This window comes from Bacteroides sp. OF03-11BH, from assembly GCF_003604005.1.
In the GTDB taxonomy this organism is placed as follows: domain Bacteria; phylum Bacteroidota; class Bacteroidia; order Bacteroidales; family Bacteroidaceae; genus Bacteroides; species Bacteroides ovatus.
The window spans coordinates 1,457-232,142 of the sequence record NZ_QTMW01000004.1 but is presented as its reverse complement, the minus strand read 5'-3'; the positions used below and the strand labels follow the sequence as shown (position 1 = coordinate 232,142).

Genomic DNA, 230,686 nt, shown 5'->3' with positions numbered 1-230,686 from the left:
TTGCTGCATGACTGCAACGCAGGTTATATCAATCTGGCTATGAGTAAAATGAACCAGGTACGTTTTGCACACAGCCAGCTCCGCAACGGAAGTCTGAACGACTGCCGTTTTTCATCCGTCGCATTTGAGAGTTGCGATCTCGTAGAAGCCGATTTTTCACACGCTCCGCTTCGCGGAATAGATTTGCGCACTTCCCGTATCAGCGGAATCACGCTTAACATCAGCGATCTGAAAGGGGCTGTCATCACTTCCCTGCAAGCAATGGATTTGCTTCCACTGTTAGGGGTTATTATCGAAGATTAAAATCCTGCAAATTCACCCCGCCGCACTCAAACAAAAAGCATCGTCCCGTTGTTATAGTATAAGGTCGGACTAACGACATATAGGGAATAGGCACAAAAAGAATACCTATTTATAGTGATTTCTCACTCCCCGTCAAGTCCGTACTTTTGCAGAAATCTTATTCAAAAACAATAGAAACGATGAAAATTGAAAAAATTGTAGCTCGAGAAATTCTCGATTCAAGAGGTAACCCCACAGTAGAAGTTGACGTAGTATTGGAATCCGGCATTATGGGACGTGCATCTGTGCCGTCAGGCGCTTCCACAGGTGAACACGAAGCATTGGAACTTCGCGATGGTGACAAACAGCGCTATGGTGGAAAAGGAGTACAAAAAGCGGTTGATAATGTAAATAAAATCATCGCTCCGAAACTGATTGGTATGTCTTCACTCAATCAGAGAGGTATCGACTACACAATGCTGGCATTGGACGGCACTAAGACTAAATCGAATTTAGGTGCTAACGCTATTCTCGGTGTATCTCTTGCCGTAGCTAAAGCTGCTGCCAACTATCTGGATCTTCCTCTATACCGCTATATCGGTGGAACAAATACGTATGTAATGCCTGTACCGATGATGAACATCATCAACGGTGGTTCACATAGCGATGCTCCGATCGCATTCCAGGAATTTATGATCCGTCCCGTAGGTGCTCCTTCTTTCAGAGAAGGTCTGCGCATGGGTGCTGAAGTATTCCACGCTTTAAAGAAAGTCTTGAAAGACCGTGGCCTTAGCACTGCTGTAGGTGATGAAGGTGGTTTCGCACCTAACCTCGAAGGTACGGAAGATGCTTTGAATTCTATTCTGGCCGCTATCAAAGCAGCAGGATACGAACCGGGCAAAGACGTTATGATCGGTATGGACTGTGCTTCTTCCGAATTCTACCACGATGGTATTTACGATTATACCAAGTTTGAAGGTGAAAAAGGTAAGAAACGTACTTCCGCAGAACAAGTTGACTACCTGGAAGAACTAATCAACAAATTCCCTATCGACTCTATCGAAGACGGTATGAACGAAAACGACTGGGAAGGCTGGAAAAAACTGACCGAACGCATCGGCAACCGTTGCCAGTTGGTAGGTGACGACCTGTTCGTAACCAACGTAGATTTCCTTGCAATGGGTATCGAAAAAGGCTGTGCCAACTCTATCCTGATTAAAGTAAACCAAATCGGTTCGCTGACAGAAACACTGAACGCTATCGAAATGGCTCACCGTCATGGATATACTACTGTTACTTCTCACCGTTCAGGTGAAACAGAAGATGCTACTATCGCCGATATCGCAGTAGCTACTAACAGCGGACAGATCAAGACAGGTTCTTTAAGCCGCTCCGACCGTATGGCTAAATACAATCAGTTACTCCGCATTGAAGAGGAATTGGGCGATTTGGCTGTATATGGTTACAAAAGAATTAAATAATTCAATATTCTCTTACTTGAATAATTCATCCCCGGACAATTACATTATCCGGGGATTTTTACATATTAACCATTCACTAAATCTTTTTGCATTGTAAGAAAACTAGCTTCACTAAGCACCAATAAATATCTCCAATATTTTGCGAATTGGATTAATAAGGCTACATTTGCAACGTCTAACATATTAACAGACGGTGGGGAAACCTGCCTACTATCGCTGCGAGCATTTTTATGTTCGTATGTGAACTCTTATATGGGCGGTTTCGTACCCCCATAGAGAGTGTTAATGCACCTCTAAACCTGCCGTCGGTATGTTAGACAATGGGACAGGCGAAACCGCTTTTTTATTAGCACTTCTTCCTCTCCCCATCAATCTAATTATTCATCTTTTAAATTCTAATGATTATGGAAAACAGCCAATTAAAAGACTTACAGGAAGAGGTTTCAGATGCTACGAAACAGTATATCCTGACTACATTCAATTCTGAAAATGGAATGAAAACGTATTATTTACAGATGTCAAACATAATACGCTCTGCGCACATTAACCCTCCCATTGACACCGAATACAACAGTTTAAAAAAGCTAAGCAAAAAGCTCAAGCAATATTGCACTTTCATTCAAACACTTGGCGAACATGAATGGGATAAGGGAATAGCCGATATTCAGAAAGCATTAGGCATTTATCTAATGCAAAATGACATCGAAAGTAAAGAACGCAAACAAACGAACCAAGAAATTGCCTCTCAACTGCAATTCATCGTTTTTCTCTCCGGGAATATAAATATCATCAAGCAACTTCATGGAATATTGCAACGCCATTTATCCAATGTGATGCTTTTACTCAGATCCTATCCTGAGCATAATATACAAGAATGAATAACAATGATGAATCAAAAAGAAACTGTAAATCTTTGCTTTTCTTAAAAATGGAATATTACAACAATTAGGGAACTGTGCATTTCGATAATATGCGAATATATATAAAAAAGCATCCAGACTAATACCTGAATGCTTTTTTCTTGGATTTGTTATATATCCTTTTTTGAGCCTCTTGTCGGATTCGAACCAACGACCCCGAGATTACAAATCACGTGCTCTGGCCAACTGAGCTAAAGAGGCGGGTGGGTAAGCTATCTATATCGCGCCGCTACAACCAACTACCTTTGCTGCGATCAAGCCCTGGAGGATTCGAAGGGAGCTGGCCGTATAGGACTTACCCGTTTTGCGGTTGCAAAGGTAGACATTTTTATGTATTCTGCAATAGCTGCAGACAACTTTTTTACTAACAAAAGACTAACAGACTACATTTCAGGCAATTAAAATTGCAAAAAAATATTCAGACAGCAACTTCCTCTGCTTTATTAACTTTAACAACCAGATTTCCCCTACCAACCGATATTATTTGTACCTTTGTGCGCAATTTATAAATGAAGATGACAGAGAACAGAAGCTATTTACAAAAATATGCCATGCATTTTGGCACGTATATGGGAATCTACTGGATATTGAAGTTCATATTATTTCCGCTGGGATTCCACATACCTTTCCTTTCGCTTTTATTTGTAATCCTGACATTGTCCGTACCTTTCATCGGATATCACTATGCGAAAATGTACCGGGATAAGATTTGCGGAGGAAGTATCCAATTTTCACATGCCATGCTCTTTACCATATTTATGTATATGTTTGCTTCTCTGCTGGTAGCTGTGGCTCACTACGCCTATTTCCAATTCATCGATCATGGATTTATCATCAACTCTTACATCCAGTTGTGGGACGAACTGATGACCAACACCCCGGCTCTGATAGAAAACAAAGAAGTTATAAAAGAAACGATAGATACCGCCCGTTCACTTACTTCCATCAATATCACCATGCAACTATTGTCATGGGATGTATTTTGGGGAAGCATCCTGGCCATTCCTACCGCATTGATGGTAATGAAAAAGGCCAAATCGGAAAATGACGGAGTGTCTCAATCGTAATTTGTAATTCGTAAGTAATTAGTAATAAAAAAATGGATATATCAGTTGTAATCCCATTATTCAATGAAGAAGAGTCACTACCCGAACTCTATGCTTGGATAGAACGGGTAATGCAAGCCAACGGATTCTCATTCGAAGTGATTTTCGTTAACGATGGAAGTACCGACCATTCATGGGAAGTGATCGAAAAGCTTAAAGCTCAATCGGAACATGTAAAAGGTATCAAATTCCGCCGTAACTACGGTAAATCACCTGCACTCTACTGTGGATTCGCTGAAGCGGAAGGAAACGTAGTCATAACGATGGATGCGGACCTACAAGATAGCCCGGACGAAATCCCCGAACTTTACCGGATGATTACAAAGGATGGCTACGACCTGGTATCCGGCTGGAAGCAAAAGAGATATGATCCAATTTCAAAGACACTGCCCACCAAGTTGTTTAATGCTACTGCCCGCAAAGTATCAGGCATCAAAAACCTGCACGACTTCAACTGCGGATTGAAAGCCTATCGCAAAGAGGTCGTAAAACATATCGAAGTGTACGGTGAGATGCATCGTTATATACCTTATTTGGCAAAGAACGCCGGATTCAAGAAAATCGGTGAAAAGGTGGTACACCACCAGGCGCGTAAATACGGCACAACAAAATTCGGACTGAACCGTTTCGTAAACGGGTATCTGGATTTACTCTCTCTTTGGTTCCTCTCCAGATTCGGCATCAAGCCGATGCATTTCTTCGGACTGTTGGGATCATTGATGTTTCTGATAGGAATGATTTCTGTCATCATCGTAGGTGCCAGTAAACTATATGCCATGTACAACGGTCTCCCCTACCGACTGGTGACCGACTCTCCCTATTTCTATTTGTCACTTACGGCAATGATTATAGGTACGCAATTATTCTTAGCCGGATTCCTTGGCGAACTCATCTCGCGCAATGCACCGGAACGGAATAACTATCAGATAGAAAAGAAAATTTGATTCACATTCAATAAACTGACTATGAAGAATTTAATTCGTATCTTTCTCATATTGACTATCATTGGCGGTGCAGTCAGCTTACACAGTGCCTGCTCGGATGAGAACGATTGCTCATTGGCAGGACGTCCGATGATGTACTGCACAATATATACCATTAATCCGGATAACCCTACTATTGCATTAAAAGACACGCTTGATTCATTAACAATCACAGCATTAGGCACCGACTCTATCATTCTGAACAATGAAAAGAATGTGCATACCCTGATGTTGCCACTACGATACACAAGTGACACTACTGTGTTCATATTCAGATACGATCCCAAACGTAGAGAAAAAGATTTTGACACATTATACATTGTACAACAAAATACTCCTTATTTCCAGTCCATGGAATGTGGTTATATGATGAAACAAAATATAATCAGCGCTAAATTTGGAAAACCGGGAAGACCGGGTAACCCTCCTCCCTATGGCAACGGGCAGCCGGACCAGATAGATTCTCTTCATATAAAAAATAAAGAAGCCAATACAAATGAAATCGAGAACTTGCAGATATTCTATAATTATCGGCCAGAACGCACACCTGATGAAACGACTAATTAGTCTGCTTCTGCTCTTTTGCATTGGGCTTCCGTTGCTGGCACAACAGCAACGTCCGGCGCAAACGCCCAAAAGAGATCAGAAGAAAAAAGAGGTTGTCGAGATAGATACCATTCCGCTCTACAATGGTACGTATGTCGGTGTGGATTTATATGGCATTGGAAGCAAGCTGCTGGGAGGCGACTTTATGAGTTCTGAAGTCAGCGTAGCCGTTAACCTCAAGAATAAATTCATCCCTACTATTGAGTTTGGTATGGGAGGAACAGATACCTGGAGCGAAACAGGCATACACTATAAGAGCAAAATGGCCCCATTCTTCCGAATCGGTGTGGACTACAACACCATGGCAAAGAAAAAAGAGAAGAATAGCTACTTGTATGCAGGACTTCGCTATGCATTCAGTTCATTTAAATATGATGTTTCCACAATGCCGGCAGATGATCCTATCTGGGGAGATGTAATAGGTAACCCCAGTTTGGAAGACGGTTATTGGGGAGGAAGTGTGCCATTCAGCCATCTGGGTATGAAAGGATCGGTGCAATGGCTGGAAATCGTTTTAGGCGTCAAAGTACGTATTTACAAAAACTTCAACATGGGGTGGTCGGTACGTATGAAATACAAAACCAAAGCATCTACCGGAGAATATGGAGACCCATGGTACGTGCCCGGTTACGGAAAGTTTAAATCAAATAACATGGGAATCACTTATTCCCTTATTTATAAATTGCCTCTTTAGAATACAATGACAGGACTAGAGATTTGGCTGCTTGCAATAGGTCTGGCGATGGATTGTTTCGCTGTCTCAATTGCAAGCGGTATTATTTTGAAACGTACCCGATGGAAACCCATGCTAGTCATGGCTTTTGCTTTCGGCTTTTTTCAGGCAATCATGCCATTTATCGGATGGATGTGTGCAAAGACATTCAGTCATCTTATAGAAAGTGTAGACCATTGGATTGCTTTCGCAATCCTTGCCTTCTTAGGCGGACGAATGATTTTAGAATCTTTCAAAGAAGAAGAATGTTGTAAACTGTTCAATCCGGCAAATCCGAAAGTGGTATTAACCATGGCAATAGCCACGAGTATTGATGCATTGGCAATCGGCATTTCCTTTGCCTTTCTGGGAGTTCAGGATTATACCGAAATCCTCCCTCCTATCAGCATTATCGGATTTGTTTCATTTGTCATGTCACTCATCGGTCTGATCTTTGGTATCCAATGTGGCTGCGGCATCGCCCGGAAACTGAAAGCTGAGTTATGGGGAGGTATCATTCTAGTCATTATCGGACTAAAGATATTAATTGAACATTTATTTCTTCAATAAAACGAGTTTTCTCATCAAATAGAAGAGCGTATGAAAACAAAAAAAAGTTTCCTTTGGCTGGCTTTCCTGATTTTGGCAACTATCTGGATATTAGTCAGACATAATCAACAAGTTGGCTATTACAGTGTCAAAGGTTTGGTGTTTGGGACAGTATATAAAATTACTTATCAGCATGACGGTGACTTAAAACCGGAAATAGAAGCTGAGCTAAAACGCTTCGACCAATCTCTATCTCCATTCAATGACAGTTCTGTTATCAGTCGCGTCAACCGCAATGAAGAGCTGGTGACTGATAGTTTTTTCCAGAAATGCTTCCATCGCTCGATGGAAATTTCCCGCGAGACAAAGGGTGCTTTCGACATTACAGTAGCCCCTCTTGCCAATGCTTGGGGATTCGGTTTCAAAAAAGGTGCTTTTCCTGATTCATTAATGATAGACAGTCTGTTACAAATCACCGGATATGAAAAAGTGAAAATGGACAACGGCAAAGTTATCAAACAGGATCCTCGTACTATGTTAAGTTGTAGTGCCGTGGCCAAAGGGTATTCGGTAGACGTAATTGCACAACTGCTCGACCGTAAGGGAATAAAAAACTATATGGTAGATATAGGAGGCGAGGTGGTAGTGAAAGGGAAAAATCCTTCCAAAGGCTTATGGCGCATTGGAATCAATAAGCCCATCGACGATTCACTGGCCGTAAACCAAGACTTACAGACAATTCTTGAGATAACAGATTTAGGCTTGGCTACTTCCGGAAACTATCGTAATTATTATTATAAGGATGGGAAGAAATACGCCCATACGATTGACCCTAGAACTGGCTATCCGGTACAACACAATATCTTGTCCTCTACGGTAATCGCCAAAGACTGTATGACTGCCGATGCCCTTGCCACCGCCTTCATGGTAATGGGACTGGAAGAAGCGGAAGCTTTCTGCAAAGCGGATACAACGATTGACGCCTACTTTATTTATAGTGGAGAAAATGGAGAGTTCAAGACTTATTATACGGAGGGAATGAAAAAATACATAACTACTCCGTAATATATATTATACAAACAGAGGTTCTACTTGAGTAAAACAGAACCTCTATTCAATTGGCAAATATCTATTTCATAAACACGAAATACACTGCTGCAATCAGACAGACAAATGCAGCCAGATGATTCCAATGTAAAGCCTCACCTTTAAAGAAGATGGTAGTGAACACTGTAAAAATAACAAGTGTTATTACCTCTTGAATGACTTTTAGTTGCATCAATGAAAACGGGCCTCCATTGCCTATAAAGCCAATACGATTGGCCGGTATCTGACAGGAATATTCAAAAAAGGCGATCGCCCAGCTGAACGCAATCACACCAATCAGCGGAAGAGCTGCGAACCAACTGTACTCCTGTTTCATCTTTAAATGTCCGTACCAAGCAAATGTCATAAAGACATTAGATACAATCAGTAACAAAATGGTATAGAATCCTTTCATAACAATCTATTCAAATTAATCTATTTTATCTGGTAATAATTCCTCCTGTACATTAGTCATACTGCCCCAAAGGCTATAACGAGCTTCCGGGTTCATCGCTTCCAACTGCCGTAAAATTCCTTTCATATCACTCCGGCTGGACTGCGATTCATAAGGACAATTCTTCACTTGCTTCTGATAATGACGCAAAGCTGCCAATTCTACCAAATCAGCTTCATGGACCAGACACATCGGACGAATAATTGTCATATCAAACTTCTTCATCATCAACCGGGGCGGCATTGTACTGAAAGCTCCCTGATAAGTGATATTCATCAATAAAGTTTCCAAAATATCATCCATATGGTGACCGAGAGCGATTTTATTGCATCCGTGTTCCTTGGCAACTGTGAACAGGGCTTTCCGACGGTTCCATGAACAGAGGAAACAGGGAGATTTACGTGTGTCGGTAGCAGGATCAAAGGCAGTCTCATACTGCACAAAGGGAACTCCATACGCCTCACAGTGTGCTTTCAAATATTCAGTATCACTCTGATAAGGAATATTCTTCATCACTACATGGACGGCAACGACAGAAAAGCGAGGTTTATAGATACGTGCGCGTCTCCCCAACAGTTCCACAAGCGCCAACGAATCCTTTCCTCCCGACAGTCCGATAAGGATTTTGTCTCCTTCTTCTATCAATCCATATTGCACCACTCCTTTATTAAACCGCCGTTCAATGCGGCGAATGGTTTTCTCTTCTTCCGTAAATTGTGTCATATCTTTGAAAATCGGCTGCAAAAGTAAGCGAAAAGAATGATTTAAAGAAGAATTAACATAATAGAATCACTGAAAAAGGGTTTATTTCTAATAAATTTGTACTTTTGAACAATTGATAAATGGACCGGTGCCCGAAAGCAGCAATGTTTTCAATCTACCCGTCACTCATAAACGCTCAAAACGATGAAAGGAAAATATATTCTATTTTTAATTTGCAGCCTCTTCCTTTGCGAAGTCTCTGCACAAACGTTGGAACAGGCACGCACCTTATTTACCAAAGGTGAGTACGAACAAGCCAAACCAGTTTTTAAGAAGTATACTAAATCACAACCGTCGAACGGGAATTATAATTATTGGTATGGCGTATGTTGCCTGAAAACCGGAGAGGCAGAAGAGGCGGTGAAACCTCTTGAAATAGCGGTAAAGAAACGTATCACCGGTGGACAACTCTATTTGGGACAAGCATATAATGAGACGTACCGCTTTGAAGACGCTGTGAACTGCTTTGAAGAATACATCGCAGACTTAAGTAAACGCAAGAAACCGACGGAAGAAGCGGAGAAACTTCTGGAGAAAAGCAAATCTGACCTTCGTATGTTGAAGGGGGTTGAGGAAGTATGTATCATCGACAGTTTCGTTGTGGACAAAGCAACTTTCCTGAACGCTTACAAGATCAGCGAAGAATCGGGCAAACTGTTTACTTTCAATGAATTCTTCAAGACAGAAGGAGATCATCCGGGAACTGTTTATGAAACAGAAATCGGAAATAAAATTTATTATAGCGAAAAGGGCGAGAAAGGTAATCTTGATATCTTTTCAAAGAACAAGTTGTTAAATGAATGGAGTGACGGACGTCCGTTACCGGGTAGTATCAATGCTTCCGGGAATGCGAATTATCCGTTTGTTCTATCAGATGGAGTCACCGTTTATTACGCCAGCGATGGCGAGGGATTGGGTGGCTATGATATTTTTGTCACTCGCTACAACACGAATACCGACACTTATCTTGTTCCGGAAAATGTGGGTATGCCGTTCAACTCGCCGTACAACGATTATATGTACGTCATCGATGAATACAACAACCTCGGATGGTTTGCTTCCGACCGTTTCCAACCGGAAGGAAAGGTATGTATTTATGTATTCATCCCTAACACTTCCAAACAGACTTATAATTATGAAGCAATGGAGCAGCAAGAGATCATTCGTCTGGCACAGATTCATTCGCTGAAAGAAACCTGGAAGGATAAACAAGCGGTTACCGAAGCACTGCAACGATTGAAAGCTGCTATCAGTCATAAGCCCAAAGAACGCCGTGCCATGGACTTTGAGTTTGTCATTGACGACCATACGACTTACTATCTGATGAGCGACTTTAAATCCGCAAAAGCCAAGACACTTTTCCAACGCTATCAGCAGATGGAAAAAGACTATTATCAACAAGAAGAAAAGCTGAACGGCCTTCGTCAACAATATGCCGGTGCCAACCAACAGGGAAAAGCCAAAATGGCTCCTGCCATTCTCGACCTCGAAAAGCGGATACTGCAAATGTCCGAAGAACTCGATGCTCTCGAAGTGAATGTACGTAATGCAGAAAAAACAAAATAAATAATAACTCTGAACTATGGATATACTCATTATCGCCGTTCTCATTATTGCCGCAGTCATACTGTTTCTGGTAGAACTGTTCGTCATCCCGGGCATTAGTCTGGCCGGAATTTCTGCATTGGTTTGCATCCTGTATGCCAACTACTATGCATTCACCAATTTAGGTATGGCAGGAGGATTTGTCACTCTTGGCATATCAGCGGTTGCCTGCATCGGATCACTGATTTGGTTTATGCGATCGAAAATGCTGGACAAACTGGCGTTGAAAAAAGATATCGATTCAAAAGTAGACCGTAGCGCAGAAGATAGCGTCAAAGTGGGTGATATAGGAATCAGTACTACCCGCCTGGCACAAATCGGTTATGCCGAGATTAACGGAAAAATTGTAGAGGTAAAGTCAATAGACGGATTCCTCAATGAGAAGACTCCGATAATCGTAAGCCGGATCACCGACGGTACAATCATGGTTGAGAAACACAAAGAATAATATTCACTTAATAAAAACATCAATGGAATCATCTTTCTACTTGCCTATCTTTCTGATAGCCGGAGGTATTATCTTCTTGATAATATTTTTCCATTACGTGCCGTTCTTCCTTTGGTTGTCGGCTAAAGTTTCGGGAGTTAACATCTCGCTGATACAACTATTCTTAATGCGTATACGTAACGTTCCGCCGTATATCATCGTTCCGGGAATGATCGAAGCCCACAAAGCCGGTCTGAAAAATATCACCCGCGACGAACTGGAAGCCCATTATCTGGCTGGCGGACACGTAGAAAAGGTAGTTCACGCCTTAGTATCGGCATCGAAAGCCAACATCGAATTGCCTTTCCAGATGGCTACTGCTATCGACCTGGCAGGACGTGACGTATTCGAAGCTGTACAGATGTCTGTAAACCCGAAAGTGATTGATACTCCTCCTGTAACGGCTGTTGCGAAAGACGGTATCCAGTTGATAGCTAAGGCTCGTGTTACAGTACGTGCCAATATCCGCCAGCTGGTCGGTGGTGCAGGTGAAGATACGATCCTTGCCCGTGTAGGTGAAGGTATCGTTTCGTCTATCGGTTCTTCTGAAAACCATAAATCGGTATTGGAGAATCCGGATTCTATCTCTAAACTTGTACTTCGTAAAGGTCTGGACGCAGGAACTGCTTTCGAGATTCTGTCTATTGATATTGCGGACATCGACATAGGTAAGAACATCGGTGCGGCTCTGCAAATCGATCAGGCTAATGCAGATAAGAATATTGCACAGGCAAAAGCTGAAGAGCGCCGTGCTATGGCAGTAGCTTCCGAACAGGAAATGAAAGCAAAAGCACAGGAAGCTCGTGCCAAAGTGATCGAAGCAGAAGCTGAAGTTCCTAAAGCAATGGCTGAAGCTTTCCGCAGTGGAAACTTAGGCATCATGGATTATTATCGCATGAAGAATATCGAAGCTGATACTTCCATGCGTGAGAATATCGCCAAGCCGACAACAGGCAATGCTGGCAATCAGCCATTGAGCAAATAATCGTTCACAAACGCCGGAATCCGATTTCATTTCAGTCGCAAGACGTTCTCTCCTTTTCTATGGAAAAAGAAAGAGACTTCTTCTGAACTTAAATCCGGTTCCGGCGTTTCTATTTATAGATACAATCCTATTATAAAACTAAAACCTTTCAATGACATGAAAAAGTACTTTCCATCCTCTGAATTGATAATCAATGAAGACGGTTCAGTATTCCATCTTCACGTAAAACCCGAATGGTTGGCAGATAAAGTAATCCTGGTAGGTGACCCCGGACGTGTAGCACTCGTAGCTTCTCATTTCGAAAACAAAGAATGTGAAGTGGAAAGCCGCGAATTCAAAACCATCACGGGTACTTATAAAGGTAAACGGATTACGGTAGTCTCTACAGGAATCGGTTGCGATAACATCGACATCGTAATGAATGAATTAGATGCACTCGCCAATATCGACTTTGTCACCCGCGAAGAAAAGGATCAGTTCCGCCAACTGGAATTAGTGCGTATCGGCACATGTGGCGGTCTGCAACCCAATACGCCTGTCGGAACTTTTGTATGTTCGCAAAAGTCCATCGGTTTCGACGGATTACTGAATTTCTATGCCGGACGTAATGCCGTATGCGATTTGCCTTTCGAACGTGCTTTCCTCAATCACATGGGTTGGTCGGGAAATATGTGCGCTCCTGCTCCTTACGTCATTGATGCCAGTGAAGAATTGATCGACCGGATCGCCAAAGATGACATGGTACGTGGAGTGACAATCGCTGCCGGAGGTTTCTTCGGTCCTCAAGGACGTGAACTTCGTATCCCGTTAGCAGACCCGAAACAGAATGATAAGATTGAAGCGTTCGAATATAAAGGTTACAAAATTACCAACTTCGAAATGGAAAGTTCGGCTTTGGCAGGACTTAGCCGGTTGATGGGACACAAGGCAATGACCGTCTGCATGGTGATAGCCAACCGACTTATCAAAGAGGCCAACACCGGATATAAGAATACAATCGATACGCTGATTAAGACAGTACTTGACAGGATATAAATCTATATTCAGGAGAATTAAATTGTAATCGAAAGAATAAAATTGCAATTAAAAGAAGGTATAATGGCTTGAATCTTTCACTGATAATATGTGTGGATTCAAGCCATTGTTTTTTTATTAATAACCAATCGTAAATCTCTCCTGGTGGTGTTTCGGATATTCCAGTTCATCAATCATGGCGGCGGCATAATCTTCAACAGAGATATGGCTGTTTCCTACAATATCTACAATCATATCATCTTTTCCCAACCGATAACGTCCTGTACGTACTCCCGGACGCATATCCGCTGCCGGAGAGAAAAATACCCAGTCTATTTCCTTTTCTTTCTTTAAAAAGTTCAGATAGAACTCTCCTAGAGCTTTCACTCCCGGCAATATATTTTCGGGTACTTCACCGGAATCCATCAGACGCAAGCCCGGAGCGATAAACAAAGAACCGGCACCGCCCACCATCAAAAAACGATTAACACCCGCTTTCTTCACTCCATCAATAATGGTCAGATAAACTTTGATTGTTTCATCGTATATATCAGGATTATTCCATCCCGGATTGAATGCACTAATAACAGCATCTGCACCCTTACAAACGGCAGCCACTTCATCAAGCGCGGAGACATCGGCTTTCACCACTTTCAGATTTTCATTCTCTATCTTTATCTTTTCCGGATGACGAACCACTGCCGTAACCTCGAAACCACGATTCAATGCTTCATTCAGAAGGGCAGAGCCCACAAAGCCGCTTGCCCCGATAAGGACTATCTTTTTCACTTTCTCCATATTCTAATATATTATAATGTTACTACTATATAATAAATAACACTACAACATTCAGAATGTTAGTTCTCTTTTAGAAAATTAATTATCCGATATAAGATTCTATTGTCTCTTTCAACCTTTCCAAAGAATAGGGCTTTGAGATAACAGCGTTGCATCCTGCCTGAATAGCCTGTTGCTGTTCAGTATAGAAAGCATACGCGGTCACTGCAATAATAGGCACAGTCAGAGAAATAGTACGGATCTTTTCAGTGGCTTGAATACCGTCCATGATCGGCATACGAATATCCATCAGAATCAAATCCGGCTTTTCGCGGATAAAACTATTGATGGCTTCCTGTCCGTTGCGTACCCATGAAATAATATATTCCTTATTCAGAAGAATATTAAGTTGGACAAAGTTCGACTCAATGTCTTCTACCACTAATATCTTTTTACGTTTATCCTCATCGACGTTCTTCTTATGTGAGAGGCTTCTTTCAGCAACTTCTTTCGGTACTTCCTGATAAGGCAAATAGAGTGCAAACGTACTCCCCTGCCCCAATTCTGAAGTTACCTCGATACGGCCGCCCAGTCGTTCTACAATGCTTTTACAAATTGAAAGCCCTAATCCGGTGCCTTGCACAAAATCATTCAGTTTCTCAAACCGGGTGAAAATTTGAGGGAGTTTCTCTTTGGATATACCGCAACCCGTATCGCTGACATACAGTTTCAGCCAGGGTCCTTCATGTTTCAAGCCTAAAGTTATACTTCCCTTTTCCGTATTTTTAATCGCGTTCGACAAGAAATTGAACAATACCTGCATCACACGGTTACGATCAGTAGAAGTCCAGTATTCTCCTTCGGGACGAATCACTTTCAATTCTACATTCGACTTCATCTTCAGCTGGTGCACTTTTTCCACTTCTTCCACTAGTCCTGCAATCTCAACCTGCTGGAAATGCATTTCCGATTTGCCGGATTCAATACGGGAAAGGTCTAAAATATCATTGATTAACTGTAATAACAAGTTACTGTTTTTCTGAATAATTTCCAGATACTCCATTTTCTCTTCTTCACTTTCTGTCACTGCGATAATCTCCGAAAAACCAACAATAGCATTCAACGGAGTACGAATTTCATGGCTCATATTAGCTAAAAAGACCGACTTCATTTTATCAGCATCTTCCGCACGACGTTTAGCTTCGATCAATTCCTGCGAACGCTGAATCCGGTCTCCGATGTCATGTATCAAGGCAAGTACCCTGTTTCCTTCAAAGGGGGCGATACGTGCCTGAAAATAATGCAGACTTCCATCCACTTCAAGCGGATATTCTATTTCCTTCAACTCACCATCACGCAAACATTCCCTAATGTTACAAATAAACAAGTCGCTAACCTCCGGTGAATAAATAGATCGTCCATCTGCTCCGCGTAGCACTTCCACAGGGTGAAGCAATATCGTTCCCGGTGCCATCAGGACATCGGTAATAAAGAAATTATCATCAAAAATAAAAATGAATTCCGGCAATGCTTCAATTATTTTGCGATTATACTCTTCCAGATATTTGATATGTTGCTCCTTTTCGCATTGTGAAGTGACGTTCACCGTATATGCCAGCAGTTTACCCGGATGACTTTCGCAACTCTCTTTGTAAGACAGAAAATGATCTTCCAGCCAAATTACTTTCCCTTGTTCACTTATACAACGAACTCTAATTTGTGAGGTCTTAGAGTCTGATGAAAGCATTTCTGCAAAGGCTTGTTTATAGAATTCAATATCTTCCGGATGAATAAACCGATAGAAATCATCTATATCTTCAAAAATGATCCCGGCATCCTTTAATCCCAGTGTAAAAAAATAATCGTTTGAAAAGGAGCATTTGCCCGTAATGATATCATATTCCCACAAAGCTATTTGATGAGCTGCAAGGACAGAAAGTATTTCTTGTGAGTTCTCCCGTATGAGTTCACTCTTTTCATTGGAAGAATATAAATTAATCGCTGGTTCCATAAGCATTATTGTTTTATTTTGTTTGGTGTACCACTGCACGGCAGCAAATATAAACAAATAAAGCACAAGTTGTGCTCAATTTTCTGTTTTTTACTTAGAAACAATTATCTTTGCTCATCCAAAAAGAAAAAAGAATGATTCAAGATACTATCTGTGCCATCGCTACCGCTCAAGGCGGTGCTATCGGAAGCATCCGCGTTTCCGGTCCGGAAGCTATTTCTATTACCGGCAGCATCTTCAAGCCAGCCAAAGCTGGCAAATTATTGAGCGAACAAAAACCATATACTTTGACATTCGGGCGTATTTATGACGAAGACGAGATGATTGATGAAGTGCTCGTCAGCCTTTTCCGTGCTCCTCATTCATATACGGGAGAAGACAGCACGGAAATCACGTGTCATGGTTCCACTTATATTCTTCAACAGGTGATGCAGTTGCTTATTAAAAACGGTTGCCGCATGGCCCAGCCGGGAGAATATACACAACGTGCTTTCCTCAATGGAAAGATGGATTTAAGTCAGGCAGAAGCTGTGGCGGACTTGATTGCTTCTTCATCTGCTGCCACTCACCGATTGGCAATGAGCCAGATGCGGGGTGGATTCAGTAAAGAGCTGACAGATCTACGCAACAAGTTGTTGAATTTCACTTCCATGATTGAATTGGAGTTGGATTTCAGCGAAGAGGATGTGGAATTTGCCGATCGTTCGGCATTAAGGAAACTGGCAGATGAAATTGAACAGGTCATTTCGCGGTTGGCTCATTCATTTAGTGTCGGCAACGCCATTAAGAATGGTGTTCCCGTAGCTATCATCGGTGAAACAAATGCCGGAAAATCGACTTTACTGAATGTATTATTGAATGAGGATAAAGCCATTGTCAGTGATATTCACGGGACAACACGTGATGTAATCGAAGATACTGTCAATATCGGAGGAATCACTTTCCGGTTCATTGATACCGCCGGAATCCGAGAAACCAATGACACGATTGAAAGTTTGGGTATTGAACGTACTTTTCAGAAGTTGGATCAGGCGGAGATTGTTCTTTGGATGGTAGATGCTGTGAATGCCGCTTCTCAAATTGAACAGTTATCGGAGAAAATAATTCCACGTTGTGAAGGAAAACATTTGATTGTTGTATTCAATAAGACTGATTTGATTGAAGATAAACAGAAAGAGAATGTATTATCTTTATTAAAAGACTTCCCCAAAGAATCTACGGAATCTATTTTCATCTCGGCCAAACAACGGAAGAATACAAGTGAGCTACAAAAAATGCTTATTGATGCTGCACACTTGCCTACAGTGACACAGAATGATATTATTGTGACAAACGTAAGACATTACGAAGCTTTAAACAAAGCTTTGAAAGCTATTCATAGAGTACAAAACGGACTTGATTCGCAGATTTCCGGGGATTTTCTTTCGCAAGACATACGAGAGTGCATCTTCTTTATTTCGGACATAGCGGGGGAGGTTACGAATGATATGGTGCTTCAAAATATCTTTCAACATTTTTGCATAGGCAAATGATAGCTTGTAAACAGCCGTAACCAACTATAATCATTTAGAATAAAGTCACTGTGTATCAGTGACTTTTCTGTTTTAACACTTTCCAGTCCGTATTTGGAGATAACGGTTTTTATCCATATTTTTCTATCATATTTCTACCGCGACAGAAATTCACGGTTAGCCCGAATGTCACAATGACGCATTAGTTGACGTGTGTTGACAATGGTTTACATGTGTAGACAAAAAGGGAAATTAAAAAACAGAGAAAATGATATAGGAAATATGGAAGTAAAGAGAATTTGTCAATGGTGTGGAAAACCGTTCATTGCACAGAAAACAACGACCTGTTATTGTAGCCCTCAATGCTCGAAGCGAGGTTACAAACATCGTATCAAGGAGCGCAAAATGGAACTGCGCCACATTCAGGAAATGCAGGAGTTGCGCTCCAGTTTGGAGAAGCAGGAATATTTCACTTTTTCGCAGGCTGCCCGATTGATGGGCGTGAGCCGTCAGTACATTTATAAATTAGTCAAAGAGGATAAACTTAGAGCATCCCGAATTAGCGGAAGAATGGCTTTGGTAAGGCGTGCAGACATAGAGTTAATGCTCAAAAGCAAACCTTACGAACGACTGGTTGCGAAAAACGACTTCAACATCTCCGAGTATTACACAGCCGAAGAGATTGCGGAAAAATATAAGGTCAACGCCAAATGGGTGTGGACTTACACTCGGCAACATAAAGTGCCGAAAGTGAGAATCCGCCAGTTCAACTATTACAGCAAGAAACATATCGATGCTGCCTTTGCCAAATACGAGGTAGATTCCGACCTTACTGAATGGTACACACCGGAAGAGATTCAGGAGAAGTACGGTATGACACGTGTCGCCATCCGTTCGCAAGTGTATCGGAACAACATTCCCTCCAAGAAAGAGCATGGGCAGATATTCTACTCAAAGCTCCACTTCGACCTCTCGAAGAGTTCCGAACAGGAGAGCAAGGCGGAATACTACACCGTCAAGGAGGCGATGGAGAAATTCAAACTCTCTCGTGATTCGGTTTACGGTATTCTGCAATTCCATCAGATCAACCGGGAGAAGAACGGACGGTTCGTCAGATTCCTGAAAGTGGAGTTTGACCGGGTAATGGGTGTCCGCAAATAGTCTAATTTATGGCTATCCGCAAATTATTCAAAAATTAATCCCTGCTGTAGGTAATCTGCATGACTACATTATAGAGTTTCGCCGACGAATTAATAATAACCATAAAAATATAACATTATGCATGAATGCAAGACTGTGACATTAAGGACACGTCCGCTAAAAGGCAGGATGATGTCTTTCTATCTGGATTATTATCCGGGGTATCGAGACAAAGAGACAATGAAAGTTATCCGTCATGAATCGCTTGGTATTTATATCTATGCCAATCCGAGGAACAAACGTGAACAGAATTTCAACGAGGTAATGACCGAGAAAGCCGAAGCCATCCGTTGCCGCAGGTTCGAGTCGGTAGTCAATGAACGGTATGACTTCTTTGACAAGTACAAACTCAAGGCAGACTTTCTGGAGTATTATCGCAAGCAGCTCCGTAAGCATGACCAGAAATGGGAGTTTGTCTATCTGCATTTCAATAACTTCGTACATGGCAAATGCACCTTTGAAGAGATTGACATCGACCTCTGTAACAAGTTTCGGGAATATCTGCTGAGTGCCAAGAAGCTAAGGCGTAACGGACGTATCACACGGAACTCCGCATCAGGATATTGGTCTACTTTCAGAGGTTTCCTGAAAATACTCTACCGTAATGGGATGATAAAGACCAATGTCAATGACTTCTTGGAAAAGATAGAGACAGAAGATGTAATGAAAGAGGCCCTGTCTGTTGAGGAACTGTACAAATTGGCCGAGACACCTTGTAAGAAGCCTATTCTGAAAACGGCATCGCTGTTTTCCTGTATGACCAGCTTGCGTATCAGTGACATTCTCTCGCTATGTTGGGAAGACATCGTGGACTATTCTGCTGGTGGGAAATGCGTACACATCATTACGCAGAAGAACAAAGCGGAAGACATCATTCCCATCAGCGAAGAAGCATTGGGATTGATAGGCTATAGTTCTGAAAAGAAAGGTTTGGTATTCAAGGGACTTATGCGTAGTTGGACACAAATACCGATGAAAGAATGGATTCGTTCTGCCGGAATTACCAAGAACATAACATTTCACTCGTACCGGAGAACATTTGCAACGCTACAAGCAGCTGCCGGGACGGACATCCGTACCATACAGAGCATCATGGCGCACAAGAGTATCACCACCACGCAAAGGTATATCAAAGTCGTGGATGCCAACAAACGTGAAGCCAGCAAAAAGATTACTTTGACAAGGAAAGACTGACAGCCGTTTCGTCCTCGATTTCTGCGGTCAGAGTATGATTTTATGTGAAAAATCATACTCTGACCGTGATATTTAGCATGATACGTGGTAACTATCAGTCTTTTTATTGCAACTATCTGGAACATCGATTATATCTTTAGCGCAAAACGATTCCAAATACTTGCAGACCATGACGAATAAAAAACAAATTCAGACTAAAAAGATAAGTTTTATCCTCGCACTGTCCGTTATCATTTATGCGGCCATAGATACTTATCTTTTCCTTTGCCATGACATCAATATCATGCGCATAACGACTCCTGTCATCCTTGGACTGGTAATAGCTATCATATTGTGCGGGCTCCTGCACAATTTTTTCTATAAATGGCTGACAAAAAATCCTATCAACTTCTCTTTGGGCGAGCCATCTACCCCTATTGTAGAATCAGAGAACGCCATAGAATCTATAGATGCCACTGAAATACTGACCATCGAGCAACCGATGGATTTGCCTGAACAGGAGTCTTTTCCGTCCCAACTGTCGAATCCAAATACAGTAAACTCTGATTGTCCACAAGATTCTCATTTGAATAAATATGATTCCATATTGGTGGAACTAAAAAAGAAAGAGATTGAAAGGCAAGTGGAAATTATGGATGCGATTCGGGAATATGTAACCGTCAAGACTGCCCCCTATCTCTCCAAAGAGGATATTGCCACCCTTATTTTCAATATAGAGTATATGGCTTACGATCAACCTGAATCATATAAACCGATTCGTTCCAATATAGACAATCCGCTGAGGTCGCCTGGGCTTCGCCATTTGGCATGGAATGTCGGTGAACGCTTGGGAGTGCCCTTAGCGAAAAGAGCCGTTTTTATCAAGAAATCATTTCCATACGAACTCGTAAACGCGACCCTTGAATATCTCAGACTCAATTTACGGGATAATGTTCCAAGCCAGATTCCCATTGATGTACCAGATAAAGGCGACTATCGCTTCCATTTAGATGTAGATAATGATGACTCGCAATAAAAAAAAGTATGCAGACGAAATAATTAATCCGGTCTGTATTGTTCTGCAAGGTTTCATTGAGTTGGTTCGCAGCATGTTAAACGATTAAAATAGTCATAATATGGAAAAAGACCAACTGACATTCAACGACCTGCCGACTGTGGTAGGCGAACTATGCGACAGAATCGCAAGTATGGAAAGCCTGCTTACGGAGAAACTTTCCAAGCAGTACGAAACCAAAGAGAACACGCACGTCCCCATGACCGTACAGGAGGCTTGCAACTATCTTAAAATGCCGTTGTCGACCTTTTATTACAAGGTCAAGAAGGACGATATTCCGGTTATAAAACAAGGAAAGCATCTCTACATCTATCGTGACGAACTGGATAGATGGCTGGAATCTTCCCGGAAGAATCCGGTTCCGCAAAGTTTCGAGGACGAGAATGAGTCCTTGCTCGCCTCCCATCGCCGTAAACCGAACTCTAAAAACTGGTAGCGATGGAAAAGACGGACACTATTATTCTTTCTCCGGAAGAATTGGTCGCTTATATGGCGGAGTCAACAATAAGCGTAACAAGTACATACGAACACTCCCCGGTGGTTCTGATGGTGGACGATACTGTTATCGGAACATTGGGAAACTTCAGCGCTTCCATCGGGAAAGCCAAAAGCAAGAAAACTTTCAACGTTTCAGCCATTGTCGCATCGGCATTGAGTGGCAGCACCGTTCTTCATTACCGGTCTATGTTCCCTGAGAATAAGCGGAAGATTCTATATATAGACACAGAGCAGGGGCGGTATCATTGCCAACAGGTATTGAAACGCATCTTACGTTTGGCCGACTTGCCGGAATACAAGAATCCGGATAATCTGATTATGCTGGCTCTGCGCAAGTTTTCCCCTAAACTACGTCTGGCGATAGTCGAACAGGCCATTGGCACAATACCGGATTTGGGATTGGTCATCATAGATGGCATTCGTGATTTCCTTTACGACATCAACTCCTCCAGCGAATCTACCGACATCATCTCCAAATTCATGCAGTGGACGGATGACAGGCAAATCCATATCCATACCGTCTTGCATCAGAACAAGAATGATGAACATGCCCGTGGTCACATCGGCACGGAACTCAACAACAAAGCGGAAACCATCATGCAGATCGAAGTGGACAAAGAGGACAAGACTGTAAGCGTGGTCGAAGCCGTCCATATCCGTGACCATGAGTTTGAACCTTTCGCTTTCCGCATAAACGAGGAAGCCATGCCCGAATCGGTAGAGTCCTATCTGCCCAAAAAGAAGAAGACCGGACGACCAACCAAAGGACCGTTCGATCCGGACAAGGAGATTCCAAAGAATGTACATCGTCCAGCATTGGATGCCGTTTTTGCCAATGGAAACATCAGCAATTACGATGATTATATAGAACGCTTGAAAGAGGGTTACGGATTACAGGGTATAAAACTCGGTTATAACAAGGCGGTAAAGGTCGCAACATTGCTAAGCGACAAACAAATGGTTATAAAAGAAGGGAAAGATTATGCCTTCAATCCAGAATACCATTATTGAGTTCAACTTTACTTTATTGTCGGGGCGTATATATAAGAATAAAGCAAAGTCGGCAGGAAGACATCATGTGAGATATTCATATTCTCCCCTCTTTTAGAGGCTCATATCATCCTATGTTTCCGATCCGAGTGCCAGTTCACTATACGCATCCGATATGGCTTGCCGTGAAGCATCAACAGGTAACTGTTGCGAGATATGCCAATGTATAACCTCACTGCGTTACGGTTGTACATTGGCACTCTCGCTTGCTCAGTTCCCTCGCCGGTGTGGTACTCGCAAGCTCGCACCTATTCAACCATTATAAAACGATTCAAATGAAAGAAAATATTGTAAATACATCGGACTCTTCGAAAGAAACCAGAAACGTCTTCATCGGAGCGAAAGTCACTCCTACTCAGAAGGAACATATAAAATCACTGGCCGGACAATGTGGCATGACTGTAAGCGATTACCTATTGTCGTGTGCCTATAACTTCAAACCCAAAGCGAGGCTTACGAAAGAAGAAGCAGCACTGTTGCAGAATCTGGACGATTGTCGGTCAGACCTCGTAAAATACACCTCCGCCCTACACGGAATGTCCACAAAGCAGCGCATGGCAATGTTCAATCAGATTCCGTTTATGGTGGGCTGGCTGAAAGAATTAGGCAATGTAGCCGAAAGTGTCTGCCAGTTCCTGAGTGCAGTAAAAGAGAAGAATAAAACTCCGTCTAACCCAAAATCCGAAGAAGAATGATTGCAAAAGCCAAAGCCATATCGCACGGTATAAACGACATCCGTTACATTACCGGCGAATCACAGCATAAAAAGCATCCGGAGAAAATCTATCGGGTATTGGACAATCTGTTACCCTCAGAACCGGACGCTATGGGAATATGGAACTCCATGCAGTTGACCCTATCCCAATATCGGCCTATAAAGAATTCCATAATCAGAATAGAGTTGAGTCCATCGCCTGAGCATACCCAATTCTATGACATCGAAGATTGGCAAAATCTTTGGCAGGAATTCGCCGAGGAGTTCGACAAACTGGTGATTACCGGCAAGGATGGAAAAGTCCGTTCCCGTCCGACCAATTTGGCGGGTAGCAAATACTCGGTTTGGCTTCATACGGAATCTAAAGGCGAAGTTCCCCACCTTCATGCCGCGGTTTGCCGTTTGGATGAAGACGGCAATATCAACAACGACCACAACATTCATCTTCGTGCGCAACGTGCTGCCGAGCGAGTGGCAAAAAAACGAGGCTGGACGACTGCGGCACAAGTCCGAAATCGCAACATGCCACAAGTGAACCGAGACTGCATGAATGTATTGAAAGCAATGCCATCGTGGTCATGGGATGAGTACAAGAATGCTCTTATACGGAAAGGTTATACCGTCCATGAAAGAGAGGACAAGAAAGGTATTCTTCGTGGATATGCCCTCATGAATGGAAACACCAAATACAAGGCTTCAGAATTGGGAATCGGCAGGAACCTGATGGTCTCGAAACTTCCTGCGACATGGAAGAAACTGCACCATCAGCCAGCTACCGTCATTAGAAATAATACTCCCCAAACCGTTCAACAGGCAGCGATACATAAGGTTGCTCCTATTGACTATACCCAATATCTCACAGATTGTCAGGATATGATTTCCTATACCCTCAGTCATGAAGGAAAGGATTACAAATTCTATATCCCGGAAAAAGTACTTGACTGTTTCAATGACGAGTTTGATTACAGGTTTATTGCCAACTGTCAAGAACTTACCGATATGGCTGTAGCTATATTTGTCGGACTGCTTGATACGCCAAATGTAGCGACTGGAGGTAGTGGCGGAGGTTCGCAAAGCGATCTTCCGTGGAGAGACAAGGACGAAGACGATTTACAATGGGCTCGCAGATGCGCTCGTGCTGCCAGCCGCTTAATAGGAAAAAAGCCGAAAACAAGATTAAAACGCTAAGCCCATGAAAAAGAAATTTGATTTTTCCGCAGAAATGAGTGAAGTGGAATCCATAAAAACCACTCCCAAGAATGAATATCTGGAAGAAGAAAAACGACTACTCGATGTAAATGCCAAGGAACTTGCCAGCCTGAATAACAATGTATATAAGCTGAGAACAGAAGTTGAAAATCTGTCCGGTTCTATACGTGAGTGCAAACCTATTATTTCTGAAGAAATGCATAAGTTGGCAGTTGAATTTGGAGCCACACTTCTCTGCAATTTTCTTGGTCAGATTGAGAGCAAATGCAAGGAAGCCGAGCGAAGAATGAAGAAAGCCGACAATGCCATCCATATCCCGGCTACCGCATTCTACATCACAATTATAATACTGGTTGCCCTCTCTTCTTTTTTCGCCAGCATCATAATAGCAAATGTCGAGATTTTACACTCGGCATTGATTTGGAAGGCTGCTTTATGGACTATTCTGATTGCTACGGCTGGAATTACCATAATGATACTTCTTTCGAAAGTATTGAACAAGCCCAAATAGCAGATTACTACAAAGCGACGAGTCTTAAACCTGAAAATCAGGATTGAAACTCGTTGCTTTTTACTCTATATCATTCAATCAATATCCAAAGGGGGAGAATTACCATCGCTGAATCGGTCAAAGTCGGATTGAAACAGTTGGTCTTGAATAACCCTGTACTTTTCAAACTCTGTTTCTGCGAACTCTTTGGCAAATTCGGCTGACACGTTTCCGTTATCTTGTAATATCGGGAGGTCTGCCACATCAATGAATTTGTCAATACGCTTTGCCCAATCTTCCATTGTCATTGGAATGTGACGTTTAGCCATATTTTCTGCTATATCAAGAAACGCATTCACAATCCTGCCCATTGCTTCCAATTCGTTTTCTCGCAAATAGTTTTTGGCAATGGACACATCCGTTTTTACTATCTTCCCCTGCGGACCTTTCTCCCATGTAGTCAGTCCCATGTGTTCTCGTTCCGCATTGGCTCTATCAACAATCAGCTCGGCAGCCGTATGACCGTGCACCGCATAATGCATCTTGTTCTGAACCTTTTTGAAAAATGCACGCGTAGTTGGTGCATTGACATTATAATCAATACTGGTGGCATATATATCAGTGAGTTTCTGATAAAAGCGTCGTTCACTCAACCTTATCTCCCTAATTTCGGCAAGCAAATGTTCAAAATAATCCTCTCCGATAAACGAGCCATTCTCCATTCGTTTCTTGTCTATCACATATCCACGAATAGCAAACTGGCGAAGCACATATGTACACCATTGCCGGAACTGTGTGGCACGAGTACTATTAACCCGATAGCCAACACTAATGATAGCATCAAGATTATAGAATTTCAACTTACGATTTACTTGACGTTCACCTTCCACCTGAACAACCGAGAAATACTCGGTTGTTACCACTTGTACCAACTCTCCACTTTCATATATATTTTTCAAGTGAAGTCCGACATTATCTGTGGAGCAGTCAAATAATTGCGCCATAGCTTTCTGTGTACACCAGATAGTTTCATTTTGATACATTACCTGCACTCCATTTTCTTTTCCCTCAATTTGAAAAATCAGGAACTCTGCTGTACTATTTCGTATTTCTATATTTTTTGCCATAGCTCTCTTATTCTTTTAAGGTGACCTTTATTCCGAGATGTAAAACTTCAGAAACATTCTCGATAAAAGCCTTTTTCATACGATTGTTGCTATGGGTAATCAATAACCATCCTCCACCCAATTCTTTCTGACTTTTACCGTACTTTGCATCCCTTCGGTTTGAAATTACGGGTACTTTGCAGAATTTGAGATTATACTCTTCCACCACCTTGCGAACCTCAGCCACTCCTATTTTTTTGACAACATTTATAAGTGTTTCAACAGCAGTTTTCTCCGCTATTATAGTTCCGTCAGGAAAAACAACCGTCATATCTCTTGTCGGACCTCTTTCTATCTTTTCATCCAGACGAGAACCATTATTCCGATGTGTTACCTCCGGATCGAGCACCATCTCCTTGGCATCCGTCAACTCCGCTGCAAAGTTACGCTTACGGCTAAGATGAACGCTCAGGGGCTGTTCCGGCACATAATCCACAACTAAAACAAGTTCACGCTTTACAGGTTGCAAAGCCGGCTCTATTGTTTTGCTTAACACCGGAAGAATCTCTTTCTTGATAATTTCTTCTTCTAACTCATTTGCCTCTTGAATAAGATCTTCATTAATAGACAAACCTAATTCCTTTAGGTTTTCCATTGTCTGATATAGTTTGCTTAATCTGCTCATAACTTTGATTTTTAACTACTGATTAAAATGATTTTCTTTATCGTTTCCACATTCACCGTTTCTGTAGTGGAAATACGATGCGGACAAAGACCAAACTTTGTGAGCAATCGGTCTTTGAGGGCATCCCGTGATTGCTGTACATCGCTATTCTGGTGAAAATGCCAACCATCAACCTCAATCGTTTGAAGTGGTTGTTTAGTGAGCGAATTGTAAATAAGGAAATCTATATGAGAAAACGGACTTTTTGCAAAAGCCTTTTCTTCTTCACTAAGCAAACTCCAATCGCTAATCAATCGAGAGAGCGGATAATGACATAATATTTCAGCGTTAATCAAATTCAAATCAGCAATAGCTTTTACCAAAACCGTATAAACAAGGTTTTCAGATAGATGGTTCGATACCGAAGGATGGGCAGCTTCATACGCCAAACGTTCTGCAGTGTATTGCTTATAGAGCAAATCAAACACAGAGTGGAGTTTGCTTTCCTTGACCTCGAAATTATTGTATTGTATATAGGCTATAAGCTGGGCAAGATTCGATTCTTTCGGCAGCTCATTGCCATTGGTCACGATGCACAAACGAGTCTTGGCACGTGATATGGCGACATTGAGCAAGTTGGCATCGTCGGAAAACTCCGTTGGTTCGTTGTCTACTGTGCTTATGATGATGCTATCGCACTCCCGACCTTGATATTTATGTACCGTACTGGCAATATCATGCCCTAATGCCTTATTTGTTTCTTCCGCTTGGTTGCGATAGGGAGTAATGATGCCCACGCTATCCATATACTTATATTCAGGCATTACCTCCTGTATGATGACATCAATCTCTCGCTGATTGAAATGCTCTCTCGCATGATTGCCTTTAGTGGTACGGACTACCTGCAACACATTCTCTTCGCCGTTGTCAGTGGTCATGGCCACCAGCTCACCATTATAAAACCGTTGATTGCAGAACTCAATAATCTTGGGATGGCAACGATAGTGCTCCCGCAGCAACGTGACAGGAGCTTCCGTGAATACCTCCACACATGATTGCAGAAAGCTATGCGTCATAGCGTTGTATCTGTCATCTACATTATAGGTTGTCTGAATTGCATTTAGAGCAAGTGCTTCTTCACGGCTCACTACATTAGGTAATTGTTTGTCGTCACCAACAATCACGGCATTCATCGCACACGAGAGTGCCAATGCTCCGGTCTTAATGTCTACTTGTGACGCTTCGTCCATAATCACATAATCAAATACCATATCCTTACTGATACAACTTTTGGCAGAATAAGTGGTGCTGAGTACGACAGGATATTCTTTCAAGAACTCCTCTGTTTTGGGCTTGATGTCCCTAATAGAGAACCTTTTCCTTTCGCTGGTTCCATATCGTTTGGCAATCTTATTCTTCAAAATTTGCAAGGAAGAGGAACGCAGATCTTTTACAGACTGGTTAATATCAATGGATTGAAGCGTATGGACTATGAAGCCCAATTCTTGCTCGATTTCAGCCTTACGAGAGAAATAGTAGGCTTCTTCCAATCCAGCTATCACTTCGGTAACTTTACCGTTAAGGAACGAGAATATCTTCATTCCCATAGCAAATGACCACTTCAAACGAAACCAAAAACTGAGCTTTTGCTCCTTCTCTACCTTCATTTGGTAAAGGTTGAGCAGCGTTATCAGTTTGGCAGATGGTTTACCATGAAGCCAGTTGTTATCAGTACTGTTTGCGCCTAATAGCGCATTATATTTGCTCTCTTTCAGCAACGCATCATATTCCGTCTTTAGTTGAGCTTGACGTAACTGCCCGTCAAATCCTTGTGACACGTTTTGGAGAGAATCTTTCGCCAATTGATATATTGTTGATTTGTCCTCAATATTCCAATCTGTCATATCAGGATAACCTACTTGATTGGCAATAAACACCTCTTTATTTTTCGTACGACCGAGTTTGGCTACTATAAAACCAAGTCCTTCGCTCTCCAATTTTTCTGCTACATTCTCTACGGCAGAATTGTTGTTAGACACAACAAGCACTGTTTTTCCTACCATAAGCAAATTGGCTATGATGTTGAGAATCGTTTGCGTTTTACCTGTTCCCGGAGGTCCTTGTATGATGCTTACTTGATGCGTCAATGCCTTCTCCACCGCAGACTTTTGGCTGGCATTGCATCCGAAAGGATAATAAACCTGCTTTGGCAAGCGATATGTTGCTAATTTTGACTTGTCACCAAGATATTGAGCCAAAGGAACATTGTCGCGCATTGTATCTACCAATTCATACTGCTTGGATAAGATATTATCTTCATCCTCTGTCATCAGACCTGTTTCAGCAGCCAATTTACGAAGATATTCCCAAGTAGATCCACCATTTTTGTCAATGGGAGTACGAGTGATATAGACATCATTTCCCTCAAAGTTCTCATAGTAACCATTGGGATAGGTCACTCGATAGAATGTATGACGAGTGTCAGAAAACCGCAATACTTCTGCCACATTGTTGATGTGCTTATTCTTGATATACAATCCTTTTTCGCTGAAATCTATGGTCTCTGGATCGGTAAAATATAACAGACGGGCTTTGTTGTAATTGAACACACGAGTAGATGACGAGAACCGAACAGCCCAAAGACCGTTCTTGTTCTCGCTGATAGAGGAAACTTGCTCGGTGATAAACATACACTTATCGCCACATCTCTCTAAATCTACTATCATGTATAACTGCGAATCCATAGCAAAAGTGCCAAATTTTTATTTCTTATCTTTTATAAGTTTCCAATATTTTGCCAGCATCCAAATTTCTGAAGATTCGTTACCATTAGCTTCAGCTAACTGCTTGATTTTCCTCTTAAAATCATCAGGTTTTTTGAATGAAAGCATCTGTCTGTTTTTATTAAGGATACTAATTATTGCATCATCTTCTAACACCTCTGTAACTAAAAACTTAAACAAGTAATCCTGATAAGTCTCCAAGTCATTCCCTACATATTGGAAAATCCAAGGGGCTAATGCAATTACCTTTCCTTTGGTTGACTGATTTGTGTTGAATTTATTTAGGGTATCTATAAAGAAATTTTTCACGTCACAGCCTTGTACGTTACATATAGACAATAACTTACCAACAATGTCTTGGTTTGCAATGGCAGTATTATTAGTTACACAACTATTTATCTGCTCTTTTATCGCATCAAACAAGTTTTGATTAATTTCCGGATGATACATGACATAATAATCGGCTAAAGTGTGCGAGTTTTTCAAGTCATCACACCAAACCTCTTGCGATTTGCTTTGCAAGGTTGAATTTAGAGCATTTAATACTGCAACTGATAAATCATTTTTTACATTAAGGCAGTCTTTTATTAGTTCAGGAGAGAAAACATCTTCACCTTTATAGTTAGTAGACCATCCAGCAAGTTTAGTCAACAAAGCCTTGGCTTCAAGTGAATAATGAGCTTTTATAGATGTATAATTTTTCAAGCAATTTGTGATTGATGCTCTACTATGAGCATTATAGCTATTGGTCAAATGTCTTACAACACTATTTGTTAGTTTACTATCATATGAACTATAACTTACTAATAGATCACCATAATTGATATACCATTTAATGGTGTTTGAGATAGAAATAATATCTTGGTCAGAGGGTGAAGATAGCATTATAGAATATGGGCTGTATCCTCTATACTGGTACGAACCGCATTTGGACATACCAATGCATATTAAATCATAGAATATTGGATTCTTACTATCGATGCTACCCAATATATTATAGATAGCCGAGTCGGCCATTATAGAATCTGCATTATCTATATAGGATCGAATCTCTTTCAGGCGTTCAATACATACTCTAACATCATCTACGTTGTTCCCAGAGGATTTTAGATTTTCGAGCAGTTTTTTCTCAAAGCGATTCAATTTATATTCATCAGCTAATGTCTTATTGATAAATATGGATTTCCAATCCGAAATGCTTAAATCAGAAAGGTATTCGTCTAAATCTTCTTCAGGACAATAATATCCATAGTCATTGTATGAATCTTTCGTGATTTGAGTAAGTTTCACGAACAATGCAGGTGATATTTGCCATAAACATTCAAGGACACAATCTAAATGAAATGAGTCTACTTTCCGCAAGGCATCAATGCCTTGTATATAAGTCTGGCAATCAAAACTATCTTCCTTTATGCTTTGGTATTGTTTAATCAGCATAGAAATATAGTTTTTCCTACCTGTTTGTGATATATGAGAAAGTAAGATTGAGTGGAAAGGTTTGTAACGTGTGAAGTCTGCTTTTAATGAGTGAATACGATGGTATAGACATTGCCAAATATAATCGAGAACGCCTTTCTCAATATTAGATAAATCAGCCTTTTCGAGTGCTATTGTCGCATTCTCAATGTTAGTGACATCTAGAATAGCTATTTCTGCAATACTCTTAAAGGTAGAGTTATCTTTGGCTAATTGGTTAATTGTCTCCACTTCATTATTATCGAGAGCTGTTTTCATCTGCCGAGTAAAAACAATATCCATTGATTTCTCTACAGGTAGCTGATAATGTATAGCCGACATAAATTTAGGCATATCGGTATCATTACTATAAAGGCAAGACAAATTCCCTAAAAATGAAGGAGACAAAAGTTCTATTGACGGTTTAGCTGAAATTTCATCCTTGCCAAAAATGTATAATGCTAAGTATCTATCAGGAATAGATAAATCAGAGTTAAACTTCAATGTAATTAGTTCGTTTATAAAAGCAATGATGTTGCGAGGTGTAATTTCTGGGGTCATAGCATCATATATTTGCGTAACCTCCTTATCTGGAGAAGCTTCTTTACCAAAGGCATCTTTCCATTTTTGATAGAAAAATGCTTTCCAATCAGACATGATGGGAGGAGCTACACGATGTACCACACTAAATGTCTTGTTAATAAAGTCATTGCCGTAACAATGGCTATTATCGGTATTATCTTCCGATTTGAAGGCATTTATGATATGTGAGCAGTCAAATGGAACAATTATAACAAGATTATCAAAAGACTCTTCTGCAAAAAAAGAGTGTATAGCAGCCCAAAACTCTTGTACTTTAGCAATAGGAAGCCTATCCATGTTGTCAAAAACAAGGATTACTTTTTTGCTATCCCTGATACTCCCATCTAACTGATGCATCCATTCCTTAAATTGTGAAGATGAAGGTTCTTTTTCAGAAATCACTTCATAAGTTGATTCTTCAGAAATTTTACCCTTGTACACAAGAAATAATTCCTCAAAGTAAGACGAGAATGATGCGGTTCCAGTTATTCCATATTTTTTATCATCGCAATGCTTTTTATAAACAACATAAACGATACCAACAATGTAAGGTATCATAGACGTAAGAATCTTTCCCAAAACACATTTGTCTGGAACTAAAGAAACAAGCCAATTGATTAGTGGGGTTAATGCCACTAATAACATGCCGACTTTAATAGTTGTGCTAAGTCTAGGAACTTTTTTGTTATGAGTGCTTTTCTTTTTGGAAAGAAGTTCGTTAAGTTTTAGTTGCCAAGAGTTATCAAGACATTCATAGTCAGTAATCAGAGATTTTGTTATTTCCTCTAATATGGTACGACGTTGTAAATCGGAACTGTGCCCCCAAGCATCATAGGTGATAAATGGAAACATTTGTTTCTTTTTATCACTTATCCCTGCATTGAGTTCATTAGAAATGAGCTTTACTAAATTTGATTTACCTGATCCCCATCCACCATCAATTCCAATCATTTGGCAATGGTTACCATTTTTAATCTGTTGAGCAATTCTTTTAGATATTGCTTCATGAGATTTACCTATAAATAGGTCTTCACCAACAGGTGTCGTTCTTAAATACGAAGGATGCTCTGTAATCATGTTCCTATTCAAAGAATCAAATACCATGTAGGGAGTGGCTCCTCTACATGGATGATTGTGTTATTTCGTTACCGCATTATACAAATCCTGATACGTTTTCACCACGCTATATACCACTTCGCCTGTACTGATGGCTGCAAAGTGACGACGGGCACATTCAATCTTGGCATCTTCGGCTTTTCGCAGCTGGGATGCTTCGATGTCGTTACCTTTGGTTTCTGCCACAAAGTAAACGTGTTTCACGCTACCTTCGCGGAAGGCAACTGCCCAGTCGGGGTTGTATTTACCCATGGGGGTATTGATATAGAAGCCTCCCGGCAGCTTGGTGTAAACCACTACATCGTCCTCTTTTTCCAATGATTCGGCAAAGGAACGCTCAATACCTTGGCTATCAACTACCACTAAATCATACAGCGATTTCTCGCTTTCGATAGCGTCCTTGCCCAATGTACCACGAAGTGTTGCTTCCTCAAAGATGTCGCTATCAAACGTATTGTTGCGCTTCTCATAGCGGATATGCTGTATCAGGGAGATTGCCTTACAATCGTTAATGATACGTCCTGCCTTGATGATAAACTCTTCGGGGTTGAGCTTGAATTGATGGAATGTGGTGGGTTTGATACCTTGCAAAATGGCTACAATGGTTCTTCGAGTTAGGCCGGTAGCTTGCACCAATTCGCCTACGAGGTCGTATGTAACACCACTTCCAACAGCCTCCTTCACATGGATAGTTCTTACTTTGGCTGCCGACATAGCTGTGCCGACTTCCAATTCCTCGCGGTCGCGAATTCCCTCTATACCTCCGCTTTCCACCACGATGCGGATTTCCGTTACATTCAGATGTTTGTACAGTTCATCAATTGCGTTCTTTATCAGCTTCGAGGTGTCGAAGTTTACATTGTAGTATGTGCGTGTGTTGATACGCTTCCATAGTTCCTGCCACTCCTTCTTGTGGAAGTTGTCGGCATTGAATTTTGCCTCTTTCTTTTCCCTTCCGTTTGTAGGTTTCACACTATCCGGGTCAAATACCTTATCCAGTTGCTTGATGATAAATGATTTCAGTTCGTTTGCCTCGCCAAAATCAAGCTGTCCGGCTTTCTTCTCATCAAAATACTTCTGAGTGAGTTTCCCCTTCTTGATATACCCTTGGGTAATCAACTCTTCGTGAATATCTACTGCCTGTTGTGTGGAGATTTTTACTGTTGTTCCATCTTCTGTTTGCGCCATTGCATCGGCAAACAGATTGGCAGTCACTATCACAGGGCGAGTATCGCAAGCCTCGGCTATTTCTTTCTGCAACTTCTTGGCAAAGTCGTCATAGCTTTCGCTGGCGATAACTGTGAGTATGTTGATATTGAACACAGTATCGCCTAATACATCGGTATCCTGGCGTTCACCTTTGTCGTTGACGCAAAGACGCATACCGCGTCCCACTTCCTGCCGCTTCTTTATCTCGTTGGCAGTATCTTTCAGCGTACAAATCTGGAACACGTTGGGATTGTCCCAACCCTCCTTCAAGGCAGAGTGAGAGAAGATGAAACGCACCGGACACTCTTGGCTCAGCAGACGCTCCTTATCTTTCATAATCAAGTTGAAACCACGCTCTTCGTTTTCACCTTCCTTGCTTTTCGATTCCACGCTGACACCTTTTTTATCCACGGAGAAATAACCGTCGTGAATGTTGTCACACGCATTCTTGGGGTCGGACAGGAAACGCATATAAGCTCCATCCGTAAATGTAGGCATCATTTCTTGTAAGGCTCTCTGGTATTCCTCCTCAAACATCTTGGCAAACTTTCCTTTCTCCACACCCTCTTTGCTGTATATGCGGTAGCTATCCACATGGTCGATGAAGAACAGGGAGAGCACCTTGATGTGTCTGGGAAACAACTGGCGTTCACGTTCCAGATGTGTTTTGATGGTCTCACGAATCTGCATACGGCGCACCAGTTCTTCGTTGGCAGCACCTACGATGTCTCCTTCATGAAGCGTCAGTTCGTTCAGGAAATGAATGGTACCGGTCAGTCCGTCAATGCGTTCTACAATGTAGTTGTCTTCGTATTCTTGCAGTCCGCCACTTTGTTCTTTCAGGTTGAAGCCTTCGCCTGCCAAGCGAATGACATGGCGGGTACCGTTATTGGTTTTCATATCGAAACCGATACGTGCCTGCGGATTGCCTTTGCCGATAACGATTTCATCTAAATAGACATAACCGTTGGTAGCGGTGGAGCCTAATTGGTGCACACCTCGCACTTCCACTTTTTTCACCAACCGCTTGTTATAGGCATCAATGGCATCCAGTCGGAATACCATGTTGTAGATGTCGTCCTTGCGATGAGTGGCACTATACAAGACCTTGAACAGGGGATTGAACAGCTGTATGCCCCGTCGGGTGGCGTTGCCCTTGTCCGTACCCAACACACTTTGCGGTTCATCAATGATCATGATGGGATTGGTCTTGGCAAGGATGTCGATAGGACGACGTGATCCAAACTCATCCCGTCGGGAAAAGATGATACGTGCGACAGCGTCTCCGCTACGTCCCTGTATGTTCTTCTCTTCGTTCATCGAGGCATTGAATGCTTGCGTGTTGATGACCATCACGTGAATGCCGTTGTCTTGGGCAAAGCCATCGATCTTGGAGAGCTGCTTGGAGTTATAGATGAAGTATTGCATCCGTTTGCCATACTCTCCGGCAAAGTGTTCCGCCATACTTTCAAAACTCTTGAACACACCCTCGCGAATGGCAATACTGGGTACCACGATAATGAACTTACTCCAGCCGTAGCGTTGGTTCAGTTCATACATTGTCTTGATGTAGGTATAGGTTTTACCTGTACCGGTCTCCATTTCCACCGTAAGGGTTAGTCCCTCGCCTTGTATATGTTCGATAGGCTTCAAGCCTTGCGCCATCTGTATGGTGCGAATGTTCTCGCACAGACTTTCACGGTCGAGCACAATGGGGGCGTTGCCAAAGCCTTCTACCTTAAAACCTATATGGCCTTTGCCTTGGTCTATCAAAAAGTTGCTCAGTCCATCTCTCTTCGGTTGACCTTGGAACACATCCGTCACACAGCGAGTAGCTTCAGCCTGAAATCGTTGGTGCTTGTATTTAATTTTCATTTTTGTCTCCTTTTTTACCTATATTGCCAATTCGCTTGATGGAGTCCAGATAATCTTGTTCCACATCACTGATAGTGCGTTGTTTGTATTTGCGATATTCATTGGTAGCATGTTCCATAGCTTCCGTGTGCGACACCTTGCCGGAATCTAATAGCAATTGTTCTCCCGACATGGTAAGAATCCTATCCAAATAGTTAGCCCAATCGTTCATTGTCATTGGTTGCTCTCGTTCTGCCTGACGCTCTGCAAAGTCCAAATATCCAGATACCAACTGCCCCATAGCACGAAGTTCCTTCTCATCCAAATAATTCTTGGCTGTGCGAGCTTCTGACAGAGTAGGCTGATTCCCTTTGAATGTAAGCAATCCCATAAAATCCTTTTCGGCATCGGCACGTTCCACAATCAGTTCGGCTGCCGTATGGCCGTGTATGGCATAGTGTATCTTGTTCTGCACTTTCTTGAAAAACTCTTGCGAAACAGAAGCTCTTGGGTCATAGTCGATACTTGTGGCATATATTTCCAACACTTGGCGGTACAGCACCTTTTCTGTGGCACGGATGTCCCGGATGCGCTCCAACAGCTCTTTCCAATAGCCACCGCCTCCAAGTTGTTTCAGTCGTTCATCGTCAAGAGCGAAACCTTTAATCATATATTCTTTCAACCGCTGCGTAGCCCATTGACGAAAACGGGTTGCTATGATAGAACGTATGCGATAACCAAGGGCGATAATCATATCCAGATTGTAGTATGCAGTCATATATGATTTACCGTCGGAGGCAGTTGTTCGGAATTTCCGAACAACTGAATCTTCCTGTAATTCACCCTCTTCAAATATGTGCTTGATATGCTCGCTTACGTTCGGCTTACTGGTTTGATACAGCTCGCACATTTGCGCTTGCGTAAGCCACAAGGTCTCGTCTTCTAATATTACATCTATTTTGGTCAAGCCTTCGCTATCCGTATAGATGAGTATTTTGTTGTTCTCTTCCATAATCGCGAATTTAGATAACCTTGATATTCTTGAAGGCTTCATCATCGGTCCAGTCCATCAGTTGCTTAAATTGCTCGTAGATGTTTATCTTTTGGTCATCTTGGGCAAAGCAGGAGTCACGGAAGAGCACACGCAGCGGAGTTTTGTCGGCCATCGCCGCCACCACATTGTCGGTGATTCTCTCGGTAAAGCAAGCCACTAAGTCACCATCGTTCACAGTATAGATGGTGCAGCCGTCCACCTCTTCTTGCGTCATTGGCAGGTCGAGTGTTACGCCCCAGGCAAGCATAGCCCCAAAGAGCAAATCAAGGTCGGTGCGGTCTTGCTTGATGTTATCTGCAAACAAATTGAGCTGGTCTTGCTGGTAATCATTGGGAGAGATAGATACTTCTTCGTAGTTGCTTTCATCCAATCTGAACACACGGAAGCCGGTATCGATATTTTGTGTAGTAAGCGGAGAATCAGCTTTGATTTTTGCACCGGCACGACGGATACGCTCTTTGGCTGCGTCACAAATAGTTTTGAATCCCATTTTATAACCATCACTTGATTCTGAAAAATCTTCTTCAAGTTGCACCATTATAAATTGTCTGCACCCTCCATCAAGAGCATTCTGTTCCATTACGGCATGTGCAGTTGTTGCAGAGCCAGAGAAGAAATCAAGAATAATACTATTACTATCTGAATATAGAGAGATTATTCTTTTTATCAATTCTACAGGTTTAGGATAATCAAAAACTTTTTTCCCGTCAAATAATTTGGCTAACTTTTGAGTAGCACCTTGTGAATGATCTACTTCGGTGTACTTCCAGATTGTCATAGGTGTAATACCCGTTTTTCTGAGTTCAGATAGAAAACGTTTCATTGCAGGAACGCTATTTCCATCAGGTCCAAACCAAATTCTATTATCTTGGAGTCTCTCACGAAAAGCTTTTCGTGAGAGCCTCCAGCTGCGCCCAGCTGGAGGCTCTACATTACGCCCGGAGGGCGTTGTAATAGTATATATATTTTCTTCTACGGCTGGTCCCACAGACAAATCACTTGCTTTCCAAACACCTCGAGGATCATTGTCTGGATTAGTATAGCGATTATCAGCTTCTGAACTTCTTGCTATACCTTTACATACAGCAGAATCTAGATTTTTAGCATAACATAACACGTAATCATGTGAAGGGGAGAAATGTTTCATTAAATTAATTGGAGAATAAGCTCGCTCCCATACGATTTGCGCCAAGAAATTGCTACTGCCAAATACTTCGTCACAAATATTTTTAAGGTTTCTCTGCTCATTGTCATCAATCGAAATAAAGATAACCCCATCCTCCGTCAGCAGAGAACGTGCGACCAACAGACGACTATAAATCATCGAGCACCAGTCCGAATGAAACTTACCATTTGTATCGGTGTTCTTGCGGAAGCGGTTACCCAGTTCGTCCACACTGCCGGCTTCGAGGTCTTCTTCGGCGGCAGTACGGGCAAAGTCATCGTGATACACAAAGTCATTGCCCGTATTATAAGGCGGGTCGATATAAATCATCTTCACCTTACCCATGTACGAGCGTTGTAAAAGTTTAAGCACTTCAAGGTTGTCGCCCTCGATATAGATATTCTTTGTGTTGTCCCAATCCATGGAATCTTCCACCACCGGGCGTAATGTCTTATCGGTAGGTTTGGCAGCCTCCGCACGAGCGGCGTTCTTACCCACCCATGTAAACTGGTACATTTCGCCCTCGCCATCTGTGGCATGGTCGCCAAGCAACTGACGAAACACCTCAAAGTTTACCTTTCGGGAAATTGCACCCGTCTTGTCATCACGTACTTCGGTAAATGCAGAAGGTGCAATCTGATAGAGCGCATCAAGATTGAGTTGCGTTCCGTCCGCGGAGTTCAAATCCAAATGTTTTAATATGTCAGTCATATATTTTATTTCTTAATTGTTTTCTAATGTTTTAAGTACCTCTTCCAACTTAGCAATCTCACGCTTCAAGGCACGGGCTTCACTGTTGAGTTCCATCTGTTTGGCAAACTGCCTTTCATTCCGTACACGCTTCTGCAAGGCTTCCGCTGCCCGTCGTTTACGAGCCAATTCATCTTGCAATGCCATAATCTGCTTCGTGTCAGCGGCATTGGTCGTACCAAATCCGGAAATCTGACCGGCAAACGCTTCGTAGATATTATCCAGTGACGACCCTGCAAGTTCTAACTTCACCTTTGCCAATGGCATCCATTCTGTGCGGAAAGTCTTCAAAATGTTGAATCGTGTTTTGTTCGCATCTACCCATTCCTTGTAGTTGAGCAACAATCGGCCACGGTTGGCATATTGCAACACAAACACCACATGGCGAGGCATCTGGCGGTCGATGGCAAGAAACACATCATCGGGCATATCCTCCGCTTTGAGCGTCACCAAGAACATCACGATTTCATGCACCGTCTTACCCGTATCCACATTCATGGTGGATGGAGCTAACTTATAGAGCCATTGTATACGTTCCACATCTTCCACAAATCGCATCTTCAAGCGTGTGTTAATCTCCAAATGCTTGTAAAAGGCTGTCTTGGGCACCAATCTGTCCACGTGCGTGGAGGTGGGGTAGTTAAGTATATTGTCCATTTTGTCTCATCTAATTAACCTCATTATTATGATGCCGTTCATACGAATCCCATAAAAAGCGCACGAGAGTTGTACTACTTCCAATCGCTAAACTAGCATGACGAGATTCAAGCCCTTTATATGAACTGGACTTGCCATGTCCGCTACCATACAGATTTCTCAGTTCTGCAACGCCTTGTGCAATAGCTTTAAGATTACCGAGAATAGCCTTTATAGACTTAGCTCCTTTAACATCATCAGAGATGTTTTTAGGCATCAGATGAAAATGTTTGAAAGTTTCATCAACAAGACGTGGAACTTCCCAATCTTTATCTACAGTACAGCCTTCAAATTCAAGTATTGTTTTACAACAACTTTCAATTAGTTCTTTAGCCTTACCAATTGCTTCTGTTGGATTTCCGTCCTTCAGATTGAGCATTAAATCAATTTGGGCTGATATGTAATCGCTGTCAAAAGCTTCTTTTAAAGTTTCAGCCGTAGCGGTCATAACCATTGTACCACCTGCTTTATCAAGTATGCTACGGCATTTTTTGTAAGCAACCGCACGGCTTTTACGATTTTCTTCATCATGTTCCTTCATTGAAGAAAGTTCGTAATATCTGATTAAATCGCTAAGTAGCTTTATTTTATCTTCGTATTTTGTATCATTGATATATGCTATCAGAGATTTGCCCTTTGAAAGTCTATATGTTTCACAAAGCGGAACACCTATGCTTTTATAGGTAAAAGCATCAAAATCAGCTGTACTAAAGTCCAGGACATAACCACCTTCATTTAAGAAGTTGACCATAGTACCTATTTCTATATCAGATAATTTCATTTCTCTTTAATTATTAAGAAGGTTATCAACTCAAAGTCGTCCAAACCTTTAATTTCTCCATGCAAGGCTGTTGTCTCACCCACAGAGAAAAGGCTCTCAATGTCTGTCTCTTCCTTAATGCTTACGATGCTGTCAATAGCTGTTTGGAGCAACGTGTTGTACTTGGTCATGCGGCGGCCGTCTTGCGTTTCACGGTTGACCGCAGCACAGAGCACACGGTCATAGTCATTTTGGTTCTTACACAGCGCACGCATGATGTCGAGCAGTTGTTTAGGGTGCAGATGGTCGCAAATAACCTCTCCATCGTCTGCCAGATAGACCATGTAGAAAGGATGCAGTTGATTCTTACGGTCAATATTAACGGCATTGTTGCGATTCTTCAACACAAACATCACGCCCGGTTTCGCCAATTCGGAACCGGCTACCACCGCATTCAATCCGAAAGGTGCATGTTCAATATCCGGATGTTCCTTGACATATTGCAGGAGGTCAAGCCGAAACTCGTTCAATCCCAAATCCATGATATTGATACCGGTGTCCATATCTTCTATGTCGACCACTTCATTCTGCAACTTTTTTAATTGTCCAAGGCGATATTCCAAATCGGCTTCTTCGCCCATAGAAAGCGGATTGCCAGTACCTGCTGCGGTAAGGATGGTGGCTTTCATTCGGCTTTCGACACGTCCTTTGAGCTGAATATAGTCGTCAAGTTCCATATCCGGCCAGTAGTTGACAAGCTGGATTTGTTTGTTCCGGCTACCGATACGGTCGATACGCCCGAAACGCTGGATGATGCGTACGGGATTCCAATGAATGTCATAATTGATGAGGTAGTCGCAATCCTGTAAATTTTGGCCTTCGCTGATACAATCAGTAGCTATAAGTACATCAATCTCACCCGTGGCATTGGGAAAGAGGGCTGAACGGTCTTTCGACAAAGGTGAAAAATAAGTCAGCACATTATTGAACGACATAGGAAACTTCGGCAATGTGCATCTTCCATCGGTAGAGCCGGTGATAAGAGCCGTATCAAGTCCGCAGGTTTCCTTTATCTTCGTGGATAACTGCTCATAGAGATAATTGGCTGTGTCGGCAAATGCCGTAAATATAAGCACTTTCTTGTTACCTCCGTTTATCGGGTTGCGGAACTTATGTTTCAAATCCTCGATAAGCATCTGCAACTTACTGTCGTGTTCGGGCGTAATGTCCTTCAACATCAGCAAGAGCAGGTCTAACCGTTCAAAATCGGCTTCAAGATCGCGTCGCCAACTCACATAGTCCATGTCAGCCAATGAAATCTTCGACTTCTTGGTGGCAAATGGGTCGGTGTCGCCTTCGGATGAGTCCATATCATCAGTGAAAGAAGATACATCAATGGTTGCACCGGAATGTTTCTTGTCGTATACATCTATCAGTTCCATTGTCTGCCGAATGTACTCATGGATGCGGTTAAGCGTCAGTCGGAAAGAATTGACCGAACTTTCTAGACGTTTCAACAGGTTGGTGGCCATGAGCTTGCGCAAGCCTTTCTCACGACCGTCAATAGACAGACCTTCACCATCGTAGTCGATACTGTAACCACTACGGGCACAATCGAAGAGATAAAGCGAAGGGGTGTATATGGAAAGATTTAGAGCATTGAGTTGCTCGGCAATATCCTTGAAATTGATGGCATCGCCCAAGTCCGTCAAACGCGGACGACGAGACAAAGGGGCAAGCCGCTTAGGAAACTCGCCAATATCTTTCGTGTCGTAATACTTGATGATATGACTACGACTACGTGCGATGGTCACGGCATCGAGCATCTGAAAAAAGTCAAACTGAAGACTTGACAGCAATCGTTCCGTAGTCCGTTCGCTTGGCTCCAACTTAGCCCAACGATTATAGGCAGTCTGAGCAGACTTGAATATGTCGTCAATGTTGCGGTCTAGTTCGAGGGCTTCGTTGATATTCTCCACACGCCCCTCGTATGCCAGTTGTAACTGGTTCTTCAAATCGCCGAATCGGTTGTTGACAGGAGTTGCTGACAGCATGAGTACTTTCGTTTTCACACCCTGACGGATGACACATCGCATCAATCGCTGATAACGGTTCTCCTTGTGGCGGTCTGTTTCTACGAGCGTATCAAAATCCGCTTCATCCTCTTCGTCCACATTACCACCATTGCGGAAGTTGTGGCTTTCGTCAATTACAATCAAATCATAGTTTCCCCAATTCACATGCTCCAAGTCGAGGCCATTACTCAAACCACGGTCGCGTGAAAGGTCGGAGTGGAAGAGGATGTCATACCTTAGCCGATCGGCAGCTACGGGGTTGTTTTTGTAATTGGCACGGAAAGTCTGCCAGTTGTCATTCAGTTTTTTAGGGCAAAGTACAAGCACCGACTTATTACGGTTCTCGTAATACTTGATAACCGCCAATGCCGTAAAGGTCTTGCCAAGACCTACTGAATCGGCAAGGATGCAACCATTGTATTTTTCCAACTTGTTGATGATAGCCAGCGCAGCATCACGTTGAAAGTTGTAAAGCTTATTCCAAATGACACTGGTCTTGAAGCCCGTGCGCTCATTGGGTAACACATCTTCGCTGATGTCTTCCAAGAACTCGTTGAAAATATTATAAAGTGCGATGAAGTAGATGTATTCTGGAGCATTTTCCTGATATACAGTGTCTATGTACTCCAATATACGCTTCGTTACATCCTCAAACTTCTCATCATTGTTCCACTGCTCATTGAAAATATCCAAGTAGGCACTTGCTGTTGGTGAAGGCAATACATTGACTACATTATATACATTAGCACCACGCTCACATCCCAACTGTGTGGTGGTAAACTCATTGAATGGAATATAAACCTGCTGGGTGTCATTGTTGATGTGCATAAATCCACCCATCTGTTCTTGCGAAGCATTGGAACGGAATTGCACTTTTCTGCGAATCCAGTCGGCACATTCTTTGGCAATGGCTTTCTGTGACAACTGGTTGCGCAGACGAATTTCAAAGTCCGTACCATACAAATTGCGCTCTCGGTTAAGTTTAGGGATGAAAAACTCTCGTTTCTCTTTCTTTGATTTGTCCTTGATGAAAGTAGGAGACGTGAAAATGAAACGCAATTGCTCCACCTGCTCCAGTTCTTCTTTCAATGCTTCGTAGGCATAAATGGAGAATGAAGCCGCAGCAATAGACACACAAGCACCTTTGGATAACCGTCCCTTGAGGTCATCCACAACACGCTCACTTATGTTGTTTATCAACTTAGGTTGTTCCATTCCTCTATTCTTCTTTTGTATGACAAATTAATTTGTGTATATCCACATCCAAAACTTCTGCTATTCGTGCCAATGTGTATAAATCGGGTTGTGAATGATTGTTGCACCACTTTGATACCGTTGCCGGATCTTTCTTCAAAGTTTTAGCAAGCCACTTACTCATAATCCCCTTTTCAGCTAAAACAGCCTTTATACAATTCAAATTCGCCATACTGTATTCAATTATAGATTGCGTCAAATGCAAAATTACATATTTTATTTGGTTCGCGAGCATGATCGAAGAAATAAAATCCTATATCATAGTATTATGGCAAAAGAATTTAATGAAAGGTGATGTGAGAATGGGATTTATTTGCTAATTTTGCATTGCTTTTGAGACAATATAAATATTAACAATGCAAAGAAACAGAATGAACATATTATCTATAACAACCGCAATTCAGAGCAATAAACGCACTGAATTTGTGTCGAGTGTTCATGTTTCACGTATTGAACCTCGTTTAGTAAATACTTTCCAACGAACATAGCGAGTACATTATTGTACTTTGAGAGAATAGAAACTGAATAGTTGGAGAGTCCTTACCAAACTTTCCAACTATTTTGTTTGTATGCCCATTTGTGACAGTCGCCTTTATGATGCTCTTCTGCCATTTCCGTCTGATGGGCTGTTGGTAACCAGATTATTAACGTGCAGTGATGCACATAAATTGAGAAGAAATGAACTATAAATTTGATGGCAGCAAGGTGTTCTTTACATCTGATACCCATTTTTATCATGGGAATATCATTCGTTTCTGCAACAGGCCGTTTAAGGATGTGGAAATGATGAATGAAACAATCATATCCAATTGGAATAATACTGTCGGACAGTATGATATTGTTTTTCACTTAGGTGATTTCTGTCTTGGCGGTTCGGCTGAATGGACTAAAATGCTTGACAGGCTGAACGGCAAGATATATCTGATTATGGGCAACCACGATTTGAAGAATATACGCCAAGGCTACATTGACAGATTTGAACATGTGGCAATGCAGATGCACATAGAGGTCGGCAAGCAGAGGATATATTTGAACCATTATCCTTTTCTATGTTTTGATGGTGGATATAAAGATGTGTGGCAACTATTCGGGCACGTTCACACAAGGAAGAACAACACCGGTATAGATGCAGCCAGGCTTCAGTATCTCTATCCGATGCAATACGATGTAGGGGTTGATAACAATAACTTTACACCCATATCATTTGAACAGGTAAAAAGGATGATTGAAAAACAAGTAGAGCAATTTCATAAGAAATAAAAAAGGAGGGTTATGTATGAGTGAATATACAACGGTCTATTTAAGACACAAAGATATGCCTTTGTTGAAAAAGAAAGAGCATCCGTCTCATGAAGAATGCCAAAGTCAATCTAAAGAAGATTTGATGAAAGTCATTCGCGAAATAGATGAATATAACAAACAGGTTGCAAAGTCTTTGGGGTGTAAATTGTTTTATCTTACTACTACCCCAAGTCGTGAATTGACTGTGCTTCCATGTAGTCCATCTCCAAGTGTGCTGACAAACGTCCTTCTTGAGGAGGTTTTATGCTTTTACAAAGAAGAAATCGAACATTGTAAAAAGGCTATTGCTAAGAATAAAGAAGATATTGCCAAGTTGGAAGTACGAATAGCCAAAACGACCGTCGATTTGTACGATAAAATCAACAAGGAGATAGACAACTGCTATGAGAACATAGACTTTGAGGAAGAAGAACTTGAACACTACCAATTCCTGTATAATAAATTTTCTTTCTTGGAGGGTATTATTGGCAATGAATCGAATTCAAAGAATTATGAACTGATTTATACAAAATATTAATAAACAAAAGATTATGAAGATACAATATATGAGCGACCTGCATTTGGAATTCAGCGATAACAGCAGGTGGATGAAACATAATGAATTACCTGTAACTGGCGATGTTCTGGTTCTTGCCGGAGATATATTCTATTTGAAAAACAAGGTTGCACCTTTGAGCTATTTTTGGAAATGGGCAGCTGTAAATTATCGGCAAGTGCTCATTGTGCCCGGAAACCATGAGTATTACAATTATTGTGATGTGATGGATAAGGGACTACAATGGAATTGGATGTTCAAGAAGAATGTAGGATATTACCAGAATCAAGTAGTAAAGATTGATGATACTGATTTTATCATGAGCACTTTGTGGTCTCAGATTTCTCCTTCTGACGAGTATTTTATATGGAAAGGCATGAACGACTTTCGGCAAATAATGTATAATGGCAAATTACTCCAAACTGAGGAGTTTAATCAGATGCATGAATTCTGCTTGGATTTCATCAAGCATAGTCTAACTGAAAGCACCGCAAAGCACATTGTGGTAGTAACACATCATCTTCCCACATTGGAGGCCGTCGCCCCTCACCATAAAGGTTCAGTGCTGAATAGTGCATTTGCAACTGAACTGAGTGGGCTTATTGCCGACAGTCGCATTGACGCATGGGTTTATGGGCATTCACATACCAACATTGATGCTGAGATAAACGGAACAAAGGTCGTTTGCAATCAGATGGGATATGTTTTCCAAAATGAACATATCGCCAATGGTTTTGCTCCGGACAAGTGCCTTGTCTTGTGAAAGGCATAGGTTCGCCGGTAATACACTTTAAAGCCTCAATATATCATATAGTGAACAAAAAAGCACGTGTTCATATATTATATGATATATTGTGGCTTAATGTTTTTCTGTTGAATGCAAGTATAATACAGTAGTTCTACACTTTTTCAAGCGAATAAACCGAATTCGTTACACCTTTTCCAACGAATCATCCCCATTACACGACATCTTTTCAAGCGAATCACAGTATAAATCACCGAAACCAACTTTACTTTATCTCCGTATTCATATATACGTGCATTAAAGTAAACCTAACAGAGGGAGAAAAAGAGATGGCTTCGCCAAAGCCAGACTGAATCATATCTACCGACTTTCTTTTGGGGGCTGCAAAACAATCCCAACTCCTACCTCAAAAGCAAAGCAAGACTCGCCCCTTGCCAAGCCACAAAAGGCAACCCGAAAATCCGTAAACCAGCCTTCCATTTTGCAGACGTAATCGGCGAAATTATCCCCGAGATGCCTTATCTTTGCGAAGCGGAGATTTCGGGGCAAAAGAGAACGATTTTCCCCATTTTCCCTCTGTTTTGAGATAGGCAACGAAGAAAAGTGTTAAATCTTCGATTTTTGAGCAGTATATCTTAAGTCATAAAACACTGATAATAAGCCATTATAATCAACCACTATAATACAGCATAGGCATCTTTATTCGCAGTAGTTGCAAAAATCAACAACTTTAATTCGGGCTCGAAGCCTAGTGCCTTTTCTATTTCTGTATCAATCTCACCTTCTGTTAACTGAGCATTCGCATAGTCATCCTTACCTTTGCATTGAATATCACAATATCCGCCATATTTTTCAACATATGAAAATACACCAACACCATGCTGATTTCGCCCTTGGCAACCATGTCGTTTTATTGTATCTTCACAAGTCCATATTTCACCCCACAATAATTTGCAGAGTTTTTCAAAGTCTTGCCAGTTACTTGGCTTTTTCAATTGATTTTGTGCTATCATACAAAGAAAATATTTTATATACCTAATCTTAAGTCATTGTCATTGTACAATCACAATCAACTTCCTATCTCTATTCAACACAATATCATGTCCATATTCATCAAGATGCTGATATTGATGTTCTCTCCAACCCCTTAGTTCTACCGATTTAACACCTGCTGATGAAAGAACTGAATAGAAGCCCACTCTGATTCTTGGATCTTCAGTCTGTAATAGTTCTTCATATAGTTTATCAGCCGTTGCTTTATCTCGTTTCAACCTCATGGTCAAGGGGGTAACAATCATTCGATAGACAAAAGTCTCTTGAAGTTTGGTCAAGTAGTATTTCAGGTTCTCCACAACTTTGTTATCATCCATCATTGAGAATATGAAGTTGTATGAGGCATAACAATTAGTCAATTCATACTTGTTCTCTTTTAACTCGCTATAAATCTCTTTCAAATTTTCCACGTTAGTGTTGAGTGAACAATTAATTGATATTCTATTAAAGGAATCATCATGCCATTTCCACTCTTCCAGCTTCAGAAGCTGTTTTATATCTTCATCTTTATCAAATTCAGTGACAATGATTTGAGCCAATGTCGCAGACATTTCGCTATTCGTATTATCTATATTGGCTATAACCAATTCTTTCAATAACTGTTTCTGGTTTCCCACTTTCATTAAGAACAGCAGAATATTTGCATCGTCAATATTATCTCTATTTTCATTAAGATACTTTACAATGATTCGAGCCGCGTCTGATGTTGTGTTAATATATTTTGAGAAGAAAACAACATAGGAATAGATACACTTGTCTTCCTTAACAATTTTCTTTAAATTAGCCATATCATCGGCAAGTAAATAATCAGCCTCATCAACGATTGTTTTCTCAATATATGGACTATCATTGTAGAAAATGTGCATCTGGGAAAATTCATACTCTTTACCACCAGAACTCAAGTTTAACTGCACATATTCATCAAGCTTATGATACATTAGATATATACAGAATCGCATTTTGTATGTGTATTCTGTTGTCACCTGAGCCGTATCGAACACCTCCTCGGTAACTTTGAATACGTCTGTATCCCTCCCCGTCCTTTTCAAATGAACAACTAGACATAAGACCATATCACAAAGGACATAGGCATTCCCTTCCTGTTTGAATAGGTGTAACATTCCCTCTAAATGCTCGTCCATACTCGACAGGTTGGAAATCTTATGTATCATCATGAGTCTTAAACGCGTATCCATGTGATACCACTTCTTAAGCATTCGAGAGGCTAACTCAGAACCATGATATTTTACTATAATCTGACCAGCAAATCTATAGTCGTCAGAATAATTAGTCAGAAGGTACTCTTTGACATCCTGACGCTCAGAATAATTCTGTATAATGGCTTCCAGTATGCCCCATTTTGAACCGAGGATATGGTCACTCATCGAGATTTCGCCATTGAGTATCCGTGGTATGTACCTTTCTGCAAATTCCTCCTTGTAATGTTCTATATACACAGACACTGCACGGTCTTTCATTATATCCTTGTTCGCATTATCGATACATTTATCTAGATATGCCTTAATACGTTCGTCATTGCCTTGGTATATTTCATATGCATATCCTGCTATCCACGAAGATTGGTTTAACGGCATCTCATCCAGACATCGCTGAAGTTTTTCGATAACATCAGCATCTTGTCCCCAGTTTTGGATGAGAGGATGGACAACAATATGCTGATAACTTTTCATCCCCTCTAATGCTTCAAGAAGTTTAGCTTTAATTCGAGAATCGTTAACAATGGTATTTACAATGAGGGACTCAGCACCCCACATAAAATGATTTTTGTCCCTATTGACAGCCCATTCGGTTATAACTTGAAGCAAATCAGAAGATAGTTCTTGTCTTTGAATAATCGCCCACAATTCATATCCATTCCCAAAATTAAAAGAATATTCCTTATTAAGTTCCTCCCTGATGGCCTTGATAACATTTGGATGATTTATCCAACATGTCAATAGATATTTCCAGGCTATATCCTTGCTAATACTACCTTGTTCTCTGTAGGGTGCGCTAACCGACTTTAAAGCCTTTTGCATGACAGCATCGTCTTGTAGGAAATATTGCTGCAATAACCGGTTAGCCTCCTCTCGAATTGAAAATGGTAGTTCTGAAACTAATTCAAGGATTCCATCAGATAAAACGGGCTCACCTTTAAATAAAGAAAACTCCATTTGATAAAAGTGAGTAAAGATGTCACCTGCCACAACTTTCCGTATTAGCTCGTTTTCCTGATCTATATCTATCCCATCTACAATAACACTTCTAATGAAGAAGGCTACCACTTCTGGCAATGTTGATGGTACTATATATGAATTAACCATCTCCAGCAACTTCTCATCTCCAGCGATATGATTCCTAATTACCTTAGATGCGAGTATTTTGTTGCTCACATCACCATTTATAACAGTCAAAACAACAAACTGGCGATCTTCTTCCGTCAAGTTAGCCACTTGTGCCAAACCAGATAACCTAATGTCATGATATACGGAAGCCGAAGGGATATATCTGGAAATAAAGTCTTCAATACGAGCCTGTAATGAGGTATTATACAAACCATCGAGCAGGATTTCCAGTAAATCATGTTTGAAGTCATAATCAGATTCCCACTCAATCCTTTGTATGTATTCTTCAATTTCTTCGAGTAAGAAATATTTGGGTGCTTTCACAGATCTTACCAGAACCTCTAATTTCAACTTATACAAATAATAATCCCTATAATCGTTTGTTCTTATAGGTTTTAAGATATTGTACAAACCTACAAAAGCTGATGCTGGCATCATTTCGAAAAGAAAGAGAACAACTTGGTGTAGCCCGGTATTCGAAACATTATCTCGAATAAACGCTTTAGCCCTCTCTATATCTACCGAAAGGTATTTGGCAGTCATAAATTCCTGTAGTTGCCTATTGATAAAGGAGATGCGAGAGCCTATTCTTTCCTCTATAACGCCCAGTTGATGTGTATCATGCCTGAATAAATCATCAACAATACGCGCATTATTCAGTTCCTGCCCTGATGTCTGACTATTCAGATATTGGTTAAGCAGTATTTCTGCCTGGGTCTTATCCATGCTGCCATCATTGTAATAGTCAAACATTTCTTTTGACAGAACTCCAAGCATCATTTTGTTACTTGTGTAGTCAAATGACCCAGAATAGTCGTAAGCCTGGTACTTGCGTGACTGCTGATGCTTAACAAACAATTGCTCCATTATACAGTCCATGGCTGCAATATTGTTGTGAGGAAGTTCGTTACCCTGTAGATATTGCCCAATAAGGATGGTTAGCAGCATAGGGTTCTCTTTCATACGATCAACGTCATGTAGCGACCTCAACTTAGCAGATAGGAACTCTGCTGTCCTCTTTGTTTCGCGAACCAGACCATTATAATGATCAACGCATTTCTTCACAAGCTCATCCTGCTGTAGCGCAGACAATGGTGCGATTGTATATGTGTCGCTTGTACTGAAGGGAGAATTGATATTCGCAATGCCATATTCCCTACTTGAAAAAATGGCTAGTAAATTACCAGCTTCTGTCTCCGCCTTCACTTTACGAATAATTCTATCTGCTTGTAAGGGCTCATCACCCCATTCATCTATTCCATCAGCTATTAATAGTATCTTTTGCTGCTCAAATGCATATTCCAGATAATGGCTGTTTTTCTCCCATAACTTACTTTCTTGAAGCCAATCCCGAACTATGCTCTTTATATCACTATCGCAATTCCTTGCCATATATGAAAATGGCATCCATACAGGTAAGTAGCCGTCATAGATATCCATTTTTCCTTTTAGTAGTTGTAAGGTAAGATACTTTAGCAAAGAAGACTTGCCTGAGCCGGGACCTCCCACAATGAGTAATATATTCCTGCTGGGATTCAATATGGTTGATGCAGGGATTCTGATTTCTCTATTGCTCGTTTTATTCAGTTGGCTATAGAATTCTTTAAGATATTGCTCACTATATTCTTGAATCTCACTACTTTTTATATAGAGATTTGTCGGATCAGCCAGAACAAACTTCTCTTCTGGTTTCACTTGATCATCAGAATATAAGCTTTGTACTTCATCAATAAAGTCAGGCATTACAAATCTTGCCTCTAGAGGGAACCGCGTATTATTACGGTTAACCAGTATTGAATCATTGACATCACGGAACAAGCTACCGTAAACAACATCCATTGCTTGTTTACACTGTGTTATTTTGATGAAATTAAGTGATTTCCATCTTCGTAGCGTTAACTGTGATTTTATCTTTTCTTCTAATACCTGTGTAATCTTTACATTGTGAAACTCACCTTCCGTCGCAGCATATTTCCATAGTACACCATACATCAATGGTTGATTCTGGGCAAAAACACCACCACCAGACATTCCATGTAAACTGTCCATCTTGTCTACATGCGAAGTGATATTAACCAAATCTACTTTGCTATCTACACATTTACAGTCCAGTCTGGTAATTATATCTTGTGCCTCACCTGAAACCCCATATAGTTGCATGGATTTTTCTTCAATGAGGTCATCCGCCAACAAGAAGGGAGTAAAATGCTTTTCGCTCTTGTCAATCTTAATGATAAGAAAATCTTCACCAATAGGAAGTAAAGAATTCGAGATAGTGTCTTTTGTAATGGTTTTATAGGTTACAAAATGGCCATCCTCAAATACTTCTATTTCGATTGTTCCTATCTTATCAAGAACAGCATTCAACTTCTTTTTTCTAGTATCTTTAAAAATATGCTGAGCTGTAAAGATATAATCATACTCGTCATCTCCATCTAATGGGTATAGGACTCCACTTCCTCGAAACTGGAGTCCTCTTCCTTTGATGTCAGCCTTTATCTTAACACAATTACTGCGTATGTCAAAAGTTGAATTCATTGCAAACGTTGAGATTAATATTATTTTCTGTCAACTCTTCTGCTGTTATTCCAAGTACATCAAGAGATTCTTGATAGTTAAAATACACGTTGATTGCCTTATCTGCACTGTCTCTGTAGCGAATAAGCTTGGCAATAGTCTCTTTATTTGGTAAATAATATTTATTATTCTTCTTTGTCGAAATTATGAAGTTTGAACATGTTACCTCGTTAAGGATGTTTTTAGTAACATTTCGCGTACTCCCATGATGGGGAAGTTTCATAAAATCCAATTCAAGAGGTGTACCGTTAGTCTTATTATAAGACTGAAGCGCATCACATAGTTTCTTAGGGGTACTGTCACCTGGTAACAATAACTTCTTGCCTTCACATTCAGCCAGAATTATAATTGACTGACTATTGGTACCTCCTTCATCTATATCGTCATCATCAACATTATCAATCAAGGTCCTTAAATCAATATACCAATCATCTGAACGAACTCCAAGCTCATCAGGTTCTTTCGGCTTATTTTCATATGCAACATCATGGTCAGGTGCTAATACATGCAGTTTTATGTCGCCAAACTCTATCGTAGAACCAAGTAACTCGGAAGTATTATTATTCCAGAACAATCCGTCTATTTCAAGAAGAAGAGACGTTAACTCATTTCCTTCGCCTACAGAATATTCATCTGTCTCTTCTTTCTTGGGAAAGTTAAACCAAACTTGTTTCAGCCTATGTGTCTCTCCAATTTCTTTCATGTGTTTAACCAATGCTATGATACCAGCTATGTGGTCAGAATCAATATGAGTCACCACAAGCAGGTCAATAATCTCATCCTGTGGCATTTTGCTATACTTGGCCCTAATAGCTGCTGTAGATTTTCCACCATCAATCACAATATTCTTCTTATTGTGACTAACCCAAATACTATCACCAGTACCTGCTTGAAGAATCTCTATGACCATTTTCTATATATGTTTTATTAACTTATAACAATGTAATCAGTCTCTCAAACAATCTATTAGGATTATTTTCATTCCATCCTCGCGGGTGTATGCCATTTCTCCACCTGTGAGGGCAATTAGCGAATCTGGTTCACGAAGCCTTAATCGAAGAATCAACGAAACAACATTTCTTTCCTGTTCGTATTACAGTCCTTGAGCGAATAGCCAAAGACCACGCTTCAATATCATCTATGACAAAAATTTCTCCAATGCACTCCATAATCATCAAACGTGGGCATAGATAGCCCTTTCATTTCCTCTGCGACATCGGCAAGCATGTATGTTTTTTTAAGTACAGATGTTTCTTGCGTATGCATGAAGAGTCAGTCTTGTCAACGCTGGATTTCGATGTGTCTTACCCACCCTCGAAATATCCTCGTCACAGATTACTTCCTCATAATCTTTAGCTATCAGTAATTTCGTATCTAAACTCATATCTTCAAGTGAAACTGGCCAACCAGATATTTTATCTCTTTCGAGACTAACTACGAAAATAGTGATTACATCTCATTCAGCCAATTATTTTTCTATTTTTGTTCTAGATAACTTTGTATTTTTGATGGTATACAGTTTGTTAAATTGATTCGGTCAAAGATGGTGATTGTATCGAAAGCAACTTTACTTTATCTCCGTATTCATATATACGTTCATTAAAGTAAAGCTAACAGAGGGAGAAAAAGAAATGGCTTCGCCAAAGCCGAGCCGAACCATATCTACCGATTTTCTCTTTTGGCTGCAAAAGAATCCGAAATCCTAACTCAAAAGCGAAGCAAGATTCGCCCCTCATCAAGACACAAAAGCAACCTGCAAATCCGTAAATCCATCTCCGATTTTGCAGCCTCAATCGGCGAAATAATCACCGATATGCCTTATCTTTGCGAACCAGAGGTTTCGGAGCAAAAGAGAGCTATTTTTCTCTTTTCCCCTTCGTTTGAAGATAAACTAAGGTTAAAAGTGTTAAATCTTCGATTTTCGGCAAAAAACAAGTAAATTTTTGAGCCTTCTACCTTTTAAGCCATAAAGTATTGACAGTCAATTAGCATAATATGCTGCATCGGGAAGTGAGAAGCGCATACTATCATTGCTGCAATAAAATAGATCGTTTAAAGAAATCACTATGCCCATTATAGAAATATCATCCTTAACAGACTCCGGAGTAGAAATATTCAGTACCCTCACTGAAGCTCAATTACGGAATCGTATCGAGCCTGATAAGGGATTGCTTATTGCAGAAAGCCCCAAAGTTATCCATGTAGCTCTGAATGCTGGTTATGAGCCTTTAGCCCTCTTGTGTGAACAGAAGCATATCACTGGTGATGCCGCTGGCATCATTGAACGTTGTGGTGATATACCTGTCTATACCGGTGAAAGAAAGTTACTTGCCACATTGACCGGATATACACTGACGCGCGGTGTCCTCTGTGCCATGCGTCGTCGGACACTACCAAGTGTGGATGAGGTGTGCCGGAAAGCCCGGCGGATCGTAGTCATTGAGGGCGTGGTAGACGCTACTAATATCGGAGCCATCTTCCGTTCCGCAGCCGCCTTGGGAATAGATGCTATATTATTAACACGCAATTCTTGTGATCCGTTAAACCGACGTGCAGTCAGGGTTTCGATGGGTTCTGTCTTCCTGATACCATGGACTTGGTTGGACGGTTCTCCCAATGAGTTGCGTAAACAGGGTTTCCGTACAGTCGCTATGGCACTCACGGAGAAATCAATCTCTATCGATAATCCTATCTTAGCAACCGAACCCAAGTTAGCCATCGTAATGGGAACAGAGGGGGATGGTCTTCAAAACGAAACAATCAATGAGGCGGACTATGTAGTCCGCATTCCTATGGCAAACGGTGTCGATTCTCTCAATGTAGCCGCCGCATCCGCTATTGCTTTCTGGCAACTTCGCGTTCAAAATGACGCAATTCTGCCACCATTACCAGATGATGTACATATATGATTACTTAATTCCTATTCACACCTACAATACGTATTTGCGCCACAGGAACAGCGAGGCAATAACTTTTCCATCAATTCACTTCGAAAGAACTCATACAGTTCTTTATGCATGATGTCATATAGTGCCCTAACCCGTTCTTCCTGCTCATCTTCTACATGAATTCCTCCCTGAAAGGGATCTGTAAAGTTGAAAGAAACGTATTTTCTCACTACCCCCTGCATTTCTTTTTGCACTTCCTCCGCTTCCGGACAAAGGGTAATGACATAATCCCACGTCTGTTGGGCATACGTCGCAACGTCACAGGGCTTTCTACGCGAAAAATCATATCCATTTTGTTCCATCACTTGGCAAACAACGTCAGGGACAGAATTTCCAGTCAAAATACCGGCAGTACTAACCTTCATCCCTCTACCGAAGGAGTTCAAAATTTCCTGTGCCATACGACTGCGGCACATATCATTATTACTTACTATCAGTATATTCTTCATACACAAATTCTATTTTTATTTATTTCCTGATATAGCTACTTTAATAACTCCATCTAATTTGTTTTCAAAGATACGATAGGCCTCCTCAATCTCATTCAACGGAAATCGATGTGTAATAAGAGGAGTAGTATCAATTTTACCTTCCTCAATCAGCTTGAGAATCTCGTTACAATCGCAGCCATCCACTCCACCTGTTTTAAAAACCAAATTCTTGCCATACATATCAGGTAAAGGAAGAAGTTGTGGTTTATCATAGAGGGCTACAATCGTGACAATAGCATTAGGACGGGCACAATTCCAAGCCAAATGGAAGGAATCGTCACTCCCTGCCACTTCCAAAACGACATCTGCACCACCATGGTCACTATTCTTGAGAACAAAATCCTTGCAGTTTTCCGGTTCAGTCACCAACACATCAGGATAATGCTCACAGACAAACCGAATTCTTTCAGGAGACTTTTCACAGACAATAATGCGTTTTGGCTTCTTCAGCATCACACACAACAAAGTACAAATCCCGGTAGGTCCGGCACCGATGATAAGAACAGTATCTTCCGCGGTTATTTCCGAGATACGCGCTGCCCAAAAGCCTGTTGCAAGCACATCACCGACAAACAAAGCTTGTTCATCACTCACTGTATCCGGAATACGATTCAAACCTTGATCCGCATAAGGAACTCTGACATATTCCGCCTGACCGCCATCAATTCGGCAACCTAAAGCCCAACCGCCATTAGGACCAGTACAGTTATTCACATATCCATGCTTACAGAAAAAACACTCACCGCAGAAAGTTTCGACATTCACAGTCACCCTGTCACCAGGCTTCACCGAAGTGACATCAGCCCCCACTTGTTCTACCACACCTACCATCTCATGCCCGACTGTTATTCCGGGCACAGCACGCGGCACACTGCCATGTTTAATATGAAGATCACTGGTGCAGATGCTACCAAGTGTTACACGTACGATTGCATCCCGTGAATCCTTTATTTCCGGTCTCGCTTTCTCCTGCAATTCAAACTTTCCATGTTCAATATATGTGTATGCAAGCATAATATCCTTCTTGTTCATTAATATATACCTTGCAAAGATAATGATTTCATTGGCAAAACAAATCTCTTTTATCACGTTCAATACTCCCAAACCGAATCTCACTCTATATTTATAACAATACAAAGCTGAATAAAGTCATTCACTGTTTTTTCTACTTCAACTTTGATATTCTGGAAAATATTCTTACTTTTATATTCTAAATAATAAATAAAAACAGCAGCACGACTTATTATATTTACACACAAGCCTATGATAGATACTTCCGAAAATCTGATTATTATAAAAGGTCAAATCAAGACTCCCGAAATAGAAAGCTGCCAGAATTATGATGGCAGCTATAAGATAGTATTCCGAAATGTTCCTAGTACGTATACGTATAAAGAAGAAAATGTCCTTTGGCTGACTGATCCGGACAAACCGGACCCCAATAATTATCAAATAATCAGTAAAGGAAGAGCTTTATCGAACATTAAAGCCTTATCTATTTTTAAAGCCGGATCACACAACTATTGGCACATTTGTTTTCAGAATGGTAAAGAGTATGATTACAGAGAAAAGGACTTAGAAATTATCGAATCATGCTTGGGAGAGAATCGTTCGAAAAGTATATTCGAATATTTGAAGAAAGTTGCCGATGCGAACGAATTGAAAGCCGATGACGGAACGAAGCTATTGGCAAAACAATATGAAAAGATTCATTTCATCGCAAACAACAGAGCTATTGCTGTATATCTGAATCCTCAAAAATATAAAATGCAGACCCAGACTGCCTCAACCTTGATTTTTCCTTTCGGTTGTAATGCAAGCCAGCAAAAAGCAGTCCAGGCAGCTTTTGAGAATCAAATCAGTGTTGTGCAAGGACCTCCAGGAACCGGAAAGACACAAACGATTCTGAACATCATTGCCAATATCCTTGTGCGTGGTAAGACTGTTCAGATAGTATCTAATAATAACTCCGCCATTGTCAATGTACTTAAGAAGTTATCCAAATACGATATGGGATTCATTGTTGCATTGCTTGGCAGCACAGCTAACAAAGAGAAATTCATCGAGACTCAAGAAGAGGAAAAACAATATCCGGAGCACTTTGAGTCATGGCATGATACGGATGCCGACCAACCTCAATTTCTCAATCAGATACATCATCAGACAGAAGAACTAAAAAGCATATTTTCCAAACAGGAACGCCTTGCCATGGCAAGACAGGAAATACAAGCTTTAAAAATAGAGTGGCAACATTATCTGCAAGAGTTCGGAACAAAAGAATTTACTCTCCAACAACGGAAAAGTTCCAGTTCGGCAGACCTTCTGAATTTATGGAATGAATGTCAGCAATTTGCAGAAAAAGAGCAATCATCAAGTCTTCGGGGAATAGCAGCTTTTATTCAACGGTTGAAATGGTTCTTCTTTAAATTCAGGAGCAAAGCGATTTGTAAAATCCCCGATAAAGTTTTTTATAAACGGGAGATGAGTTTGATTATCGCCGACTTCCAAATCTTATTCTACCAAACAAAGTACGCAGAACTGGAAGTCAAAATAGACACATTAGAAAAGGAGCTTGCCAACAAAGATGCAGCAGAAATGGCTAGACAAATGGCCGATACATCAATGAAATATCTAAAGAATCAGTTATTTCATACCTATGGCAATAATCATGACAAGCCCATCTTTACGCTCCCTGATCTAAAAAATAATTGGCGAGAGGTACAGAAAGAATACCCTATTATCTTAAGTACGACCTTTTCATCATTAAGCAGTCTGCAACGAGATGCCGTATATGATTATATCATTATGGACGAAGCATCACAGGTTTCCGTTGAGACCGGAGCTTTAGCCTTGTCATGTGCTAAAAATGCAATCATTGTCGGTGACACCATGCAACTTCCCAATGTGGTCACGGAAGAAAATAAGGAAAAGCTAAACTTTATCGCTAATGCGTGCCTGATTAAGCCGGAATATGATTGTGCCAATATGAGTTTTTTGCAATCCATCTGCAAAGTTATTCCGAATATACCGCAGACCTTGTTACGGGAACATTATCGATGCCATCCTCGAATCATCAACTTCTGTAATCAGAAATTTTACGGTGGAGATCTCGTCATCATGACACGTGATAAAGGAGAAGAGGATATCATTTGTGCCATACGGACAGCCAAAGGTAACCACTCCCGCAGTCACATGAATCAACGGGAAATAGATGTTATCAAAGAGGAAGTACTACCGAATCTATCTTATGAAACAGATGAAATTGGCGTCATAGCTCCATATAACAAACAAGTAGATGCAGTAAAATCCGCACTTGGAGAGGATATTGATGTCGCAACAGTCCATAAGTTTCAGGGAAGAGAAAAGGATGCTATCATTATGACCACTGTCGACGATGTCATTACTTCCTTTTCCGACGATCCAAACCTGCTCAATGTTGCTGTTTCGCGGGCTAAGTCACAATTCTATTTAGTCGTATCGGGAAACGAACAACCCAAAGACTGCAATATCAGCGATTTGATCGCTTATATCGAATATAACAATGGCACAGTTTCCACCAGTAAGATTCATTCTATATTCGATTATCTATATGAGCAATATACAGATGCCCGAATTGCCTATTTGAAAAAACACAAGAAAATATCCGAATACGATTCCGAGAATCTTACATTTGCCTTACTCGAAGATATCCTGAAAGAAAATATCAATATGCGTCATTTGAATATCATTTGCCATTTACCACTCTATATGTTGATTCAGGATTATTCTTTATTGAATGAAGAGGAAAGCAAATATGCTGCAAATATAAATACTCATATTGATTTTCTAATTTATAATCGTGTGAGTAAACAACCGGTATTGGCTATTGAGACGGATGGTTATGCATTCCACAAATCGGGGACGAGTCAGTCAGAACGTGATATTAAAAAGAATCATATTTTAGAGTTGTACGGAATTCCGTTAGTGAGATTGTCTACTATTGGTAGTAATGAGAAGAAAGTTATTGGAGATAAGTTAAGTGAAGTATTAAACTTGCATTAGAATGTTCATTGCAAATCATATTTTTTTGTTAGAATAGGAGTTTCTGCATATTCTAACAACCAAAAGAATAAATTTTACTCCAACTATAACAATCACATCAATAATAATGCCTACATTTACTTCTCATTTAAAGTACGACAGCACTATGGAAATTATTTTCTACTTTTAATACATTAATTAAAATGCAGATAAGATACAATACACATAACAATAAGAATCATCTGTTTTACCAAAATAGGCAGATAAATAAACCGTATTTCGACCAAATACTAAGAAATGATCAGGAAAGTATTAGGTTAACAATTCTACGCGACACACTTCTCCCAAAGCTGATGTCAGGAGAACTAAAAATTAACGCAACTGAAGTATTATAGATTACAATGAACAAGTCAATAAACATACTTGATAAAGAATATCTGCAATGGGTGAAAGACCTTTGCGGTCGCTATCGTCAAAGCCAAATAAAGGCAGCGGTGAAAGTAAATGTGGAACAGTTGAAATTCAACTGGCTTTTAGGTCGTGACATTGTTGAATTGCACGTAGAAGAACGCTGGGGCGAAAGTGTTATCACTCAATTGAGCAAAGATTTACGTGAAGCTATACCCAATGCAGCTGGTTTGTCAAAGAGCAATATCTACTATTGTAGGAAGTTTTATTTGTTATATAAGGATGCTCTGAAAACTTTCCACCAACTTGGTGGAAAAAATGAAACGGAATTATTCCACCAAGTTGGTGGAATATTTGAAGTCCCATGGAGACACCATTGCTTGATAATGGATAAAGTGAAAGACGATATAGACAAAGCTCTGTTCTATGTTCACCAGACGGTGGAGAACGGCTGGAGTCGTAGTATGCTGCTCAATTTCATTAGCACCGACCTTTATGAGCGGCAGGGCAAGGCACTGACTAACTTTACAAAAACATTGCCCGATGCGATGAGCGACCTTGCACAGGAGTTGACCAAAGACCCCTACAATTTTGCTTTCACGGGTATAACTGGGCGTTACAATGAACGATTGCTCAAAAATGCTCTACTGAATAACATTACTCGATTCCTGATTGAACTGGGTACAGGTTTCGCTTATGTGGGCAAAGAATATCGTTTGGAAATAGGCGAAACGGAAAACTTTATCGACTTGCTCTTTTATAATCTTTCGCTTTCCTGCTATGTAGTGGTAGAGGTAAAGATCGGTAAATTTGCTTTTGCCGACATCGGTCAATTAGGTGGATATGTGGTGGCTTGCAATCATTTGCTGCGTAAGGAAGGACGGGATAACCCAACCATCGGCTTACTGATTTGCAAAGAGAAAGACCGCATACAAGCTCAGTATGCTTTGGAGTCGAGCAGCCAACCTTTGGGTATTTCCGAATATGATCTGGAGAAGTTCTATCCCGAAAAAGTGGAAGGTACCATGCCTACCATTGAAGAGATAGAAGCTAAATTAAGAGATAACTAACAATGACTGGCAGAAAAAAGAATCTGCCAGAGCCGGAATGCGCAAAATGATAAAGCGGTTGCTGAAGAAATATAAATATCCGCCCGAGGAAGCTGCTAATGCTTTGGAAACAGTCATTCGTCAATGCGAACAATGGACGGATAATGATGATTCAGAACCTCTTTATCAGAAAGCCCCGAAGAAATATGAGTTTCCTGAAAGCAGTTCATACACCATAGCTGCTGAACCAAACATCAAATACAATAATTTATTATTGAAAAATAAAAGCCACATAAGTATCATTATCGGCAATTAGAATGTGTACCGTTTGAAATACCGAATTCGTGGGTGTGGGCAACATTGGGAGACATTGGTACTTGGCAAGCAGGAGGCACACCAAGCCGTTCAAATAAGACCTATTATGGAGGAAGTATTCCTTGGCTTAAAACTGGAGATTTAAATGATGGATTGATTACAGATATCCCAGAGAGCATTACAGAAGAAGCTGTTGCAAATTCTTCTGCAAAAATCAATCCAGTAGGGAGTGTTCTTATTGCCATGTATGGAGCAACAATAGGCAAATTGGGAATACTTACTTTTCCTGCAACCACAAATCAAGCATGTTGTGCTTGTATTGAGTATTATGCAGTCATTCAATCATATCTATTCTACTTCCTTTTATCACAAAGAACAACGTTTATCTCAAAGGGAGGAGGCGGAGCACAACCAAATATTTCAAAAGAAATAATTGTAAACACTACAATTCCATTACCGCCTCTTGCTGAACAACAACGTATTGTAACAGAAATTCAACGTTGTTTCGCCTTGATTAACCAAATCGAACAAGGGAAAGTTGATTTACAGACTACTATCAAACAATTGAAAAATAGGACTTTGGATCTCGCTATTCATGGAAAGCTGGTTTCTCAAGATCCGAATGACGAACCAGCTTCGAAGTTACTTAAACGTATCAATCCGAAGGCTAAAATAACAAGTGATAACGAACATTATGAGAACTTGCCTTTTGATGTACCTCAGAATTGGGCATGGACTACACTTGGCAATATTGGTAAATGGCAATCTGGAAGTACACCAAACAGGTTGAACAAAAATTATTATGGAGGAAATATTCCTTGGCTAAAAACTGGAGATTTGAATGATAAATACGTCACGTATATTCCAGAATATATTACAGAGAAAGCCTTAGATGAAACATCTGTGAAGTTGAATCCTAAAGGTAGTGTGTTGATAGCAATGTATGGCGCAACGATAGGGAAAGTTGGGATATTGACATTTCCCGCTACTACGAATCAAGCATGTTGTGCTTGTGATGTTTTTGATGAAATAGAAAGAATGTATCTGTTTTATTTTTTACTTTCTCACAGAGAAAAATTCCTTAGGCAAGGAGGTGGCGGAGCGCAGCCTAATATATCAAAGGAGAAAATAGTCAATACACATATCCCCATACCACCTCTTGCAGAACAAAAAAGGATCTTACAGAAAATAGAAGCATTGTTTGTTGCAATTGATAAAATAGCCGAGGAATTATAACTCTTCAGCTATTTTATCAAGAGTAGAGAACAGTAGACTAACTTTGTTTGCTATTCGCATTTGTTCCTCCAAAGGGGGAATGGCTATATCAATATCTTCAATAATCGATTTACTCACTCTTTGTTGTCCTACAACTCCATTAAAAGAATTTATGCACTGATTTATGAAGTAATCTGACTTGAAGAAGAAAAGTCCATGCTTAGCATCAATACACTGTGATCTAAATATATAAAGTTCGGTAGTGCCAGCACCTATCCCATTTGGAAGGTCTTTCAGAATTATAGATTTCCTATTTTCAAGGCATGGTGAAATTTTGGCTACTGCAATGTCTCCATCTGCAAAGTGTGTAAAACCTGTTTTAACTTCATACCACTGTCTTGTCTCATATCTAAATGTATTAAAATAGCCATCAGAAATATTCGTCATTGATATAAAACCAGCTTTAGAACTATCATCAGCTTTGTTTCTTGGATTGATTTTAAATACTTCTTTTATGGATGCATAGCACCATCCATTAGGCAAGTTCTCATAATGTTCGATACATCTTCTTATATTGTTGCCATATTCATTTAAAATCAAGAGAATATGGTAACAACATTTAAAAACTATCTGGTCAAAACAAATCTGGCTAAGAACACTGTCACATCGTATGTATGGACTGTGAATTATTTCCTTGCTCATTATAAGGAAGTGAACAAGAAGAATCTATTAGCCTATAAGGGCTATTTGGTTGAGAACTTTAGACCACAAACGGTTAATCTGCGATTGCAAGGTATCAACAAGTATTTGGAATTTGCGAAACAAGACAAATTAAAAGTTAAGTTTGTAAAGGTACAACAGAAGAATTTCTTGGAGAACGTAATTAGCGATGCTGACTACAAGTTTCTGAAAGCACAATTAAAAACAGACGGCTATGAAGAATGGTATTTCGTTGTATGGTTTATGGCTGCAACCGGTGCACGTGTCAGTGAATTGCTGCATATCAAAGTGGAACATATACAAGTGGGGTATCTTGATCTTTACAGCAAAGGTGGGAAAATACGCCGTTTGTACATTCCGAAGAACTTACGTATTGAAGCTGTCAAATGGCTTAAAGAAAAAGGGTTTGTTTCAGGGTATATTTTTCTGAATCGATTCGGACAACGTATTACTACTCGTGGTATTGCCTCACAACTCAAACATTTTGCTACAAAATATGGAATGAACAAAGAGGTTGTTTACCCCCATTCATTCCGGCATCGTTTTGCTAAAAATTTTCTTGACCGCTTCAATGACATTGCTCTTTTGGCAGACCTCATGGGACATGAGAGCATAGAAACCACTCGCATTTATCTTCGTAGAACTGCAAGTGAACAGCAGAAAATCGTAGATAAAGTAGTGAATTGGTAATAATTTTACAAGAATCCTTAAAAGTGTATTTGCTTACACTTTTAAGGATTCTTGAATGTTATCAAGGATTGAGAAAAGTTCTTCTATCTTTTGAACTATACGATATTGCTCTGCAAGTGGTGGTAAAGGGACATTTATTTTATGCAAAGCATTGGAAGATAGCCCTAGTAAACCAATACCTTTCCCTCCTATAAGATTATTCTCTTTTAGATACAGTAAAACATAATAATAGAACGCTACACACAAATCTATTTTTGCTCGAAGTTTATGGATGTGATTCTGAATACATATGTCGTAATCATAATTCCAAATAGCCGAACGACCAATATCCCCACCTTCACATACAAGTAAATCTCCCTTTGTTACAGTACACTTGTCCAATTCATTTTCTTTGTACGGCATTTGTTTAAGTACAGTAAAATCAAATTTATCCCAATGCACATTGGATGTGGTCAGATAACTTTTCATCATTCCTTCCTTATTAGAAGAATTAAGAGCCTTACCTGTATTGTGAGTAAATATCTCTCCCAAAATAGTATATTGCCAACCATAGGGATAATGTTCGTTATCACTTGTTATTTTAGCCTTCGGATTGATACGTTTAAGTAACTTCGAAACTGGTTCGTCATTCGGATTTTGGGGTACAAGTTTGCCATGAATGGCGAGGTCAAGGATTTTACTTTTTGCTTGCTTGATTGCAGTCTGTAGGTCGTTTTTTACTTGTTCAATTTGTTCAATCAGGGAGAACCAACGTTCAATTTTCGCCACAATACGTTGTTGCTCTCCTAATGGTGGAAGAGGTATCATTCCTTTACACGCATCTGCTGTGCTAAGTCTTGGCATTTTTACACCATACCCACATCGAAGAGTATAATCAAGAAAATAAGGCGAGCGTAGTACATGACAAACAAATTTATTCGACATAACTCCATAAGTGTTAAATGACATTAACTCAGTCGTACAATATCCTTCTTTAGGTGCAACCAGTACTTTATTCAGATAAGTGCGAAGTTTAGAATACAAAATTTCACCTGTATAAAATTGATGCCGTACACCACTTATACTACGTTCGCTTTTCTTTAGGAATTGATTAATATTGGCAGAATCTTTCTCTATGTCTTCTAATTCTAATATCCAGTCATTATCTTTTATACGGTCAACCTGAACATTGATGCTATCGCCATAATTACTTATTTCTCCCAAAGTCGTCCATACCCAATTATCCGGTACCTCAAACGGTACGTTCCCATAATGATACGTATCAGAAGAAGTCGTTTTCTTACTTCTCTTTATCTTCCCCTCCTTTATCAGACGTTCTTTCTCTTCCTTAATACGTTCAAGTAAAACAGACGCAGGTTCATCATTTGGATCTTGTGGGACAAGTTTTCCTCTAATAGCGAGGTCTAATATTTTCTGTCGTAGTTTCTTTGTATCCATTAGTCCTCGATATTTGCCATTAATTTTTGAAGTTCAGCCACCGCTTTACTTATGTTATCACTTTTCTCTTTGATAATAGCCATTAATTCTGATAATGAATAGTCTACTTCATCTCCCCCCTGTTTTATCCAAGATACATCAAGGCTGGTTTTGTCACGAGTTATTACTTCATCACAAGTATATTTACGCCAACGCCCATTTAGATTAGTCTCAGCATTATATGTTTCTACACGAGCATTTATATCCTCCGCATGATAACACGAAACGAAATCATCAAGATGATGCCGTTGCATCGGATTAGTAGCCAATGTATGCTTTACATCTGTACGATAATCATAAAACCAAATATCCTTCGTACTACTACCTTTTGTAAAGAATAAGACATTAGCTTTTACACCTTGAGCATAAAATATACCTGTTGGTAAACGCAAGATAGTATGCAAATTAAATTCTGAAAGTAGTTTCTTACGAATCACTTCTCCAGCGCCCCCTTCAAACAGTACGTTATCAGGCAAAACAACCGCTGCACGTCCGCCTGTTTTGAGCGAAAGCATTATATGCTGTAAGAAATTCAATTGGTTATTTTTCGTTTCAACATAAAAATCACTTCGATTAATGTCGACAGAACCAGAAGGACGGGTTCCAAAAGGCGGATTAGCAAGAATAACATTCACTAATATATCAGGTTCTTTTTCTAAAGAGTCCTGACATATAATAGGGCTTCGGTCAGTACCAACACCATGAAGATACAAGTTCATCGAAGCTAATGTAACAACCAAAGGAGTATTATCCGAACCATGCAGAGCTTTATTCCGCAAAAAATCCCGTTTGCCTTTGTCTTGTGATTGTTTTTTCATGTAGTCATAAGCTGCCAAAAGAAAGCCACCAGTTCCACAAGCCGGATCACAAACCGTTTCCCCAATCTGAGGACGCGTTACATCAACCATTGCCGATATAAGAGAACGAGGAGTAAAATACTGACCTGCTCCACTCTTTTTATCTTGTCCATTCTTCTCTAAAATACTTTCATAAATAGCCCCCTTAACATCACCATCCATTATAAGCCATTGCTCCTCATTAATCATTGTTATGACCTTCTTCAAATATACAGGCTTATCTATTTTATTTTGAGCTTTCGTATAGATAGTACCAATTAGATTATCCTGCTCACTCAGTATTTTCAATGTATTTTCATACTGGCCTATCAAATCAAGACCATCTAATTCTATCAGGTTTTCCCAACGATATCCTTCAGGTATGGCTGATTCTTCGTCAAGCAATTTAACGTTTTCATCATCCATTTTCAGAAATAACAAATAAGTCAGTTGGGTTATATAATCGGTAAATCCAATACCTTGACCCGCTAACGTAGTGGCAAGTGTCCAGACCTTTTTAGTCAGACCTTGCTCATTCGAATTTGATTTTGCCATATTAATTTTATGCTACTTTTCTATTATAAATTAAAAACTGAGATAATGAAACAATAGCCTCATTCACCGCTGCTATAGTACCAAACTTACGTATCATCTGAAGCGCTATTGTTTTATCATCTTCCTTTATTTCTTTTATTGTACAAGAACCATTCGCTACAATATAGTTCACAATCTGACGGATAGTATTCTTTTGAGCCTCAGTCATTGTACGCTGTATCTGCCCACACCACAATTCAAAACGTTGGGCAGCCATTGATGACAGGCTACGAAGTTCTGTCACCTGATGATAAGCATATCTGACTAACTGAATAATATTAGTCAAAGCTTCTTTTTCTTCTTTCGTCCCAAAATGTACTACATTGGAAGGGTTAACAATAGAGTATGTATTCCATAATTGAGAAGGATTAAACTTGTAATTCTCCATTTTTATCCGATTCTCCAAATCCTTAAGCATTGCATAAGTGATAGGTTCTCCGTTATTGTTATAAATAATGCGTAAAGCCTCTATCTCATCTCTATGTTCATTTACATATTGTTCAAACGCCTGAGTCGTGTCGTGAGCTTCCTCTATGGAAAATCCTTTCTCAATCAATGTATCTTCACCGGGCATTAAAATTGTGACAAATCCAGCGTTCAGAATACACAGATATTCACGGGCATCGGGATGAATAGCGAGAGGACGCACCAAGCCTTTCCGTTCGTTATTCGGTTCGTTTATATTCACATATTCCGGCAACAGATTATTATCCAAAGCTTCATATATACGAGATGCCATATCCCGCATATCTGTACCAGCCAATCTTATAAACTCATTCCTCTGTTCTTCATTTGCCTTATTATGTATTCTTGACAGACGGCTAGCCAACAATCGCAGATGTTCATCCGGCAGTTCACCATGAGAGATACGCTCTAAAAGTTGCCTTAAAGACAACAATGTTTCAGCATTGCTTCCCGCTCCAGAAGTTGTTACATAATGCTCATGTTCTGTTACTCCCACCGCATCGACTAAGAAAAACAAATCTTTACTATGAGCATTTGGAGTAACATTACGAAGTTGCTCATCACCAATTGTACGTACTCCCCTACCTTTCATCTGAGTATAAAGAGAGTCAGACTCGACATCACGCATAAACATCACCACTTCCAAAGGCTTCACGTCTGTTCCAGTAGCAACCAAAGTCACAGTTACAGCAATGCGGAACTCCTTATCATTACGAAAATGACGTATCAATTCATTACTATCTCCAGCCGAATAAGTGATTTTCTGCACAAACGTATCATCTTCACGTCCAAAGACTTCCTTCGCTATTTTAACAATATTACTTGCATGAGCATCATTCAAAGCAAATATTAATGTCTTAGGTAAATAGTCAAAATTAGGTTCTCTTTGGGGATCATTAAACATTTCTGTATAAACCGCATCTCTATATGTCTCTAAAATCAACTTTATTTGAGCAGGATTAATAATACTCCTATTCAGTTCTTGTCTTGTATAAGTAGTCGTTTCCTGTGTTTCGATATTTTCAGTTTTACCTGTATAGCGGGTTATTTTACGTACTTTATCCCCCTCGCGAATTGCACCGCCATCTTCGGTTACTTGTGTTTTAATACGGAACACCCTATAATCAACATTGACACCATCAACTATTGACTTTTCAAGAGTGTAGTTCACTATTAAGTTGTTATTAAAGAAGGCTAATGTTTCAACAGCAGGAGTAGCTGTTAACCCAATCATTTTTGCAGAACTAAAATATTCAAGCACACTTCGCCAACTACCATAAATAGAGCGATGGCACTCATCAATAATTATCAAGTCAAAGTAATCCGGGGGCAAGTTAGGATGAACCGGCAAATTCATATTTCTAGTACCGTCGACAACATAATCCGCTTCATTATCATCATCTATAAAATCGTCTCCGGACAATAAAGAAAATAAACGCTGTATAGTAGAGATAACAACATTGGCATCATTTGGGATTTTCGCGGTTTTCAATCTTTCTACCCCAAATATGGTATTAAACGGATCACCATTTTCTGTCAAACGGAATGTTCCAAATTCTCCTTCTGCCTGTTTTCCAAGATTATTACGGTCAACAAGAAACAAAACCCTCTTCATTGAAGTGAAAGCCAACAAACGATAGGCAGCCAAACATGCGGTATAAGTCTTTCCCGCTCCCGTAGCCAAAACCATCAATGCACGATCATGCCCGCTACGAAAACTATTTTCTAATTTTGTTATCGCTTCATACTGGCAATCCCTTAATCCTTTCCTTTTTAAGGTTGGGAGTCCTGCAAAATCATCTTTAAGTCCTAATAGTTTTACTATTTCTTTAGGAGAATGAATTTTATTCAAAGAAATATATTCAGAATCAACGTCACGGGTATCTCTGAATAACAGTTCCCTTCCATTTGACAAATAAACTAAAGGTAAAGGATTCATCCAAGCCTGACACCAATGAGGTACACCTCTAGTATATTTTTCAGCCTGGTCTGCCACAAATTCAGAATAAATTGACACAGATTCTTTCTTTGCTTCCAATACGCCAACAGCTTTACCATTTAAAAAAAGTAAATAGTCAGCTTCACGATTACCTTTCAGCAAGCCTTCCTCGACTGCTATAGCAGATACTTCAGGAGAATAATGATTTCTATCAACTACTTCCCACCCCGCATCATTAAGCATACGGTCAATTATTATTCGAGCCTTTTCTTCCGGTTTCATGTGTGTGTCTTTTTTTTGTAACTTCCGATAAGGCTATATTATCGGAAGTTACAAAAATAGGTAAAAATATAGAATATGAGAAAGAAATGGAGATTTTTTGATACATCACAACACAATTTCTCTATAAAAGATTCTTTGCATATCAGTAATATTTGTCCAAACGTTTCCCATTCCCAAAATAAAGCCCTACTTTTGTGAAGAATATTTTCCCGTATATTAACGTATAAACAATAATATCTCACAAATAAAATAAACCCTACAAGATGAAAGAAAAATCCGACAGCCCGTCTGTCCCCTACAATTTCTCCCGGTGTTTCAACGACCAATGCCCGCAAGCCTCGAAATGTTTGCGCTACATAGCTGCACAAAATGAAACAGCCGATTACCTTTATATCTCCATCGTTAATCCGGCACGTTATCCTGCGGATGGGAACCAATGCGAATGTTTCAAGACTGCTGTCAAAGTTCATGTGGCATGGGGACTTAAACAGTTGCTTAACAGAATTCCCTATGAAGATGCGGTCAGTATCAGAATACAAATGGTCGGACACTATGGAAAAACGGGATATTATCGGTTCTATCGTGGAGAACGGGGGCTTATGCCTAAAGACCAAGCCTACATCAAACAGCTATTCCGTAATAAAGGGATAAAAGAAGAACCAACTTACCAACGTTACACAGAAGAATATATTTGGTAAGTTGCTGTCATCTGTCACAGATTAGGAGTTAATAGTTTAGTAATGAACCGATAAGACTGTGACAGCAAGAGGTGACGGCAGGGTGATGGCATTTTTGCCGTCACCTGGTTATTAGTCTTACAACATGATAGAGTGTACCGCTACGCGTATGTTTGGAAGGTATTTCTTGCTTTTTCAGTATTCTTCCGAAGGAATTAACCCTCTTGACAGACATCGGGATTGAACTGCCTTTTTGAATATCTTCCATAATCTCCGCTGGAGACAACCACTCCCCTTCTTCAGGCTGTGCGGCACGGAAATAACGGAAGAAAAGTTGCTCTTCCGGCGGGACTTGTTCAAATTCACGGTTGTTTTCCACCATGATCTTTTCTTCCTCCTGGTCGAACCAGTAACGTTCGCCATGCTCCAGTTCGTACATAGCTTGTGCGTAAAGCTGCTCATAGTCTATCGGACGGTTGGTGTCAATCACTCCGGTCACTTCGATACAAATAAAACGACGACTGCCGGAAGGGTCGGTCAACAAGTCTTTCTGGTTACTTGTAGCTATGAATGAGGCGTACCGACGCATTTCAAGCACGGCACTGCCATGAGGTTTCTTCACATTCAGTACAGGCTTTTGCAGAATATGTTTCAGAAAGCCTTGTTGTGTCGAACTCACCTGGTCAAATTCATCAATATTGATAAGCGCAAAACGATTGAGGTAAAGTTCGGCATCTTTCTTTCGGGAGAAATCAATGCTGTCAGTATAGTAGGAACGCTCGGAAGGGGGCATTATGCTCCGGCAAAAGGTGGATTTACGTGTCCCTTGCGGTCCGACAAGTAAGGGCGAAACACTGTTTGCATACTTTTTATTGCTTCCTTTCCAATGAGAAACCATATTGAGGAACCAACGGTGGAACAAATCCATCCAATACGGATTCTTACAAGGGACGGTGGCTGCCAATGCACGAATACGGTCTTTACCGTCCCATGCGGGAAGCCGGTAGAGGAAATCTTCCAACGGGTTGAATACAGGGACGCGGTTGGAGTAAATATAACGACTAATATCCCTATCCCACAACGGGATACCTTCCATTTGTGCATCCAAAGCAATGCTGTTCAACGCACGTTTGTCGAGAGGATTGAAGCGGAAACGGAAAGAAAGCCTTTCACGATATTCTACCTCACCAATTTGGGTGTTATGACGGAATTCATAGCGGCGTTTCATGAATTCTTCTGTCTGCAAGGCGAGTTGCTGCTCTTTGCTTAGGCTGATATTCTTGCCGAAGCCTTTGCACTCGGTATATATATTGCCGATCATTTGCCGGATAAGCTCTTCCTGTTTATACATATAGAAGTGGAAAACAGTACGTTTCACAACTTCTTCTTGTGGAAGTCCCGAAGCAAAACAGTTTTTAGCCAGTTGGACAACTAAAGGATGCCATGTGTCTTTGCTCAATTCGAGCCCCGCTTCCCTAAGATCGGCATAAGCTTTCCGAAAAGCGGCTTCGAAAAGCATTAGAAATGCATTTTCCGCATCATATCCCGGTACGGCACGAGTCAATGGAGATTTCTCCGCCTGAACCGCTTCACGGAAAGTGGTTTCTTCGGGCATTGATGATGGTTGAGAGAGATAAAACTGGACTGAACCCGGACGATATATGATGTCCGGATCGTGGGATAATCGCGAATATTGTTCAAGGGTCGGTTCTTTGGGAAGTATATCGAACGGGATTTGGGGTTGATAACACTTTACAGCCAGTCGATAGGCGTGGGCGTGGAATAATTCCGCTTCTTCCCGTGTATTGGGAAGCGAGTTGTCCGGTCGGGTAAAGGTAGTCCATATTTTCACTGTTTTGCCACTTGAACCCATAAAAACACAACGGGTTTGTGGTTGCTCAAAGGCTTTTTGTTTCACTAAAGCGATTTCCGACTTATTGGACAAGGGACCGATGGTCAGTTCTACAATACCGTTGTAGTTTTTCATCTGTTTCTGACCGTTTACTTTTCGGAATTCGGCAGCAGGAATTATTTGAGGAAGTTTATTGGCAAACATACACCGTTCATCGGGAAGGGTATATCGCAAATGCTCTCTGAATGTAGAAACAGGACGGGATTTTATTTCTGTCTTTATCTTATTTACCAGTATATCAAGATCCATTACGCTGAGCGCTATCGTATCTTCATTCTTACGAAATTGAGTAATTTTCATTAATTTGATAATAAATTGTTTTGTCAGCGCCTTTGTGATCGTTGAGACTGCTAAATTACTCATATTATTCGGGACCGACAAGAAAAACAAGATTTTAATATAGAAAATTATTGATATATCAAGTGCCTATTTAGCCGAAAGAAACGGGATCGTTATCACTCAATTACGGTTCAAGTTATTTTTCTCTGCTTGAAACTAAAGTTTCAGCTAGGAGAAACTCTAGTTTCATCAGCAAGAAACCAATAGTTTCAAGTAATTGGAACTAGAGTTTCAAGCGTATGAAACTAAAGTTTCAAACCGCAGAACCAACAGTTTCACGCCTTGAAACCGTTAGTTTAAAGGCAGGGCACAACTCATAAGTACGGGGATAATAAATTGAACGACTTATCTTTCTATAGCTGATACTATCAAATTCCAAACAGTATCTTTGATTTTTTCTTTGTTTTTTGGGGTGACAGCATTATTGCTATCACACTGCTGTCACCTTGTGCTGTCACGCTACTAAGTTCTTATACTCTGCAAGTTAGATTATAATCTGTGACAGATGACAGATATATTTTGTTTTTTATTTCATAGGAGGGCTAGTCTTATTTCACTGGGAACAATTATTCCGCCATCGTATCATATTCCGCAATTTTCTCCTTACATAGACGTTCAGTAATATCTTTCAGAATATCTATGCGAGAAATAAGGTATTCCAGTTGTTCTTGTGAGATACTGAAATCCTTGTTATAGCGAGCTTCAATGTAAGAGCGGCATAATAAATCAAAACATTCTTTCTCTGCATCCGTATTTTGAGGAAAGACTGTAGTTAATTCTATAGAGAAACGCTTTACCATTCCACCAAGTTCTTTGATTTTATGACTCTTCGGGCGATAGTTCGTAAAAACCATCAGGATACAATTATAAAGTTTCTCACACGTCTGATGAAGAAGAAAAGCTGAAATATTGTTTTGTTCCTTAGGCAAATAATATTCTTTCACCCCTTCTAAAAGCCCGCAAGCGTATGGATATAATTCATCAAATTCACTCTGTGCAATATCCCTAATCTCCCTAAAGCTCAACTTACGTGGTTTAGCCAATTCACATTTACCACTATCATAAAGCATGATACCCTCCTTTGCAATATCCGTAAAGAAATACTGACTGACTTCCAAATTACGATTTACCGTATTAATATGCTCTACTATAAATTGCGGAAAAGCATGACGACGGTCTGCAAACAAGTCATGATATTTATTCGTAATACGGTGTAATTTCTCTTCCACTTGCTTAGCCGGTCCGGTTATGACCACAAGAATATCATAATCACTCTGATAGGAAGTATGAACACCGAATTCTATATTACTATCCCATAAAACATAGTTTCCCCTTGCATAACTTCCGAACAGGATAACCATCTGACAATTCCTGATGTTCTTACGCACTAAATCCAGCAAGACTGTCAATTCTTCCTGCGTACGTTTGGGTAAACGTTTTATAGACTTTTTCATAATCAAGCTTATTTGATAACCTTACAAAGGTACGAACTTTGCTATCTCCAAACAACAGAGATGCAGAAAATATTTCCACATTATAATCATCCGTACCCTCTACGGTTGCAGTGCATTCACTAGGTGAAATTTCTTCCAGTTCAGAAACGGTATCCGTATCATAATATTCTTCCCCGCGCATCAACATCTTATAAGGGACAAAATTCTCAAAATTACCCAGTGTAATCATATTACTAATTTAGTCCTGTATATATCCTTCCTGTTCATACGCTTTCCCATATTTATGAATCATTGCAACCAATGGACTTAAACGTTCGTCAGAAACCAACATGGCCCTATAACACATTATACAACTATAAATTTCAAGTAAGAATTTGCAAAGGCAATTACTATTTATACCTTTGTGACTTCAACAGAAAATATGATTTCAATAGAGAATTAGTAACCCGTTAAAAGAGAAATTGATTATGCGTTCATTCATAGTATTTCTTTGTTTGGTCCCCACCCTCCTGTTTGCCCGACAAACTCAACTTGAGACACAGTTGAAAGAAGCCATCAAAGGAAAGAAGGCCGAAATAGGAATAGCCGTCATCATTGATGGAAAAGATACGGTAACTGTCAATAATGATATTCACTATCCACTGATGAGCGTATTCAAGTTTCATCAGGCATTAGCATTGGCAGATTATATGGGAAAACAGAAGCAATCGCTGGAAACCCGGTTACCCATTAAGAAATCGGATTTAAAGCCGGACACTTATAGTCCGCTTCGAGATAAATATCCGCAAGGAGGAATTGAAATGAGTATTGCCGACCTCCTAAGATACACACTTCAGCAGAGTGATAACAATGCTTGCGATATTCTTTTCAACTATCAGGGTGGTCCGGATGCTGTGAATAAGTATATCCATTCACTGGGAATTCGGGAATGTGCCATTGTCGGTACGGAAACTGCCATGCACGAAGACTTGAACCTATGTTATGAAAACTGGACTACTCCGTTAGCCGCAGCCGAATTAGTGGAAATATTCCGTAAGAAGCCATTGTTTCCCAAAGTGTACAAAGACTTCATATTTCAAACAATGGTGGAGTGTCAAACCGGACAAGACCGTCTGGTTGCTCCGTTGCTCGACAAAAAAGTAACCGTAGGACATAAAACCGGAACGGGAGATCTTAATGCGAAAGGACAACAAATCGGTTGTAATGACATTGGTTTCGTTCTTTTGCCCGGTGGACGTACTTATAGTATAGCTGTCTTCGTGAAGGATTCCGAAGAAAATAATCAGGCGAACAGTAAGATTATCGCTGATATTTCCCGTATCGTTTACGAATATGTAATGCAGCATTAAGATAGAAACAAAGTAATAGAAATTAGAAAATTCATTTATATGAAACTACATCATATCGCTATCTGGACTTTTCGTCTGGAAGAACTAAAAGAGTTCTATGTCCGCTTCTTCGGAGGAAAAAGCAACGAAAAATATATCAATCCCAAGAAAGGATTCGAGTCCTATTTTATCTCTTTTGGAGAGGGAACAGACTTGGAACTGATGAGTCGTACAGATGTACAGAACACTCCCATTGAAGAAAACAGGGTTGGACTGACACACTTTGCTTTCACCTTTCCCAGCCAGGAAGAAGTATTACGCTTCACCGAACAAATGCGTTCGGAAGGATATACCATCGCCGGCGAACCGCGTACTTCGGGAGACGGATACTTTGAAAGTGTAGTCCTCGATCCTGACGGAAACCGGATTGAGTGCGTATATCGGAGAACTGCAAACGAATCGAAAAACAAAGCAAGACAGGAAACTGAAACAGAAAGTATTCCCCCCGTGACGCTCCATACAGAACGTTTATTTCTCCGCCCTTTCGAAGAAAGAGATGCAGAAACGTTCTTCGCTTGCTGCCAGAACCCGAATCTGGGAAACAATGCCGGATGGCCGCCCCATCGTACGTTGGATGAATCCCGCCGGATACTTCATTCCACATTTATCAACCAAGAGGGGATATGGGCAGTGATACTAAAAGATACGAAACAGCTAATCGGTTCCGTAGGAATTATCCCCGATCCTAAACGCGAAAATCCGCAAGTGAGAATGTTGGGTTACTGGCTCGACGAATCTTATTGGGGCAAAGGATACATGACTGAAGCAGTGCAGGGTGTCCTCAACTATGGCTTTGAAGAATTGCGGCTTAGCCTCATTACAGCGACCTGTTATCCGCACAATAAACGTTCGCAGAAAGTACTGAAAAAGAACGGTTTCATCTACGAAGGTACACTTCATCAGGCAGAACTGACTTACAACGGAAACATCTACGACCACCAATGCTACTACCTGCCCGGCATCTCCCAACCTACTCCGGAAGACTATGATGAAATCCTCCATGTATGGGAAATGTCCGTTCGCCACACGCATGATTTCCTGACGGAAGAACATATCCAGTTCTATAAACCACTGGTGCGGAAGCATTATCTACCCGCTGTTGAACTTTTTGTTATTCGGAATGCCAACGGAAAGATTGCCGCCTTCATGGGATTGAGCGACGAACTGATCGAAATGTTATTCGTACACCCCGACGAACAGGGAAAAGGATATGGCAAACGATTAATGGAATATGCAAGAGACAAAAAACATATGGATAAGGTGGACGTAAACGAGCAGAATGAAAAAGCACTCCAGTTCTATCTCCATTTGGGATTCCAAGTCATCGGCAGAGATGAAACGGACAGCATGGGTAAACCTTTCCCTATTCTTCATTTGCAACTGCCGGAAGCTGATTCCACTAATAGAGATTAATTTCCCAAAAACGAAAGAAACATGAACTTACGTGCCAGATTATCCGAACGTGTACACATTGAAGATATCAGAGAGGTACTCCACTTTATACAGGATGATGAACGGCTTAGAGAAGAAATCTACCAACTGATATTCGACGAAGACGCTATCGTCTCCTATCAGGCATTGTGGGTATGTACGCATTTCTCAAAGGCAGATGTAGAATGGTTGAGCCGGAAACAAGAAGAATTGATTGACGCTGCCATGACCTGCCCACACTCGGGAAAACGAAGAATGATTCTGAACCTGATATGCCAGCAACCTGCCGCCGACCCGCCACGAGTGGATTTCCTCGATTTCTGCATGGAACGCATGATATCACGTGAAGAACCAGCCGGTGTGCAATCTCTCTGCATGAAACTGGCTTATCAACTGACGCGCTCCATCCCGGAACTGCAACAGGAACTACGCACAATACTGGAAATCATGGAGCCCGACTTACTGGTTCCCGCTATCCGTTCCGTACGAAAAAACACCCTGAAAGCTATGAAAGCAAAGAAAAATTGATTGTTTTTATCACTTTCATTTCAATAAGTACAAATACGTATTTAGCTGTCAAATAAGAATATACCTATCAATCAGAGTATATTCAGATGGAATATTTGGGATATACCCGTCACTGAAATCTGAATACCGATGCAGAAAGTGAAAAAAGCAACGAGCTTATTAATAATTTGATTTCCCACCGGTCCCAACCTCTGAATAAACCTCTGCCCTTGTGAAAGGAATACATAAAAGATGGCCGCCATACAAATAATAACAAGCGCAATGACTAAATAATTAATCCCAGTTTGCAACAATTTACCTTTAACACTGGCAGACGCCATCAAAGTAAAGATAACCGATATACTGCCCGGTCCGATACTGATAGGAAACGTGATGGGATAAAATATCTTCTGCTCGATGTTTTTCCATCTGAAGCCGTCTACATTCTTGCTGGCTTCTTCTTTATCAGACGAACCTGAATCGCCCAACAGCTCCATTGCCGTCTTACAAATCAGTATTCCACCTCCTAACTGAATAACAGGAATAGCCAAACCGAAAATCAATAGAAACAGATGTCCTATCACCAATGTCCCTACACCGATCATTATAAAATTGAGCGTCAGCTTCTGAATGGCTGCTTTCCGTTGTTGAGGATCGAGGTCTGTAAAGAATCCATTGACGACAAAACCATTCCCCAAAGGGTTTATCACCGGAAACAGCGCCATAAACGATGACGAAAATATGATGAGAAGATTACTTAATGACATAATACCTGTTTTTTGATACTTTATTAATATCTGATATGTATCTAAAACATAAATGAAACGTTATTGTTTTGAGAATATGCTTTTGCGAGATGAATCCGCATCGGTTGAATACCTCGTGAAAGCAGCTTATAATAAACCTTTAACTAGAAATTAAAATTATGTGTACAAGAGTCGTTTATTCGGGAAAAAATGGAATGGTGGTAACCGGCCGGTCTATGGACTGGAAAACAGAAATGCACAGCAATCTTTGGGTATTTCCCAAAGGTATGGAAAGAAATGGAGAAACGGGAGCCAACTCCCTGCAATGGACGTCCAAGTATGGCAGCGTGGTGACTTCGGCTTTCGAGATTGCCAGTACAGACGGGATGAATGAAAAAGGATTGGTTGCCAATCTGTTATGGTTACCCGAGACGGAGTATCCGGTCAGAGATCAAAGTAAACCGGGACTTGCCATTACTGCATGGGTGCAATATATGCTGGATAACTTCGCCACCGTAGACGAGGCTGTCGCTTTCATTGATGAAAACACTTTCCAAGTGGTATCGGACCTGATGCCGGATGGTTCCCGCCTGGCAACCTTGCATTTATCTATTTCCGACGCAACGGGCGATTGTGCGATATTCGAATATACGGGTGGAAAGCTGACTGTTTACCACAGCAAGGAGTACAAAGTAATGACCAACTCCCCTACCTACAACAAGCAACTGGCACTAAACGAATACTGGAAATCAATAGGAGGATTGAGCTTCCTGCCCGGAACCAACCGTCCGTCCGATCGTTTTGCAAGAGCCAGTTTTTATATCAATGCCCTGCCCCAAACAGATGATGTGAGAATAGCCATAGCAAGCGTATTCAGCGTTATCCGTAATACTTCTGTTCCTTATGGCATATCCACTCCCGAATTTCCGGAAATTTCCACCACACAATGGAGAACGGTATCGGATAGTAAGAATTTGCTCTACTTCTTCGAATCAAGTCTGACACCTAATACATTCTGGGTAAACTTACGGGAAACAGACTTGTCGGAAGGAGCTCCGGTACTCAAATTATCTATCGCAAACGGTGAAACTTATCATGGAAATGCAACGAAAGAGTTTAAACCGGCACAGCCGTTCAGATTTATGGGAGTAAAAGGATAAAATTATCCCCGGAAACGATCCATCTGAAGCACATCCCAAAAGTTTTTGTATCTAACTTTTAAGACGTATTTCGATCATTTCCGGGGATAAAATCTGTTTCTTTAACAGCTTGCCATTAATTGAAATAATAAAGGAACACAGCAATTCCTTCCAGCGCCTTCTTTGGTTGGTCTTTTATTTCGATAGCAAACTTGATTTCCGCTTTTGCCACACCACGCAGATTAGTCAGCGAGTGCAAAGTAGTCACCAGACGGATGCTCTGTCCTGACAATACAGCCTGACCGAATTTCATTTTGTCCATGCCGTAGTTAATCATCATTTTCAGGTTATTCACCTGGATAATCTGATTCCACAAATAAGGAAGCATGGATAATGTCAGGTAGCCGTGAGCAATCGTGCTATGATAAGGGCTGTCTACTTTCGCACGTTCCGTATCTACATGAATCCATTGATGATCCAGCGTTGCATCAGCAAAAAGATTGATACGTTCCTGCGAGAGTTCCACATAATCGGAAACACCTATCTGTTGGCCTACTAGTTTTTCGAATTCTTCGTACGAATTGATAATTACTTTTTCCATAAGTCTTATCGTTTTTATGGGGGTTATTTACTATTAAATTGGGGACAAAAATAGGAAAAATAAACTGATATGCCACCAAATTTATAAATAAAAGCAAGGAATGAAGTATTTAGGTATGTTTTACAAACTGGAAGCCTGTTTTCAGTGCTTCTGTCAGAATACTGTACCCCTTACCATTCAAATGTAAATCGTCGAGAGTCAACTCCGGATTCAGCCTGCCATCCTGCAATAAACGATTGAATACGTCCAGATAGACAATATCTGTTCCCTGCAATTTTTCGTGTATCTTCCGGTTAAGGATCTGGATAAATTTATTCACAGCCGTACTGTAATCATCATAATCATTACGCGGAAAAATACAGAAAAGATATGTTTTCAGTGAAGGGACGGCAAGAACCGCTTTTACATAACGCTCTACATATTCATCTATATTTTCATCGTTCAACTGATAAATATCATTGGTTCCGAATTGAACAACGACCTGGCAATCGGAAGTGTCTACCGCAAAAGACTCCACATAGGCCAGCCCTTCACCGGGAGCACCATAGTTCAGACATTCCCATTGTGGGAAATAGATATCCAGTGCCCAAAAAGCCATGTGACTGTTGCCAAGAAAGGCAAATTTTGGTTTTTCTTCTATCCTATCCATACAATTTCATTCAAACGTCCACGTTATCTCACTCAAACTCTCAAACAAATATAGAATAAAATTCGCGGATTTACGTTACTTTTGCAAAGGTAATCACATTCATTCATATATATAAACCGATGATACATTTTTTCAAGAAACCCGTTTCTTACCTTGCGTTGCCGGAAAAATTCACTTATCCTTTCCATTATACACCTCATCCATTGTGTGTGTTGGCTGCGGAAGAAGTGAAAGAATATATTGCAAGCCGGAAAGAATGGCAAGAGGAATTGGCTTCCGGAAAGATGTTTGGAGTGTTGATTGTGCAAACGGACAACGGAATAACAAACAACGAAGAAAATCAGATTGGTTATCTTGCAGCTTTCTCCGGCAATCTGGCCGGAAAGAATCTGCATCCTTATTTCGTTCCTCCTGTTTATGACCTATTACAACCGGAGGGATTCTTCAAAATCGAAGAAGAACAGATTTCTGCCATTAATATCCGTATTCGTGAATTGGAAAACAGTAGTTCTTATCTCGGTTCAAAAGAGAAATGGAAGATAGAAACGGAACAGGCTAAAGCTGTTTTGAATCAAGCAAAAGCGGAGCTTAAAATGGCAAAGGAGGCGAGAGAGATTCGCCGCCAGTCATCTCCGGAGCTTTCCGAAGAAGAACAAGCCTCCCTGATTCGGGAAAGCCAATACCAAAAAGCGGAATACAAACGACTGGAAAAGGAATGGAAGAAACGATTGAAAGAGCTCGAAACGGAAGTCAGGCACTTCGATATTGAAATAGAGCGATTGAAAACCGAACGAAAAGAACGTTCAGCAGCTTTACAAAGAAAGTTATTCGAGCAATTCCGGATGCTAAATGCCCAAGGAGAGGTGAAAGATTTATATACTATTTTCGAGCAAACGGTTCAGAAAGTTCCTCCTGCCGGTGCGGGTGAATGTGCTTTGCCTAAGTTATTGCAATATGCGTATCTTCATCAATTAAAGCCATTGGCTATGGCTGAATTCTGGTGGGGCGACTCTCCTAAAAACGAAATCCGGCATCACGGATATTATTATCCTTCCTGCAAAGGGAAGTGCGAACCGATTCTGCAACACATGTTGCAAGGATTGGAGGTAGACGAAAATCCACTGCTGAATCCTGTTCATGAAGAGGAAGAACTGGAAATCGTGTTTGAAGATGAATGGTTGCTGGTAGTCAATAAACCGGCAGGGATGTTGTCCGTTCCGGGAAAAGCAGAAGACAGAGATTCAGTCTATCATCGTTTGAAGAAAAAATATCCTGAAGCTACCGGACCCATGATTGTACATCGGCTCGATATGGCTACTTCAGGATTATTACTCGTTGCCAAAACAAAAGAGGTACATCAGGATTTACAGGCACAATTTGCAAACAGAAGTATCAAGAAACGCTATGTGGCTGTGCTGGATGGGGCGATAATAAAAACAGAGAAGGAGACAAAGCCAATAGCAGAGAAAGCTATATTACTAGCAAAGGAAACTGTATCAACGAAAAAAACAGCAAAAGCAGAAAGAACAGGAAATACAGGAAGAATCGAACTCCCTCTTTGTCTGAATCCTCTCGACCGCCCTCGGCAAATGGTCAGTAGCGAACATGGGAAAGAAGCGATTACAGAATATCAGATCATCAGTGAATCTGAAAGAATTACCAGTGAATCTGAAAACACTTTCAACGAATCAAACAGGATTGATGAATCAGAAAGGAGTATCAATGAGTCAAGAAAATACACCCGGATTATCTTCTATCCATTGACCGGACGCACACATCAGTTACGAGTACACGCCGCCCATCCGGAAGGCTTGGGATGCCCCATACTTGGAGACGAACTCTACGGAAAGAAAGCAGACAGACTATACCTCCATGCCGAATATATAGAGTTCCGCCATCCCATATACGGAGACATTCTCTGCATACAGAAAGAGGCCGATTTCCATAAAAAATATGATTAAGCCATGAACCAAATTCTTTTTGAAATGTATATAGGGGTAATTACTAATTTTCAAAAAGAACCTGACTATGGACATCAAATTCCGCATTACAAAGTATTTAGCTGTATCTGCTTTAGCAATGCTGCTACTGGGAGCCTGCTCCAAAAACAATATCTACATCAACTATCCTGACGAAGAAAACAACGGAGGTTCATCCGGCTCCGGCAATGATGACAACAACGGCAACCCGGCCAAAGAGAATGCACTGATTACTTTCAGTGCTTCCGTAGAAGGACGAAACATCACACGAGCCATGTCCCCCATGGGAAAAGGACTTCAAAGCTGGTTGTGTGCCTATACAGCCAACACATCGAACAATATCACAGGCGCTCCCGTTGCTCAAGGCAACTATGTCACCTCCTCCCCCGGTGTGCTGACAGGAAATCTAGGATATAAAATGTATTTGAGCAATGCTATCTATAGCTTTTATGCCGTATCATGCAATTCCACCAGCCCGGCGCCTACTTTCACCAACGGACTATCCGAACCTTTATCCAACGGAGTAGATTATCTTTGGTGGCACGCAGTTCATCAGGACATCGCCAGTTCACAGATAAATATCCCCATAACCTACCAACACGCAGCCACGCAAGTAGTTGTAGCGATCGCCGGAGGAGAAAATATCACTTTAAACAAGATACTTTCCGCTACCATCACCCCACCGAAACCGGGCGCAATCATGGATTTGTCAACAGGTATCATCACTTCGGAAGTCAGCTATGACAAAGCAGCCGATATGGGAATCAACGACTTCACCGTACAATATATCATGTTACCCGTAAAGAGCTCCTCTCCCATGACCTTGACACTGGAGCTGATGGTAAACGGAGAAAGCTTTTCACGCACCTACACCACTCCGCTCACTCCACCCAACAACCTCCTGTCAGCCGGAAATTCATACCTTTTCCGGGCAGTTATCAATGAAAACTCCATCTCATTCGCCAATGTCAGTGTGAAAGAATGGACAGAGGTAGACGAAAGCGGAAACCCGCTATACCCTGTACAAGATTAAAATATCCGAAATAAAATCAAAGCAAACCAGGTTACGCAAGCCACAAACCGGGTTATGCAAACTGCAAGTCGGGTTACGCAAACCACCAACCGGCAATCATGCCACCGTTTGCGTAACCTGACTATTCGTAAATACCTGCTTCTTCAACCTGCGATAAACATAGATAAAGGCCGGCACGAGGAATAAGTCTGCCGCTATCCAAGCCATCGGATCACCGTAACAGACAGCAATAAAACCGAATACCGGTACGGCATAGAGACTGACAAGAATACGAGCAATCATCTCCGCCACTCCGGAGAACATGGCAAGATTGGTATATCCCACTCCCTGAATCGTGTAGCGCAGGATGCATAACAATCCAAGCATCGGGAAGAACATACAGGAGATATGCAGGAATAACTCGGTATCCAACAGTATTTCCGTTTCCGACGGATCAACAAAGATCAATGCAAAATATTTGGCTCCCACCATCAGAAGAACGAACGTAAATGCCGCATAAACGATCATCATCAAAGCACTCGCCTTAATTCCCAACCAGACACGCTCCGGTTTTCCTGCCCCATAATTCTGTCCGCTATACGTAGCCATCGCAATTCCCAGACTCTCGAACGTGCAGATAAAGAACATCTTGATGCGCATAGCAGACGTAAAAGCTGCCACACACGCTGTTCCCAATGCATTATTCGCACTCTGAAGCATGATGCTGCCGATAGCCGTGATAGAAAACTGCAATCCCATAGGCACACCAATGTAAAGCAGTGTCTTAGCCAGTTTCGACTGGAACCGGCGTTCTTTCGGAGTACCTTGCAATATTTCAAACTTCCGGTACATATAAATGTAGCAAAGAACAGCCGACAATCCTTGCGAAAAGACAGTAGCAATAGCAGCTCCCGCCACTCCCCAGCCAAGTACCAAAATACAGAACAAATCAAGAATGATATTCAGAACAGCCGCAAACAGCAGAAACCAAAAAGGCGTCTTACTGTCTCCCAACGCACGGATAATGCTCGAAAGAAGATTATAGAAGAAAGTACACGGCACACCAATAAACGTGACAAGCAAATAAGCATACGCCCCTTCGAAAATATTCTCCGGCGTACGCATGATCCGAAGAATATCCTCACATAAAATACAGGTGAGAAGAGCAATCACCACAGACATTCCCGCAGCCAGTTTCAGACTAACGGCCACATAACTGCGCATCGTACTGTAATCCCGCGCCCCAAACTTCTGCGCAACGGGTATTCCGAAACCTCCGCAACATCCATTGCAGAACCCGAGAATAAGAAACACCACCGATGTGCTGGCTCCAACAGAAGCTAACGCGTTAATTCCTAAAAACTTTCCTACAATTGCAGCATCAACAAGCGAATACGTTTGTTGCAACAGATTGCCGAGTAAAAGCGGCAGCGTAAACTTTAAAATGAGAGGTAATGCCGGCCCTGCCGTCATTTCTTTAGAAGTTGCCATACGTCTATGTTCTAAAATCGGATGCAAAGATACGGAAAATTCAATGAATTAGTTCTTGATTTGCGTTCCTCTTTTAGTTGACATAAATCAAAAAAATCAGTATGAGAGCATGAGTCTCCCGGTCTATCGTTTCACCAACCGTTTAGGTGAACCATGCCACGAGCATCCCAGGCAGAAGACTTCTGTCAAATCGAACCCCTCCATCGAATCTTCCGGATATTTGGGAACAACTTCACCATCTTCGAGCACATAAACCAGCAGCCTGTCACCCTGTTCATTCTTCACATACATAGCTGCAATCTTGCATTGCGGACACAATAACTTTTTCATGCTGCAAAGATACAGATTGTTTCCGTCAACCACAAACTCTTCCAACGATGTTTCAGAAGCCCGTTCATGATTTACAGTTTATCTATTCTTCCAGAATCCCGGATAAAACAACAGGAGTACACTAAACAATTCCAGACGTCCCACCAGCATCAGAAAAGAAAGTATCCACTTTGCCAGATCAGGTAAAGAATTCCACGAATATGCAGGCCCGCAAGTTTCCAATCCCGGACCGACATTGCCTATACTCGAAATAACCGTACTGACGGACTCGGAAAAGCCAACTCCCAAAAACAAAAGAGCCGTCCACCCAATCAGGATCAGAACCAGATAAAAAGCAAAGAAAATCAATACGGTAGTTACGATAGAAGAAGACACCGTCTGCTTATTGATACGTACGGGAAGCACGGCATTCGGGTGGAGCAGATGTTTGAACTCATTCCGAATGGCACGTGCCACAATCAGCAACCGCATATTCTTGATACCTCCACTGGTAGAACCCGTACACCCTCCCGAAAGCATCGCAATAAACAACAGTAACCACGTGAAAGGAGGCCACATATTATAATCATCCGTAGCAAAACCGCAGGAAGTATGCACCGTAGACACCTGGAACAATGCTTTCCGGAAAGCCAGTTCCCAGTCATAATGATTTTGAAAGACGAGCGCCAACGTGATAAGAAAAGTCAAGATACCCACTGACGCCAGAAACCAGTGCAGCTCTTCATCTTTGAATAAACGACCGACTTTTCCTTTCAAACACATCAGAAACAAAGAGAAGTTGATACTGGAAACAATCATAAAGATAGCCACCACATATTCTATATACGGAGAATTCCAGTAAGATATACTGTTCTGCTTGGTAGAATATCCGCCCGTAGCAGTAGTGGCAAACGACTGGCAAATGGCATCAAACAAGCTCATGCCCCCAAACATCAATAAGACAGTTTCCGAAACTGTCAATACCAGATAAATTGTCCACAACCACTTGGCCATGACATTGATTTTCGGATGGGTACGGTCGTGCGTCACTCCCGTAGATTCAGCAGAGAAGAGTTGCACTCCTCCCGTGGTAAAGATAGGAAGAATGGCAATCGTGAAAAACACAATCCCCAAACCACCGATCCACTGCGTCAGGCTTCGCCAGAAAAGCATACCGTGGGAAAGGGATTCAATATCATCGAGAATAGTAGCTCCTGTAGTGGTAAACCCGGACATGGTTTCGAAAAAGGCATTGGTTATCGTATCAATGCTTCCGCTAAAATAAAAAGGAAGCATGCCGAAAAAGGTAAAAAACACCCATGAAAGAGTGACCACACAATATCCGTCTCTCCGGCTCATCTTATTCTCCGCTCCCCGTCCGTAGAGCAGTAACAATCCGCCTACCACAGCATTGATGATACAGGTGTAAAGAAAGTATTTATAATCACTTTCCCCGTAACCAGCCGACACTCCGGCACAAAGTAAGAACATCCCCAATTCGATAAATAGCAACATACCCAACACGCGCCCTATCATCTTCCGGTTAATCATGCTATTATTCTTACTCCGAATATACAGACTGTTATCTGAAATGTACTCTTCCATAACTCATGAATCATTTTGTATGTTCCCCTCATAGCCAAGAGTATGCCAAAATGAAAAGGATTCTGATAATTAGCTTGTAATCAATGCAATATTTTTTTCATTTTGAATAAGTAATCTCTAAATACCCTACCAAAATGAAAGGGTGCTTTTCAAAATAGAAAAAAGAAGAAGGTGTATTTTAACAGAATACGCCTGCATTTCTGCATAATCTTCGCTATCTTTGTCATTCCAAAGTGTAAAAAAGAAAGAGATGAAAGCATCACGCATTGCGCACGAAAAGAAAACGGTAGAGTTGATGATCCGCCTCTATTGCCGGAAAAAAGAAAAAAATACAATTCTTTGTGCCGACTGTGAAGAGTTGCTCCGCTATGCCCACGCACGTCTCGACCATTGTCCGTTTGGAGAGAAGAAGAGTGCATGCAAGGAATGCACCGTACATTGTTACAAACCCGTCATGCGCGAACGAATGCGACAGGTGATGCGTTTCTCCGGACCGAGGATGTTGCTTTATGCACCCTGGCAGGCCATACGACATTTATTGAACCTATAACTTACTAAAAAAATCAGTAATGAAAAAAGCCATTATCATTGGCGCTACCTCCGGCATCGGACAAGAAGTTGCAAAATGTCTGTTACTGGATGGATGGCAAATCGGAGTAGCCGGCAGACGGCAATCTGCTCTCGAAAACCTACAACGGGCAGCACCGGATCAGATTCAAATTCAAACGTTGGACGTAACCCAGGAAGATGCAGGCGAGAAATTGAATATGCTCATCGACAAGGTGGGCGGCATGGATTTGTTTCTTCTTAGCTCGGGCATCGGTTTCCAGAATACGAATCTGAACATGGAGGTGGAGCTGAACACAGCATACACGAATGTAGAGGGATTTATCCGCATGGTGGATACCGCTTTCATCTATTTCAGGAAAAGCGGAGGCGGCCACCTGGCAGTCATCAGCTCCATCGCGGGAACGAAAGGACTTGGAGTGGCTCCTGCCTACTCTGCCACCAAACGCTTCCAGAACACTTACATAGATGCTCTCGAACAACTTTCATATTTACAAAAACTGAATATCCGTTTTACTGATATCCGTCCCGGATTTGTTGCCACCGACTTGCTCAACGACGGGAAACATTATCCGCTATTGATGGATGCAGCGAAAGTGGGACGTCACATCGCCTGGTCACTGGAGCGGAAACAACGGATAGTAGTGATCGACTGGCGCTACCGGATACTGGTCTTTTTCTGGAAAATGATTCCCCGTTGGATGTGGAAACGGCTGCCCGTGAAAACCAATTAACACCAAAAGCAAACCAGGAAAGAAATAAATGAATAAATAGCAAGACCGGATTACTTCTTTTCCAATATTTCTACTTACATTTGTCTTGTAACATAAACTTATAATCTAACAAAAAAAGATGGAACAAAAATTTTGTCAAAGTTGCGGTATGCCGATAGACGACTCAACTTTTGGAAAAGAAGCGGACGGTAGCAAGAACGAAGATTATTGCCACTATTGCTATGCGGACGGACATTTCACGAAAGAGTGTACCATGGACGAGATGATCGAGCTTAATCTGAATTATCTGGATGAGTTCAATAAAGACTCGGAAGTGAAATACACAGTGGAGGAAGCACGGAAAACGATGAAGGAGTACTTTCCACAGTTGAAGAGGTGGAAACAGTAATTGAGAAATAAAAGGAGCTTTCAGGCATGAATACATATTCAGACCTGAAAGCTTATCTACTTATTTTCTTTTATAAAATCCGTAAAGTTCGACCAGTCTTCTACACGAAACGCACGAAGATCACGAACTGACGCCTGAAACCAAGGAATACGTTTCAAAGCGTCAATTGCACGAAAAAGATTTGCCATATCAGTTTTCTCTGTTAGATATACACTACCCTGCGTATTATAAAACTCATACTGACGCAACACTTTATTTATTTCAAAATAGGCATTGTTATAAGGCTCTCCATAATTGGCACGTAGGTCTGTAATGACCATATCAAAGGCTATTGCATACATACATTATCCTCATTTACAGGAATAAAATATTTCTGCTCACCAAAGAAAATACGGTTAAATTTATCACGAATCGCTATAACTAAGCCTTTGAACGGATTATGTTCAATATCAATTACTGTACCCTCTATCCATTCATCGAGTCCCGTTAATCTAGGATCCACTTTTACCTTTTCACCTTCTTTTATCATAACACTATTTTTCTTCATTGATTTCCAATTACAAAGATAATATTATTTCCTTTTCCGACGAATCAAAAGCGAGTATTTAACCATTTATTTCCGGGTGTCTTTCCAACCACTTCACTGCATAAGAGCACGTTGCTTTCGGCTTCATCCCGTTAGCTAATGCATAGGCGTAAGCAGCTTTTACCAAAGCAGCGGCAATCCCCCGCCCTTCAATGGGTTGTGGCACAATTGTGTGGATAATATCAAGAGAATCACCTATCAGGCGATATTGTACAAAGGCGGTGCGACCGTCTACTTCTGTCTTGAACAATTTTTGTTCGGGCTGATGAATAATTTCGTAATCCATAATTTCTGTTGTTTTAAAGTTGGTTTATCGTCCGTTAAATACTTTCGCTAAACAATCTTATATTATTTATTAGGTGCGGATTGCATAAACTGATATATGTATATGCCTGCGATCAGAGTTGCTCGATCCACTTCAACTGGCTCGTATCGTATCCACGACGTTCGGCAGCGGTGACGAGTTTCTTCTTGATTTCTTCCGGCAGTTGGGGTGTACGGCTTAGTATCCAGAGATATTTATCAGTACTGCTGCCTACCAGGGCATAATTGTAATTCTCTTCATCCAGTTCCAAGACATAATAATCAGAATAGAAACTAAGGAAGAAAGACACTTTCAGTTTGCCCGGCTGTGTGGGATCGGGTATTTTGGCATGTCCGTTGGCAGTCTTACAGATGTCGTAAGGAGAATTACGTTTGCATCCCCGGTTCTCCACACGAATCATGCCGTCGGGACGGAGCGTATAAGTAGCCGTGACGTCTACAAGTCCGTATTCAAAGCGATTCTCGTAGCGGGCTATTTCATACCAAAGTCCCATATACCGGTGCAGGTCGAGAGAAGTAACCGTACTATGGTCCGTACCTCTGAAAAGACGTCCGACATTGGGAATGGAGAAATGAAATCCCGCCTCCGTCAGACGCGTTGGGCGGACTCTCTGGCCCGTAGTCAGGAAGGATGCCGCCTCACCATATAAGATACGGAAAATTCGTTGCGGAGCTACCATCGTCGTCCATGCCCGATAAGCCTTTCCCATCGCACGGGTGAAAGCATATTGCGAGATCTGCTGCGGAGCAACCAGATTATATACCCCATGTGTCTCTTCGTGAGTGATAAAGAACTCCATTGCACGGCAAAGATCCCGTATCGATATCCACGGAAAAGCCTGCGTACCGGGACCGATGGCGGTAGCTATCTTGGTAGCTTGCAAAGGGCGAAGCATCTGCTGCATCGCTCCCCCGTCCGGAGAAAGCACTACGCCGAAGCGTGTAATAACGAGCCTTGTAGGTTCGGGACAGTGTTTCGCTTCCTTTTCCCACGCATAGCAAAGATCGGACAGAAAACCTTCTCCACGGGTACGGGTATATTCGTCCACCTCCGCTTCCGAAGGATAATAACCTACGGCAGAAGCCGAAATCATCAGTTTCGGTTTCGTTTTGACTGCGTTCAAAGCGCGGATAATACGATTGGTTACAACAATACGACTGTTGAAAAGCTCCTGTTTATATTCCGGTGTCCAACGTTTATTGATAGGTGCACCTGCCAGATTGATGACAACATCACAATGGGTCAGTGTCTGAATCAAATAACCGGACATACCTTCGCGAAACATCGACCTTCCTAGAGGAATGATCCGATGTCCGCCCTTTTCTGTAAGATAATTAGAAAGATGTTTACCTATATATCCGGTAGCTCCGGTCATTGCTATATTCATCTTGATTCGTTGTTTATTTTAACTCTATTAGAAAAACGTATAAAATGCAAGAAAAGTTCTTTGAAAAAAGCAAAATGAGGTTATCTTTGCAAGATAGACGTAAACATTGAAGCATCCAAAAAGGTTATAAAATGAAAAGACAAATGAAAATCAACTATATTCTTACACTTATATTAGTATTTTGTATCGGTGCTTCCATCCCAATATTGACAAGCAGCAGCCAAGTGAACGAACAACATTCCGCCAAATCGGAAGTGCCTTATTGTGTCACTCCGCCTACTATTCCCGCACAGGTCACCTTCGACGGGGAAACGATTGACCTCCGGCGCTATGACCGCCGCGAACGGATGGACCGCGAGATGATGGCCTTCACCTATATGCACTCCACCACCATGTTATTAATCAAGCGTGCCAACCGTTACTTCCCCATCATCGAACCGATACTGAAAGCAAACGGTATTCCTAATGACTTCAAATACCTGATGGTCATCGAGAGCAATCTGAATAACATCGCACGCTCTCCGGCAGGAGCAGCAGGTCTATGGCAATTTATGCCTGCCACCGGACGGGAATTCGGGCTGGAAGTGAACGATAACGTAGACGAACGCTATCATATTGAAAAAGCAACCGTTGCCGCCTGCAAATACTTCAAACAGGCGTATGCCAAATATGGCGACTGGATGGCTGTCTCCGCCGCCTATAACGCCGGACAGGGACGTATCTCCTCCCAACTTGAAAAGCAGTTGGCAAGTCATGCCATGGACTTATGGCTGGTAGAGGAAACTTCCCGCTACATGTTCCGCCTGCTGGCAGCCAAAGAGATATTCAATAACCCGCAACGTTACGGATTCCTCTTGAAACGAGAACATCTGTATCCGCCTATTCCTTATAAAGAGGTAACCGTCAACACTTCTATCGACGATCTGAACGACTACGCAAAATCACAGGGAATCACCTATGCCCAACTTCGTGATGCCAACCCCTGGCTGCGCGACACTTCATTGAAAAACAAGACCGGAAAGACATACATTCTCTATATTCCTACACAAGAGGGAATGTATTACAACCCGCAAAAGACCGTTGCCTACAATAAACAGTGGGTCATCGACTAAAAAGGCTTTTTCTTTAATTCCGGCCAAGCACTATTGATATGAAACTGAAAGAAAGAATCCATCGTTTTTTGCATGACGAGAAACTGAAACGAAAGTTATACGTCATCATCTTCGAATCGGACACCCCTGCCGGGAAATTGTTCGACGTGATTCTTATCGCCTGTATTCTGGTCAGCGTATTGCTCGTCATCATCGAAAGCCTGAAAGGACTTCCCACCTATCTGACGACTCCGTTCGTCATTATGGAATTCCTTTTCACCGGCTTCTTTACTTTCGAATACCTGACGAGAATCTACTGTTCACCCCGTCCCCGGAAATACATATTCAGCTTTTTCGGTATCGTAGACTTACTGGCCACGTTGCCTCTTTACATCGGTCTGCTCTTTCCGGGCGCCCGCTATCTACTCATCATCCGTGCCTTCCGCCTGATACGTGTGTTCCGCATCTTCAAGCTTTTCAACTTTCTGAATGAGGGGGAACGGCTGCTCACTGCCTTGCGTGAAAGTAGTAAGAAGATTGCAGTGTTCTTCCTGTTTGTCGTCATTCTGGTGACTTCCATCGGAACGCTAATGTATATGATTGAAGGAACGCAACCCAACTCCCAGTTCAACAATATCCCGAACAGCATCTATTGGGCTATCGTCACCATGACTACCGTAGGTTATGGAGATATTACTCCCGCCACCGGCCTCGGAAAATTCCTTTCCGCCTGTGTCATGCTGATCGGTTACACGATTATTGCCGTACCCACAGGTATCGTATCTGCCTCCATGATGAAAGAGTATAAACGCAGGAGAGACAAAGAATGTCCCAACTGCCATCGCTCCGGACACGAAGATAATGCAGAGTTTTGCAAATATTGCGGCCATCCGTTAAATAGTGACTGAATAAGCTCTATTCCCTTTTCTGCAAAGAAAAAGACATTCACTATTTTCGTGAATTATAAATAAAACACTATATTTGCAGAAACAAATGGAATATGATTATAGAGTACGAAAAAGAGTATCTAAAGGAGTTGTATGAGGATGGTAAGTGTAAAAGCAAAAAATATCGTTTTGACGCAGCTGTTATCAAAAAGTACCAGAAACGTATCGATACTTTAATTGCCGCTACGCGGATAGAAGATTTATTCGTCTTTAATTCTCTAAACTTCGAAGCTCTTCAAGGCCGTGCAGACTATTTTTCCATCCGTATAGACTATCACTACCGGCTGGAGTTTAGAACCCGCACCGAAGGTACTGAAACTATATTAACCATTTGTATAGTAACTGACATAACCAATCATTACCAATAAAAAATCAAGTATGAATACAATAAAAAGATTACCTACACACCCAGGTGATGTGTTAAAAGAAGAATTGGAATGCCGCAAAATCTCTCAAAAGAAATTCTCGGAAATTCTTGGGGTTCCTTATACAATGCTTAATGAAATATTGAATGGAAAAAGACCTATTACCAGTGATTTTGCATTGATGGTGGAAGCAGCTCTAGACATTAATCCAGAGTTACTTATCAATATGCAATCACGATATAACATGGCTTTGGCCCGTGAAAAGAAAGCCCTTTCAAACCGACTCAACGAAATACGTAAAATGTGCGCCTCACTGTTATGAGTGTTTGCAAATACGCTCGAATAAGACAATGAAAACGCATCCCACAGCATAGCAGGCAATATCTCCCCAATCGAACGTAGAACCCAGCACAATTCGGGCTACGCGGTTCGTGACACCCAATGTTTCCACCAGCTGGAAGTATTGCAAGACTTCTACAAAACAGGCAAAAAGAAAGACATAAAACGGCATCCGCGGAATCCCCGTCGGTAGAAAGATACGTACAAAGCTATATACCAGCACTACAACCAGCATATCTCCGACATAGGGACGTATGAAACGGTCGCGCACATACAAAGCTATCAACACCTCAATACAGAAGATCACCAGAAAGCTGATTATATAAAAAATTCTTTTCTTCATTATTTGCTCGGTCGCGGGATTAAACATTTATTTGAATCTGCGAATATACGATAAAATGAATTGGATACGTTCAAATATTACTAAATGATTGATACAAAAAGGGGAAATAATTGTATATTTATGGTCCTAAGCATTTTTCCACAAACAATAAAAAACAGAAAGGAGATTGAACACATGATGTTGAATATGGATTTTATAATCCGTTTATTGGTCGCCGGAATACTGGGAACCATCATTGGACTGGATCGTGAATACCGTGCCAAAGAAGCCGGATACCGCACTCATTTTCTCGTGTCGCTAGGTAGTGCTTTGATTATGATTGTTTCCCAATACGGATTTCAGGAAATTATAAAAGAAAGTAGTGTCACACTCGATCCCAGTCGGGTGGCGGCACAGGTTGTCAGCGGTATCGGATTTATCGGTGCAGGAACCATCATCTTTCAAAAACAGATTGTACGCGGATTGACTACCGCCGCAGGAATCTGGGCAACAGCAGGTATCGGCTTGGCGGTAGGTGCAGGAATGTACACCATCGGTATTGCCGCCACGGTGTTGACCCTCGTCGGACTGGAACTACTTAGCTATCTATTTAAAAGCATCGGAATGAAAAGCTCGATGGTTTCTTTCTCAACTCCCAACAAAGACATACTGAAACAGATAGCGGACAGATTCAACTCTAAAGACTACCTGATAGTCTCTTACGAGATGGAAACGCAACACACGGGTGAAACAGAATATTATCAGGTTACGATGGTTATCAAGTCGAAACGGAATAATGATGAAGGGCATCTGCTTTCGCTGATACAGGAATTTCCGGATGTAACGGTGCAGCGAATTGAATAGTCAGACTTTCGCTCCTCTCCCAAAATGGAAATCTACTTTTGCTTTTCCGTCAGATACTTCCAATAACGTACAGGCATATCCTGCCTGTGCTTCCTCGGATTCATGCGTTCTTTGATACAAATGGCCTTGAAATATGTCTTCCAAAGTTGTTGGAAAAGCTTCTCATCCTTGTCCATCAGACTTTCGTCCAGCATCCCCGTAATCAAATGGGATTCACGGCTGTCATCATCAAACGAGATAGTCGTCACCTCCTGCAAGTCATAATAAAATCCGTAACGGCGTTTCATGTCGTAAATAATCCACTTCTGATCGGCAAAACGGTCTTTGAAATGGTGAACCGTCAACGGGAGCGCATTATACTGCGGTTCGAAAGCGGCAAAGAATGTACCGTCGGCAGCTTTCTGGAAACGGACAAACTGCATCAGGTGCACACGTTCGCCATCCACTTTTTTCCATATTTGCGCTAATTGCAAAACATCCGGATCACCAAAGTTGGTTTCAATAGAGCGGGGTGCATCAATTGCTTTACGGATATATCGAAAAATAAGTATTCCTATTTCCGGAAGTTCCGACAGCCAACTTTGCGTGAGGCAACCCAAAGCAGAAGAGGAAACTTTCTTCTGCAATCCCCGCCACACACACCCGGCCTTTTCTTCATCGGTCACTACCGTATGCAGCTCATCACAAAATAAAGGCAAAGCATCTCCTTCCGACAGCAAAGCATCGGGAAAGGTCTTGCGGAAATAGGCGTCGAATACGGCCGTCAGCAGCCCATCAAAGGTTTTATCATAAATATAAACACTAAACATATTTACTATTGGACAATTCACAATTTACTATTTAAGTTACTATTAGACGATCTACGCTTGGTATCACTTTTGAAATCATTAACGTCCGATGCATACATGATATTTTACAATGCTAACTTAAATAGTAAATAGTAAATCGTCTAATAGTAAATTATTATTACTCACCAAAATCAAGCAACAACTGCCGCTCATCCACTTTCTTTTTCGGTTTCGGCAACAACAGACTGCGTACCCGTTGCGGAGAAAGTTCGTTCACCGTCTGCATCTGGAGAGGCAGTTCTTTGCAAGTGATGAAATATTGCGCTTTCTTCATTACTACTCCTATCTTCTTCAGTTCATAAAATCCCAGCCGCGAAAAACGACGGGAAGCAACAATTAGTTTCGCAGACTTCACCCCTACTCCCGGCACACGGAGCAACATTTCGTAGTCCGCCTTATTAATGTCGACAGGGAACTGTTCGGGATGGCGCAAAGCCCACGAGAGTTTCGGGTCTATCTCGAGATCGAGATCCGGATAGGAATCATCCACAATTTCATCTACCTTGAATTGATAAAAACGCAATAACCAGTCAGCCTGATAGAGCCGGTTTTCACGTACCAGAGGCGGCTGTTTCAATGCCGGAAGGCGCTTATCATACGTATTCACGGAAACGTAGCCCGAGTAATAGACACGTTTCATGGTGGGGCGCCCATAAAGTGCCGACGAAAGAAAAAGAATATCTTTATCCGATTCGGAGGTAGCTCCCACAATCACCTGGGTACTTTGTCCCGCAGGTGCGAAACGCGGTGCGTGGCGAAACTTCTGCCGTTCTTCTTTACTCTCCAACACGCCTTGTTGAATGTATTTCATCGGAGCAAATACGCTTTTATGGTCTTTTTCCGGTGCAAGCAGTTTCAAATTTTCTTCTTTGGGAATTTCGACGTTGACGCTAAGACGATCGGCATACAATCCGGCTTCATTCACTAATTCGCGACTGGCTCCGGGAATACTCTTGAGATGGATATAACCGTTAAAACGGTACACTTGCCGCAAATCTTTGGCTACACGCACAAGTCTCTCCATTGTATAGTCCGGATTACGGACCACTCCGGAGCTAAGAAACAGCCCTTCGATATAGTTACGACGGTAGAATTCCATCGTCAGCTCCACCAATTCCGAAACGGAAAAGGTAGCGCGGGGAAGATCGTTGCTACGACGGTTGACGCAATAGGCACAATCGTAAATGCAATAATTGGTAAGCATGATTTTCAATAGCGAGATACATCGACCGTCCTCGGCAAAACTGTGGCATATCCCCCATCCTCCCACAGTGTTTCCCAGCGTTCCCGGCTTATTGGAACGCACCGTACCACTGGAAGAACAGGAAACATCGTACTTGGCAGATTCTGCAAGTATCTTCAGTTTAGCTAAGACGTTTTCGTTCATCATTCCCGATCTTGATTCTTTTCGCAAATATACGATTTAATTTGAGATGCGTATAGAAGAAAAAAGTTTGCCCCCCTACAAATTGCAAATAAATCATTTAAAAGAACCACAAAAATATAAAAAGCCCGGACTTACATCTTGGGAGACATCTCTTTTCTAAAAAAGCGATTCACCCAAACGAACCGCTTTTTATGCTATAAATAATTGCCACTATCCGTACTAAAACAATAAAAAGTCATTCCACATTAAAACAAAAAGAGGGCATATCGCTTCACGATATGCCCTCTTTTTCAATATCCTAGTAGTCTTCTAAATTATTTTTTAGAAGCTTCCAAAGATGCTTTACGGAATTCTTTCATTGCTTTTTCGATTTCCAAAGAAGCTTTACGAGCGCGAGTTCCTGCTGCTTTGTTACCGTTTTCGATCTGTGCGTTAGCATCTTTTGAGAAGTCAGCATAAAGAGCTGCTACCTTTTCTACCAATTCTTTCATAATCCTTTTATTTTTTTCGTTAATAATGTGCCGCAAAAATACACTGTTTCCCGAAATAAAAGCATAAAATCAATATTTTTTTTGAAATAATCTTCGAAAAATATCTAAAAAAGGGGCTTTTCACCTTTTTTACCTACCTTTGTAGCCATGAAACTGCTTACAGATACCGATTATATACATGCACTGATTGCTGAAGGAGAGCACCAGCAACAAGACTTTAAATTCGAAATTTCCGACGCACGCAAAATAGCCAAAACACTTTCGGCCTTTGCCAACACGGACGGAGGACGATTACTTATTGGCGTTAAAGACAATGGTAAAATCGCAGGAGTACGCTCCGAAGAAGAAAAATATATGATTGAAGCCGCCGCACAACTTTATTGCGTGCCGGAAGTGGAATATTCTCTGCAAACATACATAGTGGAAGGACGACAAGTGTTAGTGGCAACCATCGAAGAAACTCCACATAAACCGGTTTACGCCAAGGACGAAACCGGAAAGCCCCTAGCCTATCTCCGCATCAAGGACGAAAATATTCTGGCAACTCCCATACATCTCCGTGTATGGCAACAGAGCGATAGCCCCCGTGGAGAACTCATCCGCTACACCGAACGTGAACAGCTCCTGCTCGATCAACTGGAGCACGGAACTTTACTCTCACTCAACCGTTACTGTCGACAAACCGGACTTTCACGACGTGCCGCTGAACATCTGCTCGCCAAATTTGTTCGTTATGATATTGTGGAACCTGTATTCGAAAATCATAAATTTTACTTCCGAATAAAAGACGAATAACCACAAACAATGCTTTATACTTAATACTTAACTATGACTTTTATCAACGAGATTAATGACATACTTTGGACGTATATTCTAATTATTATGTTATTAGGATGTGCTGTCTGGTTCAGCATACGGACACGCTTTGTACAATTTCGCATGATCCGGGAAATGATCGTGCTGTTAAGCGAATCCGCCGGCAAAGGAAAACAGGGAGAGAAACATGTATCTTCTTTTCAGGCATTCGCTATTTCTATCGCCAGCCGTGTGGGTACGGGGAATCTTGCGGGAGTGGCTACTGCCATTGCCATCGGAGGTCCCGGGGCTATTTTCTGGATGTGGGTCATCGCACTGTTAGGGGCTTCGAGTGCTTTCATAGAGTCTACTTTGGGACAATTATACAAAATACGCGGAAAGGATTCGTTCATCGGAGGACCTGCTTATTATATGAAGAAAGGGTTGAAACAACCGTGGATGGGAATGCTTTTTGCCGTATTAATAAGCATTACTTTCGGGTTTGCTTTCAATTCTGTACAGAGTAATACGATCTGTGCTGCGGCAGAGCATGCTTTTGGGTTCAATCATATTATATTGGGAGGTGTGCTGACTTTGCTGACATTGCTTATCATCTTTGGAGGTATTCAACGCATTGCCCGCGTCAGTAGTATTATCGTGCCTGTTATGGCTTTGGGATATGTAGGGCTGGCACTGGTTATTGTTGCACTCAATATCACTCATTTACCGGGTGTTATCGCACTGATTGTCAGCCATGCTTTCGGTTGGGAGCAGGCATTGGCAGGAGGAGTTGGTATGGCATTAATGCAGGGCATCAAGAGAGGACTTTTCAGCAATGAGGCCGGTATGGGTTCGGCCCCGAATGCGGCTGCCACGGCTCATGTCAGCCATCCCGTAAAACAAGGGTTGATACAGACTTTGGCGGTATTTACAGATACATTATTGATATGTACCTGTACGGCTTTTATCATCCTCTTTAGTGGGGCTCCTCTGGATGGTTCGGCTAATGGAGTGCAGCTGACTCAACAGGCGTTGACAAACGAAATAGGTTCTTCGGGCAGTATCTTCGTTGCCGTAGCTCTTTTCTTTTTTGCTTTCAGCAGTATTCTGGGGAATTATTATTATGGTGAGGCTAATATCCGTTTTATCACTCACCGGAAATGGGTACTTCATGGTTACAGGATATTGGTGGGTGGTATGGTACTCTTCGGTTCACTTGCCACATTGGATATGGTATGGAGCCTGGCAGATGTCACGATGGCGTTAATGGCTATCTGTAATCTGATCGCTATCCTTTTCCTCGGAAAATATGCTATCCGTCTGCTAAATGATTACCGCGCGCAAAAGAAAGCTGGCATCCAAAGCCCTGTTTTTAAGAAAGAGACAATGCCGGACATCGAAAAGGACTTGGAATGTTGGTGAAAACCAACTGTTTTTGTACCTTTGCACGCAAATTGACAGATGGTAGTTATGTTATATACCTTCCACACGCTCAAATAGTAAATTGTAAATAATAAAATTGTAGAGATAACAATGGGCTTATTTGGTTTATTCAAGAAAAAATCCGATGAAACGAAAGTCGGCAATGTAGAAGATTTCATATCACTGACACGGGTGTATTTCCAGTCAGTTATCGCCACAAACCTCGGTATCACTAATATCCGCTTCTTGCCGGACGTAGCTAACTTCAAACGTTTGTTTAAAGTTCCTACTCAAAACGGTAAACTGGGATTGGCCGAAAAATCTGCTGCGCGCAAAATGCTGATGCAGGATTATGGGTTGAACGAGAACTTCTTTAAGGAAATCGACTCTTCCGTGAAACGTAACTGCCGCACTCAAAATGATATTCAATCTTATTTGTTCATGTATCAGGGATTTTCCAATGATCTGATGATGTTGATGGGAAATCTGATGCAGTGGAAGTTTCGTATGCCGTCGATCTTTAAGAAGGCTTTGTATGGTATGACACAGAAAACGGTACACGATGTTTGTACCAAGACAGTGTGGAAGGCTGATGATGTGCATAAAACGGCTGCGACTGTTCGCCAGTACAAAGAGCGTTTGGGATACTCTGAACAGTGGATGACGGATTATGTGTATAATATTGTTCTTCTTGCCAAGAAGGAGCCGAAACGGAAGAACGACGACACGGAAACGAAAAAATAAGTCGCTTTAAATGTTAGAAAATCGTAAAGATTAATAGGATAGAAAAAGCGGGGGTTTTGTACCTCCGCTTTTTTTGTTATCTTTATGTACTTTTTTCTTTTGTCTTGATACAAAAGAAAAAATCAAGGCTGCGCCTGCCCGGCTACTCCGGTTTCATTCCCGTCTAAAGGGTAGAAACTCGCTTCGCTCAAACAGTCTGCCCTTCTTAACGCCGGTAATAAAACCTTCGCTTGACGCCGTGCAGACGAGGCCGGAGGGGGACTATGCGGTGTGGTAGTATATTATAATTATTAAAAAATAGAGAGATTGCTTATGAAACAAAAGAAAATGCTTGCGCTTACTTTTTCACAGTTGAAACAAATCTATAATCAAGAAATTCCGGAAGTGGTGGAGATAGCTGATAAGAGCTCTTCTGTGGAAGAGTTCAAGGCTGGGATGCTGCGTTTTTTGGAAATTTGCAGGATAGAAAATGAGGCTGCGGAGGAGGCGAGGGAGCAAATTCGACTCTTACTCGATTATGATGGACAGAATGTCCATGAACTGTCTACTGGACAGGATATGTCAGTACAGACGATTCGGTTGCTTTATGAGTTTCTGACGGGAACGTTGGAAAATATGGAGATACCGACGGATTTGTTTATTGAAATTTTCCAGATGTTTAAACGGTTGAAGGGAGAGGTTGTGCCTTTACCATCGCCACAGCGTATCAAAAGCAGGAATGACCGGTGGGAAACGGGATTGGATGAAGAGGTACGTGAAGTGCGGGATGAGAATAAGGAGCGGATGTTGCACTTGCTGATTCAGAAGATTGAGAACAGGAAGTCGAAACCTTCGGTGCGTTTTCACTTTGAGGAGGGAATGAGTTATGAAGAAAAATACAGGTTGGTAAGTGAGTGGTGGAACGATTTCCGTTTTCATTTGGCAATGGCTATAAAAAGTCCGGGCGAGTTGAATCGATTCCTGGGAAATTCACTTTCGTCAGAGACTATGTATTTGCTTTATCGTGCCCGGAAGAAGGGTATGCCGTTCTTTGCAACTCCTTATTATTTATCGTTGCTTAATGTAACGGGATATGGGTATAATGACGAGGCTATTCGGAGTTATATTCTGTATTCTCCACGTTTGGTGGAGACGTATGGAAATATTCGCGCGTGGGAGAAAGAGGATATTGTAGAAGCCGGGAAGCCTAATGCTGCGGGATGGCTTTTGCCGGACGGGCATAACATTCATCGGCGGTATCCGGAGGTGGCTATTCTCATTCCTGACACTATGGGACGGGCTTGCGGAGGACTTTGTGCTTCCTGTCAGCGTATGTATGATTTTCAGAGCGAGCGGTTGAATTTCGAATTTGAGTCTTTACGCCCGAAGGAATCATGGGATCGTAAGTTGCGTCGGTTAATGGCTTATTTTGAAGAGGATACGCAATTGCGGGATATTCTTATTACAGGAGGCGATGCGCTGATGAGTCAAAATAAAACGCTTCAGAATATTCTGGATGCGGTGTATCGGATGGCGGCACGCAAACAAAGGGCGAATCTTGAACGCAAGGATGGAGAGAAATATGCGGAATTGCAACGGGTACGGTTGGGGTCACGTCTGTTGGCTTATTTGCCGATGCGTATCAACGACGGGCTGGTTGATGTTCTGCGGGAATTCAAGGAGAAAGCATCGGCTATCGGTGTGAAACAGTTTATTATACAGACTCATTTCCAGACACCGCTGGAGGTTACTCCTGAAGCTAAAGAAGCGATCCGGAAGATTCTTTCTGCGGGATGGATTATTACGAATCAGTTGGTATATACGGTGGCTGCTTCACGTAGAGGGCATACGACCCGGCTTCGTCAGGTGCTCAATTCGTTGGGGGTGGTATGTTATTACACTTTCTCGGTTAAGGGATTCAATGAGAATTATGCGGTATTTGCACCCAACAGTCGTTCAATGCAGGAACAACAGGAGGAAAAGATTTATGGCCGTATGACACCGGAACAGGCGGAGGAGTTATATAAGATATTAGAGACGAAAGTAGGAACAGAAGAGGAGCCTAAAGAGGATGTTGCCAAGCAATTAAGACGCTTCATGAGAAAGCATCATTTACCTTTCCTTGCCACTGATCGCAGCGTATTGAATTTACCGGCTATCGGTAAAAGCATGACTTTCCAATTGGTGGGACTAACTGAAGAAGGAAAACGAATTCTACGCTTCGAACATGACGGTACTCGTCATCATAGCCCGATTATCGATCAGATGGGGCAGATTTATATTGTAGAGAATAAATCGCTAGCTGCTTACCTGCGCCAGTTAGCCAAGATGGGAGAAGATCCGGAAGACTATGCTTCTATCTGGAATTATACGAAAGGAGAAACCGAACCTCGTTTCAGTCTTTACGAGTATCCTGATTTCCCCTTCCGCACAACAGATAAAATGAGTAATTTAAGTATTAAGAATTAGGTATTAAGTATTAATCGACAAGCATCAACTAACAAGTATTAATCAACGCCTATCAAGTATAAACCAGCGGCTTCGGTAATACTTATTACTTAATACTTGTTTCTACTACTTGTTTCCTACTCTTTTACCCGTATTACTATATTTGCAATAATTGCAGTTAGGCCTCCGGTGGTAATCCCTGAAGAGAAGATACTTCGAATTGCTTCCGGGGCTTGTTGTAATACGTCCGGCATTAGTTCTACCCCTAAGCCTAAGGAGAGGCTGACTGCTAATACCAAAGTTTCTTTACGGCCTATTTCTTGTGAGGAGACAATACGGATTCCCGCCGCTGCTACTGTGCCGAACATTAGTAAGGTTGCACCGCCCAGTACAGGATCGGGCATTAAGGAAAATACGGCACCTACGATGGGAAATAAACCCAAAAGGACGAGCATTGCTGCGATATAATAACCAACATAACGGCTGGCTACTCCGGTCAGTTGGATAATACCGTTGTTTTGTGCAAAGATGGAGTTTGGAAAAGAGTTGAATACACCGGCGAGAAAGGAGTTGAATCCATCTGCCATTACTCCACCGGAAACCCGTTTCAAATAGGAATCTCCTTCAATGGGAAGTCCGGAAATCATAGAGTTGGCAGTTACATCACCTGTTGCTTCAATGGCAGTTATCAAGTAAACCAGACCAATGGCTATAAAAGAAGACACATTGAAATCAACACCATATTTAAAAGGCTGGGGAATATTAAAACTCATCAGCATTTCCACATTCAACGCACTCATATCCACTTTTCCCAGAGCAAATGCCAAACCATAGCCAAGGCAAAGTCCGAGTACAATGGAACTCATACGCAGGTATTTGTTCCCGCAACGGTTGAAAAACAAGACGCTAAGAAGTACCAGTGCTGCAATAGACAGGTTTTCCCACGTAGCAAACGTACCATTATCCATAGCTGCATATCCGCCTCCGCAAGATACGATACCTACCTTTATCAGACTCAATCCGATAAGCAGCACGACAATACCGGAAACCAGCGGAGTGATAATATTACGCAGATATTTGAATGTGCGGCTGACAATCATTTCGATAGGCGCAGCAGCCATACAGGAACCGAAAATTAACGGTAATCCGCCTACCATTCCTGTGGCAATGATAGGGCCGATAAAAGAAAAACTGGTTCCCTGGATGCAGAGCAGTCTTGCTCCTATCACACCAAAGCGGCGGCATTGTATAAAGGTAGATACTCCCGAAGCAAAAAGAGACATGGAAACCAGAAAGCTTGTCTTTTCTACATCAAGTTTCAAGGCACTTGCGATGATAAGCGGAGGTGTAATGATCGCTACGAAAATAGCCAAAAGATGTTGTAAAGCCGCAAACAAGGCGTCTTTAAAAGGGGGACGGTCTTCTACGCCGTAGATTAAATCAGTTTTCATTTAACAGGGTTTCTATATATTTTTTTAAGTTTCGCAGAGGGATAAACAGAGATTATTCTGAAGTCCAGCTTCTTTTAGTCCGACTTTTTTTAATTCTATTTCTTATAATCCGTTTTTTAGTTCAGCGTCCATTTCAGAGCGAGTGTCGGGATAACATAAAAGCCATCACGACCGCCGAAGTTATTACTCAATTCGACTTCGGAGCCAACACTAAGATTGAAATTTTTATTTACTCCTTTGATTTTGTTTAGGTTTACCCAGAATTGTGGTTCGGAGAGAAAGATAGTCTTTCCATAGTTGGTTTCTTCGCGCCACCAGTCGGCAAAGCCGGAGAAAGTGAGCAGATTGCGGCAGAAATTCACGTACCACGTACCTGTCAGCTGGAAGTTGTTGGGCGATTGGTGTTTCTGAATATACTTATACATAGCAGTCAGCGTAAAGCCTTTGGAAAAGGAAGCATTATTAAAAGTGTAGGTAGCTCCTGCCAGATAAGCATTTTTATAAGACATGCCTTTCGATAATCCACCGTTATATTCAAGATGTGCAGAAAAAGGACCTTTCCAGAATTTCAGTTCACGCGCTATTTCCCAATAAGCGGAAGCGACACCTTCGGAAGTGTAATCCATATCGACAAAGAAATAAGTGCTTCCCCAAGTATCAGGCTGAAACTTCTCCACAGTGGAGGTGAACAGCGGGCGACCTTGCAAATCTTTATCGTACAAAGAACGTCCGAAATCATAATGCAGCTGAATGTTTTGCGCCTGCAATCCCGGTACGGCAGAGAGCAACATACAGAGGAAAAGAGCAGAGATAATTTGTTTCATAAGTAAATGTGTTTAAATGAAGATGCAAAAATAGTTAAAGCTACACATATAAACACATTACTTCTGTCTTTTTTTATTCCAGGTTATTATTTCCCGTATCCCACCAGAGTCTTGTACCTCCATGGTCATCTCCGCCTAAAGCCTCGACAAGAGCAGAATATTGCTCCGAGTCTTCTGTCTGCAATGTACCTGGGAAATTAAGACGGCGCACCATGATCTCCGTGTCGATGCATCCGCTCCTACTATGATTGAATCGAACGGGAAATAAACGGGGATATCCCGTCCGTCTTTGTTCGGTCCAGGCTTCGCAACCTTCCGGGAACATGGCAATCCATTTCTGCGTGATAATCTTCTCCAGTTTTGTCTCCTTATCATCCTGCGGATTCCATTTGGGAGTGACTTTACAACGCGCTTCTATATTATTTTCTTCATCATAAGTATCTATAAAGTCGGAAGCTGTCAGCTCACTTTTCAGGTAATCCTCCACCCCATAAATTCCCCATTGATGAAAAGAGGTAGTTACACCGTTTCGGTAACAAGCTTCTTCATCTTCATCCGTCCATCCGCGCAAAGCGGCTTCGGCACGCAGAAACCAGACTTCCGAAGCAGTCATCAGAGGTGTATCAGTATCCTGCTTGACAAACAGCTTTGACAATCCCGAATAATGACTATGAGCAAAGCAGGTTCCCTGGCGAATTCCACGATACTGTCCTTTAAGAGCCTCATCCGTACAGGGTTCAAAATAAATTTCCAAACGGGGATCGTTATATCCGGTCAAAATTGATTCCATGTTAGCACTCATGTAAGTTTCATTCCAGACACGGTTAAGTTCTCCCAATGGATTGGTATACCCGGATTTGGTAGAAACAAACACTCCTCCTGTTTCCGCTTCAAAGAAGCCGTAACCATTTTCCTTTATTTTCTGTATTTCAGCATGCGCTTTATCTGGAGCAACAGAAGCAAGGCGCATTGCCAGACGCAGACGCAGGGAATTGGCAAACTTTACCTAGGAAGGATATTTCCCGTCCAACAAAATATCAAAACGTGCAAATCCATTGGATTCCGGTTTCTCATCTATATAGTTGGTGAGAGCAACTACAGCAGAATCGAGTTCATTGAAAAACTCATAATAGACATCCTCCTGTTTATCCGGACGGTAATGTTTTTCGGCATTAGCAAAATTCTTATAAATGATAGGACCATAATAATCCGTCACACGATGCATCGCTTCCACCTTTAATATTTTCGTTATCCCGAACAGAGCAGGATGTGTATTCCGGGTAGCATTCTCCGACTGATATATCTGTGGGAAAATATAAGAATACATGTGTGTCCACATAGCGCTATTCCAGCCGTCCTGCATATTATAATCGGAATTATGCGAGCCCCCGTTCAGAGGTTTGCCGTCATGCATATACCCACTGAACATGTCCGCGTTCAGATTCTGTATCAGTTGGAAAGGCCAGTTCTTTCCTTTTCCGTAGTCGTAATTAAAATAAATACCTTGCTGAATAATTCCCAAACGGATTCCATAGCCATTGTCATCAATAATCAAGTCATCATCCGTGATACCGGACAAATCGGTATTGTAATCACGGAAATTACCGGTACAAGCTACAGAGAACAGCAATAAACCCAACAAATATAGATATACATATTTTCTCTTCATTTCTCTCTCCTGCCTTTAAAATTCACATTTCAGAGTAAAGCCCAAACTACGGGTCGTAGGCATTCCGAACACTTCAATTCCTTGATTATCATTTCCGGTAGAAAGTACCAAATCCGGATCAAAAGGAGCTTTCTTATACAAGAAACATAGATTGCGAGCTACAAACGAAAGCTGAACATCTTTCAGTACCTTCGTTTTCTGTATCCACTTCTTGGAGAAATTATAGCTCAATGATACTTCACGCAACCGTAAATTCGTAGCATCATACATATAATATTCCGTCACCCCGGCACGCCCGCCTACTATTTTATAGAATCCTTTCACATTGTCTATACGCTGACCGTCGAGCATTACATATCCCCTATCACGCGCATCGGCCGTTATTTCAGATACTCCATAAAGATCCATTTCCGCCTGTGTCTGCGAAAGGACTTCGCCTCCGTAGCGCCAATCAAGCAGAAAATAAAGGGTGAAGCCTTTGTAAGAGAATGTATGATCCCATCCCATCATAAAGACAGGGTTGGCATTTCCTACTTTCACCGTATTCCCATCGCCCTCCACCAATGGAAGTCCTTTATTATCACCCTCTGTTTCGTAAACGATATTGCCTGCATCATCGCGCACAAAAGCCTTACCATATATATCACCGATAGAACCGCCTTTAATAAGTTTCATGGCATAGCTGGAAGAAAAACTGGTAGGCCCGTAAATCATTTCTTTCAGATCTTCGTGCAACTTCACTATCTTATTCTTATTGGTAGAGAAGTTTACAGAAGTTTTCCAGTTGAAATCAGGAGTTAATACGGGAGTTCCATTCAGTGTCAATTCCCATCCCCGATTCTGGATATTTCCGGCATTTACATATCGGTAAGCATACTTATCACCTGCAAGTGCGGGAAGTTTGAAGAATTGATTATAAGTATTGGTACGATAATAAGTCAGATTAACCCCTAAACGGTGTTGAAAGAATCGCCATTCAGTTCCAAATTCGATGGCATGAGTCATTTCCGGCTCCATTTCCTTGAAAGGTGCGGCGTCATTCGCCTGTATCTCGCCACCGGCATTGATCTGCGAAGAGGGATTAGTGATAAATGGAGGAATATCATTCCCTACTTTACTATAAGCGCCACGCAATTTTGCGAAAGAAACCCATTCGGGTAACTTCACCCATTTATCAAGTAGCATGGAAAGCCCTACAGAAGGATAAGCGAATCCGGATTTTTCATGGCTGGTATAAGACAAGGTTGACGCCCAGTCATTACGGGCCGTCAAATCAAGAAACAATTTTTCCTTATAACCGATCTGTGCCGTACCGAATATAGATTGCAACTGACGGCGTTGATCTATTCGCTGGTCAATACTGGCAGAACTGTTCATGACGATATTGGCAATATTAAACACATTAGCAAACTTCAAAGATGCATTTTTCGAATCATATCGGGTAGAATTAACGACTTTATCATTTATACTACCACCAATCGCCGCATCCAGTGTAAAATCCCCCCAGGTTTTCTTCACCATCGCCATGACATCACCATACATCTGGGTTTCCTGATAATCCATCTCGATATATCGTCCGTTCGCTCCACACAGGGCGGTGGCAGTAGACGCATAGAATTTCTGGCGTAACTTGTCCGCCCAATAATCCATGTTTCCACGGGCTTGAATCGTCAGCCAATCATTTACCTTAAAGTTTGCTGAAAGAGAAAGGGTAATGCGTGTACGTGTTTCTTTACTTTGTATGCGGTTCGTTATCCAGTATGGATTCTGTTCGAAGTCTTCGGTAAACGTATGCCAATTCTGCACACCCAGTTTCCGTTCTTCGTCATAGGTTTCAAAATGATCTTTATAATAAGACAAATCCTCCCCACGAGGAAAACGATAGAGCCCTACCAACGGATTCATATAGAAACCTCCCGACACCGGCTTATTCTCGACGGTCTGTTTCATCACATTCACACTACCGTCCAGTTTCAGACGTTTGTCGAACATGGTAGCCGTCTCACGCAAGTTTATATTATGCTTTTTCAGTTTATTCTTGTCGATAATCCCCTTTCCGGTAGTATTGGCATAGGAGAAATAAGTTTGCAGGTTTTCATTTCCATAACTGATAGATACGGAGGTCATCGATGTCAATCCGGTACGGAAAAAATCATCCAGATTATCATAAGCCATCAGATTCTCTTTCTCTCCCCAACTGTCTACCACATCACTGACACCATAACGATTCTGCATTTTAGGCATACTGAATGCTTTCTCGAAAGTGAGTCCTGTAGAGAAATTAATATTCCTTTGTCCGACAGAGTTGCCTTTTTTAGTCGTGATAAGAATCACTCCGTTAGCAGCCATGCTACCATATAAAGCCGCAGCAGGAGCACCTTTCAGAATACTGATGCTTTCTACATCTTCCGGATTCAGATTAGAGATTCCGTCTCCTCCATCACGATTCCCTGCATTCGCCGTACCACCAATAGCCGAATAAGCCTGTTCGGAAGAGGTATTCGACATCGGCACTCCATCTATTACATAAAGCGGTTGATTATCACCGGATACCGAACGGATTCCCCGGAGACTGACTTTTGCGGAACCGCCCATACCGGAAGAGTTTTTGTTGATTTGCACACCGGCAGCTTTTCCCGCCAGAGCAGCAATCATATTTACTTCTTTGACACGGTTCAGTTCTTCTCCCTTGATTTTTTGCACAGAATAGGCCAATGTAGCTTCATCCTTTTCAAGTCCCAAGGCCGTTACGATGACATGTTCAAGCATCACCGCATCTTCCTGAAGACGTATTTCAAGCACATTCCGACCTGCCACATTGACTTCTACAGTCTTATAACCCACAAAAGAAACTTGTAAGACAGCACTATCCGGCACAGACAAAAAGAATTTTCCATCAATATCGGTCACAGTACCATTGGCTCCCCCCCTTTTCGCGTATTGTAGCACCGATCAGTGGTTCACCATAGATATCAATTACACGCCCTCTCACGGTATTATGATCAGAAGGAACTTCTATCGTCCCTCTTAACGCTTGTTGCTCCGAAGCATAACAATTTCCTCCCTCCAGAAAAAACAGGCCTATTAAGAAGCAACTCACAAAAACTTCTTTTTTCAATGATATAATAAAATATTGTTTGTTCATCACGCCGCAAAAATAACTAATTATTTTAAATCTAGCATTTTTTCTCATTGATTTTGAAGGAAATAAACATTATCACTATTTTTGTACGAAATTAAAATGAAAGAAATTATGGAAATCGAAATACATCCGTTAGAACCGTTTCTCCCAGCGAAATCAAAATTACTTATGCTGGGAAGTTTTCCGCCACAGAAAAAACGTTGGTCTATGGAGTTTTACTACCCGAACCTAAACAACGACATGTGGCGTATATATGGAATCTTATTCTTTAATGATAAGAATCACTTTCTGAATTCGACACTAAAATCGTTCTGCCGCGAGCAAATCATAGACTTTTTAAACGAAAAGGGGATTGCCCTATTTGATACCGCTTCATCCATTCGTCGGTTGCAGGATAATGCATCGGACAAGTTTCTTGAAGTAGTGGAAGCCACCGATGTTGCAGCATTACTGCGGCAGCTTCCCGAATGCAAAGCAATCGTCACTACGGGCCAAAAAGCAACGGACACTCTCCGACAGCAATTCGACATAGAAGAACCCAAAGTAGGTGATTACTCCGAATTTGTTTTCGAAGGTCGTGCCTTGCGACTATACCGGATGCCCTCATCATCAAGGGCGTATCCATTAGCATTGGACAAGAAAGCAGCCGCTTACCGGATTATGTTTCAGGATTTACAGATATTGAAGTGAAGTTCAAGTATTAAGTATTAAATATCAAGTATTAAATTATAAATGAATATGGCAACATTATTTTTGCAGTACCCGGCATGCAGCACATGCCAAAAAGCCAAGAAATGGTTAACAGAAAATAACATTGAGTTTACCAACCGCTTAATCGTAGAAGAAAATCCTACGGTGGAAGAATTAAAGGCATGGATTCCGCGCAGCGGTCTGCCGGTGAAGAAATTCTTCAACACGAGCGGATTAGTATATAAAGAGCTGAAACTAAGCGAGAAGCTACCTGCAATGAGTGAGGAAGAACAGATAGCACTATTGGCAACCAACGGTAAATTGGTGAAACGCCCATTGGTAGTGACAGACAGCTTCGTTCTGGTCGGTTTTAAGCCCGATGAGTGGGAAAAATTAAAATAATTCAAAACTTATTTACCCGAATGTTTGGAGATTCAGAAGTTTCTACTACCTTTGCAGCCGCAAACACGGGAGTAGCTCAGTTGGTAGAGCACCGGTCTCCAAAACCGGGTGTCGGGAGTTCGAGCCTCTCCTCCCGTGCAGAGTTAAATAGCTGTAAACAATAAGTTTACGGCTATTTTTCGTTTCAGGTCGGACGAAATTCGGACGAAATAAATGATAGTGACGCTATCCGACAAAGATAGTGACGGTATACAACAGCGATAGCGTCACTATCCCGAACATATACCGTCACTATCATTTTCTACGATTATCCATCTGGAATTCTACGTTCATTCATATCTGCGAATCTTACGCATAGTCATATAGCGTACACTCACAATGACTCCCGCCCGATTTCCTAGTTCTTATTCGTTCTTTCCAATCCTTTGGCAGCCTCAACCAAACGGATGAATTCTCTTCTATATCCTTTATCATCATTATTCAGTCCCTGTTTGGCCAGATTAATCACTTTATCGTAACTGGCATTTCCTTTGAAGTCAGAGTCCCGAAGCAACTGTCCGAACATAGCCACTGCAGAAGCAAAGCGGAAATCAGAAGAAACATTATTACCTTTATTATCAACGAAAGGAAGTTCCATTTTCTTGCTGACATCTTTATCCGGAGCTTTATAACGCAGTTTCACAGTCAGGAGATCATTAGAGCCTGTCGGTTTCACTGTCACTTTCTCTTTCTTCTGATATTTCAGATCGTCTATTTTACCCACATATTCATTCTTTATACCTGTAGGAATCACTTCGTAAAAAGCAGTTACCGTATGTCCCGCACCCATATCTCCGGCATCTTTAGCATCATTATTAAAGTCTTCGTCTTTCAACAGACGGCTTTCGTAACCAATCAAACGATACGCCTGCACTTGGGAAGGATTAAATTCCACTTGCAGTTTGACGTCTTTCGCCACTGTATGCAATGTAGCGCCGAATTCGCCTACTAAAACACGATTGGCTTCCTGCAAGTTATCTATATAAGCATGATTACCGTTTCCCTTTTCTGCCAACACCTGAATCTTCTTATCTTTATAATTACCCATGCCATAACCTAATACGGTAAGGAACACTCCACTCTTACGTTCTTTTTCAATCAATTGTTCCAATCCTTCGGCGGAAGAAACACCCACATTAAAATCACCGTCGGAGCAAAGTATGATACGGTTGTTACCATTAGAGATAAAATTCTTCTTGGCTATTTTATACGCCAACAGGATACCCGCACCACCTGCCGTAGAACCACCTGCCGTCAATTCATCTATCGCTTCGCGAATCTTCTGTTTGTCGCTACCCGGAGTTGCTTCCAGTTTCACACCGGCACTACCTGAATAAGTCACAATCGCTACTTTATCTTTATCACGTAAGTTATTTACCAATAATTTGAGAGATGACTTCACCAAATCCAACCGGTTGGCTCCCCACATAGAGCCGGAGACGTCAATCAGAAACACCAGGTTAGATGCAGGCAAATTATCCGTCGGAATTTCTCTAGCTTTCAAGCCGATACGCACAAGACGGTGAACCGCATTCCAGGGACATGCTCCGGCTTCCATCGTGATTTTCGCAGGATCACTTCCTGTCGGTTTCGGATAATCATAGGAAAAGTAGTTCACTAATTCTTCCGTACGGATAGCATCTACAAGAGGCAATTCACCTTTATTGATAAAACGACGCATATTACTATAAGAAGCAGCATCTACATCAATAGAGAAAGTAGAAAGCGGAGCATCCGACACACTCTTAAATCCATTCTCCTGAATCTGCCCGTATTCTTCCGCATTTACAGCATCATACATGATTCCCGGTGTCGGACATACCGCCATATAAGCAGCAGACACCGATTTAGTAGCCTTTAGCTCATGCCCGTATCCTACCACTACACATTCTTCCAATACCACATCATCAGCTTTCATCTTCACATCCAGCGTAGCCGATTTCACCACCCTTCTCTCTTGCTTATACCCGATATACTGGAACAACAACGTCTCCCCCTTCTTGGCCTGAATGGTGTACTGGCCCTTCATATTCGTTATTGCACCCTTCGAAGTACCCTTGATCTGTACCGAACAACCTACAAGCGGATTTCCATCCTTTGCATCCGTCACCGTACCCGACACAGTAATAACTTGCGCATTCATCCTACCTAAAGAAATAACCGCCATTAGCAGTACGAGCATCATCGCTCTGAATTGATTTGTTTTCATAACTTCTTATTTTAAAATGTTACTATTAGTTCGCTTTTATTATAGAGATGCACATTTCACACAGATTCCATAAATTGCCTGAACTTTTTTTTATCCGGCAGAAAAAAGAGTCATTTCAAAATTCTCACTCATTCCTTTGCAACTCTTAAGATGATGTGTATATTTGCCGATCATAAACATATTATAAATATGAAAAACGAAGTCGACGGAAGGCGGGAAATAGCCTCACGAAACACGGCCTGGGCTACTATTATTGCCCGCAAACTAACTCGTTGGGGTGTCACTCCCAATCAAATTTCCATGATGAGCGTATTCTTCGCTATGGTGGGGTGCCTTCTGTTGATCGGCACAGTCATTGATCCCGGTTTTAACAAGTATGTAGCCTACATTCTGTTCATCGTTTGCATGCAGTCGCGGTTACTCTGCAACCTGTTCGATGGGATGGTAGCTATTGAAGGAGGGAAGAAAAGTGCCAACGGAGATCTCTACAATGATATGCCCGACCGCTTTGCTGATGCTTTGTTCATCATTCCCATCGGATATATAGCAGGTGGATTCGGTATTGAACTGGGATGGCTAGCGGCCCTTCTTGCCGTTATGACAGCTTATTTCCGCTGGATAGGAGCCTACAAAACGCACCAGCATTTCTTTAACGGTCCGATGGCCAAGCAACACCGCATGGCATTGCTCACGCTTGCCTTTGTAGTAGCCACCTGCACCATTCACGCAGGATACGACCGGATGGTATGTCTCATAGCTCTGATAATAATCAACGTCGGCCTTGTCGCAACACTGATACACCGTCTGTACCTCATGTCACACACAACAAACAATGAAATAAAATGAAAGAACTACTGGATATCATATTTCCTACGCTAAGCGATGAATTGATTATCGTCATTTCGCTCATCATCGGACTGCTTGTTACGGCAAGCCTTATTCTTTTTCTCGTAAAGAAGATCTCTCCAAAAACAAATATCAGCGAACTCTCCGCCCGCACGCGTTCATGGTGGATCATGGCGGGCATGTTTATCGGCGCTGTATTTATCAGCTATAACATTTCTTACTTCTTCCTTGCCTTTCTCTCTTTCATCGCTTTCAGAGAACTGTATTCGGTGTTGGGATTCAGAGAGGCAGATCGCGGAGCATTGTTTTGGGGGATATTGGCCATTCCCATTCAATATTACCTTGCTTACCTTGCCTGGTATGGAGCATTCATCATCTTCATTCCGGTAGTTATGTTTCTCGTATTGCCCTTACGACTTGTTTTAAAGGGAGACACCCACGGAATTACCAAGTCGATGGCTCTGTTGCAGTGGATTCTGATGCTTTCAGTATTCGGTATCAGCCATCTCGCTTATCTCCTGTCGCTTCCCGAACTTCCGGGATTCAATGCAGGAGGACGAGGTCTGCTATTATTCCTTGTATTCCTTACGGAAATCAACGATGTTATGCAATTTATCTGGGGCAAACTTCTCGGACGACATAAGATACTCCCGAAAGTAAGTCCGAACAAAACGTGGGAAGGATTTCTGGGCGGTGTAATCAGTACTACCGTCATTGGTTACTTCCTCGGTTTCCTGACTCCCCTCTCCGCTCCCAACGTTATCCTGGTAAGTGCTCTCGTTGCGATTGCCGGATTCTCGGGAGACGTAGTCATCTCCGCCATCAAGAGAGATAAAGGAATTAAGGACATGGGGAACAGTATTCCCGGTCATGGAGGAGTATTCGACCGGATAGATTCTCTGGCCTACACGGCTCCTGTATTTTTTCATTTAGTTTATTACATTGCATATTAAACGGAGAGAATGGAAAAAAGATTCATGCAAGCTGCTGCCATGCAGATTATATATAAAGGTGTATTCCAATGGTTCCTGAAATTGGTTGTAGGAGTTCAGTTCACCGATTGCCAGTTCCTCAAAAAGGAAAAGCAATTCATCATCCTTGCCAACCACAACAGCCATCTGGACACCCTAAGCTTGTTACCTTCCCTGCCCGGAGGACTTTTATGGAAAGTCAAACCCGTAGCAGCAGAAGATTATTTCGGGAAAACCCGCTTTCAGGCTTCCATCAGCAACTTTTTCATCAACACACTGCTAATCAGAAGAAAAGGAGAAAAAGATTCGGAGCATGATCCGATCCGTAAGATGCTTGAAGCCATCGATGCCGGATATTCACTGATTCTTTTTCCAGAAGGAACCAGAGGAAAGCCGGAACAGATGGGAAAAATTAAATCCGGCATAACACGCATCCTGTCTCTGCGGCCTGAAGTGAAATATATTCCCGTATTCATGACCGGTATGGGACGTTCTCTGCCCAAAGGAAAAATGATACTGTTGCCATATAAGGCATCTATCTATTACGGTATGCCCGCATTGGTAAAGAGTACGGATACACATGAAATATTAGATCAGATTACAGGTGATTTTGAAGCAATGAAAGAAAAATATCAACTCATTATTGACGAAGAAGAGGAATAGATGTTGTTTTTCAAAAGAAAAATATCAAAACTATCGGACGAGGAATTACTAATACATTACACGAAGTCCGGCGATACGGAATATTTCGGCGAATTATATAACCGATATATCCCGTTACTATACGGACTTTGCCTGAAATACCTGCATGATGAAGACCGGGCACAGGAGGCGGTCATGCAGTTGTTTGAAGATTTATTGCCTAAACTGGGAAATTATGAGATAAAAGTGTTCAAGCCATGGCTCTACCGGGTGGCAAAGAATCATTGCCTGCAACTTTTACGAAAGGAAAATAAGGAAATTACGTTAGATTATACCGTTAATGTTATGGAATCCGACGAATTTCTGCATCTATTAAGTGAGGAGGAAAGTTCAGAGGAACAACTAAAGGCATTACATCACTGTCTCGAAAAGTTGCCCGAAGAACAACGGACCAGCATTACGCGTTTCTTTTTAGAGGAAATGTCGTATGCCGACATTGTGGAACAGACCGGATTTACTCTGAACAATGTGAAAAGCTATATCCAAAACGGAAAGCGAAACTTAAAAATTTGTATTAAGAAACAAGCCCTATGAAACTATTGGACTACATACGAGGACTCCGCAAAGGAAAAGAGGCACACCGGCTGGAAAAAGAGTCGATGCAAGACCCTTTCCTGGCCGATGCTATGGATGGATACAACCAGGTGGAGGGAAATCACGAACAACGGATCGAGAAACTGCGGATGCAGGTTTCTGCTCATTCGGCAAAGAAAAAGAACACTTATGCTATCACCTGGAGCATCGCTGCGTGTCTGATTATCGGATTCGGTATCAGCAGTTATTTCCTGTTCCTGAAAAAGAGCATGACAGATGAAGTGTTCATTGCGGAAGAGAGTGTTTCCACAAAGTTGGCTGAACCCGCAGCTCCACCAACTCCGGCAATTCCTGCCACTCCAACAGTTCCCGCAACTCCGCAAAAGGAAATCGCATTAGCTACTACAAAGGTAAAAACGGATTCCACTCCTATTTCCGAAATTACTGCGAGACAAGCGGATAAGAAAGATATGATTGCCAAAATCCAAGCGACTTCCCAACCACAACAAGGTGTGCCTGTGGCAACTGTACCGGTGATGGAGGAAGTTTCGGAAGAGACTGCTGCATTGCAAGAAGTAGTAGCAACGATGGATACTTTCGAATCTGAATCTGATAAGAAAATGAAGTTGGCTAAGGTAGCGACTATCCTTCCTCAAAATAACATGATTAAAGGGAGAGTGACCGACGAAAAAGGAGAACCGCTTATCGGAGCCAGTGTGACATATAAAGGAACGAATATCGGAACCATCACAAATATGAATGGAGAATTTTCGTTAGTCAAAAAGGATGATAAGAAACGATTGACAGCGCAGTTTATCGGATACGATCCGGTAGAAATTCGCGTAGATACCAGCCGGACGATGCTCATTGCCATGAACGAAAACAAACAGGCACTAAACGAAGTGGTGGTAGTGGGATACGGAGCAAAGAAAAATAAGAAGTCGGTAACTGCCGGAACTGTTGTGAAGGGTAACGAACAAGCAAACAAGGATATTACTCCGCAACCTGTCATCGGTAAACGCAAATTTCAGAAGTATCTGAAGGAAAATCTCGTTCGTCCAACGGATGAAAAGTGCGCACAAGTGAAAGGGAAAGTCGTATTAACTTTCCTTGTAAACAAAGAGGGACGTCCTTTCTCTATCAAAGTAAAAGAGAGCCTCTGTGAATCTTCCGATAAGGAGGCAATCCGCCTGATTCAGGAAGGTCCGGACTGGATTTACGGTACTAAACTAGCGGAAGTTACCGTCCATTTCGAATAAATGCAAATCACTAAATCCAAGTACCCTTACGCCATAAGAATTCGAGTGGTCCCTGTTTATGACGGGCAAGCCACCAACGGCTGAATATCAGCTGAACAGTGAAGATAAGCAGTGCGATAAGCAGGCTTGCCGTTGCTCCGGCATATTTGTACATAGCTAATCCAAATCCATAATAGATAACAACTCCCATGATAGATTGAGAGATGTAGTTTGTCAGGCTCATACGCCCGTAAGGAATCAACAGACTTTGCCAGCCATATCCTTTCTCTTTCTTAAACCAAAGCAAGGTGAAGATAGAAACCAGGATAATCATAAACGCAAAATTGGCATAAGACGGAACGGCAATCTTATAAGGAATTTGTACGGACGGATTGGTGAGCAAGTCCGGTACAAAGGTTTTCAGGCAATAGAGAGGAATGAATGCAAGGACAGCACCTTTCAACATCTTCTTCCAAAAGCGTACGGACTCTTCGCTCTTTATTAAATATTTCCGGCGTCCCAGCAACATTCCGAACATGAACAGAGCAGCCGTCTGAAACAAACGACCATTTTCTACTTGCCAGATATTGCTGTATAATTGTCCGTCGGAGATGTTGGAACAGAGTACTTCGAAGAAATTACCATTGGCAGTTGCCTCCTGCGCACGTATGGCATAAGGCATATAATGACCGGTTGCTACTACGTAGTCGGGATTTATCATCGCATAAATGGCACGTCCCCACTCATAAGGCTGAAGAAGTAGAATCAGGGCAATCCAAAAGACCGTTTTGTCCTTTAACTTACACACGGGTATCAATGCAAAACCCACTACCGCATAGAGTAAAAGAATATCCCCGTTATAGAACAGGGCATGCAACTGCGCAAACAGGAAAAGTAAACACATCCGCCAGGCAAATCGTCCGCGGAAGTCTATACCACGCTTCTCTGCATTGTGAAACTGAATGTAAAAACTAAAACCAAACAACAAAGAGAAAGTAGCATACGCCTTTCCCGCAAACAGGAAAAACAGGATGTCCCATGCATATTTATCAATTGTCTGTAACCATGCAGGCACATTCTCCGGTACTAAGAACAGATTATAATGCTCCAGATTATGTAATAATACAATTGCCAAAAGGGCAAATCCGCGCAGAGCATCCACTACTCCAAGACGTTCGGATGTTTTTAGTGTTTGAGTCATTAGTTAGATATAATTATTCCTTTTTTTAATGCCGGTAAAATTAATGGAAATATTTGAAACACAAAAGCTTGTAAACGTTAAAAAGGACTGACTAAAAAGACAGGAAAACTGTTTTTCATTCCTACTACGTACATGCGCAGATGGGATGGTTATACCAATTCCGTCCTTTTTAGTCAGCCCTTTTTCTTTTCTTTACAGTGTGATTTTTTTTCTTAGCTGTGGAGACTCTTTATCTTTTATATTAATTCATAACTAGCCATCTGTATTGGCATATCCAAATTATGAAGCACTTTCTCCAACAGGATACCCTCGCGGTTGTCATATTCATACCCGAAAGTGGCACGAATACCTTGCAGGATAAACTGTGTGGCACGGTCCAACGCCATCGGCAGACTGTCTCCCTGCATCAAAGAGCCGGTGATGACACTGGTGAAAGTATCTCCCGTGCCGGGATAATGTGCAGGCAAATAAGGGCAGGTCACTTTCCAGTAGCGGTTTCCCTGACGGTTATAAGCATAGACAGACGTTTTATGAGGCTCATCATGTACAGGAACACTGGTGATGATAACCACTTGCGGACCTTTGTCGGACAAAAGACGAAGATATTCTTTCAGCTCTTCATCCGTGTTATCTGCTTTATAGGGTTTATCCAATAAATAAAACAGTTCCGTCAGATTAGGGGTAATCACATCTGCTTTCGTGATTAAATGGCGCATCTCTTTTATCATCTCTCCATCAAAGTTGGTATACAACCGTCCGTTATCTCCCAACACCGGATCGGCAACTATCAGGCTATCCGGCCGGCGAAAATCCCTGATAAAATCAGAAACAATCTGAATTTGTCTCGGAGAACCCAAGTATCCGGTATAGATAGCGTCGAACTCTACCTCCAGTTTCTTCCATTGGGCAATAATCTTCGGCATTTCGTCCGTCAGGTCGAGGAAGGAGAAACCGGGATATTGCGTATGATTGGATAATACAGCCGTAGGAAGCGGACAGACTTGAAAACCCATGGATGAAAGAATAGGAATGACGACGGTCAGAGATACGCGCCCCATTCCCGAAAGGTCATGGACGGCGGCTATTTTCTTTACTTTATTGGCATACATATAATTTATAATTAAACGTTTTACTACTCTTATCCTACAAACTCATTTATCTACTATGGACAAACAGAAACAGATATTCAATTTACATCAAAGGAGATTCTACTATATTCTCCCAAAGACTCTATTACATCCGATGGAAGCCGGACTTTATCCAAACAGAGCCTCTATTTACATCAAACGGAAGCTCTGTTTATATGAAACAAAGGCTCTATTTCTTACCAATAGAGCCTCTGTTTTTACAGCGTCAACAGAGTCTCCATTTCGTTTGTACTAACAAATATAAAACTCCATTGTTTTGAAACCAAATTTATTTTAGAATAATCAACAGGGAAACATTAGGTTAATATCACTAACACGTCCCGTGCCCCATGCGCTCCCATCACCAAAGCCTGCTCAATATCAGCAGTCTTTGACGGACCGGAGATGAACGTTCCGAACTGATATTCCTGTCCGTCCAATTCGCGGTAGGCGTCATACATGGTATCTACAATTTTATTCCGGTCGAGCAGAATAACCAACTTCTCCGAGATAAAATAGATTGCTTTATATTTCACCGTCTGCGGTATCCAGATGGCTCCGTTTTCGGCCACTCCGATTTCTCCTTTCACTACGGCAACATCTGTGCCGTCCAACTCTTTCGGATCATCCAGATTATCGGGATTGAACGTAGCACAGGAAATATCCGGCAATACAGAAGCAATGCGCATGGCGTCCGGATAAGTCCGGCGTATGACCACATTCACATCTTCCCCTTCGCCCAATACAACTGCCGTACCACCCACCGCACGGCTGATTGCACAGAACTGTTCTATCTTGTCAGGATATGACAATCGTTTCATATCCGCAATATCCGGTTTATCATAACGCGTCTGCGTATGCTGGCGGATGCTGGCTAATATATCTTCTCTACTGCTCATTTGGATTCCTCCTTTCCCTGTACTTTGTTTTTCTTCCACATTTCATTGAACGACTCGCTGGCAAATTCCGGCAGTTCACGTCCCTTTCCCCAATCGTCGAGATCGTTGTATTTCATGAAACGGGGCAGGCCATTTACCACCGGGGCTGCCCACAAGGCTGCGTTGAACAATGCCGGACGCTCCATCAGAAACTTCATACCACCGGACATGATCTTCTTTCCCGTATTGGCTTTCCCCAGTCCGTCCAAATCCTGACGCCATTTGTAAATTTGTTCGGCCAAATCTACTTTCACCGGACAGACATCGGAACAGGACATACACAGAGAACACGCCGAAAGATTATCATAATATTTCTCCGGAGCGTGAGCCATCCCCAAGTTGATGCCAATAGGTCCGGGGATGAAGTACGTATAAGAGTAACCTCCACTCCGGCGGTACACCGGACAGGTATTCATGCACGCACCACAACGAATACAGTTCAATGTCTTGATATGGTCGGGCTTGGATAGTAAGGCACTCCGGCCATTGTCTACGATGATAATATGGTATTCACCGCCTTCGCGGGGACGGCGGTAATGAGAGGTATATGTTGTCACCGGTTGTCCGGTGGCCGAACGGGCGAGTAATCGGGTGAACACGCCTAACGCGTCCAGATCCGGGACGATCTTTTCCATACCGAAAGCGGCAATGTTCAGTTTCGGGTAGGAAGTACCCATATCGGCATTTCCTTCATTGGTGCAGACCACAATGTCACCGGTTGAAGCGACGGCAAAGTTGGCGCCTGTCATGGCGGCTTCGGCATTGAGGAAGAGATGACGCAGGTTCTTACGTGCGGCATGAGTCAGGTAGGTAGGATCAAAGTTTCCCTTTTCCGTGCCCATCTCCTTTTCGAAAAGTTCGCCTACCTGTTCCCGTTTGATGTGAATGGCGGGCAGTACGATGTGGCTCGGTTCGAGATGCATCAGTTGCAGGATGCGTTCGCCCAAATCGGACTCTACAACATCGATGCCCCGCTCCATCAGGAAAGGATTCAATCCACACTCTTCGGCGAGCATGGATTTGCTCTTGATGAAATGGTGGACATTATGTTCATTCAGTATCTCGTAGACGATGGCGCAGTATTCATCGGCATCTTTTGCCCAATGTACGATGGCGCCGTTGGCGGTAGCATTCTTCTCAAACTCCAGCAGAAGTTCTTCGAGGTGGCTGTTGGAGTATAGTTTCAACTCGCAAGCCTTATTGCGCAACTCTTCCCATTCGGGAACTTCCTTGCTCATCTTGTCCCTTTTGGCACGGACCATCCAAAGGGTTTCATTATGCCATGCTGCCATCTTGCTGTCCTGCAAGAACTTTTCGGCAGCCTTTGAATGTTTTGTACTCATGATTGCGACGCTAGAATTTCTACAATATGGATAATCTGAATAGGCAGATGCTCCCGTTTGATGACACCTTGCATGTGCATCAGGCAGGAACTGTCCGCTCCGACAATATACTCGGCTCCGGTAGCCATGTGGTCTTTTACCTTATCACGCCCCATGCAGACGGAGACTGCCTGCTCTTCCACCGCAAACATTCCGCCAAAGCCGCAACACTCGTCAATATGGCTGGGCTCGAATACTTCGATGCCTTCTACCAGATTGAGCAGGTCACGCAATTTATTGTAATAAGGGATGTTCAGTTCAGTAGGAGCGGAAATCAACAGTTCGCGTACCCCATGACAGCTATTGTGAATACTGACTTTATGAGGAAAGCGTGCAGGTATTTTGGAAGGTTTCAAGACATCGTGAATGAACTCACAAATATCATAAATCTTTCCCGCACTCTGACAAACATGTCCTTCTTTCTCCAGAATGCCCGGATGATTCTCTTTCACAAATGCCACACAACTGGCGGAAGGGCCGACGATGTAATCGTATTCCCGAAACAGATCGTCAAAACGGAGTGCCAATTTCATCGATTCATCTTCAAAACCGGCATTTGCCATCGGTTGTCCGCAACAGGTCTGATCCAACGGATAATCGACGTCTACTCCCAAACTTTTCAATAGTCTATACGATGCCACTCCCACATTGGGGTAAATAGCATTGATATAACAAGGAATAAACAAACCTACTTTCATACTATATTTTGTAATAATTTAAGCTTCTTCCGCATCACCCGTCTATTTCGTTCAACGGATGTCGATTAATTTGTGTGTTTGCAGGCTGAGTCTCCATTTGGGATGTCGCATTACACAGTCCACTGTTGAAGCAGTGTTATTACAAGAACAAGGCTGGAGGAAAAAATGTTCGGCCGGAAGTAGTTCAAAAATACTTATATCTTGTCCTTCATAGACCACTTTCACTTCATCCATCCGGTCGATGGCAAGTTTCACCCCTTGTTTGGGAGAGCAGGTCACCCAGTCGATAGTTGCCGGCAGGGGGCGTGTACCGTTGGTTTCGATAGTCACATATTTGCCTGCCTGGTGCAAACGGTCGATCAATTCATCGTCTATCCATAAGGAAGGTTCGCCGCCCGTAAGGACAACAGTGACGGCAGGATATTTTTTCACTTCGGCGATAATTTCATCGTCGGTCATCATTTTTCCTTCTTCGTGTTGTGTGTCGCAAAAGTCACATTTCAGGTTGCAGCCGGAAAAACGGACGAAGATAGCCGGAGTTCCGGTATGGTAGCCTTCGCCCTGCAAACTGTAAAAGATTTCATTAATCTTTCTCATCATCAAAATTTGTTTGGTTTGCTATTCTTGTCCTTCTGCGCCGACGGGATCTTTCTCGTAGATGACTATGTTTCCTTCCGATTCCTGCACTTCTACTTTATAGCATTGAGGAATCTGTTTGCATACCCACCGGGCGATATTCTCCGCTGTGGGATTAAATGGGAGTACTTCGTTGAGATTTTGATGGTCGAGTTTCTCCGTGACTACTTCTTTGATGCGGGTGAAATCTACCACCATTCCTTCGGAGTTGAGCCGCGCGGAACGGCAATAGACGGTGATAATCCAGTTGTGACCGTGTAAACTGGCGCATTTACTGCGATACGGGAGTACCAGCCTATGTGAAGCCGAGATCTCCATGCGTTTGATTACTGTAAACATGAGTGTATGTATTTTAATAGTTACACGCATCTAATGTCACCTCGATGCAACGGCAAAGGTAATATAAAATAGAGTTTTCATCCAGCTAATAGTGTTATTTTTTTCCTTTTTTTGCACTATCTTTGCCGCATGAAAACTCTATATATTGTTTTAGGTAGTATTTCCCTTGCGCTCGGTATTCTTGGCATCTTTCTGCCGCTACTGCCCACTACCCCTTTTCTATTGCTCACCGCCGCCCTTTATTTCAAAGGGTCACCCCGATTATATAACTGGCTGCTCAACCATCGGCACTTCGGTCCTTACATCCGCAATTTCCGCGAAAACAAGGCGATTCCTCTCCGTGCCAAAATAATTTCTCTCGTATTAATGTGGGGAACGATGCTTTATTGCATTTTCTTCCTGATTCCTTTTATATGGGTAAAGATTCTCCTGGGATTGATAGCCGCAGGAGTCACTTATCATATTCTTTCTTTCAAGACATTAAGGTAATGCGATAGTCCCTGCCGTGCATCGGCAAGTTTATCTTCCCAATGTTTCACGGAGTTTTGGCCAATTATGTCAGTCACGTATTTCACAGAAATAAACAGTATTTCTTTTGAACGGCAGACAAATGCTTGTGCGTATGCTTCCATATCTACAACATCTCCGCTAACGTGAGTCAACTCGGTAAGGAAGCCATCTCCTGTATTGCAGATTCCATGTTCCGTCCAATGCGTGCAATAACCTTTTTCTTCGAGCAGAGCTGATGAATCGATCTCACACTCCAATCCGAACTCTTTCATTTTCTGCATATCACGGTCTATGAACTTGCGACATACAAAAATATCTCCTACCTGATGATTGACTGTTCCAGCACTTCCGATATTGAGCACCAAGTCCGGTTGTACCTGACGGATTGCCTCTGCCAAATGAAAGGCTGATTTAACTTTACCAATACCTGTACGAACGTAGTAAGGTTCTATATCCGGCCATTTAAGTTCTACAAATTCGCCTTGTACGGCGTAGGTTACTAATATTTTCAACATGGGTTTCTTTATTTCACAAATTATTATCCAATGAGATATGCAAAATACTTATATACCAAATCGTCGATTGACATCTCCTTTTGTTCAAAACGCATTTTATCCAATGGAGAAATTCTTTCCTCTACAGTTTTTTGCTTCTTATACATAGAAGATATATAATCATTTCCATCACGATTTATCAGTACAGAATCAGTAAAGTCAGCTACTCGGGTATCTGATTCTACATAATTTAATGTGTATGATACATCCCTGACACGCCCCTGTATAGGCGAAAGAATTCCCTTTGCCACTAAATCCTTCACATCCCTGGTAGCTGTATCTAATGAAACTTCGGCCAACTTGCTCCAATTTTTTGCAGTAAGTTTTCCTTCATAGCCATTCAGATATATATTGAGGATCATTCGTTGTCTTTCAGTTATAATGCCCCCCGAATGAGTTTTCCAAAAAATCGCTTTATTCAATATGCCGCTTAACAAGCCATTGGATTCATCAATAGCCCGTTTAAGACAAGCCAGATACCATTCTAACCATTCTGTAATATCACCATTTCCACGTTGAGCCTGTTCCAGCATACGATAATAAGCCTTCTTTTCCTTATTAATCTGCATAGACATACTAAAGAATCGCAATTTACTGCGATCTGTCTGGGATAATACCATATCTGATATAGCTCTCGCAATACGACCATTCCCATCGTCAAACGGATGGATACATACAAACCAGAAATGAGCAATTGCAGACTTTAATAATGACGGAGCTATATTGGGGGCATTCAACCATAAAAGAAATTTATCCATTTCGTCATATACACGTTCCGGCCCGGGAGCACGATAATGTATTCTTTCCCGCCCAAATGTACCGGAAACAACCTCCATAGCTTCAGTACGATAACTTCCCACTAAAATATCAGAAAAGCCACTTTTACCTGTTGGGAAAAGTGCGGAATGCCATCCGAATAATCTATCATGTGTTAACGGAGTTTCGTAATTCATTATAGCATCAAGCATCATCTCGACCATTCCATCAATATAATGCGTCGGTTCTTTCACATCGGGTACAGTCACACCTAATTTTCGGGCAACGGAAGAACGTACCTCTGCTGTATTCAAAGTTACTCCTTCAATTTCTGAAGATGCAACAACATCATGCGTCACAGCTTCCACCGTAGCGATCATCTGACTATCAAATCCAATTGTACTTAACCTTCCAACAAGATATCCGATAGCCCTGTTTGTCAGGGCTATCGCATCTGACAATCTTTCAGCGTTCCATCTGAATGAACTCCAATTTTCTATTTCATGGATAAACATACCATCAGTTATTTCTGCAAAAATAACTATTAAATTGGAGTTATCTATAAAAATGCGGTTAAAAGAGGTATGATAAGCCGCAAATTTTGCGGTTAATTAATGAGATTAAACCGCATTTAATAAAAACAAGACATATTCATCACGCTTGGTTTGAAGAATCATTCAAACCAAGTACGAAACTTCCTTATGTGGAGTACCCAATATTACTTTTTACTATCCGGCAACGGATTAATAGCCCCCCTTTGTGTACAAGTATATGCCGATACATCTACCGCTTTGCGGTGTGATTCAGCAACCGACACCCCTCTAAGTATGTTCACAACAAAGGTAGCAGTAAACGAGTCGCCTGCACCTACAGTATCAGCCACCTCGACTTTAGGTGTATCTATGGATGAAATTTCCCCACTTGCATCATATATGCCACTACGTACTGCCCCCTGTGTGAATATAACATATTTGAGCGAGAAACGAGCAATGAGTTCTGCGATAGCTTCCACAAAATCAGTAGAAAGGGAAAGAAGAGAAATCAATAACGGCAATTCGTCTTCATTCAATTTGAGCACATTTGCTTTTTGCAAGGATTCCACAATCAAGTCTGTCGAATAAAAATGTTGCCTGATATTAATATCAAACACCTTCAAAGAGGTATCCGGCACGGCATCTATGAGTCTCAAGATTGCAGCACGTGACTTTTCACTTCGTTGTGCCAAAGAGCCCCAACAAACAGCATCTGCATCGCTGACAAGTTTCATGGTCGCAGGACTACACTCGATAGCATCCCAAGCAACATTCTCAACAATCTCATATTGCGGTACACCGGCCTCATTCAACGACACAAGCACTTTACCTGTCGGCAAAATATTACGGGAAATATATCCTAAATCAAGTCCGGTCTCTTTAAGCACCGTAAATGTTTCATCACCGAGTTCGTCGCCACCTATTGCCGTAACGGGATATGATTCTGCTCCCAATTCCTTCGCAAAAAAACAGAAATTGATAGGCGCTCCGCCAAGTCTCTTACCTTCCGGGAAGCAATCCCAAACAACTTCTCCTATACCTATTATTTTCATGGTTTTATAGTTTAATAATTATTTTCATGGATGTTGCACTATTCTCGTCTATAAATTTATATGCCTTGTCATACTGTTCGAACGGAAAATGATTCGAAATAAGCGGTTCGAGACGGATGGCTCCCGAACATACCTGATCGATAGCCGTAAGATAATCTTCATGGCGATACATCATCGTTCCGTTCACCTTCAGTTCGTGCTCTCCCAAATAGAACATATCAAGCGACGGATCCTTGCCAAATACCGCCACTACAACGATGGTACTCCCTTTTTCGATACACTCCATAAGCGAACGAATACTCGACTCAACTCCGGCAACCTCAAACGCAGCTTGAAAATCTTCATCCCCGAAAAGCCTCTTCGCTCCTTCTTTGAGCGGCGTCTTAGCTACATTGAGCGTATCTACTATACCACATTTACGAGCGATTTCAAGTCTGAAATCACTCACATCGGTAATAAGAACCCGTTTGGCTCCTCTTGCCTTAGCGAACTGCGCCACGAGGTTACCGATTGTTCCGGCACCCGATACAACCACATTCTTACCTTTCAAGTCCCCGCCACGCATGGTTGCATGCGCAGCTACTGCCACCGGTTCTATCATAGCCCCATAATCAAGTGACATACCTTCAGGCAACAACGCAACCCTGTCATCATCAACCACAAAAAAGTCTTGCGCAGCTCCATTTGCCTGAAAAGCTTGCACTCTTAGCTCTTCACAAATATTATACTCTCCCCGCTGACAAGGCTTGCACTTCCCACACGCGAGTTGCGGACGTGCGGTGACAACGTCACCCGCCTTACAGATCGTAACCGCCGCCCCCGTAGCAACCACCACTGCCGAATATTCATGCCCCTGAACTACCGGATAGAAAGTTGCCGGATGACATCCGTGATAAGAATGTATCTCACTTCCACAAATACCAATTCTCTTAATATTCAGAAGCACCTGATGTTCTTTCAGGTCCGACGCCTTAGGCGCCTCAACTTCACGAAATTCAATATGTTTTGGTTCTACTAATACCGCTTGTCTCATTTTATACCATATTTACTTAAAATTTCTATTACCGGAGTCTCTATTGACTTCGCCCAAAGTGCATATCCATAACTACTTGGATGAGTTCCGTCGACCGATGTCTCATGGGCATCGGAAGCATCAGGCGTAATCAGATAAACGTCTTTATATTTCGGGGTCGTGAGGATTTTCGCAAACAACTCCTCTACGGTTGCCGCCTTAGCCCGTTCTTTCGCATCAAGAACTGTATCGAATGAACGTCGTTCACGATAGATAGTACGCTGAAATATCAACGGAGTAGCCGGATGTGCCGCTATAAGCCGATCGATAAACGGCATCAGGCGCTCTCTTATCAGTTCTGCGTCAGGATTTGAAAAAGTATCGAATATAAAGGCATCAGCCTTGACTTCCGCAAGAACGTCGAGCATGTAAGGCTGCATCAGACAACGTCCGCTTGTTGCGAGCGACACGACTTGAAGACCCGTATTACGCATAAATTGCATGGGATAACTCATACCGGATCGATCCGTGCTCACTCCCTGCGTAAACGAAGAGCCATATACCGCTATCCTGTGACGAAAATCGGACTTCAACGGTTCGATAACAGCATCGTCATCTATCCCTATCTTACAAGAAATGACCTCCGAATACATCGGCATATACATCATACATTCGTGCATCGTACCATCCATATTCTCAATGAGCGTGAATGTCTCGGTTTTCTCGCCCTTATACGCTTTCAATGAACCGCTTGCCGCATACTGCCATTGACCGTTTGCATTTTTGATATAAAGATCATATCCTTTATAAGAGATCGGCATGGTTGAATGGCTCGAATATACATATCCCCACTTTGTCGTAATCTGTATATTACGCGTGTTCGTTTTAAACAACACAGCCATACCGGCAGAGCAACGGAGTTGTCGGTTCTCCGTCCTGTTAAAACCTTTATAAACCAATGTATCGACTCTATGATACGGATTGGGAGTCGATTCAAACGGCTTACCTATCAGGTTAAGCGTTGACGCCTCCGTCTGTTTTTGTGCCGAAACCGACAATACGCACGAAAGCGACAGAACAACCGTTATGAAAAACTTCTTCATTGCCTTGTATTTTTTAGTTGTTTACTGTAATAAGACCTTCAACCCTTCCGCTACCTGCATAGCATAAAACTGCTCATACTTTTCCATAAACACAGGATATTTGTCCAGTTCCAATGACACAAAAGGTGATATTTTCAAGAACTCGGCCGGCGATCCTCCCGAAATCAACTTCCTGTCCGCCGGGGTGATGTGAGGTTCGGAGATAGCTATATTTTCACCGGACTCGGTGCGCGCACCTATCAGGTATTTGCAATAAACAGCTATCAGGAAAGCCTCTATCGAAATATCCTTTCCATCCTGCAACATCTGTTTGAGTATGGGTACCACATAAACCGCAAACTTAGCAATACCATCGCCGCAAAGCCGTGATACCTGATCGCTGATCGCCTTGTTTGAAAATCGTTCGATAAGCTGGTCTTTATACGCTTCAAGGTCAACGCCCTCGGGAACCGGAACATAAGGAGTAACGTCCCTGTTCATAAACAGCTTTATCATCGCACGATACCTCTCGTCTGCCATTACAGCATCGACCTTCCTGAATCCTTCCATATAGGCAGGATAAGAAAGAAGAGTATGTGACGCATTGAGAAGACTTAATTTCATGATTTCATACGGGGTCACATCATGGGTGAATGTAACTCCCACCTTCTCCCATACAGGACGGCCTGCAATGAAATTATCTTCAATCACCCATTGTATAAAGTCTTCACAACACACATCTGTAACCTTACCCGGTTTTGTTACGGGAGTGATTCGATCCACCATCGAATTCGGGAACGTCACTTTCTTTTTCGCCCACGCTGCCACCTCGGGATATTTCGCTTCGAAGTATGACATAAACGCACATTTGGCGACATTGCCGTTCATCTGCATGTTGTCACACGAAAGAATCGTAATCGGCAAATCTTTCTCCATCCGGCGTTTAAGTCCTTCGGCTACATACCAGAACACACTGCGCGATTGGTTAAAATCAACCTTATATCCCCCTTCGGTAATGGTGAGAGAGATGATTTTTATCTCCTCCGATGCTATTTTAGCGATGATAGGCTCACTGTCTATTTCCCCCCATGCCAGTTCTACAAGCGAACCAATCAGCATACTATCCTGTTCGCCGGAAGGGCTGCATGTCGTCAACTGATATATGCCGTCGTCTTTCTTGAGGGCGTTGAACAAGACCCCGTCCGTAGGCATAATCATGGCTCCGAATACCCCCCAGCATCTTTGTGACGGATCTTCAAGTAATAAATTTGTGTAAGCTTCGAGATGTGCACGATGGAAGTTTCCAACACCGAAATGTACTATTCCGGCCTTTATTTCAGCACGATTATAATTAAAAGTCTTCATACGATAATTTCAATGTTTCGGCAAGTGATTTTTCCACCTTGTCGCAATGTTCTATATAGAATTTATAAACCTCATTCCATTTGTAATAAGATGCTTCAACCACTTCCAACGGCAACCGGAGGTCTTTTTCATTCAGCATAAACTTAACTAAAACGTCCGGATTGTCTTTTGATTGGTAAAAGATCATCTGAAGGTTCGCCCCCATCGGAATATCCCAATACTTCCAACTCTGCAACGCTTCTTTGGAATTACTAGCCTCCCGCGCCCACGTTCCGGCTTGCAGATTTGTCAAGATAGCCATCAGAACGCCATCGTGTCCGAAGTTGAGATTGATACCATGACGCTTACGAACCAGATCTTCGGCAGATTCGTCTAACAAATGGCGTAACGTGCGGGATGCAAGTCCCCAACTACGCCCGTGAGATACCGGTTCAGGACCTTTCTGCGCAAAATACTTATAGTTCTCGATTTCTGCCCAAGCCAATATTTCCTCTTCTGTAAAAATATCCCATATAGGCACTTGGCGGTCGAGGCATTGCATCAGCGATGCCATTAACCAGAAACGATGGATCAGGTCGTACTTGTCATACTCACTTTCTACTTGTGTAACATCTATAAACAGCCTTGTAAAAAAAGCATCCACATCCAACTTTTCATCTATATATGAACGATATTTTTTATACCAACTGTTTTCCTTACCAAGTATATATTTATCAAGCGGACTTCTGTCGGGACATACGTTACCGTATGGATTCAGTGTGGTAAGGAACGAACGGGAATTGTCTATCTCCGCCCACTCAAGCCCGGGACGTAGCGACAAAATACCCGAATTTACAGATTGCATGGTGGCCGCCACCCGAAGCACATTCGTTGCGTTAGTCTTCAAATAGGGATGGCCTTCAAATACTTCCGGATAGTTTTGTACCATCCTCCCGCCTATCTCCCTTGTCTGACGATAATAACCGATTTGTGTCAGATCGCCTTCTTTGTAAAACACATTTTTCTTGAACGGTTCAAGACGTTCGTACAGGGCTTTCCCAAAATCGGTAAGATTGTTTGTGGCATGAGCTTTCTCCAATACGCCGTATATGGTAGGATAAGTCACCTCATCGTCTATCTGACGCGCTCCGTGCCGGAAATAGCCGTTTATATAGAAAGGCGTATATCCTTTGGGCGCCGGCGTAACCGGATGTGAAAGATCGGTCACATAATACACGCCGCCCGCACGTTCCGGATCCCTGCGTATCTCGTCGAGAGGATTTTCGGGCACCGGCTTTTCTTTCGGAAGAGAGAGTTTGAATATGCAAGGAAGATCAGACGTCTTTTTCGTATTCGTATTGGTATTGACATACATAACCCCGTCTTTAACCACAATATCTTCCGGTTCGTAAATAACCTGTTCCTGCACATTGTACCGGGCAGTAATTGTCCGCCTATCCGTATCGTACACCCGGATGCAGGAAGGACGGCTGTCATCCTGTTTCCCAACTCCGAAGCAAAAATAGATTTTACCATCATGCATACAGCCCGCTTGTGTGAACCATACCTCATAGGGGAACACCACCTGATCGAGAATGTCATTTTCGTCGAGGCGCACCTTTGCACCCTCACTCAACGATGGTATGCGGAATTTGGTGGCGACATACTGGTTTTCCCATGCATGCTTTGTCACCTTCGCCACAGTACGTTTACGCGCCGAGAATATCCATATAAAGCCCCGTTCCCGATCGACCAGCCAGCTTGGCGCTCCAAAGATGGAGACATACCCTTTCTCCGCCCACTTCGAGCCATCGAGTTCAATTGTCTGTGCGATTTCGCTGCTAAAACGTTTTCCACGACGGGTGATGCTCTCCACAAAACACAACCATTCCAACTCGCTTCCTACCTTCCCGTTTGTGATATACAAGAGAGGAAACGATGCTCCGCGTTTTGTCTCGACGCCAAAGCATACATTATTTACATGGTTGTCCGGATGGGAGGACGCCAACTCAAAGCCTGCCACAGGTTTCGGATCGGCACTTTTGAAATCATAGATATTCACGTGTCCTCCATCCTCGCACGAGAATATGTAATCATCCCATATTTCAAGTCCTTGCTGTGCCCGCCCCCGTCCTTCCTTTGCCAGGAAGACAGAGCACTCTACCTCTTTCTCCGGCTCTACATACAACTGGGCGATAAGGGGAATAGAGATCAGTAAGCACACGACAGACAAATAGATCTTTTTCATAAGTATGCTCTATAAATTTAAAGTATGATTATGTTCTACGTTAATCGAACAGCTCTATGCCTAACGACTCAAGCCGTTTCTGCAACTCTCCTACATCGAGAGCCCGCGGAGTACAATGCTGCGACGCACTCATGGCAGCGGCAATGCCAACAGCCTCTCCCATCGCCATGCAAATACTCATGACACGATAGGAAGCGTGAGCTCTGTGAGTACCCGATATGCACCGTCCCGCCACCAAAAGCCCTTCCAAGCCCAACGGGAGAAAACAACGATACGGCAAATCGTATGGTTTGCAATATTGTATGGTCGGTTCCGCCTGTCCGGCTCCGTCAGGATTATGTATATCGACAATGAACAATGCTTTATGTACCACCACATCGGCAAAACGGCAGCCTTCTGCCATTTCATCAACATCGATCACATAGTCGCCCATCACCCTGCGGCTTTCGCGCACTCCGGTTGTTGTACCGCTTCCGATCACTCTACAATTTTCGTAACCCGGCAAATTTTCTTTCAAGAATTGAGTCAGGAGGCGTATCTGTTGCCTAAGTTCAAGATCGGCGGTGAAAATAGAGCTTACCGAAGTTATATCCACCCTATTGACTTGTGTCGTATTTACCTGACGGCAACCCGGTCTGACCGATGGATGCAAACGCACGGCAGCAAGCATCCGGGGAAGTTTGCCCTCATCGGCTTTCTTTTTACACCAATCAAGAAAACACTCGCCATTCAATTGGACATTGTCTACATCTCCAATACAGATAATTCCTTTCGATTCATCTACGCCGTCAATAGTGTATTCAAGGGTTACAGGCTGCACGAGTCCGTCAGCACGTCCTTTTTCTATTTTTGCACCGGCAAGAAAAGATACTATGGCATCACCGGTACAGTCAATCGTGTTCTTGCTTACACTACCGAGAATAGGGCCGACATACCCGGCGGTCAGGTTACCTCCGATGACTCCGTATCTTTCGATAAGAGCAACACGTGCTCCTTGCCGGGCGGCGGCTACAGCCGCACATATCCCGGCAGGACCTGCACCTGCTACTATTACATCATAATATTTTGTATTCATTATCTGCTTGTATATGGACCGGAAATAGTCTTAACAGTCATTGCCCCGTCAGAATCTGTGATTGTCACAACTCTGTATTTGTTTCCCCCATCGGTCACACGAACTACAATATGTCCATCATATCCCTTTACTCTCGCAGCCTCTTCCGCCGTAACCCGGTCGTCTACTCCGCTGGGGCGATCGCCTTGCCAGAAGTTAGTGATAAACATGTCACACGCAGGGAGTGTTGTCTCCATCGAATTCAGTATATCGGTACGAGGATGACAATCTACCCACGAATTGACAACAATCGTTTGTGGATTGAGTGCTTTCAGAGCATCTACCTGATTGGTGTTGGTTACACCGTGATGGTTAGCTTTCAATAGTTCCACCTGACCCACTGCTTTTGCACAGGGCAGTTCGGCATCTTTCCACGCATGACTCGAACGTCCGTTATACTGAAGGTCACCACCGGCAAAGAAATCAAAGTTGCCATACGAAACTTTCATCACACAACTGGTTATATTCTCCGGCGGACAATTGTCACTGGAGGTAATGTTCTTACTGTTTTCGTATGTAATCTCCGAGAGTTCAGGGAATGTCTTCTTTGTGGTAGTGCCCGAACCTGTCCAGATCTCTCCATTCACTGCCACGTTTTGCACCTTTGCAGTAGGATACTTTGCAGGATTATACTTCTGAACGATCTGATCATTCGCCCCTGCTTTGAATATCGCAGCATCGAACTTTTGATTGGCGACATGCCATTTCACTGCATTGATATAGTTATTACAACTTGGAGCATTGTCTGCCATTGTCGCCATATTGAACGGATAGTTATAATCGGGATAGCCACGATCGAGAAGCGTACCAATCTTGAAATTGTCGAAAATATCGGCAAAACCTATTAACGAATAAGTGTCGGAGTTGGAAGATTTCGGCAAGGAAGAAGTATAACCGCCGAAGTGGTCATTATGGAAGTGTGTAAGTACGGCATAATCAATCGTACTGTTACCTGTCCATACCATACACTTACGAATGTAATCAGTTATAATCTGTGAACCACGGGTAGAAGTCAGAGTCGGATCCCAACGACTACGGATACCGGTGTTGGTCGTATTACTATTAGAGTTGGTCGTAACACTCGAACTTGCGGCATCAATAAGCATTTGCGTACCATCCGGGAATATTACAAACATGCTTTCACCGGTAGTCGTATTGATGAAATGAATATCCATCACCCCCTCCTGCCAGGCAGGAATCGTCTTACCTACCTCTATTTCAGTGGCAGCATCTTCCCCACCTCCATCCGGACGAATCAAAAATGAGTGAGACTCATTGGAGCTGCATCCTACAATCGCAAGGATGAACAGACTAAATATAAATATTAACCTTTGCATGCTATATGAAGATTTAAAAACATCTCTCCGCCTTCAATGCTGACGGCAAGACGAATATAATTACCAAAATTTGAATTTACCTTTATAATATGTTGGCCAAGTCCTTTGAAGATTACAGGATCACTACCGTCGTCAGCCCAATGTATACCGTCTTGCGATAGTTGTACACGACCTTCGAATACGGGATCTCCTTCTATTTTCTCAACCATAACAAAAAATATAGCCTCATCTGCCCAACCAGCCTCGTAAGGATGAGTGAAGAAAGTACCTTTAAAGAACTTCTTTACCTCAAGATGGGAATCATTAAACATTTTCATATATTACATTCCTCCTTTTATTCTTGTGAAACAACAACAGAATCTATATAAAAGAATACACGACGATTGGTATCAGTACCCACCCAGAAAAGAGGATTGATAAGATTGTCGATGCGTCCATATCCGTCAACGGTATCAGCTGCAATGCCACGCATATCCCAAATTTTGTCCTGACATTGGAACTCTACATATTCACGAAGCTCTGTGTCAAGTTTCAGACGCATGTATTGCCAATTGAGTTTACAGTCGGTCTCATTGTAAATGAGTTTCTGATGACCATCTTTCAAATCTTTGAATCCATCGTGGTCGCCATTAGGATAACGGCGGCCGAACCACCAGGGATCGACTCCCCTCTTACACCAGTCTCCGTCAAGTCCATAAGCCCAATCGCGGTCGGTTATGTCTTCATTGGAATGTTCATACTGCCACTTCTGCATTAATTTGCCATCTACTGCATTGAGATAGCGAATTCCTACATGGTAACGTTTTCCACCCTCCTGTACATCGAATCCCATACCAAAATCGCGGATAGAACTCTCATGCAAACCCGGTTGCGGACGGTCACCGCCATCCACCACATCCTGCTCCGCCGTGTATGTAAACCAACATTCTATCTGCAAATATTTGCAACCCGGACGAGAGAACGAAAGCCGCTTAATGGCATGTCCCAGACAACCTTCCGCCGGAATCTCCGTATAAGGAGCGGCAACAGGTCTTGTCGAAAGTTTAAGAGAGTAAGTGCCGGACATTGCCCCGTGAGTGCCCGGATACCTGAAAGTAGCGGAACTAAGCATGACCGGTGGCCACTGGTCTTTATTGACCAATGTCTTGGGAACATCAAAATCGGGATATTCCGTAAAGTTAGGCATCAATGTCATCCAACCGTTAAAGCCGGTGTTGAATACATCATAGCTCAACACCCTTTTCAATGGTTGATAGCGACTGCGCAATAAAATTTCTCCAATGCTCATAATATCATTTATTTAATAAAGTTAGTACCCTGGATTTTGAACAAGTTTGCCATTCATTATCAATACATCATCACTTGGCAACGGCCATAAATAAATCTTCTCATCATACTTACGTTCACCATGCTGGACGATATAGGTTCCGTCGGCCATCGCTTCAAAAGAAGGAAATCCGTCTTTGTCAAATGTCGGAGTCTCCGGCCAAAACCAGTTGCCTGCCGCAAAGTATTCCTTTGCCCTGTTGGCTGTACGGGTAAATCCGTACATATTGTGTCCGAAAGCATTCTCAAACTGATGCCAACGAAGCAAGTCGAAATAGCGCAGATTTTCCCATGCAAACTCCACACGACGCTCACGACGGAGCACTTTGCGCAATGCCGTCTGATCGGTTGTCGTGATGGACGGATAGTCGTTGGTTTGTGTACGGGTGGTGCCATAAGCACGGGCACGGACATCGTTGATGCAAGCAAGGACAGTAGCGTCAATCTCCCCCAGTTCAATCTTAGCTTCGGCATACATCAACAAGACATCGGCATAACGCATGAGAATAACAGGGTTGTCGTTATACAAAGTAGTACGCCATGATTCTTGCGCGCCTTTGCGCAGGCAACAACCATTGTAAGCACAGTTGGAAGCATCCGAACCGCCTTTGGAATCTTTATTTGTAATCATACGATTTTGCGTATAGTCCATTATTTCGAGTGCGTTTGGCGCAGGATTCCACTCAATACCATAGATACGGCTGCCGGGAGCAGCAAACGTTTCCAGGCAACGGGGATCGCGGTTGGCAAATGGATCGTGAGGATCAAAACCGCTGCCCGGTTCATCAATCGTCTTGCCATTCGTCATTTCGTAGACAGCAAGAAGTTCCCACGAAGGTTGTGCATTATGTGTACCGCCTGCCGAACGGGCAATAAAGGAACCGATAGCCTGTGTAGTAGGTTTACCGTTTTCATCCAATTCAAGGTCGCTTGAGTGAGCAACAGAGAAAATAACTTCTTTGCTTCCTCTTGTCTTGTCGCGGAAAAGTTCTCCATAATCAGGGGCCAAGTCATATACTTCCAGATCCATACAATCTTGCGCAGCCTTTGCGGCAGTCCCGTAGTCGTGTTGATAGAGAGCGGTACGCGCCTTGTAAGCATAAGCCGTTCCTTTGTCCACACGGGTGGCGCCGCTATTATTATTTGCGGCCGGCAAATTTTCTGCGGCATAGTCATAATCTTCATAAATTTGTTTCAGAACGACAGCTTTGTCGGTACGCCCCATCTCAAATGCTTCCTCCGGAGTAATCGAAGTCACGTAGAAAGGAACATCTCCCCAAAGAGTAATCAAACGTGAATAAGCAAATGCTCTGAAAAAACGGGCTTCGGCACGAAGCGTATTCAGTTCAGTGGTGGAATATTTGCCTTCAAGTTTGTCGAGTGCCTCCAAAATCCGGTTGGCACGACTAATGTTCTTATACGTGTAACTCCAAACAGTCTTGATGTTAGGATTACTTGTAGAAGACGCATTCAATGAACCTGCCGCAATGGTATAAATGTTGGTTCGTTGTGCCCAGTCATCCGTATTACGGTCCAGCGTCCAACCTTCTTCTATAACAAAGAAAGTACTGCGATAAAAATCGTTCAACGAGATTCGAACTTCCTCCGGTGACGAGAACCAGTTTTCGCTGGATGCAGCTGAAGGAGGATTCAGATCGAGGTTCACACAAGAAGTTACAGATAGAAGAGCTATCATGCAAATCAATACATGTATTTTTTTCATATTATGTAATTTTTTCATACTCCATTAGAATTTGATATCCACTCCAAATGTATAAGTGCGTGTGATATAGGTAGAAGCACCTGCTTCAGGGTCCCATCCCGAAAGATAACTATCAAAGCAGTATGGATCATCAATATTGACGTACACCCGAAGTCCCTTGATTCCGACTTTAGAGACGATTTTTTTAGGAACTGTATAGCCAACGTTGATATTCTTTATACGCATATAGGCACTACTCTTGAGCCAGTAATCCGACATTTTGTAGTTGTTGTATTCACCGCCCTGATGACTCAAACGGGGATAGCTGGCTGCCGCGTTCTGTTCTGCAGTGTTGTACACACTCCAATAATTACGGCTGCCATTGTCGTTCAGAAGGACTGACGGAGCCGGAAGCCATTGTCCCTGCATGGGGCGAATCATACTTTCGGTGAGGCGTGAAAGTTGTTTCCCGACACCATTGAAGAGTAGGGAGAAAGAGAGACCTTTCCAGCCCAAACTAATAGAACCTCCATATAGATAGTGTGGCAATGAGCTGCCAAGCACTACGCGGTCGTATGTCTCATTGATAATTCCATCAGGAGTGCCGTCCGGACCGCTGACATCTACATATTTCACATCACCCGGTTTGGTAGAAGCCGAAAGCAGAGGGCTTTCACTGACTTCCTCTGCAGTCTGGAACAAACCTGCAGTCTTATATCCGTACCAGGAGTTATATTCTGCGCCTTCAGTAATAATGGTACCATCGCTGTTAAACTGCTGCTTGCCATTAAGATTATCTATTATAGACTTGTAATCAGAGATATTAAAACTTACCGCATAACTTACATCTCCGATACGGTCAGACCAGCCGAGTTTCACTTCCCAACCGCGGGTATGCATTTTACCTACATTCCTGTCAGGTGCCGAATAACCTGTAAACGAGGGGATTGCCACTGACAAGAGCATATCTGTTGTCTTCTTATAATAATAGTCTGCGCTAAAGTCAAGACGATTGTTAAAGAAAGCGGCATCCACACCTATATCCCAGCTCTGTGTTTTCTCCCAATGGATATTCTCATACGCATAATCCTGTTGAGCGGCAGACATCGAAGATTGGGGCGTAGAACCTGCACTGTCATACATAATGGCATTATTGAACGAAATGTATGTCTGATAAGGATAATTTCCAATCCGCTCGTTACCGAGCGTACCGATAGAGGCACGGAACTTCAGATAGTTTATCGGGGTTATGTTTTGCATGAACTTCTCGTTAGAGATGACCCAACCCACCGATGCGGACGGGAAGAATCCCCAACGGTGATCCTTGTGAAAACGTGAAGATCCGTCTTCACGAGCATTGAGCTGGAGGTAGTAGCGGCTGTCGTAATTATACATGACACGGCCAAAAAATGAACGGTATGCATTCTGATAAGAATTGCCGGCTACGGCAAGAGCATTCTTGTTCGCCAAATCAAGATAAGGGAAAGAAGACAAAGACATATCGTTGGTCGATCCCGACATCGTTTCATACGTATAACTATAATCTTCATAACCGACCATGGCATTGAAGTTATGTACCTTGCTGAAGGTCTTGTCGTATGTAGCGATGAATTGTTTCTCCAATGATTTGATGTTACGGCGTTCTTCACTTAGCGAATTGGAAGTATATCCCGAAACATATCCCAGCATAACATCGGTTTCGTATGCATCGTAAACAGGTATGGCTTTCTTCATCTCCTTGATCGAAACAGTTCCGACGGTAGGAGTCAGATTGGCAGTAAGGGTCAAATCTTTTATAGGCTTATAGCTCAACGAGAATTTACCGGTCATTGTGTTGGATACGGTCTTCTTCTCTCCGCCTTCCAATAAGGCGGCAAGCGTATTGCTAAGACTGCCGTCTTTACCGGGACCTACACGACCGTCCGGATAAAGCCCTAAATAAATGGAAGGATACATATAAGCTGCACGAATCGGACTACCGGAAGTCGGGTCATTTTTCGTGGCATAACGTACCGAGAAATCGATAGAACCGGAGAGTTTATCACTAATCTTCAGATTATTACGCGAACGGATAGAGATTCTTTCGTGGTTTGAACCTTTATAGATAGCGTCGGCATTTTCGTAGGTAGCGGAAGTGTGGCTCTTGATTACCTTGTTACCATACGTCATGGTCAAATTGTGCTTATGGCGCATAGCGGTATTCGAAAGAATAGCGTCTTTCCAATCATAGATAGGATATTGAATGGGATCATATCTGTTGTTGGTAGCATAGTTGTCGATGTAGTCCTGTGAATAGTTGGCAAACTCGCCTCCTGCAGGATTACCGGCATCGTTCCACGACCATTCATTATACATTGTCATGTAGTGATAAGGATCGGTCAGGAATTTCGGAAATTCGGTAGGAGAAGACAACGAAACCTCTCCGTTATAACCGATCGAAAGCTGTCCCTCGGTTGCCTCCTTGGTTGTTATCAAGATAACCCCGGCAGCAGCGCGAGCACCATAGATGGATGCAGAAGCCGCATCTTTAAGTACAGTAATCTGCTGTACGTCTTCGCTTGCTATATTATCGAGGCTACTGACCATCATACCATCGACAAGGATAAGCGGACTCGAATCAGACATTGTTGTCACACCACGCACCTGAACCGTAGCACTCGCTCCCGGCATACTGCTCGAACGGGTAACCGTCAGTCCCGGAATCAGTCCTTGCAAAGATTGTGAAAGTTGAGACGTACTCTGTTTCTCAATAAGCGAACTGTTGATTACACCGACCGCACCTGTAAGATCTTTCTTCTTTACAGATCCATAGCCGATAACAACCGTCTCTTCAAGTTGTACAGCATCCTCTTTAAGTTTTATATTTACTACACTTTTACCATCCCATACCACAGTCTCGGTCACATAACCAAGATAACGGAATTCTATTGTATGGCCTGATTCAGCGCCATTGAGCGCATACTTTCCCGACATATCGGAGGTAGTACCTTTTGCATTGTCTTTATCGTGGATCACCACTCCGACAAGAGGACCATTGGCATCGCTAACGACACCCTTCATTACATTCTGTGCAAAAGCCAGATTGATTTGCAGGAAACATGCCAATAACAGGCTTAATATACTTTTTTTCATACTATTTATTCTACGATTTCAAGCAATACATGTTGGTTATACTCTTTGATTGCCGCACCTGTTTCAGGGTTACTCGGATGTTGCGCTGAAAAACGTGTCTGGCCGCTTGCGTGTGTGTAATCGATATACTTCCCAGCATATTTGGCACCGCTAAGACATAAACGACCAGCCTGTCCAAACCGTAACACAATCTCATCCATATCCTTAGTCGTGGTAAATATTCCTTCGGCAGGGATATATGCGCCATTATTTTTGTTATCGAGCAACATTCCCGCAAAATTATAGGTAATAGTTGCCGAATAATTGATAGGTGCACCCGACAGTGTCTCTGTCGCACTTTCCTGAAGAGTCGAAGTCGGAAGAGCCGGTTTCCATTCTTCTCCATCCTTGAACTCGATCATCCAGTAGTTGGAACACATCGTTCCTAATTTGGTCACAAAATAGAAGTGTATCTTGGTACCGGCAGGAATGGTCGTACCTTTCATATCCCCATAGACATACCAATAATCACCGGGAACGGCTCCTGACACATACGGGTCACCATTACCACCCACTGCACGCTCACATATGGCATTCTGCACTACATAATCCGTCCGGTCACACGCCCAATACTCAATCTTACCACTTCCGGCACTTGGAGCAATAGACTTGCCATTGGTTCCAGGAAATATCGATTGTGCCTCATCATCAGCAAATGTTCCGTTCGTATTATCAGTTAAACTATTCAAGTCCCAATCAGCCAAAATGCCCGAGAAAGCATCTTGTACAAGAGTATAGGTATAGTCTGTATCATCCTGGATGGTTACCGTTACTTTAATTGTCCTTTTGGTAAATGTCTTGTTCTCCGGGAAAGTAAGTTTAATATCACATTCACCTACCCCATTTGCAGGAGAAACGGTCACATCCGCATCTGCACATACAGCCTTCCACTCCTTATCTCCAAAGACTTTGAACGAAGATTCTGTTGTAGTTGCGTCAATCGATTCGGTGATGGGACTGATACCTTTCGGAACAATCATCTTTTGGGTAATAACCAGCTTTAGAGGAGTTACATCATCGCCAATGAAACGAATGGCACCGACACGTGAACTAGTCGATGAATTTTCAGAGACTTTGATTGTAAACTTAGTAATCTCACCTTGTGTCTCATGCGAATCAACAACTGCCCAATGGCTATCGCTTCCATCAGTCTGACAATCGTTATTGACTCTGTAATAGACATTAGATGAAAGGTCAACAGTGAAAAGCCCACCTTCTGCTTCTACATCAAGTGTCTTTGTCGCGAGTGTCATATACGGATCATCCGAGTTATGACAAGATGCAAAAAGCACAAGCGACACACTTGCAAACAATAACATCTTTAGATTCATTTGATTAGTATTTAGGGTTATTAATAATTGACTAGCTAGACATTTTCAGACGTCTTGCATATATAATTCTGTATATCACATAAGCAAGTATCATGGCAATCATCAGTACGATACTTCCTATCACAATTCCTTTGACCGCAAGGGTCTTCGGATCGCCGGCAATAAGCAGACCTATCAGTAAGAGCGCAACGACACCAATGGTAATACAGAAGCAGTTAACAGCCAAATGCGAATAGATTAATACCGCTTTCTTCTCCTTTAATGTCGGTTCACGATCGGCTTCAGGATCAGTATATTCACAAATGGCTTGATAACCATTGTCTTCATACTTTTTACGTGCCGACCAAACTTCCATGATTGCAAGGATAAGTACAGGAAGTACACAACCGGCAACTGACTCTATAAGGCTTGGACTAATAACGGAGGCGGGAATTATGACGCGAGCCATAATACCAACGAGCCAGGTAAGAATCATTGCAGAAATAAGTTGGTTGCCTGTCAGCCGCTTCGAGAACAATCCCCATATCGACGGAATATATAAAGGACACATCACCATAGTAAGAAGAGTAACTACCACCTTTTCGGCACCTCCGGCAAACGGGATGAGCATTGACAAAGCGATAATCACAAGTCCAAAGACAAATGTGAAGAGACGTCCTACCTTGATACGCTTTTTCTCATCTGCCTGACGGTTTTTCTCTTTGTGTCCCCAAATATCATAAGTATATACATTGGCATATACATTCAAAATGCCCGAAACATTACTCAATGTAGCCGATAGCATCGCTGCCAACATCATGCCGACCATTCCTTTCATAAGCACGAGTTTGCTCATATTCACATAAGCGTGTTCGCCGTTGAAAGTCATTGTGGTTGCATCCAAATCAAGCGCAAGTCCGGGTTCCATCACACGATAAATCATGGTAGGAAGATACCAGATGAGAGGAGTGACGATATAAAGAATTCCGATTAAATAAGTACTCTTTTTTGCGTCTCTTGTAGTAGGCACGCTTATGTATCGCTGTACAAACGGCCAGTCACCGCCAATCATGGACACATTGAGAAATATCCACAGTAAAAGCCACCCCCATGTATAGGTCGGAGATGTGCCCGAGAAGAATCCCGGTATCTCACTGGCCTTATCGATAAATGCACTTACGCCTCCTACCGCGTTAAATGAAAGAGGTATCATAAATACAACCACGGCCAGAAGTACTCCGAACTGAATTACATCAGTCATTAGTACCGCAAGAAATCCTCCGGCAATGGTGTATCCAAGAGCGATGGCACCAAGGATGAGAAGCGCCCACCAAATACTTAGGTAACCCATCGGTGAATCGCCCATCATACCTGTACTTGCAAAAATACTGCCACCATCGACTTTGATTAATGCACACATCACAACCGCTACCGCATACAGAGACACTGCCGTATGCACCGCACGGGCTATAATTCCTGAAATCGTATAAAAACTTACCGTGCGGTGTCCGAACCGGATGGTAAGGAACTCTCCCGGAGATTTGATACGTAGCTCCCGCCATTTGCCCGAGATCCATTTACCGACAATAAACGATGCTACGCCAAGACAAAGTGCAACAACTACCGCAACAAGTCCCGATTTATAAGCAACGCCTCCCCAAACGACAAAGGTACTTGCCGAGAAGATAGTCATGTAGGAAGAGACTCCCGACAACCACCACGAAGAATTTCGCCCGGCAATAAACATATCCTCGGAGTTCTTAATTTTCCGGGACATCACAACACTCACGGCAATCAGTCCGAGAAAGTAGAGTAAAATAATGATATAATCTAACTGTTCCATATTCTGGTTCTTCTTTATATAATTGCGCCTAGTTTCTTCAATTCCTCTATGAGATTGTGAATATCAGCCTTTTGTACGGTCACACCTGCCTTTATACATTGTGCGGCTGCCACTCCTGCGGCTTGTCCTACCCCCATACAACTTGCCTGAACGCGAAGTGACGCAAAGGAAGTCTTATCAGCACTAATACAGCGTCCCGCTACGAGCAGATTCGGAAAATCTTCAGCTATAAGAGCGCGATAAGGTACATACGCCGCTTTTTTAAGGAAAGTCACGCTCTGTTCCGCACCTGCTGCCACATGGATATCTATAGGATGTGCGCCGCGTGATATGCTATCAGGATATTTATAAGCATTCACATATTCTTCTGCTGTAATGGTATGTACACCTTTGATACGACGTGTCTCACGAATACCGGCATGTACGGCGACGGTCGTCACATAACTGTTTTTAAACTCTTCAAAGTTCTCTTTAAAGATTCGTGCTATTTTAAATACGTCTTCCCGTAAGCGACATTCCGCTGCGGTAAAATTTCTATTATCAATGGCATTTCCTGCAGTACGGGTCATATTAACCGTTACTTCGCCCGGACGAAGAGTGGTGCAAAACCAAGGACCTCCAAATTCGGGGATGCCAAGTGCCTCTTTCATTGCCAAAAGTTTCTCACGAACTGCAATGCAATGACAATTCTGCCCTTGTTTATTATGGTGCATGGCATCGATTATCATGGGCGAATCTGTATCCACACCTCCTAATATAAAATAGGTGGAAAGAGGTTGCAGCGGTTTACATTCATCAGTTTGCATCGGAACACCCGCCATAGCGGCAAGGTCACCATCCCCAGTGCAGTCGATATACATATCGGCACTGATGGCTTCTGTCCCATTCTTATTCTCAAAGAGGATACAGGATATTTTGCCGTCTTTTGCCTGGCAACCGCTTAAGTAAGAGTGCATATACATATCCACACCGGCTTCCAGTATCATTTGCTGGCATAAAAGCTTGTAAAGCTCCGGATCAAAAGCTACATTGCCAAGAGGTTTCTCAATGATACAGCCTCCCATCTTCTCCAGCCGTTCGATAAACTCCCATGGAATACCGCCTATCACCTTTTCATTATTATAGGTGAATACACTCAAAGGAGTAACAAGCCCCATTGTAGCCATTCCACCTAAAAAACCATATTGTTCCACAACAGCAGTTTTCGCACCACTGCGAGCAGCCGCAATGGCCGCTATGAAACCAGCTGGTCCGCCACCGCAGACAACTACATCATAGTTGCCCACAATTGGAACCCGTTTCGAAATTTCTATACTTCGTACTTTCTTGTCCATGACCGTTTTTTATCCTTTAATTATTACCAATTCAAATAGATGGTAAACTTTGATGTGCTTTCGACCGCACTTATAAGAAAAGAGGTGTGTTTTCATAGTTCTTTTTCTTTAGTTCGACATCATGTTGATGTAGCAAAGATAAAGAACAAGAGCTTGAAAAAAAGTTTTTTCCTAACTCTTTTGCCTGCAAACGATTGCGGGAACGTTCCCAAAATCTGCAAACGTTACAAAAGCATTACACAAAGGCAAATGGGATTCGTATTTTACTCCAATATTAGGATTTATTGTTTGAAATCAATATCTTTGCTTTGATTTAAACAATCATTCAGCATGAAGTATATAACCATAAAAGACATCGCTCGACATTTGTCAATATCCGTCTCCACTGTATCTCGTGCATTGGGAGATGACAAGAATATCCGTAAAGAAACGAAAGAAAAGGTGATAGAAGCAGCTAAAAGATTGGGATATAGACCCAACCCTGTAGCAATCAACCTTAAATACGGACATACCAATACCGTGGGAGTGATCGTTCCTGAAATGGTTACGCCGTTTGCTTCACGAGTAATAAACGGCATACAAGAAGTGCTTCACACCAAAAATATAAAGGTGATTATTGCAGAGTCGGGAGGAGATCCGGAAAAAGAAAAAGAGAACCTGCAACTGATGGAAGGATTCATGGTGGATGGCATCATCATCTGTCTTTGCAGTTATAAAAGGAATAAGGAGGAATATGCTCGTTTGCAGCAAGCGGGAATGCCTATGGTGTTCTATGATCGTATTCCCTATGGACTTGAAGTTCCGCAGGTAATAGTGGACGATTATATGAAGTCATTCTTTCTTGTAGAAAGTCTGATCCGAAGCGGACGCAAACAGATTGTTCATATACAGGGACCGGACGATATTTACAACTCCATAGAACGTGTCAGAGGATACAAAGACGCTTTGGCTAAATTCGGGATTCCTTTTGATAAGAATAATATGCTGATAAAAACCGGTATGACTTTTGAAGAAGGGAAAAAAGCTGCGGATATATTAGTGGAAAGAAATATTCCTTTCAATGCTATTTTCGCTTTTACGGAAACATTGGCCATTGGAGCTATGAACAGATTGAGGGAACTTGGGAAAAAAATACCCGAAGAAATCGCCGTAGCCAGTTTTTCAGGAACTGAACTTTCCAACATAGTCTATCCCAAATTGACTACAGTAGAACCGCCTTTGTACCAGATGGGGAAAAAAGCTGCCGAACTTATTTTAGAGAAAATCAAAGATCCGGCATCTCCCAATCATTCAATCGTGTTGGATGCGGAAATCAAAATGCGTGCATCGACGCCACGTTTGGAGGTATATTAATGACTTATCTATCAGATATTATATCTTAATACTTTCCAGAAAAACATACCGAAGTTAAAAAGTTTACTGAATAGTATTTTTTACGATACCAACAAAAAAGAAGAATTCAAATTTATACAGTTTTGAATCATTCAATGCTCTTTCTCTATAATACGTCCAATTCTTCCACCTCCTTCACTTTTCTTCTGTATGGCCGATAAACAAGCAGTTTGTAGGTGAATAGCCGCCCCTTCACCTGCTCTTCATCGTGAATCAAATCAAATTGCAGCCTCCAGATTCCACCATTGAGTAAAATTAGTAAAGCTATTTCGTAATTAGTTTCAACCTTGTTTGAAACTAAAAGTTTCAAGGCGGGAAACACTTTGTTTCAAGTAGCGAAACAAAGTGTTTTTTCAAGATGCGCAAATATAGTGCAAACCTATTAAAATTCAAATAGTTATAAAACTAATGTTTTAATCGGATGTGGTGAATAAAGCTAAATAGAGCATATTTGGGAGTGAGTTATGTTACTTATCTGTTACCTCTTCCAATTTGCCTACTAATCGGATATAAGGCATTAGTTTTCAATATATTGCATTATTCTTCATAACTTCAAATACCTCAACAGTAATTAAATTTGTAACTAAAAAAGTTGAGTTATGAGAAGTACATTCAGAGTGTTGTTTTACACTAAAAATCAATCGATTAAGAATGGTAAAGTACCTGTAATGGGACGTATTACCATCAACAAGACCACAGCTTGCTTTAGCTGTAAGAAGGAGGTGTCTATTTCTTTATGGGACGCCAAAGCTAATAGGGCTAAAGGGAAATCCGAAGAAGCTAGAATGTTAAACCAGGAACTTGATAATGCCAAAGCCCAAATTGCCAAGCATTACCAATACATATGCGATCATGACAGTTTTGTCACAGCCAAGAAAGTCTATAGCCGCTATGTCGGTTTTAAAGAAGATTCCCACACCCTTATGGAGCTTTTCAGGGAACAGCTTGAGTCATACAAGGAGAAAGTAGGCAAGGAAAAGGCAAAAAGCACCTATCTTGGTTTAGTAGCCGATTATAAGAGCGCATTGCTTTTTTTGAAAGACAAAAAGAATGTTGAGGACATTGCACTTGATGAACTTGACAAAGATTTTATTGAAGACTATTATAATTGGATGTTGGGCACATGCGGCTCGGCCAGTTCTACAGCATTCGGACGTGTTAATACCATGAAATGGCTAATGCATATCGCTCAAGAGAAAGGTTTAATAAAAGTTCATCCCTTCACGGGTTTTGGATGTAAGCCGGGATATAAAAGACGTTCATTTCTCTCTGAAGAAGAACTGCAGAGGCTTATACATGTAGAATTGAGGTATAAACGTCAGCAGGCTATGCGTGACATGCTACTTTTCATGTGCTTCACAGGCCTCGCCTTCGCAGATCTGAAAGCAATTACTTATAAGAATATCCATACAGATTCTGATGGTGGCACATGGCTCATGGGAAACCGTATAAAAACAGGCGTAGCATACGTCGTGAAATTATTACCTATAGCAATTGAACTTGTAGAAAAGTATAAGGGTGATAACAAAAAGAAAGATTCTCCTGATTGCGTTTTCCCCGTCGGTGATTATGAAACCATGAAAAGTAGTTTTAAGGTTTTAGGGAAAAAGTGTGATTGTAATGTAAATATCACCCCTCATATCGGGAGACATACCTTTGCAGTTTTGGCTATATTGAAAGGCATGCCGTTAGAAACTTTGCAAAAAGTATTAGGACACAAATCGATTCTTTCCACACAAGTCTATGCTGAACTGATCAATCCGAAGGTTGGGGAAGATACGGATAGGATGTGCGACAAGATTGGTTCCGTGTATCGCTTGGCCAATTAGAATAAGTATGAAAAAACACCCTTCAGCAAATGTTGAAGGGTGTTTTTCGTATTCAGGCAGGTTGCTTATTTCAAGTAACGCCTGAAATCTTTATAGTTCTTTTTTAGTACCTCGTATAGCCCGCTTTCCGGATAGAGCAGTTTACCCCCGACAGAGGTAATTGAGGTATAAGGTATTGCCTTTTCATCCCGTAGTGTTTGTAATGTACGCTTGGAAACATGAAGCATCCGGCATACCTCATCTCCACTCATATAATGTTCGTCTGCAATCGTCGGACGTATCCGTGCCGCAGCAGCCTCCAGATTTTTTCCTGTCCGTTTGATCCATCCGGTAAGTTCCTTGAACTCTTCCGAATCTTTAGTGATAATGTCTGCCATACTCTTTATTTTCTTTTTTTGATTAGTCCTTCCTCCAGAATTTGCTGGATGTCCACTTCTTTATAAAAGAATTTTCCACCGATATTAGAATAAGGAATCAGCCCGTTATCCCGGTAAGTCTGCAGTGCCCTTTTGGAAATATTGAGAGCCAGGCACACATCCTGCGCATCCAGTCACTTGTCCGGTGTTACGGGGGCTATTTTCTTTTGAAAGTCCATCATTTGCACGGACAGCATACTTAGTTGTTTCTTCAAGTCCTGATAAGCACTTGTTTCGATAATTGTCAGTTCCATGATTTATAAATTAAATTGTGAATAATGAAATTGGGTGCAAGATAAAGGGAATATTACTATAAATCAATCGTTTAGTTTCCAGTGTCGTTAATAGTCATTAATAGTCATTTTTTGTCAGCGTAGCTTTTCTTATACTTTTTATTTAACGGGGGAGTCGTGAAATCCGACATCCCTTATACAAATGGTAACTCTTTCATCTTTTTTCCTTTTTTGCCCTGCCACATTTCTTTATGATATGGATTTCTTCGGAGAAATCAGAAATATGAGTATCTTTGGAACGAAATATAGATTTAAATGGCAGGCAATAGCCTTCCAATTAGATATAGACATAACATTCGCAGAATGTCTCAAGACGGAAATCTGGTAAATTTCAATGAATAGAGGCTTTTTGTGTATTGCTTATGCTATGCTTTGTCATAGCGTGGCTTACACAGCTACTATTCATAGGTTTACCAGAACCTCCGTCTTGGAGTTGGGTAAGGCCACGCTTTCTCAAATACTTCTGCCGAATAATATTTATAGGTTAAATATTATACTTATGGCAAAACTCCAATTACTTGCAATCACTACTCTTGACGGATACCTCTTCGACAGGACTGTTTCTTCCCCTTTGTGGGATAATCCGAACAAATATGGCCTCACCAAAATACGGGAACGTGCTACACAGACTCTCGGGCCGGATGTATCTTTCATCTCATTGACACAATGGAAAAAGAAAAATGAAGGTATTTATTTCATAGAAGCGGCTCCGGATACAATTTCCGTTATAAGCAGCATGTTCAGATACTGGTTGGTGGATGAAATCATCCTTTTTGTCGCACCGTATATCCAAGGGGACGGCATACGTCTGTTTACAGAAATTCCCGGTCCTTCCTCATGGGAAATGACCGGGAACAAATGTTTCAGATCCGGTATTTGCAGGCTGGCCTACAAACGGATTGAATAACCTGCAATTATCTTCTTATCCTGACTGACTTGGTTTAGACAGGCATCTTATATTTCTCCCAATATTTTCTTGCCTTGTCCGGTCCTATCCAGTTCCGTTGGTCATCGATTCCCCTGTCCGAGAGTTGTTTCCTGACCAGCTTCTGGATATCAATCTCCCCTTTGGCTATCTTGATCAGCAGTTCGGAAGCAATCGTATTCAGCATTAAGTCCGGATTCAGTTCATCCGGTATCTCTTCCATTTCTTTTTTCATAAGTCGCTTCTTTATTTTTTAGGTTTATTATCCTTGAAAGTCATCTCAATCCTGTAATTGTCATCCAGCTCGAGTGATGCCTCATACTTCTTTCCTTTCTTGCTGGTAAACTTCAGATATCCGGTACGTTTCCCCGATAGCAGCAGGAGCATCTGATTATCCGTCAGTTCCCTGCCGTTGAACGTTCTAAATAACAGGAACCCACAATTGGGATCGCTGCATTTGGCGACCTTGTTAAAGACGATAATCGTTTCTGCTCCGCATTTGGGGCAGTTACAATGTGGCAAGTCCGGATGGTTAAGTTTCAGGGCAAGCAGTTCCGAGGTGATTTGTTGGGTATAGGAATTGATGCTCTGAGTAAATGTTTCCGTGGAAACTTTGCCGGTTTCGATTTCATGCAAGGCGCATTCCCACCCTCCGGTCATGCTCACGTTGGCGATCATCTTCTCTTTTACAATATCATATACTTCCAGTCCTTTGGGAGTGGGAATCAGTGACCGTCCGTTTCTTTCCACGTAGTGTCTGGCAATGAGCAGTTCGATGATTCCGGCACGTGTAGCCGGTGTACCCAAGCCGGAATCCTCCATTGCCTCTTTTTCCTTTTCATCGTCCAATGTTCTGCCACAACCTTCCATCGCAGCAAGCAGGCTTGCCTCAGTGAATATGGGCTGCGGTTTGGTTTTCTTGACCAATGTATCAATACCGAGCACGGGCAATATTTCGTCTTCCTGAAATTCGGGCAGAAGACTTCCTTCTTCTTTCTCACTGGGTTCGTTATAGATGCCTCTCCACCCCGGAACTTTGATTTGGCTTCCTTTTATCCCGAAAAGAACGCCGTTACAGTCCGCTTGTACGGATACCGTTTCTTTCAGGCATTTGCCGGAGAAAGCCTCCAACATGCGTCCCGCGATCATGGAATAGATATTCTGCTCGTCAAGGGAAAGCCTCTGGGGATAGTTCTCCGTAATGATTAACGCATGATGGTCCGTCATCTTGCTATCGTCCACACAGTGCCGGTTTAAAGGCTGGTTACAGAGGTTTTCCGCATGCCATGTGAAACGGGGATGTTGCTTAAGCAGGCCGATGAGGGAAGGGACTTGTTCGAAGATGTCTTCTGTGATATAGCTACATCCGGTACGGGGATACGAAATGTAGCCTCCTTCATATAATTTTTGAGCAATGTTCAGCGTCTGTTCTGCGGTCAGTCCGAGTTTGGTATTGGCACTTCGTTGCAGGGCGGTCAGGTCATAAAGTAGCGGAGCTTCTTCTGGAACCTCTTTCTTCTCCACTTGCACCACTTTGGCTGTCGTCTCTTCATACACTTTTTTACGGTCCACATCGAGTTTTTCCGGTGTATCATATTTCCCGGTACAGGTTAAGACGAGTTCTTTCCCTGCTTTCGTTGTCCGTAGCTGTAGCAGATAATAGGGTTTGGCTATAAAATCCCTGTTGTCCAGATATCGACGGCAAATCATGCCAAGTGCCGGTGTCTGTACTCTTCCCAGAGAATAGTTACTCTTGCCTGCAGCCATGCTCAAAGACAGGCTGGCATTCATACCGACGACCCAATCTGATTCTCTCCTGGCTTTAGCGGCACGGTACAGGTTGTCAAACTCCTTACTTGATTTGAGGCTATCAAATCCTTCCCGTATCGATTTTTCTGTCATGGAAGATATCCACAAGCGTTTGGTTTCCTTATGATATCCCAGATATTCAAGCACATATCTCATAATTAACTCTCCTTCCCGCCCTGCATCAGTACAGGATATCACTTGATCAGCCTGACCCAACAGTTTACGGATTACTTCCAATTGTTTCAGAGCCGTCGGATCAGCCTTGTATCCATCTTCGGTTTTAATCTGACGGACAACCAGTTTGAACGGGTCGGGAATAATAGGCAGCATCTCCTTTTCCACATGGACAATGCCGTAGTCTTGAGGCAGGGCCAATGCCAACAGATGGCCGTAAGTTCATGTGACGGCATATCCGTTCCCACTCAAGTATCCTTCCTGTTTCTCCGTTACGCCCAGGACCCGGGCAATGCTGCGTGCCACCGAGGGCTTCTCACAAATACAAATTGTTTTCATGTTACTTTCTTTTTTAATATGAATGACTATTTAATTTTTACACTCTTGACCTTTGATTTTTCTTTCCGTACCCTTTTCTTCGGTTCTTTGGGAATGGAGAGCTTCTCTTTCTTTTCCGATACTTGTATGCTTTCCGTCAGATTCGGCAGGGGTATTTCCTTTGCCGGAAAACGGCTGATTAAATCCATTGAGATTCCTGACATTCCCGCATTCAGTTTCACCTGATCTGCCGGTTGGAGGTATTTCTCCCCGTTCTTTCCGGTTGCCAGTTCGTACATGACTGTTTCACGGCCCTGGAGGATTCCTTCGTAATTTTGGTAAGGAAGGTTTGATTCAGACAGTCCGTTCTGCTGAAGCATCCCACAAATCTCATCGGGTGGCAATCCTCCGAACTTCCGGTCAAAAGGAGAAGAAAGAATGTACTTGTATGTTGCCAGAAGCTGCTTTTCATGGCTCATATCGGGACATCCTTCATATTCCTGCAGTTGTTTGATTTTCTTTTCAATGCTGTTCAGAGCTTTGAAAGTATGTCTGTCCTTATTCTGAATAGGCATACTACCCATTCGGACCAGTTCCATCTGGATACGGTTCAGGCTGGACGTTTCCCATTTATTCAACAGATTACTGCGATTGCTCCGGTAATCATCCCGGAGGATAGCGATTGGATTTTTGGTACGAAAGAATAATCCGATCCGTTTTCCCCATGAGGGTTCGTGGAGGTTGGACGCGCTCCAGCGGATCGTGTTGAAACGGTAAGTATCCATGAATCTCCTGAAATGATTCCGGCTGGTAAACAGGTTTCTGAAAGTTTGCAGGAATGCTTTCCTTCCGGCAGCCCTGCGGCTACGTGGTATCTCTTTTTCGGGAATGAATGTATTATTTATCAGTTCCATATGCATTATAATTTGGGCTTCGCCTGCTTTTTAACGGAAGCGGTTTTTGTCTTGACCTTTTTCTTTTCATTGCCACAGGACAGTCCGGGCTTGTCTTGCGGTTTTTCGGCTGTTTGAGCTTCTCCTTTCTTAGAAACAACAACAGGCGGGCTTACCCGATGATAGTTCTTCCGGACTCCATCCCTGTTTAACAGTGTTTGCGCCAATGACCTGGCAGCATTTTGTAATTCATCCATCTTCTGCCGGAAAGGATAATCCCGGTACAATTCCTTTTGCCGGGTAATCTCACGGATACCTTTCTCCACAAACAAGAAATCCTTTTTATAGGCAAACGATTCGTCTGCCGGTAAATGGGCGTATCCTCTGGCTGCTATGTCCTGAAGTGTCATAATGTTCCGGTTACGGATAGAGAGTTCCAATGCGCCGGCTGTGACAAACCGGTTGAGATTTTCTCCCGTAGGATGCATGTCGAAAGTGACGGACGGCTTGTAATTCGCCAGAATTTCCATCCCGGCCTGCGGCATGGTGGTCTGATTCCCGTTGGAGAGTTCCAGCATCCGGCGGGAGACGGTTTCTATCCGGTAAATATTCAATGACTCCACATCCTGCAAAGAGCTTGAGTAGAAATTGTCCGCTGTCGATTGCAGGTAATCCTGAAACTTTATAGTCCCGGAAAGTCCGTCATTGAATACGCGGACACCTTGTTCCGTTTCAGCTATGGTGTAGAACTGTTTGGCTTGCTTTCCTGCCGCAATCTTCTCCATCGCATCTTCGTGTGCAATAAAGCACTTATAAGCTGGTGAGTAGTCCAGATCCCGGATATTCTCTGCCGTCAGTTCCCTTTGGCATGCTCTCAAATAAGCCGCTTTCCGTAAAGGTACGGAGTTGTTTTCAGTGATGCCTCCGTAAGAGGCGATGAAACTGAGGGCTTTCTCACTGTCTTTCGCCGGTAGTTCGCTGGTGAAAGGAATATCTTTAGCAGGTATTCCCTCAAAATGCAGCAATAAGTTATCCGGTATGGTTTTCTGATCCATAGCAATCCGGGCGGTCAGATCCATAAATACCTGAAAAGAGTCCTTATCCGTCGGAACATACGACACGACCATGACAGTCGAGACTTGATTATCCGGCTGTAACACAATAAACAGGCTCTTTAAATCCGCTTTAGCGGTGAATGTATCTTTTATTTTTTCCATCCATGCAGGCATGATAATCAGTTTTAGATGCGGGGATTATGTGACTTGTTCTGACGGGAAGCCGTCTTTCTCTTTTCCGAAGCCGCCGGTCCGGTCAGTTGCAACGGAGGACAGGTCAGTCTGTATCTCAGGCCAAGTATCTTGTCCGCGAGTTGCTGCTGCCTGTTTTGAATATTGTAGAATGCCTTTTCACTATATCCCTTTTTGGATTGCAGTTCGGACATTTCTTGATCCAGCGGTTTAAAATTTCCTTTGTGGGTGAACTCCTTATAGCTTTCATTAGTATTGAAATCAGCCGGTAATCCGTATTCCCGTATAAAGAGCAGGGTGAATATCTCGGCATTCTCCGGCGTTACCGAAAGCCGGTAATCTTCCGTAAACTGTTTGAATGCATGGTATGTCGGCTCTATGGGATAGCCGCCTTTCTTCAACAGCTCGGATTGCTCTATCGGATACAATGGCATTTTCGCCAGCTGCCCGTAGAAAGGATTGGACCGGAAAAGGTCCAGATGCTTCTGCATGTAATGCTCCGTGCTATGGTTCGGGCAGGAAATATAGAATTCTCTGATTCGTCCCAGAGCCTGTACTTCCGGAGTGAAGAAACGGTCAGCCAGATATTGCAGGTAACACTGTTTATAGATGGCTCCTTCATCCGTGGCGGGCAGGTAGACGGCTCCTTTGGGAGTCTGGAGGGAAATGATGGGGTCTATCTCTTTGTTTTGCAGGCTGTCCGGGATAAGCCCGTAATCACGTTTCAGGATATAGGCCGCCTGATCCCGGATCTGTGATTTGACCTTCTCCTGTCCGCCTTTATTTTCAGCCGGAATATTCTGCAGCGCATTGAACTGGGAGTTGAAAGAATTCTTGTGTATGAACGGAATCCTTCTGGTTGTATAGTCTATCCCATAGATTCCTGCGGTTTCCTGTAAGGATAGTAACCGGAGTATCTGGGCATTGGCAATACTGGGGAGCACGTTATAGGAGGAAGCAAACTTGTCATAGGCATCGAATGTCGGTTCTATGCGGTGGCTCCTGTCCAGCCGGGCATTCCGCAGGATAGTCGCATCCAGATATTGTGCTTTCTCCGGCAGAAAAGAGTTTGTATATAAGGAGAAGGCATTGGGAGATGCTTGGAATGCCTTTACCACTTCTGCGTCCGGACGGGTCAGCTTGTACAGGTTGACAAACTCCGGTTTCTCTTCGTCCGTAATGAAGAAACGGTCGGCCAGATGTTGCATATAGGCATGGCAGCATGTCTTTCCAAAGCCGGAATATTCGAACAGAAGCACTCCTTTGGCGGTTTCCACGGCGGTCAGGGTTTCCGACGGATCGTCGTGGAGAGTATCCTGTGCCAGCGCGAACCGTTTGGCTTCCGGCTGTACAAGCAGGTGGTCGGCAAGTCCGCTGGCTACCAGCATGGGCAGGCTTTTTTCTTCATCGTGAGAATGCAGGTATTCCAGTCCGCGCAATGAGACATTGCCCTGCATGCTTCCTCCGTTCCGGGTGATGAATTTTTGTACCAAGCTGTTATCCTTGTCAAAGAGCCGGATATCCGGGTAGCTTACTCCTGCCGGAAACTGGTAGCGGCACAGATAAAGATCCGGCAAGTGGCTTTGGACAAGGGACGGCTTGTACATTTCCCTTTGCCGCTGGAGGTATTCGGTGAATCGTTGATTCATCATCGATACTTCTTTCTCCGGCATCAGGTGCATCTCCAGTTGTCGGGGTTGCCCTTCCAAGTCCTGGGTAACAAAGAAAATCATAATGTTTGAAATCTCTTGCTTTTGCATACGATTGAAATTTAAAATAGTTACATGGTGATACTTCTACTCTTTTTCTTTTCCTGTTTGGGCGGTTCATAGCCCCGTACCGCATAGTCCGTCTGTAGGATTCTCTTTGCCGTATCCTTGATGGTCCGTTCAAGTGCATTTTTCAGCAGTGTGCCATCCTGCTTCCCCACATAAGACAGCCTGATCCGTTCATCCAGGGAGACAAAGCTGTTTTGATGGTTGAACCGGCTGTCTTTTTCCAAATTCCCGATTTGCCCGGTCTTGCAGATCCGGTCGAGTACGCCTATGTTATAATTCTTCTGGCTCTTGCCCAGATTCAACTTTTCGGCCAGTTGGTTATAACATTCCAAAGAGGGAGCCATGCTGCATTCTACCGCCGGGGTATAGTTGGCTATCATATTTGAATCCAGGAAATGAGCCTTTTGGGGAAGGTATATCTTTTTTAAGCCATGTTCAAACATGTTCGAACACTTTGACGCCTCTTTGATCAGATTGATATTGGAAGTGCTGAAATAATATATTTGCAGTTTATCCGCATCCCTGTAAACCGGCGAGAAGAAATTATCGCCAATATGCTGCAGGTATTTCTGCGCACACTGTATCCCCCTGCCGGTATCATTGAACATCAGGACTCCCTGGTTCGTATTTATTGCAGTAATCACCCTGTTGTAGATATCTTTTTCCTTTTCTTGATGGAATGCGCGGTAAGCGTTCAGTTGTTTTTTCAGCAGGGGATTGTCTTTGGCCTTTTGAAGCATTCTCTGGATGCTATCCACATTATGGATGCCATAAGGAGATGTATTCTCGTAAACGAAGGCGATATCCCGCAATGGGAAATGAGTTGCACAAGACAGTCCTCCGTTATGGGTCATGTCCTTGATGAACCTTTCAATGTTCCCCGGTTGTACAGCACCCTGATATGGTATTAAATAGACTTCTTCCTTAGGAATGTAGGAGCCTTTCAAGGCCAGTTCTGCCTGCCCGAAAAGAAATTTGCCGCCATCTGAATTGATGCCATAACGATTCTCTATGGTCTGGAAATGTTCAATCTGCCTGTTGCTGTTCAAATTGAAACCAATGTATGTACTCATATTATTTTATGGTTTAGATGAATGGTTGATTAAGATAGTCTATGCCGTTTCGACGGGTCGGGAACTTTTTTATTCTTCATTTTCTGCTCCATTTTCTGTTTTTCTTCCAGGTCTATAGTCCATGGAAAACAGGTCATGATCTTGTCCGGGCAGCAAAGGGAGATTCTTTTTTGTTTCATGGACTCATCATCCAGCCGGATATAGACAAAGTAATCCAGTTCCCCTTTTCCGGTTTCTTCAATGGCTGTTACTGTTCCTTTATAGGGAACAACGGGAGTTTCCTCTTCCGGATCGTTCTCTACAATCCGCGCTCCGAGGTACATCTGACTTTTAGGTATCATATCGCTTTATTTTAAACGGTTATTGTTATGTCTGTTCTTATTCTCAGTCTTTTTAACGGTATTCTTCTCTTCCGGCAGCGGACAGAGCAGTCCGTCCTTTATCACGTATGTCCTGACGCCGAAGGGCTTGGAGGAACCCTCAATTCTGCCCTGCTCAAAGTCGGCCTTGCAAAAAAGGAGATGCCTTGTCGCCTCCTTGTTGTTTTCCGGGAGATACAGTGCGTATCCCGAAGCCAGTGCCGTCTTTTGAACTTCATTCAGTTTTCGGCTTCCGACGGTGTGAAGGTAACGGTGGAGTCATTCAACATATTCTCAAGGGAACGGTGCCCTCTCACATCGAAATCCCTTTTCAAAATTCCATCGGCAGCCTTCCGGATTTCCGTAGACAACCGCTTGAACTTTCCCGTATCGAATTCGCCGGCAGATTTAACCTGCGTGACTTTTTCAAATTCCTTGGCATACGGCAGCAATTCATTGAAATAGGTAAACGGTTGTTCATGAATATTCATATAACCGTTACGCATGACGGTCAGCAGCCGGTAAATGTCATGGTTCTCCCGGCTGATGGAAACCTGCGTATCCTTATTGAAATGCCAGTCGGTGGCGAATTTTATAAAATCCCCGGCTGTCGCTTCCATCGAATGGTAGCATACCGGTTTTAAACTGTCGATGAATTCTTTGGGCAGTTCGTCAAGACCGATATAGGATGCCGGATAAAAATCGAAGGAATAATCCAGTTCCATCGGTTTGCACGGCTTGTAAGCGGCATCTATGAGAGGAACCAGGTTCTTGTCCATGAACGTACTGTCGTAGACGGCCAGATGGCCGGTATCGTAGTGCGGGTCGAAGTAATGGTCCGTGATGTACCGGATGCACTCCCTGAATCCGTTCCTGCCGATCTCGTTACCGGAAAAGATAAGGTATCCGAAGTCATTCTCCACCACTTTTAAGGGGAATGTGTACCGCGGCTGGCACCGGTACAATGTCCTTTTTTCCTGTTGCTGTAATCGAAACTCCAAGTATGCGGGTTCCTGCATGAGATACTTCTTCAATATGCCGCCGTCCGGTTCATTCTTGTATTTATAGGTATAGACCGCATCACGCAGGGAAATGCGTTTGGCAGGGGGAATGCAGTGTTCTTGAAAATACGGCAGCAGTTCCTTGCTGATATATTCCTCGAAAGGGGTATGGGTATCTACCGGTGGAACCTGCCTCATGTTCGCCAGGTCAAACCGGAGCAGTTCCGTATCCGGAATATAGGGGCAGCACTCCGCTTCCTTGATATTGTCAATCAGGAATTTGCGGAACAGGCTGTCCGCATCTCCTTTCTGAATGAATGTGAGGGCATTTCGGGGCTGGTGGGGAGAGTACTGATGGTAACGGTCCATACCGACAAAAATACTTCCCGGCTTGTCGGGATCGAAAAAAGGATTTTCCATTTGGTTTCTCTTGTCCATATTTCTACAATTTAGGGTGGGTATTTCTTTTCTTTTTCACGTCCTGCTTTTTATTCAAAGCCTTTTCGATGACTGTTTTCACTTTGAACACCTGTTTGTTCGCAGGAGGATCCTTAGAAAATACGATCCGGGTGAAATCCCCGTTTATCCATGCATAGGCATGGGACGGGTTGCTTTTTGCCTCTCCCGGCAGGAAGAGTCCGTGCCCTGCCGCCAATACTTGCCGGTGAGGGGTAAAGAGCCGGACACCGTCTACGGTGACACATTCCATCGGGTCGCGGAGGATGTTCCCAACAGTCCGGTGTCCACGCACATCGTAATACTGCTTGAGGAGTTTGTCCAGCAAGGCTTTATCCTGGCCGGTTTCTTCTATCTGCTGCCGGATATCCGATGCTGTACCTTGTTTGGAAAGCTCCAGTAATTTACGGTCCTTGCTTTCTATTTCCTCCAAAATATCAGCGATATTACGGTTGCGATGGCTGCTGGTACAATGCATATTGTGGCAGAAACTACCGAAATCCTCCCAGGTCGGCTTCATCTCATTCCGGTAGACCAGCTCCATTTCCGGTGTCTTATCCATCTGCAGGTAAGCATATTCCGGGTACAGGCCTTCACCCGGATTGACATAGGATCCATCCTTTAGGACTCCTTCTGCCCGGTAAACATTTACCGGACCAAGATTGAAATGGGGATCGAAGTAATGGTCTGCCATAAATTGCAGAAAGTCCTGCCTGTTTTTCTGTCCTTCCGTCGTATCAGTAAAGAACACAAAGCCATGGGCTGTCTCTATGGCTGTATAGGATTGTTCAGGTTGCTTCATATCATTACATTTTGAGGGAATTGTTCCTTTTCGTTTTCGATACCTTTTTCAAAGCCGGTACATATGGAATGATTTTGCCGTTTTTCTCCTGATACACGGTCTTGTTTACGGGAGATTTGGTATATGCCATTACCCGGTTGCATGTCTTTTCGGCATGGAGGAAATGTAAATCTGGCATTGACTTGGATATTTGGGGACAGTAGATCCACTTTCCTTCCAGCAAGGCTTGCCTCATGGCTTCGCCGGCATCGGTTCCATTGATGAGAAACGGGACGCTCCTGTCATTCAGTGTCCTTTCCAATGTACGGTGTCCACGGACATCGAAATCCGTCAGAAGGATATTCTTCGCTTTCCAACGCATGTCATCCAGCACATCTGACAAATCTGGCCCCGAGGACTGTCCGTTGATACAGTCGTCTATCCGGGTGACATACTCCTGAAAGACATTCCGGTATCCGAAATCGGGATCATTTATTATATCCCGCTTGAATCCGTTCTCCATCAGATACAACAGTTTGCTGATATCCGCATTGTTACGGCTCGCAGGACATCCGGCAAATTCATTCAGGCGGAGAAATTCAGAAGCGCTCGGCTCCATGTCCGTTTCAAACGCCAGTTTCCACTGTTTCCTGTCACGGAAAGCCTCTTTTGAGAATACAGCATTATCAAAATCATATTCCCCTTTTCCGCTTTGGGGATTCTTCCGGTAGCAGGCATCCACCAAAGGACAGATATCGTCGGACAGGCAGTTGACGTTGTATTGCCTGACAGGACCGGGTTCGCCATGAACCCAGAAATAATTGCCGGATAACTGTTGGTAAAAGCTCTTCAATCCCTCCCGTCCCATTTTGGTATCACTGAAAAACAAGATTCCTTTGGACGTTTCCACAGCATGCAGCGGTAATTTGTAAACCGGATTATAATCATACCTGGCAGCCAGCTCATCCTGCTTCTGATGAAAATGGACCAGCTCGTCCAACTGCTGTGTGGTCAGTTTCGGAAGTTCTCCCGATATCATGAGGATATCGCTGCGTGACTGCGCAAACAGGACATTTCTCAGATTGGTACTTATTAGAGGAGCCAGTCCCTTTTCCCGGATATAGGGTAGTAATACCTGATTGATATATTCCTTTTTGGAAATATCTCCGGAGATAGCCGGTACATCCGTCATCTTCGGGAATGAATAGATTTCCAGACGGGTATTCGGTACGAAGGCGGAGTATTTGGCTTTTATCGATTGTTGGCTGAACAAGGCCATAAACGTATAGACAGGGTCTTGCCTGTCGGGATTGGCAGGATAAAGCATATAGGAGGATTCTGCATGGGGTTTCTCCTTGCCGGTTTCATAACCGACAAGGAGCTGGCCTTCACCGTCTTTCCTGAAAAGCTCGTCCAATAGTTTGGGATCATCAGAAATATAGGTTGCCATTTTTCTTACATTTTAGGTGTGATGGACGGTTTACGGGTACGCGGTTTCTTTTCCGCTTGCTGTGAGGCTTCCTCTTTTTTCCGGGGTTTTCCGGCTACTTGTACCGGTGCATGGGGCTGCTGCTGGCTTCCGTCTTGTTCCTGACCTTGTTTCTGTGCCTCTTCCAACTTCTTGGTGCTTCTTTCCCAGAGGAATTCCACCCCTCGCTCGGCGGCACTCATCTGGATGGAGGTGGCATAAAATTTTCCATTATCAGACTTGAAACGGATCGGTACTTCCTCACCGCGCACGGCAGCATCGTATTCTTTCGGAGAAAGCGTATAATCTTTCACCTTACGCGGAATGCGTGCCTGCTCTACGGGCATATGGAACAATTCATTGGTCACCGGGTCTTTGGAAAGGTAGCAGGATTTGGTTTCTTTGGTACGGTAGTCAATGACTACATCCACCGCCTTGCCGAGATTGCCGGTCTGGTTCAGGGCCTTGAGGTCTTCTTCCGTCAGGACATGTCCCCTGTAGTCTTCCCCGATCTTGGGAGCCTGACGGATGTAGTGGATGTCGAACTTGACAGCTCCGTTCTCGTCGCGGAACAGGGAGAGTTTGGCATCCCCGTTTTCACGCCCCAGCTCGGAATTTTTTGCCACACGGAAAGCGATAGCGGAAGTCTTTCCCTGCAACATTCTTTCGAGGCTGTCCTTTGCGTTCTTCAGTCCGTCCGGGGTAATGCCGTATTTGGCGGCCTGTTCCCAATTCACTTCCCGCTCGTTGAAGCGATGGTTATTATACACCCTGGTCGAAGCCAGTTCCCTTCTGACTGCTTCGTTCTGTGGTTCCTGCGCCGCTTCGATCTTTTCTTTGGCCTGCTCTACGAGCGTTTCCTTCGGCATGTTGTAGAGGGAGTAACGACCGGGATTATTGTACTGGTAGAGAAAATTCTTCCCGAAGTTGGTGAAGAAGTTTCCACGTTGGTCCACTTTGATAAACTGGTCCCTGTTCGCCTCGTTAGCTTCGAGCGTTTCCAGCTCTCCGTTCGCTGCGATTCCTTTTACACCTTTGGCTTTCTGCTCTTTCTTGTCATACGCCATCAAATACCCGTGTTCCGGGGTTGCTTCCTTGTTTTCAGGAGCTAAATTCACATCGTTCATATACGTTAATTTTAAAGATTAATGAATCATTTACGAGGGTAAAATTACTATCTTTGTCATTAAATAGTTTGATTATGAGGAAGTTGTCATTAATTGTCATGTTCTGTCACTTATTGTCATGTCCGGCTTTTGCACAGTCCCCGTCAAAGGGATATAAAGCCGGACTCAGTGCTGTCATCTACCGTATCCACTCTGCCCGGCAGTGAAAGTCTTTCATATGAGACAGCCGGTTGCCGGTTACCGTACTGGCCGATTATCCTATTCTGTATCCATTGAATGAAAGTCGGAGGAGGTATGCCGTTTCTTCCGGTTTCGGTATAAGGATGCATCCGGTGAAAAAGAAAAGGATACTCCATGCCGGAGTGGATCTTGCCGCACCCTATGGCACGCCGGTCTATGCTTCAGGAAGCGGGAAAGTCGTTGAAGCCAGGTATAGCAGCAGTTACGGCTGGTACATCGAAATCCGGCACGCGGGCGGCTTTTCCACGTTGTATGCACACTTGAGCAAATTGCATGTGAGGAAAGGGAGCGATGTACGCATAGGTCGGCATATCGGCAATGTCGGTCATACCGGCATAGCGACCGGCAACCATCTGCATTTTGAACTGAGAAAAAACGGGAAGCCGCAGAATCCGTTGCAGTGGGTGATACTAAAGGATTCCCGTTCTAAAAAGAGTCATTAATTTAATCCGTTACACAATGAACATTGAAGAAGCCAAGAGCATTCAGTTGGAGGATTATCTCCGGCGTATGGGGTTCAACCCGGTAAAACAACAAGGGGACAGTATCTGGTATTGTTCCCCTTTCCGTGAGGAGAAGACACCTTCTTTCAAGGTGAGCGCATCCCGCAACCTATGATACGATTTCGGCATCGGACAGGGAGGGGACATCATCACCCTGGCGATGGAGCTTCAAAAGACGAAGGATATCTCTTATGCGCTTAAAACGATAGAGGGACATTTTCCGGCTGCTTTCCGTCCGGTAGCAGCCTCTCCCCGGCAGGCGGAACCGCAGGCTACCGGCTACCGGCAGGTACGCATTGATCCGCTGACGAACCCGGTCTTGCTGGGATATCTCAAAGAAAGAGGCATCTTGCCTGAAATCGCAAGGGAAGCATGCAAGGAAGTGCATTTTCAGAACAAGGGAAAATGGTATTTTGCCGTAGGCTTTGCCAACCGGAGCGGCGGGTACGAGATCCGTAACAAATACCTAAAAGGCAGCATATCGCCCAAAGAGATTACCCATATCAAAAATGGCAGCGACCGTTGCATAGTGGTTGAAGGCTTTATGGATTATCTCTCATACCTCACGCTCAAGGCTACGCATCCCGGTAACGGACAGCCTAAAGGAAACGGTCCGGACTATATCGTTTTAAATTCGGTCAGCAATGTAGGCAAGGCTATCCCTGTCTTGAAAGAGTATAAGAGTGCCCTCTGCCTACTGGATAACGATTCCGCCGGAAGGCAGGCTTTTCAGCAGATGGCGCAAGCCGGATGCCCGGTCAGGGACAAGTCCGACTGCTACCGGGAGTATAACGATTTGAACGATTACCTGTTGGGCAGGAAGATGGCGCAGGAGAACAAGACGGATCATCAGCACGAAACAGCCCCGAAGCTGATTGAAAAGCCTGCAAAGAAACAGTCCGGTTGAAAATTATAAAATACTGGTCCTTGTCTGATGCATGAAAGGCAGGCAATAAAAAAGAGAGTCAAATCCCTGCTGGAGGGAATTTGGCTCTCTTTTTATTGCTACCCGGCTACCACCGGATATTTATTCTTAATAATTTCTGATCAGCAATTCATTGACCGCTTCTCTTTTCTCGGCTATGGAACAGATGGAACGGAAGATGCTGATTCGCTGGATATGGAAACCGGCATAGAGGTCGTCGAAGAAGGTGTTCTCAGGGTTCTTTTGCCGGGGATCGGAGTTGGAAAGCATTCATTTGGCACCGGTTTCACCTATTCCCTTGCAGAAATTTGCCAGGTTGATCTGCTCTTCATCTCCGAAGTCCTGTGGCATGTAGGAGGTGCAGGAGTTACCCTCATTGACCGGCTTATAAGGCGGGTCAAAATAAAATAGGGAGTTGGCTCCGGTGTATTCTGCGGTCTGCCGGTAGTCACCGTCCAGAATCACAACATCTTGCAGCAGCTTGTGGTTAAAGCGGATCAGTTCCTCTTCCAACAGTTTTACCCGTCCCCCGGCACCAAAAGTGACGGACAGCTTTCCGCTATGGTTCACGGAGTAGATGCCGTTATAACAGGTACGCATGAAGAAGATAAACAGGGCGGCACGGGTGATGTTATTCGGGTTTCCTTCATTGTAGTAGGTACGTTTCTCCATGAAGTAGACCCTTCTTCGGGTATGTTCCTCCAGCGCGATGTATTCGTCCTGTATCCGGGCAAGCACTTTAATAAGCTGCTCCGGGGATTCCTTGATGACGCGGTAGACATTGATCAGAGCCTCGTTGGAGTCGTTGATGACGCAACGGATTTCCGGATAGGCTTGTCTTATTCAGAAGAAGAGGGCGCCGCCACCGACAAACGGTTCTACATAGGTATCCATCTGTCCGAAGTCTTTCGGAAGGGATTCGATAAGTACGGGAAGCAGTCTTCTTTTACCTCCCACCCAGGGGAAGCAGGGTTTTCCCGGCAGGTTGGCCGGAGAACTTTTCTTTTTTTCCATGTTTACAACATTTAAATGATTAATAAATTAAATAGGGATTATTCATCGTCTGCCGTTTCCAGCAGGTGTTTCAAGTTGGGATCATTTTGGATGCGAAGCAGCTCTTTTTCGATGATTTGCGTCACGTCTTCCTTGATTTGATAGTAGTTCCTTTCGATTTCCTCTTGCATGTGGTCCTTACCATCCGCACCGGTAAAGTCGGTTATGACGGGGATAGGCTTGTAGGCTTTTGTTTCGGCGGCTACCCGTTCATTGTCCACCACGATCTCGCAATGGAATATCTTCTGTTCTATCTTCTCCCCGAAGTTGTCGCAGACACTGCCGACAAACTCTCCTTGCGAGAGGTTGGAGATTTTGGAGGCAGGTATCAGCGAGTCGAGCTGGGTACTGATATTGGTTGAGGTGTCTTCACGGGTCATATTAATGGATTTGCGCTGTTGGAGCACTTTCCCAAACCTTTCAGAAAGGTTTTTCGCTGTTTCTCCGACCACTTGCCCGGAAAAGATATTTCCAATTGTGTTCTGGATCACCCGCGCCTCCTTATCACCGTAGTCACGTATTAACTGGCTGAAATCCTGTGCTCCCAGACATACTGCCACTTTGTTGCTACGGGCGGTAGCGATCAGGGTGTCAAGTCCTTTAAAGTAAAGTGTGGGAACCTCATCCACTAGAATAGAGCATTTGAGCCTGCCTTTTCGGTTGACCATTTTAACGATACGGGCATTATACAATCCTAACGCACATGAGTAAATATTCTGTCTGTCAGGGTTATTGCCGACGCACAAAACTTTGGGTTCCTCCGGATTATTGATATCCAGCGTGAAGTCATCTCCGGTCATAATCCAATATAAGGCAGGTGAGATCAGCCTTGATAGCGGAATTTTGGCGGAAGCTATCTGCCCTTGGAGCTGCTCCATCGCACCACCTTTCCATGCATCCATAAAAGGTGACAGGTAATTCTCCAGCTCCCGGTAAGAGGTCAGTATGGTGAACAGGTCGGAATACGGTTTATTCAATAGCTCTATGGCATGTGGGAAGGTGCAGAATTTCCCGTTTTCATAGATTTTAAGATACCAGATCACCGCCGCAAATAGCACAATCGGGCTTTCTACAAAGAAATCTCCCTGCTTTTGAATCCAACTCTTGTTCAAATTTAACATGATTACATACGCTGATTCGTATGCATCCGCGATATCGGATAGAAACGAAGGATTGAGGGGATTGCACCGGTGGCTGTATCTGGGATCATCGAAATTAATCACATAAAATCCGACCGGCTTGGCATACTTATCCTTGTTTTTAAGCAGCTGGTTATAAGCAATTATGCTTAAATCCGGATACTTAAAATCATAGATATAGGCGGCGAATCCTTTCTCTATCTGCTGGCGGATATAGTTATTGATGATGGCATAACTCTTTCCTGATCCCGGCGTGCCTAATATCAATGAGGCGCGGAAGGGATTAATCACGTTTATCCAGCCTGAATAGGTCTTTCGTTGGTAACGGAAACGGGTGGGCAGGTTTACCGAGTATTCATTGGCAATCAACCTGCGCTCCTGCATGAAGCTCTCGTTCTCGTCGTTAAAGACGTCATCCATGAGTTGGTTCTTCAACAGGCGGCTGATCCAGGTTCCGGCGGTAAGCAGGCTGATATATCCGGCAGCTACGGTAGCTACATATAATAAGGTTAGAAGCGCGACGGGGAAGCGTGCCGTCAGTAAGAGCTCGCTACCAAAAAAGAGCAGCATCCCGGCTATAAGGTAACAGCCGATACTCCTTCATGACATCTCCACGTCCTTCCGTCCTTTCGCTCCCATGCAGGAGAAGAAAAGGAAGAGCAGACTGAAGGACTTGCTCACCAGCGAATGGGAAAACAGCCCGGTATCCCGCTGGAAATTGAGCAGTATCTTGTCCACGACACCGATGTTCAGGTTCATGGAAAGAAAATAGGGATAGCAGAAATAATAGACATTCATCACTAAAAATAGGATGCTGATGGCCCTCATGAAGTCAAGGTTCTTATTGAGCCCTCTGGTTTCGTCTTGTGACATAAGCGGTATGATAATTAATGGTGATACATTTTATTAGCCCAGATGCGGACCTCTGCGTTTTCTCTTTTTCTTTTTCCCGTAAGGGCTTTGCGTCAGGTCGTCTGCCGGATACGGATAGGATTCCAAAGAGAATATATCAAGCAGTCCTTCCACCAGCTCCGTCTCTTTCATTTCCGGTTCGGACGGATGGATAACAGGGGCTTCTTCAGTCTTTTCCGGTGGGATCGTGCCGTACTTCCGGTTTATAACCGATGCCGAATATTCTTTGCCCAGAAGCGAGCCCTTGAATACGGTCTTTGAGTTATGGTCGATGTAGGTCACGCCATAGATCACACCGGAATCGTTCTGCCAGAGTATGGCGGCAATGCCTTTTCCAGAAAGTTCCTGCAGGAATCCCTGACGGGTGGGCTGTCCTTGCAGGGCGGTAGCGATAGCTTCCTTCGTCTGTACGGGTACGGGATGTCGGGCAATTCATTGTTTGCTTTTCACAAATTTCTTTTGGAGTGCCTCGTAGCCTACGCTTTTACCGATCTTGCTGGATTTGATGGCTACGCCGGTCCGTTCTCCTTTTTCATCGGTAGCCGCATAGACCAGTCCATGATAGGTCTTTCCCTTTATCGTCTTGTGGGCCTCTTCCACCGTTACATGGAAAAGGCCAAGCAGGGCTTTAAACTCCTTGACGGATTGGAACTTGTATCCCTGCATGACGGGCTTGACCACATTGGCTATCTGATGCTTGATATCCCCCTTCCGGTAATCGACGGCAGTCAGCGGCAGGGATTCCCGTCGCTCCATCTTCTCGGCGGGTAACAGATGGTATTTCCTCTCCAGCTCCCGGCAAACAGCGGTCGAGCGTTGCCATTCTTTGTAATCTTTAATTTTCTTTCCCTGCTCGTCAATACGCAGGGAGACGATATGGATGTGGGGCCTGCCGATATCCTCATGCCGGTAGATGATATAGGGTTGGTTGCCATATCCCATTTTTTCCATGTATTCCTGGCCGATAGCGGTCAACTGTTCATCGGTCAGCACATCGTCCGGGTGTGGATTTAATGAAATGTGGATAACGGGCTTCTCAGTCCGGCGGTTAGCCGCCAGATACGGTTCGAAGGAACGGATGCAGTGCTGGATGGTCGGATGGCCGTCTGCCGGTTCCATGATCCGGTTTCATGCCAGTGGCCGTGCCTGCTGCTTGTCCACTTTTTCTTGATTGTAGTATAATGCCCCGTAAACGGAGGCTCCTGATGTTATTTTTGCAACCATTGTTCAAATTCTTGGGTGAGACGGATAATCTCCCGGTTGAGAGATATTAGTTCAATAGTCAGTTGCTCCAATTTATAGAGCATGGCAAGAGCCTTCTTTTCGGATAGTCCGGTATGCAGAGCTTTGACTGCCTGGTTATAGTTTACTCCGATCCGGCGGTATTCGCTCTGCAGGTTGGTCAGCTTGATGTAGTAGTCCGTTGCCGCCTTATCTATTTTCACGACTTTCATCGGTTTGTCGAAAAGGGCGGCAAGGATGAACTGGGATTTATTATTAGCTCCCGAATTCTCAAAGAGCCTCTCAAACTCGATGTTCTGGAGTTCGTCCAGACGGAATCCGTAATAATAAGAATGAAGTTCTGATTCCTCTTTGGGATTCCGTCCGCCTCTTCATTTGCTCGAAGTGTCAGCCCGTCCGGGTTTGCGTGTACTATTGATTTTAGCCATATCTTTTCAGGTTTTATTTATCCGGCAGCAAAATAAGTGATAATTTTGATACGAACCTAAAATCGGAAAGTGACTACAAATGACAAGAGATGACTATTTGTGACAGGGGGTAAAAATACCCCTGTTCACTTCCCGTTTCCGCAAGCCGCGATGTTCTTTTCAAAGGTTTCCTTTAGTTTGGGCAGCAGGACGGAATAGTTCTTTTTGCGCCGGGCAAGGTCGGCACGCAGGTCATATGGTTTGGGAATGGCAACATTGAAGAGTTTCTCAAAAGCGGAAACGATACCGGCGAAAGAGAGGCGTTTGCCGCTTTCGTCCGTAATCAGCCCGCTGTAATCCAGCGAGGAGATCAGTTCCATCAGGTTGACCAGCGAACCTTTCCAATGGAGCGATGAAAGAAACGAGGAAGGTGTCGTGATGGTTCCGGGGTACTGTACACCAAAATTGACCAGCTCTATTTCCGCCTCCACCAGCAGGAGGCATTTGTCCAGATAGAATTCGGCTACTGCCGTGTGGAAATGTCCTGTTCGGGTGAATAACTTCTTTAGGGAAATCAGTTCTACCTTGCTGTGAAGCAGATGGCGCAGCCTTTCCGATACGGAAACCGATTCGATGGCGAGGTCGTAAAGGTATTGTTCATATTCGGTATAGGAGGAAGAGAATTCTTCATCGGAAACTGTCTGTTTTGGGCTTGAAGCCAGAGATAAATAATTGAATATACGGCATTCTGTAAATGGTTTCATACGGCATACATTTGATTTGTTTATACCGGAGTAAGCCAAATGAAATGCCTCTGCTATCGTTTAAAGCTCTATACCTTTTTAAAATACTGACAATCAACAATAAACAAATTTCATATAGAAACGGGTGTAAATAAAAAGTGTAAGCCGTCCTTGACAAGAATGTTAGGACGGCTTACACTTTTGTAAACCTCATTTGCTTCGGGTTATCCTCCGGTCAGTCGATGATATGGTATTTCCTTAGTTTCTCATACAGGGTAGTCCGGCTGACATTGAGCAACCGGGCCGCCTTGGAACGGTTGTCACCCGTCTTTTCAAGGGTCTGGAGAAGCAACGCCTTTTCTTTTTCTTCTTCCGTCCACTGCGTTTCTTCTTCTTTAGGAAGGGAGATTTCAAGGTTCAGGTCTGAAACGGAAATCCATTGCTCTTGGCAGATGAGTACGGCTCGACCTATTACATTCTTCAGTTCACGGATATTCCCCGGCCAGGGATATTCCAGCAGTGCCGCCTCTGCCAGCCGGTCAAAGCCACGAAACGATTTATGGGCCTTGGCGCAAGTGAGTTTCAAGAAAAAATAAGCCAGAGGAAGGATGTCTTCCCGGCATTCTGCCAGTGTAGGAATCCGCAGAGTGAACTCATTGAGCCGGTGGAACAGGTCTTCCCGGAAGCGTCCTTCTCCGATGGCTTTTTCCAGATTCTCATTGGTGGCGGCAACCAGCCGGATATCAAAAGAGTATTCTTTCGTGGAACCTACCGGCTTGCAGCGTTTCTCTTGCAAGGCCCTGAGCAGGAGCATCTGTGTCTTATAGGAAAGGTTGCCTATCTCGTCCAGAAACAATGTCCCTCCGTTAACGGCACGGAACAATCCGACCTTGTCGCTTTCCGCACCGGTAAAGGCTCCCTTCTGATGACCGAAAAACTCGGAGGCGGCAAGCTCATCGGAAATGGCCCCGCAGTCGATAGCCAGATACGGCTTGTTCTTCCGATGGCTCCGGGCATGTATCTCGGCTGCAATGTGCTCCTTCCCGGTGCCGGAAGCCCCACGGAGCAGAACGGAGATGTCGGCACAGGCAATCATCTCTATCAGACGGTACATCTCATGGGCTTTGGGGCTTTCACCTCGGTAGAACTCCTGTTCGTTATCGTTTTTATCCAGTATCTCCGTTATCAGAGCCAGGAGATTGTCTGGCTGCACAGGCTTACACAGGTAGTTGATGGCTCCCAGTTGCATGGTTGTCACCGCATTCTCCACCTGTCCGTAGTTGGTCATGATCAGAAAAGGGATAGAGTAGTACTTCTCATTCATCCATTTCAGGAGCGAGGTGCTATTTCCGTCCGGCAGGCGCAGGTCTGCCAGTATTAGGTCGAACTCCTTTTGCCCGATGGCTTTACGGGCATTCGCAAGGGTTGCCACGCATTCGGTTTTCATCCCTTTTTTCACCAGCCAGTTGCTGATGCTACGGCTGAACACAATATCATCTTCAATAATCAGGATTGTTTTCATAGGCTTTCCTCCCGTATTTTTCAGCGTATACTATCAGTTTTTCCACTGCCCGGATGATGTCCCGCATTTCCATGGATTGTCTATTGGTCCACTCTGTCGCAGGTTCTGTCACCAGTTCCCGTAAATGAGACAAGGGGAAATCCAGACGGACGGTTTCCCATAGGGGCAGGTTCTTATGCAGGATGGAGGCGGCGGCCTCCTTGTCTTGTCGGTCTAAGGCAGCGGTTAATGCGGCAAGGTCTTTCCGGCTCTCTTCGATAAACAGGGCGAGCATTTCCTCCCTGTTGTCCTCTCCTGAAAGGATGAGTGAGAAATCGGGAGCATACTCCTTTCTGTCTTTTTCTCCTATCACTTGTGCCACTGTATTTATCAGTTCTTCCATAGAGAATGGTTTATGGATGCAGCCCGAAAAGCCGCCCGACAGATACTCGTTGTCATCATCCACCCGTGCCGTTACCGCTATGACGGGGATTGTCTTTGCGTTCTCCATATTGGATGCCCGGAGCAGTTCAAGTATTCCGTAGCCGTCCGTTTCAGGCATCTGTATATCCGTCAGCAGCAGGTCATATCTTTGTGACCGTAGCCGGGTAACCAGTTCACGGCTGGTCTGGCAGCAGTCGCACCGCACTCCGTTACGGTTAAACATCTCTTTGGTAATGTTCAGTTGCATCCGGTCGTCATCAATGACCAGTACGTTGATTCCATCCAGATGATAATCAGTAGCGATGCGTGTCTCATCCATCTGGGTGGATTCATCCGCCTCAAGGAGTGGCAGGAATGCGGTAAACGTGCTGCCTTCACCCGGTTTGCTTTTTACGGTAAGGCTTCCCTGCATCCCGGAGACCAGCCTGCTTGCAATGGCCAGCCCCAATCCGAAACCGGGAACATTACGGGCATTGTCCAACCGTTCAAAAGCTGTGAATATCCGGGTTGTTTCTTCCTCCGTCATCCCGGTACCGGTGTCCTGTACCGAGAAATGCAATTCTTTATTCCGGTATTCCGCTTGCAGGCGGATTTCACCTTGCCGGGTGAATTTAATGGCGTTGGAAAGCAGATTGTTCAGGATTTGCTGGAGCTGGGAACGGTCACCGCTTACTACCACATCCAGACCGGAAAAGGCGGTTGTCAGCCGCAGCTTTTTCTTTTTGGCCAGCGAACCGTAGTTCCGGGCTGTTTCGCTGAAAAGGGTCTCCAGCCGGAAAATCGAAAGGATGGGTTTGTTCCTGCCGGTATCCAGCAGGTAGAATCCGATCAGCGTATTGACCAGCCCGATCATGTAATCGGAAGAATGGAGTATATTTTCCGCATACTCGTCCTTGCGGCTCTTCTTTTCTTCCCCGGGGAGCAGTTCGGCGCATCCTTTGATAGTAGCCAGTGGCGCACGAAGGTCATGAGCGATGGTGAGCATCATGCGTTTTCTGGATTGTAGGAGCTCCGTGTTCTCACGATTGGAGGCTTCCAGCTGACGCTGATACTGGTTTATCCTGTTCAGATCCCGGTGGATGATAAGATACAGGAGGACGGTCAGCAACGAGATGAGGACAGCCAGCAGAGAGACCGTATGGAACGAGCGGTCGCGTGTGGAAATGAATTGCCTGTAACGCTCATCAAGCCGTATTCCAGCATCCGCCTCAAAGTCCCTGACAATCCGGTGTAGCCTGTGGTTCAGGTCCGTGTTGTTACTGTACAGGAGGTCCATCTGTTCCAGCAGCCTTTCCCGTTCGGCTTTCTGCATGTCGGTCACCTCCCTGTCAAGGGAGTGCAGCATGCTCGTGACAGATGTGGTACCCTGATGTTTACCAATGGACTGTCGCTGGCGTTCCAGCTGTTCCTTCTGCTGCAGATAGGCCGATTTTTTCCTCCCGGGCCTGATGAATGACCAGAAACCCTTCTTCGGAGTTTCCTCCTCCTTCTTTTTCTCGGCAGGAAGGACATCCGCCTGCTGGATATGGGACACGATTGCCGGAATCTTGCTGTTCACGATCTCGCCGGTCTTGCGCAGACGCCCGAACGTGTCCATGACCGTGTCTAACAACAGTTCCTTTCTTTCCAGCAGCAGGCATAACGAATCTATGCGCGACTGTTGTTCGGGAGACTTCACATACCTTTTCAGTGTCTGCAACATGTTACAGACACTGTCTTTTTTTGTGTGGTAGAGTCCAAGGTCGCTTTCATCCCAGACGCTGGCTGTTTCACCGTAAGTGGCCAGTCCCAGCAAGCCCGCGTATGTTTCTCCGGCCAGATGCCGGATACAGGCCAGTTCATGCTCATCCTGTCGCAGGCTGTTCCGCCTCGTCTGTTCCTTGCGGAAGATATGAATGGTCAGGACGAGCAGGAGAAGCAGTATGACATATCCTAAAAGGATTTTAAGTTTCAACCACATGGAAGTCTTCATTCTTATATTGGAATCCTACAAAAAGGCGTGTTCGCTCATATAAAAGGGAATAATAGAAACTTATGATAAAAGTTTATTACTGTTTCAAACCATTTGAGGATACCTCGCAAGTTTGCTATCACACAGTTGATCTTTTAATCTTTTTTTATACTCACAGAAAGGATAGGAACCTGCTTTTTATGACTGAAACATATCACATCCCCTTTATTGGACATTACATTCTCATTCGATCATATTGTTTTCATTTCGGCTCATCCGTTTCTTCACCCGTTCTACTGCTTCCGATACAATTTCTTTGTTTTCAAAGCGTTGTGTATAATTGGTATAGTCTGGATGAATCCGTTTGTAGGTCGGGTCAAGAAACAAAGGACTGGAAATAATATGGTCCGCTGTCGAACGGTTACAACAGAAAACTATATTTTCAACTCCCGCCAGCCGGGTCAGTGCCTTTACATCCGTGTCATGTGGCTGCAATGTCATCGGATCCGTGAAAAAGAACAAATAATCAATCTCTCCTTCCACAATACGTGAGCCCATTTGCTGGTCACCACCTAAAGGACCGGATTTCAGAATCGTGATATCCCATTCTGTTTCAGGATGTTTCTCTTCGAGCGCTTTTTTAATGAGTGTACCGGTGGTTCCCGTACAATAGAACTTATGCCCTATCAGACGTTCCGAGTTCCAAAGAACCCATTCTATCATGTCCTTTTTCATTGCATCGTGTGCAACCAGACCGATTTTACGAACAATTGTTTTCATCATAATAATAAAATATGGTTTATGTGATAATATAATTAACAATATCCAACAGCTTTATAAAAAACAGGAGAATGACTGTATGAGTTTGAGCAGCTCCTTGTTCGCCCGGCTGTCCACGGTGGCTTCCCGCCTCTCCTCAAACAAAGTAAGCGTTGCGGAGCATTCCCCGCAGATATCAATGCCGACTACACGTTCCTTTCGAAGGACAATTGCCAGTAATTCCTCCAGTTCCTGCAGGCTGAAAGACCCTTGATCCCAGTCTGTTACTGCGGATGCCGGGTTCAGGACATCCTTGTCTATGGACAAGTAAACCGGTCCTTCAATATACGCAGAGGAGAAATTGCGCCAGCCCTTCTCGTGAGCTAACGTCGCTTCGCTATAAAAACTGACTCGTTGTCCGTATTCTTCCGGTACGGTGCGTATCAGTTTGTCCGATGCACCGACTATCACCACTTTCTTGCAAAGCATATTCCAGTCTAACATGTCTTTTACCCAGCTCCCACAAGAAAGCATGCCCTTGAACAAGGGAGGCTGCATGTCGGGGTGATGGTCGAATACAATCAGAGAGAACGGAACTCGAAGTTTGTCTGTCCATAATTTGGTCAGGTAATGATAATTGCCCGAATCAATGAAATGGATACCTTCCGCTGGATAACCGGCAATCACCCGCTTCAATTTTCGTATCCCCTCCTTGTCACAGTAACCTCTCGTTCCAGAAAGGTGACGGCAGTCTAGCCAAATGAACTGATTGTTCCGTGCAAATACCTCATGGGCATACACACCGGTGAAGTTCATGATGACAACCGGCCAGACGGTTTCTCGGTCCGCCTTCTTCTTACACCGTCCATTTGTCAGTAACTCTTGCTTATTCATGTCCGTTCAGAACCATCGTACATAACAAAAATCTTGCCGGTGAGGTAACAGGGGATGGTTGGGATACATTCTGAATGCCTGTTTGAAGCTTCCAGCGCTGAACATTCTGGTTATTGCCTTGAAAGTGTATAGGTTTCCGTCTTTGGATGTCAAAGAAAAAGGAATGACCTCATGGATGCGATCCTCATTCTCCTCATGCCGTATAATGACCGATTCCAATCCGATCGCGTTGTCCAGCCCTTTCTCGTCAATGACGACCGTCATCTCGTATTCCTTACCAGCCTCCACCGTGGCGTCCAATCCTTTTCCCGCATTCACGGAAACGATTTCCACGGCATTCCATCTGCTGTCGACAGCTGCCTTCCAGCCGGCAAGCGTTTTCGCCTTTGCATAATTGTCCGCCGCCAAAACATGAAAGTGTTCCGACAACTTGTTGTAAAATCCGTCATAGTAGTCATCCAGCTGTCTTTTCATCGTGAAGCGGGGAGCTATTTGCGCAACCGAGTTCTTGATGTACTTGACCCAGGTTTCCGGATAGTCTTTTTCTTTCCGTTCATAATATAACGGCAGGATATTATGTTCCAGCAGGAAATAAATTGTTTCCGCATCCAGTTGGTTCTGGTACTGTTCATCCTGATAGGTGGCCTTGTCGGTGATGGCCCATCCCGCCTCCTTGCGGTAGCCTTCGTACCACCAACCGTCCAGCACGGAGAAGTTGAGTACGCCGTTCATCAGAGCCTTCTCACCGGAAGTTCCGGAAGCCTCCGCAAGACGGGTGGGAGTATTCATCCAGATGTCAACCCCAGAAATAAGATGCCGTGCCAGGTCCATGTCATAATTCTCAAGGAAGATGATTTTACCCAAGAATTCAGGACGGCGGGATATCTCCACAATCTGCTTGATGAGCCCTTGCCCGGCAGTGTCGTTTGGATGGGCTTTTCCTGCAAAGACAAACTGTATGGGATGTTCCTGATTGTTCACAATCCGCGCCAGACGATCCAAATCGGTAAACAAAAGATGAGCTCTTTTGTAAGTTGCAAAGCGCCTTCCGAAGCCGACAAGAAGAGCATTCGGATTAAACTTCTCGAAAATGGAGACACCCAATGCCGGGTCAACCTGGCTTTTGAGCCAGTCCCGGCCGCATTTCCACTTGATGTAGGATATCAGTTTGGTTTTCAACCTTTTCCGCATGTTCCATATCTCTTCATCGGGTATATTATAAACGCCTTTCCATATTTCCTGATTGGACTGGTCGTTCATGAAATTCTCATCGAAATTGTCCTTAAACAGCTTTTTCCACTCCGCCGTACACCAAGTGGGAAAGTGTACGCCATTCGTCACATAGCCCACATGGTTCTCTTCCGGGAAATAGCCTTTCCAGAGAGGCGCGAACATCTGCTGTGAAACGGACTTGTGCAGCTTGCTGACACCGTTTACCGCCTGGCTGGTTTTGCAGGCGAATACCGACATGCAGAAACGTTCTCCCTTGTTGCCCGGAGTTTGCCGTCCGAGGTTCATCAACTCGTCCCACGTAATGCCCAGCTTATCAGGATATCCTTTCATATATTTATTGAAAAGCCCCTCATCGAAATAGTCATGGCCGGCAGGCACAGGTGTATGCACAGTGTAAAGCGAGGAAGCCCTAACCAGTTCCATGGCTTGTCCGAAGTCCAGGCCTTCGGATATATAGTCGCATAACCGCTGGATATTGATCAGTGCGGCATGCCCCTCGTTGCAGTGATATACATCTTTCTCGATGCCCAATACTTTTAATGTCATCATTCCTCCGATGCCGAGCAGTATTTCCTGCTTGAGCCGGTTTTCCCAGTCACCGCCATACAGGTGATGGGTAATCGGACGGTCGAACTCGCTGTTCAGTTCATTGTCCGTATCCAGCAGGTAGAGGGAAACACGTCCCACATTGGCCTTCCATACATTGGCATGGACCGTGAAACTGTCGGCATAGGGAACATGGATTACCAGTTGTCGCCCGTCAGGCTGCATCACTTTCTCTATCGGAAGCTGCCCGAAATTCTGTGGGTCATAATGAACCTGTTGCTGCCCGTCCATCGCCAGAGCCTGGTCAAAATAGCCATAACGATATAAAAGCCCTACAGCGCAGAGGTCTACGTTACTGTCCGAAGCTTCCTTCAGATAGTCACCTGCCAATATGCCCAGACCGCCGGAATAGATTTTAAGAACCCTGTCCAGACCATATTCCATGCTGAAATAGGCAACTGACGGACGGCTGTGGTCCGGCTCCACATCAAGATACGCCTTAAAAGTGGAATATACGTTTTCCATCTTACGCATGAAGTTTCCGTCATGTGTCAGTGCCTCCAGCTCTTCATAATCCATCCGTTCCAGAAACAGTACCGGATTCTGTTCCGCCTCTTCCCATAGTTCCGGGTTCAAACCACTATATAAACTCTTCGCATCCTCGTTCCAGGTCCACCAAAGATTATGTGCCATCTCCGCAAATCTCCGCAATTCTGCCGGAAGGTGTGAACCGACTGTAATCTCCCTCCATTGTGGGACGTTTACATGATAACTTGAATATTCCATAACATTTTACTTATTTGATAGTTCATGATTTTTTTCTGTGGAGGTTTCTCCTGTTTCCGGTTCTTCCTGTGGAAATGTCCCGGCTGTACCCTGGAAATTCTCGAGGAACTGTTTTTCCATACTTAGCGATCGTTTCCGTATCCGCTTGGAAAAATAGATAACGACAATGATCAGGAAAGATAATATCAGTCCTGACCCCAAAGCGACATTGAAAAGACGGATGATGATACCCATTACGATAATGATACAGATCAACACCTTGATCACTATCATTGATACCAGCAGCCCCCTGTTGAACCTGTTGTCCGCCCAAAGTTTGCGGAATTCGACGGAATTGTTTTTCTTCATGATGATGGCGCACAAAAACGGGGATATGATAAGGAGGACAAGAACGAAGCTCAGCAGGCTTCCTTTCATCCCCGGAATACGTCCCATTACCAGAGGATACGCATAGGAGAAGAACAGCGCTATGAAAAACAGGCATACCACCAGATAAAGGGTGACGGATACCAACATGGACCTGATGAGCTTGTGCCAGGAGCCTTGATGTCTTGTGGTCATTGTTCCAGAAGAATAATGCGTCAGGTAATCTTTCAGGAATTGTGGCAAGTGCCTGTCTGCAAAACAGTAGACGGGATCCGACAGTCTTATCATATAAGGAGTAAGGAAAGTGGTGATGACCGATACTGCCACTATGACCGGATAAAGGTATTTGTCCATTACATTCAGACTGATTCCTAACGAAGCGATGATGAACGCAAACTCACCCACTTGTGCCAGGGAAAAGCCGGCTTGTATCGCAATCTTTAGCGGTTGTCCGGAAAGCAACACGCCGAAACTCCCGAACAGGACCTGCCCGCATAGGACCAGTGCCGTCAGGATAAAAACAGGAACGGCATATTCCCATATCATGGCAGGGTCGATCATCATTCCCACTGATACGAAGAAAACGGAGGCGAACAGGTCCTTTACCGGTTGCACGATATGTGCGATTTCTTCCGCTTTATCTGTTTCTGCCAGCAGGGATCCCATGACGAACGCACCCAGCGCGGCGGAGAATCCCGCCTTTGTCGCTATCATCACCATTCCCAGGCATAGTCCCAGGGAGGTTGTCAACAGTATTTCATTGCTAATAAAGCGGTTCAATCTTTTCAGAAGGGTAGGAATCAGATAGATTCCCAATGCTGACCAGAAAATAAGAAAGGCCGCAAGTTTCAATATGCTCTCCAGCATTTCGAAGCCTTCAAAATGCTTGCCTACAGCCAATGTGGAGAGGACCACCATCATGATTACCGCCACCACGTCCTCAATGATTAGTATCCCCAGGACAATACCGGTAAATTTCTGATCGAGAAGCCCCATGTCACTGAATGCTTTGAATACGATGGCGGTGGAGGACATGGACAGCATTCCGCCCAGAAAGATACAGCTCGTGTGTGAGAAGCCCATCGCATTGCCTGCCGTATATCCCAGGAACATCATGCCGCAGACGATGATAACAGTGGAGAATATGGCCGAGGCTCCCACACTTATCAGCTTTCTGAACGAGAAATCCAGTCCTATGGCGAACAGGAGGAAAATAACACCGATATCCGCCCATATCTTGATATTGGCCTGGTCGGAAACAGTCGGGAATAGGGAAATGGAAGGACCTGCCATAATACCGGCCACAATATATCCCACTATGACCGGCTGTCCCAGCCATTTGAAAATGACGGTTATGATACCGGCTATAATCAAGATAGTGGCAAGGTCTGATATTAAAGGGGCAACTTCCGACATAGGAGTAACATTTTATATGGACAACTCGTTAAGGACACGGATCAGGTTTTTGTCAATGGGCTTGTCGTTCTTGATAGCCTGGTCAAAAGGAACATAGACAATCTCATTGTTATGTATGCCTACCATGATATTGTGCTGGTCCTCCATCAGGGCCTGTATGGCGGCCTCACCCAGCCGGCTGGCCAATATGCGGTCGTTGGCACTTGGCGCTCCTCCCCGTTGTAGATGTCCCAGGATAGAGACCCTGACATCATATCCGGGGTATTCCCTTTTTACCCGGTCGGCATAGTGCATGGCTCCGCCATTCTTATTGCCCGGGCTTTCCGTCACGATGACGATGCTGCTGTTCTTGGTCTTCCGGAATCCGCGTCCGATAAAAGTCTCCAGCTGATCCGCATCCGTCCGGTCTTCCGGAATAATGGCGGCCTCGGCTCCCGAGGCTATTGCGCTGTTCTGGGCGAGGAAACCGGCGTCGCGTCCCATCACCTCGACAAAGAAAATTCGGTCGTGCGAGGTGGCTGTATCCCGGATTTTGTCCACACACTCCACAATGGTGTTCAGGGCCGTATCATATCCGATTGTAAAATCGGTACCGTACAGGTCATTGTCGATGGTACCGGGCAGTCCTATGCACGTGACAGGGTATTCCTCGGCAAATATGCGGGCTCCAGTCAGTGAGCCGTCGCCCCCGATGACTACCAGCGCCCCGATTTTTTCTTTCCTCATGGTATCGTATGCCTCTCTGCGTCCTTCCGGGGTGGTGAACGCTTCGGAACGTGCCGTTTTCAGGATGGTTCCCCCACGCTGGATGATGCTGCTCACATCCTCGGTCGTAAGTTCCCTGGACTCGCCCGCTATCAGGCCTTCGTACCCTCTGTAAATTCCTTTGACTTTGAAGCCGTTGAAAATGGCGGTACGGGTCACGGCACGGATTGCCGCATTCATTCCGGAAGCGTCCCCTCCGGAAGTAAGGATTCCTATATATTCATCTTTTTTCATCTATCTCAGTTCTTGTTTTGTTTCATTCTGCCAATATAGCTTTCAGTTTTTTCCGGCAGTGAAAAATACGGCTCTTTATGGTTCCCAAACTCACACCGGTTCTTTCCGCTATCTCACGGTATTTGAACCCTGACAGGTACATCTCAAAAGGTATGAAATGCGACTCCGGTATACTTTTGATGGCATTACGTATCTTTTCCAGGTCATAGTTCCTGTCCACCTCCTCTGTACGGGACTCGTCCATGATCCGCGAATAATATGCAGGATCGGAGGATATGTACAGACGGGTATGACCGACCTCCGCCCGGTAACCGTTGATAAACGTGTTACGCATGATGATAAACAGCCACCCTTTGAAATTTGTGTTCTTGTTGTAACTTTCTTTGTGAAGCATTGCCTTGAGCAGGGTATCCTGCAGCAGATCTTCCGCCTTCTCCCTGTCCGCTGTCAGTTTGTACGCGAAACGGAACAGTTCGTCCTGTACGCTAAGCAGCTCTTTTTCAAAATTGAATTCCTTCATCGGTTGTGCCGGTTCCCTGTTCCGGAAGTGCCTGTTAAAGGCCGGACGGCTCTCCGGACAGGAAAAGCCTGTCCGGCCTTACACCATTCCAGATATGGAATTATTTAACCTCGATAGCCTTGGAAGTTTTTTGTTTTTCTTCCTCCTTCACTTTCGGGATTTCAATGGACAGGATCCCGTGTTCGACTTTTGCGGAAATCTTATCCTTCTCCACGTTTTCAGGTAGCAGGATGGTCTGCTGGAACTTGGAATAAGAGAATTCGCGGCGGAGATACTTCTTGTCTTTCTTCTCCTCCTTCTTCTCTTCTTTCTTTTCCATGCAGATTGTCAGGTTGTTGTTTTCGTCAACATTCACCTTGAAATCATCCTTCGTCATTCCGGGAGCCGCCATTTCAACCTTGTAGTCCTTGTCATTCTCAATGACATTGATGGCAGGAGCCGTAACTCCCGTTTTTGCCAGCCACTCATTCTCGAAGAAATCGTTAAAAATACTCGGCAACCAGTTTGAATTTGTTTTTACAGGTACCATTTTTACCTCCTTTTTTAAATTGTTAATAAATAAAATATTCAAAAAGACAATACAAATCAGTCTGATTGACTGACTCTTATCGTCTGATCATACCTTGTTCGGCTACAGCCTCCGTCCGTCTCCGTATCTCCTCCTGGTCTCCGAGGAAATAGTCCCTGACAAGCACCGGCCGTTCATCAAATTCGAATACATAAGGTACTGCCGTGGGCAGGTTCAAGAGGGATATGTCCGTATCGGAAATATTCTTGAGATGCTTGACTATCCCGCGCAGACTGTTTCCATGGGCAACGACAAGCAGGTTGTCCCTATGCATCAATGTGGGTAGGATGACACATTCCCAATAGGGCATGACACGCATGACGGCATCCTTCAGGGATTCAGTCCGTGGCAGTTCCATTTCGGGAACACCGGCGTAACGGGTGTCGTTCCCCGGATAGCGGGGATCGTCTTCCTTCACCGGCTCGGGCGACACGCCGTAACTTCTCCGCCAGATATGGACTTGTTCCTCGCCATATTTGTCTGCTGTCTCCCTTTTGTTAAGTCCCTGAAGTATGCCGTAGTGTTTCTCGTTCAACCTCCAGCTTTTCTCCACCGGGATCCAGTCTTCATTGAGACGGTCCAGAACACAATTCAACGTTTTCACAGCCCGTTTCAGATAGGATGTGTAAGCCGCCTCAAAAGAGAATCCCGCTTCTTTCAGCATATCACCGGCTTTACAGGCTTCTGCGATCCCCTTATCACTCAGGTCTACATCGGTCCAACCGGTAAAGCGGTTTTCCTTGTTCCATAGGCTCTCGCCATGTCTCAACAATACGATCCTTTTCATGCCATATAGTTTTTATGCAACGGTTATCGAAGGATCCAGATAGACATCCTGAATGGTGTTCAGAAGCGAGACCCCGTCTTTCATCGTCTTCTGGAAGGCTTTTCTCCCACAGATAAGTCCCATACCTCCGGCACGTTTGTTCACCACTGCGGTTACGACGGCATCATGCAGGTCAGATGTCCCATGGGACTCGCCCCCCGAATTGATCAGGCCAACCCTTCCCATATACCCGTTGGCCACCTGGTAGCGGCAGAGGTCTATCGGATGGTCGGAGACCAGTTCCGTATACATACGCCCGTCGGTCTTACCGAATCCGATGGCTTTAAAACCTCCATTGTTGGACGGCAGCTTCTGCTTCACGATATCAGCCTTGATGGTGACCCCGATATGGTTGGCCTGCCCTGTCAGATCTGCTGCCGCATGATAGTCAATCCCGTCTTTCTTAAAACTGCTGTTTCTCAGATAACACCACAATACCGTGGCCATCCCCAACTCATGGGCATATTCAAACGCCTGTGAGACCTCCACAATCTGGCGGCGGCTTTGTTCCGAACCGAAATAGATAGTTGCCCCCACGGCAACGGCACCCATGTTCCATGCCTCCTTCACTGTACCGAACATGACCTGGTCATAACTGTTCGGATAAGTCAGCAGCTCGTTATGGTTCAACTTCACGATGAAAGGAATCTTATGGGCGTACTTACGTGCCACAGCTCCCAGAACTCCGAATGTGGATGCCACGGCGTTGCATCCTCCCTCGATAGCGAGTTTCACAATGTTCCCGGGATCGAAGTAAAGAGGATTGGGTGCAAAGGATGCTCCGGCAGAATGTTCTATCCCCTGATCCACCGGCAGGATGGAGACATACCCGGTATTGGCCAGACGCCCGTGCCCGTACAGGGCTTGCAGGCTCTCCAAGGTGCGTATATTCCTGTCGGAATCCACCCATGCCTTGTCTATCATATTCGGCTCGGGGATATGGATGAGTTTCTTGTCTATTGTCTTGCATACATGGTCCAGGTAGTATCCTGCCTGCGTTCCCAACAAATCAATAATCGTGCTCATGTCAGTCGTTTTTTTATTCCAAATCAGGACTGGCGTTCCCCCAGTTTTGCATCCATGAAAAGGATGCCGCTCTCTCCGGCTTTCTTCATCAGGTTTACGATGTTCAGGAAATTCGCCTCTTCCTCCACCTGCTCCCTGACAAATCCCCAAAGAAAATCACGGGTGGCATTGTCTTTCTCCTCGGAAGCCAGATGTACCAGTTCGTCAATCAATCTGGAAACATGTCTCTCGTGTTCCAAGGCATGTTCAAAGACTTCGGTGGGACTGCCCCAACCCTGTGGAACCACATCGACCTTGTCCACTTTTGCCTCCGCCTCACGTTTGGCCATATATTCGGCGATGGCACATGCGTGTCCTGTCTCTTCCGCCGATTGCTTGCGCATCCAGCGGGCCATGCCGGAAAAACCTTCCTTTTCCAGATAGAAGGACATTGAAAGATACAGGTTGGCGGACCATAATTCCGCAGTAATCTGCCCGTTCAGGGCCTTTTGTAAATTCTCGGTCATAATGAATCTAATTTTTAATGTTGGTACTATTTTTTATTTTTCATATTCAGGGGCAAGCGTGTGCTTGTCTCAAAATATCTGTCAGGACAGGTTGCATCCCGTTTATGAAACATTCCACGGCGATGACCATCAGAATAAGCCCCATCAGTCTCATCATCACATTATTTCCGGTTTCTCCAAGAATTTTCAAAAGCCGCGTTGACACGCAAAGGATAATGAAAGAGAGGAGACAGACTAGGGCGATCACGCAAACCAGTGCAATTTTGAAAATATGCTCAGGGGCATCTTCCATCAGTGTTATGCCGCTTGAAATTACACCCGGACCGCACAGCATCGGAACGGCAAGAGGCGTGACGGTGATGTTCCTGGAATATTCTTTTTTCTCGTTCTCGTTCAGTTTCACATGGGTGAAGTGTGCCTGCAGCATGTCATATCCGATTTTAAAGATGATGATACCTCCCGCAATCCGGAAACCATTGGTCGAGATCCCGAAAAAATGGAACAGGAACCTGCCGCACAAGGTGAAAAGTACTAGTATGACGAACGTGAGGGCGCAGGATTTTAAGGCGATGCTCCGGCGTTCTCCGGCACTCATGCCCTCGGTCATCTGCAGGAAAACCGGCATCACTCCGAGGGGGTCCATCAATGTGAACAACGAAGTGAAACACAACATTGAGTATGCGAATATATCCATAGGATGATACTTGTTTTATTTTTAGACCATTATTTTCTCTGTGAACAATAAACTCCGGTCAGGTTACACGATTTGACACATCATATGAAGCAGGGCAGCCTGCGTTCATATTCCATGGCCAGGATACGCAACAATTCCATAAACGCCGTACTTACATATATCCGTTTTGTGTACAGCCCCTTGATGAAAGAATGGATGGATGAATCCGTATTCTGGCATAGTACGTGAAGTTCGGATATCTGACGGGATATATATTGTTCATGTTCAAGCAGGGTGTTCAAGGCAGCCAGCGGTGTCGGCCATTGCCGGATGTCGCGCCTGATTTCATGGATGGTTACAGCACCTCCTTCATGATAGATGCGGTTCATCATCTGATAGACCTTGCCCATATTGTCCTGTGCCTGTGCACTTAGCCATGAGGCCAATATCGGAAGTTGCTGCCCCTCAAAATAGACCTGCAATGACAGGTACAGGTTAGTTGACCAGATTTCTGTATTGATCAATGTGTTCATCGCATATTCAATTCGTTTATCCATGGCTGTTCTGATATTTGAAATTAGACAAAATAAATCGTAATTCATATCCTGCAATAATCATGAATTTATGTGATAGCATCTGTAAATCGGACTCTTATGGAGTTGTAAAATGAATTTTAATGCTTGCGAGACAAATAGTCATAAAAATGTATAATTATCATGCCTTTTTGTCACAAGATCCCTACAACATTCTCAACAAGATATCCAGTTCTTTCTCTATCATGTTGATCTTGTCGTATATGTAATCCAGCGTATTATGATAGTGCAGGCAGGCCCTGCATTCCTGCAATTCCCTTGACAGGGAGAGTATTTGTTGCCAAAGTTCCTCTTCTGTATGTCCAGGGGGATTATTGAATGCCATAAATGGATTCAGAGAAACTGTTTGGCATGTAATTTGTGTAATAATAGCCGCAAGTCCCGAAAAGGGGCAGGAATGGAAACAAAAAGGCAGAGAATTCCACTAAAGACAGTAACAGACAGAGGAATGAAAACGGAAGGCAGGACCTGTCCGGTTTTGAAACAAATTGCTTTCATAATGCGATTATATGACAACTCTGTTCCCTGAAGTTGTGTTTATATAAAGTTAAGCGTGGGAACTTTGGTATTACCGTTCAGAAGTATCCCCATACTCAACAACATATAATACACAAAGCCCCACGCCTATATATGCTAACAAGATATAATAGTGCATAGGGACACCTGATGTATTATCCAATTGTTGTCTTGAAATTGGGGATTTCCTGAACATGGATAATGCCTAACGCTTACTGTTATTAATCTTTTTTGGTAAAAGACAAGGCAAAAATACTAAAAGAATTGATTCGCGTCAATAAAAATCCAACTTTTTTATTATTTTACTCTCTGCGCCACTGAATTTCATCGCTCTCCGCTCTCCAAATCCCGTGCCCTTCAGCGATAAGTAATCCTGAGTTCATCAATTGCCTCATAAAAGAGCTTTTGTACATCCTAAAATCCGCAACCTGTAATATTTTTGATATCTGGGGTTGCAGATACCTCTCTAAAACGACTCGTTTTCGTAAAGAACCCTAATGGTGCAGTCGCAAGAGACAAAATCCCCTTACCCCATGATGCGACTTGAGGCAATACGCAAAAGGCCACGAAGATTTGAGGCTACCCAAAATCAAATTTGAAGGCCATCATGTATGCATCATTGCTTGTGTATATGTTCAGTATGTGCTGTCTTGCAGTCTTAATCCATTTTGCAGGGACAGAAACATACTTGAATACAAAAGTTTTGATTCTGCTTGTGCGTTTAAGTCCAAAGCTCTTCATGTTTGCGTCAGATATGAGGTGTCTGTAAAAGTTTCGTATTAAAGCGGTCAGAAGCAGGAACACCGTGTTTTCCGCCATGAACGATTTTGGCAGCCGTTTCCAGCCAAAGCCGTTGTTCATGTCGTCCAATACACGCTCAGCACCGCCACGCTTGTTGTAATACTCCACGATGTCACGGTCTGTCGAAGTATAGTCATTTGTCAGTATGCATCTGTATGTATATTCCCCTTCCCACAGGTCGAGTTCCTTGTTGATGCTTCTTTGCCGCTGTATGACAAGGCGGTACGCTTTGCCGACCCATTTCTCTGCAATGATGGAGCATATCTCAAACTCGTGACCGTTTATGTATTCGGTCTTCCATCCGCGCAAGGCAAAGATATCGTCATACAACGATACACACCTGTTTGCGCGGATATAAAAATGCCGACTGTGCTTCTCCACCATTTCCACCATAGCCTCAGAGCATGAGCCACAATCCATCCTCGCACGGTTTATATGTATTCTGGCATTCTCCAAACGCTCAAAAATACGTTTTAGAGTGTCTTCCTGATGGAAACGGACATTGGTATTGCCGTCGCGGTTCTCTATCCCGACGATGACATCGCCGACCGTTGCTATTCCTGGACTGTAACCGGTAAACTTCTTGTAGGTTATTTTTGCGTCAAATTTCTCCGTCTCAATGAACTGGTGGTCAAAATCAAAGTCATATTCATTGTCTGGCAGCAACTGTCCAGTTGCCAGCAATGCATTGACAAGCAGATTGTTAAGGTCGGAAGCCACGTTGAAGTCGTAGCTTTTGCCCGAATCAGACCTGTAGGTCAGATTCGGTGTGGTCAATTCACGAATGGCCCTAAGTATTGTGTCTGCGCTGCATGTACGGAGGGGTGGATGCAAGCAAAGTGCTTCCATAAGGTGTGAGGTCACGTCTTCGACACATGACCCTCCACAGAAATATACGCACATCAGAGAACGTATTATCTCGCTATATTGATAGCCATACACTTTGCTACGCAAACCTAAAGTAGAGTCTATTGTACAAGACAACATCCTGTCGAATTTCTCCATAATTGGAAATATACCACCAAAAGATGTGAGTTTCTCGGATTTTATTTGTACTTTTACCATGCTTGATGAGGTTTTGTTTGACTATTTTTGCAACACTAAGTTAAGTGAATCCTTTGACATGACAAAATCCTGAGCCGCTCGGCTTTGCCGCTTGGCTTGTCCAAGAACTTTTTGTTGTTCAGGATATTATAAAAGTTAAAATTTATAGTGTTGCGGAATTAAGGTAATAACAATACTATGAAATCGTTATTCATATTACAACTTGTATGTTGCGTCATTACAGCCATGCTAGCATTGCAATTAGCCATGGCAAGTTTGCAGGTGAGATGGAAGGTGTGGCGCTACGAAATATCAAGATGGATTCTCGTTGCATCCATGCTATTCTTCTCCGTCCACTACCTCTTACAGATGATTCATGGACTCCGTGCACAAGGTACCGATGTGGGCGCAGCATTCAACATATTGTTCTATACTCCAGTGGCATTTGCCATCACTCTCTCCATAATCAACATAGAGAGCACAGGCAACAAAGTGCGACGGTATTGTTTACGTGGTATGATGGCATACATACTCATCGCCATAGTTTTCGTCATTGGCATGTTCAAAAGTCAAAGTTTACACATTGGCAATATGCTCTATGTGATGCTCGGTCTTTTTGTGGCTAGCATGGCATATTTTATTCTTATCATTCGCAAAGAAACAAAAGCCCGAAAGCAGAAGCTCATGGAGAATTTCGGAATCGACTTGATTCCATACGTGCGCTATTCGCAAGCCAGCATCATTTTGCTATACTTTGCTGCTGGACTCCTTCCTGTAGCAATCCTCTTCAATACCTTATTATATATAATAGGTCCCTTGATATTACTCTCTGTCATCTTTTTCGTCCACACTTTCATTGCTATGGGCTATTACATCACACCCAAAGAAGTCATTCCTGAGGAAAATGACGCAGAAGCAAAAGTCACGGAAGCAGAAGACATGAAAGACGGCAAGAACACTCATGGCACAAATATCTTGACAGCTAATAGAAAGATGGAAATAGAATTAGCCCTCAAGAAATGGTGTGAAGAGGGATTTTATAAGGACTATGAAGTTAACATCTATTCGCTAGCTACCAAGTTGGGATACAAGAAAAACGAACTGACAGAATACTTCAATCAGTCAGAATACACCAATTTTAGAACCTGGCTTAGCGACATTCGTTTTAATGAGGCTGTTCGCATGATGAAAGCCAACCCCGAATATAGCATTGACGCTATTTCCACAGAGTGCGGTTTCTCATCCCACACATGGATTTATCGTATATTCAAACAAAAAACGGGCATGTCACCTAGCCAATGGCGCAAACAGTTTGCCTCCATCTAAATGCGTATTTTTGTAATTTCGCATTAAATAGCATTTAAAAGAGGTGTGTCAGCGTTTTGACACAACCTCTACTTAAAAGATTTAATTTACAATAGTATTGCGGAATTAAGGTACATGAAACCGATAACCTGTCATAGTGGCATTGGGAAAAGCCGTTCAGACGATCCGCATCATGGTCGGCAAAAGATCTAAAGTGACCTCTTTGGCTGTCTTGCGCTTGGAGACATGAATCATTTCAAGCACCTTTATGACGTCTTCAGACTTCGTGCCACGTATCATGGTCACAAGTGTACCTCTGCCACCACGTCCCGCACGATTAGTGACAACAGTATATAATTCTCCGCAGCTTAAAGAAGTCTCGTCAATACAAAGGCTAGGGACCTGAGGTTGTGCCCGCATTCTGACACATTTACATTTGTAGTATTAAATATCCCAATAAAAATATAAGTGTATATTGTAATGGGATCTTAATAGAGGATTAAAAAATAAATACTTAATGGGCTGTTTCTTATGAATTCTACTGAAATCTTATAATAATTGCTCAAAAAATCACATTCTTTGTATACGTAATATCCTAATTTTGGAACGCAAATTAAAAGAATATTAATAAACTAAATTATCTGATTTATATGACAAAATTAAGATGTATGCTTTGTTGCCTGATGATCTGTACTATTACTATTGATGCTAGGACTGTTAATGATATATATAAAAGAATATCTGCACAAGTCTCCTTGAAGGTTCCCGGTAATCAATCACGAAACTATTCCCTTGCTTTTCAAGGAGCCGTTGATGATAAGGGAATCTATCTGTTAGAGTCTGAAGAAAAAATACCATTAATCATTACAGAGAGAATAGAACGTGACAATGTTAAATGTGTAATGGTAGTAAGTATTACGGCATTGGAAGACGTGTACTTTAATTATCAACAACAGTTGAAAACAGGCTTCCGACATAATGACTGTATGTTTTATCTACCAGGATTCTGGTATAGTCGCAATTTACGTTCTCCTAAAGGTGCTCCTTCATTTCATATATCAGAGAGTTGGCTGGTACGTGAGGATCGTCTGAGCTCACCCCTTACCGGTATCTTCAATCAGAAAGATGGACGTTATATGACTGTGGCACGCAAGGACGATTTTCAATGGGATGCCCTTGCTACCCACCAAACAGGCGAAATCATCCTCTCGGGCAAAACGTCCCTAGGGTTCACCGGCTTTGAGAGCCATGACGGAACATCAACACTATCTTTTGGATTTCCTTACCGAGAAGCTCCTAAAACCTATATTCGTAAGTTGACGCTGGCTCCGGAGGTTACATCTTTCCAATATCTAAAAAAAGGAGAAACAGTACTCCTGACCTGGGAATTTATCGAGGGGCAGGCTACAGACTACTCAGATTTTATTTGCCATACTTGGGAATATTGTTATGATACATACCGTCCCCAACCTGTGAAAATACCTTTTTCTCCAGAAGAGATAAAAGGAGTGCTGAGCAATTATTTTGTGGAAAGTTTTGTTGGGGACAAAGCTCTTGCCTATTACTCCAGCCCTGAAATGAAAGTGGCAGCCTGTGCCAACATGAATGTAGCAGAGATAGGTTTTGTCGGTCGCGTACTTCTAAACGCTTTCAATGCATGGGAGTTTGGCAATGAGAATGGACGTGATGACCTTGCAGCTAGCAGTAAAAAGATATTTGATAGTTACTTAGAAAATGGCTTTACGGAAACCGGTTATTTGCGTGAATGGGTAAATCTGGAAAATGATAGTGATGTGAAAGAAGAACGCCCAGTGCATAGCATACGTCGTCAGTCGGAAGGAATTTATGCCATGTTTCATTATCTGAATTATGAACAGAAGTATAAACGTCACCATCCTGATTGGGAACAACGCTTAAAGAAAATGCTCGATATGTTCTTGCAACTGCAAAATCCAGATGGAAGTTTTCCACGTAAATTCCATGATGACTTTACAGTTGTTGACGGAAGTGGAGGAAGTACTCCATCCGCTACATTACCTCTGGTTATGGGATATAAATATTTTAAGGACAAACGCTATCTGTCCGCTGCCCGGCGTACTGCGGAATATCTGGAAAAAGAGCTTATATCAAAGGCTGACTATTTCTCCTCTACGCTGGATGCAAACTGTGAGGATAAGGAAGCTTCCCTCTATACCGCTACGGCAACTTACTATTTATCATTGATAACAAATGGTACGGAACATAACCACTATGCCTCTCTGACACGAAAAGCGGCTTATTTTGCCTTGTCCTGGTATTACGTCTGGGACGTTCCGTTTGCTCCCGGGCAGATGTTGGGTGATATCGGTCTGAAAACTCGCGGCTGGGGAAATGTCTCGGTGGAGAATAATCATATTGATGTATTTATTTTTGAATTTGCCGATGTGCTCCGTTGGCTTTCCAAAGAGTATAATGAACCTCGTTTCTCTGATTTTGCTGAAGTCATTTCTACTTCCATGTGCCAGTTACTTCCTTATAAAGGACATATGTGTGGAGTGATAAAAGTTGGTTATTATCCGGAAGTGATCCAGCACACCAACTGGGATTATGGAAGGAATGGAAAAGGATATTATAATGACATGTTTGCTCCCGGTTGGACGGTAGCATCCCTTTGGGAATTGCTGACACCGGGACGTACTGAGAATATACTGTTGAAATAGCTCTGATATCCACTTTTCAGGATATTCTTATATCCTGTTGTATGTTAATTAATGAAACTAACAATTAAGACAATGCAGAGACTACGTATTTTAGTTATATTAATACTTCTTTCTTTGATGCCTCTTTATTCCCTTGCCGTTCTGAATGAAGGACAATATGCATTCCGTTCACTTGATATCAATAATGGATTATCCCAGAATACGGTCCATGCCATCCTTCAGGATAAACAAGGATTTATGTGGTTTGGGACGAAGGATGGTCTTGACCGGTATGATGGTATCTCTTTTCGGACTTTCATGAAAGAATCCGGAACCTTGGGCAATAATTTCATCACTTCTTTGTATGAAGACAATCTTGGGCAAATATGGATTGGGACAGACGTAGGCCTATATGTCTATTGCCCACAAATGGAAAAGGTCAGGCATTTTACTCTGATAAGTAATTCAAACATAGATATAGACTGTACGGTCAATCTGATAACTGGGGACCAGAAAGGAGGTATCTGGGTTGTAACTCAGACGCGGGGAATCTTCTATTACAATCCCCAGGATAGCCAGTTGGTTAATTATCAGTCGGACGGGTCCGGTACTCTGAACCTTAAAACTTCCGGCCAACTCTATTTTGATTCGGACGATGTCTGCTGGTTGGACATACGTGATGGAAATCTGTATTATTCAAAAGACAAGCTTAAAACTTTAACTCCGATTTTTCCAGAAGATTCAAAAGTGTCTTTCAGAGATGAATACATCTATAAATTGCTCCCCGGACCCTATAATTGCATGTATGTGGGAACTGTATTCGGACTGAAAGAAGTGAACCTAACTAATAAGACTATCCGTACCCTTCTTTCCAAGGATGAATTGGGAGGTGATATTTATATCAGGGAACTTGCATTTTATTCAGATGACGAATTATGGATAGGAACCGAATCGGGACTTTATATCTATAATCTGCACACGGCAAAAATCATCCACTTGCAGAACGTCAACGGTGATCCCTATTCAATCTCTGACAATGCCATCTATTCGATTCTCAAAGACCGTGAAGGCGGAATGTGGATAGGGACTTATTTTGGGGGTGTGAATTATTACCCCCGGCAATATACCTACTTTGATAAAGTCTATCCCCAGAAAGAATCAAACAAAATGGGAAAAAGGGTGCGGGAGTTTTGTGCCGCCCATGACGGCACACTCTGGATAGGTACAGAAGATAAGGGGCTTTTCCATTATTATCCTAGTACTGGAAAAATCGAACCGTTCATTCATCCGGATATTTATCATAATGTTCACGGATTGTATTTGGACGGAGATTATCTGTGGGTTGGGAATTTTGCAAAAGGATTGAAGCGTATTGATTTGAGGACATACGCTGTAAAGCACTATGATAATATTGCAAGTGATATCTTTTCTATCTGCCGGATAACTGCGGGCGATCTGTATCTTGGAACAACAATAGGATTGTTTCGGTACAACCCAGATACGGAACGTTTTAAACGCGTCCCCGAACTTGGGTGGACGTTTGTTTATTATATAAAGGAGGATAAGCAGGGGAATTTATGGCTGGCAACTTATGCCGATGGCGTCTATAAAAAGAATGTCCGTACAGGTGGTTGGGAACATTTCGTACATGAGGAAGCAGACTCGTCCACCCTTCCATCCAATAAGGTGCTGAGTATTTTTGAAGACAGTCAAAATCAGCTATGGTTTACCACACAAGGAGGTGGCTTCTGCCGCTTTGTGCCTTCCGCCAACACCTTTGTCCGTTATGACGGTATCGGTCTGCCAAGCAACGTCATTTATCGGATTGAAGAAGATGAAAAGGGATTGTTCTGGGTTTCAACCAATAAAGGGCTGGTGCATTTTAACCCGAAGAATTCCAGTTTTAAAGTGTATACAGTTGCTAATGGGTTGCTGAGTAACCAGTTTAATTACCAGTCCAGCTATAAGGATAAGAATGGACGGATTTATTTTGGCTGTATTAACGGTTTCATCTCCTTTGCCCCCTCCTCCTTTATTGATAATGATTTTTTACCCTCTGTTTTGATTACCGATTTTATGCTCTTTAATAAAAAGGTGGTAGTCGGAGAAAAAGGCTCTCCATTGAAACAAAGTATCACTTTGTCAAACCATATCGAACTTCAGTCAAATCAGAATTCGTTCTCCTTCAGGATAGCTGCGATAAGTTATCAGTCACCGAGCATGAATACACTGCTATATAGACTGGAAGGGTATGATTCCGAATGGCATACAGCGGGTAAGGGCCCTATTACGTATTCCAATTTACCTTATGGGACATACATGTTACGCGTGAAAGGTGCGAATAGTGATGGTGTATGGAATCCAGATGTACGCACATTGGGGATCAGGATATTGCCCCCGTTTTATTTATCCGTATGGGCATACCTGATTTATATCCTATTGATACTCGGTACATTTTTCGCCCTCTTCTTTTATTTAAGGAAGCGTACTATTGAAAAGCAGCGTAAAGAGATGGAGAAGTTCGAACAGGAAAAGGAGCAGGAACTCTACACCACTAAGATAGATTTCTTTACAAATGTGGCACACGAAATCCGTACTCCTTTAACACTGATAAAGTGCCCATTGGAGAATGTACTTGCTGATAGGGAACTCTCCGAAAATGTAAGGATGGAATTGGAAATTATGGATCAGAACGTGGAGAGGTTACTGAACCTGATAAACCAATTACTTGATTTCCGTAAAGCGGAAAATAAAGGTTTTAAATTGAATCCGAAAGAATATAATATCGGTACTATCGTCCACTCTGTTTATAAGTATTTCACCACTTTGGCAAAGCAAAGGGGAATTAAACTTGAAGTAGAAGTTCCAGAGGAAGAATTGTTGGCTTCTGTTGACAAAGAGGCTTTGACCAAAATTCTCAGTAATCTGTTTGCTAATGCATTGAAATATGCCCGGACATACGTTTATCTCCATTTGTCTGTTGATGAGAAGAATGAGGTGTTCACTATCTCTATGAGTAATGATGGGAATATAGTCCCTATCGAAATGCGTGAAAATATTTTTAAAGCCTTTGTCCAATACCGGGACGGGAAAGATATTGTCTCGGGCACAGGCATCGGATTAGCTATGGCTCGTTACTTGGCAGAGTTGCATCAAGGTATGCTGGTGATGGACCGGGAGCTAGATTGTAACCGTTTCATTCTTTCCATTCCAATATTACACCAGACACTTCCGGATGATTCGGAAGAACAACATAAGAAACCTGGGTATGATGATGAAGATCGTGAAGTTTCTGATAAAGATAAAAGAGAGGTTGCTTCCATATTGGTTGTAGAAGATAATAAGGATATGCTTGCTTTTGTGTTCAGGCAATTGTCTTCATTGTATCATGTACTGATTGCGGAAAATGGGGTCGAGGCGTTGGACGTTCTTGAACAGAAATCTGTGGATCTGATAATAAGTGACATTATGATGCCTCTGATGGACGGGGTTGAATTATGCAAGCATCTGAAACAAAATCTGGACTATAGTCATATTCCTGTAATATTATTGACAGCTAAAACTAATCTGGAATCAAGAATCGAAGGACTTGAAGAAGGGGCGGATGCGTATATTGAAAAGCCGTTTTCTATGGAGTATCTTCGTGCCAATGTAGCAAATCTGTTGAGTAATCGGGAAAGATTACGCCGTCACTTTATTGAATTTCCTTTTATCAAAGCAGATGCAATGGCGCAGACAAAGGCCGATGAGATGTTTATTAGCAAGTTAAATGAGTATGTATTACGCCATCTTGATAATACGGACCTGCAAATTGATGATATAGCGGATGCAATGAATATGGGACGTTCCAACTTTTACCGGAAATTGAAAGGAATCCTAAATATGAGTCCGAACGAATATCTCCGCCTTTTCCGTTTGAAGCAGGCAGCTTCCATACTGAAAGAAGGAACCTATGGAGTGGTGGAAGTCTCTTACATGGTAGGGTTCAGTACCCCCTCCTATTTTTCAAGCTGTTTTAAAAAACAGTTCGGAGTACTGCCTAAAGATTTCATATCGCACTAGTAATATGTATTTTGCTTTAAATTTTATAATATCAGGTCATTTTCTGATATTTTATCCGAGTTGTTCCGGGTAATTTTGCAAATATATTAACAACTAAATTTGATGTATGACAAGGTATTTACTTTTTTTTGCCAGCCAGCCTTCGGGCGGAAGAGAGAGTTGTTTTCCTATCGTATATATAAACGATTCTTAGTTTGAGAATTTGTACTGTAATTTATATAAAGTCAAAGAAATAATTATAAAATAAATTGCACACACAATGAATAATAGAAAAGAAAATGAACAGAGTTGTATAGTAATGAATAAAAAAGAGGGTACATCGTGCATTACGACACACCTCCCTGTATTTCAGAGAAAAATCTACACTACTAATCAAAAAATCTATTGATATATGAACTGTAAAGTAAAACAAGGATGCCTTACCAGCGAAAGCTGTTGCATCCTGTTATGGTTAGCCTTCACATTATTTCCCGTTTCCGTTGTAACGGCGGCAGATAATAGAAAGATCGACGAGAGCCAGCAAAAAGAAGTAAAAGCAGAAATGAAAGGATATGTGGGAGACGAAAACGGAGAGCCTGTTATTGGAGCTACCGTATTGGAAAGTGGAACGCAGAACGGGGTTATAACAGATGTGGACGGTATATTCACTATACAGTTGGCAAAGAACGCATCATTGACCATTTCATATGTTGGGTACCAGAAGAAAACGGTAGTGGTAAAAGATAAGAAGTTCATTTCCGTTAATTTGACTCCGGACAGGAGTATGATGCTGGATGAAGTGGTCGTGGTCGGTTTTGGCAAACAAAAGAAAGAATCCCTCGTGGGAGCTGTGCAGGCAGTGAAGCCGGAAGACCTGAAGATGACATCCAGTAATCTTAGTACTTCATTTGCCGGGAACGTTCCAGGTATCATCGCCGTACAAACACAGGGTGAACCAGGCTCTGATGAGGCGAAATTCTATATACGTGGTATATCAACTTTTGGTTCGAATACCTCACCGCTGATCATACTTGACGGTGTGGAAATCAACGCTACGATGATGAACAATATTCCTCCAGAATCTATCGCGTCGTTTTCTGTGCTGAAAGATGCTACGGCAACGTCCCTATACGGCTCACGGGGGGCTAACGGAGTTATCATCGTTACTACCAAGCAAGGACAGCTTTCCGAGAAAATGTCTGTAGATATCCGCTTTGATAATACTTTCTCCATGCCTACCTATGTGCAGAAAATGGCAGATGGCCCGACTTACATGGATATGTATAATGAAGCCGTTTATAATCAGGCTATTGCCAATAACCAAGAGTATGAGCCTTTCTATAGCCGGGATAAGATAGATAAAACACGTGCCAATGCAAATCCCTACCTGTTCCCAAACAATGACTGGTACAGTATGTTGTTCAAAGACTTCGCCGTTAATCAGAATTTGAATATCTCCATCAAGGGCGGAAGCAAAAATGTGGATTACTTCCTGAATGCTGGAATCTTCTATGAAAATGGTATCATCCGGCAACCCAAGGAAGATAAGCTTGATGTGGGTATGCGCAACAAGAAATACCTGTTTCAGAGTAATGTGACAGCCCGTGTTACCTCTACGACGAAAGTGGGGCTAAATATGAATACGCAGTTGTTCTACCACCATGCCCCCAAAACAAGTACCCGGAATTTGTTCGCCTATTCCATGCATGGGAATCCCGTACGTTTTCCTGCTACACTTCCTGCTGAACCAGGGGATACATACATCCGCTACGGTAGCAATGATCCGTGGGATGTGGGAAAATCAGAGCCGAATCCTTACGCCAAATTGAGTGAAGGTTATACGGAACGAAATTATGTCTATATGACGACCGCTTTCAATCTCGAACAGGACTTGAAGTTTGTCACACCAGGGTTAAAACTCACCGGACTGGCATCTTTCTATAATTACAGTTTTAACTGGCTGGATCATTGGATTGTACCTTTCTACTATAAAGTATCTGATGACTATACGATGGATGATCAGGGAAACTACCTTTATAAGACTTCGACTATCGGTGAGCCGGGAGAACCTTATCTGAAGAGCAATTCCGGGCGTGATCCGACAGAGAGTGTCTGGTCTTTACAGGGAGCGCTGGACTACTCACGCCAGTTTGGTGGACATGATGTGGGAGCTACCCTTGTTTACCACATGAAAGAAACCAAGAAAGTGAAGGACGGCGGAGCTGAAAAAGATCTTCTTCCTTACCGTGAGCAAGGGATGGCCGGACGTCTGACCTACAGTTTTGGTCAGCGTTACCTGCTTGAGGCTACCTTTGGTTATAATGGCTCGGAGAATTTCAGAAGCGGGCATCGTTTCGGATTCTTCCCTGCGATTGCCCTAGGATGGACTATTTCTAATGAAAAGTTTTTCCAACCGTTAAAAAAAACAGTTTCCACTCTGAAAATCCGAGCTACTTATGGATTGACCGGAAATGATGCGCTTGCCACTCGCTTTCCCTATGTAACAGAAGTCAGTATGAATAATAATTTGGATTGGTGGACTGGTAGCGGTACCCGCGTGAATGGGCCGCTTGTAAATATTTATGGTAATGCGAACGCTACATGGGAGAAATCGAAAAAGCTGAATTTAGGTGTCGATATGACCCTTCTTGAATCTATGGATATAACCATTGATTATTTCAAGGAAGACCGTAGTGGAATTTTTATGCAACGTTCGTCCGTCCCTTCAACAATGGGAGTGACAGGTATGCTGCCTTATGCCAACATTGGCTCGGTAAAGAATAAGGGTGTGGATATGAGTGTAGCATACAGCAAAGTAATTGGCAAAGATTGGGTGCTCCGCCTGAACGGTAGTCTGACCTATGCACATAATGAGATTACGGAGATAGACGAACCGGTGAATGTAGAACCCTATTCTTCAAGAATCGGACACCCGATAAACAGTATTATGGGATATGTGTCTGACGGATTGTTTACTTCTCAGGAGGAAATAGACAGATCTCCCAAACAGTCGTTCGGAAATTATACGGTGGGAGATATTAAATATAAAGATCTGAATGGTGATAACGTGGTGAATGGTTATGACAGGACGATTATCGGCAATCCTGAAATTCCGGAGATTATCTATGGTTTTGGAGGAACGTTGAAGTATAAAAAGTGGGATTTGTCTCTGTTTTTCCAGGGAGTGGCCAAAGTCAGTTTAATGATGAGCGATATTCATCCGTTCAGCGAAGCGGGCCATAAAGGATATAACATTGCACAGTATATCGTTGATGACCACTGGTCGGAAAGCAATAATGTAGCCGGTGCCGCCTATCCCCGATTATCACCCGAATTTATCACGAACAATGCGCAAACCAGCACTTATTACCTACGTAACGCAGCTTTCCTGCGCCTGAAGAATGCCGAACTGGGCTATTCCTTCTTCCCGTGGCTGCGTGTGTATGCAGCAGGTACTAATTTGCTGACATTCTCTCCGTTCAGTACCTGGGATCCTGAAATGGGAAGTGGGAATGGTTTGAAATATCCGCTACAGCGCACGGCCAAGATCGGGATTCAGTTTCATTATTAATTAAGAACAGAATAAGTTATGAAAAATATATATACAAAGTTATGCCTGTCGGCAATCGGCTGTTTAATGATGGCATCATGTGATTTTCTTGATGTGGTTCCGCAAGGTACTGCTACCGTGGATGATATCTACCGGACACAATATCAGGCTGAAGGAATGGTACTGTCTTGCTACGCGAATATCCCTAACTATTTCCATCCCCAACAATTTCCTGATTTTACCGGAGGAAACGAAATCATAACGAGCAAAGGAGGAACAACGCGCTGGTTTCATTTCCGCAGTCTGGTTTATGGGGAAGAATCCCCAACAACGACTTATTACTCATTATGGAGCAATACAGCAAAATCTTATCCGCAGGGTGCTGTGAAGAAAGCAGTATGGGAAAGTATCCGCAATTGCTATAATGTGCTTAATAATCTGGATAGGGTATCGGACATTACCCCCGAAAACCTGAGCTGGTGGAAAGGTGAAGCGCTGTTTTTGATCGGGTATTATCATCAGATCATGCTGGAGTACTATGGACCGATAGTTATTATTGACAAGGAAATACCAATGGAAAGTTCTCCGGCCGAGATGATGACCTCCCGTTCTCCTTATGATACATGTGTCGATTTCATTGCCAATAAATATTCGGAAGCAGCTAGATTACTTCCTGGCGTATGGGATTCAAGTAAGAGAAACAGGGCTACCTCTTCTGCTGCCTTGGCTTTCAAGGCTCGGCTGTTGCTTTATGCCGCCTCGCCGTTAGTCAATGGGAATAGTGAGTTTTATTCCGACTTTAAAAACCCCGACGGCACTTTTCTGATTAACCAGACTTATGACCGGGAAAAGTGGAAGAGAGCGATGGATGCTGCCAAAGAGGCCATAGACCTTTGCGAAGAGAACGGTTACAAACTTTATGGAAATTCGACCAATGACTTGGAGCAAGGGAAGAAAAACTATCATGAAGCCTTTGTCGGTGATGGGATCAGTGGTAGCGGATTTAACTGGAATGAAGTCCTGTTTGGCTTTGCTGAACAGGGAACTATTTCCTACTGTATCAAGAATATGGCTCCTCGTGTTGAATTTACAAGTTATTCGACCAAAGGTTTTAGAGGGTCCTTATTCCCGACGTGGGATTGTGTGAGTAGGTATTATACCAAGAACGGTCTACCTTGGGCAGATGACCCCGAGACTAAGAAGCTTGATCCGTATTCCATTGCACCAGGTGATAGTACGGTACGTTTTCACAGGAATCGTGATCCGCGCTTTTATGCCTCTATTGGCTTTGATCGTGGAAATTATGACGTGCAGGGAAAGACAATAGTGCTCAAATGCAGACGTGGTGAAATGCAGCAGAATAATGGCAATGCCAAGGATGAGTATCAAACGGACAACGGTTATTATTGTCAGAAATGGGTGTCTAAATATGATACCTATAATAGGACTACCGATCAAATAACCTACAACCGTTGGTGCTTTCCTTATATGCGTCTGGCCGAACTCTATCTGAGTTATGCAGAAGCGGATTTCGAATATAGCGGCACACTGAGTACTGCCAGTCTGTCCTATTTGAATAAAGTACGTGAACGTTGCGGATTACCTACCTTTGCAGATTCATGGGCAAAAGCCGGTGGTATTCCTTCAGGAGAGAAGTTGCGCGAAATATTACATGATGAACGCTCCATTGAATTGGCTATGGAAGGCAGACGTTTCCATGATATGCGCCGTTGGAAAATTGCCCATACTGAAATGATGCGTTATCAGAAATCCTGGACATTATCCGGAAAAACCGCTGATAGTTTTTATAAACTTACGGACATGAAAGAAACCGGCGTTCGTAATTTTACCGCTCCCAAGAACTATTGGCTTGCTATTCCACAAGATCAGATAGAAGTAAATCCCAATCTAGTGCAGAATCCGGGATACTAGAGAATCAGCTCTTATATAACTAACAATTAGAGGAAAGGACAAAATGAAAAAGGTAATGTGTTTATTGGCAATTATGTTTATGATTGCCAATACTTCGGCACAAACACGGGTGATTGCCCATCGTGGTTTCTGGAAAACCCAAGGATCAGCACAGAATAGCATTACATCTTTGTTGAAAGCGGATTCTATAGGATGTTATGGTTCGGAGTTTGATGTCTGGCTGACAAAAGATAATGGTTTGGTGGTTAGCCATGATGGGATTATTCAAGGGCATAAGGTTGAAGAGTCCACTCTGAAGGAATTAACCGGGTTATGGTTAGCGAATGGAGAATGCGTACCCTCCTTAAAAGAGCTTCTGGAAACAGCTAAGCGGAAAACATCTTTGAAGCTGGTGCTGGAGTTGAAAGCTCATAGTAAACCCGAACGGGAGATAAAAGCTGTTGAAGAGATCGTTTCGATGATAAAGAAGATGGGACTCGAACCCCGGATGATATATATCACCTTTTCGTCTCACGCATTAAAGGAACTGATCCGTCAGGCTCCCACAAGCACTCCTGTATATTATCTGAAAGGGGACTTATCTCCACAACAACTGAAAGAATTGGGTAGTGCCGGACCGGATTATCACTTCTCTGAATTTTACCGTTATACCGATTGGATTGAAAGTTGCCATGCCTTGGGGCTAAAAGTGAATGTATGGACGGTTAATAAAAAAGAGGACATGCAATACTTTTGGGATAAAGTCGACTTTATCACTACAGATGAGCCGTTGGGACTGTTGAAAGATATAATGAAGGTCAAATAGATATATTTTCTGAGATAATGTATAGTCCAACTGATTACCTTTAATAATCTGTTGATTATTTATGTTTTTGGAAAATGAGTTTCAAGTTTTCAAACGACTGTTCATGTTGATACAGTTGAATGCTGATTGAAAACAAAACAATAGCGGAAACAATGAATGTCAATCTTGTATAAGAAGGCAAACGTCCAAATTTATAGTTCAGCTCCATTAATCGAACTGAATAGGGGTATTTATTAAATAATATAAAATTAGCCAACTAATTCATAGCCAAATTATTGCGAATTAGTTGGCCTTTTTGTATCTTTAGGTATTCCGTGCGACAAGAAGTCGTACAAGTAATTGTTCAGCACTGTGCCTGAACCTATTGTTCTGTCAATAGTAGTCTAAAGAGGCGTGCTTTACCAGTCATGGTTTAGTGCGAAGCCCTCTTGACAATGCAGTCCTTTACAGAAATATCCAATGTATAGGCTGTTAGGCTGACTGATATGAGTAACATATGTGAATCGCTACACCATCGTAATAAAGAAATAGCTTACGGATATTTATAAGCTATAGCCAAAAGGTGGGTAGTCAGGATAGTCTTTTGGGAATGTAAGGCTACACGGACATCATACTGGCGGTGGAGGGGCGGGCTCTAAGTCGGGCGTCAGTTACTTGTACGGAACTTGGTAAACCCGTATTTCTCCTGTCTATGTCAGGCAGGTAAGCCAATTGCAAGAAAAGCCGAATGTGGTGCGGGTAAAGGATTGCGGAGAAAGTGAATGATTCTGTGTAATGCGGAGGATAGAGGTTTAAACATCACCCCATGCGAAATCAGGCAGACTTCCGCAGGGTAATTCTTTGTGAAACGATTGTAGAACTTTAATAAAATGAAGAAACTGCAAATGAGCAAGGCAAAAGCCGAGTGTGCATCTTTAACCGTACGAAACACGACATGAAAAGATATCGATTCTTCCAAATATGAGCGTAAAGTGAGAAAACTGCAGGTCCGAATAGCAAAGGCCCACAAAGAAAAGAGGTACAACAAGGTAAAGGCCTTACGGTACCTACTTGCCACTTCCTACGAAGCCAAGGCATTGGCGATAAGGAAAGTAACTTCCAATAAAGGTAAACGTACGGCAGGGGTTGACCATATGAAGTGGGACACTGATGCCAAGAAAATAGAAGCTATATGTTTATTGAAAAGGAGAGGATATAAGGCCTTCCCGCTGAGGAAGGTCAACATAGCCAAAGCAAATGGCAAGACAAGATCTTTGGGAATACCAACCATGAAGGACAGAGCCGTGCAGGATATATCTTATGGCTTTAGAACTTATAACTGAAAGTGAAGCGGATGCGAACTCATATGGGTTCAGAAAGTTTAGAAGTACTGCGGATGCAATAGACGCACTTCATAGATGGTTGAGTAGAGACTGTTTACCACAATGGATACTGGAAGGTGACATTAAGGGTTGTTTTGATCATATTAATCATGAATAGCTTCTCAACAATGTGTAGATTGACAGGCTGGTATTAAGGAGATGGCTGAAAAGCGGAGTAGTATTTAATTGCAAAGTATCAATAGATACGCTACACTTTTTCTTTTCGTTGGCAAATCTTAATCCGTATCTTCGTTGCATGAAAGAAGATATACGGATGCGCCAAAAATGGCTTGAGCTATACGTCGAAACGGGTTCTGTGACAAAAACTGCCCTTCGGTGCGGGATTACCCGTTCCACGTTATACCGTTGGATAAATTGCGAGAAAGAACAAGGCAAGTCGGAATTGTCCGATAAGTCTAAACGTTCATCAAGACTTGCCAATATGAAGATAACACCTGAAATTGAAACCATTATCCTTAATCTGTGCGTGAGACAAGAAGATGGGGAGCGCAACGGATTGCCAACTATCTGCTTAGGAAGAGAATAAAGCTCTCAGGCATGACGGTGTGGCGTGTGTTGAAAAGCATCAGGTCAAAGCTGTTGTGAAACGTTGCGAGAAATTTATTTCTTCTTCCAGCCGATTTTTTCCATCGGCAACATCCGGATAACCATATACCCCCGCCGTTGTTCATAGCGGCAGGAAAAACATGCCTGACGGCGATACGTGACGCACGGCACTCAAACCCTCTATTCCAACGTGAAACTGACCGCAGAGAGGGATGCCGCCACGGGCGACCTCGTGTGGAAGTCCAAGGACAACACGACACTTGTGGGGGGATTGTCGGATGAGCACTACTACCTCTACTATCCCTACTAAACGGATATGAGCGGAAAGACTGCCACTCCCACAGGCTCAGCCTTGACCGACACGGAATTCTTCGCCCCGTTGGTTTCCGCTTGGCAGCCTCAGGACGACCAAAGTACTCATGCGGCATATACCGCCTCCGACTTGATGACTGCCGAAGGCTCCGCAACGACAGGGGAAGACAACACCCTCCACCTCTCTTTCACCATGAACCATCGTATGGCATTGGCCGTCATCGAGATGCCGAATACCGTTAAATACAAGTTTACCGACGAGAGGATTCCTGATTACGCCGTGTCACCCGCCACTACATTCTCTGGCATTGCCCAGCCGCTGCGCGTGAACGATGGTACATACCGCTACTTGGTGAATCACGCGACTCCCGCACCGACTATCGAAGGACATTATGACGAGGGAAGCAAGGAGTTCACCATAACCCCGTCCGGCCTTTCTACCGGCAGTTACAAGAGATACAAGGTGGACGGCGCGGTGACAACTGTAAAGGACTACACGATGCAACGGGGAGATTACCTGCTCGCCGACGGCAACCTGCTGCCTAAGGGTACTACCCTGACCGAGGAGCAGAAGGCAAGCGTGGCGGCCATCGTCTTCTGGACACCGGCAGAGACCAATCCTGAAGGACGGATCACGCCGGCGTCTCTGGATTTCGACAAGATTATGGTGAAAGAACATCCCAATTGCACCCATGGCCTTGCCGTGTCGATTAAAGATGCTCCGGGCAACGTCTCGTGGCAAAACGTTAACGACTGGGTGGCGGATTTTCAAAGAGGAACAGATTTCAATCCTGTCGATAAGGATGAGTACGTAAACATTGCCACTGGTTTCGATGCGACCGGCAACATAAACAGGATACTCGGTTACCAGAACACGAAAGTGCTGTGGGCGTATAACGGATATTGCAAGACAAACGGCAAAACCGATGCCTTGGTCAATCCTGCTGAGGTCCTGAAAACATTTATCGCAAATAATCCAGCCCCGGCAAACAGCACCGGATGGTTCTTGCCGTCGGTAAAGGAACTGCACATGCTATGTTATAAGGATGTCGATAATATTGCGTACACACGGGACAACACAGAGACGAGGGATATAGTCGAAGTCTCCATCTCCGCCGTTGGCGGTGACGCATTGTCACCGCGCAATAACCATAAACGTTTCTGGTCTTCTTCGGAGAGCCCCAGTAATAAGAATGGCGCTTTTAGCGTGTATTTCTACAATGCCTTCGCACAGCTCAGCGAAAAGGACGGCGCACTCAATGTGCGTGCCGTGTGCGCTTTCTAACCACATAAAACAAAGAAAAATAACGATGTGAAAGGAACAGGATATTCCGGACGATGGATGCGCATCAGCGGCTGGTAGCCGATGTTGATGCTCGCGGGCGGGCTACTCGTCTCTTGCGGCAAGATGGAAACGGGAGAATCTACTACACGTTTACCCGATGGCAAGTACCCATTGCGACTGACAGCGGAGGTGGCGCAACCGCACCCCCGTGCCGGCGGCAAGGAGATAGGAGTGATGCTGGATGGCATGCTCAGCCTCCAAAGGTACGTAATGGACGCCTCGGGCAATACTGTCCCAAAGGATGCTGAAAACACCATTTACCGGAAGAGCACTACCGAGACATGTGTCACGGCACGGACTCCGAATGCCGATATCGACCAAAGTGGCGGGTATGCCGGCTTCGGCCTTCTATACGTCACCGTAGTGGGAGGTTATGACCAAGCCGTCAGCCTCCGTTTCAACCACCGCATGGCAAAAGTAGAGTTCACGCTCATGGCGGGCGAAGGTGTCACGGAGGAAAAACGAATGAAATAGACGTGGTGCAGACGGTGCCGGGCAACACCTGGATTGATGGCGGCGAGGAGAATGTGGCGGTAGCCAAAACAATACACTACACTGCCGATGAAGTGAAGGCTGGGGACTACATCTATTCGGGCAGGAGCACTTCGGACGGCGGACTGCGCAAACGCTATCCCAATGGGAAAGCTCAGGTCATCGCAGACCCGAAGCCGCAATCCGTAGCGGGCAAGACGGTCGCCGGTGTCGTCTTCTGTATACCGAAAGACACTGACCCCACAGGCAGACTAACCCCAGCCCGACTTACTGATGATAAGATTATGATGAAAGATTTTCCGAATGCCGAAATTTGGAATTATATAGTCAACCCATCCCTCGTCGCTGCCGGCGGTCCGACGCCAATTTATACCACCTCTTACTGGTCGTCTACGGAGGCATATTATAGCCCTAACAATGCATATGCCATACACTTTCCAGATGCCACTCTGGAAAGTAATGATAAGTACTTATAAAGTTAGGTTTCTGGCCGTGTGCGCTTTTTAATCACATTAAAGAAAGAAACTGTAGCAAAGCATTCTACATTCGATTCCGGCGGCGGTGCTCCTATCGCTTGCCGCCTGTACGCAAGAAGAGCTCCCGGGCAACCAAGACAAGGCGCAGCAACTTACTTTCTCCGTTACCGATGGTGGATATACGTCGGCTGTTCGCAAAACCACCCGTACTGTGGAGAATGGCTGCCAAACCAAGTTTTCCGAAGGCGGGGCCTGCGGCCTATACGTGGTGCGGGGCACTCAAACAGTCTATTCCAACGTGAAACTGACAGCCGAGAGGGATGCCGACACGGGCGGTCTCGTATGGAAAACTGAAAGTCCGACACCGCTCACAGGCGGGCTGTTGGACGAACACTATTATTTCTACTATCCCTATCAGGCACGAGCCTCAATACTGGGGCAGGGCGGCTGTTCGCCTTCATCATTACGGTGAACGAGTTAACCGTGCCCGGCTTGTCGGTGCGGAGCGAAACATACACCATCTCCGACAATAAGACCTGCCATATCCTGGAGTCTGTCTGCCCGTGATGTTATCCTCTCATCGAATTCCTGTACTCACTCGGGCTCATTCCATAGTACTTCCTGAACACCTCCCTGAAATATCTGACATCGGAGAACCCCGAGTCATCCGAGATTTCCGTTATCGAACAGTCTTTTTCCCTGAGCAGTTGTGCCGCATATTGCAGCCGCATGGAGCGGATATAGTCAGCCGGGGCATGGCCGGTGAGCGCCTTCAACTTGTTGAAAAATCCGGTGCGGCTCATGTTCTGCATGCCACAGAGCATGTCCACACAGAAACCGGGGTTGTCGATATTCTTCATGACGCATTCCCTTACGGAGGCCATGAATTTCCAGTCCCGGGTATTGTGGCAGTCCGGCGGAACCTGTCCGACTCCGTCCTCAAGACCGGCGTATACCCGTTTGAGCAGTGCCCGGTTTGCCAGTATGTTCCTGATATTCGCCCTGAGCACGTTTATGCTAAACGGTTTGGTGATATAGGCGTCAGCTCCGTTTTCCAGCCCCTCCAGCATGTCCTTCTCATCTCCCAAGGCGGTCAGCAGCATGACCGGGATATGGGATGTCTCAATATCGGATTTGACGGACGCGCAAAGTTCGTCCCCTCCCATTTCAGGCATCATAACGTCCGAAAGTATCAGGTCCGGATTGTATTCTCTCGCCACAAGCAGCGCGTCCCGTCCGTTGGAACAGGTTTGGACCAGGTATTCCTCTTTCAGCAGCCCCTCAAGGTAGGTCCGCAAATCGTCATTGTCCTCCACAATAAGAATACGCTGCCGGTCCCCGCCGGTCATTGTTGGAAGGATCTCACGCATGGGGCCGCAATCCGGTCCCATGCGGGTTTCCCCGGTATCCTGTTTCCTGGGCGAAGCAACGGGGCATGCCTTGTCAAGGCGTCTGCTCCTCAGGGGAAAAATAACACATACCATGGTCCCCTTCCCCTCGGTACTGGTAACGCGGACCCTGCCTCCGTGCAGCCTTACCAGCCTATGTACCATCATCAGTCCGACACCGTTTCCCGCCACTTGCAGATTGACGGCATTACTGCCCCTGAAATGGTTCCTGAACAGTTTCTTCCGTTCCTCAGGTGGAATGCCAATCCCCGTGTCTTCCACTTCCACACCCCATACATGCCGGTCCGCGAAGGCACGGACCTGGATACTCCCGCCCCGTGGAGTGTACTTCAGTGCGTTGGACAGTATATTCTTCAATATAGAGTCCATTTTGTCCTTGTCAAACCGGACATTCAGGTAAGGGAAGCCGCTCTCACGGGTGATATCGATGTCCCTGATGGAGGCATATGTGCGGAATGCCTCACAGGTCGTCTCCAGATAACTGTTGAGCTCATATTCCGAGACATGAAGTCTCAAGGTGTAGTTGTCCGTACTCTCGAAATCTATCAGGCTGGTGACCAATCCCAGAAGTCCGTCCACGCTTTTCAGGGCCATCCGTACATTGTCCATCCCCTCCGCCTTCACCATGTCTTTCTCCACCACCTCTTCCAGCGGAGCCTTGATCAGCGTAAGCGGAGTACGGACATCATGGGCAGTATGTATGAAGAAGCACGTCTTTTCGTCTGATATCCTTTTCTGCCTGCGCAACATGGCAACGCGAAAAGACACCACCCCAGCCAACACACACAATGACGCATATCCGGCAATGGCCCATGTACCCGCCCACAGCGGCCGGGCGACACTCAGACCGAGGCTTCTTTCCTCATACACCTTGTATTTCTCCTCATTGGAGACGGCACGGATACGCAGGGTGTAGTTGCCTGGGGGCAGGCTCGTGAACTGTATCCGCCCGCTCTGGACCGGATGGCTCCAGCCCTCGTAGAGCCCCTCCAATTTCCATGAATATAGGATGTTCGAGGGATAGTCGTAGTTGATGGAGACAGCTTCCAGGGAGAAGGTATTCTGGTCATATGCAAGTTCCAGCCTGACGGTATTGTCAATATCCTCCCTCAAGGGGGATCCCTTGTCCCCGGGATAGACGGGGCGGTAGGAGATCATGAAATCCCGCAGGAGCATCCGAGAAAAATGCGGGGCGGGTATCCTCATGTCGGAGGGGAACATGACGGCTCCGGTGTTACTCCCGAACACGAAGCTTTCCCCGTGCCGGAAAGTGGATACCCCGGCATTGAGGCATACGCTTGCCAGCCCTTGTTCTGCCGTCCAGTTTCTGAAAGTGCCGCTCTCACGCCGGAACAGGGCCACGCTGTTTTCGGTCCCCAGTAGCAGGGTGCCGTCCGCACGGGGGACAATGGTATGGATGTTATTGGATATCAGGGCGCAGTTCTCGGTCTGGTATTGGCGGACGAACCTGTCCTCCACGCTGTCATAGACGAGAAGTCCCGCCCCGCCGGTGCCGATATACAGGAGCCCGTCCGGTGCCTGGTACAGTGCATAGACATGAACCGCCTCGACTGGAAAGGCGATATGTCTGCAGGTCCCCCCGTGCCCGTCAAGCAGGTACAACCCCATGCCGGTACCGATCCACATCCATTCCGGAGCCTTCTCCAGTATGGCGGTGATGGGGCCCGGGACCGGGTACAGGCGTACTGTGCCGTCATGGGGATCGAAACGTTTGAGATTGTGGCAGCCCCCTGTCCATATACATCCTCCGGAATCTTTTCCGATGTCATTGATATACTGGTCTGGACGCCCCTCTGCTGCAAAGGAGGGGGGAAAGTATTCCACCCTCCCGGTTTTCTTTTCGATCCTGTACAGGCCCGAAGCGTACCCGCCGGCGCAGATGACACCCGGCGAGACCTCGCAGAGCGTCAGGAAGATATGGTTCCCGCCATCCTGTATCCCATCGGACCGGCTGAGAAAGGAGCGCCACCGTCCTACCGCAGGCTGCAGCAGGCTGATCCCGTTGCTGGTGGCGAACCACAAGTCGCCTTCGCTGTCTTCGATGACATCATGCACCTGATCGTTAACCAGCGACCGGCTGTTGCCCGGTGAGTGCCGGAACCATTCATAGCTCTGGTAGCGGTTATTCCGGATTGTGACTCCGGCGGGGTAGTTGGCAAGCCAGATACGGTCCCCGCCATCCACATAAATGTCATTGATATTGTCTCCGTTCATGCCGTTGTGGCTGGCGTAGTCGGCGGTTATATAGGGTTTGGGCACTAGCGAGTCCATATCCATCCTGTATACCCCCCTTCCGCCCGTGGCTATCAGCAGCTCCCGGTCATTGAGAGGGGTGATCCGGTTGACGGCCACATTCCGCAGCGTACTGCCTGCGGACACTCCGTATACAAGTATGCCCTTCCTGAAGGTTCCCACGAACAGTTTCTTCGAACCGGGGTGGTAGTAGAGTTCGCTGACCGGCGTCCGGATGCTGTCCGTGTCCGCAAGCGCCTCAAGGACACCGTCCCTTTCCCGTACCGGAAAAAGTCCGTTCACGGTACCGATGAAAAGGTTTGTACCGTCCGTCTCGCTGATAGCGGTTATATCACCTCTTAAACGGGAGACCAGCCGCTGCGCAATGCCTGTGCGGGTGTCATAGCGGATGATATGGTCACCCTGACAGAGCCATATGCGGTCCCCACGGTCCATATAGGCGTAACAGAGCATGCCCGTGGCGAAGTCATCCTGAAGACCGGGTATCCTGTATACCATCCGGAAACGGTCATGGAGGGTGTCGTAATGGAAAATACGGCCTTTCCTTCCCACAACCCACAGCGTGTTCTCCGTGTCGGTGTAGAGCCAGTTCAGATTGACTTGCGGGGCCACCTTCAGATTGCCGTCAAGAACAGTGTAATGCCTGATCCGCTTGCCGTCATAACGGTCCATCCCCTCCTGGGTGAGGAACCACATGTATCCCCTCCCGTCTTTTTGGATACGGTAAATCCTCCGGTTACTCAATCCGTCCTCTATTCCCAAGTATTTATATATCTGGGCTCCGCACATGGAGGAAATTCCCAGCATGAGGAATGCGGACAGTATTCTTCCCATATTCCGAACACGTGTCATTCTGATGTAAATTAGACAACAACTGTTGCAAATATATAAAAATATAAATTAATATACAAATTTAAACATAACCTCGGATGTCGGCATCAGGCGGTATGTCCTCAATGTCATGTACCCCGGAAAATAGCTGCATACGGGACCGGCCCATGATATGAACATATTCCGAGAGGCGGTTGTTCAATTGACCCGACGGAATTATGGCTTGCCGGGCTCGGGACTGTCCGCAAGGGTACGTTGGTCCGGTGTGCGGAATACCATCCATACCTCCGGTCCGAATTTATATCCGCGGGTGGTACAGGTGCCGGTCGAGGTTTGGCAGCCCCCAATAAAGCGGGCCGAATTGTTTGTAAGCACTCTTACCCTCATGCCCGATTTATAGATAATCTTCCAACAGTAAGAAGTTATAATTCGCATTTAAGAACAATGGCGGGCATTTCTTGTTAATATTATAATCATATAAAAGAGGCGCATCCGTTAGTGCCAGATTTGTTCACCACTTTCATCGTTGCGTATCGTATTGCGAGTTGTCCGTATCAGATGTTTATCCCCTCTTTCTTAAGACTTCCTGAGAACTGCCTGGGAAAGGACGGCTTTCCGCATTGCGACTTCATCCACAGCCCTTGGCGGTATAGCCATGCCTTTCACGGGGACTACGGTTGATTCATGCGACACAGCAGATTCCGGTGCTATAACAGGGTTGCCTACATACTTGTGCCTCTTTTCAGCTTGCTGTCCAGATCCGAGTTGCGCACTTTACCCGCAGGTTGGACGGTTGTACATAACAATATTGATCTTTTTGGGGGCTAAAAGTCGAATATCCCCTTAAAGTAAGCGCCTGAGTAAGTACATCTTCTACAGTTCATTTTCCCTCCTTACTTTTGCTGCAAAAAAAATAATATCCTATGATGCAGCGACGTAAACACATGATGAGCAGAGAAAAATTTATCTCCGTTCTTTTCCGTCAGCAGCAGAGTGGTTTGTCCATTGCTGATTTTTGTGAGAATGAAGGTTATAGCCGTAGTAGATTCTATCTTTGGAAACAAAAATACGGTATAACGGAGCGGGAGTTATTGGCAGAAGCCTCCCGCTTAGGGGTTAAAGACAGCTTTGTCCCCATAGTAATCAATGGCGACACGCCATCCCCCGGTATATCTCACGAGGCTCCCCTGCCATCTCCCCAGCCTAGCGTCCCCTTTCCCTTGAAAGGAAAGGACAGCTCTGAAATATCCTTGGAATTACCCAACGGATTGAAGTTGAAGTTTAAAGGGTCTTCCGGCTGTGAAGCTGCCCTGAATCTGATCTCTAAAATATATAATGCCAATGTTCTGCCTAAATGACAGCATGAGATATTTCCTGTGCCCCGGTTATACGGACATGAGGAAAGGTATGTTCACTCTTTGCGGCCTTGTGCATGAGAGGATGGGAGGCGACATCAGAAGTGGGGAGGTATTCATTTTCTACAACCGTTTCCGGACCAAGATAAAATTGCTCCATGCCGAACCGGGCGGTCTGGTCCTTTATGAGAAACTGCTTGAAGAAGGCACCTTCAAGATACCCGCCTATAATCCTGCCACCCGTTCTTACCCCATGACCTGGAGTGACCTGGTCGTTATGGTGGAAGGCATCAATGAAGATGTCAGCAAAGGCAGGCAAAGACGGCTTTCCAATTTGAAAAAGCATTGGTAAAACAGTTGTAAACAAACAGCTTGAAGGCTTGTTTTTCTTGTTGTTTTTGACTATCTTTATATCATCAAAAAAAAGATATTGAATGGCAAAAGAAGATGCAACCGGACAAGCTGTGGAACCCTCAATGGAGCAGCTGCTGGATATCAACCGTAAACAGAGTGAGATCATCTCAGCCCAGGCAAGGACCATAGAAGAACTCCGGGGTACGATAGTTGAGTTGAACGCCTCCCTGGCATGGCTGAAGAGGAAGGTGTTCGGAAAGATGAGTGAGAAATGCAAGCCTGTCGATAACGGAGACCCGAAGCTCCCTTTTGACTATGGCGACCTGGAACAGATAGAGGCGGAAATCGAAGATGCCCGGAGCAGGGCGGCTGAACAGATTACCGTCCCCAAGTCCCGGGCCGCCAATAAAACGCCGCGCCGTAACCGGGTCGTCATGGATAACCTTCCGGTTGTAACAGTCGTCATCGAACCGGAGAATGTCGATTTAAGCAGATACGTCAAGATAGGCGAGGAACATACCAGGACCCTTGAGATGAAACCCGGCTACCTCTATGTGAAAGACACGGTACGTCCCACATACGCCCTGAAAAATGAAATGGAGGCCGTTGATAACGGAGAAAAGGCTGTAATAACCGCTCCCATGCCACTGATGCCCATATATAAAGGTATGCCAGGGGCTTCCATGCTCGCTGAGGTCCTTTTACAGAAATACGAATATCATGTCCCGTTCTACCGACAAGTGAAACAGCTGGAACATCTGGGTGTGAAACTGTCCAAAAACACATTGGACGGCTGGTTCAGACCGGTCTGCGAGCTTCTCAGGCCACTTTATCTGGAACTCAGGAAGAAAGTACTGGCCGCAGATTACTTCCAGGTTGACGAGACCACGCTTCCGGTTATAAACCACGACAGGCATAAAGCCGTAAAAGAATACATCTGGATAGTCCGAGCGGCTGTGCCGCGTCTGCCTTCTTCCATTACGACAACGGATCGCGTTCACAAAAAGTTGCGGTCAGGCTTTTGAAAAACTTCAAAGGATATCTCCAAAGTGACGGCCATCCCATTTATGACGCCTTTGAGGATGGGGAGGACGTATGTCTGTGTGGGTGTCTCGCGCATATCCGCAGACATATAGAGCTGTGCAAGGAAGAAAATCTGGAATATGCCATGCAGGGACTCAAATTTATCCAGGATATGTATAATGTGGAATACATGGCGGATAAACAGGAACTCCCGTATGAAGGACGTGCTGAATTACGCCAACGTCTATCCAAGCCGATGCTTGACAGCTTTGAACTCTGGCTTAAAAACACATACCCTAAAGTTCTAAAACGAAGTCTTATGGGAAAAGCCATAGCCTATGCCTACTCCCTGCTGCCAAGAATGAAACCGTATCTCCATGACGGAAGAATTTTCATTGACAACAATCGCTGTGAGAATGCCCTGAGGCCACTGGTCATATCAAGAAAGAACATGCTGTTCTGCGGAAACCACGAAGCGGCTGAGAATACGGCTATAATCTGTTCCTTGCTTGGCTCATGTAAGGAACGTGGTGTCAACCCCAGAGAGTGGCTGAATGATGTGATCAGTAAACTCCCCTATTATCTGGCTCCCAAATCAGACAGAGACCTGAAGGAACTGCTACCGGATGTATGGAGAAAATAATCAGGACAGTTCCGGGAAAATGCAGGAAAAAACGGGAAAAAGCGAGACTGACACTCAATGACAACCCTGAGATAAGTTGGTATATGGAAATTGAGATGCACTTACAATGGAGTGCATCCCACTGAAAAATTGAATGCACAAGATGTAGTTGAGCAGTCGCTTACCCCTTAAAAACAAGGAGCTGACGCATGTGTACAGCCCCTTATTTTTTGTATAGCCCGGCCTCCTCTGGCATATTGCCGTTGCTTCCATCTGTAACAAGCAAAATCAGAATCTATATGCGGAACTTTTTGTTCCCGTAGCTGAGAAAGTCCTTCGTGGCATATTTCACACTGAATGGTCCGTAGTCACCGAGAGCCGAATGCGCAATTTGCTTGTCCGGTTCTGTCACATGCTCGACAGGTTCTCCCGTAGTATCAGTATCCTTGTATGACATAGGCTGCATGCTGGCGATGGCTGACCCGGTAGCCGCCGCACGCAATTTCCTGAACGCATTGGAGAGGATTCCGTCCATCATTGACCAGTACAAGGCGAAGAACGAGGTGCAGGAAAAGGAGGTCTCACAGTTGTAGGAGATAGCCGGGAAGGTATGGAAGAAGGAGGACGAACTGAAACAGTTGAAGTCCGAACTTGCAGCACTCGACCGAAAGATACAGTTGGAGCTTGAGCCGCCTACGCCCGAAGTCGCCGAAAAGGAGAATGACGGACAGGAGGTCAAACCGGATGCGGAAGGTGTACGAAACGTATCTCCACAACACACCGAAGATGTGCCGCAGATACGCAGCTCGGTGAATGAACGCAGTCCGTCTGGCAATTTTATTGCCGACCACATCATCATCGGGCGGCCGGGATTCAACGTCCGTGACGAGTGCAAACCGAAAGGTATAAAAATGTGAACGAGTGTGCGGATATATATGGCAGGATTGGGAACATACCATTCCTTTTCCTGCTTTTTCCATCAATATGACATAATGGCAAGGATACCATACAACAAGCCCTCGATTATATCAAAATAGGGTGTTGAAAGTAAATCGTCATGGCAAATCCGCCATATATTCAGTATTTTCGCTAATTTTGCATTCAAAATAGTTAGGCATAATAAAATGGAACCATCTATATACAGTTATTCACTTTGTATTGCGCTACCGTTGATGTTGTTCTTCGGCTTTTATTTTTTGTTGGCTCCAACCTCGGAAAAAGCCATTTTCAATAATTATCTGCGTTCCCGGCGAATTATGGGGGTAGCCATACTGTTACTTGCCGCCAACTATTCGGTACATTTCTTTTTTGGAATCAGGTTCAAGAATACCGATGCCGCCATCCTGATGAACCTGTCCACCTATTTTTTGTGCTACTGGTTGTTCAGTTCGGCCCTCACCACTCTGCTTGACCGCTTTTATATCACCAAACGTCGGTTACGGACGCATATCTGTCTATGGATACTGTTTTCCATCCTTTCCGGCATCGTTCTGCTGTTGTTACCAAAAGGTGGTTTACAGACAACGGTGATGTTTGCCTTGGCCGCATGGTTGGTTATCTATGGGCTGTTCTTGACCCGTAGGCTTCTCCGGGCCTATCACAGGGTCATCCGCATTTTCGATGACACCCGTGCGGACGACATCGGTGCCTATATCAAATGGCTTTCCATTTTCACCTACTGGGCTGTCACATTCGGGGTGGGATGCGGACTGCTGACATTCCTGCCTGATGAATACGTCTATATCTGGATTCTGTCATCGGTACCGTTTTACATTTATCTCTTCCTTTGCTATCTGAACTATCTGCTGTTTTACGAACAGGTGGAAAACGCGATGGAAGATGGCATGACTTCTGAAGAGGAAGACCTGTGTGACACCACAAACCGGGAACAGGCACAGAGGCAGGATACTCCTTTTTTCCATGCCGAAATAGCGAAAAAAATCAAAGGTTGTATCGATGCGGACGGTTATATCCGGCCCGGCCTTACCATAAAGGAGCTTTCAGATGTGCTTCATACCAACCGTACCTACCTGTCCGGGTACATCAAAACTACGTATGACATGTCGTTCCGCGATTGGATTATCGGACTTCGTATAGAATATGCGAAACGTCTGCTTGCGCGATATCCGAGGTTGACGGTTGCCGACATCTCCGAGAAATCCGGTTTTTTGTCACCAAGCCATTTTATAAGGCTGTTCAAGGAAAATGCGGGCTGTACCCCTAAATGGAGGAAAACAGAGGCGGAATAATACGGTGTGTTATGGATGGAGGAATAGCCCAAACGACAAAAAATAGCCTAAACTACAAAACTAAAATGTTCTAAACCACAAAGATGTGCGATTCTGACAATTGAGACAATTTTTATAGGCAAGAATCGGGCTGAATTTAAATCTTTTCGCTTATTTTGCACTTGTCGGTTGAGCCTGCGTCATCTCCAAAAAGAGTAAAACAGGGTTTTATGGGTGATTTTAACGTGTGTAAAAGAAAATGCTACCCAAATAACTTCAAATAAAGACAACTCTATTTCAAGCGGCAAATGAGTTCTACAGCTTGAATTTGAATAATACAAACAATAGGATTCTCCTTTAAAAAGTCATGAAAAAGATTCATTTACTTCATTACTTATTGTTGTGCTACATGGTTCTTGCGGTAGCTACATCGTGCGGCGATGACGAGGATGACTACGCCCCCGACAATGTAAATGATCCCGAGAAACTAACTGATCCTTTGCCTACTACCGACCAGTTAGGCGTAACACACAACAACACGCTTTATTACCTTTCGTTCTGGAGCAAAGAAGACCATATGATATCCGAGAACATGATAAACCGTTACAAGGAGGCGGTTCCTTATGCTCCGGGAAAGAAGATGGAGGTTGGCGACGCGTTCTTCTTTACCCGGCAGGACATTGACCGGATTCAGTCGGATACCGATTTGCTGGCTGACATCAAGGATATGTTCCATAAGCGGAGCATCGTGATGATGATGGAGGGAGGAACGAACGAGGATTTTAATACCGTCTGCACGTTGCTGGATTGCTATAATCCTTATGCGAAGGAAGATGAGTCTTATTCGGACGAACTGCCGCTGTGGGTATTTTCTGGACCGCTTCCGTCGGCGAGCGGATTCTATTCCAAGCTCAATGCGCTCAGTACTGCTACCGGAGCTGATGGCAAAGAATCTGTACAGACGATTAATGAATACGGGCAGGGATTTCATTGCGACATGACAAGTCAAAGTTTACAAAGAGCCCTGGAACCGAAAGCTCCGTCAAACGGTTCGTCGGATTTGAAAAACTTGATATCTGCCTATATCGTTATCGGTCAAAATAGCTATACCGCACCTCCTGTTCATGGACATGAAGGTAAAGGGACAACCGATAATTTTCAAGTAGAAGCTAAGATATGGACCGCTTATAGCAAAGACCGGAAAGAACATTTTTATTTGGTAAATCTGGGTTTTATAGCCTATGTAGAACCTTCTTTTTATGGAGAATGGCATACCAAGGTCAGTACTCTGAAAATGAAAGGGTATGGCTTTTGCCTGACTGACGTAAATTTGGAATTCGCTCCGGTTCACCCGAATGGTGCCATTATTCATGCACATTCCCCGCAAACTACGGAACGCCAGAGCTCTTATACCAGCAGTGTCTCTTTCGAGTTAGGAGGAAGTGTCAGTGTCACTGGACCAGAGATTTCAGGAGGAATAAGCATTTCCAATAGCCATACGGAAACAATAAATGATATTGAAGTTATCAATAGAACCAATCCGGCCCAAGGAAGCCCACAGCTTAGGTGGTAGTTTAATTTACGCGAACCTTCTTCACATTTTAATATGTTTTGTTACGCGTCGAGTGCTGTCAATGGAGGTGCTAAGGCCGGGATAACCACTTGTAGCTTGTCCACAGATTTTATTATTTCTGTACCTGATGGAGCTGACAACGAATGGAAAGTAAGCATGTATCCAACACTGAAAACATATTTCTTTAGTGACCTTTTTGGATTCCATGATCAATATGAAACGCTATTTGATGATGCGGCAGAAAGCTGGATTGGCATCGAAAAAGTTTTTAACTTGCCGACTGTCGATCTGAAAGATGAATGATTTGTTACGTTGATATTAATAATTTCTAAAGTTATTGGATTATGAGAAAAACATTCTTGGTGATGAGCAGGCTTATCGATTTATTTGTGGATATCTTGCCTATAGATGAGCTTGGGTTTAAACATGTCAAACTTCAATCAGAAGGGAGACCACCGTATAATCCTGCAACATTACTAAAATTGTATTTATATGGTTATAAGCACTCAATAAGATCATCAAGAAAGTTGGAACACTTCCTGTAAAGTAAATGTGGAATTATGGTGGCTATTAGGAGGCTTAATGCCCTCTTTTCGGACAATTGCTTATTTAAAAAAAAATAATGCGGAGGCTTTTAGAAAAGTCTTTAGGCAGTTTGTCCTTATGCTAAAGGATATGGGTCTGATAGAAGGCGAAACCATAGGTATAGATTCTTTCAAGATATTTGCCCAAAATAGTCTCAGAAACAATTATACACAAAAGAAGATAGACAGACATCTTGAATATATAGATAACCGTATTGAAGAATTTGAAGTAGCTTTAGATAAGACTGATAAAGAAGAAGAAAAAGAACTTCTTAAATCTAAGATTAAATTACAACAAGACAGGCGTAAGAAATACGAAACTCTTGATACGGAATTGAAGAATAGTAATGATACTCAAATAAGTCTAACAGACAAAGATTCAAGAGCATTAATGTTAACCAATAATGTATCAGGAGTTGAATATGCGGTTCAAGCAGCCTTTGATAGTAAACACAAATTATTGGTTCACTCTCATATTGGAGCATCAACTGATAAAAGAGAACTATCAACAGCGGCATTGACCGTCCAGGAACTACTACAATTAGATTCGTTCAACACACTTAGCGATGCCGGTTATACTAGCGGCGACCAACTACAAGCCTGTAAATATTCAGGAATATGTACTTATTCATCGCCTATGCCATCAACATCACCTAATTCGAATTCCATACCACTGGCTGAATTTCATTATATAAATGACGGAGATTATTATATCTGCCCTTGTGGAGAACAAATGACAACAACAGGGAAATGGAGAATCCGTCCCAATTATAGATCAAAAGTATATAAAACATCAGCTTGTGTAAATTGCTCAATAAGAGAAAAATGTACTCAAAATCAAAATGGCAGAGTAATAGAAAGAAGTGAATATCAAGATGTAATAGATGAAAATAACGCCAGAGTTATGAATCATCTGTTGCAAGGGCGCGCAGCAGACATTCGTAATGTCGCACAACTTCCGCCTCTTCACCGCCCTGACGGGAACTGCCACAGCCCCCCAAAAACAGTCCAAACAAAAAGACTAAAACAGTTGATCGTTTCATGGTGCTGTTTGTTTAATGGTTAAATTACTGGTCATGCACACAACGGACACTACCGCCCAGCAGATAATGATAACCATAATATTCATTAAACCCTGCAGGTAACCCGGCCGGACTATGAATGTCATTACCGGCACCATGCATTAAGGCCCATCTATTACGATTAACCCTATATGTGGGCGCTGTTTTTCCAGCTCCGATATCAGGATTCCAATATATTCCTGTATGTAATACAGAGGCAGGAGAATGTCGTTGAGGTGATGAATATATCATTGGAGTTTGTGTCCAGATAGCTAAAACGCCTTCTTCATATCCACCATCGGGGGCAGATATGGCTGGAAAAGACTTAGCTATTCCCGCACCGCTTTCTATCAATCGAGTAAATACAACAGGATAAGAGCCTGTTATAGACTGTATCAGATTAATAACCTCCCAAGCCGTAGGGAGTCGCCAGCCATCGGGGCAGGCACGTTGGGGAATACTGCCATAATAAATGGGTCCGACCATAGCTGGTGCCAAAGAATATGAACGAGGACGAGCAGCCATATTAGGACCTCCTTCCCTACTGGCGTCTATCATCCAACAAACACCACCATTACCCATACGGGTAGTCTGATAGTTACTGCCACCGATACGCATAAGTTTCATGGAATTTCCGAAACCACAAGCCGGTTGCTGGCTTACATGCAAACGATATTCCAATTCGTTAGCAGAATTTCCTGTTCGTATGGAAAGGACAGCACTACGCATATTCTGGGTAAAGTTCTTACTGTTTGCCGAAATAGTAACCGTGGCTGGTACTCCCGCTGTACCCGAGGTTTGGCTGAGTGAAATCCATGAAGGTTTTCCGGTTATTTGCCAATTGGTATTCTCTGTAGTTATATTTACGGGTAATGAAGCGACACCTATTTGGATATCACCGTCAAAAGCGAACACCCGTTTGTCCACCGTCAGCCGTTTGTTCCCTCGTACTATTACTTCTTCTTGTACCTCGTTCCACGGCACGATACGGCATTTAAGGGTATGGTTTCCTTTGAAAGCTTCCTCGGGAGTTTGGGCCGGCAACCCGTCCACACTTTCCACTTGTACTTTATATTCATGATTACGCAGAATATCCATCGGCACTCCCGAACCGTAGTCCTTGAAGTCGAGGCGGTAGTAACCGTCTACCGACGGCTTAGAGCCGGTGAGATACGGCTTCACGTGCATAACCAGACAAAGGTCGTCCAGCGCATTCCCGCCCGAGGGGCGGTTCTTGTTGTCCACCTCGCACAGGTAGAACGTCTTTTGTGAGCCGTTGAAAATACCGATATTCCCGGGTGACACATCGCTGTTCAATGAGGTGAATGTACCCCGTGTCTGCCGTGCCCCGACGGGTACGGTGGGAGTATTCACTTGCTTGCCCGTCACATTATAGTTGTCCGGTGCAATGCGTCCTTTTGCCCGGTAATTGTACAGCCGCAGATCGTTGTAATAATAGAAAAAGCCTTTTAGGTCGGATTCAAGAGGATTGATAAGCGTGAACTTAGCTACCGCACGTATCATCGTCACCTCTTGGGGAGCGCCAGAGGGAGAGAAACCTTCGCCCACCGCTTGGTTGGGAAGCTCGCCCCACATGGGTATGCCATTCGTAAAGTCGGGTGCGGCATCCGTTCCGACATCGAATGCCAGGCGGTTCATTACCCCCTCTTTCTGTTCTCCGAATGCAGCAGCAAGGGTATTCACCTGCTCACGGACATTGGCAAGCACCACGAGTGTCTGATGTTCGGGAGCTCCCATCAGCTGTACACGTACGGTTTGTGTGCCGATATCGTATGTACCCTGTGCACGGTAGAAGAATGTACCTTTCTTTATATTCGTAGGATCTGCAGGATCAACCTTGAATGAAAGTACATCTACAGTATTGATTCCATTTTCATCTATAGCACGTGTCAGCGGCGCACGCGTTTCGGAACTTTGCGAGGTGTTCATTTCAGCAGCCTGTTTTGAAGCACCGGTTTTAAAGTTCAGGTAAATAACGGCTGTATGTCCGTTCGCTTGCGGCACCGACTGCTCCGCATCATCACTGCAAGCGGTCGGAAGGAGCGCCGCCATTGCAATCCACAGCACAGCTGAGGCATGTCGCCTCCACAGATATGCCACACGGGTGAAACCGGATAAACCGGAAGTCTGAAATCCTATATTCATTTTTCTTCTTTTTTTAGTAATATATCTATTTTTTATATCAACTTTCTTACAAACTAAATTGCATCGGTCATATACCGTCTTACTTATTTATCGGCGAACAGACGAACGGAAAACCCGTGGTGTTTAACGTCTCTGTAGTTCGCGAACGCAGAGTACGAGTAGAAAGACACGTTCCAAGCATTGCCGAGGAGGCTGGGAAACTCCGTGCTCGACCAATACCGACCATATTCGCCTCGGGCTTCGAGCAAACCACTCGAAATGAACGTTGGGAAGGAGATATAACCGGCAGCCGGAAAAATACGAACGACAGCCTCGGAAGTATGGCTATCCCACCAAGAATCATTATTGATAGTGCTAATGTTTCCTGTAAATGCGCTGCCCAAGTAAACACAATCCACTTTCAATAGGGAAGTAAAGTCATGGTTGGCAAACGAACCCACGCGGGTGTAACGGTAAGCACAAACCATATTATTATCAGTAGCAAGAGGGAAATCGGATAGGGAAGAATCATCGATAGGATTACCGGTACCTTGTTTGAAACGCAGAGCGTAACAAACACCGTTACCCGAAGAGAAATAATCGTTGGCGAAAGTTTTTTTGATGCCACCGAACTCAATAGCCTCGTTGACATTAGAAGTATTAGTAGGGGAATCATATTGGGTATTACCGCTGTAGGAGAAAACGCCCGTCAACTCCCAGCGGGAAGGCAGGTGGTAACCATAACCGGGATGCCCCAGTTTAAAAAAGACATCATCAAAGAGCTTCTTGGCATTTGGATTGTAAGTATCATTATTCTCTCCTGTGAGCACGTACCAATTATAATAACCGGATTGGTCATTGCTATGGCTCGAAGCCCAATGAAGATTAGGGTCAGTCTGGGCTGCAGTGGGAGAAATACCCGGAGGAACGGAAGAAATGAAAGGAGAATTATAGATAGAGCCACCGGCGAGGTTATATTCGGCAACATAATCCAAAGGCGTACCGATCTGCTTAATATTGATTTTAGTATAAAGTCGTCCAGCCCGTATCTACAGATAACCATCCTTGAATCCCTTGCCATTCGTGATGGCCTGCAATTCCTCCGTAACCGGATTGGTGAGAGTGGCGCCAGCCGCCCCACTGTTTTGACTGGGTTTCAGCCATGAATTAGAAACTGAAATTGTTGTTCCGTCGGCATTATAGGCACCGACCTTCCACCCACTGGGGTAATTGGTGCGCACAGAAAATTTGTTCTGTGTGCTTGTGGCATCGTGCTTGCCTTGAAGTGTCATCGCCGTTCGGGTCACTGCCAAGAAATGCCCCGATTCATTGAACGTTATATCTGTGAATGCGTCTATCACGATGGGCACTACTACGATGTTATGGTTGGTAAAGTTGTCCGGGCTGGTTACAGCCTCGTTCAAAGTGGCAAACCCCGGCCCTTTCACTTCCTTGATGGTGAAAATATAGCGGTGGTTGCGCAGAATGGGCATGTATTTACCCTTTTCGTAAGGACTCGTGCCACCGCCCTTGATACCGTCCCATGTATAATCCATTCAGTAGTAGTATTCTCTTCCTTGATAGGCAAGATTTATAACTATACAAGGACGGCTGCCGCCGGAGATAGCCGACTGTTCATTCAAATAATAAGTGATGACATTCGGAGATGCGGTGTTTGCAGTTCCCTCAAGCGGGTGCCCGCCACTGACTGCTGGCTGCGATGTGGCAGGCAGTGTGGGAGTCATGTATCCCGACTGTGAAGCGGTGGTATTGTATGTAGCAAGATCTACCCAAACGCGTCCGTTGCCTACGGAATTGACGAAGTAAACCTTTCCCGCAGCTGTCGTGGCTCCCGAAGTTGTAGGATTGATGATATCCACCTTCGCCAGCATGCGGATAAGCGGTATTTCCTGCGCAATGGTTTGCGACACACCGGCTTTCAGTTCAAAGCCTCCCGCCGGGGCATGCTCGCCGTACATGGGTATGTATGTGCCCGTACCTTCTTGTCCGAACCTACCCACGACTTCCACTTGCTTAAGAGCATCATAGGTGGAACCGGCTGTTATATTTGCCAGTTCTGTTTGGGCATTAGCTATGAGAGCTATACGTTTGTATCTGCCCGCAATAACGGGCACAGAGAAGTATTTCGTATCCGAAGAGCCTGAAAGTGTATGCAACGAGCTGCCCAGAATATCATATTTCACCTTGACTTTCTCCGTACCGCCTTCATCGGCAAACATCAGTACGGTAATCTCTGTTATCCCTTTCTCGTCTACACCACGAGTATTCGCCGCCCGGAAATCGGGAATCCTGACAGAAAGTGTCACTTCGGCCGTCTCACCTTTGCCGGACACGGGCGGAACAGGAAGAATGAGTTCGTCTTGCCGGCACGAAAGTACGAGCGGCAGTAATAACAGGACCGACAGCAGGTTGCGGAACGGTATGATGATTGAACTACTTGGCATAATATATTGTTTTATGATTTGCATTTCATGATTGACCGGTGCGTTTTTTACACTCCTCCGGGTTTTACATTCTGATTTTCCCAATTCCTGATCGTTATTTTCGCATGACCGTTTGTAAAGGTAATCTCGATAGGAATGGTTACTTCAATATCTTCCTCCATCGGTATGTGGTAGCGGGCAATAAGCCCTGCCAACGAAATCGGGGGCACGATATGGTTTCCCGTGGTGGGATCGATAATTTCCACCATGCCGGGGGTATCGGCCTTGAAACGGGGGATGTCAGTCGTGGCATTAGCATGGCGGTTGGTGACATCATATGCTACGGCAGGCTGGAATGTCTTGTTCCGGCTTACGGACTGGAGACGCCATGTGCCCGAGGTTTCGTCGAACACCGGTCGCAAGGCTGACTCCATGCCCGTGATGTGTACCACAGGCTGCACGCTCACACCATCAAGGTGAAGACTTACACGGATAGTGCCGGGGCTGAAATTGACAGTATGGTCTCCAGTCTCGTGCTCACTGACCGTAAGTGGCGTGACAGCGAAAAGAAGCCGATCAAGCGTGGGGATGGAAGCGGAAGTCTCCGCATGCGGGTGTGAGGCGGAAAGGTTCCTTATGGTTTCTCCTTCGGAAAAGCCGCCGAGCTTGGTCTGTGCATCCGAAGCATTCGCCCAGAGCACGACAGTGTAGTTTCCCTGCGGCAGATACATCTCAACACCCTGCAAACGGTCAAGTTCACTCTTCTCCAGCGTCTGCATATGCTCAATACTGCCATCGGGACGGTACACACACAGCCTCACCCTCTGAACACGCTCTCCGAAAAGGTCAGCGGCAGAGCCGCGAGGCTTGTAGGTAAATCGTAACAGGGTATCCAGAGGGCAGCCCTCCAGGGACTCCCTGATGCACCTCGACAAGACTAAGGTTAAAATACCGGAAAGCATCAGGAAGCGTATAGCTTTATACAATTTCATGCGTAGTATCTTTTAGGTGAATAACTGTGGTTATGACTTTATATGAATATACGTGTTATGATTTAACAGGTTATAGAAATACAGGTCGTGAGGTCAGGGCAAAAGACACCCACGACCTGCTTACATTCCGCCGTGCGAGAGGAACTGGTGAACTAGTAAAATGAGCTAAAAATCTCCTCTACGCAAACGGACTTGTAAAAGAAACAAACAAATACAATATACCTTGATGGTATGACAGTTAGAGATTAGGCTTGACAGGAACGACCGTCCAGGCTTTTACCGTCACCTTCAACCAAACGCTGACAGCACTGGTATTAGGTATTGTGGAAAGGTTGCTCTCGTCAAATGTAAAGTCGGCTTTCGAGATAGTATAAATCTTTCCTTTTTCCAGTTCTACAATATTGCCACTGCCATCTTTGAATCCTCTCACGGTGATAAACTGGTCACCTGTGCCGAAATTCACGCTGCTGCCGGCCTTAGCAGCCAAATTACTCAACTTAAATACGAGCTGGAGTTGCTCGTTCGCGTCAGTACTGTTACCGTTAGGAACAACCTGATATGCCCAACGTTGCCCTGCAGTTGGCGGAATGACTTCCTTTGGGATACCTGTAGCAGCGACGGCAGACTGGTCAAAGAGTTTTCCAGCGTTAGCAGGGGTGTAAAGCCCCTGTCCTTGAGCATAGGCAGCAGGAGTAGCACCATATTGTACTTTCGTTCCCACAACGGTACCGGCCAGGTTGAACTTTTCAAAGAAGTTATTCACATAGATTCCTTCCAGCGTAAAACCATCCACCGCACTGGAGGCCGTAGTCGCCAGACCTTCGATTTCGACACGTGCCACGGCAGGACCGATTTCCACTTCGGCATACTTGTCACCGTCCGTTATTCCAGGGGCATAAGGCAGGGCCGGACTACCGGTAGTCCATGTCTGCAGGGGTTTGTCATCGCCGCTCAACACCACATCCGCAACTGCAGACTGGCTTGTGATTTCCAGTTGTACAGCTTTCAATGCAGCTACGGTTCCACCTGTAGGCAATGAAGTTCCGGCAGGAATATTACCACATACCGTTACAGTGGTAGCCGCCGCGGGTACATCCGTTATTTGGGTACCGGTAGTCAGATTCGCAATCGTGATGGGAGTGGTTGTAGTCGCGTTCACATATTTCAGAATGCTGGTCCCGTCATGGAAGTATACATGCAGATTACTTACCGTAGCAACCGTTCCCGAGGCTACAGGAGGCTCGGTCGATCTCGTCAGCGTCGGCAACTCCAGCTTCATGAATACGCTTCTCGCTTCCCCGTTCTTTACGTCAGGCACTTCGATGTCATCGTTACTGCACGCGGTGAATGCTGCAGCCATAGCAACCATTGTAAACACGCTTAACAAACTTTTTTTCATAATCATTGTAATTAAATTGTTAATAAAAAAATAAACACTAATAAAACACTTGTTAATATTTAATTCGTACTTATACTTTTTTTCCTGTTTTGTTCTTTCTACTTTTTACTATTTCCCTTCCGCTATCCTGTCCAGTTCCATACGGAGCCCGAAGAACTTGGGAATGAGGTCCGACAGTTCCGGATCCAGGGGAATACGCAGGACAAGATTGGGATTCATGCGGCAGGCCGCAAGCATATGTTCCACTGCTAAGTAATCATCGCCCTGCCGGGCGCTTACCACAGCATGCAGGTATTCCTTGCGGGAATCTACGGGTAACTGGTCTAAAAGAGCGGAAGCCTCTTTATGATAACCGAGCTGTGTCAGGCAAAGGGCGGTGTTATAGTCAGGCCGTTTTTCCAATATCGGCAAGGCTTGCCGGTATTGTCGCTCTGAAAGGAGCCGCAAGGCTTCGGCATACTCTTCTCCCTGCGGAGTATATACGGGACCGCTTGCCGCAAGAGAGTCTGTCTCCGCAGAAGCTATGACATATTGGTCCAGAGCGGAACGGTCAACCAGGTCGCTAAGCGAGGCCACAATGAAGAGCAGCGTGTCCGAGGCGGCAGGCCGCCATGTGCTGCGGTCGGTGGCTTCCACGATAGACTCTAGCCGCACACGGAGCTTTTTCATTCCATCGGTGACGGGCAGAGAATATACATAGTTGTAGATATAATCATGTCCGGAAACTGAATCCGAATTCTGGCGGACCATCACGGAGTCGATATAGGGGAAGGGAATCATACGCCGGCGGATTTCATCACGGTTACGGTCATTCATCTCATTTTCGGCAATCCGGTCGTAGAAATAACGGTGGCGGGAGATGTCCATCGAATCGGTGGCGGTGAGGACATAGTTGTGTATGTTGGACAGGCTGCGCCCCCCCGTTATAAAGGTCACGGAATTTCGAAGGTACACGATCGGCGGTAAGCTCGCGTTCCAGCCGGTACATCGGCCAAAAGGAGGCCGTACGATGATATTTACGGTCATAGGAGGCCCACAACCCGAGCGTGTCACGACCAGCCACATAGCGCCGTACGCTTTCTTCGATCCGCTTGCGTTCCAGGCGGTGACGGAGTGTCGCACGGTTGGCCTGCGTACGCGTGTTCCAGAAATTCTGGCGTTCAAGGGCAAGGCGTTTCCACTTCTCGTAGGCAAGCTGACGGTCGCGCTCCTTGCCGTAAAGTTCATAGAAGAACCTCTGCCGGCAGGCGATATCCTTATTGATGCCTTTACGGTCAAGATACACACTATCATAAGCCGAAGGATCGACAATTCCATTAAGAAACAGCCTGTACGCCTTATAGTCCGCTTCCTGCATGCGGGTAAAGGAAGAACCGGAAAGCACAACAGGTGGTAGCGGGAAGCCTGAACTGTCAGAGGTGCAGAGCATCGGGGTGAGTGTGACACGCCAGCAACTGTCAATCAGGAGGGAAGGGACATGGATATTGAATTCCAAACGCACGGAACCTTCCCGCATGGTGACCTGCTTGACGACCGTGCGTGCAGCGACGATGTCAACACCGCCCAGGTGTATGGTTTTCCATACGTCATCCGTACTGTCGGAGACCTCTTCGAACTCACCGGGAAGAGTGTCCGAAGAAGTGGTGAACCCCACCTGTTCGGCAAGCACTCCGGAAGGTGCGCTCTCCTCGTGGGGAAGAAAAATATTAGGACGGCCGGACTGCATAAACAGCCGCATAGTCCGCGGTTCGCGGGAAGTGGAACAGGACACGGCCAGTAACACTCCCGCGCAGAAAGCGGCGGCCGTTATGTGGGATTTGAGATACTTATTCATCATTCAACTTTTTATATCTTGTTTCAACAGATAAGATGGTTTCAGAAAAGATAAACCAGATTAACGGCGGTACGTGTGGGTGTCACATAGACACCGGAGCCCTTGCCGGTACGCTTACCGCAGTTCACGCAACGGTAACGTTCCCAGTCGGCCCAGACAACACCGAGACCCAGTTCGAACTCCAGATTCCAGCGACGCGAAAGGGGGCGCACCAGCCCCGCAGAAAGCCCGCCGCCGAAAGCTGTGCCTTCGTAACGGTAGCGATGTCCGAACAGACCACCCGCATTATATATGGAGAACACACCGTGGAGCCCGATAAAACAACCCCTTCCGTAAGTTTCGCGCATCCAATAACGCACACCAGGCTGGACTGTGAAGTTTTTAAGCTTGCCGTCATCCCAAAGACGGAAAGGATTGTACTGTACGGGAAGATGGGCGGACCAATGCGTGGAAAAAGCCATGGAACCCTCCACATTCAGATTCCCCGTACCTAAACCCACCAGATTGGTTCTGACAGAATAAAACTGCGCGGAAACCTTGTCTGAATACACAAGGCAGGCCAAGACACAGGCAAAACATAAAAAGTACTTTTTTCTATTCAAATTCATAATTCAAACTAGGATAACTCAAACTTTAAGTGGATAAACAAAACATGCACCCAAAGTAAACGGATGAAAAGCTGTGTCATCATAATAAGACTGTTCTTATTCTACGTGCAACCTGTAAAAATGAAGTATTTTAATGAACAAGAAACAGTTTTATATTATCACATCTGTTTTGTTTTTCCTGGTTGCAAAAGTAATAACACATAAATCACGAGTTACAAAATGAAACCACAAATCTAACGTCCGCATTGCATAAAACATTATAATACAGAAACATAAAGACTTCGTTCTTCTTATTTTTCTAACACGACGCCAACAGATGATTTACAACCTTAAAAAATATAGGGCAATCAATAAGTTTCTGACAATTGACTGGAATAGTAACAGATATTATAATGAAAGCATCTTCATACTTTCCGGACATACCTCCCAGGAGAATTAAACCTGTTATGGCTTACCTCCATGACAAAACCATTCTACAATTACATCATTCCGGTATTATGGCAAAAACAATCTGAACATATTCTAGATTTAATTACCGGATGATGCATTAGTCATTGGAACCTAGTATAAAGTTGAAATACCTATCCCAGAAGGCTTAAGAATAATTCTTTATTAGCTGTTTCCGTAGATTTAATACGTGATTTGAGCCGTGACTTGCGAGCGTATACATTAGCCACCGTATCCTTCATGAATAAGCTAATTACTTGCGGTGAAAATCCTACAAAAATATAGCATAATAACCTGGTGTCGGAAGCTTTCATAGTTGGAAAATCTTCCTTGAGCTTGTACATGGCATTGTCATGACAAGTGTT

Annotated in this window: 200 protein-coding genes, 2 tRNA genes and 8 pseudogenes (1 of these 210 only partly in view); 88 read left to right on the top strand and 122 right to left on the bottom strand. The window is 43.6% G+C overall.

All coding sequences use genetic code 11. From position 1 onward, the window contains the following. From DXA54_RS04895 to DXA54_RS04885, 3 genes are all read left to right on the top strand, one after another. Nucleotides 1–303 carry the 3' portion of a pentapeptide repeat-containing protein gene (locus DXA54_RS04895; RefSeq protein WP_007756121.1) on the top strand. It extends 360 nt beyond the left edge of the window, so 303 of the gene's 663 nt are visible here — the last part of the coding sequence; the start codon falls outside the window, past its left edge; it ends in the stop codon at nt 301–303. A gap of 179 nt (nt 304–482) precedes the next feature. Further along, a complete protein-coding gene (eno, locus tag DXA54_RS04890) occupies nt 483–1,763 on the top strand; it encodes a phosphopyruvate hydratase (protein WP_004302046.1) in 1,281 nt (426 codons plus the stop codon). Nucleotides 1,764–2,167: 404 nt separating this feature from the next. Then, the gene (locus DXA54_RS04885; RefSeq protein WP_008997492.1) at nt 2,168–2,641 is read left to right on the top strand and encodes a hypothetical protein; all 474 of its coding nucleotides are present in this window, start codon (nt 2,168–2,170) and stop codon (nt 2,639–2,641) included. A gap of 169 nt (nt 2,642–2,810) precedes the next feature. Here DXA54_RS04885 and DXA54_RS04880 read toward each other — a convergent pair. Next, nucleotides 2,811–2,884: transfer RNA gene (locus DXA54_RS04880), tRNA-Thr, on the bottom strand. 308 nt (nt 2,885–3,192) lie between these two features. Here DXA54_RS04880 and DXA54_RS04870 point away from each other — a divergent pair. The 6 genes from DXA54_RS04870 to DXA54_RS04845 are packed head-to-tail and all read left to right on the top strand — an operon-like array spanning nt 3,193 to nt 7,704. Continuing rightward, entirely contained in the window at nt 3,193–3,750 is a 558-nt protein-coding gene (locus tag DXA54_RS04870) for a DUF4199 domain-containing protein (RefSeq protein ID WP_004316473.1), read from the top strand. Nucleotides 3,751–3,782: 32 nt separating this feature from the next. Then, entirely contained in the window at nt 3,783–4,733 is a 951-nt protein-coding gene (locus tag DXA54_RS04865; protein ID WP_004302041.1) for a glycosyltransferase family 2 protein, read from the top strand. Nucleotides 4,734–4,754: 21 nt separating this feature from the next. Next, entirely contained in the window at nt 4,755–5,339 is a 585-nt protein-coding gene (locus DXA54_RS04860; RefSeq protein WP_004309772.1) for a DUF6452 family protein, read from the top strand. Beyond that, nucleotides 5,323–6,072: a DUF6048 family protein gene (locus DXA54_RS04855; RefSeq protein WP_165863221.1), complete on the top strand. Its 750-nt coding sequence runs from the start codon at nt 5,323–5,325 to the stop codon at nt 6,070–6,072. The genes DXA54_RS04860 and DXA54_RS04855 overlap by 17 nt, the downstream gene beginning before the upstream one ends. Before the next feature lie 6 nt (nt 6,073–6,078). Continuing rightward, on the top strand, nt 6,079–6,660 hold the full coding sequence (locus DXA54_RS04850; RefSeq protein WP_004325313.1) for a manganese efflux pump MntP family protein: 582 nt from the start codon (nt 6,079–6,081) through the stop codon (nt 6,658–6,660). Between the two features lie 30 nt (nt 6,661–6,690). After that, nucleotides 6,691–7,704: an FAD:protein FMN transferase gene (locus DXA54_RS04845; RefSeq protein ID WP_004309770.1), complete on the top strand. Its 1,014-nt coding sequence runs from the start codon at nt 6,691–6,693 to the stop codon at nt 7,702–7,704. A 64-nt stretch (nt 7,705–7,768) separates the two neighbouring features. Here the strand turns inward: DXA54_RS04845 and DXA54_RS04840 are convergent, their stop codons facing one another. Next, a complete protein-coding gene (locus DXA54_RS04840) occupies nt 7,769–8,140 on the bottom strand; it encodes a DMT family protein (RefSeq protein ID WP_004304892.1) in 372 nt (123 codons plus the stop codon). Between the two features lie 15 nt (nt 8,141–8,155). Next, nucleotides 8,156–8,902 (bottom strand): ATP-binding protein, encoded by a 747-nt coding sequence (locus DXA54_RS04835; RefSeq protein ID WP_120079041.1) that lies wholly within the window; start codon nt 8,900–8,902, stop codon nt 8,156–8,158. 183 nt (nt 8,903–9,085) lie between these two features. Between DXA54_RS04835 and DXA54_RS04830 the strand changes: the two genes are divergently transcribed. The 4 genes from DXA54_RS04830 to DXA54_RS04815 all read left to right on the top strand — a co-directional run bounded on the left by DXA54_RS04830 (nt 9,086) and on the right by DXA54_RS04815 (nt 13,053). Continuing rightward, nucleotides 9,086–10,507, top strand: coding sequence for a tetratricopeptide repeat protein (locus DXA54_RS04830; protein ID WP_004325310.1), 1,422 nt, complete (start codon nt 9,086–9,088; stop codon nt 10,505–10,507). A 16-nt stretch (nt 10,508–10,523) separates the two neighbouring features. Continuing rightward, nucleotides 10,524–10,994: an NfeD family protein gene (locus tag DXA54_RS04825; RefSeq protein ID WP_004304887.1), complete on the top strand. Its 471-nt coding sequence runs from the start codon at nt 10,524–10,526 to the stop codon at nt 10,992–10,994. A gap of 22 nt (nt 10,995–11,016) precedes the next feature. Beyond that, nucleotides 11,017–12,018, top strand: coding sequence for a flotillin-like protein FloA (gene floA, locus DXA54_RS04820; RefSeq protein ID WP_004304885.1), 1,002 nt, complete (start codon nt 11,017–11,019; stop codon nt 12,016–12,018). Between the two features lie 156 nt (nt 12,019–12,174). Then, entirely contained in the window at nt 12,175–13,053 is an 879-nt protein-coding gene (locus tag DXA54_RS04815; protein ID WP_004302019.1) for a nucleoside phosphorylase, read from the top strand. A gap of 117 nt (nt 13,054–13,170) precedes the next feature. Here DXA54_RS04815 and DXA54_RS04810 read toward each other — a convergent pair whose 3' ends face one another. Together DXA54_RS04810 and DXA54_RS04805 are read right to left on the bottom strand one after the other, a co-directional pair. After that, entirely contained in the window at nt 13,171–13,830 is a 660-nt protein-coding gene (locus tag DXA54_RS04810) for an NAD(P)-dependent oxidoreductase (RefSeq protein ID WP_004302018.1), read from the bottom strand. A gap of 82 nt (nt 13,831–13,912) precedes the next feature. Further along, a complete protein-coding gene (locus tag DXA54_RS04805; protein WP_120079051.1) occupies nt 13,913–15,820 on the bottom strand; it encodes a PAS domain-containing hybrid sensor histidine kinase/response regulator in 1,908 nt (635 codons plus the stop codon). Between the two features lie 134 nt (nt 15,821–15,954). Between DXA54_RS04805 and mnmE the strand changes: the two genes are divergently transcribed. The 9 genes from mnmE to DXA54_RS04760 all read left to right on the top strand — a co-directional run bounded on the left by mnmE (nt 15,955) and on the right by DXA54_RS04760 (nt 24,762). Then, entirely contained in the window at nt 15,955–17,352 is a 1,398-nt protein-coding gene (gene mnmE / locus DXA54_RS04800; protein WP_120079040.1) for a tRNA uridine-5-carboxymethylaminomethyl(34) synthesis GTPase MnmE, read from the top strand. A 261-nt stretch (nt 17,353–17,613) separates the two neighbouring features. Continuing rightward, nucleotides 17,614–18,492 (top strand): helix-turn-helix domain-containing protein, encoded by an 879-nt coding sequence (locus tag DXA54_RS04795; RefSeq protein WP_010992345.1) that lies wholly within the window; start codon nt 17,614–17,616, stop codon nt 18,490–18,492. A 117-nt stretch (nt 18,493–18,609) separates the two neighbouring features. Continuing rightward, entirely contained in the window at nt 18,610–19,725 is a 1,116-nt protein-coding gene (locus DXA54_RS04790) for a tyrosine-type recombinase/integrase (RefSeq protein ID WP_010992344.1), read from the top strand. Between the two features lie 169 nt (nt 19,726–19,894). Then, the gene (locus tag DXA54_RS04785; protein ID WP_041926182.1) at nt 19,895–20,740 is read left to right on the top strand and encodes a hypothetical protein; all 846 of its coding nucleotides are present in this window, start codon (nt 19,895–19,897) and stop codon (nt 20,738–20,740) included. 100 nt (nt 20,741–20,840) lie between these two features. Beyond that, nucleotides 20,841–21,215 (top strand): helix-turn-helix domain-containing protein, encoded by a 375-nt coding sequence (locus tag DXA54_RS04780; protein WP_010992342.1) that lies wholly within the window; start codon nt 20,841–20,843, stop codon nt 21,213–21,215. 2 nt (nt 21,216–21,217) lie between these two features. Continuing rightward, nucleotides 21,218–22,288, top strand: coding sequence for an AAA family ATPase (locus DXA54_RS04775; protein ID WP_010992341.1), 1,071 nt, complete (start codon nt 21,218–21,220; stop codon nt 22,286–22,288). 314 nt (nt 22,289–22,602) lie between these two features. Then, nucleotides 22,603–23,022, top strand: a complete 420-nt coding sequence (locus tag DXA54_RS04770) for a plasmid mobilization protein (protein ID WP_010992340.1) — start codon at nt 22,603–22,605, stop codon at nt 23,020–23,022. After that, a complete protein-coding gene (locus DXA54_RS04765; RefSeq protein ID WP_010992339.1) occupies nt 23,019–24,230 on the top strand; it encodes a hypothetical protein in 1,212 nt (403 codons plus the stop codon). Before DXA54_RS04770 ends, DXA54_RS04765 begins: the two co-directional genes overlap by 4 nt. Nucleotides 24,231–24,234: 4 nt before the next feature. Continuing rightward, nucleotides 24,235–24,762, top strand: a complete 528-nt coding sequence (locus DXA54_RS04760; RefSeq protein ID WP_010992338.1) for a hypothetical protein — start codon at nt 24,235–24,237, stop codon at nt 24,760–24,762. A 74-nt stretch (nt 24,763–24,836) separates the two neighbouring features. Here DXA54_RS04760 and DXA54_RS04755 read toward each other — a convergent pair whose 3' ends face one another. From DXA54_RS04755 to DXA54_RS04705, 11 genes are read right to left on the bottom strand one after another with little or no spacing between them, the layout of a single operon-like run. Then, on the bottom strand, nt 24,837–25,868 hold the full coding sequence (locus DXA54_RS04755; RefSeq protein WP_010992337.1) for a virulence RhuM family protein: 1,032 nt from the start codon (nt 25,866–25,868) through the stop codon (nt 24,837–24,839). A gap of 7 nt (nt 25,869–25,875) precedes the next feature. After that, complete coding sequence (locus DXA54_RS04750; protein ID WP_229038336.1) at nt 25,876–26,502, bottom strand: hypothetical protein; 627 nt, start codon at nt 26,500–26,502, stop codon at nt 25,876–25,878. 41 nt (nt 26,503–26,543) lie between these two features. Beyond that, on the bottom strand, nt 26,544–29,255 hold the full coding sequence (locus DXA54_RS04745; RefSeq protein WP_010992335.1) for an AAA domain-containing protein: 2,712 nt from the start codon (nt 29,253–29,255) through the stop codon (nt 26,544–26,546). A gap of 18 nt (nt 29,256–29,273) precedes the next feature. After that, nucleotides 29,274–32,408, bottom strand: a complete 3,135-nt coding sequence (locus tag DXA54_RS04740; protein ID WP_061430038.1) for a P-loop NTPase fold protein — start codon at nt 32,406–32,408, stop codon at nt 29,274–29,276. 60 nt (nt 32,409–32,468) lie between these two features. After that, nucleotides 32,469–35,531: a DEAD/DEAH box helicase family protein gene (locus DXA54_RS04735; protein ID WP_010992333.1), complete on the bottom strand. Its 3,063-nt coding sequence runs from the start codon at nt 35,529–35,531 to the stop codon at nt 32,469–32,471. Continuing rightward, nucleotides 35,521–36,522, bottom strand: coding sequence for a virulence RhuM family protein (locus DXA54_RS04730; protein WP_120079039.1), 1,002 nt, complete (start codon nt 36,520–36,522; stop codon nt 35,521–35,523). Before DXA54_RS04730 ends, DXA54_RS04735 begins: the two co-directional genes overlap by 11 nt. 10 nt (nt 36,523–36,532) lie before the next feature. After that, nucleotides 36,533–38,440 (bottom strand): site-specific DNA-methyltransferase, encoded by a 1,908-nt coding sequence (locus DXA54_RS04725; RefSeq protein ID WP_010992331.1) that lies wholly within the window; start codon nt 38,438–38,440, stop codon nt 36,533–36,535. A 12-nt stretch (nt 38,441–38,452) separates the two neighbouring features. Then, nucleotides 38,453–39,136: a DUF4391 domain-containing protein gene (locus DXA54_RS04720; RefSeq protein ID WP_010992330.1), complete on the bottom strand. Its 684-nt coding sequence runs from the start codon at nt 39,134–39,136 to the stop codon at nt 38,453–38,455. Nucleotides 39,137–39,146: 10 nt separating this feature from the next. Next, nucleotides 39,147–39,956 (bottom strand): abortive infection family protein, encoded by an 810-nt coding sequence (locus DXA54_RS04715; protein WP_041926181.1) that lies wholly within the window; start codon nt 39,954–39,956, stop codon nt 39,147–39,149. Beyond that, nucleotides 39,953–43,225, bottom strand: coding sequence for a helicase-related protein (locus tag DXA54_RS04710; RefSeq protein ID WP_010992328.1), 3,273 nt, complete (start codon nt 43,223–43,225; stop codon nt 39,953–39,955). Before DXA54_RS04710 ends, DXA54_RS04715 begins: the two co-directional genes overlap by 4 nt. 4 nt (nt 43,226–43,229) lie before the next feature. After that, entirely contained in the window at nt 43,230–43,436 is a 207-nt protein-coding gene (locus DXA54_RS04705) for a helix-turn-helix transcriptional regulator (protein ID WP_025819225.1), read from the bottom strand. Nucleotides 43,437–43,942: 506 nt separating this feature from the next. On the opposite strand from DXA54_RS04705, the gene DXA54_RS04700 reads away from it, so the two are divergent. Genes DXA54_RS04700 through DXA54_RS04690 form a run of 3 tightly spaced genes read left to right on the top strand, consistent with a single transcriptional unit; the run spans nt 43,943 to nt 45,864 of the window. Beyond that, nucleotides 43,943–44,524, top strand: a complete 582-nt coding sequence (locus DXA54_RS04700) for a metallophosphoesterase (RefSeq protein ID WP_010992326.1) — start codon at nt 43,943–43,945, stop codon at nt 44,522–44,524. A gap of 16 nt (nt 44,525–44,540) precedes the next feature. Further along, nucleotides 44,541–45,083: a hypothetical protein gene (locus DXA54_RS04695; RefSeq protein WP_010992325.1), complete on the top strand. Its 543-nt coding sequence runs from the start codon at nt 44,541–44,543 to the stop codon at nt 45,081–45,083. Between the two features lie 13 nt (nt 45,084–45,096). Beyond that, nucleotides 45,097–45,864, top strand: a complete 768-nt coding sequence (locus tag DXA54_RS04690; protein WP_010992324.1) for a metallophosphoesterase — start codon at nt 45,097–45,099, stop codon at nt 45,862–45,864. Nucleotides 45,865–46,523: 659 nt separating this feature from the next. On the opposite strand, the gene DXA54_RS04680 is transcribed toward DXA54_RS04690, so the two are convergent. From DXA54_RS04680 to DXA54_RS28375, 4 genes are all read right to left on the bottom strand, one after another. Next, nucleotides 46,524–46,859: a hypothetical protein gene (locus DXA54_RS04680; protein ID WP_010992322.1), complete on the bottom strand. Its 336-nt coding sequence runs from the start codon at nt 46,857–46,859 to the stop codon at nt 46,524–46,526. 39 nt (nt 46,860–46,898) lie between these two features. Beyond that, nucleotides 46,899–51,782: an NACHT domain-containing protein gene (locus DXA54_RS04675; protein ID WP_010992321.1), complete on the bottom strand. Its 4,884-nt coding sequence runs from the start codon at nt 51,780–51,782 to the stop codon at nt 46,899–46,901. Next, nucleotides 51,766–52,731 (bottom strand): ComEC/Rec2 family competence protein, encoded by a 966-nt coding sequence (locus tag DXA54_RS04670; protein WP_010992320.1) that lies wholly within the window; start codon nt 52,729–52,731, stop codon nt 51,766–51,768. The genes DXA54_RS04675 and DXA54_RS04670 overlap by 17 nt, the downstream gene beginning before the upstream one ends. Before the next feature lie 327 nt (nt 52,732–53,058). Beyond that, a complete protein-coding gene (locus DXA54_RS28375; protein WP_207903489.1) occupies nt 53,059–53,205 on the bottom strand; it encodes a hypothetical protein in 147 nt (48 codons plus the stop codon). A gap of 682 nt (nt 53,206–53,887) precedes the next feature. Between DXA54_RS28375 and DXA54_RS04665 the strand changes: the two genes are divergently transcribed. Beyond that, complete coding sequence (locus DXA54_RS04665) at nt 53,888–54,730, top strand: TrmH family RNA methyltransferase (protein ID WP_120079038.1); 843 nt, start codon at nt 53,888–53,890, stop codon at nt 54,728–54,730. Nucleotides 54,731–54,741: 11 nt separating this feature from the next. Here the strand turns inward: DXA54_RS04665 and DXA54_RS04660 are convergent, their stop codons facing one another. Continuing rightward, nucleotides 54,742–55,218 (bottom strand): low molecular weight phosphatase family protein, encoded by a 477-nt coding sequence (locus tag DXA54_RS04660; protein ID WP_120079037.1) that lies wholly within the window; start codon nt 55,216–55,218, stop codon nt 54,742–54,744. A 15-nt stretch (nt 55,219–55,233) separates the two neighbouring features. Next, the gene (locus DXA54_RS04655; protein ID WP_371682931.1) at nt 55,234–56,274 is read right to left on the bottom strand and encodes an alcohol dehydrogenase; all 1,041 of its coding nucleotides are present in this window, start codon (nt 56,272–56,274) and stop codon (nt 55,234–55,236) included. Between the two features lie 249 nt (nt 56,275–56,523). Between DXA54_RS04655 and DXA54_RS04650 the strand changes: the two genes are divergently transcribed. The 4 genes and pseudogenes from DXA54_RS04650 (at nt 56,524) to DXA54_RS04630 (ending at nt 62,288) form a co-directional block, all read left to right on the top strand. Beyond that, nucleotides 56,524–59,301, top strand: coding sequence for an AAA domain-containing protein (locus tag DXA54_RS04650; protein ID WP_120079036.1), 2,778 nt, complete (start codon nt 56,524–56,526; stop codon nt 59,299–59,301). Between the two features lie 380 nt (nt 59,302–59,681). Then, the gene (locus tag DXA54_RS04640) at nt 59,682–60,758 is read left to right on the top strand and encodes a YhcG family protein (RefSeq protein ID WP_004316539.1); all 1,077 of its coding nucleotides are present in this window, start codon (nt 59,682–59,684) and stop codon (nt 60,756–60,758) included. Nucleotides 60,759–60,762: 4 nt separating this feature from the next. Continuing rightward, a pseudogene (locus tag DXA54_RS04635) lies at nt 60,763–61,053 on the top strand (type I restriction enzyme endonuclease domain-containing protein); the annotation flags it as partial. Between the two features lie 32 nt (nt 61,054–61,085). Further along, nucleotides 61,086–62,288 carry a restriction endonuclease subunit S gene (locus DXA54_RS04630; RefSeq protein WP_243647638.1) on the top strand — a complete coding sequence of 401 codons (1,203 nt, stop codon included), beginning with the start codon at nt 61,086–61,088 and terminating at the stop codon, nt 62,286–62,288. Here the strand turns inward: DXA54_RS04630 and DXA54_RS04625 are convergent. Then, nucleotides 62,283–62,867 (bottom strand): restriction endonuclease subunit S, encoded by a 585-nt coding sequence (locus tag DXA54_RS04625; RefSeq protein ID WP_243647637.1) that lies wholly within the window; start codon nt 62,865–62,867, stop codon nt 62,283–62,285. The two genes, DXA54_RS04630 and DXA54_RS04625, sit on opposite strands and share 6 nt — an antisense overlap. Before the next feature lie 6 nt (nt 62,868–62,873). Here DXA54_RS04625 and DXA54_RS04620 point away from each other — a divergent pair, with 6 nt between their 5' ends. Next, nucleotides 62,874–63,677: a tyrosine-type recombinase/integrase gene (locus DXA54_RS04620; RefSeq protein WP_120079033.1), complete on the top strand. Its 804-nt coding sequence runs from the start codon at nt 62,874–62,876 to the stop codon at nt 63,675–63,677. Between the two features lie 33 nt (nt 63,678–63,710). Here the strand turns inward: DXA54_RS04620 and DXA54_RS04615 are convergent, their stop codons facing one another. Genes DXA54_RS04615 through DXA54_RS04605 form a run of 3 tightly spaced genes read right to left on the bottom strand, consistent with a single transcriptional unit; the run spans nt 63,711 to nt 69,269 of the window. Beyond that, the gene (locus tag DXA54_RS04615) at nt 63,711–65,114 is read right to left on the bottom strand and encodes a restriction endonuclease subunit S (protein WP_120079032.1); all 1,404 of its coding nucleotides are present in this window, start codon (nt 65,112–65,114) and stop codon (nt 63,711–63,713) included. After that, nucleotides 65,114–66,544 carry a class I SAM-dependent DNA methyltransferase gene (locus DXA54_RS04610; RefSeq protein ID WP_118032132.1) on the bottom strand — a complete coding sequence of 477 codons (1,431 nt, stop codon included), beginning with the start codon at nt 66,542–66,544 and terminating at the stop codon, nt 65,114–65,116. The genes DXA54_RS04615 and DXA54_RS04610 overlap by 1 nt, the downstream gene beginning before the upstream one ends. Nucleotides 66,545–66,551: 7 nt before the next feature. Beyond that, entirely contained in the window at nt 66,552–69,269 is a 2,718-nt protein-coding gene (locus DXA54_RS04605; RefSeq protein WP_120079031.1) for a DEAD/DEAH box helicase family protein, read from the bottom strand. A gap of 263 nt (nt 69,270–69,532) precedes the next feature. Between DXA54_RS04605 and DXA54_RS04600 the strand changes: the two genes are divergently transcribed. Continuing rightward, nucleotides 69,533–69,967: a DUF6078 family protein gene (locus DXA54_RS04600; protein WP_004308245.1), complete on the top strand. Its 435-nt coding sequence runs from the start codon at nt 69,533–69,535 to the stop codon at nt 69,965–69,967. A gap of 100 nt (nt 69,968–70,067) precedes the next feature. Here the strand turns inward: DXA54_RS04600 and DXA54_RS04595 are convergent, their stop codons facing one another. The 3 genes from DXA54_RS04595 to DXA54_RS04585 all read right to left on the bottom strand — a co-directional run bounded on the left by DXA54_RS04595 (nt 70,068) and on the right by DXA54_RS04585 (nt 73,880). Then, nucleotides 70,068–72,158 carry a BT4734/BF3469 family protein gene (locus tag DXA54_RS04595; protein ID WP_120079049.1) on the bottom strand — a complete coding sequence of 697 codons (2,091 nt, stop codon included), beginning with the start codon at nt 72,156–72,158 and terminating at the stop codon, nt 70,068–70,070. A 605-nt stretch (nt 72,159–72,763) separates the two neighbouring features. Further along, complete coding sequence (locus DXA54_RS04590; protein WP_120079030.1) at nt 72,764–73,651, bottom strand: HEPN domain-containing protein; 888 nt, start codon at nt 73,649–73,651, stop codon at nt 72,764–72,766. Beyond that, nucleotides 73,578–73,880, bottom strand: a complete 303-nt coding sequence (locus DXA54_RS04585; RefSeq protein ID WP_120079029.1) for a hypothetical protein — start codon at nt 73,878–73,880, stop codon at nt 73,578–73,580. The genes DXA54_RS04590 and DXA54_RS04585 overlap by 74 nt, the downstream gene beginning before the upstream one ends. A 238-nt stretch (nt 73,881–74,118) precedes the next feature. On the opposite strand from DXA54_RS04585, the gene bla reads away from it, so the two are divergent. Genes bla through DXA54_RS04570 form a run of 3 tightly spaced genes read left to right on the top strand, consistent with a single transcriptional unit; the run spans nt 74,119 to nt 76,998 of the window. After that, the gene (gene bla, locus DXA54_RS04580) at nt 74,119–75,000 is read left to right on the top strand and encodes a class A beta-lactamase, subclass A2 (RefSeq protein WP_120079028.1); all 882 of its coding nucleotides are present in this window, start codon (nt 74,119–74,121) and stop codon (nt 74,998–75,000) included. Nucleotides 75,001–75,039: 39 nt separating this feature from the next. After that, a complete protein-coding gene (locus DXA54_RS04575) occupies nt 75,040–76,452 on the top strand; it encodes a GNAT family N-acetyltransferase (protein ID WP_120079027.1) in 1,413 nt (470 codons plus the stop codon). A 21-nt stretch (nt 76,453–76,473) separates the two neighbouring features. Continuing rightward, nucleotides 76,474–76,998, top strand: coding sequence for a hypothetical protein (locus tag DXA54_RS04570; RefSeq protein WP_120079026.1), 525 nt, complete (start codon nt 76,474–76,476; stop codon nt 76,996–76,998). Nucleotides 76,999–77,069: 71 nt separating this feature from the next. Here the strand turns inward: DXA54_RS04570 and DXA54_RS04565 are convergent, their stop codons facing one another. Beyond that, entirely contained in the window at nt 77,070–77,744 is a 675-nt protein-coding gene (locus DXA54_RS04565; RefSeq protein ID WP_004304823.1) for a MarC family protein, read from the bottom strand. A 158-nt stretch (nt 77,745–77,902) separates the two neighbouring features. Between DXA54_RS04565 and DXA54_RS04560 the strand changes: the two genes are divergently transcribed. Continuing rightward, nucleotides 77,903–78,883 carry a linear amide C-N hydrolase gene (locus tag DXA54_RS04560; protein WP_004308262.1) on the top strand — a complete coding sequence of 327 codons (981 nt, stop codon included), beginning with the start codon at nt 77,903–77,905 and terminating at the stop codon, nt 78,881–78,883. A 115-nt stretch (nt 78,884–78,998) separates the two neighbouring features. Here the strand turns inward: DXA54_RS04560 and DXA54_RS04555 are convergent, their stop codons facing one another. Together DXA54_RS04555 and DXA54_RS04550 are read right to left on the bottom strand one after the other, a co-directional pair. Next, nucleotides 78,999–79,463: a MaoC family dehydratase gene (locus DXA54_RS04555; RefSeq protein ID WP_004308264.1), complete on the bottom strand. Its 465-nt coding sequence runs from the start codon at nt 79,461–79,463 to the stop codon at nt 78,999–79,001. A 109-nt stretch (nt 79,464–79,572) separates the two neighbouring features. Further along, entirely contained in the window at nt 79,573–80,112 is a 540-nt protein-coding gene (locus DXA54_RS04550) for an SGNH/GDSL hydrolase family protein (RefSeq protein ID WP_165863220.1), read from the bottom strand. 119 nt (nt 80,113–80,231) lie between these two features. Here DXA54_RS04550 and DXA54_RS04545 point away from each other — a divergent pair, with 119 nt between their 5' ends. Both DXA54_RS04545 and DXA54_RS04540 read left to right on the top strand, forming a co-directional pair. Further along, a complete protein-coding gene (locus DXA54_RS04545; protein WP_120079025.1) occupies nt 80,232–82,073 on the top strand; it encodes an RluA family pseudouridine synthase in 1,842 nt (613 codons plus the stop codon). Between the two features lie 67 nt (nt 82,074–82,140). Continuing rightward, nucleotides 82,141–83,124, top strand: a complete 984-nt coding sequence (locus tag DXA54_RS04540) for a fimbrillin family protein (RefSeq protein WP_004304818.1) — start codon at nt 82,141–82,143, stop codon at nt 83,122–83,124. A 96-nt stretch (nt 83,125–83,220) separates the two neighbouring features. Here the strand turns inward: DXA54_RS04540 and DXA54_RS04535 are convergent, their stop codons facing one another. From DXA54_RS04535 to DXA54_RS04525, 3 genes are all read right to left on the bottom strand, one after another. Then, nucleotides 83,221–84,594 (bottom strand): MATE family efflux transporter, encoded by a 1,374-nt coding sequence (locus tag DXA54_RS04535; RefSeq protein WP_118419009.1) that lies wholly within the window; start codon nt 84,592–84,594, stop codon nt 83,221–83,223. 123 nt (nt 84,595–84,717) lie between these two features. Then, nucleotides 84,718–84,924, bottom strand: coding sequence for a hypothetical protein (locus DXA54_RS04530; protein ID WP_007750505.1), 207 nt, complete (start codon nt 84,922–84,924; stop codon nt 84,718–84,720). A gap of 78 nt (nt 84,925–85,002) precedes the next feature. Further along, nucleotides 85,003–86,508, bottom strand: a complete 1,506-nt coding sequence (locus DXA54_RS04525) for a TrkH family potassium uptake protein (protein WP_120079024.1) — start codon at nt 86,506–86,508, stop codon at nt 85,003–85,005. Between the two features lie 250 nt (nt 86,509–86,758). Here DXA54_RS04525 and DXA54_RS04520 point away from each other — a divergent pair, with 250 nt between their 5' ends. The 3 genes from DXA54_RS04520 to DXA54_RS04510 all read left to right on the top strand — a co-directional run bounded on the left by DXA54_RS04520 (nt 86,759) and on the right by DXA54_RS04510 (nt 88,197). Then, nucleotides 86,759–87,058 (top strand): nitrous oxide-stimulated promoter family protein, encoded by a 300-nt coding sequence (locus tag DXA54_RS04520; protein ID WP_004304816.1) that lies wholly within the window; start codon nt 86,759–86,761, stop codon nt 87,056–87,058. A 19-nt stretch (nt 87,059–87,077) separates the two neighbouring features. Beyond that, complete coding sequence (locus DXA54_RS04515) at nt 87,078–87,809, top strand: SDR family NAD(P)-dependent oxidoreductase (RefSeq protein ID WP_004308271.1); 732 nt, start codon at nt 87,078–87,080, stop codon at nt 87,807–87,809. Nucleotides 87,810–87,927: 118 nt separating this feature from the next. Beyond that, nucleotides 87,928–88,197 (top strand): zinc ribbon domain-containing protein, encoded by a 270-nt coding sequence (locus tag DXA54_RS04510; protein ID WP_004301976.1) that lies wholly within the window; start codon nt 87,928–87,930, stop codon nt 88,195–88,197. 56 nt (nt 88,198–88,253) lie between these two features. Here the strand turns inward: DXA54_RS04510 and DXA54_RS04505 are convergent, their stop codons facing one another. From DXA54_RS04505 to DXA54_RS04490, 4 genes are all read right to left on the bottom strand, one after another. After that, a complete protein-coding gene (locus tag DXA54_RS04505) occupies nt 88,254–88,538 on the bottom strand; it encodes a virulence protein (protein ID WP_004301975.1) in 285 nt (94 codons plus the stop codon). Then, nucleotides 88,526–88,726 (bottom strand): hypothetical protein, encoded by a 201-nt coding sequence (locus DXA54_RS04500; protein WP_004304814.1) that lies wholly within the window; start codon nt 88,724–88,726, stop codon nt 88,526–88,528. Before DXA54_RS04500 ends, DXA54_RS04505 begins: the two co-directional genes overlap by 13 nt. 76 nt (nt 88,727–88,802) lie before the next feature. Beyond that, complete coding sequence (locus DXA54_RS04495) at nt 88,803–89,069, bottom strand: GNAT family N-acetyltransferase (RefSeq protein ID WP_004301973.1); 267 nt, start codon at nt 89,067–89,069, stop codon at nt 88,803–88,805. A 112-nt stretch (nt 89,070–89,181) separates the two neighbouring features. Then, complete coding sequence (locus tag DXA54_RS04490; RefSeq protein WP_120079023.1) at nt 89,182–90,495, bottom strand: TIGR01777 family oxidoreductase; 1,314 nt, start codon at nt 90,493–90,495, stop codon at nt 89,182–89,184. Nucleotides 90,496–90,626: 131 nt separating this feature from the next. On the opposite strand from DXA54_RS04490, the gene DXA54_RS04485 reads away from it, so the two are divergent. The 4 genes from DXA54_RS04485 (at nt 90,627) to DXA54_RS04470 (ending at nt 93,220) form a co-directional block, all read left to right on the top strand. Beyond that, a complete protein-coding gene (locus DXA54_RS04485) occupies nt 90,627–91,607 on the top strand; it encodes a lytic transglycosylase domain-containing protein (RefSeq protein ID WP_120079022.1) in 981 nt (326 codons plus the stop codon). A gap of 38 nt (nt 91,608–91,645) precedes the next feature. Continuing rightward, nucleotides 91,646–92,494, top strand: coding sequence for an ion transporter (locus DXA54_RS04480; protein ID WP_120079021.1), 849 nt, complete (start codon nt 91,646–91,648; stop codon nt 92,492–92,494). 92 nt (nt 92,495–92,586) lie between these two features. Continuing rightward, the gene (locus tag DXA54_RS04475) at nt 92,587–92,901 is read left to right on the top strand and encodes a type II toxin-antitoxin system RelE/ParE family toxin (RefSeq protein WP_008651218.1); all 315 of its coding nucleotides are present in this window, start codon (nt 92,587–92,589) and stop codon (nt 92,899–92,901) included. A 10-nt stretch (nt 92,902–92,911) separates the two neighbouring features. Then, entirely contained in the window at nt 92,912–93,220 is a 309-nt protein-coding gene (locus DXA54_RS04470; protein ID WP_008651217.1) for a HigA family addiction module antitoxin, read from the top strand. Here the strand turns inward: DXA54_RS04470 and DXA54_RS04465 are convergent. Beyond that, nucleotides 93,215–93,580, bottom strand: a complete 366-nt coding sequence (locus DXA54_RS04465; protein ID WP_032852911.1) for a DUF2809 domain-containing protein — start codon at nt 93,578–93,580, stop codon at nt 93,215–93,217. The two genes, DXA54_RS04470 and DXA54_RS04465, sit on opposite strands and share 6 nt — an antisense overlap. Nucleotides 93,581–93,754: 174 nt before the next feature. On the opposite strand from DXA54_RS04465, the gene DXA54_RS04460 reads away from it, so the two are divergent. Beyond that, the gene (locus tag DXA54_RS04460; protein WP_004325092.1) at nt 93,755–94,423 is read left to right on the top strand and encodes an MgtC/SapB family protein; all 669 of its coding nucleotides are present in this window, start codon (nt 93,755–93,757) and stop codon (nt 94,421–94,423) included. 32 nt (nt 94,424–94,455) lie between these two features. Here DXA54_RS04460 and DXA54_RS04455 read toward each other — a convergent pair whose 3' ends face one another. The 3 genes from DXA54_RS04455 to DXA54_RS04445 form a co-directional block, all read right to left on the bottom strand. Next, nucleotides 94,456–95,232, bottom strand: coding sequence for a TIGR03915 family putative DNA repair protein (locus tag DXA54_RS04455; RefSeq protein WP_008651214.1), 777 nt, complete (start codon nt 95,230–95,232; stop codon nt 94,456–94,458). Nucleotides 95,233–95,389: 157 nt separating this feature from the next. Then, nucleotides 95,390–96,658 (bottom strand): putative DNA modification/repair radical SAM protein, encoded by a 1,269-nt coding sequence (locus DXA54_RS04450; protein ID WP_004304808.1) that lies wholly within the window; start codon nt 96,656–96,658, stop codon nt 95,390–95,392. A gap of 314 nt (nt 96,659–96,972) precedes the next feature. After that, entirely contained in the window at nt 96,973–97,149 is a 177-nt protein-coding gene (locus DXA54_RS04445) for a histone H1 (protein ID WP_004301965.1), read from the bottom strand. A gap of 147 nt (nt 97,150–97,296) precedes the next feature. Here DXA54_RS04445 and DXA54_RS04440 point away from each other — a divergent pair, with 147 nt between their 5' ends. From DXA54_RS04440 to DXA54_RS04420, 4 genes are all read left to right on the top strand, one after another. Then, nucleotides 97,297–97,944 carry a helix-turn-helix domain-containing protein gene (locus tag DXA54_RS04440; RefSeq protein WP_004308278.1) on the top strand — a complete coding sequence of 216 codons (648 nt, stop codon included), beginning with the start codon at nt 97,297–97,299 and terminating at the stop codon, nt 97,942–97,944. Nucleotides 97,945–97,977: 33 nt separating this feature from the next. Further along, on the top strand, nt 97,978–99,366 hold the full coding sequence (locus DXA54_RS04435) for an alanine/glycine:cation symporter family protein (RefSeq protein WP_004325091.1): 1,389 nt from the start codon (nt 97,978–97,980) through the stop codon (nt 99,364–99,366). A 111-nt stretch (nt 99,367–99,477) separates the two neighbouring features. Then, nucleotides 99,478–100,110 carry a hypothetical protein gene (locus DXA54_RS04430; protein WP_004301962.1) on the top strand — a complete coding sequence of 211 codons (633 nt, stop codon included), beginning with the start codon at nt 99,478–99,480 and terminating at the stop codon, nt 100,108–100,110. 312 nt (nt 100,111–100,422) lie between these two features. Then, on the top strand, nt 100,423–102,558 hold the full coding sequence (locus DXA54_RS04420) for a KamA family radical SAM protein (RefSeq protein ID WP_032852909.1): 2,136 nt from the start codon (nt 100,423–100,425) through the stop codon (nt 102,556–102,558). Nucleotides 102,559–102,674: 116 nt separating this feature from the next. Here DXA54_RS04420 and DXA54_RS04415 read toward each other — a convergent pair whose 3' ends face one another. The 4 genes and pseudogenes from DXA54_RS04415 to DXA54_RS04400 form a co-directional block, all read right to left on the bottom strand. Next, nucleotides 102,675–103,988 (bottom strand): nucleobase:cation symporter-2 family protein, encoded by a 1,314-nt coding sequence (locus DXA54_RS04415; RefSeq protein WP_004304803.1) that lies wholly within the window; start codon nt 103,986–103,988, stop codon nt 102,675–102,677. Nucleotides 103,989–104,104: 116 nt separating this feature from the next. After that, nucleotides 104,105–104,812, bottom strand: a complete 708-nt coding sequence (locus DXA54_RS04410) for a DUF5020 family protein (RefSeq protein WP_008651196.1) — start codon at nt 104,810–104,812, stop codon at nt 104,105–104,107. A gap of 73 nt (nt 104,813–104,885) precedes the next feature. Further along, a pseudogene (locus DXA54_RS04405) lies at nt 104,886–106,481 on the bottom strand (SusD/RagB family nutrient-binding outer membrane lipoprotein). Nucleotides 106,482–106,496: 15 nt separating this feature from the next. Next, a pseudogene (locus DXA54_RS04400) lies at nt 106,497–109,626 on the bottom strand (SusC/RagA family TonB-linked outer membrane protein). Nucleotides 109,627–109,734: 108 nt separating this feature from the next. Here DXA54_RS04400 and DXA54_RS04395 point away from each other — a divergent pair. The 3 genes from DXA54_RS04395 to DXA54_RS04385 all read left to right on the top strand — a co-directional run bounded on the left by DXA54_RS04395 (nt 109,735) and on the right by DXA54_RS04385 (nt 110,853). Then, nucleotides 109,735–110,313 carry a uracil-DNA glycosylase family protein gene (locus DXA54_RS04395; RefSeq protein ID WP_004320682.1) on the top strand — a complete coding sequence of 193 codons (579 nt, stop codon included), beginning with the start codon at nt 109,735–109,737 and terminating at the stop codon, nt 110,311–110,313. 48 nt (nt 110,314–110,361) lie between these two features. Then, nucleotides 110,362–110,715, top strand: coding sequence for an arsenate reductase family protein (locus DXA54_RS04390; protein WP_004308288.1), 354 nt, complete (start codon nt 110,362–110,364; stop codon nt 110,713–110,715). Nucleotides 110,716–110,780: 65 nt separating this feature from the next. Next, a tRNA-Trp gene (locus tag DXA54_RS04385) sits at nt 110,781–110,853 on the top strand. Between the two features lie 259 nt (nt 110,854–111,112). Here DXA54_RS04385 and DXA54_RS04380 read toward each other — a convergent pair. Beyond that, nucleotides 111,113–112,963 carry a vWA domain-containing protein gene (locus DXA54_RS04380; protein WP_120079019.1) on the bottom strand — a complete coding sequence of 617 codons (1,851 nt, stop codon included), beginning with the start codon at nt 112,961–112,963 and terminating at the stop codon, nt 111,113–111,115. A 189-nt stretch (nt 112,964–113,152) separates the two neighbouring features. Between DXA54_RS04380 and DXA54_RS04375 the strand changes: the two genes are divergently transcribed. Genes DXA54_RS04375 through DXA54_RS04355 form a run of 5 tightly spaced genes read left to right on the top strand, consistent with a single transcriptional unit; the run spans nt 113,153 to nt 117,275 of the window. After that, a complete protein-coding gene (locus DXA54_RS04375; protein WP_004308290.1) occupies nt 113,153–113,809 on the top strand; it encodes a CDP-alcohol phosphatidyltransferase family protein in 657 nt (218 codons plus the stop codon). Beyond that, nucleotides 113,806–114,762, top strand: a complete 957-nt coding sequence (locus DXA54_RS04370; RefSeq protein WP_004301949.1) for a phosphatidate cytidylyltransferase — start codon at nt 113,806–113,808, stop codon at nt 114,760–114,762. Before DXA54_RS04375 ends, DXA54_RS04370 begins: the two co-directional genes overlap by 4 nt. A gap of 24 nt (nt 114,763–114,786) precedes the next feature. After that, the gene (locus DXA54_RS04365) at nt 114,787–115,443 is read left to right on the top strand and encodes a lysophospholipid acyltransferase family protein (protein ID WP_165863222.1); all 657 of its coding nucleotides are present in this window, start codon (nt 114,787–114,789) and stop codon (nt 115,441–115,443) included. After that, nucleotides 115,444–116,016, top strand: coding sequence for an RNA polymerase sigma factor (locus tag DXA54_RS04360; protein WP_004301947.1), 573 nt, complete (start codon nt 115,444–115,446; stop codon nt 116,014–116,016). After that, nucleotides 116,013–117,275, top strand: a complete 1,263-nt coding sequence (locus tag DXA54_RS04355; RefSeq protein ID WP_120079017.1) for an energy transducer TonB — start codon at nt 116,013–116,015, stop codon at nt 117,273–117,275. Before DXA54_RS04360 ends, DXA54_RS04355 begins: the two co-directional genes overlap by 4 nt. A gap of 10 nt (nt 117,276–117,285) precedes the next feature. Here DXA54_RS04355 and DXA54_RS04350 read toward each other — a convergent pair whose 3' ends face one another. The 7 genes from DXA54_RS04350 to DXA54_RS04320 form a co-directional block, all read right to left on the bottom strand. Further along, entirely contained in the window at nt 117,286–118,455 is a 1,170-nt protein-coding gene (locus DXA54_RS04350; protein WP_120079016.1) for a DUF418 domain-containing protein, read from the bottom strand. A 236-nt stretch (nt 118,456–118,691) separates the two neighbouring features. After that, nucleotides 118,692–119,564: a pyridoxamine kinase gene (locus tag DXA54_RS04345; RefSeq protein ID WP_004304792.1), complete on the bottom strand. Its 873-nt coding sequence runs from the start codon at nt 119,562–119,564 to the stop codon at nt 118,692–118,694. 335 nt (nt 119,565–119,899) lie between these two features. Further along, nucleotides 119,900–120,481 carry a lactate utilization protein C gene (locus DXA54_RS04340; protein ID WP_120079015.1) on the bottom strand — a complete coding sequence of 194 codons (582 nt, stop codon included), beginning with the start codon at nt 120,479–120,481 and terminating at the stop codon, nt 119,900–119,902. Continuing rightward, complete coding sequence (locus DXA54_RS04335) at nt 120,478–121,863, bottom strand: lactate utilization protein B (protein WP_004304790.1); 1,386 nt, start codon at nt 121,861–121,863, stop codon at nt 120,478–120,480. Before DXA54_RS04335 ends, DXA54_RS04340 begins: the two co-directional genes overlap by 4 nt. Continuing rightward, nucleotides 121,860–122,600, bottom strand: a complete 741-nt coding sequence (locus tag DXA54_RS04330; RefSeq protein ID WP_004320696.1) for a (Fe-S)-binding protein — start codon at nt 122,598–122,600, stop codon at nt 121,860–121,862. Before DXA54_RS04330 ends, DXA54_RS04335 begins: the two co-directional genes overlap by 4 nt. A gap of 51 nt (nt 122,601–122,651) precedes the next feature. Further along, nucleotides 122,652–123,197 carry a 7-carboxy-7-deazaguanine synthase QueE gene (locus tag DXA54_RS04325; protein WP_120079047.1) on the bottom strand — a complete coding sequence of 182 codons (546 nt, stop codon included), beginning with the start codon at nt 123,195–123,197 and terminating at the stop codon, nt 122,652–122,654. A gap of 21 nt (nt 123,198–123,218) precedes the next feature. Further along, complete coding sequence (locus DXA54_RS04320; RefSeq protein ID WP_120079014.1) at nt 123,219–123,575, bottom strand: 6-pyruvoyl trahydropterin synthase family protein; 357 nt, start codon at nt 123,573–123,575, stop codon at nt 123,219–123,221. A gap of 129 nt (nt 123,576–123,704) precedes the next feature. Between DXA54_RS04320 and DXA54_RS04315 the strand changes: the two genes are divergently transcribed. Beyond that, a complete protein-coding gene (locus tag DXA54_RS04315) occupies nt 123,705–124,064 on the top strand; it encodes a YbaN family protein (protein WP_008651167.1) in 360 nt (119 codons plus the stop codon). On the opposite strand, the gene DXA54_RS04310 is transcribed toward DXA54_RS04315, so the two are convergent. The 16 genes from DXA54_RS04310 to DXA54_RS04235 form a co-directional block, all read right to left on the bottom strand. After that, nucleotides 124,034–124,600 (bottom strand): nucleosidase, encoded by a 567-nt coding sequence (locus DXA54_RS04310; protein ID WP_120079013.1) that lies wholly within the window; start codon nt 124,598–124,600, stop codon nt 124,034–124,036. The genes DXA54_RS04315 and DXA54_RS04310 overlap by 31 nt on opposite strands. Nucleotides 124,601–124,623: 23 nt before the next feature. Next, nucleotides 124,624–125,910, bottom strand: a complete 1,287-nt coding sequence (locus tag DXA54_RS04305) for a Fic family protein (protein ID WP_008651164.1) — start codon at nt 125,908–125,910, stop codon at nt 124,624–124,626. A 203-nt stretch (nt 125,911–126,113) separates the two neighbouring features. Then, on the bottom strand, nt 126,114–126,980 hold the full coding sequence (locus DXA54_RS04300) for a carbohydrate kinase family protein (protein WP_008651163.1): 867 nt from the start codon (nt 126,978–126,980) through the stop codon (nt 126,114–126,116). Nucleotides 126,981–126,984: 4 nt separating this feature from the next. Further along, on the bottom strand, nt 126,985–128,013 hold the full coding sequence (locus tag DXA54_RS04295) for a zinc-dependent alcohol dehydrogenase (RefSeq protein WP_008651161.1): 1,029 nt from the start codon (nt 128,011–128,013) through the stop codon (nt 126,985–126,987). Next, nucleotides 128,010–129,095 carry an SGNH/GDSL hydrolase family protein gene (locus DXA54_RS04290; RefSeq protein WP_008651160.1) on the bottom strand — a complete coding sequence of 362 codons (1,086 nt, stop codon included), beginning with the start codon at nt 129,093–129,095 and terminating at the stop codon, nt 128,010–128,012. Before DXA54_RS04290 ends, DXA54_RS04295 begins: the two co-directional genes overlap by 4 nt. A 21-nt stretch (nt 129,096–129,116) precedes the next feature. Then, complete coding sequence (locus DXA54_RS04285; protein ID WP_120079012.1) at nt 129,117–130,439, bottom strand: mannitol dehydrogenase family protein; 1,323 nt, start codon at nt 130,437–130,439, stop codon at nt 129,117–129,119. Then, entirely contained in the window at nt 130,426–132,666 is a 2,241-nt protein-coding gene (locus DXA54_RS04280) for a histidine-type phosphatase (RefSeq protein ID WP_120079011.1), read from the bottom strand. Before DXA54_RS04280 ends, DXA54_RS04285 begins: the two co-directional genes overlap by 14 nt. 40 nt (nt 132,667–132,706) lie before the next feature. Next, nucleotides 132,707–133,741, bottom strand: coding sequence for an FAD-dependent oxidoreductase (locus tag DXA54_RS04275; RefSeq protein WP_120079010.1), 1,035 nt, complete (start codon nt 133,739–133,741; stop codon nt 132,707–132,709). Continuing rightward, the gene (locus DXA54_RS04270; RefSeq protein WP_120079009.1) at nt 133,741–135,117 is read right to left on the bottom strand and encodes a ComEC/Rec2 family competence protein; all 1,377 of its coding nucleotides are present in this window, start codon (nt 135,115–135,117) and stop codon (nt 133,741–133,743) included. The genes DXA54_RS04275 and DXA54_RS04270 overlap by 1 nt, the downstream gene beginning before the upstream one ends. After that, a complete protein-coding gene (locus tag DXA54_RS04265) occupies nt 135,105–135,434 on the bottom strand; it encodes a hypothetical protein (protein WP_004313403.1) in 330 nt (109 codons plus the stop codon). Before DXA54_RS04265 ends, DXA54_RS04270 begins: the two co-directional genes overlap by 13 nt. Before the next feature lie 17 nt (nt 135,435–135,451). After that, complete coding sequence (locus tag DXA54_RS04260; protein ID WP_004304775.1) at nt 135,452–136,405, bottom strand: DUF6772 family protein; 954 nt, start codon at nt 136,403–136,405, stop codon at nt 135,452–135,454. A 21-nt stretch (nt 136,406–136,426) separates the two neighbouring features. Further along, nucleotides 136,427–138,166: a RagB/SusD family nutrient uptake outer membrane protein gene (locus DXA54_RS04255; RefSeq protein ID WP_004325064.1), complete on the bottom strand. Its 1,740-nt coding sequence runs from the start codon at nt 138,164–138,166 to the stop codon at nt 136,427–136,429. Nucleotides 138,167–138,190: 24 nt separating this feature from the next. Next, the gene (locus tag DXA54_RS04250) at nt 138,191–141,277 is read right to left on the bottom strand and encodes a SusC/RagA family TonB-linked outer membrane protein (RefSeq protein WP_120079008.1); all 3,087 of its coding nucleotides are present in this window, start codon (nt 141,275–141,277) and stop codon (nt 138,191–138,193) included. Between the two features lie 5 nt (nt 141,278–141,282). Then, entirely contained in the window at nt 141,283–142,647 is a 1,365-nt protein-coding gene (locus DXA54_RS04245; RefSeq protein WP_120079007.1) for a BACON domain-containing protein, read from the bottom strand. A 31-nt stretch (nt 142,648–142,678) separates the two neighbouring features. Then, the gene (locus DXA54_RS04240; protein ID WP_120079006.1) at nt 142,679–144,469 is read right to left on the bottom strand and encodes a sodium:solute symporter family protein; all 1,791 of its coding nucleotides are present in this window, start codon (nt 144,467–144,469) and stop codon (nt 142,679–142,681) included. Nucleotides 144,470–144,483: 14 nt separating this feature from the next. Then, nucleotides 144,484–145,803: an FAD-dependent oxidoreductase gene (locus DXA54_RS04235; protein ID WP_120079005.1), complete on the bottom strand. Its 1,320-nt coding sequence runs from the start codon at nt 145,801–145,803 to the stop codon at nt 144,484–144,486. Nucleotides 145,804–146,133: 330 nt separating this feature from the next. On the opposite strand from DXA54_RS04235, the gene DXA54_RS04230 reads away from it, so the two are divergent. Beyond that, complete coding sequence (locus DXA54_RS04230; protein ID WP_004313409.1) at nt 146,134–147,156, top strand: LacI family DNA-binding transcriptional regulator; 1,023 nt, start codon at nt 146,134–146,136, stop codon at nt 147,154–147,156. 145 nt (nt 147,157–147,301) lie between these two features. Here DXA54_RS04230 and DXA54_RS04225 read toward each other — a convergent pair whose 3' ends face one another. Further along, nucleotides 147,302–147,505, bottom strand: coding sequence for a hypothetical protein (locus tag DXA54_RS04225; RefSeq protein ID WP_004313410.1), 204 nt, complete (start codon nt 147,503–147,505; stop codon nt 147,302–147,304). A gap of 289 nt (nt 147,506–147,794) precedes the next feature. Between DXA54_RS04225 and DXA54_RS04220 the strand changes: the two genes are divergently transcribed. Further along, nucleotides 147,795–149,024 (top strand): site-specific integrase, encoded by a 1,230-nt coding sequence (locus DXA54_RS04220; protein ID WP_004311878.1) that lies wholly within the window; start codon nt 147,795–147,797, stop codon nt 149,022–149,024. A gap of 65 nt (nt 149,025–149,089) precedes the next feature. Here DXA54_RS04220 and DXA54_RS04215 read toward each other — a convergent pair whose 3' ends face one another. Together DXA54_RS04215 and DXA54_RS04210 are read right to left on the bottom strand one after the other, a co-directional pair. Further along, a complete protein-coding gene (locus DXA54_RS04215) occupies nt 149,090–149,401 on the bottom strand; it encodes a helix-turn-helix domain-containing protein (RefSeq protein ID WP_120079004.1) in 312 nt (103 codons plus the stop codon). A 5-nt stretch (nt 149,402–149,406) separates the two neighbouring features. Further along, nucleotides 149,407–149,574, bottom strand: a complete 168-nt coding sequence (locus DXA54_RS04210) for a helix-turn-helix domain-containing protein (protein ID WP_008771129.1) — start codon at nt 149,572–149,574, stop codon at nt 149,407–149,409. 658 nt (nt 149,575–150,232) lie between these two features. Here DXA54_RS04210 and DXA54_RS04200 point away from each other — a divergent pair. Further along, nucleotides 150,233–150,640, top strand: a complete 408-nt coding sequence (locus tag DXA54_RS04200; RefSeq protein ID WP_004311882.1) for a deaminase — start codon at nt 150,233–150,235, stop codon at nt 150,638–150,640. Between the two features lie 34 nt (nt 150,641–150,674). Here DXA54_RS04200 and DXA54_RS04195 read toward each other — a convergent pair whose 3' ends face one another. The 11 genes from DXA54_RS04195 to DXA54_RS04145 form a co-directional block, all read right to left on the bottom strand. Next, nucleotides 150,675–150,893, bottom strand: coding sequence for a hypothetical protein (locus DXA54_RS04195; RefSeq protein ID WP_004318621.1), 219 nt, complete (start codon nt 150,891–150,893; stop codon nt 150,675–150,677). Nucleotides 150,894–150,904: 11 nt separating this feature from the next. Further along, nucleotides 150,905–152,797 carry a type IA DNA topoisomerase gene (locus DXA54_RS04190; protein ID WP_005680137.1) on the bottom strand — a complete coding sequence of 631 codons (1,893 nt, stop codon included), beginning with the start codon at nt 152,795–152,797 and terminating at the stop codon, nt 150,905–150,907. Nucleotides 152,798–153,006: 209 nt separating this feature from the next. Continuing rightward, nucleotides 153,007–153,879, bottom strand: coding sequence for a hypothetical protein (locus DXA54_RS04185; RefSeq protein ID WP_004318625.1), 873 nt, complete (start codon nt 153,877–153,879; stop codon nt 153,007–153,009). After that, a complete protein-coding gene (locus tag DXA54_RS04180; RefSeq protein ID WP_120079003.1) occupies nt 153,879–155,081 on the bottom strand; it encodes a DUF6047 family protein in 1,203 nt (400 codons plus the stop codon). Before DXA54_RS04180 ends, DXA54_RS04185 begins: the two co-directional genes overlap by 1 nt. An 11-nt stretch (nt 155,082–155,092) precedes the next feature. Further along, the gene (locus DXA54_RS04175; protein ID WP_004311887.1) at nt 155,093–156,859 is read right to left on the bottom strand and encodes a DUF6047 family protein; all 1,767 of its coding nucleotides are present in this window, start codon (nt 156,857–156,859) and stop codon (nt 155,093–155,095) included. A 20-nt stretch (nt 156,860–156,879) separates the two neighbouring features. Beyond that, nucleotides 156,880–157,950 (bottom strand): DUF6047 family protein, encoded by a 1,071-nt coding sequence (locus DXA54_RS04170; RefSeq protein ID WP_004311888.1) that lies wholly within the window; start codon nt 157,948–157,950, stop codon nt 156,880–156,882. Between the two features lie 29 nt (nt 157,951–157,979). Continuing rightward, entirely contained in the window at nt 157,980–158,291 is a 312-nt protein-coding gene (locus tag DXA54_RS04165; protein ID WP_004311889.1) for a hypothetical protein, read from the bottom strand. A gap of 257 nt (nt 158,292–158,548) precedes the next feature. After that, nucleotides 158,549–159,748: a DUF6047 family protein gene (locus DXA54_RS04160; protein WP_243647635.1), complete on the bottom strand. Its 1,200-nt coding sequence runs from the start codon at nt 159,746–159,748 to the stop codon at nt 158,549–158,551. Between the two features lie 4 nt (nt 159,749–159,752). Continuing rightward, nucleotides 159,753–160,568, bottom strand: coding sequence for a DUF6047 family protein (locus DXA54_RS04155; RefSeq protein ID WP_004311891.1), 816 nt, complete (start codon nt 160,566–160,568; stop codon nt 159,753–159,755). 4 nt (nt 160,569–160,572) lie between these two features. Then, nucleotides 160,573–161,997 carry a DUF6047 family protein gene (locus DXA54_RS04150; protein ID WP_004311892.1) on the bottom strand — a complete coding sequence of 475 codons (1,425 nt, stop codon included), beginning with the start codon at nt 161,995–161,997 and terminating at the stop codon, nt 160,573–160,575. 5 nt (nt 161,998–162,002) lie between these two features. Beyond that, nucleotides 162,003–163,142, bottom strand: a complete 1,140-nt coding sequence (locus DXA54_RS04145) for a DUF4099 domain-containing protein (RefSeq protein ID WP_004318630.1) — start codon at nt 163,140–163,142, stop codon at nt 162,003–162,005. Nucleotides 163,143–163,372: 230 nt separating this feature from the next. On the opposite strand from DXA54_RS04145, the gene DXA54_RS04135 reads away from it, so the two are divergent. Genes DXA54_RS04135 through DXA54_RS04130 form a run of 3 tightly spaced genes read left to right on the top strand, consistent with a single transcriptional unit; the run spans nt 163,373 to nt 164,792 of the window. Beyond that, entirely contained in the window at nt 163,373–163,825 is a 453-nt protein-coding gene (locus DXA54_RS04135) for a M23 family metallopeptidase (RefSeq protein ID WP_008771124.1), read from the top strand. 16 nt (nt 163,826–163,841) lie between these two features. Beyond that, complete coding sequence (locus DXA54_RS28160) at nt 163,842–164,000, top strand: hypothetical protein (RefSeq protein ID WP_004311895.1); 159 nt, start codon at nt 163,842–163,844, stop codon at nt 163,998–164,000. Between the two features lie 45 nt (nt 164,001–164,045). Further along, nucleotides 164,046–164,792 (top strand): toprim domain-containing protein, encoded by a 747-nt coding sequence (locus DXA54_RS04130; protein WP_004318633.1) that lies wholly within the window; start codon nt 164,046–164,048, stop codon nt 164,790–164,792. Between the two features lie 126 nt (nt 164,793–164,918). On the opposite strand, the gene DXA54_RS28155 is transcribed toward DXA54_RS04130, so the two are convergent. From DXA54_RS28155 to DXA54_RS04010, 24 genes and pseudogenes are all read right to left on the bottom strand, one after another. Continuing rightward, nucleotides 164,919–165,080 (bottom strand): hypothetical protein, encoded by a 162-nt coding sequence (locus DXA54_RS28155; RefSeq protein WP_004308096.1) that lies wholly within the window; start codon nt 165,078–165,080, stop codon nt 164,919–164,921. Next, nucleotides 165,081–165,824, bottom strand: a pseudogene (locus tag DXA54_RS04125) (DNA adenine methylase). It lies immediately after the preceding gene. Nucleotides 165,825–165,862: 38 nt separating this feature from the next. Beyond that, nucleotides 165,863–167,875, bottom strand: a pseudogene (gene mobC / locus DXA54_RS04115) (conjugal transfer protein MobC). Nucleotides 167,876–167,908: 33 nt separating this feature from the next. Beyond that, nucleotides 167,909–168,208 (bottom strand): hypothetical protein, encoded by a 300-nt coding sequence (locus tag DXA54_RS28150; protein ID WP_004308101.1) that lies wholly within the window; start codon nt 168,206–168,208, stop codon nt 167,909–167,911. Further along, a complete protein-coding gene (locus DXA54_RS28145; protein WP_162864683.1) occupies nt 168,177–168,350 on the bottom strand; it encodes a hypothetical protein in 174 nt (57 codons plus the stop codon). Before DXA54_RS28145 ends, DXA54_RS28150 begins: the two co-directional genes overlap by 32 nt. Continuing rightward, the gene (locus DXA54_RS28140) at nt 168,347–169,033 is read right to left on the bottom strand and encodes a relaxase/mobilization nuclease domain-containing protein (protein WP_004308102.1); all 687 of its coding nucleotides are present in this window, start codon (nt 169,031–169,033) and stop codon (nt 168,347–168,349) included. The genes DXA54_RS28145 and DXA54_RS28140 overlap by 4 nt, the downstream gene beginning before the upstream one ends. A gap of 89 nt (nt 169,034–169,122) precedes the next feature. Then, nucleotides 169,123–169,467, bottom strand: a complete 345-nt coding sequence (mobA, locus tag DXA54_RS04100) for a conjugal transfer protein MobA (RefSeq protein WP_224202605.1) — start codon at nt 169,465–169,467, stop codon at nt 169,123–169,125. Between the two features lie 242 nt (nt 169,468–169,709). Continuing rightward, nucleotides 169,710–170,327: an RteC domain-containing protein gene (locus DXA54_RS04095; RefSeq protein ID WP_004308105.1), complete on the bottom strand. Its 618-nt coding sequence runs from the start codon at nt 170,325–170,327 to the stop codon at nt 169,710–169,712. Nucleotides 170,328–170,541: 214 nt separating this feature from the next. Further along, nucleotides 170,542–171,828, bottom strand: coding sequence for a sigma-54-dependent transcriptional regulator (locus DXA54_RS04090; RefSeq protein ID WP_004308106.1), 1,287 nt, complete (start codon nt 171,826–171,828; stop codon nt 170,542–170,544). After that, nucleotides 171,806–174,211, bottom strand: a complete 2,406-nt coding sequence (locus DXA54_RS04085) for an ATP-binding protein (protein WP_004312905.1) — start codon at nt 174,209–174,211, stop codon at nt 171,806–171,808. The genes DXA54_RS04090 and DXA54_RS04085 overlap by 23 nt, the downstream gene beginning before the upstream one ends. Nucleotides 174,212–174,445: 234 nt before the next feature. Continuing rightward, entirely contained in the window at nt 174,446–174,982 is a 537-nt protein-coding gene (locus tag DXA54_RS04080; protein WP_008775197.1) for a methylglyoxal synthase, read from the bottom strand. A 54-nt stretch (nt 174,983–175,036) separates the two neighbouring features. Then, nucleotides 175,037–175,855: an arginase family protein gene (locus tag DXA54_RS04075; protein ID WP_004308109.1), complete on the bottom strand. Its 819-nt coding sequence runs from the start codon at nt 175,853–175,855 to the stop codon at nt 175,037–175,039. Nucleotides 175,856–175,861: 6 nt separating this feature from the next. After that, the gene (gene glgP / locus DXA54_RS04070; protein WP_004313433.1) at nt 175,862–178,420 is read right to left on the bottom strand and encodes an alpha-glucan family phosphorylase; all 2,559 of its coding nucleotides are present in this window, start codon (nt 178,418–178,420) and stop codon (nt 175,862–175,864) included. Nucleotides 178,421–178,426: 6 nt separating this feature from the next. Continuing rightward, nucleotides 178,427–180,202, bottom strand: a complete 1,776-nt coding sequence (locus tag DXA54_RS04065; RefSeq protein WP_004308112.1) for a cation:proton antiporter — start codon at nt 180,200–180,202, stop codon at nt 178,427–178,429. A gap of 12 nt (nt 180,203–180,214) precedes the next feature. Further along, nucleotides 180,215–181,201, bottom strand: a complete 987-nt coding sequence (gene pfkA, locus DXA54_RS04060; protein ID WP_004308113.1) for a 6-phosphofructokinase — start codon at nt 181,199–181,201, stop codon at nt 180,215–180,217. 22 nt (nt 181,202–181,223) lie between these two features. Beyond that, complete coding sequence (locus DXA54_RS04055; protein ID WP_004308114.1) at nt 181,224–181,721, bottom strand: RNA polymerase sigma factor; 498 nt, start codon at nt 181,719–181,721, stop codon at nt 181,224–181,226. Between the two features lie 100 nt (nt 181,722–181,821). Then, nucleotides 181,822–182,250, bottom strand: coding sequence for an Hsp20/alpha crystallin family protein (locus tag DXA54_RS04050; RefSeq protein WP_004308115.1), 429 nt, complete (start codon nt 182,248–182,250; stop codon nt 181,822–181,824). Between the two features lie 76 nt (nt 182,251–182,326). Beyond that, nucleotides 182,327–183,076: a 2,3-diphosphoglycerate-dependent phosphoglycerate mutase gene (gene gpmA / locus DXA54_RS04045; RefSeq protein ID WP_004308116.1), complete on the bottom strand. Its 750-nt coding sequence runs from the start codon at nt 183,074–183,076 to the stop codon at nt 182,327–182,329. Between the two features lie 12 nt (nt 183,077–183,088). Next, nucleotides 183,089–184,141: a class I fructose-bisphosphate aldolase gene (locus tag DXA54_RS04040; RefSeq protein ID WP_004308117.1), complete on the bottom strand. Its 1,053-nt coding sequence runs from the start codon at nt 184,139–184,141 to the stop codon at nt 183,089–183,091. 23 nt (nt 184,142–184,164) lie between these two features. Beyond that, nucleotides 184,165–184,647 carry a ferritin gene (locus DXA54_RS04035; RefSeq protein ID WP_004308118.1) on the bottom strand — a complete coding sequence of 161 codons (483 nt, stop codon included), beginning with the start codon at nt 184,645–184,647 and terminating at the stop codon, nt 184,165–184,167. A 46-nt stretch (nt 184,648–184,693) separates the two neighbouring features. Beyond that, complete coding sequence (locus DXA54_RS04030; protein WP_004308119.1) at nt 184,694–185,341, bottom strand: MarC family protein; 648 nt, start codon at nt 185,339–185,341, stop codon at nt 184,694–184,696. Between the two features lie 80 nt (nt 185,342–185,421). Next, complete coding sequence (locus DXA54_RS04025) at nt 185,422–185,877, bottom strand: ferritin-like domain-containing protein (RefSeq protein WP_005680129.1); 456 nt, start codon at nt 185,875–185,877, stop codon at nt 185,422–185,424. A gap of 181 nt (nt 185,878–186,058) precedes the next feature. Continuing rightward, nucleotides 186,059–186,238, bottom strand: coding sequence for a hypothetical protein (locus tag DXA54_RS04020; protein ID WP_008771119.1), 180 nt, complete (start codon nt 186,236–186,238; stop codon nt 186,059–186,061). Between the two features lie 770 nt (nt 186,239–187,008). Next, nucleotides 187,009–188,295, bottom strand: a complete 1,287-nt coding sequence (locus DXA54_RS04010; RefSeq protein WP_004312659.1) for an IS1380-like element ISBfi1 family transposase — start codon at nt 188,293–188,295, stop codon at nt 187,009–187,011. Between the two features lie 177 nt (nt 188,296–188,472). On the opposite strand from DXA54_RS04010, the gene DXA54_RS04005 reads away from it, so the two are divergent. Next, nucleotides 188,473–189,600 (top strand): AraC family transcriptional regulator, encoded by a 1,128-nt coding sequence (locus tag DXA54_RS04005; protein WP_004312658.1) that lies wholly within the window; start codon nt 188,473–188,475, stop codon nt 189,598–189,600. Nucleotides 189,601–189,756: 156 nt separating this feature from the next. On the opposite strand, the gene DXA54_RS04000 is transcribed toward DXA54_RS04005, so the two are convergent. Beyond that, nucleotides 189,757–189,999 carry a transposase gene (locus DXA54_RS04000; RefSeq protein WP_004318648.1) on the bottom strand — a complete coding sequence of 81 codons (243 nt, stop codon included), beginning with the start codon at nt 189,997–189,999 and terminating at the stop codon, nt 189,757–189,759. Nucleotides 190,000–190,229: 230 nt separating this feature from the next. Here DXA54_RS04000 and DXA54_RS03995 point away from each other — a divergent pair, with 230 nt between their 5' ends. The 12 genes from DXA54_RS03995 to DXA54_RS03935 all read left to right on the top strand — a co-directional run bounded on the left by DXA54_RS03995 (nt 190,230) and on the right by DXA54_RS03935 (nt 207,610). After that, nucleotides 190,230–192,278 carry a hypothetical protein gene (locus tag DXA54_RS03995; RefSeq protein WP_004318649.1) on the top strand — a complete coding sequence of 683 codons (2,049 nt, stop codon included), beginning with the start codon at nt 190,230–190,232 and terminating at the stop codon, nt 192,276–192,278. A gap of 72 nt (nt 192,279–192,350) precedes the next feature. Next, nucleotides 192,351–196,319, top strand: a complete 3,969-nt coding sequence (locus tag DXA54_RS03990) for a two-component regulator propeller domain-containing protein (protein WP_004318650.1) — start codon at nt 192,351–192,353, stop codon at nt 196,317–196,319. A gap of 391 nt (nt 196,320–196,710) precedes the next feature. Then, on the top strand, nt 196,711–199,869 hold the full coding sequence (locus DXA54_RS03985) for a SusC/RagA family TonB-linked outer membrane protein (RefSeq protein ID WP_004318652.1): 3,159 nt from the start codon (nt 196,711–196,713) through the stop codon (nt 199,867–199,869). 18 nt (nt 199,870–199,887) lie between these two features. After that, on the top strand, nt 199,888–201,780 hold the full coding sequence (locus DXA54_RS03980) for a RagB/SusD family nutrient uptake outer membrane protein (RefSeq protein WP_004318653.1): 1,893 nt from the start codon (nt 199,888–199,890) through the stop codon (nt 201,778–201,780). Nucleotides 201,781–201,823: 43 nt separating this feature from the next. Next, nucleotides 201,824–202,585 carry a glycerophosphodiester phosphodiesterase family protein gene (locus DXA54_RS03975; protein WP_004308129.1) on the top strand — a complete coding sequence of 254 codons (762 nt, stop codon included), beginning with the start codon at nt 201,824–201,826 and terminating at the stop codon, nt 202,583–202,585. A gap of 971 nt (nt 202,586–203,556) precedes the next feature. Continuing rightward, entirely contained in the window at nt 203,557–203,907 is a 351-nt protein-coding gene (locus DXA54_RS03965; protein WP_004308130.1) for a reverse transcriptase N-terminal domain-containing protein, read from the top strand. Beyond that, nucleotides 203,885–204,064: a reverse transcriptase domain-containing protein gene (locus DXA54_RS03960; protein WP_120079002.1), complete on the top strand. Its 180-nt coding sequence runs from the start codon at nt 203,885–203,887 to the stop codon at nt 204,062–204,064. Before DXA54_RS03965 ends, DXA54_RS03960 begins: the two co-directional genes overlap by 23 nt. Before the next feature lie 138 nt (nt 204,065–204,202). Next, entirely contained in the window at nt 204,203–204,493 is a 291-nt protein-coding gene (locus tag DXA54_RS03955) for a helix-turn-helix domain-containing protein (RefSeq protein WP_008771115.1), read from the top strand. A 336-nt stretch (nt 204,494–204,829) separates the two neighbouring features. Next, the gene (locus DXA54_RS03950; protein WP_004308132.1) at nt 204,830–206,110 is read left to right on the top strand and encodes a fimbrillin family protein; all 1,281 of its coding nucleotides are present in this window, start codon (nt 204,830–204,832) and stop codon (nt 206,108–206,110) included. 189 nt (nt 206,111–206,299) lie between these two features. After that, nucleotides 206,300–206,644, top strand: coding sequence for a fimbrillin family protein (locus DXA54_RS03945; protein WP_224262686.1), 345 nt, complete (start codon nt 206,300–206,302; stop codon nt 206,642–206,644). Nucleotides 206,645–206,658: 14 nt separating this feature from the next. Then, entirely contained in the window at nt 206,659–207,138 is a 480-nt protein-coding gene (locus DXA54_RS03940; protein ID WP_224262685.1) for a DUF1566 domain-containing protein, read from the top strand. 85 nt (nt 207,139–207,223) lie between these two features. Then, on the top strand, nt 207,224–207,610 hold the full coding sequence (locus DXA54_RS03935; protein WP_004312651.1) for a fimbrillin family protein: 387 nt from the start codon (nt 207,224–207,226) through the stop codon (nt 207,608–207,610). Between the two features lie 97 nt (nt 207,611–207,707). Here DXA54_RS03935 and DXA54_RS03930 read toward each other — a convergent pair whose 3' ends face one another. Together DXA54_RS03930 and DXA54_RS28135 are read right to left on the bottom strand one after the other, a co-directional pair. Continuing rightward, complete coding sequence (locus DXA54_RS03930; protein WP_120079001.1) at nt 207,708–211,673, bottom strand: hybrid sensor histidine kinase/response regulator transcription factor; 3,966 nt, start codon at nt 211,671–211,673, stop codon at nt 207,708–207,710. Between the two features lie 195 nt (nt 211,674–211,868). Then, a complete protein-coding gene (locus tag DXA54_RS28135; RefSeq protein WP_008643590.1) occupies nt 211,869–212,039 on the bottom strand; it encodes a hypothetical protein in 171 nt (56 codons plus the stop codon). Between the two features lie 536 nt (nt 212,040–212,575). Here DXA54_RS28135 and tnpA point away from each other — a divergent pair. From tnpA to tnpC, 3 genes and pseudogenes are all read left to right on the top strand, one after another. Then, nucleotides 212,576–213,010, top strand: a complete 435-nt coding sequence (gene tnpA, locus DXA54_RS03920; RefSeq protein WP_004308135.1) for an IS66 family insertion sequence element accessory protein TnpA — start codon at nt 212,576–212,578, stop codon at nt 213,008–213,010. Further along, nucleotides 212,994–213,359, top strand: a complete 366-nt coding sequence (gene tnpB / locus DXA54_RS03915) for an IS66 family insertion sequence element accessory protein TnpB (RefSeq protein ID WP_004318658.1) — start codon at nt 212,994–212,996, stop codon at nt 213,357–213,359. Before tnpA ends, tnpB begins: the two co-directional genes overlap by 17 nt. Nucleotides 213,360–213,441: 82 nt before the next feature. After that, nucleotides 213,442–215,027 (top strand): annotated as a pseudogene (tnpC, locus tag DXA54_RS28775) (IS66 family transposase). Nucleotides 215,028–215,301: 274 nt separating this feature from the next. Here tnpC and DXA54_RS28130 read toward each other — a convergent pair. Next, nucleotides 215,302–215,544 (bottom strand): hypothetical protein, encoded by a 243-nt coding sequence (locus tag DXA54_RS28130; RefSeq protein ID WP_010537621.1) that lies wholly within the window; start codon nt 215,542–215,544, stop codon nt 215,302–215,304. Here DXA54_RS28130 and DXA54_RS28460 point away from each other — a divergent pair. The 6 genes and pseudogenes from DXA54_RS28460 to DXA54_RS03875 all read left to right on the top strand — a co-directional run. Beyond that, nucleotides 215,474–215,923: pseudogene (locus tag DXA54_RS28460) on the top strand (DNA methylase); the annotation flags it as partial. The gene DXA54_RS28130 and the pseudogene DXA54_RS28460 overlap by 71 nt on opposite strands. 207 nt (nt 215,924–216,130) lie before the next feature. After that, the gene (locus DXA54_RS03895; RefSeq protein ID WP_004318663.1) at nt 216,131–217,255 is read left to right on the top strand and encodes a helix-turn-helix transcriptional regulator; all 1,125 of its coding nucleotides are present in this window, start codon (nt 216,131–216,133) and stop codon (nt 217,253–217,255) included. Between the two features lie 346 nt (nt 217,256–217,601). Then, nucleotides 217,602–218,807 carry a hypothetical protein gene (locus DXA54_RS03890; protein WP_004308143.1) on the top strand — a complete coding sequence of 402 codons (1,206 nt, stop codon included), beginning with the start codon at nt 217,602–217,604 and terminating at the stop codon, nt 218,805–218,807. A 33-nt stretch (nt 218,808–218,840) separates the two neighbouring features. After that, nucleotides 218,841–219,110, top strand: a complete 270-nt coding sequence (locus DXA54_RS03885; RefSeq protein ID WP_004318665.1) for a hypothetical protein — start codon at nt 218,841–218,843, stop codon at nt 219,108–219,110. A gap of 41 nt (nt 219,111–219,151) precedes the next feature. Further along, entirely contained in the window at nt 219,152–219,352 is a 201-nt protein-coding gene (locus DXA54_RS03880; protein WP_004318667.1) for a transposase, read from the top strand. 130 nt (nt 219,353–219,482) lie between these two features. Beyond that, nucleotides 219,483–220,457, top strand: a complete 975-nt coding sequence (locus tag DXA54_RS03875) for a transposase (protein ID WP_224202418.1) — start codon at nt 219,483–219,485, stop codon at nt 220,455–220,457. 1 nt (nt 220,458) lies between these two features. On the opposite strand, the gene DXA54_RS03870 is transcribed toward DXA54_RS03875, so the two are convergent. From DXA54_RS03870 to DXA54_RS03840, 7 genes are all read right to left on the bottom strand, one after another. After that, nucleotides 220,459–222,618: a BACON domain-containing protein gene (locus DXA54_RS03870; protein WP_004308145.1), complete on the bottom strand. Its 2,160-nt coding sequence runs from the start codon at nt 222,616–222,618 to the stop codon at nt 220,459–220,461. An 83-nt stretch (nt 222,619–222,701) separates the two neighbouring features. Next, nucleotides 222,702–223,592 (bottom strand): hypothetical protein, encoded by an 891-nt coding sequence (locus DXA54_RS03865; protein ID WP_004308146.1) that lies wholly within the window; start codon nt 223,590–223,592, stop codon nt 222,702–222,704. Nucleotides 223,593–223,646: 54 nt separating this feature from the next. Continuing rightward, entirely contained in the window at nt 223,647–224,153 is a 507-nt protein-coding gene (locus DXA54_RS03860) for a hypothetical protein (protein ID WP_004308147.1), read from the bottom strand. Then, nucleotides 224,154–225,062: a fimbrial protein gene (locus DXA54_RS03855; protein ID WP_004308148.1), complete on the bottom strand. Its 909-nt coding sequence runs from the start codon at nt 225,060–225,062 to the stop codon at nt 224,154–224,156. Between the two features lie 47 nt (nt 225,063–225,109). Next, complete coding sequence (locus DXA54_RS03850; protein WP_224202606.1) at nt 225,110–226,003, bottom strand: FimB/Mfa2 family fimbrial subunit; 894 nt, start codon at nt 226,001–226,003, stop codon at nt 225,110–225,112. 268 nt (nt 226,004–226,271) lie between these two features. Next, complete coding sequence (locus tag DXA54_RS03845; protein WP_004318672.1) at nt 226,272–227,432, bottom strand: hypothetical protein; 1,161 nt, start codon at nt 227,430–227,432, stop codon at nt 226,272–226,274. A 108-nt stretch (nt 227,433–227,540) separates the two neighbouring features. Then, a complete protein-coding gene (locus tag DXA54_RS03840) occupies nt 227,541–228,368 on the bottom strand; it encodes a hypothetical protein (RefSeq protein ID WP_225693909.1) in 828 nt (275 codons plus the stop codon). 419 nt (nt 228,369–228,787) lie between these two features. On the opposite strand from DXA54_RS03840, the gene DXA54_RS28370 reads away from it, so the two are divergent. Beyond that, entirely contained in the window at nt 228,788–229,300 is a 513-nt protein-coding gene (locus DXA54_RS28370) for a hypothetical protein (RefSeq protein ID WP_171033839.1), read from the top strand. A gap of 7 nt (nt 229,301–229,307) precedes the next feature. Here the strand turns inward: DXA54_RS28370 and DXA54_RS03830 are convergent, their stop codons facing one another. After that, nucleotides 229,308–229,874 (bottom strand): DUF3575 domain-containing protein, encoded by a 567-nt coding sequence (locus tag DXA54_RS03830; RefSeq protein WP_004318675.1) that lies wholly within the window; start codon nt 229,872–229,874, stop codon nt 229,308–229,310. A gap of 581 nt (nt 229,875–230,455) precedes the next feature. Further along, nucleotides 230,456–230,686, bottom strand: a pseudogene (locus DXA54_RS28455) (hypothetical protein); the annotation flags it as partial.

Bases quoted from the DNA above. Each gene is read 5' to 3' on its own strand.
- eno (WP_004302046.1), top strand. From the start codon at position 483: ATGAAAATTGAAAAAATTGTAGCTCGAGAAATTCTCGATTCAAGAGGT.
- DXA54_RS04885 (WP_008997492.1), top strand. From the start codon at position 2,168: ATGGAAAACAGCCAATTAAAAGACTTACAGGAAGAGGTTTCAGATGCT.
- DXA54_RS04870 (WP_004316473.1), top strand. From the start codon at position 3,193: ATGAAGATGACAGAGAACAGAAGCTATTTACAAAAATATGCCATGCAT.
- DXA54_RS04865 (WP_004302041.1), top strand. From the start codon at position 3,783: ATGGATATATCAGTTGTAATCCCATTATTCAATGAAGAAGAGTCACTA.
- DXA54_RS04860 (WP_004309772.1), top strand. From the start codon at position 4,755: ATGAAGAATTTAATTCGTATCTTTCTCATATTGACTATCATTGGCGGT.
- DXA54_RS04855 (WP_165863221.1), top strand. From the start codon at position 5,323: ATGAAACGACTAATTAGTCTGCTTCTGCTCTTTTGCATTGGGCTTCCG.
- DXA54_RS04850 (WP_004325313.1), top strand. From the start codon at position 6,079: ATGACAGGACTAGAGATTTGGCTGCTTGCAATAGGTCTGGCGATGGAT.
- DXA54_RS04845 (WP_004309770.1), top strand. From the start codon at position 6,691: ATGAAAACAAAAAAAAGTTTCCTTTGGCTGGCTTTCCTGATTTTGGCA.
- DXA54_RS04840 (WP_004304892.1), bottom strand. From the start codon at position 8,140: ATGAAAGGATTCTATACCATTTTGTTACTGATTGTATCTAATGTCTTT.
- DXA54_RS04835 (WP_120079041.1), bottom strand. From the start codon at position 8,902: ATGACACAATTTACGGAAGAAGAGAAAACCATTCGCCGCATTGAACGG.
- DXA54_RS04830 (WP_004325310.1), top strand. From the start codon at position 9,086: ATGAAAGGAAAATATATTCTATTTTTAATTTGCAGCCTCTTCCTTTGC.
- DXA54_RS04825 (WP_004304887.1), top strand. From the start codon at position 10,524: ATGGATATACTCATTATCGCCGTTCTCATTATTGCCGCAGTCATACTG.
- floA (WP_004304885.1), top strand. From the start codon at position 11,017: ATGGAATCATCTTTCTACTTGCCTATCTTTCTGATAGCCGGAGGTATT.
- DXA54_RS04815 (WP_004302019.1), top strand. From the start codon at position 12,175: ATGAAAAAGTACTTTCCATCCTCTGAATTGATAATCAATGAAGACGGT.
- DXA54_RS04810 (WP_004302018.1), bottom strand. From the start codon at position 13,830: ATGGAGAAAGTGAAAAAGATAGTCCTTATCGGGGCAAGCGGCTTTGTG.
- DXA54_RS04805 (WP_120079051.1), bottom strand. From the start codon at position 15,820: ATGGAACCAGCGATTAATTTATATTCTTCCAATGAAAAGAGTGAACTC.
- mnmE (WP_120079040.1), top strand. From the start codon at position 15,955: ATGATTCAAGATACTATCTGTGCCATCGCTACCGCTCAAGGCGGTGCT.
- DXA54_RS04795 (WP_010992345.1), top strand. From the start codon at position 17,614: ATGGAAGTAAAGAGAATTTGTCAATGGTGTGGAAAACCGTTCATTGCA.
- DXA54_RS04790 (WP_010992344.1), top strand. From the start codon at position 18,610: ATGCATGAATGCAAGACTGTGACATTAAGGACACGTCCGCTAAAAGGC.
- DXA54_RS04785 (WP_041926182.1), top strand. From the start codon at position 19,895: ATGACGAATAAAAAACAAATTCAGACTAAAAAGATAAGTTTTATCCTC.
- DXA54_RS04780 (WP_010992342.1), top strand. From the start codon at position 20,841: ATGGAAAAAGACCAACTGACATTCAACGACCTGCCGACTGTGGTAGGC.
- DXA54_RS04775 (WP_010992341.1), top strand. From the start codon at position 21,218: ATGGAAAAGACGGACACTATTATTCTTTCTCCGGAAGAATTGGTCGCT.
- DXA54_RS04770 (WP_010992340.1), top strand. From the start codon at position 22,603: ATGAAAGAAAATATTGTAAATACATCGGACTCTTCGAAAGAAACCAGA.
- DXA54_RS04765 (WP_010992339.1), top strand. From the start codon at position 23,019: ATGATTGCAAAAGCCAAAGCCATATCGCACGGTATAAACGACATCCGT.
- DXA54_RS04760 (WP_010992338.1), top strand. From the start codon at position 24,235: ATGAAAAAGAAATTTGATTTTTCCGCAGAAATGAGTGAAGTGGAATCC.
- DXA54_RS04755 (WP_010992337.1), bottom strand. From the start codon at position 25,868: ATGGCAAAAAATATAGAAATACGAAATAGTACAGCAGAGTTCCTGATT.
- DXA54_RS04750 (WP_229038336.1), bottom strand. From the start codon at position 26,502: ATGGAAAACCTAAAGGAATTAGGTTTGTCTATTAATGAAGATCTTATT.
- DXA54_RS04745 (WP_010992335.1), bottom strand. From the start codon at position 29,255: ATGGATTCGCAGTTATACATGATAGTAGATTTAGAGAGATGTGGCGAT.
- DXA54_RS04740 (WP_061430038.1), bottom strand. From the start codon at position 32,408: ATGATTACAGAGCATCCTTCGTATTTAAGAACGACACCTGTTGGTGAA.
- DXA54_RS04735 (WP_010992333.1), bottom strand. From the start codon at position 35,531: ATGAAAATTAAATACAAGCACCAACGATTTCAGGCTGAAGCTACTCGC.
- DXA54_RS04730 (WP_120079039.1), bottom strand. From the start codon at position 36,522: ATGGAAGAGAACAACAAAATACTCATCTATACGGATAGCGAAGGCTTG.
- DXA54_RS04725 (WP_010992331.1), bottom strand. From the start codon at position 38,440: ATGACTGACATATTAAAACATTTGGATTTGAACTCCGCGGACGGAACG.
- DXA54_RS04720 (WP_010992330.1), bottom strand. From the start codon at position 39,136: ATGGACAATATACTTAACTACCCCACCTCCACGCACGTGGACAGATTG.
- DXA54_RS04715 (WP_041926181.1), bottom strand. From the start codon at position 39,956: ATGAAATTATCTGATATAGAAATAGGTACTATGGTCAACTTCTTAAAT.
- DXA54_RS04710 (WP_010992328.1), bottom strand. From the start codon at position 43,225: ATGGAACAACCTAAGTTGATAAACAACATAAGTGAGCGTGTTGTGGAT.
- DXA54_RS04705 (WP_025819225.1), bottom strand. From the start codon at position 43,436: ATGGCGAATTTGAATTGTATAAAGGCTGTTTTAGCTGAAAAGGGGATT.
- DXA54_RS04700 (WP_010992326.1), top strand. From the start codon at position 43,943: ATGAACTATAAATTTGATGGCAGCAAGGTGTTCTTTACATCTGATACC.
- DXA54_RS04695 (WP_010992325.1), top strand. From the start codon at position 44,541: ATGAGTGAATATACAACGGTCTATTTAAGACACAAAGATATGCCTTTG.
- DXA54_RS04690 (WP_010992324.1), top strand. From the start codon at position 45,097: ATGAAGATACAATATATGAGCGACCTGCATTTGGAATTCAGCGATAAC.
- DXA54_RS04680 (WP_010992322.1), bottom strand. From the start codon at position 46,859: ATGATAGCACAAAATCAATTGAAAAAGCCAAGTAACTGGCAAGACTTT.
- DXA54_RS04675 (WP_010992321.1), bottom strand. From the start codon at position 51,782: ATGAATTCAACTTTTGACATACGCAGTAATTGTGTTAAGATAAAGGCT.
- DXA54_RS04670 (WP_010992320.1), bottom strand. From the start codon at position 52,731: ATGGTCATAGAGATTCTTCAAGCAGGTACTGGTGATAGTATTTGGGTT.
- DXA54_RS28375 (WP_207903489.1), bottom strand. From the start codon at position 53,205: ATGAGTTTAGATACGAAATTACTGATAGCTAAAGATTATGAGGAAGTA.
- DXA54_RS04665 (WP_120079038.1), top strand. From the start codon at position 53,888: ATGCCCATTATAGAAATATCATCCTTAACAGACTCCGGAGTAGAAATA.
- DXA54_RS04660 (WP_120079037.1), bottom strand. From the start codon at position 55,218: ATGAAGAATATACTGATAGTAAGTAATAATGATATGTGCCGCAGTCGT.
- DXA54_RS04655 (WP_371682931.1), bottom strand. From the start codon at position 56,274: ATGCTTGCATACACATATATTGAACATGGAAAGTTTGAATTGCAGGAG.
- DXA54_RS04650 (WP_120079036.1), top strand. From the start codon at position 56,524: ATGATAGATACTTCCGAAAATCTGATTATTATAAAAGGTCAAATCAAG.
- DXA54_RS04640 (WP_004316539.1), top strand. From the start codon at position 59,682: ATGAACAAGTCAATAAACATACTTGATAAAGAATATCTGCAATGGGTG.
- DXA54_RS04620 (WP_120079033.1), top strand. From the start codon at position 62,874: ATGGTAACAACATTTAAAAACTATCTGGTCAAAACAAATCTGGCTAAG.
- DXA54_RS04615 (WP_120079032.1), bottom strand. From the start codon at position 65,114: ATGGATACAAAGAAACTACGACAGAAAATATTAGACCTCGCTATTAGA.
- DXA54_RS04610 (WP_118032132.1), bottom strand. From the start codon at position 66,544: ATGGCAAAATCAAATTCGAATGAGCAAGGTCTGACTAAAAAGGTCTGG.
- DXA54_RS04605 (WP_120079031.1), bottom strand. From the start codon at position 69,269: ATGAAACCGGAAGAAAAGGCTCGAATAATAATTGACCGTATGCTTAAT.
- DXA54_RS04600 (WP_004308245.1), top strand. From the start codon at position 69,533: ATGAAAGAAAAATCCGACAGCCCGTCTGTCCCCTACAATTTCTCCCGG.
- DXA54_RS04595 (WP_120079049.1), bottom strand. From the start codon at position 72,158: ATGAAAATTACTCAATTTCGTAAGAATGAAGATACGATAGCGCTCAGC.
- DXA54_RS04590 (WP_120079030.1), bottom strand. From the start codon at position 73,651: ATGAAAAAGTCTATAAAACGTTTACCCAAACGTACGCAGGAAGAATTG.
- DXA54_RS04585 (WP_120079029.1), bottom strand. From the start codon at position 73,880: ATGATTACACTGGGTAATTTTGAGAATTTTGTCCCTTATAAGATGTTG.
- bla (WP_120079028.1), top strand. From the start codon at position 74,119: ATGCGTTCATTCATAGTATTTCTTTGTTTGGTCCCCACCCTCCTGTTT.
- DXA54_RS04575 (WP_120079027.1), top strand. From the start codon at position 75,040: ATGAAACTACATCATATCGCTATCTGGACTTTTCGTCTGGAAGAACTA.
- DXA54_RS04570 (WP_120079026.1), top strand. From the start codon at position 76,474: ATGAACTTACGTGCCAGATTATCCGAACGTGTACACATTGAAGATATC.
- DXA54_RS04565 (WP_004304823.1), bottom strand. From the start codon at position 77,744: ATGTCATTAAGTAATCTTCTCATCATATTTTCGTCATCGTTTATGGCG.
- DXA54_RS04560 (WP_004308262.1), top strand. From the start codon at position 77,903: ATGTGTACAAGAGTCGTTTATTCGGGAAAAAATGGAATGGTGGTAACC.
- DXA54_RS04555 (WP_004308264.1), bottom strand. From the start codon at position 79,463: ATGGAAAAAGTAATTATCAATTCGTACGAAGAATTCGAAAAACTAGTA.
- DXA54_RS04550 (WP_165863220.1), bottom strand. From the start codon at position 80,112: ATGGATAGGATAGAAGAAAAACCAAAATTTGCCTTTCTTGGCAACAGT.
- DXA54_RS04545 (WP_120079025.1), top strand. From the start codon at position 80,232: ATGATACATTTTTTCAAGAAACCCGTTTCTTACCTTGCGTTGCCGGAA.
- DXA54_RS04540 (WP_004304818.1), top strand. From the start codon at position 82,141: ATGGACATCAAATTCCGCATTACAAAGTATTTAGCTGTATCTGCTTTA.
- DXA54_RS04535 (WP_118419009.1), bottom strand. From the start codon at position 84,594: ATGGCAACTTCTAAAGAAATGACGGCAGGGCCGGCATTACCTCTCATT.
- DXA54_RS04530 (WP_007750505.1), bottom strand. From the start codon at position 84,924: ATGAAAAAGTTATTGTGTCCGCAATGCAAGATTGCAGCTATGTATGTG.
- DXA54_RS04525 (WP_120079024.1), bottom strand. From the start codon at position 86,508: ATGGAAGAGTACATTTCAGATAACAGTCTGTATATTCGGAGTAAGAAT.
- DXA54_RS04520 (WP_004304816.1), top strand. From the start codon at position 86,759: ATGAAAGCATCACGCATTGCGCACGAAAAGAAAACGGTAGAGTTGATG.
- DXA54_RS04515 (WP_004308271.1), top strand. From the start codon at position 87,078: ATGAAAAAAGCCATTATCATTGGCGCTACCTCCGGCATCGGACAAGAA.
- DXA54_RS04510 (WP_004301976.1), top strand. From the start codon at position 87,928: ATGGAACAAAAATTTTGTCAAAGTTGCGGTATGCCGATAGACGACTCA.
- DXA54_RS04505 (WP_004301975.1), bottom strand. From the start codon at position 88,538: ATGTATGCAATAGCCTTTGATATGGTCATTACAGACCTACGTGCCAAT.
- DXA54_RS04500 (WP_004304814.1), bottom strand. From the start codon at position 88,726: ATGATAAAAGAAGGTGAAAAGGTAAAAGTGGATCCTAGATTAACGGGA.
- DXA54_RS04495 (WP_004301973.1), bottom strand. From the start codon at position 89,069: ATGGATTACGAAATTATTCATCAGCCCGAACAAAAATTGTTCAAGACA.
- DXA54_RS04490 (WP_120079023.1), bottom strand. From the start codon at position 90,495: ATGAATATAGCAATGACCGGAGCTACCGGATATATAGGTAAACATCTT.
- DXA54_RS04485 (WP_120079022.1), top strand. From the start codon at position 90,627: ATGAAAAGACAAATGAAAATCAACTATATTCTTACACTTATATTAGTA.
- DXA54_RS04480 (WP_120079021.1), top strand. From the start codon at position 91,646: ATGAAACTGAAAGAAAGAATCCATCGTTTTTTGCATGACGAGAAACTG.
- DXA54_RS04475 (WP_008651218.1), top strand. From the start codon at position 92,587: ATGATTATAGAGTACGAAAAAGAGTATCTAAAGGAGTTGTATGAGGAT.
- DXA54_RS04470 (WP_008651217.1), top strand. From the start codon at position 92,912: ATGAATACAATAAAAAGATTACCTACACACCCAGGTGATGTGTTAAAA.
- DXA54_RS04465 (WP_032852911.1), bottom strand. From the start codon at position 93,580: ATGAAGAAAAGAATTTTTTATATAATCAGCTTTCTGGTGATCTTCTGT.
- DXA54_RS04460 (WP_004325092.1), top strand. From the start codon at position 93,755: ATGATGTTGAATATGGATTTTATAATCCGTTTATTGGTCGCCGGAATA.
- DXA54_RS04455 (WP_008651214.1), bottom strand. From the start codon at position 95,232: ATGTTTAGTGTTTATATTTATGATAAAACCTTTGATGGGCTGCTGACG.
- DXA54_RS04450 (WP_004304808.1), bottom strand. From the start codon at position 96,658: ATGAACGAAAACGTCTTAGCTAAACTGAAGATACTTGCAGAATCTGCC.
- DXA54_RS04445 (WP_004301965.1), bottom strand. From the start codon at position 97,149: ATGAAAGAATTGGTAGAAAAGGTAGCAGCTCTTTATGCTGACTTCTCA.
- DXA54_RS04440 (WP_004308278.1), top strand. From the start codon at position 97,297: ATGAAACTGCTTACAGATACCGATTATATACATGCACTGATTGCTGAA.
- DXA54_RS04435 (WP_004325091.1), top strand. From the start codon at position 97,978: ATGACTTTTATCAACGAGATTAATGACATACTTTGGACGTATATTCTA.
- DXA54_RS04430 (WP_004301962.1), top strand. From the start codon at position 99,478: ATGGGCTTATTTGGTTTATTCAAGAAAAAATCCGATGAAACGAAAGTC.
- DXA54_RS04420 (WP_032852909.1), top strand. From the start codon at position 100,423: ATGAAACAAAAGAAAATGCTTGCGCTTACTTTTTCACAGTTGAAACAA.
- DXA54_RS04415 (WP_004304803.1), bottom strand. From the start codon at position 103,988: ATGAAAACTGATTTAATCTACGGCGTAGAAGACCGTCCCCCTTTTAAA.
- DXA54_RS04410 (WP_008651196.1), bottom strand. From the start codon at position 104,812: ATGAAACAAATTATCTCTGCTCTTTTCCTCTGTATGTTGCTCTCTGCC.
- DXA54_RS04395 (WP_004320682.1), top strand. From the start codon at position 109,735: ATGGAAATCGAAATACATCCGTTAGAACCGTTTCTCCCAGCGAAATCA.
- DXA54_RS04390 (WP_004308288.1), top strand. From the start codon at position 110,362: ATGGCAACATTATTTTTGCAGTACCCGGCATGCAGCACATGCCAAAAA.
- DXA54_RS04380 (WP_120079019.1), bottom strand. From the start codon at position 112,963: ATGAAAACAAATCAATTCAGAGCGATGATGCTCGTACTGCTAATGGCG.
- DXA54_RS04375 (WP_004308290.1), top strand. From the start codon at position 113,153: ATGAAAAACGAAGTCGACGGAAGGCGGGAAATAGCCTCACGAAACACG.
- DXA54_RS04370 (WP_004301949.1), top strand. From the start codon at position 113,806: ATGAAAGAACTACTGGATATCATATTTCCTACGCTAAGCGATGAATTG.
- DXA54_RS04365 (WP_165863222.1), top strand. From the start codon at position 114,787: ATGCAAGCTGCTGCCATGCAGATTATATATAAAGGTGTATTCCAATGG.
- DXA54_RS04360 (WP_004301947.1), top strand. From the start codon at position 115,444: ATGTTGTTTTTCAAAAGAAAAATATCAAAACTATCGGACGAGGAATTA.
- DXA54_RS04355 (WP_120079017.1), top strand. From the start codon at position 116,013: ATGAAACTATTGGACTACATACGAGGACTCCGCAAAGGAAAAGAGGCA.
- DXA54_RS04350 (WP_120079016.1), bottom strand. From the start codon at position 118,455: ATGACTCAAACACTAAAAACATCCGAACGTCTTGGAGTAGTGGATGCT.
- DXA54_RS04345 (WP_004304792.1), bottom strand. From the start codon at position 119,564: ATGTATGCCAATAAAGTAAAGAAAATAGCCGCCGTCCATGACCTTTCG.
- DXA54_RS04340 (WP_120079015.1), bottom strand. From the start codon at position 120,481: ATGAGCAGTAGAGAAGATATATTAGCCAGCATCCGCCAGCATACGCAG.
- DXA54_RS04335 (WP_004304790.1), bottom strand. From the start codon at position 121,863: ATGAGTACAAAACATTCAAAGGCTGCCGAAAAGTTCTTGCAGGACAGC.
- DXA54_RS04330 (WP_004320696.1), bottom strand. From the start codon at position 122,600: ATGAAAGTAGGTTTGTTTATTCCTTGTTATATCAATGCTATTTACCCC.
- DXA54_RS04325 (WP_120079047.1), bottom strand. From the start codon at position 123,197: ATGAGAAAGATTAATGAAATCTTTTACAGTTTGCAGGGCGAAGGCTAC.
- DXA54_RS04320 (WP_120079014.1), bottom strand. From the start codon at position 123,575: ATGTTTACAGTAATCAAACGCATGGAGATCTCGGCTTCACATAGGCTG.
- DXA54_RS04315 (WP_008651167.1), top strand. From the start codon at position 123,705: ATGAAAACTCTATATATTGTTTTAGGTAGTATTTCCCTTGCGCTCGGT.
- DXA54_RS04310 (WP_120079013.1), bottom strand. From the start codon at position 124,600: ATGTTGAAAATATTAGTAACCTACGCCGTACAAGGCGAATTTGTAGAA.
- DXA54_RS04305 (WP_008651164.1), bottom strand. From the start codon at position 125,910: ATGTTTATCCATGAAATAGAAAATTGGAGTTCATTCAGATGGAACGCT.
- DXA54_RS04300 (WP_008651163.1), bottom strand. From the start codon at position 126,980: ATGAAAATAATAGGTATAGGAGAAGTTGTTTGGGATTGCTTCCCGGAA.
- DXA54_RS04295 (WP_008651161.1), bottom strand. From the start codon at position 128,013: ATGAGACAAGCGGTATTAGTAGAACCAAAACATATTGAATTTCGTGAA.
- DXA54_RS04290 (WP_008651160.1), bottom strand. From the start codon at position 129,095: ATGAAGAAGTTTTTCATAACGGTTGTTCTGTCGCTTTCGTGCGTATTG.
- DXA54_RS04285 (WP_120079012.1), bottom strand. From the start codon at position 130,439: ATGAAGACTTTTAATTATAATCGTGCTGAAATAAAGGCCGGAATAGTA.
- DXA54_RS04280 (WP_120079011.1), bottom strand. From the start codon at position 132,666: ATGAAAAAGATCTATTTGTCTGTCGTGTGCTTACTGATCTCTATTCCC.
- DXA54_RS04275 (WP_120079010.1), bottom strand. From the start codon at position 133,741: ATGAATACAAAATATTATGATGTAATAGTAGCAGGTGCAGGTCCTGCC.
- DXA54_RS04270 (WP_120079009.1), bottom strand. From the start codon at position 135,117: ATGCAAAGGTTAATATTTATATTTAGTCTGTTCATCCTTGCGATTGTA.
- DXA54_RS04265 (WP_004313403.1), bottom strand. From the start codon at position 135,434: ATGAAAATGTTTAATGATTCCCATCTTGAGGTAAAGAAGTTCTTTAAA.
- DXA54_RS04260 (WP_004304775.1), bottom strand. From the start codon at position 136,405: ATGAGCATTGGAGAAATTTTATTGCGCAGTCGCTATCAACCATTGAAA.
- DXA54_RS04255 (WP_004325064.1), bottom strand. From the start codon at position 138,166: ATGAAAAAAATACATGTATTGATTTGCATGATAGCTCTTCTATCTGTA.
- DXA54_RS04250 (WP_120079008.1), bottom strand. From the start codon at position 141,277: ATGAAAAAAAGTATATTAAGCCTGTTATTGGCATGTTTCCTGCAAATC.
- DXA54_RS04245 (WP_120079007.1), bottom strand. From the start codon at position 142,647: ATGAATCTAAAGATGTTATTGTTTGCAAGTGTGTCGCTTGTGCTTTTT.
- DXA54_RS04240 (WP_120079006.1), bottom strand. From the start codon at position 144,469: ATGGAACAGTTAGATTATATCATTATTTTACTCTACTTTCTCGGACTG.
- DXA54_RS04235 (WP_120079005.1), bottom strand. From the start codon at position 145,803: ATGGACAAGAAAGTACGAAGTATAGAAATTTCGAAACGGGTTCCAATT.
- DXA54_RS04230 (WP_004313409.1), top strand. From the start codon at position 146,134: ATGAAGTATATAACCATAAAAGACATCGCTCGACATTTGTCAATATCC.
- DXA54_RS04220 (WP_004311878.1), top strand. From the start codon at position 147,795: ATGAGAAGTACATTCAGAGTGTTGTTTTACACTAAAAATCAATCGATT.
- DXA54_RS04215 (WP_120079004.1), bottom strand. From the start codon at position 149,401: ATGGCAGACATTATCACTAAAGATTCGGAAGAGTTCAAGGAACTTACC.
- DXA54_RS04200 (WP_004311882.1), top strand. From the start codon at position 150,233: ATGGCAAAACTCCAATTACTTGCAATCACTACTCTTGACGGATACCTC.
- DXA54_RS04195 (WP_004318621.1), bottom strand. From the start codon at position 150,893: ATGAAAAAAGAAATGGAAGAGATACCGGATGAACTGAATCCGGACTTA.
- DXA54_RS04190 (WP_005680137.1), bottom strand. From the start codon at position 152,797: ATGCTGCCTATTATTCCCGACCCGTTCAAACTGGTTGTCCGTCAGATT.
- DXA54_RS04185 (WP_004318625.1), bottom strand. From the start codon at position 153,879: ATGCATATGGAACTGATAAATAATACATTCATTCCCGAAAAAGAGATA.
- DXA54_RS04180 (WP_120079003.1), bottom strand. From the start codon at position 155,081: ATGCCTGCATGGATGGAAAAAATAAAAGATACATTCACCGCTAAAGCG.
- DXA54_RS04175 (WP_004311887.1), bottom strand. From the start codon at position 156,859: ATGCAAAAGCAAGAGATTTCAAACATTATGATTTTCTTTGTTACCCAG.
- DXA54_RS04170 (WP_004311888.1), bottom strand. From the start codon at position 157,950: ATGAGTACATACATTGGTTTCAATTTGAACAGCAACAGGCAGATTGAA.
- DXA54_RS04165 (WP_004311889.1), bottom strand. From the start codon at position 158,291: ATGATACCTAAAAGTCAGATGTACCTCGGAGCGCGGATTGTAGAGAAC.
- DXA54_RS04160 (WP_243647635.1), bottom strand. From the start codon at position 159,748: ATGGACAAGAGAAACCAAATGGAAAATCCTTTTTTCGATCCCGACAAG.
- DXA54_RS04155 (WP_004311891.1), bottom strand. From the start codon at position 160,568: ATGAAGCAACCTGAACAATCCTATACAGCCATAGAGACAGCCCATGGC.
- DXA54_RS04150 (WP_004311892.1), bottom strand. From the start codon at position 161,997: ATGGCAACCTATATTTCTGATGATCCCAAACTATTGGACGAGCTTTTC.
- DXA54_RS04145 (WP_004318630.1), bottom strand. From the start codon at position 163,142: ATGAACGATGTGAATTTAGCTCCTGAAAACAAGGAAGCAACCCCGGAA.
- DXA54_RS28160 (WP_004311895.1), top strand. From the start codon at position 163,842: ATGAACATTGAAGAAGCCAAGAGCATTCAGTTGGAGGATTATCTCCGG.
- DXA54_RS04130 (WP_004318633.1), top strand. From the start codon at position 164,046: ATGGAGCTTCAAAAGACGAAGGATATCTCTTATGCGCTTAAAACGATA.
- DXA54_RS28155 (WP_004308096.1), bottom strand. From the start codon at position 165,080: ATGCTTTCCAACTCCGATCCCCGGCAAAAGAACCCTGAGAACACCTTC.
- DXA54_RS28145 (WP_162864683.1), bottom strand. From the start codon at position 168,350: ATGAATTGCCCGACATCCCGTACCCGTACAGACGAAGGAAGCTATCGC.
- DXA54_RS28140 (WP_004308102.1), bottom strand. From the start codon at position 169,033: ATGGAACCGGCAGACGGCCATCCGACCATCCAGCACTGCATCCGTTCC.
- DXA54_RS04095 (WP_004308105.1), bottom strand. From the start codon at position 170,327: ATGAAACCATTTACAGAATGCCGTATATTCAATTATTTATCTCTGGCT.
- DXA54_RS04090 (WP_004308106.1), bottom strand. From the start codon at position 171,828: ATGAAAACAATCCTGATTATTGAAGATGATATTGTGTTCAGCCGTAGC.
- DXA54_RS04085 (WP_004312905.1), bottom strand. From the start codon at position 174,211: ATGTGGTTGAAACTTAAAATCCTTTTAGGATATGTCATACTGCTTCTC.
- DXA54_RS04080 (WP_008775197.1), bottom strand. From the start codon at position 174,982: ATGAAAACAATTGTTCGTAAAATCGGTCTGGTTGCACACGATGCAATG.
- DXA54_RS04075 (WP_004308109.1), bottom strand. From the start codon at position 175,855: ATGAATAAGCAAGAGTTACTGACAAATGGACGGTGTAAGAAGAAGGCG.
- glgP (WP_004313433.1), bottom strand. From the start codon at position 178,420: ATGGAATATTCAAGTTATCATGTAAACGTCCCACAATGGAGGGAGATT.
- DXA54_RS04065 (WP_004308112.1), bottom strand. From the start codon at position 180,202: ATGTCGGAAGTTGCCCCTTTAATATCAGACCTTGCCACTATCTTGATT.
- pfkA (WP_004308113.1), bottom strand. From the start codon at position 181,201: ATGAAAAAAGATGAATATATAGGAATCCTTACTTCCGGAGGGGACGCT.
- DXA54_RS04055 (WP_004308114.1), bottom strand. From the start codon at position 181,721: ATGAAGGAATTCAATTTTGAAAAAGAGCTGCTTAGCGTACAGGACGAA.
- DXA54_RS04050 (WP_004308115.1), bottom strand. From the start codon at position 182,250: ATGGTACCTGTAAAAACAAATTCAAACTGGTTGCCGAGTATTTTTAAC.
- gpmA (WP_004308116.1), bottom strand. From the start codon at position 183,076: ATGAAAAGGATCGTATTGTTGAGACATGGCGAGAGCCTATGGAACAAG.
- DXA54_RS04040 (WP_004308117.1), bottom strand. From the start codon at position 184,141: ATGAGCACGATTATTGATTTGTTGGGAACGCAGGCAGGATACTACCTG.
- DXA54_RS04035 (WP_004308118.1), bottom strand. From the start codon at position 184,647: ATGACCGAGAATTTACAAAAGGCCCTGAACGGGCAGATTACTGCGGAA.
- DXA54_RS04030 (WP_004308119.1), bottom strand. From the start codon at position 185,341: ATGGATATATTCGCATACTCAATGTTGTGTTTCACTTCGTTGTTCACA.
- DXA54_RS04025 (WP_005680129.1), bottom strand. From the start codon at position 185,877: ATGGATAAACGAATTGAATATGCGATGAACACATTGATCAATACAGAA.
- DXA54_RS04020 (WP_008771119.1), bottom strand. From the start codon at position 186,238: ATGGCATTCAATAATCCCCCTGGACATACAGAAGAGGAACTTTGGCAA.
- DXA54_RS04010 (WP_004312659.1), bottom strand. From the start codon at position 188,295: ATGGTAAAAGTACAAATAAAATCCGAGAAACTCACATCTTTTGGTGGT.
- DXA54_RS04005 (WP_004312658.1), top strand. From the start codon at position 188,473: ATGAAATCGTTATTCATATTACAACTTGTATGTTGCGTCATTACAGCC.
- DXA54_RS04000 (WP_004318648.1), bottom strand. From the start codon at position 189,999: ATGCGGGCACAACCTCAGGTCCCTAGCCTTTGTATTGACGAGACTTCT.
- DXA54_RS03995 (WP_004318649.1), top strand. From the start codon at position 190,230: ATGACAAAATTAAGATGTATGCTTTGTTGCCTGATGATCTGTACTATT.
- DXA54_RS03990 (WP_004318650.1), top strand. From the start codon at position 192,351: ATGCAGAGACTACGTATTTTAGTTATATTAATACTTCTTTCTTTGATG.
- DXA54_RS03985 (WP_004318652.1), top strand. From the start codon at position 196,711: ATGAACTGTAAAGTAAAACAAGGATGCCTTACCAGCGAAAGCTGTTGC.
- DXA54_RS03980 (WP_004318653.1), top strand. From the start codon at position 199,888: ATGAAAAATATATATACAAAGTTATGCCTGTCGGCAATCGGCTGTTTA.
- DXA54_RS03975 (WP_004308129.1), top strand. From the start codon at position 201,824: ATGAAAAAGGTAATGTGTTTATTGGCAATTATGTTTATGATTGCCAAT.
- DXA54_RS03960 (WP_120079002.1), top strand. From the start codon at position 203,885: ATGGCTTTAGAACTTATAACTGAAAGTGAAGCGGATGCGAACTCATAT.
- DXA54_RS03955 (WP_008771115.1), top strand. From the start codon at position 204,203: ATGAAAGAAGATATACGGATGCGCCAAAAATGGCTTGAGCTATACGTC.
- DXA54_RS03950 (WP_004308132.1), top strand. From the start codon at position 204,830: ATGAGCGGAAAGACTGCCACTCCCACAGGCTCAGCCTTGACCGACACG.
- DXA54_RS03930 (WP_120079001.1), bottom strand. From the start codon at position 211,673: ATGACACGTGTTCGGAATATGGGAAGAATACTGTCCGCATTCCTCATG.
- DXA54_RS28135 (WP_008643590.1), bottom strand. From the start codon at position 212,039: ATGAGGGTAAGAGTGCTTACAAACAATTCGGCCCGCTTTATTGGGGGC.
- tnpA (WP_004308135.1), top strand. From the start codon at position 212,576: ATGATGCAGCGACGTAAACACATGATGAGCAGAGAAAAATTTATCTCC.
- tnpB (WP_004318658.1), top strand. From the start codon at position 212,994: ATGTTCTGCCTAAATGACAGCATGAGATATTTCCTGTGCCCCGGTTAT.
- DXA54_RS28130 (WP_010537621.1), bottom strand. From the start codon at position 215,544: ATGATGGACGGAATCCTCTCCAATGCGTTCAGGAAATTGCGTGCGGCG.
- DXA54_RS03895 (WP_004318663.1), top strand. From the start codon at position 216,131: ATGGAACCATCTATATACAGTTATTCACTTTGTATTGCGCTACCGTTG.
- DXA54_RS03890 (WP_004308143.1), top strand. From the start codon at position 217,602: ATGAAAAAGATTCATTTACTTCATTACTTATTGTTGTGCTACATGGTT.
- DXA54_RS03885 (WP_004318665.1), top strand. From the start codon at position 218,841: ATGTTTTGTTACGCGTCGAGTGCTGTCAATGGAGGTGCTAAGGCCGGG.
- DXA54_RS03880 (WP_004318667.1), top strand. From the start codon at position 219,152: ATGAGAAAAACATTCTTGGTGATGAGCAGGCTTATCGATTTATTTGTG.
- DXA54_RS03875 (WP_224202418.1), top strand. From the start codon at position 219,483: ATGGGTCTGATAGAAGGCGAAACCATAGGTATAGATTCTTTCAAGATA.
- DXA54_RS03870 (WP_004308145.1), bottom strand. From the start codon at position 222,618: ATGAATATAGGATTTCAGACTTCCGGTTTATCCGGTTTCACCCGTGTG.
- DXA54_RS03860 (WP_004308147.1), bottom strand. From the start codon at position 224,153: ATGGATTATACATGGGACGGTATCAAGGGCGGTGGCACGAGTCCTTAC.
- DXA54_RS03855 (WP_004308148.1), bottom strand. From the start codon at position 225,062: ATGCCAAGTAGTTCAATCATCATACCGTTCCGCAACCTGCTGTCGGTC.
- DXA54_RS03850 (WP_224202606.1), bottom strand. From the start codon at position 226,003: ATGCTTTCCGGTATTTTAACCTTAGTCTTGTCGAGGTGCATCAGGGAG.
- DXA54_RS03845 (WP_004318672.1), bottom strand. From the start codon at position 227,432: ATGAAAAAAAGTTTGTTAAGCGTGTTTACAATGGTTGCTATGGCTGCA.
- DXA54_RS28370 (WP_171033839.1), top strand. From the start codon at position 228,788: ATGCGGGTAAAGGAAGAACCGGAAAGCACAACAGGTGGTAGCGGGAAG.
- DXA54_RS03830 (WP_004318675.1), bottom strand. From the start codon at position 229,874: ATGAATTTGAATAGAAAAAAGTACTTTTTATGTTTTGCCTGTGTCTTG.